General features: G+C 39.3%; 156 protein-coding genes, 1 other RNA gene, 2 pseudogenes and 1 riboswitch. Of the genes and pseudogenes, 111 read left to right on the forward strand and 48 right to left on the reverse strand.

All coding sequences use genetic code 11. From position 1 onward, the window contains the following. Positions 1-267: 267 nt before the first annotated feature. The 12 genes from pyrG (at position 268) to HSP_RS0109615 (ending at position 12,359) form a co-directional block, all read left to right on the forward strand. The gene (pyrG, locus tag HSP_RS0109560) at positions 268-1,905 is read left to right on the forward strand and encodes a glutamine hydrolyzing CTP synthase (protein WP_007527080.1); all 1,638 of its coding nucleotides are present in this window, start codon (positions 268-270) and stop codon (positions 1,903-1,905) included. 98 nt (positions 1,906-2,003) lie between these two features. After that, positions 2,004-2,510: a DUF2301 domain-containing membrane protein gene (locus HSP_RS0109565; RefSeq protein WP_007527070.1), complete on the forward strand. Its 507-nt coding sequence runs from the start codon at positions 2,004-2,006 to the stop codon at positions 2,508-2,510. 11 nt (positions 2,511-2,521) lie between these two features. Next, positions 2,522-3,271, forward strand: coding sequence for a ribonuclease T2 family protein (locus HSP_RS0109570; protein WP_007527071.1), 750 nt, complete (start codon positions 2,522-2,524; stop codon positions 3,269-3,271). Continuing rightward, the gene (locus tag HSP_RS0109575) at positions 3,271-3,756 is read left to right on the forward strand and encodes a SprT family zinc-dependent metalloprotease (RefSeq protein WP_010129975.1); all 486 of its coding nucleotides are present in this window, start codon (positions 3,271-3,273) and stop codon (positions 3,754-3,756) included. The genes HSP_RS0109570 and HSP_RS0109575 overlap by 1 nt, the downstream gene beginning before the upstream one ends. A 109-nt stretch (positions 3,757-3,865) precedes the next feature. Continuing rightward, positions 3,866-5,146, forward strand: coding sequence for an NAD(P)/FAD-dependent oxidoreductase (locus HSP_RS0109580; protein WP_010129976.1), 1,281 nt, complete (start codon positions 3,866-3,868; stop codon positions 5,144-5,146). A gap of 165 nt (positions 5,147-5,311) precedes the next feature. Then, positions 5,312-6,697, forward strand: a complete 1,386-nt coding sequence (locus tag HSP_RS0109585) for an SLC13 family permease (protein WP_010129977.1) — start codon at positions 5,312-5,314, stop codon at positions 6,695-6,697. Between the two features lie 160 nt (positions 6,698-6,857). Beyond that, complete coding sequence (pgk, locus tag HSP_RS0109590; protein WP_010129979.1) at positions 6,858-8,033, forward strand: phosphoglycerate kinase; 1,176 nt, start codon at positions 6,858-6,860, stop codon at positions 8,031-8,033. A 175-nt stretch (positions 8,034-8,208) separates the two neighbouring features. Beyond that, positions 8,209-9,285 carry a class II fructose-bisphosphate aldolase gene (gene fbaA / locus HSP_RS0109595; RefSeq protein ID WP_010129982.1) on the forward strand — a complete coding sequence of 359 codons (1,077 nt, stop codon included), beginning with the start codon at positions 8,209-8,211 and terminating at the stop codon, positions 9,283-9,285. 88 nt (positions 9,286-9,373) lie between these two features. Further along, a complete protein-coding gene (locus HSP_RS0109600; RefSeq protein WP_029495399.1) occupies positions 9,374-10,168 on the forward strand; it encodes an ATP-binding cassette domain-containing protein in 795 nt (264 codons plus the stop codon). Between the two features lie 35 nt (positions 10,169-10,203). Then, complete coding sequence (locus HSP_RS0109605) at positions 10,204-10,896, forward strand: AzlC family ABC transporter permease (protein ID WP_010129986.1); 693 nt, start codon at positions 10,204-10,206, stop codon at positions 10,894-10,896. Continuing rightward, positions 10,896-11,189, forward strand: coding sequence for an AzlD family protein (locus HSP_RS0109610; RefSeq protein ID WP_010129988.1), 294 nt, complete (start codon positions 10,896-10,898; stop codon positions 11,187-11,189). The genes HSP_RS0109605 and HSP_RS0109610 overlap by 1 nt, the downstream gene beginning before the upstream one ends. Before the next feature lie 186 nt (positions 11,190-11,375). After that, on the forward strand, positions 11,376-12,359 hold the full coding sequence (locus HSP_RS0109615; protein WP_010129991.1) for a Slam-dependent surface lipoprotein: 984 nt from the start codon (positions 11,376-11,378) through the stop codon (positions 12,357-12,359). A 43-nt stretch (positions 12,360-12,402) separates the two neighbouring features. On the opposite strand, the gene HSP_RS0109620 is transcribed toward HSP_RS0109615, so the two are convergent. Genes HSP_RS0109620 through HSP_RS0109635 form a run of 4 tightly spaced genes read right to left on the reverse strand, consistent with a single transcriptional unit; the run spans position 12,403 to position 15,878 of the window. After that, positions 12,403-13,236: a metal ABC transporter permease gene (locus tag HSP_RS0109620; protein WP_010129993.1), complete on the reverse strand. Its 834-nt coding sequence runs from the start codon at positions 13,234-13,236 to the stop codon at positions 12,403-12,405. Continuing rightward, a complete protein-coding gene (locus HSP_RS0109625) occupies positions 13,229-14,080 on the reverse strand; it encodes a metal ABC transporter permease (protein WP_010129995.1) in 852 nt (283 codons plus the stop codon). The genes HSP_RS0109620 and HSP_RS0109625 overlap by 8 nt, the downstream gene beginning before the upstream one ends. An 8-nt stretch (positions 14,081-14,088) precedes the next feature. Next, the gene (locus HSP_RS0109630; protein ID WP_007527049.1) at positions 14,089-15,000 is read right to left on the reverse strand and encodes an ATP-binding cassette domain-containing protein; all 912 of its coding nucleotides are present in this window, start codon (positions 14,998-15,000) and stop codon (positions 14,089-14,091) included. Beyond that, positions 15,000-15,878 carry a metal ABC transporter substrate-binding protein gene (locus HSP_RS0109635; RefSeq protein ID WP_010129997.1) on the reverse strand — a complete coding sequence of 293 codons (879 nt, stop codon included), beginning with the start codon at positions 15,876-15,878 and terminating at the stop codon, positions 15,000-15,002. Before HSP_RS0109635 ends, HSP_RS0109630 begins: the two co-directional genes overlap by 1 nt. 188 nt (positions 15,879-16,066) lie before the next feature. Here HSP_RS0109635 and HSP_RS0109640 point away from each other — a divergent pair, with 188 nt between their 5' ends. From HSP_RS0109640 to HSP_RS0109650, 3 genes are all read left to right on the forward strand, one after another. Further along, complete coding sequence (locus HSP_RS0109640; protein WP_029495401.1) at positions 16,067-16,603, forward strand: TIGR00645 family protein; 537 nt, start codon at positions 16,067-16,069, stop codon at positions 16,601-16,603. Positions 16,604-16,683: 80 nt separating this feature from the next. Then, a complete protein-coding gene (gorA, locus tag HSP_RS0109645; RefSeq protein WP_010129998.1) occupies positions 16,684-18,054 on the forward strand; it encodes a glutathione-disulfide reductase in 1,371 nt (456 codons plus the stop codon). 90 nt (positions 18,055-18,144) lie between these two features. After that, the gene (locus HSP_RS0109650) at positions 18,145-19,041 is read left to right on the forward strand and encodes a hypothetical protein (RefSeq protein ID WP_010129999.1); all 897 of its coding nucleotides are present in this window, start codon (positions 18,145-18,147) and stop codon (positions 19,039-19,041) included. Positions 19,042-19,066: 25 nt separating this feature from the next. Here the strand turns inward: HSP_RS0109650 and plsY are convergent, their stop codons facing one another. Then, positions 19,067-19,669: a glycerol-3-phosphate 1-O-acyltransferase PlsY gene (plsY, locus tag HSP_RS0109655; protein WP_007527045.1), complete on the reverse strand. Its 603-nt coding sequence runs from the start codon at positions 19,667-19,669 to the stop codon at positions 19,067-19,069. Between the two features lie 78 nt (positions 19,670-19,747). On the opposite strand from plsY, the gene folB reads away from it, so the two are divergent. Further along, positions 19,748-20,107 (forward strand): dihydroneopterin aldolase, encoded by a 360-nt coding sequence (gene folB, locus HSP_RS0109660; protein WP_010130001.1) that lies wholly within the window; start codon positions 19,748-19,750, stop codon positions 20,105-20,107. After that, on the forward strand, positions 20,104-21,966 hold the full coding sequence (locus HSP_RS0109665; protein ID WP_010130002.1) for an ATP-binding protein: 1,863 nt from the start codon (positions 20,104-20,106) through the stop codon (positions 21,964-21,966). The genes folB and HSP_RS0109665 overlap by 4 nt, the downstream gene beginning before the upstream one ends. A 40-nt stretch (positions 21,967-22,006) precedes the next feature. Here the strand turns inward: HSP_RS0109665 and HSP_RS0109670 are convergent, their stop codons facing one another. Beyond that, positions 22,007-22,906 carry a prolipoprotein diacylglyceryl transferase gene (locus HSP_RS0109670; RefSeq protein ID WP_010130003.1) on the reverse strand — a complete coding sequence of 300 codons (900 nt, stop codon included), beginning with the start codon at positions 22,904-22,906 and terminating at the stop codon, positions 22,007-22,009. A gap of 194 nt (positions 22,907-23,100) precedes the next feature. Here HSP_RS0109670 and HSP_RS0109675 point away from each other — a divergent pair, with 194 nt between their 5' ends. Continuing rightward, positions 23,101-23,316 (forward strand): HP1242/YdcH family protein, encoded by a 216-nt coding sequence (locus HSP_RS0109675; protein WP_010130004.1) that lies wholly within the window; start codon positions 23,101-23,103, stop codon positions 23,314-23,316. A 79-nt stretch (positions 23,317-23,395) separates the two neighbouring features. On the opposite strand, the gene thrB is transcribed toward HSP_RS0109675, so the two are convergent. Beyond that, entirely contained in the window at positions 23,396-24,343 is a 948-nt protein-coding gene (thrB, locus tag HSP_RS0109680; RefSeq protein ID WP_010130005.1) for a homoserine kinase, read from the reverse strand. Further along, on the reverse strand, positions 24,343-26,799 hold the full coding sequence (gene thrA, locus HSP_RS0109685) for a bifunctional aspartate kinase/homoserine dehydrogenase I (protein ID WP_010130007.1): 2,457 nt from the start codon (positions 26,797-26,799) through the stop codon (positions 24,343-24,345). The genes thrB and thrA overlap by 1 nt, the downstream gene beginning before the upstream one ends. 364 nt (positions 26,800-27,163) lie before the next feature. Between thrA and sodA the strand changes: the two genes are divergently transcribed. Beyond that, entirely contained in the window at positions 27,164-27,793 is a 630-nt protein-coding gene (gene sodA / locus HSP_RS0109690) for a superoxide dismutase [Mn] (protein ID WP_010130008.1), read from the forward strand. Positions 27,794-27,916: 123 nt separating this feature from the next. On the opposite strand, the gene HSP_RS0109695 is transcribed toward sodA, so the two are convergent. The 5 genes from HSP_RS0109695 to HSP_RS0109715 form a co-directional block, all read right to left on the reverse strand. Then, the gene (locus HSP_RS0109695; protein ID WP_010130009.1) at positions 27,917-28,906 is read right to left on the reverse strand and encodes a peptide ABC transporter ATP-binding protein; all 990 of its coding nucleotides are present in this window, start codon (positions 28,904-28,906) and stop codon (positions 27,917-27,919) included. 12 nt (positions 28,907-28,918) lie between these two features. Further along, positions 28,919-29,902, reverse strand: coding sequence for a dipeptide ABC transporter ATP-binding protein (gene dppD, locus HSP_RS0109700; protein ID WP_007527047.1), 984 nt, complete (start codon positions 29,900-29,902; stop codon positions 28,919-28,921). A 9-nt stretch (positions 29,903-29,911) separates the two neighbouring features. Next, a complete protein-coding gene (locus HSP_RS0109705; RefSeq protein WP_010130010.1) occupies positions 29,912-30,802 on the reverse strand; it encodes an ABC transporter permease subunit in 891 nt (296 codons plus the stop codon). A gap of 17 nt (positions 30,803-30,819) precedes the next feature. Next, positions 30,820-31,824 (reverse strand): ABC transporter permease subunit, encoded by a 1,005-nt coding sequence (locus tag HSP_RS0109710; RefSeq protein WP_010130012.1) that lies wholly within the window; start codon positions 31,822-31,824, stop codon positions 30,820-30,822. Positions 31,825-31,922: 98 nt separating this feature from the next. Next, on the reverse strand, positions 31,923-33,521 hold the full coding sequence (locus HSP_RS0109715) for an ABC transporter substrate-binding protein (RefSeq protein WP_010130014.1): 1,599 nt from the start codon (positions 33,519-33,521) through the stop codon (positions 31,923-31,925). A gap of 222 nt (positions 33,522-33,743) precedes the next feature. Between HSP_RS0109715 and cysB the strand changes: the two genes are divergently transcribed. Then, on the forward strand, positions 33,744-34,727 hold the full coding sequence (gene cysB / locus HSP_RS0109720) for an HTH-type transcriptional regulator CysB (RefSeq protein ID WP_007527038.1): 984 nt from the start codon (positions 33,744-33,746) through the stop codon (positions 34,725-34,727). Then, the gene (locus tag HSP_RS0109725) at positions 34,728-35,375 is read left to right on the forward strand and encodes a hypothetical protein (RefSeq protein WP_007527066.1); all 648 of its coding nucleotides are present in this window, start codon (positions 34,728-34,730) and stop codon (positions 35,373-35,375) included. It abuts the gene before it with no gap. A 56-nt stretch (positions 35,376-35,431) separates the two neighbouring features. Here HSP_RS0109725 and HSP_RS11035 read toward each other — a convergent pair. Beyond that, a pseudogene (locus tag HSP_RS11035) lies at positions 35,432-35,773 on the reverse strand (transposase); the annotation flags it as partial. Between the two features lie 180 nt (positions 35,774-35,953). Continuing rightward, a complete protein-coding gene (locus tag HSP_RS0109735; RefSeq protein WP_007524598.1) occupies positions 35,954-36,694 on the reverse strand; it encodes a YdcF family protein in 741 nt (246 codons plus the stop codon). Positions 36,695-36,833: 139 nt separating this feature from the next. Between HSP_RS0109735 and HSP_RS0109740 the strand changes: the two genes are divergently transcribed. The 11 genes from HSP_RS0109740 to argH all read left to right on the forward strand — a co-directional run bounded on the left by HSP_RS0109740 (position 36,834) and on the right by argH (position 48,352). Beyond that, the gene (locus tag HSP_RS0109740) at positions 36,834-37,802 is read left to right on the forward strand and encodes a polysaccharide pyruvyl transferase family protein (protein WP_007524402.1); all 969 of its coding nucleotides are present in this window, start codon (positions 36,834-36,836) and stop codon (positions 37,800-37,802) included. Next, positions 37,780-38,997: a lipopolysaccharide biosynthesis protein gene (locus tag HSP_RS0109745; protein WP_010130016.1), complete on the forward strand. Its 1,218-nt coding sequence runs from the start codon at positions 37,780-37,782 to the stop codon at positions 38,995-38,997. Before HSP_RS0109740 ends, HSP_RS0109745 begins: the two co-directional genes overlap by 23 nt. Continuing rightward, positions 38,994-39,764: a glycosyltransferase family 25 protein gene (locus HSP_RS0109750; protein ID WP_007524940.1), complete on the forward strand. Its 771-nt coding sequence runs from the start codon at positions 38,994-38,996 to the stop codon at positions 39,762-39,764. Before HSP_RS0109745 ends, HSP_RS0109750 begins: the two co-directional genes overlap by 4 nt. Further along, complete coding sequence (locus tag HSP_RS0109755) at positions 39,764-40,966, forward strand: hypothetical protein (protein WP_007525403.1); 1,203 nt, start codon at positions 39,764-39,766, stop codon at positions 40,964-40,966. Before HSP_RS0109750 ends, HSP_RS0109755 begins: the two co-directional genes overlap by 1 nt. Further along, entirely contained in the window at positions 40,959-41,840 is an 882-nt protein-coding gene (locus tag HSP_RS0109760) for a glycosyltransferase family 2 protein (RefSeq protein WP_007525200.1), read from the forward strand. Before HSP_RS0109755 ends, HSP_RS0109760 begins: the two co-directional genes overlap by 8 nt. Beyond that, positions 41,840-42,640, forward strand: coding sequence for a glycosyltransferase family 2 protein (locus HSP_RS0109765; RefSeq protein WP_007525558.1), 801 nt, complete (start codon positions 41,840-41,842; stop codon positions 42,638-42,640). Before HSP_RS0109760 ends, HSP_RS0109765 begins: the two co-directional genes overlap by 1 nt. Positions 42,641-42,944: 304 nt before the next feature. Next, positions 42,945-44,447, forward strand: coding sequence for an ammonia-forming nitrite reductase cytochrome c552 subunit (gene nrfA, locus HSP_RS0109770; protein WP_007525271.1), 1,503 nt, complete (start codon positions 42,945-42,947; stop codon positions 44,445-44,447). A gap of 19 nt (positions 44,448-44,466) precedes the next feature. Continuing rightward, positions 44,467-45,108, forward strand: coding sequence for a cytochrome c nitrite reductase pentaheme subunit (gene nrfB, locus HSP_RS0109775; RefSeq protein ID WP_010130017.1), 642 nt, complete (start codon positions 44,467-44,469; stop codon positions 45,106-45,108). Beyond that, positions 45,108-45,785, forward strand: coding sequence for a cytochrome c nitrite reductase Fe-S protein (gene nrfC / locus HSP_RS0109780; RefSeq protein ID WP_010130018.1), 678 nt, complete (start codon positions 45,108-45,110; stop codon positions 45,783-45,785). The genes nrfB and nrfC overlap by 1 nt, the downstream gene beginning before the upstream one ends. Beyond that, the gene (gene nrfD / locus HSP_RS0109785; protein WP_010130019.1) at positions 45,785-46,750 is read left to right on the forward strand and encodes a cytochrome c nitrite reductase subunit NrfD; all 966 of its coding nucleotides are present in this window, start codon (positions 45,785-45,787) and stop codon (positions 46,748-46,750) included. Before nrfC ends, nrfD begins: the two co-directional genes overlap by 1 nt. Positions 46,751-46,975: 225 nt before the next feature. Then, positions 46,976-48,352, forward strand: a complete 1,377-nt coding sequence (gene argH / locus HSP_RS0109790) for an argininosuccinate lyase (protein WP_010130020.1) — start codon at positions 46,976-46,978, stop codon at positions 48,350-48,352. Between the two features lie 66 nt (positions 48,353-48,418). On the opposite strand, the gene HSP_RS0109795 is transcribed toward argH, so the two are convergent. Continuing rightward, positions 48,419-49,300, reverse strand: a complete 882-nt coding sequence (locus HSP_RS0109795; protein WP_010130021.1) for a TIGR01777 family oxidoreductase — start codon at positions 49,298-49,300, stop codon at positions 48,419-48,421. After that, on the reverse strand, positions 49,300-49,752 hold the full coding sequence (gene argR, locus HSP_RS0109800; RefSeq protein ID WP_007525053.1) for a transcriptional regulator ArgR: 453 nt from the start codon (positions 49,750-49,752) through the stop codon (positions 49,300-49,302). The genes HSP_RS0109795 and argR overlap by 1 nt, the downstream gene beginning before the upstream one ends. Before the next feature lie 200 nt (positions 49,753-49,952). Here argR and HSP_RS0109805 point away from each other — a divergent pair, with 200 nt between their 5' ends. From HSP_RS0109805 to HSP_RS0109820, 4 genes are all read left to right on the forward strand, one after another. Continuing rightward, the gene (locus HSP_RS0109805) at positions 49,953-50,201 is read left to right on the forward strand and encodes a hypothetical protein (protein ID WP_007525282.1); all 249 of its coding nucleotides are present in this window, start codon (positions 49,953-49,955) and stop codon (positions 50,199-50,201) included. Between the two features lie 216 nt (positions 50,202-50,417). Next, positions 50,418-51,398: a ribonucleotide-diphosphate reductase subunit beta gene (locus HSP_RS0109810; RefSeq protein ID WP_007524103.1), complete on the forward strand. Its 981-nt coding sequence runs from the start codon at positions 50,418-50,420 to the stop codon at positions 51,396-51,398. Then, positions 51,385-53,049 carry a ribonucleoside-diphosphate reductase subunit alpha gene (locus HSP_RS0109815; protein ID WP_007524304.1) on the forward strand — a complete coding sequence of 555 codons (1,665 nt, stop codon included), beginning with the start codon at positions 51,385-51,387 and terminating at the stop codon, positions 53,047-53,049. The genes HSP_RS0109810 and HSP_RS0109815 overlap by 14 nt, the downstream gene beginning before the upstream one ends. Before the next feature lie 81 nt (positions 53,050-53,130). After that, positions 53,131-53,574 carry a DUF5358 family protein gene (locus tag HSP_RS0109820; protein WP_007524406.1) on the forward strand — a complete coding sequence of 148 codons (444 nt, stop codon included), beginning with the start codon at positions 53,131-53,133 and terminating at the stop codon, positions 53,572-53,574. Positions 53,575-53,656: 82 nt separating this feature from the next. Here HSP_RS0109820 and nfuA read toward each other — a convergent pair whose 3' ends face one another. Then, positions 53,657-54,256: a Fe-S biogenesis protein NfuA gene (gene nfuA / locus HSP_RS0109825; protein ID WP_007525149.1), complete on the reverse strand. Its 600-nt coding sequence runs from the start codon at positions 54,254-54,256 to the stop codon at positions 53,657-53,659. Between the two features lie 430 nt (positions 54,257-54,686). Between nfuA and HSP_RS0109830 the strand changes: the two genes are divergently transcribed. The 11 genes from HSP_RS0109830 to HSP_RS0109880 all read left to right on the forward strand — a co-directional run bounded on the left by HSP_RS0109830 (position 54,687) and on the right by HSP_RS0109880 (position 64,683). Continuing rightward, complete coding sequence (locus HSP_RS0109830; RefSeq protein ID WP_007524851.1) at positions 54,687-56,015, forward strand: Na(+)-translocating NADH-quinone reductase subunit A; 1,329 nt, start codon at positions 54,687-54,689, stop codon at positions 56,013-56,015. A gap of 2 nt (positions 56,016-56,017) precedes the next feature. Beyond that, positions 56,018-57,253, forward strand: coding sequence for an NADH:ubiquinone reductase (Na(+)-transporting) subunit B (locus HSP_RS0109835; protein ID WP_007525457.1), 1,236 nt, complete (start codon positions 56,018-56,020; stop codon positions 57,251-57,253). Then, the gene (locus HSP_RS0109840) at positions 57,246-58,034 is read left to right on the forward strand and encodes a Na(+)-translocating NADH-quinone reductase subunit C (RefSeq protein ID WP_007525286.1); all 789 of its coding nucleotides are present in this window, start codon (positions 57,246-57,248) and stop codon (positions 58,032-58,034) included. Before HSP_RS0109835 ends, HSP_RS0109840 begins: the two co-directional genes overlap by 8 nt. Continuing rightward, complete coding sequence (locus tag HSP_RS0109845; RefSeq protein ID WP_007524316.1) at positions 58,034-58,663, forward strand: NADH:ubiquinone reductase (Na(+)-transporting) subunit D; 630 nt, start codon at positions 58,034-58,036, stop codon at positions 58,661-58,663. Before HSP_RS0109840 ends, HSP_RS0109845 begins: the two co-directional genes overlap by 1 nt. 3 nt (positions 58,664-58,666) lie before the next feature. Further along, on the forward strand, positions 58,667-59,263 hold the full coding sequence (nqrE, locus tag HSP_RS0109850) for an NADH:ubiquinone reductase (Na(+)-transporting) subunit E (protein WP_007524089.1): 597 nt from the start codon (positions 58,667-58,669) through the stop codon (positions 59,261-59,263). A 9-nt stretch (positions 59,264-59,272) separates the two neighbouring features. After that, positions 59,273-60,508 (forward strand): NADH:ubiquinone reductase (Na(+)-transporting) subunit F, encoded by a 1,236-nt coding sequence (gene nqrF / locus HSP_RS0109855; RefSeq protein ID WP_007524820.1) that lies wholly within the window; start codon positions 59,273-59,275, stop codon positions 60,506-60,508. Between the two features lie 178 nt (positions 60,509-60,686). After that, a complete protein-coding gene (locus HSP_RS0109860; protein ID WP_007524542.1) occupies positions 60,687-61,724 on the forward strand; it encodes an FAD:protein FMN transferase in 1,038 nt (345 codons plus the stop codon). A 12-nt stretch (positions 61,725-61,736) separates the two neighbouring features. Continuing rightward, positions 61,737-61,985, forward strand: a complete 249-nt coding sequence (nqrM, locus tag HSP_RS0109865; RefSeq protein ID WP_007525116.1) for a (Na+)-NQR maturation NqrM — start codon at positions 61,737-61,739, stop codon at positions 61,983-61,985. A gap of 125 nt (positions 61,986-62,110) precedes the next feature. Then, positions 62,111-63,265 carry a tRNA 2-thiouridine(34) synthase MnmA gene (gene mnmA / locus HSP_RS0109870; protein ID WP_007524021.1) on the forward strand — a complete coding sequence of 385 codons (1,155 nt, stop codon included), beginning with the start codon at positions 62,111-62,113 and terminating at the stop codon, positions 63,263-63,265. Positions 63,266-63,287: 22 nt separating this feature from the next. Then, the gene (locus HSP_RS0109875) at positions 63,288-63,854 is read left to right on the forward strand and encodes a nitroreductase family protein (protein ID WP_007524736.1); all 567 of its coding nucleotides are present in this window, start codon (positions 63,288-63,290) and stop codon (positions 63,852-63,854) included. A 7-nt stretch (positions 63,855-63,861) separates the two neighbouring features. After that, positions 63,862-64,683, forward strand: coding sequence for an SDR family NAD(P)-dependent oxidoreductase (locus tag HSP_RS0109880; RefSeq protein WP_007524208.1), 822 nt, complete (start codon positions 63,862-63,864; stop codon positions 64,681-64,683). 60 nt (positions 64,684-64,743) lie between these two features. Here the strand turns inward: HSP_RS0109880 and HSP_RS0109885 are convergent, their stop codons facing one another. The 4 genes from HSP_RS0109885 to HSP_RS0109905 all read right to left on the reverse strand — a co-directional run bounded on the left by HSP_RS0109885 (position 64,744) and on the right by HSP_RS0109905 (position 67,519). Continuing rightward, positions 64,744-65,016, reverse strand: coding sequence for an HU family DNA-binding protein (locus HSP_RS0109885; protein WP_007524806.1), 273 nt, complete (start codon positions 65,014-65,016; stop codon positions 64,744-64,746). Between the two features lie 126 nt (positions 65,017-65,142). Next, positions 65,143-65,733: a YjaG family protein gene (locus HSP_RS0109890; protein WP_007525009.1), complete on the reverse strand. Its 591-nt coding sequence runs from the start codon at positions 65,731-65,733 to the stop codon at positions 65,143-65,145. Between the two features lie 66 nt (positions 65,734-65,799). Further along, complete coding sequence (gene hemE, locus HSP_RS0109895; RefSeq protein WP_010130022.1) at positions 65,800-66,864, reverse strand: uroporphyrinogen decarboxylase; 1,065 nt, start codon at positions 66,862-66,864, stop codon at positions 65,800-65,802. 103 nt (positions 66,865-66,967) lie between these two features. Beyond that, positions 66,968-67,519 carry a UPF0149 family protein gene (locus tag HSP_RS0109905; protein WP_010130023.1) on the reverse strand — a complete coding sequence of 184 codons (552 nt, stop codon included), beginning with the start codon at positions 67,517-67,519 and terminating at the stop codon, positions 66,968-66,970. 75 nt (positions 67,520-67,594) lie between these two features. Here HSP_RS0109905 and HSP_RS0109910 point away from each other — a divergent pair, with 75 nt between their 5' ends. The 19 genes from HSP_RS0109910 (at position 67,595) to HSP_RS0109995 (ending at position 87,493) form a co-directional block, all read left to right on the forward strand. Next, entirely contained in the window at positions 67,595-67,906 is a 312-nt protein-coding gene (locus HSP_RS0109910) for a cell division protein ZapA (RefSeq protein ID WP_007524031.1), read from the forward strand. A 77-nt stretch (positions 67,907-67,983) separates the two neighbouring features. After that, positions 67,984-68,165, forward strand: a non-coding RNA gene (gene ssrS / locus HSP_RS11270) — 6S RNA. Positions 68,166-68,171: 6 nt separating this feature from the next. Beyond that, positions 68,172-68,744 (forward strand): 5-formyltetrahydrofolate cyclo-ligase, encoded by a 573-nt coding sequence (locus HSP_RS0109915; RefSeq protein ID WP_010130024.1) that lies wholly within the window; start codon positions 68,172-68,174, stop codon positions 68,742-68,744. A gap of 71 nt (positions 68,745-68,815) precedes the next feature. Next, positions 68,816-70,333 carry a sodium/proline symporter PutP gene (gene putP / locus HSP_RS0109920; RefSeq protein ID WP_010130025.1) on the forward strand — a complete coding sequence of 506 codons (1,518 nt, stop codon included), beginning with the start codon at positions 68,816-68,818 and terminating at the stop codon, positions 70,331-70,333. A gap of 155 nt (positions 70,334-70,488) precedes the next feature. Then, positions 70,489-71,712 carry a uracil-xanthine permease family protein gene (locus tag HSP_RS0109925; RefSeq protein ID WP_007525407.1) on the forward strand — a complete coding sequence of 408 codons (1,224 nt, stop codon included), beginning with the start codon at positions 70,489-70,491 and terminating at the stop codon, positions 71,710-71,712. Between the two features lie 143 nt (positions 71,713-71,855). Next, a riboswitch (TPP riboswitch) is annotated at positions 71,856-71,943 on the forward strand. Positions 71,944-72,010: 67 nt separating this feature from the next. After that, positions 72,011-72,733, forward strand: coding sequence for an ABC transporter ATP-binding protein (locus HSP_RS0109930; RefSeq protein WP_007524757.1), 723 nt, complete (start codon positions 72,011-72,013; stop codon positions 72,731-72,733). Further along, the gene (locus HSP_RS0109935; protein WP_007524949.1) at positions 72,730-73,476 is read left to right on the forward strand and encodes an ABC transporter permease; all 747 of its coding nucleotides are present in this window, start codon (positions 72,730-72,732) and stop codon (positions 73,474-73,476) included. Before HSP_RS0109930 ends, HSP_RS0109935 begins: the two co-directional genes overlap by 4 nt. A gap of 8 nt (positions 73,477-73,484) precedes the next feature. Continuing rightward, a complete protein-coding gene (gene tenA / locus HSP_RS0109940; protein WP_007524295.1) occupies positions 73,485-74,135 on the forward strand; it encodes a thiaminase II in 651 nt (216 codons plus the stop codon). A 14-nt stretch (positions 74,136-74,149) separates the two neighbouring features. Beyond that, complete coding sequence (locus HSP_RS0109945) at positions 74,150-75,097, forward strand: ABC transporter substrate-binding protein (RefSeq protein ID WP_010130026.1); 948 nt, start codon at positions 74,150-74,152, stop codon at positions 75,095-75,097. A gap of 113 nt (positions 75,098-75,210) precedes the next feature. Next, the gene (gene nrfE, locus HSP_RS0109950; RefSeq protein ID WP_010130027.1) at positions 75,211-77,133 is read left to right on the forward strand and encodes a heme lyase NrfEFG subunit NrfE; all 1,923 of its coding nucleotides are present in this window, start codon (positions 75,211-75,213) and stop codon (positions 77,131-77,133) included. 10 nt (positions 77,134-77,143) lie between these two features. Beyond that, positions 77,144-77,677: a redoxin family protein gene (locus HSP_RS0109955; protein ID WP_007525339.1), complete on the forward strand. Its 534-nt coding sequence runs from the start codon at positions 77,144-77,146 to the stop codon at positions 77,675-77,677. Further along, positions 77,677-78,090, forward strand: coding sequence for a heme lyase NrfEFG subunit NrfF (nrfF, locus tag HSP_RS0109960; protein ID WP_010130028.1), 414 nt, complete (start codon positions 77,677-77,679; stop codon positions 78,088-78,090). The genes HSP_RS0109955 and nrfF overlap by 1 nt, the downstream gene beginning before the upstream one ends. Next, positions 78,087-78,842 carry a TPR domain-containing protein gene (locus HSP_RS0109965; RefSeq protein ID WP_010130029.1) on the forward strand — a complete coding sequence of 252 codons (756 nt, stop codon included), beginning with the start codon at positions 78,087-78,089 and terminating at the stop codon, positions 78,840-78,842. Before nrfF ends, HSP_RS0109965 begins: the two co-directional genes overlap by 4 nt. 266 nt (positions 78,843-79,108) lie before the next feature. Beyond that, a complete protein-coding gene (locus HSP_RS0109970; RefSeq protein WP_007525127.1) occupies positions 79,109-80,182 on the forward strand; it encodes a T6SS immunity protein Tli4 family protein in 1,074 nt (357 codons plus the stop codon). A gap of 340 nt (positions 80,183-80,522) precedes the next feature. Next, positions 80,523-81,596, forward strand: a complete 1,074-nt coding sequence (locus tag HSP_RS0109975) for a T6SS immunity protein Tli4 family protein (protein ID WP_007525000.1) — start codon at positions 80,523-80,525, stop codon at positions 81,594-81,596. A 338-nt stretch (positions 81,597-81,934) separates the two neighbouring features. After that, positions 81,935-83,575, forward strand: coding sequence for an ABC1 kinase family protein (locus tag HSP_RS0109980; RefSeq protein WP_007524893.1), 1,641 nt, complete (start codon positions 81,935-81,937; stop codon positions 83,573-83,575). 254 nt (positions 83,576-83,829) lie between these two features. Next, complete coding sequence (locus HSP_RS0109985) at positions 83,830-85,110, forward strand: ATP-binding protein (protein WP_007525375.1); 1,281 nt, start codon at positions 83,830-83,832, stop codon at positions 85,108-85,110. Between the two features lie 26 nt (positions 85,111-85,136). After that, on the forward strand, positions 85,137-86,945 hold the full coding sequence (locus HSP_RS0109990; protein WP_007525353.1) for an ATP-dependent nuclease: 1,809 nt from the start codon (positions 85,137-85,139) through the stop codon (positions 86,943-86,945). 188 nt (positions 86,946-87,133) lie between these two features. Further along, positions 87,134-87,493 (forward strand): MmcQ/YjbR family DNA-binding protein, encoded by a 360-nt coding sequence (locus HSP_RS0109995; protein WP_007524152.1) that lies wholly within the window; start codon positions 87,134-87,136, stop codon positions 87,491-87,493. Positions 87,494-87,586: 93 nt separating this feature from the next. Here HSP_RS0109995 and HSP_RS0110000 read toward each other — a convergent pair whose 3' ends face one another. After that, entirely contained in the window at positions 87,587-88,300 is a 714-nt protein-coding gene (locus HSP_RS0110000; RefSeq protein ID WP_007524341.1) for a UTRA domain-containing protein, read from the reverse strand. A 193-nt stretch (positions 88,301-88,493) separates the two neighbouring features. Between HSP_RS0110000 and malQ the strand changes: the two genes are divergently transcribed. Genes malQ through HSP_RS11040 form a run of 4 tightly spaced genes read left to right on the forward strand, consistent with a single transcriptional unit; the run spans position 88,494 to position 94,744 of the window. Next, positions 88,494-90,014, forward strand: coding sequence for a 4-alpha-glucanotransferase (gene malQ, locus HSP_RS0110005; protein ID WP_007524529.1), 1,521 nt, complete (start codon positions 88,494-88,496; stop codon positions 90,012-90,014). After that, positions 90,001-92,268, forward strand: coding sequence for a glycogen/starch/alpha-glucan family phosphorylase (gene glgP, locus HSP_RS0110010; RefSeq protein ID WP_010130034.1), 2,268 nt, complete (start codon positions 90,001-90,003; stop codon positions 92,266-92,268). The genes malQ and glgP overlap by 14 nt, the downstream gene beginning before the upstream one ends. Positions 92,269-92,277: 9 nt before the next feature. Then, entirely contained in the window at positions 92,278-93,069 is a 792-nt protein-coding gene (locus HSP_RS0110015) for an endonuclease/exonuclease/phosphatase family protein (RefSeq protein WP_007524906.1), read from the forward strand. Between the two features lie 10 nt (positions 93,070-93,079). After that, entirely contained in the window at positions 93,080-94,744 is a 1,665-nt protein-coding gene (locus HSP_RS11040) for a PTS transporter subunit IIBC (protein WP_007525162.1), read from the forward strand. A gap of 102 nt (positions 94,745-94,846) precedes the next feature. Here the strand turns inward: HSP_RS11040 and HSP_RS0110025 are convergent, their stop codons facing one another. The 3 genes from HSP_RS0110025 to serB form a co-directional block, all read right to left on the reverse strand. Next, complete coding sequence (locus tag HSP_RS0110025; RefSeq protein WP_007524948.1) at positions 94,847-95,029, reverse strand: DUF5363 domain-containing protein; 183 nt, start codon at positions 95,027-95,029, stop codon at positions 94,847-94,849. 83 nt (positions 95,030-95,112) lie between these two features. Continuing rightward, the gene (locus tag HSP_RS0110030) at positions 95,113-95,604 is read right to left on the reverse strand and encodes a YajQ family cyclic di-GMP-binding protein (protein WP_010130037.1); all 492 of its coding nucleotides are present in this window, start codon (positions 95,602-95,604) and stop codon (positions 95,113-95,115) included. Between the two features lie 11 nt (positions 95,605-95,615). Beyond that, positions 95,616-96,479: a phosphoserine phosphatase SerB gene (serB, locus tag HSP_RS0110035; protein WP_010130038.1), complete on the reverse strand. Its 864-nt coding sequence runs from the start codon at positions 96,477-96,479 to the stop codon at positions 95,616-95,618. A 66-nt stretch (positions 96,480-96,545) separates the two neighbouring features. Here serB and HSP_RS0110040 point away from each other — a divergent pair, with 66 nt between their 5' ends. The 3 genes from HSP_RS0110040 to HSP_RS0110050 all read left to right on the forward strand — a co-directional run bounded on the left by HSP_RS0110040 (position 96,546) and on the right by HSP_RS0110050 (position 98,392). Next, the gene (locus HSP_RS0110040) at positions 96,546-97,196 is read left to right on the forward strand and encodes a YtjB family periplasmic protein (RefSeq protein WP_007524666.1); all 651 of its coding nucleotides are present in this window, start codon (positions 96,546-96,548) and stop codon (positions 97,194-97,196) included. Positions 97,197-97,269: 73 nt separating this feature from the next. Beyond that, positions 97,270-97,488: a translation initiation factor IF-1 gene (gene infA, locus HSP_RS0110045; RefSeq protein WP_005598198.1), complete on the forward strand. Its 219-nt coding sequence runs from the start codon at positions 97,270-97,272 to the stop codon at positions 97,486-97,488. Positions 97,489-97,588: 100 nt separating this feature from the next. After that, positions 97,589-98,392 (forward strand): class I SAM-dependent methyltransferase, encoded by an 804-nt coding sequence (locus tag HSP_RS0110050; RefSeq protein ID WP_007523974.1) that lies wholly within the window; start codon positions 97,589-97,591, stop codon positions 98,390-98,392. 76 nt (positions 98,393-98,468) lie between these two features. Here the strand turns inward: HSP_RS0110050 and HSP_RS0110055 are convergent, their stop codons facing one another. From HSP_RS0110055 to parE, 3 genes are all read right to left on the reverse strand, one after another. After that, the gene (locus HSP_RS0110055) at positions 98,469-99,866 is read right to left on the reverse strand and encodes an SLC13 family permease (protein WP_007524248.1); all 1,398 of its coding nucleotides are present in this window, start codon (positions 99,864-99,866) and stop codon (positions 98,469-98,471) included. Between the two features lie 209 nt (positions 99,867-100,075). Further along, on the reverse strand, positions 100,076-101,467 hold the full coding sequence (locus HSP_RS0110060; protein WP_007524469.1) for a DASS family sodium-coupled anion symporter: 1,392 nt from the start codon (positions 101,465-101,467) through the stop codon (positions 100,076-100,078). A 167-nt stretch (positions 101,468-101,634) separates the two neighbouring features. Continuing rightward, positions 101,635-103,539: a DNA topoisomerase IV subunit B gene (gene parE / locus HSP_RS0110065; protein WP_010130040.1), complete on the reverse strand. Its 1,905-nt coding sequence runs from the start codon at positions 103,537-103,539 to the stop codon at positions 101,635-101,637. 293 nt (positions 103,540-103,832) lie between these two features. Here parE and pnuC point away from each other — a divergent pair, with 293 nt between their 5' ends. Beyond that, complete coding sequence (gene pnuC / locus HSP_RS0110075) at positions 103,833-104,528, forward strand: nicotinamide riboside transporter PnuC (RefSeq protein WP_010130041.1); 696 nt, start codon at positions 103,833-103,835, stop codon at positions 104,526-104,528. Between the two features lie 86 nt (positions 104,529-104,614). Here pnuC and purD read toward each other — a convergent pair whose 3' ends face one another. After that, a complete protein-coding gene (gene purD, locus HSP_RS0110080; protein WP_010130042.1) occupies positions 104,615-105,901 on the reverse strand; it encodes a phosphoribosylamine--glycine ligase in 1,287 nt (428 codons plus the stop codon). A 256-nt stretch (positions 105,902-106,157) separates the two neighbouring features. On the opposite strand from purD, the gene rpsF reads away from it, so the two are divergent. The 4 genes from rpsF to rplI are packed head-to-tail and all read left to right on the forward strand — an operon-like array spanning position 106,158 to position 107,545. Beyond that, on the forward strand, positions 106,158-106,523 hold the full coding sequence (gene rpsF, locus HSP_RS0110085; protein ID WP_007524025.1) for a 30S ribosomal protein S6: 366 nt from the start codon (positions 106,158-106,160) through the stop codon (positions 106,521-106,523). A gap of 1 nt (position 106,524) precedes the next feature. After that, the gene (gene priB / locus HSP_RS0110090) at positions 106,525-106,872 is read left to right on the forward strand and encodes a primosomal replication protein N (protein ID WP_007525400.1); all 348 of its coding nucleotides are present in this window, start codon (positions 106,525-106,527) and stop codon (positions 106,870-106,872) included. Then, positions 106,847-107,077 (forward strand): 30S ribosomal protein S18, encoded by a 231-nt coding sequence (gene rpsR, locus HSP_RS0110095; protein WP_007524510.1) that lies wholly within the window; start codon positions 106,847-106,849, stop codon positions 107,075-107,077. The genes priB and rpsR overlap by 26 nt, the downstream gene beginning before the upstream one ends. An 18-nt stretch (positions 107,078-107,095) precedes the next feature. Beyond that, the gene (gene rplI / locus HSP_RS0110100) at positions 107,096-107,545 is read left to right on the forward strand and encodes a 50S ribosomal protein L9 (protein WP_007525482.1); all 450 of its coding nucleotides are present in this window, start codon (positions 107,096-107,098) and stop codon (positions 107,543-107,545) included. A 55-nt stretch (positions 107,546-107,600) separates the two neighbouring features. Here rplI and rnt read toward each other — a convergent pair whose 3' ends face one another. Together rnt and gloA are read right to left on the reverse strand one after the other, a co-directional pair. Beyond that, positions 107,601-108,263 (reverse strand): ribonuclease T, encoded by a 663-nt coding sequence (gene rnt, locus HSP_RS0110105; protein WP_010130043.1) that lies wholly within the window; start codon positions 108,261-108,263, stop codon positions 107,601-107,603. Positions 108,264-108,327: 64 nt separating this feature from the next. Continuing rightward, the gene (gloA, locus tag HSP_RS0110110) at positions 108,328-108,735 is read right to left on the reverse strand and encodes a lactoylglutathione lyase (RefSeq protein ID WP_010130044.1); all 408 of its coding nucleotides are present in this window, start codon (positions 108,733-108,735) and stop codon (positions 108,328-108,330) included. An 80-nt stretch (positions 108,736-108,815) separates the two neighbouring features. Between gloA and HSP_RS0110115 the strand changes: the two genes are divergently transcribed. The 10 genes from HSP_RS0110115 to HSP_RS0110160 all read left to right on the forward strand — a co-directional run bounded on the left by HSP_RS0110115 (position 108,816) and on the right by HSP_RS0110160 (position 119,682). Further along, positions 108,816-109,640: a hypothetical protein gene (locus tag HSP_RS0110115; protein ID WP_010130045.1), complete on the forward strand. Its 825-nt coding sequence runs from the start codon at positions 108,816-108,818 to the stop codon at positions 109,638-109,640. Further along, positions 109,640-112,342 carry an intermembrane phospholipid transport protein YdbH family protein gene (locus HSP_RS0110120; protein WP_029495406.1) on the forward strand — a complete coding sequence of 901 codons (2,703 nt, stop codon included), beginning with the start codon at positions 109,640-109,642 and terminating at the stop codon, positions 112,340-112,342. Before HSP_RS0110115 ends, HSP_RS0110120 begins: the two co-directional genes overlap by 1 nt. Further along, positions 112,339-112,551, forward strand: coding sequence for a YnbE family lipoprotein (locus tag HSP_RS0110125; RefSeq protein ID WP_007524069.1), 213 nt, complete (start codon positions 112,339-112,341; stop codon positions 112,549-112,551). Before HSP_RS0110120 ends, HSP_RS0110125 begins: the two co-directional genes overlap by 4 nt. Positions 112,552-112,897: 346 nt before the next feature. After that, positions 112,898-113,788 (forward strand): transcriptional regulator GcvA, encoded by an 891-nt coding sequence (locus tag HSP_RS0110130; RefSeq protein ID WP_007524362.1) that lies wholly within the window; start codon positions 112,898-112,900, stop codon positions 113,786-113,788. Beyond that, positions 113,788-114,462 (forward strand): pyrimidine 5'-nucleotidase, encoded by a 675-nt coding sequence (gene yjjG, locus HSP_RS0110135; protein ID WP_007525019.1) that lies wholly within the window; start codon positions 113,788-113,790, stop codon positions 114,460-114,462. Before HSP_RS0110130 ends, yjjG begins: the two co-directional genes overlap by 1 nt. Before the next feature lie 146 nt (positions 114,463-114,608). After that, complete coding sequence (hisS, locus tag HSP_RS0110140) at positions 114,609-115,880, forward strand: histidine--tRNA ligase (RefSeq protein ID WP_010130048.1); 1,272 nt, start codon at positions 114,609-114,611, stop codon at positions 115,878-115,880. An 8-nt stretch (positions 115,881-115,888) separates the two neighbouring features. Beyond that, on the forward strand, positions 115,889-116,512 hold the full coding sequence (locus HSP_RS0110145; protein ID WP_007524970.1) for a YfgM family protein: 624 nt from the start codon (positions 115,889-115,891) through the stop codon (positions 116,510-116,512). Between the two features lie 255 nt (positions 116,513-116,767). Continuing rightward, positions 116,768-118,360 (forward strand): carbon starvation CstA family protein, encoded by a 1,593-nt coding sequence (locus HSP_RS0110150; RefSeq protein ID WP_007525170.1) that lies wholly within the window; start codon positions 116,768-116,770, stop codon positions 118,358-118,360. Between the two features lie 70 nt (positions 118,361-118,430). Beyond that, positions 118,431-119,225, forward strand: a complete 795-nt coding sequence (locus HSP_RS0110155) for a TatD family hydrolase (protein ID WP_007524447.1) — start codon at positions 118,431-118,433, stop codon at positions 119,223-119,225. 118 nt (positions 119,226-119,343) lie between these two features. Continuing rightward, the gene (locus HSP_RS0110160; protein ID WP_007524236.1) at positions 119,344-119,682 is read left to right on the forward strand and encodes a hypothetical protein; all 339 of its coding nucleotides are present in this window, start codon (positions 119,344-119,346) and stop codon (positions 119,680-119,682) included. Positions 119,683-119,748: 66 nt separating this feature from the next. Here HSP_RS0110160 and HSP_RS0110165 read toward each other — a convergent pair whose 3' ends face one another. Next, the gene (locus tag HSP_RS0110165; RefSeq protein ID WP_007524661.1) at positions 119,749-120,612 is read right to left on the reverse strand and encodes a DMT family transporter; all 864 of its coding nucleotides are present in this window, start codon (positions 120,610-120,612) and stop codon (positions 119,749-119,751) included. 96 nt (positions 120,613-120,708) lie between these two features. Then, positions 120,709-121,245 carry an endonuclease SmrB gene (gene smrB, locus HSP_RS0110170; RefSeq protein WP_007525137.1) on the reverse strand — a complete coding sequence of 179 codons (537 nt, stop codon included), beginning with the start codon at positions 121,243-121,245 and terminating at the stop codon, positions 120,709-120,711. 90 nt (positions 121,246-121,335) lie between these two features. Here smrB and prmB point away from each other — a divergent pair, with 90 nt between their 5' ends. The 7 genes from prmB to ruvC all read left to right on the forward strand — a co-directional run bounded on the left by prmB (position 121,336) and on the right by ruvC (position 127,052). Then, positions 121,336-122,277: a 50S ribosomal protein L3 N(5)-glutamine methyltransferase gene (gene prmB / locus HSP_RS0110175; protein WP_007524942.1), complete on the forward strand. Its 942-nt coding sequence runs from the start codon at positions 121,336-121,338 to the stop codon at positions 122,275-122,277. 160 nt (positions 122,278-122,437) lie between these two features. After that, positions 122,438-124,213, forward strand: a complete 1,776-nt coding sequence (gene aspS, locus HSP_RS0110180) for an aspartate--tRNA ligase (RefSeq protein WP_007524629.1) — start codon at positions 122,438-122,440, stop codon at positions 124,211-124,213. A 3-nt stretch (positions 124,214-124,216) separates the two neighbouring features. Beyond that, positions 124,217-124,585, forward strand: coding sequence for a hypothetical protein (locus HSP_RS0110185; RefSeq protein WP_010130051.1), 369 nt, complete (start codon positions 124,217-124,219; stop codon positions 124,583-124,585). Beyond that, the gene (gene nudB / locus HSP_RS0110190) at positions 124,585-125,034 is read left to right on the forward strand and encodes a dihydroneopterin triphosphate diphosphatase (RefSeq protein ID WP_029495408.1); all 450 of its coding nucleotides are present in this window, start codon (positions 124,585-124,587) and stop codon (positions 125,032-125,034) included. Before HSP_RS0110185 ends, nudB begins: the two co-directional genes overlap by 1 nt. Positions 125,035-125,139: 105 nt before the next feature. Then, positions 125,140-125,880 carry a YebC/PmpR family DNA-binding transcriptional regulator gene (locus tag HSP_RS0110195; protein WP_007524254.1) on the forward strand — a complete coding sequence of 247 codons (741 nt, stop codon included), beginning with the start codon at positions 125,140-125,142 and terminating at the stop codon, positions 125,878-125,880. Positions 125,881-125,969: 89 nt separating this feature from the next. Further along, positions 125,970-126,419, forward strand: a complete 450-nt coding sequence (locus tag HSP_RS0110200) for a hypothetical protein (RefSeq protein WP_007524049.1) — start codon at positions 125,970-125,972, stop codon at positions 126,417-126,419. Positions 126,420-126,473: 54 nt separating this feature from the next. Continuing rightward, complete coding sequence (ruvC, locus tag HSP_RS0110205) at positions 126,474-127,052, forward strand: crossover junction endodeoxyribonuclease RuvC (protein ID WP_007525364.1); 579 nt, start codon at positions 126,474-126,476, stop codon at positions 127,050-127,052. Between the two features lie 32 nt (positions 127,053-127,084). Here the strand turns inward: ruvC and HSP_RS0110210 are convergent, their stop codons facing one another. Continuing rightward, positions 127,085-128,074 carry an oxidoreductase gene (locus tag HSP_RS0110210; protein WP_010130052.1) on the reverse strand — a complete coding sequence of 330 codons (990 nt, stop codon included), beginning with the start codon at positions 128,072-128,074 and terminating at the stop codon, positions 127,085-127,087. 49 nt (positions 128,075-128,123) lie between these two features. Here HSP_RS0110210 and ybaK point away from each other — a divergent pair, with 49 nt between their 5' ends. The 7 genes from ybaK to HSP_RS0110245 all read left to right on the forward strand — a co-directional run bounded on the left by ybaK (position 128,124) and on the right by HSP_RS0110245 (position 135,356). Continuing rightward, the gene (gene ybaK, locus HSP_RS0110215; protein WP_007524154.1) at positions 128,124-128,597 is read left to right on the forward strand and encodes a Cys-tRNA(Pro)/Cys-tRNA(Cys) deacylase YbaK; all 474 of its coding nucleotides are present in this window, start codon (positions 128,124-128,126) and stop codon (positions 128,595-128,597) included. Positions 128,598-128,718: 121 nt separating this feature from the next. Further along, complete coding sequence (ybfE, locus tag HSP_RS0110220; RefSeq protein ID WP_007524170.1) at positions 128,719-129,000, forward strand: LexA regulated protein; 282 nt, start codon at positions 128,719-128,721, stop codon at positions 128,998-129,000. An 18-nt stretch (positions 129,001-129,018) separates the two neighbouring features. After that, positions 129,019-129,543 (forward strand): flavodoxin FldA, encoded by a 525-nt coding sequence (gene fldA / locus HSP_RS0110225; protein WP_007525313.1) that lies wholly within the window; start codon positions 129,019-129,021, stop codon positions 129,541-129,543. A gap of 30 nt (positions 129,544-129,573) precedes the next feature. After that, positions 129,574-130,023, forward strand: a complete 450-nt coding sequence (gene fur / locus HSP_RS0110230) for a ferric iron uptake transcriptional regulator (RefSeq protein WP_007525355.1) — start codon at positions 129,574-129,576, stop codon at positions 130,021-130,023. A 92-nt stretch (positions 130,024-130,115) separates the two neighbouring features. Further along, entirely contained in the window at positions 130,116-132,797 is a 2,682-nt protein-coding gene (locus tag HSP_RS0110235; RefSeq protein WP_007524824.1) for a PqiB family protein, read from the forward strand. Between the two features lie 50 nt (positions 132,798-132,847). Then, positions 132,848-133,357 (forward strand): S-ribosylhomocysteine lyase, encoded by a 510-nt coding sequence (gene luxS / locus HSP_RS0110240; protein WP_007524587.1) that lies wholly within the window; start codon positions 132,848-132,850, stop codon positions 133,355-133,357. Between the two features lie 145 nt (positions 133,358-133,502). Continuing rightward, positions 133,503-135,356 carry an ABC transporter ATP-binding protein gene (locus HSP_RS0110245; protein WP_007524137.1) on the forward strand — a complete coding sequence of 618 codons (1,854 nt, stop codon included), beginning with the start codon at positions 133,503-133,505 and terminating at the stop codon, positions 135,354-135,356. A 93-nt stretch (positions 135,357-135,449) separates the two neighbouring features. Here the strand turns inward: HSP_RS0110245 and HSP_RS0110250 are convergent, their stop codons facing one another. From HSP_RS0110250 to glgB, 5 genes are all read right to left on the reverse strand, one after another. Next, on the reverse strand, positions 135,450-137,915 hold the full coding sequence (locus tag HSP_RS0110250; RefSeq protein WP_010130054.1) for a glycogen/starch/alpha-glucan phosphorylase: 2,466 nt from the start codon (positions 137,913-137,915) through the stop codon (positions 135,450-135,452). A gap of 161 nt (positions 137,916-138,076) precedes the next feature. Further along, positions 138,077-139,507 carry a glycogen synthase GlgA gene (glgA, locus tag HSP_RS0110255; RefSeq protein WP_007525428.1) on the reverse strand — a complete coding sequence of 477 codons (1,431 nt, stop codon included), beginning with the start codon at positions 139,505-139,507 and terminating at the stop codon, positions 138,077-138,079. Between the two features lie 47 nt (positions 139,508-139,554). Continuing rightward, the gene (gene glgC / locus HSP_RS0110260) at positions 139,555-140,850 is read right to left on the reverse strand and encodes a glucose-1-phosphate adenylyltransferase (protein ID WP_007525301.1); all 1,296 of its coding nucleotides are present in this window, start codon (positions 140,848-140,850) and stop codon (positions 139,555-139,557) included. Positions 140,851-140,867: 17 nt separating this feature from the next. Beyond that, positions 140,868-142,868 (reverse strand): glycogen debranching protein GlgX, encoded by a 2,001-nt coding sequence (gene glgX, locus HSP_RS0110265; protein ID WP_007523970.1) that lies wholly within the window; start codon positions 142,866-142,868, stop codon positions 140,868-140,870. 42 nt (positions 142,869-142,910) lie between these two features. Then, positions 142,911-145,100, reverse strand: coding sequence for a 1,4-alpha-glucan branching protein GlgB (glgB, locus tag HSP_RS0110270; RefSeq protein ID WP_007524521.1), 2,190 nt, complete (start codon positions 145,098-145,100; stop codon positions 142,911-142,913). Between the two features lie 298 nt (positions 145,101-145,398). Here glgB and lpxB point away from each other — a divergent pair, with 298 nt between their 5' ends. From lpxB to HSP_RS0110295, 5 genes are all read left to right on the forward strand, one after another. Continuing rightward, positions 145,399-146,586, forward strand: coding sequence for a lipid-A-disaccharide synthase (gene lpxB, locus HSP_RS0110275; RefSeq protein ID WP_007524678.1), 1,188 nt, complete (start codon positions 145,399-145,401; stop codon positions 146,584-146,586). Positions 146,587-146,620: 34 nt separating this feature from the next. After that, the gene (gene sohB, locus HSP_RS0110280) at positions 146,621-147,673 is read left to right on the forward strand and encodes a protease SohB (protein WP_010130055.1); all 1,053 of its coding nucleotides are present in this window, start codon (positions 146,621-146,623) and stop codon (positions 147,671-147,673) included. Positions 147,674-147,834: 161 nt separating this feature from the next. Continuing rightward, entirely contained in the window at positions 147,835-149,859 is a 2,025-nt protein-coding gene (locus HSP_RS0110285; protein ID WP_007524812.1) for a TonB-dependent receptor domain-containing protein, read from the forward strand. Positions 149,860-150,057: 198 nt separating this feature from the next. Continuing rightward, positions 150,058-152,802: a M16 family metallopeptidase gene (locus HSP_RS0110290; protein ID WP_010130056.1), complete on the forward strand. Its 2,745-nt coding sequence runs from the start codon at positions 150,058-150,060 to the stop codon at positions 152,800-152,802. 50 nt (positions 152,803-152,852) lie between these two features. After that, positions 152,853-154,523 (forward strand): ABC transporter ATP-binding protein/permease, encoded by a 1,671-nt coding sequence (locus tag HSP_RS0110295; protein WP_010130057.1) that lies wholly within the window; start codon positions 152,853-152,855, stop codon positions 154,521-154,523. Positions 154,524-154,664: 141 nt separating this feature from the next. On the opposite strand, the gene sppA is transcribed toward HSP_RS0110295, so the two are convergent. Genes sppA through proC form a run of 3 tightly spaced genes read right to left on the reverse strand, consistent with a single transcriptional unit; the run spans position 154,665 to position 158,492 of the window. After that, positions 154,665-156,506 (reverse strand): signal peptide peptidase SppA, encoded by a 1,842-nt coding sequence (gene sppA, locus HSP_RS0110300; RefSeq protein WP_010130058.1) that lies wholly within the window; start codon positions 156,504-156,506, stop codon positions 154,665-154,667. Positions 156,507-156,531: 25 nt separating this feature from the next. Beyond that, positions 156,532-157,674, reverse strand: coding sequence for a 3-phenylpropionate MFS transporter (locus HSP_RS0110305; protein WP_010130059.1), 1,143 nt, complete (start codon positions 157,672-157,674; stop codon positions 156,532-156,534). Beyond that, complete coding sequence (proC, locus tag HSP_RS0110310; protein WP_010130060.1) at positions 157,671-158,492, reverse strand: pyrroline-5-carboxylate reductase; 822 nt, start codon at positions 158,490-158,492, stop codon at positions 157,671-157,673. The genes HSP_RS0110305 and proC overlap by 4 nt, the downstream gene beginning before the upstream one ends. A gap of 183 nt (positions 158,493-158,675) precedes the next feature. On the opposite strand from proC, the gene rdgC reads away from it, so the two are divergent. Next, a complete protein-coding gene (gene rdgC, locus HSP_RS0110315) occupies positions 158,676-159,581 on the forward strand; it encodes a recombination-associated protein RdgC (RefSeq protein ID WP_010130061.1) in 906 nt (301 codons plus the stop codon). 55 nt (positions 159,582-159,636) lie between these two features. On the opposite strand, the pseudogene HSP_RS11100 reads toward rdgC, so the two are convergent. The 5 genes and pseudogenes from HSP_RS11100 to nrdG all read right to left on the reverse strand — a co-directional run. After that, positions 159,637-159,885: pseudogene (locus tag HSP_RS11100) on the reverse strand (transposase); the annotation flags it as partial. A 150-nt stretch (positions 159,886-160,035) separates the two neighbouring features. Continuing rightward, entirely contained in the window at positions 160,036-162,288 is a 2,253-nt protein-coding gene (locus HSP_RS0110330; protein WP_010130063.1) for a TonB-dependent receptor domain-containing protein, read from the reverse strand. Positions 162,289-162,700: 412 nt separating this feature from the next. Continuing rightward, complete coding sequence (gene deoC, locus HSP_RS0110335) at positions 162,701-163,363, reverse strand: deoxyribose-phosphate aldolase (protein WP_010130065.1); 663 nt, start codon at positions 163,361-163,363, stop codon at positions 162,701-162,703. A 109-nt stretch (positions 163,364-163,472) separates the two neighbouring features. Then, positions 163,473-165,254, reverse strand: a complete 1,782-nt coding sequence (nrdD, locus tag HSP_RS0110340; RefSeq protein WP_010130066.1) for an anaerobic ribonucleoside-triphosphate reductase — start codon at positions 165,252-165,254, stop codon at positions 163,473-163,475. A 73-nt stretch (positions 165,255-165,327) separates the two neighbouring features. Further along, positions 165,328-165,795: an anaerobic ribonucleoside-triphosphate reductase activating protein gene (nrdG, locus tag HSP_RS0110345; RefSeq protein WP_010130067.1), complete on the reverse strand. Its 468-nt coding sequence runs from the start codon at positions 165,793-165,795 to the stop codon at positions 165,328-165,330. A 350-nt stretch (positions 165,796-166,145) separates the two neighbouring features. Between nrdG and rsxA the strand changes: the two genes are divergently transcribed. The 3 genes from rsxA to rsxC all read left to right on the forward strand — a co-directional run. Further along, entirely contained in the window at positions 166,146-166,727 is a 582-nt protein-coding gene (gene rsxA / locus HSP_RS0110350) for an electron transport complex subunit RsxA (protein ID WP_007525505.1), read from the forward strand. Continuing rightward, the gene (rsxB, locus tag HSP_RS0110355; RefSeq protein ID WP_007525283.1) at positions 166,727-167,338 is read left to right on the forward strand and encodes an electron transport complex subunit RsxB; all 612 of its coding nucleotides are present in this window, start codon (positions 166,727-166,729) and stop codon (positions 167,336-167,338) included. The genes rsxA and rsxB overlap by 1 nt, the downstream gene beginning before the upstream one ends. After that, positions 167,331-169,153 (forward strand): electron transport complex subunit RsxC (gene rsxC / locus HSP_RS0110360; RefSeq protein WP_010130068.1); only part of this gene is annotated, 1,823 nt, incomplete at its 3' end. The genes rsxB and rsxC, both read left to right, overlap by 8 nt.

Genomic DNA, 169,153 nt, shown 5'->3' on the forward strand with positions numbered 1-169,153 from the left:
GCGGGGTTTTTGCTTTTTTAGAAGATATGGTCTTAGGTAGAACGGAAGGCTCTCTAATCTCTAGCCTTTAAGTTAGTAATGAGCTCTGAATGGAAAGTAATCTTTTGCAAGATATTTAAAAAATCATACCGCTTGTGAAGTGAGATTTTTCTCAATTGTTAATTTTTATTAGCGAAATGCAGCGTTTTACTGTAAACTGTGTTCCCGTCCTGATGGTTATTACCATTCATTTTATCCATTTCTTTTATTATTTCTAAGGCAAATAAAATGGCAACGAATTATATTTTTGTAACAGGCGGCGTTGTTTCTTCTTTAGGTAAGGGAATTGCAGCTGCGTCTCTTGCATCTATTCTTGAGTCACGTGGTTTAAACGTGACTATCATGAAATTAGACCCTTATATCAATGTTGATCCAGGTACAATGAGTCCAACCCAACATGGCGAAGTATTTGTCACACAAGACGGGGCGGAAACCGATTTAGATTTAGGGCACTATGAGCGTTTTATTCGCTCAAAAATGAGTAAATCCAATAACTTTACTAGCGGTAAAATCTATTCTGAGGTATTACGTAAAGAACGTCGCGGAGATTATCTTGGCGCAACAGTTCAAGTGATTCCACATATTACCAATGAAATCAAAGAACGTGTGATTGAAGGTGGTCAAGGTCGTGATGTTGTGATTGTAGAAGTCGGTGGCACTGTTGGTGACATTGAATCTCTTCCATTTTTAGAAGCATTACGTCAATTAGCTGTAGATGTTGGTCGTGAAAAAACGTTATTTATGCACTTAACGTTGGTGCCTTATATTCCAACAGCAGGTGAAGTAAAAACTAAGCCAACTCAACATTCGGTTAAAGAATTATTGTCTATTGGTATTCAACCAGATGTTTTAATTTGCCGTTCAGATCGTGCAATTCCTGAAAATGAGAAGAAAAAAATCGCATTATTCTGTAATGTGCCAGAACGTGCGGTAATTTCATTAAAAGATGTTGATTCAATTTATCGTATTCCTGAATTATTAAAATCTCAAGGTTTAGATAGCTTTGTCTGCGAGCGCTTCCGTTTAGATTACCCAGAAGCAGACTTATCTGAGTGGGAACAAGTGCTCTATCGCCAAGCTAACCCAACCGGCGAAGTGACTATTGGTATGGTGGGTAAATATGTTGAGTTACCAGATGCGTATAAATCGGTAAATGAAGCATTAAAACACGCTGGCTTAACGAATCGTTTAACGGTAAACATTAAATATATTGATTCACAAGATATTGAGACCAAAGGCGTTGAATTATTAGCAGGATTAGATGCTATTTTAGTTCCGGGTGGTTTTGGTTATCGTGGGGTAGAAGGTAAGATTCGTACCGCACAATATGCGCGTGAGAACAAAATTCCATATTTAGGTATTTGTTTAGGAATGCAAATTGCGTTAATTGAATATGCACGTAATGTGGCAGGTTTAACGCAAGCTAACTCTTCAGAATTTGATAAAGATTGCCCACAACCGGTCGTTGGTTTAATTACTGAGTGGCAAAATGCTGAAGGTGAAATGGAAACTCGTTCAGATGCTTCTGATTTAGGTGGAACAATGCGTTTAGGTGCACAACAATGTCATCTCGTTGAAGGTTCAAAAGCGCGTGAATTATACGGTAAAGAAACGATTGAAGAACGTCACCGCCATCGTTATGAAGTTAATAACGTGTTATTGCCACAAATTGAAGCTGCAGGCTTAAAAGTGACAGGTTTATCGGCAGACCGTAAATTGGTGGAAATTATTGAAGTGCCAAATCATCCATGGTTTGTTGCAGCACAATTCCACCCAGAATTTACTTCAACACCGCGTGATGGTCATCCGTTATTTGCAGGTTTTGTGAAAGCAGCAAAAGCTTACCAAGACAGTCGTAAGGCATAATTGGATAGCATTATCTTTTGACAAGCGGTTGGATTTTGTAAAATTTTTGCAAAATTCGACCGCTTTCTTTTCAACTGTATTCAGGATTTGGAGGCGTTATGGCAGATCCGCATATTCAATCCCCCATGGATTTTTGGGATTATTTAACGGTCAGTATTTATCGTTCGGGCTTTGTATTGGCAACAGTCATGATGTTACTTTTGCCTTACGCAGCGGAAATCGCACAGCAAGGTTTGTTAATAGCTGGCGTGATGCTCGCCTCTTCTGTGCATCTTTATCTTAAACCGTATCGCTATGTTTTCCAATTTGCGGTGTGGATTGGGCTGTTATGTCAGATTTTTGGTTTGCCGTTACTTGCCTTTGGCGCGATGCTGTTTGTCATTGGTGGGTTAAGTTATAAAGAATATTTTTGCTTCCGTGTCTTTGGTTTGAATTTTCAACCTATTCTCATGGCTGGATTATGGATTACATCTGTTTTTGATGTCACGATTGTCGTTCAAATTATTTCTATCATTAGTGGGCTATTATTAGCGGTGCTAAGCATTCAAAAATGGCGTATGCCGTTACATTTTGACATTGGTGATAAAACAAAATATCAAATTTAATTAGGAAAAATATGAGTCAGAAAACAAAAAAAATTATTTGGCAGCTTATTACGTTAATTGGTTTGGTCGTCCTTTATTATTTTGTTGAGAAGAATGAAAAGCATTACCCAAGAGAAGCCGATAAAACGGATGAGCAAGCGATTGTTAGTGTGCAAACACAGGCAAATCTGCCACCAGAAACATTGTTAAAATCAGCCGTGTCAGTGGATTATGACACCAATATGGCAAATGATAAATTTGGTCAGCACAATGCACCAGTTGATTATTATATGTTGGCGCTTTCATGGTCTCCGGCATTTTGTGAATCCACGCGTGAAGCAAACCAAGGCAATGTGCCACAACGCTTACAGTATCAATGTGTTGGGGATAATTTTGGTTGGGTCATTCACGGTTTGTGGCCACAAAATAAAAATGCAAAACGCATTGAAGATCATCCGCGCTTTTGCCAAGGGGATTTACCACCAGTGCCAAGTCAGATTATTCAACAGTATTTGCCTGAAGCCCCAGGTGCAGCCTTATTACAAGGAGAATGGGAAAAGCATGGTGCTTGTGCTTTTAATGATGCAGAAAGCTATTTTAAAAAGCAGCGCGAGTTATTTTATAGTTTGAAACTGCCGAATAAAAATATGCCGAAAAATGAGCTATTTCGTTGGATGCGTAAAAATAATCCACAATTAGACCGCTTGTATTTAGGCGCAAGTAAGACAGAGCTTTATATTTGTTACGATAAAAAATGGCAGCCAATGGATTGTCCCAAATAATGAATTTTCCTGAGCTGAAAATGCAAGTGTTACGTCAGTTAAAACGTGATCTGGCTAAAGCAGAAAATTATTTTAATCGCTCGTTTGATTTGCCTGAAATTAGTTATGCGCTAAAAGGTAAAAAAGCGGGCGTAGCTTATTTACAGACCAATCAAATTCGTTTTAACCCTGTGTTATTGCAAGAAAATGGCGAGCAATTTATTCGCCAGGTTGTGCCGCATGAATTAGCGCATTTGCTGGTTTTTCAGCTTTTTGGGCGTGTTCAACCACATGGCAAAGAATGGAAGATAATGATGGAAACGGTGTTAGGTGTGGCAGCTGAAACCTATCACTGTTTTGATGTCGCAAGTGTGGAAAAGCAATTTGCTTACCAATGCGACTGTCAAATACATCAGCTATCTATTCGTCGGCATAATGCCATATTAAAAGGTCAGCGAACTTACCTTTGTAAGCAATGCCGCCAGCCATTAAGATTTGTTTCTTAAAGTTTGTCGGAAAGTTAAAAAAAGTTAAAACCTACTAGACATTCTTTGTGAAGCCCTTAAAATTTAAGGCAGTTTTGAGATTTTATTATTTATTTTTCGGAGATTTTTTATGGAAACAATCGTGATTGTAGGCGGTGGCGCTGGCGGTCTGGAGCTTGCGACTTATTTAGGAAACAAACTAGGTAAAAGAAAGCGTGCGAAAGTTCTATTGATTGATCGCAACCCAACGCATTTATGGAAACCTTTATTGCATGAGGTGGCAACCGGTTCATTAGATGATGGCACTGATGCAGTAAGTTATCGTGCGCATGCAGCAAATCATGGCTTCCAATTCCAGCAAGGCACCTTAACTGGCGTTAATCGCGAACAGCGTGAAGTGATTTTAGCCCCGATTGTGGATGAGCAAGGGGAAGAGTTGGTTAAAGAACGTCATATTAGTTATGATAAATTGGTCATTGCAATCGGCAGTAAATCGAATGACTTCGGCACTAAAGGGGTTGCAGAACATTGTATTTTCTTAGATGGTTCTGAACAAGCAAAACAATTCCAACAACGTATGTTGGAGTTATTCTTAAAATTCTCACATAGCCAAGATAAAGATGTAAAAATTGCTATCGTAGGTGGTGGTGCAACGGGTATTGAGCTTTCTGCAGAGTTATATAATGCGGTAGCGCATTTAAATGAATATGGCTTTGGTAAATTAGATCGCGCTAGTTTAAAAGTAACTTTAGTTGAAGCAGGCCCTCGTTTAATTCCGGCATTAACAGAAAAAGTGTCTAATTCAGCACTTTCTGAATTACGTAAAGCTGGGGTTGATGTCCGTTTAAATACGATGATCACTGAAGCTGTTGATGGCGCATTGATAACTAAAGATGGTGAGAAAATTGAAGCCGATTTAATGGTTTGGGCAGCAGGAATTAAAGCGCCAGATTTTACTAAAGAACTCGGTTTTGAAACCAATCGCTTAAATCAAATTGAAATAAAAGACACCTTACAAACCACAATCGATCCAAATGTTTTTGTGATTGGTGACTGTGCTGCATTGATTCAAGATGGCAAGGCAATTCCACTACGTGCGCAAGCTGCGCACCAAATGGCAACACAATGTGGTAAAAACATTGTCGCTTTATCAGAAGGGAAGGAAATGAAGCCATTCAGATTCCGTGATAAAGGTTCTCTGTTGTCATTCTCTCATTTTGGTACCGTAGGTAACCTAATGGGGAACTTGATGAAAGGGGATATGTTTATTGAAGGGAAAATTGCGCGACTAGCTTACCTTTCACTTTATCGTATGCATCAAGTAGCATTACATGGTTGGTTTAAAACGGGATTGATTTTATTAGTCGGTCAAATCAACCGTTTCTTACGTCCATCTATGAAGCTTCACTAAAATTTAATCCGCCATTATGGCGGATTTTTAACACCTTCTTTACAAAATAAGTGATTTTTTGACCGCTTCCCCTCTTTTTTTTCTGTATAAAATCGGATATTGTCGCTTTATCTCGTTAAGAGATGAATATGCAAACCAACCATAACAAATAAAAAAGAGGCAATTATGTCCAAAACTACTAAAAATCCACTCAGAGGGGTGATTATTCTTGCCCTCGATCTCATACTGTTTTTTACTTTACTCAATACCTTGCCATTTTCAACGCAAGAAAATAGAGGATTGGCATTGTTGATTTTCGTCGGGATACTCTGGCTTACTGAAGCTTTTAATATCACCGTAACCTCCCTGATGGTGCCAATTTTCGCCATTATGCTCAATGTTCTCTCCACCAAAGCCGCTTTTGCGCCATTCTCTGAACCCATTATATTTATGTTCTTTGGCGGATTTGTTATTGCTGCTGTGTTAAATATGCAAAAAATCGACCTGTGGATTGCTAACCACATAATCCGTTTGGCAAAAGGTCGGCTGAAATTAACCATTATTTATCTCTTCATTGTTACCGCTGGTCTTTCCCTTTTCATCAACAATACTGCTGTTGCAGCCCTCATGTTGCCGTTAACGCTTGGCATTCTTCATCAATTAGATTTTAACCAACATCGTCGAGTTTATGTTTTTGTTCTACTAGGTATTGCATTTAGTTCCAGTATTGGCGGAATGGGGACATTAGTTGGTTCAGCACCTAATGCCTTATTAGCTGCTCAAATTAAAGTGAGTTTTTCTGAATGGTTAGCTTATGGGATTCCCGTTGCGGCATTACTGATGGTGGCTATGGTCTTCTCTTTATTAGTCGTCTTACGCCCTAATTTTAATGTACCATTTGAAGCTAAAATTGAGCATATTCCGCTTAATGCTAAACGTATCGCAACATTACTCATCTTTATTTTGACTGCATTATGTTTAACTTTCAGTAGTTTAATTGAGCCAGTGTTGCGTCAAGCATTAGCTTTAAAAGAGCCAATTAAAAGTTTTGATGCGGTAATTGCCATGATTGCCGTGATAGGGCTATGTATCACCAACACGGCAACTTGGAAAGAGGTACAGGAGCGTACTGAATGGGGCGTGTTAATGCTGTTTGGTGGTGGTTTAACCTTAAGTATTGTGTTAAAAGACACTGGTGCAAGCAAAATTTTGGCAGATGGTATTGTGGCATTTGTTGGCAATAAACATTGGCTAATTATGACCAGTATCATGGCTACTTTTATTGTATTCTTAACTGAATTTACCTCGAATACCGCTAGTGCTGCGTTGATGTTGCCGATTTTTATTTCTGTCGCAAACTCTTTGGGTTTACCCCCAATTTCGCTAGCAGCAATTATTGCTTGCGGTGCATCAGCTGCCTTCATGTTGCCAATTGCAACACCACCAAATGCGATTGTATTTGCGACAGGTTATATTAAACAAAGTGAAATGGTGAGAGTAGGGCTATTGTTGAACTTACTCTGTATTATCATTTTAGGTTCACTATCTTACTTCTTCTGGATTCATTGGTAGGCTTCATTTGAAGTAAATGTGTGTAAAGCAAGCGGTCGATTATGGTGATTTTTTTACAAAAACTCACAAAATTTGATCTAGGTTAGTCTAATCTACACAAAAAATGGTATAATCAGAACGTATTAGATTTTTAAATTTGATTAAAAAAGAGGAACTCACTATGTCAGTTATCAAAATGGCAGACCTTGATTTAGCAGGTAAACGTGTATTTATTCGTGCAGACCTAAATGTCCCTGTTAAAGATGGCAAAGTTACTTCAGATGCACGTATCCGTGCAACCATTCCAACATTAAAATTAGCACTCCAAAAAGGTGCGAAAGTAATGGTAACGTCTCACCTAGGTCGTCCGACTGAAGGCGTATTTGAAGAAGTTGATTCATTACAACCAGTAGTGGATTACTTAAACGCCTCTGATTTAGGGGTTCCAGTACGTTTAGTACGTGACTATTTAGATGGCGTAGAAGTAAAAGAAGGCGAAATCGTTGTTCTTGAAAACGTGCGTGTAAACAAAGGTGAAAAGAAAAACGAAGAAGAATTATCTAGAAAATACGCAGCACTTTGTGACGTATTTGTAATGGATGCGTTCGGTACTGCGCACCGTGCACAAGCTTCAACTCACGGTGTGGCACAATTTGCACCAGTTGCATGTGCGGGCCCATTATTAGCAGCAGAATTAGACGCATTAGGCAAAGCATTAAAAGCACCACAACGTCCAATGTTAGCGATTGTTGGTGGTTCAAAAGTTTCTACCAAATTAACTGTTTTAGACAGCCTTTCAAAAGTAGCTGACCAACTTATTGTTGGTGGCGGTATTGCAAATACTTTCATTGCGGCTGAAGGTCACAATGTAGGTAAATCTTTATATGAAGCAGATTTAATCCCTGAAGCACAACGTTTATCAAAAGCAACTAACATTCCTGTGCCAGTAGATGTTCGCGTGGGTACAGAATTCTCTGAAACTGCACCAGCAGTTGAAAAAGCGGTAAACGAAGTTGCTGAAAATGAGTCAATCTTCGACATCGGTGATAAATCAGCAGAAGAATTAGCAGCAATTATCCGCAGTGCGAAAACTATTCTTTGGAATGGCCCTGTTGGCGTATTTGAATTCCCTAACTTCCGCAAAGGTACAGAAATCGTGGCACAAGCGATTGTTGATGCAACTGCAAACGGTGCATTCTCTATTGCAGGTGGCGGTGATACTTTAGCGGCAATCGATATGTTTGGTATTGCAGATAAAATCTCTTATATCTCAACTGGTGGCGGCGCATTCTTAGAATTCGTAGAAGGCAAAGTATTACCAGCAGTTGAAATTCTAGAGCAACGTGCGAAAGGTTAATTTTTAACTCTTACTACTCCCCTCTTTTGTAAAGAGGGGACGGGGAGATTTAGCACAGAAGTGAAAACGAAGCTCATATGAAAGTATAGGCATCGTTATCAAATCTCCCCTAACCCCTCTTTTCTAAATAGGGGGATTAAAAACCAAATTTTTAACATTTAAAGGAAACAACAAAATGGGTTTATTAGATATTGTTAAACCAGGTGTGGTAACAGGTGATGATGTTCAAAAAATCTTTGCATATGCAAAAGAACATAACTTCGCCATCCCAGCGGTAAACTGTGTGGGTTCTGACTCTGTCAATGCAGTATTAGAAACAGCTGCGCGTGTTAAAGCACCAGTTATCGTTCAATTCTCAAATGGCGGTGCAGCATTCTATGCAGGTAAAGGCATTAAACCAGCTTCAGGCGCTCGCCCAGATGTTCTAGGTGCTATCGCAGGTGCAAAACACGTTCACGCATTAGCAGCTGAATATGGTGTGCCAGTTATTCTTCACACTGACCACGCAGCGAAAAAATTACTTCCATGGATTGACGGTTTATTAGATGCTGGTGAAAAACACTTTGCAGAAACAGGTCGTCCATTATTCTCATCTCATATGATCGACTTATCTGAAGAGCCAATGGAAGAAAACATGGCAATCTGCCGTGAATACCTTGCTCGTATGGATAAAATGGGTATGACCCTTGAAATCGAAATCGGTATCACTGGCGGTGAAGAAGATGGCGTAGATAACTCAGATGTAGATGAATCTCGCTTATATACTCAACCACAAGACGTATTATACGTTTACGACCAATTAAACCCAGTAAGCCCACGTTTTACTGTTGCAGCAGCATTTGGTAACGTACACGGTGTTTACAAACCAGGTAATGTGAAATTAAAACCATCTATCTTAGGTGCATCACAAGAGTTCGTTTCTAAAGAGCGTAACTTACCTGCAAAATCAATTGATTTCGTATTCCACGGTGGCTCAGGTTCATCTCGTGAAGAAATCCGTGAAGCAATCAGCTACGGTGCAATCAAAATGAACATCGATACTGATACTCAATGGGCATCATGGAACGGTATTTTAGAGTTCTATAAAGCGAACGAAGCATATCTTCAAGGTCAATTAGGTAATCCTGAAGGCCCTGATTCACCAAACAAAAAATATTACGATCCACGCGTTTGGTTACGTAAAATGGAAGAGTCAATGTCTAAACGTTTAGAGCAATCTTTCGAAGATTTAAACTGCGTAAACGTATTATAATTTGCTAACTTTTTGCAAATTTTCTTAAAATAAAGACCGCTTGCAAAGGCGGTCTTTTTGATTCTTGAATTTTTTAACCTTTCTCATTATGGCACTATTAGAAGTTGAGCAGTTAAGTAAGCGGTTTATCGACCATGTTGGACTTTTCCGTAAACAGGATTTCTATGCGGTAAAGGACGCTTCTTTTACCCTAAACAAGCGCGAAACGCTAGCGGTTATTGGCGATAATGGCGCGGGTAAATCTACGTTAGCAAAAATGCTAATTGGTTTAACAGAACCGACTTCAGGTCGCATTGTATTTCGAGGGCAAGAGCTGCATTATGGCGATTATCACTTTCGAGCCACACGAATTCGTATGGTATTCCAAGATCTGAATGAAGCGTTTGACCCTAACCATAACATTGGACAGATTTTAGATGCTCCGCTTAAATTGGCTACCCATTTACTTGAAGAAGATCGTAACGTGAAAATTTTTCAAACATTACGATTGGTTGGCTTATATAAAGAACATGCGCTGATTCCAATTTCAGAAGCTTCTAGTAGTCAAAAACAACGAGTAGCTTTAGCGCGTGCGCTTATTTTAGATCCAGAGATCTTAATTTTTGATGATACGTCGAACTCGTTAGATTTCTCCGTAAAAACGCAATTAGTTAACTTAATGTTACAGCTGCAACAGCAACTTGGGTTAGCCTTTATTTATGTTGGACAAAATCTTGGTCTAATTAAACACACGGCGGATAAGCTGCTAGTGATGCATGAAGGCGAGGTAGTGGAGTATGGCGAAACAAAACAGATTTTGCTTTCTCCCCAACATGCAATTACAGAGCGTTTAATTGAAAGTTATTTCGGAAAAAAATTGACTGAAGAAGCTTGGGCTTCTTAATATAAAAGAAAAATAACAATAAAACAGGAAATAAAATGCAACACAACTTTAAACGCGGCATAAAGGAATCTTTACCGATTATGCTTGGATTTATCCCTTTTGCGATGGTTTTAGGCGCACAAGGGGCACAAAAAGGGATGCACTATTATGAATTAGGGGCATTAACAGGATTGAATTTTGCTGGCGGTTCAGAATTTACTGCCATCAGCTTGTGGACGAATCCAACCAACATCGCATTGATTGTGGCAATGTCGGTGTTAGTCAATTGTCGCCATATTATTATGGGCGCGACACTCTCTCTTTATATGAAAAATATTCCTCGCTTAAAAGCGCTTGGTATGCTGTTTTTTATGTGTGATGAAGTGTGGGCAATGTCTTTGGCGGATGCGCAAAAAGCGAAACAAAAACAGATCAATGTCGCCTACTATATGGGGGTTTCTATCAGCCTATATTTAATGTGGCTTATTTTTACCACATTAGGTGCTTATTTAGGCCCGATTTTAGGAGATATTGAACAATATGGCTTTGATATGGCATTTACTGCCATTTTTATGGTGATGTTAAAAGGCATGTGGAAAGGCTTTTCCCCGGCACGCCCTTGGTTTGTCAGCTTAATTGTCGCTGGAGCAACCTATCATTTAGTTGAAGGGGCATGGTATGTGCCTGCAGGAGCGCTATCTGGCATTCTCGCTGCTTACTGGTTTGGTAGAAAAGAGGGATGTAGTTAATGGATGCGCATATTTTCTTAACCATTTTTCTCATGGCTTTTTCAACTTATCTCACGCGCATCGTTGGTTTTTTAGTATTACGGAATCGTAAGCTTAGCCCAACGACCGAACGCATTATGGAAGCGATTCCGGGCTGTGTATTAATTTCTATTATTGCACCAGTTATTCTTTCTGGTAACGCAGCAAATACGATTGCGGTTATTATCACTTTTTTTGCGATGATGAGATTTTCTCTTCTCCCTACGGTGATTATTTCTATTGCCGCAACGGGTATTTTAAGAGCACTGTTGTAAGCGGTCGAAAAATAAATAAAAAATGCAAAAACGGCATAGTAAGAACATTCTTGCTATGCCGTTTTTCTTTAAGTGAGAATATTTGTAAGTATAAGCACAAATATTGTGGTTTTAAGTAGTTTTAAATTTTACCATCGTATATAATTTATCCGATTTTTTTAAATCTAACCTAGAAGGAATCTACAAATGAATAAACTTACTCATTCAACTTTAGCATTAGCTTTACTCTGTGCATTAACGGCTTGTTCTGGTGGTGGAAGTAAAGGACCAAATGTCCAAATTCCAACTGTAAATAATCCAGAAAAACCAGTACAAACAAATTCAGCGAATAATGTTGCTAACAATAATTCTACAGTTAAACAAGTAGTATCTAAGCCATCTATTCCCTCAACTACAGAAAATAAAGCAGGAGAACAATCTGCCCCTTCATCAAATGAAAAAGTGATACAACCTAGTGAAAAACATTTGGATAAAACAGGATTGGATATTTCTAAAGAAAGTTTTGAAGAAGGTGAATTAAATCGTTTTGTCATTGAAAATCAAGATGGAAAAGAAATTGCTCAACTGTCAGGTTATAACCGAGCTTATTCATTTAATGGTGCAGTAATAAAATCTAAAGATCCGACTTTAGGTTCTATGGTTGTAGATAATGTGGTTGTACGTTTAGCTCAGAAAGTAGGCGCAATTGGCGGATTAAAAGGGCTTGCGTTATCTAAATCTGTCACAACGATGTATAACTTAACACATAATCCAGAACGTGATATTTTCTATTTTGGTGCAGAGACTGCAGAAGCCAATATTCCGAAAACAGGTGTTGTAACTTATAAAGGTAATGCAAGCCGTTATGATAATCTTACTGCTTCTGTAAAAAATGTTGGTAAATCAGAATTAAAAGCAAACTTTGATGATAAGAAAATTAAAGGTGAATTAGCTTTAGATGGTCTTCGTCGCAATATTTCATTAAAAGAAACTGATATTATTGGAAATGGATTTAATGGAGTAGCAGTTGCTGGCGAAAATAGCATTTTTACTACTCGAGATGGCGAATATGAAGGTAAATTCTTCGGACCAAATGCTGAAGAAGTTGCTGGTAAAGCGCGTTTCTTTGATAGTGATAAAAAAGAAATTAATGATTTAGCAACGAGTTTTAGTGCTGAACAAGTGAAATAATTGTAAAGTAAAATCCGCATCTAAGATGCGGATTTTTTTATTTTTATTTCTGATATCTCACTTTTAATCGAGAATATGCAAGCGCCACTAAAAAAAAGACCGCTTGTATTAAGATGATTGAAGCGCCGGTTGAGGCATTAAAGTGATAGCTGAGAATCACACCAAGTAAACTTGCCGTGCAAGCACTTAGTGTTGCAATAAGCAGCATTTTATCAAAGGATTGGGTCAGTGTTAGCCCAATAATGCCAGGGGCGATAAGCATTGCGACCACCAAAATGACACCAACGACTTGCATACTGCTGACAATAGTGAGAGCCAGTAAGATAAGTAAACCATAATGCAACCATTTTGGTGAGAGCCCAGCAACACGGGCGTGGCTGGCATCAAAGCAATAAAGCAATAAATCTTTGCGTTTGAGCATGAGAATGCTAAACACAATGGCAGCAATGATAGCGGTTTGTTGTAGCTGTTCATTACTTACACCCAAAATACTCCCGAGTAGAATATGAGTGAGGTGCTGTTCAGTTTCTATTTTGGTAAACATCACTAAACCAACAGCAAACATGCCTGAAAAAACAATGCCCATTGCGGTGTCTTCTTTAATGCGGCTATTCTCTTTTAAATACCCTACACCTAAAGCGCAGAAAATGCCTGAGAAAAATGCGCCGATTGCTAATGGAATGCCAAGTAGAAATGCTAATACCACACCTGGTAAAACCGCATGTGAAATAGCATCGCCCATTAAAGACCAACCTTTTAGCACAATATAACAAGAGAGCATTGCACAGATTATTGCCACAATAAGCGAAGTTATCAGTGCATTTTGCATAAATGGATATTGCAACGGCTCGGTAATCAGATTCAATAAATCATTCATGTTTGCCTGCCTTTTTCATTCTGCGATTAACCAGTCCATATTTCGGGGCAAAAAGAAATGCCATTAAGAAGAGTAAGGTTTGCAAGCAAACAATAACGCCTCCTGTTGCACCATCTAAATAATAGCTTAAATAAACGCCTACGGCAGAAGTGCCAGCGCCAAGTAAGACGGCAATGATTAATAAGCGGTTAAATTTATCCGTTAATAGGTAAGCGGTTGCGCCAGGGGTAATGACCATTGCAATGACTAAAATCGCTCCAACGGTTTGTAATGCGGCTACAACACAAGCACTAAGTAAGGTAAAAAACAATACTTTGTAGAAAATGGGTGAAAGTCCAACTGTAATCGCTTGAGTTTCATCAAAGAAAATGAGGAGTAAATCTTTCCAAAATAGAAGCAGTAGCACTAAACAAACGCCAATAATAATCGCAATTTGAGTGATATCTTCATCTGCAATGCCGAGAATATTCCCCAAAATGATATTTTGTACATCGACGGAAGTCGGGTTGAGCGAAATAATCAATAAGCCTAATGCAAAAAAGGTACTAAAAATAAAGCCGATAACGGCATCTTCTTTGATTTTAGAGATAGATTTAATCCAAAGAATGGAAATAGCCGCTAAAATCCCAGAGAAGAAAGCGCCTACCGCATAAGGTAAGGAAAAGGCGTAAGCGATAGCGACACCAGGCACGACAGCATGCGATAACGCATCGCCGATAAGCGACCAACCTTTAAGCATTAAATAAGCGGAAAGAAAGGCACAAATCGCGCCGATAGCGGTGCTAAGAATTATTGCCTTATTCATATATTCATAGCCGAATGGCTCAAGTAAGATCTCCCACATAGTTGCTCCTACTTATCTTCTTTTGCCATATCGGCTTTAGGAAAATGGCATTTTTGCGTGGTTGGCGCAGGGGGATCTTCTTTAGTGTTGCCGTAGAACACAGCGGGGCGTTCGTCATCCGTTAACACGGTAACTGCGCGGCTATCTTCATCATCATGTAAATCTTGCCCGAGTAATTTAATATGGCGAAGTACACCACCAAATACTTTTTCAAGATTATGTTGATTAAAGGTTGTTTCGGTTTTACCAGCTGCAATGACCGTACGATTTATCATCACCACTTGATCACAGAAATCGGGCACAGAACCTAAATTATGCGTTGAAACTAAAATGAGATGACCTTCTGCACGTAAGGCTTGTAATAAATCTACAATAGCGTTTTCAGTTTGTACATCAACGCCAGTAAAGGGCTCATCTAATAAAATGATACGACTTTGTTGCGCAAGGGCACGGGCGAGGAAAACACGCTTTTTTTGCCCGCCAGAAAGCTCACCAATTTGGCGATCTGCTAGGTGAGTAATATTCACACGCGCCATTGCTTCTTGAACTTTCTGTTTATCAACGGCTTTAGGAATACGCAGAAAATTCATATAGCCATAGCGCCCCATCATCACCACATCGTAAACAGAAACGGGAAATTGCCAGTCTACTTCTTCTGATTGCGGAACATAAGCGACTAAGTTATTTTTAAGCGCCTGCTGGATTGGTAAATCACATAATCGAACTTCACCTTCTTGTGGTTTTACTAAACCCATCAGGCTTTTAAAAAGGGTTGATTTACCACTCCCGTTTACGCCAACTAAGCCGCAGATTGTGCCGCCCTCTAGTTGGAAAGACATATCATAGATTGCCGTATGGCCATTATTATAGCGCACGGTAATATTATCGACTCGAATCGAGGCAAGCGGGGTGGTAGTCATTATTCAAATCCTTTTACAATAGTAGAAACAGTCGTGTTCAGTAAGTCAATATAGGTTGGTACTGGACCATCTTTAGTTGATAATGAGTCAACATAAAGCACGCCACCATATTTAGCACCGCTCTCTTTAGCAACTTGTTGTGCTGGTTTTGGTGAGATGGTGCTTTCACTAAAGACTACCGGAATGTGATTTTTTTTAACTAAATCAATCACTTTACGAACTTGTTGAGGCGTACCTTGTTGTTCAGCGTTAATTGGCCATAAATAACCTTCTTTTAAACCATAGTCTTTAGCAAGATAGCTAAATGCGCCTTCACTAGTTACCAACCAACGTTGCGCTTCTGGAATAGAAGATAATTTTTCTCTAAATGGTTTATCTAGCTGTTTAATTTTTTCTGCATAGGCAGCTGCATTTTTCTCATAAACAGCCGCATTTTGTGGGTCGTATTTGATAAATGCGTTTTTAATGTTTTCAACATAAATTAACGCATTAGATGGCGACATCCACGCATGCGGGTTTGGTGCGCCTTTGTATGAGCCTTCATAAATCGAAAGCGGTTCAATGCCTGTTGTCACTACAACAGCAGGTTTGTTGCTAATGTTTTGGAAAAAACGTTCAAACCAACGCTCTAAATTTAGTCCGTTCCATAAAATCAAATCTGCAGATTGGGCTTTTACAATATCTTTCGGGGTTGGTTCATATTCATGAATCTCAGCCCCCGGTTTTGTAATTGACTCGACTTCTGCTGCATCACCGCCGACATTTTGAGCAATATCTTGAATAACAGTAAAAGTGGTCACAACCTTGAATTTTGCTTCTGCCCATTGCGTTAGACTTAAGCCTAATAATGCAGCAAGTAAGTAACGATATGATTTCATTTTGTCTCCTTTTATATATTTATTGAAACCATAATAATATTAATATTTCTATTTTATAAAGTCAACAGTTGAGAAGCATTCTCATTTAGATGGGTGTAAATGAGAATGCAAGCGGTAAAATTTCTTCAATTTTTTGCAAAAAATCAGTAAAATCCGCCCGCTTATTTTTAGACGTTTTTTGGGGAAACATGCAATCAGAAAAGAAACTACGAGAGAACATTCTCGGGAATATTATTTTTGCCAGTCGTTGGCTACAGTTGCCGATTTATCTTGGGCTTATTGTTGTACAAGGCATTTATGCTTATAAATTCACGAAATCACTTTATCACTTGTTGGTGAACTTAAATGAAATGGATTCAGACACCATTATGTTGGCGGTGCTGAATTTAATTGATGTTGTGATGATTGCTAATCTTTTGGTGATGGTGATTGTCGGGGGGTATGAAACCTTTGTCTCTAAACTGAATGTAGACGATCATCCTGATCAGCCTGAATGGCTTGATCACGTCAATGCGACAATTTTAAAAGTGAAACTTTCGATGGCAATTATCAGCATTTCTTCGATTCATTTATTGCAAACGTTTATCAATGCATATAAATTATCGGAAAAAACAATGATGTGGGAAGTGATTATTCATCTTTCCTTTATTATTTCAGCGATTGCGATGGCTCATATTGATCGTTTGCTTAATAGTGCGCATCATTCAAAAGAATCCAAGCATTAAGCTATTACAACAATTTAAAACTTTTTGAGAAAAACGGGGTAAAATACCTCGTTTTTGTTTTTTAAAGAAAGGATAAAATGATGACTAAACATTACGACTATATTGCAATTGGTGGCGGTTCTGGCGGGATTGCCTCAATTAACCGTGCGGCAAGCTATGGCAAAAAATGTGCGATTATCGAAGCAAAACATTTAGGTGGCACTTGCGTAAACGTAGGTTGTGTACCGAAAAAAGTGATGTTCTATGGCGCACAAATTGCAGAAGCCATTAATAGCTATGCGCCAGCTTATGGTTTTGATGTAGAAGTGAAAAAGTTTGATTACGCGAAATTAGTCGAGAGTCGTCAAGCTTACATTGGTCGAATTCATACTTCTTACAATAATGTGTTAGCGAAAAATAATGTTGATGTTTTAAATGGATTTGCCCGTTTTAAAGATGCGAAAACCATTGAAGTGAGCTATGCAGATGGTTCAACAGAATTAGTGACCGCAGATCATATCTTAATTGCGACGGGTGGGCGCCCAAGTATTCCTGCAGTAAAAGGTGCAGAATACGGGATTGATTCAAATGGTGTATTTGATTTAAATGAATTACCAAAACGTGTTGCAGTAGTGGGTGCTGGTTATATTGCGGTTGAATTAGCGGGTGTTTTAAATAGCTTAGGCAGCGAAACACATTTATTTGTACGCCAACATGCGCCATTGCGTAATCAAGATCCATTGATTGTAGAAACTTTAGTTGAAGTGTTAGCGCAAGATGGTATCCAATTACATACCAAAGCGTTGCCTGAAGGAGTGGTGAAAAATGCTGATGGTTCGCTCACCTTAAAATTACAAGATGGTCGTGAAACTACGGTGGATACCCTAATTTGGGCAATTGGTCGTGAACCGGCAACAGATGTGATCAATCTTGAAGTAACTGGTGTAAAAACCAATTCACGCGGACAAATTATTGTTGATAAATTCCAAAATACCAATGTACCTGGCATTTATGCAGTGGGTGATATTATTGAAGGCGGTATTGAATTAACACCAGTTGCCGTGGCGGCAGGTCGCCGTTTGTCTGAGCGTTTATTTAATAATAAACCGAATGAACATTTAGATTACAATCTTGTGCCAACCGTTGTGTTTAGCCATCCACCAATCGGTACAGTCGGTTTAACAGAGCCACAAGCGATTGAACAATATGGCGAAGAAAATGTGAAAGTGTACAAATCTTCTTTCACGGCAATGTACACCGCTGTCACTGAACATCGCCAACCTTGCCGAATGAAATTAGTGTGTGTCGGCAAAGAAGAGAAAATCGTGGGCTTACATGGTATTGGTTATGGTGTGGATGAAATGATTCAAGGCTTCGCTGTGGCAATCAAAATGGGCGCAACGAAAGCAGATTTTGATAATACCGTTGCAATTCACCCAACAGGTTCAGAAGAGTTTGTGACAATGCGTTAATTGTCAATACAACTTTATTGTAATATAATGTAAAGCGAGGTAAGTTTATTTTACCTCGCTTTTATTATAGGTTTACTTTAAGGGTAGGTTATGAAGAGTCTCTTCACCGTGATTGGATTTTGCGCATTATTAGCAGGATGTGATGATGCGATCTCTAATCAAGCCGATAACACTAATCAAAATATTACAAAAGACGTTAAACAAAACGCAGAAAAAACCGCAAATACAGAAATTAAATCAGTACCAGACGAATCAAAACCTGCAACAGTGTCAGAACAATCAGTTAAAGTGACACAAGAAAAAGAAACCGATAAACAAGCGGTCAAAAAAGCAGAAGATTTTGCAAAGGTGGCAGATAAAAAAGAGGATGTGAAGAAGGAGCCTGAAACATCAACAACAGAAAAAGCGGTCGTTGAAACATCTGTAGAAACGAATGTTACGGAACCAAAAGTTACGGCACCAAAAGCATTGGAAGCCAAAGCAGTGGAACCCAAAACTACCGAATTAAAAACGGTAGAAACAAAAGTAACAGATGAGAAGCTGGTAGAGAAGAAGGTGGTTGAAGCGAAATCTCAAGCACCTTTGGATAAATCGAAAGCGACAGCTGAGAAAATGGTTTCTGGAAAAACAGAGTCTGCTAAGCTCGCTTCAACCAAAGTAGAAACTGAGAAAGCTGAACCAGTAAAAGAGGAATCCCGCTTGGCAGATAAAGCAAAACCCGCTAAGAATGCCAAAGCGAGTGCGAAAAATGAGAGTAGCAAAACAGCCAAATCATCTTCTAAAGACGCCGCTAAAAGTGAAGCCGAATCAGATGAAAATGCGATGGTAAGTAGTTTCTCAATGGAAGAGTTGCGTTTAGGAGCACAGCGTTCGCCGACAAAAGATGAAATTCAGCATCTTAAGCGTCAATGCCGTTATGCTTATATGACCGAGCAAGATGTGATTGAAAATAATTGCTCTGCGAAGAAAGTGAGTATGGCAAGATAGGGTTAAATAGTGCAGCAAGTCTGCACTATTTTTTTGTCTTGAATTTATCCCAAATTTTTTCTTCTTGTCCTCGCCATAATCGCTGAATGTTTTCATGGTGACGATATAAAATAAAACAGCAAATCAGCGCAATCGGAAAGGTAAATTCAGGTTGAAACCACCAAACAAATGCTGGCAGAATGAGTGCTACTATTACGGCACTTAATGAAGAATAGCCAGAAATTAAAAATACGGCTAACCAAGTCGCCACCGTTAAGCCTGAGATGGCATATCCAAATGGCAATAAGGCGCCAAATGCAGTCGCAACGCCTTTTCCACCTTTAAATCTAAAGAAAATAGGGAAAATATGTCCAAGGCAGGCAGCTAATGCAACAAAACCTACGGTTGATGGCGGTAGGGCTAAATGTAGTGCAAGTGCTACAGGTAACATTCCTTTTAAAATATCGCACATCAGCACCCCTAATGCGGCAGTTTTTCCACCAATGCGTAAAACGTTGGTTGCACCTGGATTATTTGAGCCATGTTCTCTAGGATCAGGTAAGCCAGCTAATTTGCAAAAAGTAATAGCGCTGGAGAATGAACCGAGCAGGTAGGCAAATAAAATCATCGCATAACCTGTGAATGTCATATATTTTCCTTCTATGAGAGATGACAAAACTGCGTTATTCTACCCAAACTTTTTAAAAAAATCTCAAAAGGAGATCCGATGACAGATAAAGTTTTTATTCACGAACTTACCGCATTTGCCTCAATTGGGGTTTATGACTGGGAACATACCATTAAACAGCGATTGGTATTTAATTTAGAAATGGAATGGGATTTTACCGAAGCAGTTAAAAATGATGATGTAGCACATTGTCTAAATTACGCTGAGGTTTCACAAACAGTAATTGATTTTGTCGAAAGTCAGCCATTTAAATTGGTGGAAACGCTCGCTCATCGAGTCGCTGATCTTTTACAACAAAAATTCGGTATTAAGGCGTTGCGTTTAGAATTACATAAACCGAAAGCGGTTGCACAAGCGAGTTCTGTTGGGGTTATTGTAGAAAGACGTGCTGCCTTATGAGAAAAAGTATCTTTAAAAAATGTAGCGAAAATTATGTGAACTGGGTTATTCGGCTCGGGAAGGTTCGCTCGGCGATTTTAGGCATTTTTGTGTTAGGGATATTTGCCATCCTGATTCAATCGATTTTGAATTATGTCTTCTTTGGCACGGTGGTTGCTGGCGATATTTTCCGTTCGATTCTTTTCGGTTTGCTTTCTGCACCTTTTGTGCTTTATTTTTTCAATGTGATTGTGGAACAACTTGAACGTTCACGATTAAAGTTAGAACGTAGCGTGTACGAATTAAATGTCATGCGCGCACAAGATGCCTATCTTTCTGCCAAGTTAAAACAAAATAGCGTAGATAAAACCCAGCTGATGGCAACCATTAGCCACGAATTACGCACACCTTTAAATGGCATTATTGGATTAAGTCGAATGTTGTTAGAAGAGGATCTTAGCCAAAAGCAACGCGAATACTTGCAAACTATTAACGTTAGTGCTGTGTCATTAGGCTATATTTTTAGCGATATTATCGATTTAGAAAAAATTGATAGCCAACGTATTGAGCTATTTCGTCAACCTGTTGAATTCACGCAAATCATTCACGATATTAGCCATTTTGCGCAATTATTGGCGGCTAAGAAATCGATTCAGTTCTTGCTAGATTATCCAGATAATCTCCCTGAATTTATTGAGGTAGACAACGCACGGTTAAGCCAAGTGTTGTGGAATTTGATTAGCAATGCCGTTAAATTCACACCACCAAGCGGTCAGATTTCATTAAAAATTTACCAAACTGATGCACAACACTTTCAATTTGTTGTGAAAGATTCAGGAATTGGTATTCCTCTTGCAGAGCAAGATAAAATCTTCCAGATGTTCTATCAAGCTGAAAATTCCAAAGCGAAAAAAGCGCAAGGTAGCGGCATAGGATTAGCAATTTCTAAGCAGATTGCATTATTGATGAATGGTGATTTACAGGTTGAAAGTGAGCCAAATCAAGGTGCGACTTTTACGTTTAGTTTTGAGGCAAAACAGGGCAAAGCAAAACAAGCGTTACAAATTAAACATTACGGCTTGAAAGTGCTATTGGTTGAAGATGTGGAACTGAATGTGGTAGTGGCACGTTCAATGCTCGAAAAATTTGGGTGTGAAATTGAAGTTGCAATGACCGGCGAGCAAGCTCAGCAGAAATTTGAGCAGCACAGTTTTGATCTAATTTTATTGGATATTCAATTACCCGATACCACAGGCACCCAGCTGGCACAACAATGGCGTGGGCAATATGATGAAGGCGAGATTGATTATTTACCGCTTCTGGTTGCGCTTACTGCGAATATGATGCAAACCAAAAGTGAATATCAACAGCAAGGCATGGATGATGTGTTGCGTAAACCGCTCTCTTTAGAATGCTTAGCGCAATGTTTAGCCTTACATTTTGGCGAAGATTCTCCATTTTCAGATTTGCAAAATGAGGTGGAAATTAGACCGCTTGCAGAAAAAGATGTGATTGTCGATGGGCGGCTAAATGGGACTTTGATTCAAGAACTCTGTTCAGTGCTAGGTGAAGAAGGACTGCAAAAGAGCATTGTGTTATTTGAATCTCTTGCACCAAGTTATATCCTTTCGCTCAAACAAGCATATCAAGATTGGCAAGGCACACCAGATGCGATTCATCGAAAATTATTGACTGAACAGGCGCATAAATTAAAAGGGGCTTTTGCTTCTATTGGCTTACTGAGATTGCAACAATTAGCAGAATTGGCGCAAACAGATAATAGTAAGCCTTGGGAAGCAGAAATTGCAGATTGGCTGGCAGAAATTGATCAGCATTGGCAATCAGATTTAGCGTTATTAAAATCGAAATTCGATGGCTAGCAAAAAGGCTTTACTTCGTTGGAAGTAAAGCCTTTATTATTTAAGAGGTTCGAATATTATCAGGAATAGGATCCGCAATAGGTTGAATATCTTTTTCAGGTTCTTTGGGATCTACGGGTTCCTGTTTTGGAGTGCTTTCTGGTTCTGCAGATTGTACAGGCGTAGTATCTTGCGGTTTTGCCTCACTTTTAGCTTCTTCTGGCGCTTTTTCAGTGCTATTTAATTTCGGTTGATTTTGTTTTCCTACTTTTGGTTTTTCCTGTGTTACCTTGATTGGTGCAGGCGGCGTGATTTTGTCTGTTTTCTCCAAACTTTGCTCAAAATCGACCGCTTGTTCAGTACTTGCCCCTTCATCTTTTAGCTCTTCTTTGCTTGGGTCTAATGACGGTAATTGAATTAAACCAAAGTGGCTCTCTTTTTCTGGTCTGTTATATTCTGCAATATGGACATCTTGCACATTTGGGCGTTTTTTCGTTGTTAAAGCTTGGCTAATATCTACTTTAGGGTCGAGCCAAATTGCCACAATAGCATTATTAACCTCACCATAAAACTCTTCTGGAATCACTTGATCGTTTAAGACAAAATAACCTTTATCTGGTAGGGCAATATAGCTCAGAGAATCTTCTTCTTTCAGATCAGGTAATGTTTTACGCAAGCGCTCAATCGCATTGTCTTTATCTTTTAAAGAAATACCAAGATTTGACCACGCGCGGGCAATTGAGATAGCAAAATCACGGCCATCTACGGGTTTATCATATTTTAAAGTAAGCATCAGCGGGCGGCTTTCTGGCGTATATTCGCCGTTTTCAGTAAATAAGCTGATATTGTAAATTTTAAATGGCCCCCAGGTGTAATCAAGGTCATTGATTTTTTTCCATTGGGCGAAAAGTGGGTTGCTCAGCAATGCCAATGATAGGCCTAAGAGAACTTTATAACGCATTATTTTTGCCTCTGTGAGTATTTGGTGCGCATTATAACCGCTAAATTGATAAATAACGGATTCAACTATGCTTTTTTGTAAAAAATTTTGTGATCTAGTTCAAATTTTAGAAAGAAAATACAGGTAATTTACCTTAAAAAGCGTAGTATAAATAGTGAAAAAGAACCCATTCATTAAACTATAAGGAGTCCTTTATGTTTCCGGAATTTCGTGACTTAATCTCAAAATTAAAAACTGAAGATGCGCATTTTGCTCGTCTATTTGACAAACATAATGAATTAGATCAAAAAATTAAAAATTTTGAATCTGGCATTGAAATTGCAACAAGCTCAGAAATTGAAGTACTCAAAAAAGAGAAACTCGCGATTAAAGATGAGCTTTATGCAATTTTGAAGAAAAAATCAGCTTAATAAGAAAATAGCTTAATTATTTTTAAAAGTAAGCGGTCATATTTGTAAAAAATTTTGCAAATATGACCGCTTATTATTTCTAGCCTAGCGCTCTAGCGCCTTGGTTATCAACCTGACAAATATGAATAAAGCCTTCATTATTTTGTAGGTACTCTTTTTCCAAATAAGCCACTAATTTTTGCGCATGCTCTAAATCTGGGGCAATCGCAAACATGGTTGGGCCTGAGCCTGAAATTCCAACAGCGAGGGCGCCTAAATCTTTACAGCCTTGGCGAACTGTTGGGAAGTTTGGTAGTAAATTTTCCCGATAAGGTTCGGCAATTAAATCTTTCATCATCACAGAGGCTAAGACATCTTGATGCGTGTGGCAGGCATGCACAAAGGAGCCTAAATAACGTGCTTGTTGAATCATATCTTGGCGTGTGTAGTTTTTCGGTAAAATTGCACGTGCTTCAGCCGTTGAAACTTCAATGCCAGGGTAAGCTAGCACCCAGTACCATTCGTCAAAGAACGGTAGTGGTTGGCAAATATTGCCAAGTGATTGTGTCATTAACTGTAAGCCGCCTAAATAGCATGGTGCAACGTTATCGTAGTGAATAGAACCTGAAATTCTGCCTTCCAATTCGCCCATCATTTCTAATAATTCCATCTTAGAAAAAGGTTGATCATGGAATTGGTTAAGTGCTACTAGCGCAGCTACGATTGAACAAGCGCTTGAACCTAAACCAGAACCAATTGGCATATTTTTCTCAAGCGTGAGGCGCAGTTTTTTCACCTCACCTCCACGTAATTTTAGGCGCTCACTAAATAAAACATATGCTTGGTAAACAATGTTTTTTTGCGGTTCTTTTGGCAGTTTGCGTACGAAATAGCCAATACTTTCAAGTTCAAATGGGCTATCACACTCTTCAATTTGTACAACATCGCCCAATAATGAGCCATCAATAGGCGAAATTGCCGCACCTAAAGAGTCAAATCCAACGCTGATATTCGCGCTAGAAGCTGGCGCATAAATTCGTAAAGCCATTAGTTTGCTCCCCCTTGTAAGGTGCGAAGAATATCCGCAAAAATACCGGCTGCGGTTACGCTATTACCAGCACCGTAACCACGTAATAACAATGGAATTGGGTTGTAATAACGTGTTAAGAAGGTTAAGGCGTTTTCCCCATCTTTTACTTTGTAAAGTGGATGGTTTTCATCAACAGCCTCAATCGCTACACGGCATTTGTTACCATTGATAGAGCCAACATAACGTAATACTTTACCTTCAGCTTTTGCAGCTTGTACGCGTTGAGCAAATTCAGCATCAATTTCTGGTAATACGTTAAGGAACTCTTCTTTACTCATGCCTTCAGAAAAACCTTTTGGTAATACGCCTTCCACTTCAATATTTTCGAGTTCTAAGGCTAAACCTGTTTCACGCGCAAGGATGAGCAATTTGCGCGCAACATCTGCGCCTGATAAATCATCTCGCGGGTCTGGTTCAGTAAAGCCTTTCTCTTTTGCTAATAAGGTGGCTTGTGAAAGCGTTAAGCCTTCATCTAATTTACCAAAAATGAAAGAGAGTGAGCCAGATAAGATCCCTTCAAATTTTTCAACGCCATCGCCTGCAGCTAATAGGTTTTGGAGGTTTTCAATAACAGGTAATCCTGCGCCCACATTGGTTTCATATAAGAATTTATGCTGACCTTGACGAGCCGCTTCGCGTAATTCTTGATAATAAGCATAGCTGCCAGTATTTGCTTTCTTATTTGGTGTAACCACATGGAAACCTTCTTTTAAGGCTCGTGCATAGAGATTTGCCACAGATTGTGCTGAAGTACAATCGACAAATACTGGGTTGATTACGTGGTGTAATTTAATAAATGAAAGCAGCACATCAAAGTCAGAGGGTTGTGTTGCGTTGGCTAAATCTTGTTGCCAGTTTTCTAAATTTAAGCCGTTTTCATCAAGCAGCATCTTGTCTGAATTTGCTAATGCACAAACGCGGATCTCAATGTCCTTCTTTGCGAGGAACTCCTTTTGTTGTTTTACTTGCTCAATAAGTGCTCCACCTACGCCACCTACACCGACAAGAAACATATCAACGACTTTTTTATTGCTAAATAATGCGCGGTGAGTTGCTTTAACCGCTTCAATGGCCTTGTTTAAAGGCACTACAGCAGAAATTGAACGTTCAGAAGAACCTTGTGCAATCGCAACAATGCTGATGTTGGCTTGAGCAAGCGCAGAGAAGAAACGTGCCGCAATACCTTTTGCGGTACGCATTCCATCGCCCACTACTGAAACAACAGATAAATCTTTAATAATGTCGATTGGGTCAAGTTGGTGTTCTGCTAATTCTTGTGCAAATTCACTGTTTAATGCATTGAGTGCTTTGTCTGCAGATTTTGCAGGCACACAGAAACTGATACTGTATTCAGAAGAAGATTGGGTAATTAAGATAACGGAAATCCCTGCTTTTGACATAGTAGAGAATACGCGAGATGCCATGCCTACCATACCTTGCATGCCAGAACCTGAAACGTTAAACATGGCAACATTGTCAAGGTTGGTGATACCTTTTACTTTTAAACCATCTGTTGCAGCATTTCCGTCAATTAAGGTGCCTTTGCCTTCTGGATTTCCTGTATTTTTGATTAAGCAAGGAATATTTAATGGAACAAGTGGCCCAATGGTGCGAGGATGAATCACTTTTGCGCCGAAATAAGAAAGCTCCATTGCTTCTTGATAGCTCATTGATTCTAAGCAGATAGCATCTGGTACTAAACGTGGATCGCAAGTATAAACGCCATCTACGTCTGTCCAAATTTCACAGCAATCCGCTTTTAGACAAGCAGCTAAGCAAGCGGCAGAGTAGTCAGAACCGTTACGGCCTAATAATACTAATTCGCCATCCTCATTACCTGCAGTAAAGCCAGCCATTAACACCACATTTTTCTTTGGAATAGAGGCAGCATCAACGCGTTTGGTTGATTCATTGATATCTACAGAAGATTCTAAATAGTTTCCGTGTGCTAATAATTTTTCAACTGGATTGATGTTGGTTACATCATAGCCTTTAGCTTCAAACCATGCTTGCATCATTGCAATAGAGAGTTTTTCGCCACGGCAGTGAATAGTAGCAGCTACAGCATCTGGTAATGTTTTACTTTTTGCAGCTTCTGCTGCTACACCTTGAATTTGGGTTAATTCAGCTTCTACTAATGCGAGTAACTCATCGCGTTTTAGGTTGTTATTTACTTCGTATAAGCCGTTGATAATATTATGGAAAATCTCTGTCGCTTCTTTTAAGTTTGCTTCAAAGGATTCACCTGCAATAGCTTTATCGACAATCGCAATTAAGTGGTTGGTAATTTTGGCGGGTGCAGACAGCACACCTGCTGCCTGATCTTTTAAATGAGCCTTTTCGATAATGTCAGCTGCTTGCATAAAGCGAGCCGGATTGGCAAGTGAAGTGCCTCCAAATTTAAGTACGCGCATAGTTTCTCCCGTGGAATAAATTTAATATACAAAATTAAGATACAAAAAAACCCGCATATCGCGGGTCTTGTGAATTCATTTCTATTAGCAACACTCACCCGCATAACGCATTTGCGTAATGGTAATCATGGTGCGGGTAATGATGGTCATTAAGTGCTGCATAGGCTATTTACTGTTTTGAACAATGTTTCGAAGAATGGAGTAAAACGGTTGCTTTGTCAATGCTTTTTCAGCGATTTTTGAAAGGAAATGCAAATTAGTAAAATAATGGTAACTTTTCTTAATTTAGATCAAAAAACAATGCTTTTTTTAGTCAATTTTGTTATATTTAAACCAAATTTAATAACTACAAAGGAATTTTTATATGGCTTATACATTACCAGAATTAGGTTATGCTTATGATGCATTAGAACCATTCTTCGATAAAGAAACAATGGAAATCCACCATACTAAACACCACCAAGCATACATCAACAATGCAAACGCAGCATTAGAAGCGCATACTGAATTATTAGCGTTATGCCCAGCTAGATTGATTCAAGATTTAAACCAAGTGCCAGCTGAAAAACGTGTGGCTGTACGTAATAACGTAGGTGGGCATGTTAACCACACTTTATTCTGGAAAGGTTTAAAAGTGGGTACAACTTTACAAGGTGCATTAAAAGCGGCTATCGAACGTGATTTCGGTTCAGTTGAAGCCTTCCAAGCAGAATTTGAAAAAGCAGCAGCAACACGTTTTGGTTCAGGTTGGGCATGGTTAGTATTAGGCCAAGATGGTAAATTATCTGTGGTTTCAACCGCAAACCAAGATTCTCCATTAATGGGTAAAGAAATCGCAGGTGCTGAAGGTTTCCCAATTATTGGTTTAGATGTGTGGGAACACGCTTACTATCTTCACTACCAAAACCGTCGTCCAGACTACATTAAAGCATTCTGGAACGTGGTAAACTGGGACGAAGCAGCGCGTCGTTTTGAAGAAAAAAACGCACACTAATTAGCAAATAAATTAAAAAAATCCGCTTTGAGTGATAGCTCTTAAGCGGATTTTTTATTTTTATGAACAATAGCAAGTGGTCTGATTTTGCAAATTTTTTACCAAATCAGACCGCTTGTTGAATTATTCCACCATAAAGCAGGCAATTTTTCGTGTGTCTGCATAAGGTGTTAGCGCAGGTTGTTCAACCTTACAACGTTCTGTTGCTTTCCAACAACGTGCGTGGAAAGCGCAACCTTTTGGCGGCTTAAGTGGGCTTGGTAGCTCACCAGTAAGCTTAATGCGCTCGCCTTTTTCAGTTTGATCCAGTTTCGGTGTTGCTGAAAGCAAAGCTTGTGTGTAAGGGTGTTTTGGATTTTCAAAAATCTGATTAACATCGCCTTGTTCTACACAGCGGCCTAAATACATCACCATCACTTCATCAGCAATATGTTTGACTACCGAAAGGTCATGCGAAATAAACACATAAGAAAGCCCTAACTCTTCTTGTAAATCCATCATCAAGTTCAATACTTGCGCACGAACAGAGACGTCTAGCGCAGAAACGGGTTCATCAGCCACCACGATATCTGGATTAAGCATTAACCCACGCGCAATCGCAATTCGCTGGCGTTGACCGCCAGAAAACATGTGTGGATAGCGGTCGTAGAATTCTGGTTTCAGCCCCACTTTTGCCATCATCGCTAACACTTTTTCTTTGCGTTCTTTGCTAGAAATAGATGTGTTGATAATCAGTGGCTCTTCTAGAATTTCGCCCACTTTTTTACGTGGATTGAGTGAGCTATATGGATTTTGGAAAACAATCTGAATTTTTTGACGACGCAAAGTACTTGTTGCCTTGTCGTTGACCAAGAAATTCTGCCCATTGTAAAAGAGCTCGCCTTCGGTTGGATGTTCAATCATGGTTAGCATGCGTCCAAGCGTGGATTTACCACAACCCGATTCGCCAACCACGGCAAGCGTTTTACCACGCTCAAGGGTAAATGAAACGCCATCAACTGCCTTAACCATTTTGGGCGCTTTGAACATGCCTTGTTTTACTGGGTAATATTTTTTGAGATTAATCGCATCGAGAAGCGGTGCGTTTTGTTCATTTTTTTGCAAATTACTCATCACTGTCCTCGCTTAAGCATAACTAGGTTTGCCTTGTTCATTTAATGGGAAATGGCATTTCACTTGACGTCCTTCCCATTGCTGTAATGATGGCTCACTTTCTCGACATTTATCCGTTGCATACGGGCAACGCGGATTAAGCAAGCAGCCTTGTGGTCGATCATATTTGCCCGGCACCACACCTGGTAATGATTGCAGACGAGATTTTTCTTCTGCAAACTCCGGCAAGGCTTTCAATAAGGCTTGAGTGTATGGATGAAGCGGAGTACGGAAAATTTCTGCTGCGCGGCCTTCTTCCACCACTTGCCCTGCATACATCACAATAATGCGATGCGCAGCTTCAGCGACTAAGGCTAAATCGTGAGTAATGAGAATAAGCGCCATATTTTCTTTGCGCTGTAATTCAAGTAACAAGTCGATAATTTGTGCTTGAATGGTTACATCCAATGCGGTTGTCGGTTCATCCGCAATCAATAGTTTTGGATTACACGCAATTGCCATGGCAATCATGACACGTTGGCTCATCCCACCTGAAAGTTGATGCGGGTAAACCTCTAAACGAGATTCTGGATCGGGAATGCCTACCATGGTCAGTAATTCAATTGCACGAGCACGACGGCTAGCCTTGCTGCCACCTTGATGCACTTTCAGTGCTTCGGTAATTTGAAAGCCAACGGTATAACTTGGATTGAGGCTAGTCATCGCATCTTGGAAGATCATAGACACATCCGCCCCGATAATTTTTTGCTTCTCTTTTGGCTTTAATGCAAGCAGATCATGTTGATTGAATTCTAACGATTGCGCACTTACGCGGCCGGGGAAATCAATTAACCCCATAATCGCTAATGAGCTGACGGATTTACCTGAACCTGATTCACCAACAATGCCTAAGACTTCGCCTTCGTTGACAGTGTAGCTGATTCTATCCACCGCCTTAAATGGTGCTTTCTCATCACCAAAATGGACAGAAAGCTGATTTACAGTTAAAAGTGCCATCTTTCTCTCCTATTGTTTTAGTTTTGGATCAAGCGCATCGCGTAAGCCATCACCCATTAAGTTGAAGGCAAGTACGAGGGATAAAATCGCTAAGCCTGGAATAGTCACCAACCAGTTTGCTGACTGCATGAAACCACGAGATTCTGCCAACATGGTGCCAAGTTCTGGTGTAGGCGGTTGTGCCCCAATACCTAAGAAACCTAAAGCGGCAAGTTCTAAAATAGCGTTAGAAATCCCCATCGTCATTTGGACGATAAGTGGTGCTAAACAGTTAGGTAAGATAACAATAAACATTAAGCGTAATACGCCTGCGCCCGCAACACGGCTGGCGACAACATAATCGCGGTTTTTTTCACTCATTACGGAAGCGCGTGTTAAGCGGACATAGCTTGGAATAGAAACAATTGCAATGGCAATCGCAGCATTCATTAGTGATGGACCAAGAATGGTGACCACCCCAATGGTTAATAATAGGCTTGGAATAGCAAGCATAATATCGACAAAGCGCATAATTAAAATATCAATTATGCCACCATAATAGCCCGCTAATACCCCTAAGATTACCCCTAAAACACAAGAGAGTAGAACAATAATCAGTCCGATAAAGACAGATAAACGTGCGCCATAAATAATACGAGAGAGCATATCTCGCCCAATATCGTCAGTACCAAGTAAGTAAGAGGCATTGCCACCTTCTAACCAAGCTGGTGGTAAAAGGAGTGCGGTACGGTTTTGTTCAATAGGATCATAAGGCGCGACCCAGCCAGCAAAGATAGCGGCAAAAAGGACAATCGCAATAAAAGTCAGCCCAATTACCGCCCCGCGATTTTGGCAGAAATAGTGCCAAAATTCTTGCAAAGGCGTTTTCGGCACAGGGGCTGAAAGCGTAGTTGAAGACATAAGTTAATCACTCCGAATTAAGTATGACGAATTCTTGGATTCACCACACCATAAATTAAATCTACGGTTAAGTTCACTAGAATAATAATAGAAGCAATAATGAGCACAGAGCCTTGTAACACAGGATAATCACGTGCGTTAATCGCATCAATAATCCATTTACCAATACCAGGCCATGAGAAAATATTTTCAGTTAATACTGCGCCAGATAACAGTTGCCCTACAATTAAACCCACCACAGTCACGACTGGAATTAACGCATTGCGTAACGCATGTACAATAACAATGCGGGTAGTGCTTAACCCTTTTGCGCGAGCTGTGCGGATATAATCTTCGCCTAATACTTCAAGCATAGATGAGCGTGTCATTCGAGTGACTACAGCAAGCGGAATTGTTCCTAATACGATAGACGGTAAAATCAATGATTTAATTGCCGCTAAAAATGCACCTGGCTCATCAGATTGCCAAGTGTCGATCAACATAAATCCCGTGTTTGCTTCAATCCAATATTCAGAAGGTAATCGTCCAGATGCTGGTAGCCCTAATGGCGTTGAAAAATAAAGGATTAAAATTAAGCCCCACCAGAAAATAGGCATCGAATAGCCTGTAAGAGAAAGGCTGGTAACGATGTGTGAAATCCATGAATCTTTTTTTACCGCGGCGATAACACCTAAAATAATGCCGAAGACTAATGACCAAAGCAGCGCAAAGAATGCTAATTCAACCGTTGCAGGAAAGAGAGTAAAGAATTCTTTTAGGACAGGCTCATTATTACGAAATGAGTTACCTAAATCGCCAGATAATACTCCTTTAATATAATTGAAATATTGGGTTGGTAATGGTTGATCTAGCCCTAATTGCGCCATCATTTGCGCATGCATAGCAGGATCAAGCCCACGCTCACCCATTCGGATTTCAATTGGATCCCCAGGAATTAAATGCACTAAAGCAAAAGTAATTAAGGTTATCGCAATGAAAGTTGGGATAACCATTAAAATACGTTTAAAAATAAATGAAAACATAATTAAATTAGTAAAATTTTTGGTTTTTTTGACCGCTTGTGAAAGCTTCTTTGAGGAAACACTCTCTCCCATAGCGGGAGAGAGTGACAAGAAAATGTTTATTTTTCCTCTAAATCTACAGGGTAGAAGTCATGTAAGCTAAATGGACTTACGATATAGCCTTTCACTTCTTTACGTACAGGGAAGTAAGTTGTTGAGTGCGCAATGGTTACCCATGGAGCTTGTTCTTTAAAGAACACTTGCGCTTGCTTATACAACTCAGTACGTTTTGCATGATCATTGCTTTGTACTGCCTCATCAAGCAATTTATCAAAATCTGCATTACAGAAGCGTGCGTAGTTAGCGCCTGCTTTAACTGATGCGCAGCTTAATAAGGTATTTAAGAAGTTATCTGGGTCGCCATTATCGCCGTTCCAGCCCATCATGCCTGTGGTGTGCTCACCATTACGTAAGCGTTTGAGGTATTCGCCCCATTCATAGCTAACGATTTTTGCATTCACGCCTACTTTTTTCCAGTCTTCTTGAATAAGTTCAGCCATACGGCGCGCATTTGGATTATATGGACGGCTAACCGGCATCGCCCAAATTTCAGTTTCAAAACCGTTCTCAAAACCTGCTTCTTTTAATAACGCTTTTGCTTTTTCAGGATCGTAATCGTAATCCTTCACATCATCGTTATAGCTCCACATTGTTGGTGGAATTGGGTTTTTCGCTTTTTCGCCTGAGCCTTGATAAACCGATTCAATGATGGCGTCTTTGTTGATCGCATAGCTTAATGCTTGGCGAACTTTTTGATTATTAAACGGTGCTTTTTCGGTATTGAAATGTAAGTAACCTACGTTTAAGCCTGGTTTAGTCATTAAGTTGATGTTCGGATCTTTTTTCAGTGTTTCAATATCTGCTGGATTTGGATAAGGCGCTGCGTGGCATTCACCTTTTTGTAGTTTTGCTAAACGTACAGATGCATCTGGCGTGATGCTAAACACTAAACGATCGATTTTAGCTTTGCCTCTCCAGTATTCTGGGAATGCTTTATAGCGAATGCTAGAATCTTTTTGGTAATCCACAAATTGGAATGGACCAGTACCAATTGGGTCATTATCCACTTTTTCAGGCGTGCCTGCTTTCATCATTTGATCGGCATATTCTGCAGAAAAAATAGACGTGAAATCCATACCAAGGTTAGCTAAGAATGGTGCATTTGGCACTTTTAAGCTTATTTTAACGGTATAGTCATCTAGTTTTTCTATTTTATCAATGATGTTTGGCATATCCATACCGATAAAATATTCATAGTTAGCACCAGATACTTTGTGGTAAGGGTGGTTTGGATCTAATTGACGATTAAATGAAAACAAAACGTCATCAGCATTGAAATCACGGGTTGGTTTAAAATTCTTATTACTGTGGAATTTTACCCCTTTGCGTAAGTGGAAAATGTAAGTTTTACCATCTTCTGATACATCCCATTTTTCCGCTAATGCTGGAATAACGTTTGTTGTACCGCCTTCAAAACCAATTAGTCTATCGTAAATCGCTTGCCCTGTAGCATCTAGTGTTATGCCATCGGTCGCAAATTGCGGATTAAGGAAAGTTGGTGAAGTTTCTGCACAATAAACGAAAGTTTTTGGTGCAGCGAATGCATTTGCAGAGCAAAGTGCAAGGCTTAATAACGAAAGTTTTGTTATGTGTTTCATCAGGTTCACTCCTAATTTATGATGGTTTTTTATATGATGTTAAGGAATATACGGCGCTTTTACACAGACGGCAATCATTTTCTATAACAAGCGGTCGAATTTTGTAAAAAAATTGCGAAAAGCAACCGCTTGCTTAGCAAAAAATGGCGAAGAACTGGCAATTACGCACCAATTCTTATACCATACGGCGACATAATAAAAAAGGCAAACAGGACTTACCGTATGAAATTGCAACAGTTACGTTATATTGTTGAAATTGTTAATCAAAACTTAAATATTACTGAAGCGGCTGAGGCGCTTTATACCTCGCAACCCGGTATTAGTAAGCAAGTAAGATTGCTTGAAAGTGAGTTAGGCATCAATATTTTTGAACGAAACGGTAAGCACATTAAAGGGCTTACCCCAGCGGGTGAGAAAATTACGCAAATTGCGCGTGAATTATTGGTAAAAGTGCAAAGTATTCGTGCGGTTGCTGAAGAACAGACTCGACCGAATCGCGGAGTATTACGCATTGCCACACCGAATACACAAGCTCGCTATGTTTTGCCTGCGGTTATTGAAAAATTTAAAGCAAAATATCCAAATGTCAGTTTACATTTGCATCAAGGTTCGCCAACTCAGATTTATGAAGCGCTGATGAATGGCACGGTTGATTTGGCGATTACCACAGAAGCGCAATATTTATTTGAAGAGACAATCTTGTTGCCTTGTTATACTTGGAATCGCTCAGTGATTGTTAAGCCGGAACATCCTTTAGCACAATTTGCGAACCATTCAACAGATTTAACTGTCGAAGAGCTCAGTAAATACGACTTGATTACTTATACCTTTGGTTTTACCGGACAATCGGATTTAGACAAAGCATTTAATCAAGTAGGCATTTTGCCGAATATTGTCTTTACTGCGACTGATGCGGATGTAATTAAAACTTATGTTCGTTTAGGCTTAGGGGTAGGGATTATGGCATCGATGGCGCATACAGAAGCAGATAGTGATTTAATTGCGATTGATGCAAGCCATTTATTTTCGCCAAGTATGACGCAAATTGCTTTTAAACGTAGCACTTTCTTACGTAATTATATGTATGATTTTATTCAATATTTTTCACCTCATTTAACGAAAATGGAAGTGGAAAAAGCTGAACAGTTAAAAGATCCTCATGCGATTTTAAGACTGTTTGAAAACATGCCTTTAGAGGAAAAATAAATGAAACATTTTCAAAAATTAGTTGTTGCTGGTATTGCTACTTTGGGTGCAGTTTCAAGCGCGTTGGCTGATGATTATAATATTAAATATAGCTCAAACTATTTAATGCCGGCTTATGTGCATTTTACAAATAATGGGCAGCAATATTCGATTGTTTCGAAAATCAATGTGCCACTTTATAACATTGTATTTAAAGCAAATGGTTTAGAAAAAAATCAACAATTTCATATGTTGAGTTATCGTGATATTCGTAATGGTAAAACTTATGCATTGGCTGAAATTGATTCAAAACAGATTCAATATGGTAAAGCAAAAGAAACGCTGAAAAAAGAGCCGATCAGTATGCCAACTTTCGATTTGTTTACGACTGCATTTCAGCTAAGTTATTACGATAAATTACCGAGTAGTTTTCAAACAACTAATGGGAAAAAGTTATACCCAACCCCAAATGTAGATTTAAAGAAAACTGAGCGTTCTGTAAAAGATAGTGATGGGAAAACGTACCAAGAAATTACTTATAAATTTAAAACCAGTGATAATAAAGATATTACAGTGAAGAAATATCAGGGCGAGAAATTCCCGCGCTATATTTCGTATAGCAGAGATGGCGATAATTATGAGTTAACTTACGATAGTTTTGTGAAATAAAAAGAAAAAAGGGAGTCATTTATAAAAAAATTGATCTGCCCCAAAAAGTTAGACTGTTATTTAAAGGACTGCTTTCGATATTGTATCGGACTCAGTCCTTTTAATTTTAATTGGATTCGTTTTTCATTATAGTACCGTACATAATCATTGATAACCTTTTCCAGTTCATCAACGCTAGTAAACGATTTTCCGTGAAAACACGCCGTTTTCATTCGCCCAAAAAAGTTTTCCATTGCCGCATTATCCAAACAATTTCCTTTTCGCGACATACTTTGAGAAATCCTATTTTTCGCTAATAGGCGTTGATGGCTAGGCATTTGATAATGGATTCCTTGGTCTGAATGTAATATCAAATTCGCATTTCTCGGCAATTTTTTAACCGCTTGTAACAGAATTTTTTTCGTGATGTTCGAAATAGAAATTCACGACTTGTTGTTTGAAAAGTTGATTGTATTTAGTCATAAAAAATCTGCACCTTAATCAGTTAGAAGGTTAGTCTAACTTTTGGAGTGCAGATCAAATGACTACCTGTTTTAATCGTTTTCAGACCTTATTTTCTAAGGACTCTTCTAGTTAAATTATTTTTCTTTCCAATAACCAAGCCATTCTTTAAGGGCGACCATACTGCTATCCATTGCGCCAGATTGTGGAATAAAATAAGTCCAACCAATATATTCTGGTGGCGTAACGCCATGCCCGATACTGGCAGGTAAAACTTCAAAGCCTTGTTTTTCAAAGAGCATTTTTGCTCGCTGCATATGCCATTGGTTTGTTACTAAAATAATTTTGTGAATACCTGCTTGCTCTAAAATAGGGCGACTAAAGTTTGCATTTTCTTTGGTGGTTTTTGCTTGGTGTTCTTGCCATGTGGTCGGTACATTAAAAAAGTATTCAAATTCTTTTGCCATCAATGCGGCTTCTGAAGTTCCGTTTGGGCTGCTGCCGGTAATCAGCATGGGTAAACCAGTTTCTTTTTGTAAATAAGCAGCATAGCGCATACGCTCAAGTGCATAAGTACCAACGGTGGTTTTACCATATATTTCTTGGCTGTCTCGTACACCACCTCCAAGCACAACAATTGCTTGAGCGCTTTGGTAGTCTTTTAAGCTGAGGTTGTCATTTTTGACTAAAGAATCACTTAATTTCGTTGCCAAATAAGGCGTGCTGAGTAAATAAAGCAGTCCGATTCCTAAAAAGCTTAATATTCTTGCTGTTTTTTTATGGTTCAGGCGGTAACATAAAAGTGAGCCAAGCCAAATAACTGCAAGGTTAAAAGGAGGAAGTAAGATTGCAGTAATGATTTTAGTGAGGTAAAACATATTTATCCTTAAAATTTTCGCGCTTTTAGATAGATTTTGTTAAAATGTTGCGCTATTTTACTCGGAATTTTAGGTTGAACCTAGCACAAGATTGGCGGTCGAAAATCTGAAATTGACTTGATATTGGATCTGATTACTTATGAATGAAATCTTATTAGCACGTAAAGCAGAATTAAAACAAATTGCTGAATTGATTATCGATAAACAAGATGTTGTATATTTTGACTATCCGTTGCATTTAAATGTAGGTGACTTGCTTATCTACGCAGGCACAGAACAATTTTTTAAAGATTACGATATTTGTATTCGCTTACGCCGCAGTTTGCAAGCCTTTGATATTGATGAGGCAAAAAAATACATTACACCGAATACCACTATTTTATGTCATGGTGGGGGCAACTTTGGCGATCTTTACCCAAGCATTCAAAAAATGCGTGAGGATATTGTGCAATATTTCCCTCAAAATCGGATTATTTTGTTGCCGCAAACAGCACATTTCTCGAATGAAGCGGCTATGTTACGTTCTGCAAAAATTTTCTCAGCGCATCCAGATTTGCATTTGTTTGCCCGTGATATTAAAACCTTCGATTTAATGAAAGCACATTTTTCATCGAATGTTGCATTGTCGGCAGATATGGCTCATGAACTCTATGGAACATTAGCACAAAAAGATCGTACAAAATCGAATGGGAAAACGCTTTATTTCTTGCGTAAAGATATCGAAAAAAGCCATATTGAAGCGCAAGTGCAAGCTAAGCTCTCAAATTTAGAAGATGTTAAAGACTGGGATGATATTTTATTGCCAAGTGATATGAAATTTGAGCTTTGGTGTAGCCGTTTATCTAAATTAGCAAATCGATTCCATTTTGGTTGGTTAAAAGATAAAATTAATGAGATGTGGTATCAGCATGCGATGCAAGTCATTGAGCGTTGTCAGGCTGTTTTCTTAAGCTACGATAATGTGGTAACCAGCCGTTTACATGGGCATATTTTCTCTTGTTTACTAGGCTTGCCAAATGAGGTTTGCGATAACTCCTACGGAAAAAATACGGGTTATTACCATCAATGGACGAAAGACATCGACTATGCCAAAATCTACCAACTCTAATGGCAACTTTATTAAACTGATTTTCGTCACCTTATTGAGTATGGGGTTGACGATGATCAGTTCTTTTATTCTAGCCCATATGCTTTCGGTCGCAGACCGAGGCGGATTTCAACTTTTTGTCACGAGCATTTCTTATGTCGTGACTATCAGCACTGGCGGTGTAGGTTTTGCAATTGCATTAGCTATGCGTAAAAAACAGTATTTACACTGGCGGCGCTATTTTTCTCTCTTTTTAATTTTTGCCATTTTAGTCGCAAATTTAGCAGTTTGGTTCTTTGATTTCACGCAGGCGCACTTTTTATTTGTGCTTAATGTTGTCTTTACTGCGATTTTGACGATGACATTAGAAAAAAGCAAAATTGATCCAGCGATGCGAATTTACCGCTTGTTGACGTTGCAACAGCCAGTTCTAATGGTGCTGATTTATGGTACGGCCTATTACGGATTTGGTGAGCAGTCGTTAGAAACAGGTTTTTACTTATTAAGTACTTTTAGTTGCATACAAGCGGTCGCTTGTTTGCTCTATCTTGCAAAAATGGATCGTCATTTTCGCAAAGAAAATCAGGTCAGTGAAATTGATCGTACTTTCTTTTTTAAAACTTGGGCAAAACAGAATTTACTGCAAATCTTCGGTGCAACGACCTCAAGCCTTGATAAATTCTTAATTATGGCGTTAATGGGCAATTATGTACTGGGCCTTTATACCGTTTGTATTGCGTTTGACTCTTTAATGACCAAATTCATTAATATGCTGGCGGATTATTACTATTCGGGTTTATTAAATCGTCAGAATCGTCTAAAAGCTGTGTTGGCAGTGGTTGCATTGATGAGCGTGGGAGCCATCATTTGCGTGCCTTGGTTGGCAGAACCCGTTATTCGCTTTTTCTTTAGTGTGAAGTATATAGAAGTTGCACCGGTGTTAGTCTTGTTTATTCTTAATGCCATTATTGCAGGGCTTTCTTGGGTGCTTTCGCAAAATATGTTGTTATTAGGTAAACAAGTTCAGTTATTTACTCGCCAAATTATTGCGATTGCAGTATTTGTCGGATTATTTTATCTATTTAGAAATGAACAACTTTATGGCGTTGCCTATGCCTTTATTGGTAGCAGTTTAGTGCGTTTATTGATTTCTATTGTTTACTATTTTAAATATCCGGTGCATATAACACAGACCGAGAAAACGGAATCCGTATGAAAAAATATTTAATTTCCTTAGCAAAGGATAGCGAGCGTCGAACCTTGTTTTTTTCGCAACCGAATACGGCTGACTTTTACCTATTTGATGCGATTAACACTATGCAGCTAGAAGAAGCAGCGTTGAGTGCGCGATTTGATTTCGAGGCATTTCAAGCACATTATGGACGCGCTGTCACTAAGGGTGAAATTGGCTGCACATTAAGCCATTTGGGTGTGTATCAACTCATTGTAGGTGATGAAACTATTGGCGAAGAAGAATACGCTTTAGTATGTGAAGATGACTGTTTATTTGCACCTAATTTTCAAATTACACTAGATGCTTTGTTAGCTGAAAAACCAAGTACAGATATGGTGCTAGTTGGCCAATCAAAAATCTTGAAATTTGATGATCTTGAACTTGAAATCAATTATCCCACTACTTTTACTTTTTGGCGTAAACCTATTGGGAATACTGCTTATCGTTATGCTTACCCCTATAAAGATTATTTTGCGGGAACGGTTGCCTATTTAATTAAAAAATCAGCAGCACGAACCTTTTTAGCTAAAGCCAATAGTGCAAAACCGTTTTGGTTAGCTGATGATTACATTTTATTTGGGCAGCAATTTAATCTAAAAACTTTAGTCGTTCGCCCGCTGATGGCCATTGAAAATCCTAATTTAATCAGTAACTTAGCTGATTTAAGAGGCGCCTTACATCACAATACAGTGAAAAAATGGTTGAAGTATCCTTTAAAAAAATTACTTGCGATTAAGAGAAATCAATAATGAGTGCTTGGATTAGTCTGTTTTATTTATACGATCCTTGGTTTTTCCATGTGCTACGAATGAGCTTAATTATTGGTGGAATTGCCTTGTTATATTTAGGTTATCGTTGGTTCTCAAAACGTCAAATGAGCCTAAGTTTACCACTAGATAGTTTATTCGCTTGCGTTGCACTTTGCGCAGTTTCTTGTATTCCATTGTTTGTTAATGGGACAAAAGAGCTAGGTGTTTTAAGCATGTATATCAAAGCGCTTATTGCCTTTGGACTTGGCGTAGTGATTTACAATGCGTTTTATCAACAAAATCAAGGTAAAACTCAGTTAATTCGTGATCTCAAATTAGGCATTCTATTACAGGCTACAATTGGGATCTTGGCCTTGTTAGGTGTACCATTTGTGATTGATTTAGCTATCAATACAAATGCACCAATGGGAGGGCATTTACCTCGATTTATCGGATCTGAGCAAGAGTATCGCTTATATAACTTAACCTCATCGGCGTTTTTTCCATTAAGTGCATTTTATTTAATGTTATTACATTTTTTATTAGCCTATCATGCAAAAACAAAGCCGTTAGCAGGAATTTACTTATTTTTATTACTAGTGATTGGTTTAATTTCTGGTCGTACTTTCCTTATGTTTTCTGTACTAAGCATCGTCATCTATTTTCGTTGGCGTTATCTGCCTGCATTGATTGCTTTTGGCGTGCTTATTGTCGGTTTAGCGTATTTTTATCCACAGAATATTTATGTTGAACATGCTCTAGAACCCATCATTAACTTAATCAACGGGGGAGAACGTTTGAGCTCTTCCACAGATACTTTGTTAAATAAGCATCTGTTTATGCCAACAACAAAACAGTTATTGATGGGAGATGGCTTATATTATGCGCCAAATGGATGGAGCTATTATGGTGGTTCAGATTCAGGCTTTATTCGCCAAGCGCTTTATGGCGGAGTTGGTTACATTCTGGTGTGCTTTGTTTTTACTTTCTATTTTGTTAAGCGAATTGCAGATAACTGGTTTAATGGCAGTTGGAAGTTTGTGATTTCAACAATGCTGATTTTAACCATATTAAATGTGAAAGCAGACACTTATGCTTATCCGGGTGTTATGTTTGTCTTGCTCATGTTCCTCTCATTATTTGGAACAAGCGGTCGAATTAAAACAATTTTTTACCAAAAGGAAACGGCTAAAAATGTTTAGTATTATCGTGCCTTCATATAATCGTCATACCGAAATTCCTGCATTGCTTGCCAGTTTGACTGAGCAGACTCAACAAAATTTTGAGGTAGTGATTGTTGACGATTGTTCCCAAACACCAGTCATAGTGACAGAAAATTACGGTTTTCATGTACAAGTAATTCGTAATGCACAAAATCAAGGTGCCGCTGAGAGCCGTAATATTGGAGCACGCCATGCTCAGCATGAATGGCTACTGTTTTTAGATGATGATGATCGTTTCGCACCAGAAAAATGCGCTATGCTGATGGAGAGCATTAAGGCTAATCCTGATATCAATTTTATTTATCATCCAGCCAAGTGTGTGATGGTCAATGAAGGTTTTAGTTACGTGACCAACCCAATAGATCCTACACAGATCAATGTAGATAACATTCTATTAGCGAATAAGATCGGTGGTATGCCAATGGTTGCGATTCAAAAAGCATTCTTTTTTGAATTAGGTGGTCTTTCTACTGATTTAAAATCGTTAGAGGATTATGACTTTATGCTTAAAGTTGCCAGTTCAGCAAAATTACGAGCATTTAGACTTGATGCGCCGTTGAGCATTTGTGGGTTTCATACTAAGCGTGCAAGCGTTTCAACCAATACTTCTAATACAGAAAAAGCGATCGCAGTGATTCGTGAAAAATTTGTGAAAACGGAAACGCAAGCGAAAAATTTTGCGATTAACGCTTTATATATGCTGGCTTATCCATGTGCGATGAATCTCTCACGTCAGGCAGCTAGTTATTATTTTAAAATGTTTCAATTAAGTCATAGCCCGAAACATCTCGCTATTGCTTTATTAACTTTTATGTCGCCAAAATTGGCAATCAATATGAAAAGGTTTTTCTAATGAAATTTTCAGTATTAATGTCGTTATATATTAAAGAGGATCCTCAATTTCTCCGTGAATGTTTTGATAGCCTTGTGGCACAGACCTATCCTGCAGATGAGATCGTTGTATTATTTGATGGGACAGTAACACCAGAACTAGAGGCAGTTGTAGAAAACTATCAAGATAAATTACCAATCAATGCAGTTAAATTTGCGCAAAATCGAGGCTTAGGCAAAACACTCAATGATGGTTTAAATTATTGCCGAAATGAATGGGTGTTTAGAATGGATACTGACGATATTTGTGTGCCAGAGCGCTTTGAAAAACAAGTTGCGTTTATTGAAGCAAATCCAGATGTGATTATTTTTGGTGGTCAGATCGCAGAATTTGGGCAAAGTATTCAGGATATTGTCGCTTATCGTAATGTTCCAACTGATTTGCAAAATATTCGAAAATTTGCCCGCTTGCGTTGCCCGTTTAACCATATGACAGTTGCATATCAAAAATCGAAAGTGATTGAATGTGGCGGTTATCAAGGTTTACAAGAGGATTACACGCTATGGATCAAAATGATCGCAACAGGATTAAAAGTGGCAAACTTACCTGATATGTTGGTTTATGCGCGAGTAGGTAATGGCATGGTTGGGCGTCGCCGTGGTTGGAATCAATTCGCTTATGAATGGACGCTTTATCGTTTAAAAAATCGCTGCCATATCCATGATCCAATTTCTGGATTCCCGATCTTTTTAATGAGAGCGATTCCTCGGATTTTACCGTTAGCACTGCTAAAAAAAGTTTACCAACTGCTACGTAAATAAAGTTAATTTTAGGCAAAATGGGTAGGTAAAAAGCGGTTTTTACTACCCATTTTTGTTTTATCTTTTTGAGATTCTTTCGTTTTCCCTTCTATAGTATAGTATAACACTAAAGTATTAAGTTAACCATAAAGAGGTATTCTACCTATTTTTGTTGATTTATTTCAAAAAAAAGTCATTTTCTAGTAGAAAAAGCCCTTGCCGTTTCGTATGCTTGGAAGAGTAAAAATTTATTGTATCTTATTGATTTTAAAGTAAATAAGAAACATTCTCATCTATTGTTGTTTACATCTTGTGGGGGCATAACGTGAAACGTTTAACCAAAACTTTAGCAATGACAGCCATTGCGATGCTAGGTTGCTTTCAATCGGCGCAAGCTGAGGAAAAAGCGGCAGAATCTTTAACCGATAAAGCGCTAAAACATGAAAAATTAGGCGTAGAAATCGAATCAGCAAACCATAAATTTGCTGAGAAATATCCACTCCAATATAACTCTTGGAAATCAACCTCTGAATCAACAGACCGTAGTAGTGCATTATCTGCAGACCCACGTTATGTAGTTCTATGGGCAGGTTATTCATTTGCTAAAGATTATAACAAACCACGTGGTCACTACTATGCAGTAACTGACGTGCGTGAAATCTTACGTACTGGCGCACCTAAAGATGAAAATGATGGCCCGCAACCAATGGCTTGTTGGACATGTAAAGGCCCAGATGTTCCTCGCTTAATCGAAGAGAAAGGCGAAGATGGCTATTTCAATGCAAAATGGGCTAAATATGGTGCAGAAATCGCAAACTCAGTTGGTTGTGGTGACTGTCACGATACTAAATCAAAAGAATTTGAAGAAGGTAAACCAGCATTACGCGTTGCGCGACCTCACGTTTTACGTGCGTTAGAAACTGTTGGTTGGAAATTCGAAGACCTAGATAAACATGGTAAACGTGTAGCTGTATGTGCTAACTGTCACGTTGAATACTATTTCAAAGACAAAACACACGTAACTTTCCCATGGGATAAAGGCGTTGATGTAGATAGTATTGAAAAATACTACGATGAAATTGAATTTGCTGACTGGACTCACGCATTATCAAAAGCACCAATGTTAAAAACACAACACCCAGACTTTGAAATTTGGTCACAAGGTGTTCACGGTAAAAATGGTGTGACTTGTATCGACTGTCACATGCCGAAAGTGAAAGATAAAGACGGCAAAGTTTATACTGATCACAAAATTGGTAACCCATTCGATCAATTTGATGCAAGCTGCAAAACTTGTCACGAACAAAGCAAAGAAACACTACAAAAACGTGTAGCTGAGCACAAAAAACAAGTAAAAGATGCAATGATCAAATTAGAAGATCAATTAGTTAAGGCGCACTTTGAAGCGAAAGCTGCTTGGGATGCTGGTGCAACTCAAGAAGAAATGCAAGATATATTAAAAGCAATTCGTCACGCTCAATGGCGTTGGGACTACTCTGCAGCAGGTCACGGTAGCCATATGCATGCTCCAGACGTAATGTTACATGTTATTGCAACAGGTATCGATCGTGCGGCAGATGCGCGTGCTAAATTAGGCGTAGTATTAGCGAAACACGGTGTAACAACACCAGTTGCAATTCCTGATATTTCAACTCGTGAAAAAGCACAAAAAGCGATTGGTTTAGATATTCCTAAAGAACAAGCTGCAAAAGATGAATTCTTACGTACAGTTGTTCCACAATGGGAAAAACAAGCGCGTGAAAAAGGTTTATTACCTGCTGAAGAAGCGCCAAAAGAAGTTACTACACCAAAAGCAGAAGCGAAATAATTAAGCTTGAGGTGACCAAATGAAAAATTTAATCTCAAAAGCAGGGCGAGCAATCGCCCTCCAAGCGGTCATTTTTGCAAGTTGTTTTGCAATCTCCACCGCACATGCGGAAATGCCACCGCTTCCACAGCAAATGTGGGAAGCAAAATCAGACAGCCAAATTGCTGAAGATGCACGTCGTGATCCGAACAAATATTGTACGCAATGTCACGAAACAGGAAATGCAACAGGTAAACAATTTAGCCACGCGGGCAAACACTTCCAAAGTGATGCAAAAAGCCCAAATAATGGTCAGCAAGTTACTTGTGTAAGCTGTCATGGCAATATGTCTGAAAACCACCGTAAAGGGGTTAAAGATGTGATGCGTTTCAATGCAATTGGTAAAGCCAGCAATCCACAACTTGAACGTACTGTTCATGAACAAAATCAAGTTTGTGTAGGTTGTCATACAGCGGATAAATTACGCGAAAAATTCTGGGCTCATGATACACATGCAAATAAAATCGCTTGTGCAAACTGCCATGAATTACACCCGGAAAAAGAACCAATGAAAGGCATTCCTGAAAAACAACGTATCAAACTTTGTACAGATTGCCATACTAAAGTTCAAGCCAAAAAAGAAGCTGAATTAAAAGCTCAGGAAGCTAAGGAAAATAAATAATGACTTGCACCCGTAGAGACTTCGTCTCAGGGGCTGGTGCAATCGCTGTCGTAGCAAGCACTGGGCTTGCTACCTCAGTAACTCTAGCTACTGAGAAAGAAGAGAAAAAAATTCGTTATGCGATGGTTCATGATGAAACCGCCTGTATCGGTTGTACAGCTTGTATGGATGCGTGTCGCACTACTAACAATGTACCTGAAGGTGTTTCTCGCCTAGAGATTATTCGTAGCGAACCTTATGGTGAGTTCCCTAACGCAGAATATGAATTCTTCCGTCAATCTTGCCAGCACTGTACGAATGCGCCTTGTGTTTCAGTTTGTCCAACAGGTGCCTCTTTCGTAGATCCTAAAACCGGCATTGTGGATGTTCATTCTGATTTATGCGTAGGTTGTCAGTACTGTATCGCGGTTTGTCCATATCGTGTTCGTTTTATCCATCCAGAGAAAAAATCTGCAGATAAATGTAACTTCTGTCGTGATACTAATCTGGCAGCAGGTAAACAACCAGCTTGTGTAGAAGCTTGCCCAACCAAAGCATTAACTTTTGGTGATATGAATGATCCAAATAGTGATGTAGCGAAAAAAGTGCGTGATAACCCAGTTTATCGCACGAAAGTTTCACTTGGTACGCAACCAAATCTATACCATATTCCATTCGGTAAAGGGGAGCATCGATAATGAACGAGCATATTCCATTTCAGACCCCGAATTTAGTTTGGGATAGTACGATTGCGATCTACCTTTTCTTATTAGGGATTTCATCTGGTGCTGTGCAATTAGCTATTGCTTACCGTAATAGCTTCAAGATTGAAAAGCCTAGTGAAAACTGGATGATTCGCAGTGCGGCAATTTTAGGGACAATCCCGACCCTTATCGGTTTGACCTTGTTGGTTTTCCACTTAACCAAGCCTTGGACATTCTGGAAGTTAATGTTTAACTACAATGGCACTTCTGTAATGTCTATGGGGGTAATGTTGTTCCAAGCCTATATGGCAGTGCTTGTCGTATGGATTGCGATCATGTTTAAAGATTGGTTAGCTGTGTTAATCAATCGTTATCTACCGATGTTTAAATTCATCTTACCTTGGATTGATTTTGCTGAAAGTAAATTATTAAAACCAATTGAGTTTGTACTCTTTACCTTTGCAGCTGTGCTTGGTGCTTATACTGGTTTCTTACTTTCTGCATTAATTAGTTATCCGATGTTAAATAACCCAGTATTACCTGCGTTATTCTTGGCATCAGGTACTTCATCCGGTATTGCGGCAACTTTCTTAATGATTTTAATTGCAGGGAAATTGTCTGGTGATAGCAAAGAGGTACACTTTATCCATAAATTCGAAGTGCCAATTATGGTAACTGAATTAGGTTTATTAGTTGCTTTCTTTGTAGGTTTACACTTCGGTGGAGCAGATAAACAATTAGCCTTACATAATGCCTTAACTGGAACATGGGGCATGGTATTCTGGGTTGGTGTATTCCTTATCGGGATTTTAATTCCGTTAATTGCGAATCTCTTCGGCTCACATACCGTTAAATATAGTCCGAAATTCATTATCTTAGTATCGATTTTCGACTTAATTGGGGTATTCTGCTTACGTTTCTTCATCTTGTATGCAGGACAACTCACTATCTCTGCGTAATCCTAAATCTATTTTTCAAACCTCAAGGTTCTTACCTTGAGGTTTTCTTTTTGGAAAACAGATGCTATACCAAGCGGTCTGTTTTTTTCTTTTTTTGCAAAATATTTGAAAATTTAACCGCTTGAGTTAAATAATTATTGAATAATTTTGCATATTTATGCAAAATAAGCAGAAATCAACCGCAATGCGGTATCTCATTTAATAAGTTAATAAGGAAGCGCGTATATGGCACTTTGGGGCGGACGTTTTACACAAGAAGCAGACCAAAAATTCAAATTTTTTAACGATTCTCTACGTTTTGATTACCGTCTAGCATTACAAGATATTGATGGTTCAATTGGTTGGGCTAAAGCAATTCAATCAGTTGGAATTCTCACTGAAAACGAATATCAAGAATTAGTTGCGGCACTTAAAGCGTTGCGCGCAGAAATTGAACCTAAAATTGAGATTATTTTAAAAGATGATGCGGAAGATATTCATAGCTGGGTAGAGTCTAAACTCATTGAAAAAGTAGGCGATTTAGGTAAAAAATTACACACAGGCCGTAGTCGTAATGACCAAGTTGCGGTGGATATGAAAATGTGGTGTAAGGCTCAAGTGTTTGTTTTACAAGATCGTATTCGCAATTTACAAGAAAAGTTAGTTTTAACTGCAGAGGCAAACCAAAATGCGGTAATGCCTGGTTATACGCATTTACAACGTGCTCAGCCAATTACATTTGCGCATTGGTGTATGGCCTATTTTGAAATGTTAGAACGTGATTATAGCCGTTTAAGTGATGCTTATCAGCGTATGCACACTTGTCCATTAGGATCGGGGGCTTTAGCGGGGACAGCCTATGCCATTGATCGTGATGTGTTAGCGCAAGATCTAGGTTTCCGTATTGGTACACGTAATAGTTTGGATTCAGTATCAGATCGAGATCACGTTTTAGAATTACTTTCAAGCGCTTCAATCAGCATGGTGCATTTGTCTCGTTTTGCAGAAGATTTAATTTTCTTTAACAGTGGTGAATCTGCATTCTTAGAATTATCTGATCGCGTAACCTCAGGTTCATCTTTAATGCCACAGAAGAAAAATCCAGATGCTTGCGAGCTAATTCGTGGTAAATCTGGTCGAGTATTTGGTGCGTTAACGGGGTTATTAACCACTTTAAAAGGTTTGCCATTAGCATATAACAAAGATATGCAAGAAGACAAAGAAGGTATCTTTGATGCGATTGAAACTTGGCAGGCATGTTTAGAAATTGGTGCATTGGTGTTAGAAGATATTAGTGTGAATGTTGAGTGTACCAGAGAAGCTGCACAGCAAGGTTACTCAAATGCGACCGAGTTGGCGGATTACTTGGTAGCTAAAGGTATTCCATTCCGTGAAGCACACCATATTGTGGGTGAAACAGTCGTCTATGCGATTACACAACGTAAACCTTTAGAAGCACTTTCCGTTGCAGAATTCCAGCAATTCCATTCAGTAATTGGAGAAGATGTTTACCCAATTCTTTCATTAGAGTCTTGTTTGGAAAAACGTTGTGCGAAAGGTGGGGTAAATCCTGAACGCGTTAAAGAGGCAATTCTTGTCGCAAAAGCAATGCTTTCAGCGTAAATAATAATGAGATAGATAAGGGCAAGCATAACGCTTGCCTTTTGTTTTAGATAAATTGGAATGTGTTTAAAGAGAGAAATCATTAAGATGTGGATATTGGAACTTGAAACCCGCATCAATGAGTTTTTGTGGAATAATAGGTTGATTATCGAGTAAAAGTTGCGCACGTTCACCAAAAGCGAGTTTAACCAAACAAGTTGGTACCGTTGCAAATGCTGGTCGATGGCATTGTTTAGCAAGCCAATCATTGAATTGTGCATTGGTTACCGGTGTTGGCGCACTAAGATTAAATGCGCCTTGCAAATTTACATTTTCTAATAAAAAAATGACCGCTTGTAAGTAATCGCTTAGTGCAATCCATGCCCAGTGTTGTTCTCCAGAATCAATTTTCCCACCAAGTGCTAAACGGTAAATAGGGTACATTTTTTTTAATACGCCTCCTTCAACCGATAGTGGTAAGCCTGTGCGAAGTAAGCAAACTCGTGTTTCTGTATTTTGTGCTTGAAGTGCAGCAGCTTCCCATTGTTGACATAATTGGGCACTAAAATGCGTTCCAGCAGTTGTAGATTCGTCTGCCTTTTTCAGAGTTAAAGGCAAATCTCCGTAATAACCTGTTGCAGAGCCAGAGAGAAAGGTGTGAGGCGGTTGCTCACTTTGTTGAATGAGTCGTGTTAATTGAGTAGTAAGCGTAACCCGACTTTCAATGAGGCGTGCTTTCTGTGCATTGCTCCAAGGTTTGTCAAAAATAGGTTCGCCAGCTAGGTTAATTACAGCATCAAAACCATTTAAATTAGGTAATTTTGCAAGTGAATGACAAAAAGAGACCGCTTGCGAAGGCTTTCTCTGTATTTGGCGAGTTAAGATAGTGAGCTTATGCCCCGCATTAATGAGTTTTGTGGTCAGTCTTTGCCCGATAAAGCCTGTCCCACCTGTCATAAAAATATGCATTAGAGTGTCGTTTCAAAAAGTGTTGTAATACGGTTAACCAGTTCAATAATTGGAGTATGCGCAGTTGGTGTAATGAAAATAGTATCATCACCGGCAATCGTGCCTAAAATGCCTTCGCTTTTACCCACAGAATCGAGTAAGCGAGCGATCAGTTGTGCGGCACCTGGGCTAGTTTTGACAACGATTAGCAATTCATTATGATCAATATCGGTTACCAAATTTTTTAACGGGCTAGAGGTTGCTGGCACGCCTAATTCTGCAGGTAGTTGATAGACCATCTCCATTTTTGTATTGCGTGTTCTTACCGCGCCAAATTTCGATAGCATTCTAGAAACTTTGGACTGATTGATATTTTCAAACCCCATTTCTTGCAAAGCAGCCACAATTTCGCTCTGTGAGCCAAATTTTTCTTCCTTGAGTAGGGCTTTGAATGCTTCTGATAAACTATTCATAAATATTCCAATAAAAGTTCAAAAATATGCACTATTCTTGCTTAACTATGCATAAAAAGCAATAAAAAAGAAATAATATAAACTTCTACCTAAAACGGGTTGAGTCCTAGGCTCTTTTTAGCTATATTGAGCTCAAAGTACTTTAGCAAATTAGGTTTGCAAAGCAAATAATGGATTTTTTTTCTATAAGGAAGATGGATATGAAAAAACATTATATTTTTTCGCTATTAAGCGTAGCTATGTTAGCTGCATGTACCCCTCGTCACGGTGTTGAAGTTGCTAAAGCACCTGAAACTAAAACAGAGTTCCGTGCAAAATCATCAGATAAAATTCCACAAGGCGTAACAGCCATCTGCGTGGATGGTTCTTATTCTAAATCTCCTATTGAACAAGCTTGCCAAGGCAATGGTGGTGTTGTTAAAGCCTTTGTGCATTATCACGCTGATTAGGTTATTGCTTGTCGGCAACGACTATCACAATATCTTGTGTTTTTCCAATAATAAAACACAAGATATTGTTTTTTGGTACGAAAAAAATTTTTTTTAGGATAAACATAGATAAATCAAGAACCTAGTCAAAAACGCAAATTGTCAAGACTTGTTCTTATAAAAATTTTTCCCTAAAATCCCCCTCCGATTTCACACTTAACGGTAGAGCGATACATAATGAAAAAACGTAATATTTTCGAAAAGCGCTTGAACATCAAGCCATACGAGTATCCTGAACTCCTAGAGTTTAAAGATGCGATTCGCCATTCATATTGGTTACATACGGAATTTAACTTTACAGGTGATATTCAAGACTATCGAACTACGATTACGGATCATGAACGTCATGTATTAACCCGCGCAATGTTGGCGATTTCTCAAGTAGAAGTAAATGTAAAGCGTTTCTGGGGTGAGCTTTATCGTTACTTCCCAAAACCTGAAATGGATGATGTAGGCGGTACTTTTGCAGAATCAGAAGTGCGCCATAAAGATGCTTATTCTTTCTTGTTAGAGAAACTCGGCTTAAACGATATGTTTGCCGATATTCAAAATATTGAACCGTTAATGAATCGCATCCGCTATATGGAATCGTTCATGAAAGATAAGGATGCGGGTAAAGGCGAGTTTGTGCTCTCACTAGTGCTATTTTCACTTTTTGTTGAGCATATTTCTTTATTCGGTCAATTCTTAATTATGATGTCGTTTAACAAGTACAAAAACTTGTTTAAAGGTATCTCTAATGCGGTAGAAGCAACCTCAAAAGAAGAAGAAATTCACGGTAAATTCGGTATTGCGTTATATGAGATTTTACGTGATGAACATAGCGAGCTATTTACGCCTGAATTTTTCGAAGAGTTGCAAACGCTAGCTAATCAAGCTTTTGATGCTGAAAAAGGCATTTTAGATTGGATTTTTGAAGAAGGTGATTTAAGTTTTCTCACCAAAGAAACGGTGCTTAATTACATTAAAAGCCGTTATAACAATTCATTAAGTACATTGGGTTTAGAACCACCTCATGATATCAATCCTGAATTGTTAAAAGAAACAGAGTGGTTTGATATTGAAATTCTGTCAACGAAAGAAACAGATTTCTTTAACAAACGTAGTACAGATTATAGTAAAAAAATGAAACAGATTACCGCAGATGACTTATTCTAATTCTCGTCCTGACTTTGCTTGGCTTAATGAAGATAGCCGTTTATTTTTACAACGTGGGTATTTACTAGAAGGTACCACCGCGTTAGATCGTATTCGTTTTATTGCAGAACATGCTGAGCGTAAGCTTGGCATTGAAGGTTATGCTGATAAATTCTACCACTATATGGCGCGTGGTTATTTTTCGCTTTCTTCGCCTATTTGGTCTAACTTTGGTTTAGATCGTGGTTTACCGATTTCTTGCTTTGGAAGCTATATTGGCGACTCAATTTATGAAATCATGGAAACTACTGCAGAAGTAGGCATGATGAGTAAAATTGGTGGCGGTACATCAGCCTATTTTGGTGATATTCGTCCGCGTGGTTCTGCAATCAAAAATAACGGTAAATCAGACGGTTCATTTAACTTCAGCAAGTTATTTGATACAGTGATTGATGTTATTTCACAAGGAACTTCCCGTAAAGGACAGTTTGCTGGCTATATTGATATTGAACATGGCGATATTGATGAGTGGTTAGATATTCATACTGAAGGTAACCCAATTCAGCTCATGTATTACGGTGTTTGTGTAGGGCATGATTGGTTAGAATCCATGAAAGCAGGCGATCCATACAAACGCCAACTTTGGGCAAAATTATTACAACGTAAAACTGAAACCGGTATTCCGTATTTATTCTTTAAAGATAATGCAAATGCTGGTCGTCCAGATGTGTATAAAGATAAAAACATGACTGTACATGCTTCAAACTTATGTACAGAAATCATGTTGCCATCAAGTTCGGAAGAGAGTTTCGTTTGTTGTCTATCTTCAATGAACTTACTTTATTTTGATGAGTGGAAAGATACTGATGCACCAGAAGTATTAACCTATTTCTTAGATGTTGTTATGTCTGAGTTCATTGAAAAAAGTAAAGATATCCCATTCTTACATAAGGCGAACCGTTTTGCTGTGCGTCATCGTGCATTGGGTTTAGGTGTATTGGGATGGCATAGTTATTTACAGGCAAATAATATTGCGTTTGATAGTTTTGAAGCAATGCAGAAAAACAATGAGATTTTCCGCACATTACAAGAAAAAACTTTAAAAGCTTCACAAGAATTAGCGCATCGTTTTGGTCAGCCTGAATTATTAAAAGGTTATGGACGTCGCAATACAACTTTGATGTCTATTGCGCCGACAAAATCAAGTAGCTTTATTTTGGGTAGTGTTTCACCATCAGTTGAGCCGTTTAAATCAAACTACTATGTAAAAGATTTATCAAAAATCAAGACAGTTTATAAGAATCCATTCTTAGAGAAATTACTTCAAGAAAAAGGATTAGATAGAGAAGAGATTTGGGAATCTATTTTACATAATGATGGTTCTGTTCAACACTTAACACAGTTAAGTGATGAAGAAAAAGAGGTGTTTAAAACCTTCTCTGAAATTAGCCAATTAAGTATCATTCAGCAGGCTGCACAACGTCAAAAATATATTGACCAAGGACAGAGTATCAACATTATGGTCCATCCAAATACGCCAGCGCGTGATTTGAACCAGTTGTATTTAACTGCCGAAGAATTGGGGTTGAAATCCATTTATTACCAATACTCAATGAGTGCGGCACAGGTGTTTAACCGCAACTTGTTAAGCTGCTCAAGCTGCGAAGGGTAAATAATGAAAGGATCGTTATTATTTAATAATAGCTATCCTTTTTTATTAGTAATGGTTTATTTTTAATAAAGGGCAAAAACTATGCTTAAAAAATTATTTACAGTTTCAATCTTATTTTTCTTAACGGCTTGTGGCAATGAGGTAACGAATTATCCGAATGCTAAATATAAAATTACCGACAAAGAGGTAAAAAAGTATATTCTCGAACTTAATAATCGTGAACAATGTATTTATCCGCAGTTGGCAGGACTTTCTTATGAGCAAGCAGAAGCACAAGTGTATAGCAAGCAATCTGATGCTGAAAAGAAAACCTGGGATTATATGAGTAATCGTCTATTATCTGAGATTATTGGTGATAATTATGCGTTCTTAGAACAGGATGAAGATTCCGCCAATTATTTTATTGAAAAACATCACAGACTAAATAACCAAAAAGCGAAAGTCGATCCAAAGGCGTGTGCGGTCTTTAAAGAAGATTTTGAAAGTTTCTTAGAGGGTGCAAGAGGCTGTGGCTGTTCAAAATAATTTTTAGCAAAATCAACAAGCGGTCAAATTTGCAAAACGTTTTACAAATTTGGCCGCTTGTCTTTATGTTTAGTGTGGGCTTTTAGTAGTAAGAATGTTCACCGTGTTGGTGTTCAGTAACATCTCGAACGCCGACTAATTCATCTGGGAACATAGCAAGAAGTTGTTTCTCAATACCTTCTTTTAGCGTGACATCTACCATTGAACAACCATTGCAGCCACCGCCAAATTGTAAAATGGCGAGCTTCTCATCTGTGACTTCAATCAGTGTCACTTTACCACCATGACTTGCTAACTGTGGGTTGATTTGTGTTTGAATCACATAATCTAAACGCTCAATAAAAGGTGCATCATCGGCGACTTTACGCATTTTGGCATTTGGCGCTTTTAAAGTTAATTGCGATCCCATAGGATCTGTCACATAGTCAATTTCCGCTTCATCTAAAAAAGGCAAGCTGACATCATCGACGAAAGCTGAAAAACCGTTGTACGGAAATTCGGTATCGGTTTCTTCAATCGCATTTGGTGGGCAGTATGAAACACCACATTCTGCGCTTGGTGTACCAGGGTTAACGACAAAAATACGAATATTCGTCCCTTCTTCTTGTTGCTCTAATAAGCGTAAAAAATGCGCTTGTGCTTCATCTGAAATGCTAATGTGTGTAAGTTGTTCTTGTTCCATTCTTTAAGTCTCTTGTATTCAATATTTGAGTAAATTTGTGTGTCATTTTACGCTCTAGAAGCGGTTTAATCTAGAAAGAATTTTGCAAATGCGTGCAGAAATTAGACTGCTTGTTAAAAATTGCTAACAGGGTAACTCTTTGTAGTTAATAGTGTTTTTTATTATTTGATAAATATTAACAAAGTTCATTTTTTCAATGGCTATTTTTGCAAATAATGTGGCTTTAACTAGAATCTCCCCCCGTTATAGGCTAAAATAGGGCGTTTATTTTGTCTTTCTTAGAAGTTAGACGGAATCTGATTTGAGACCTTAATGTAACTTTAGGAATAAGTGGGGAATTCCTTTGATATTCATTTAAAGTTGCGACTCAATAAAGCGATTGCGAGATTCGCAGTCAGTGATTAACCCAAGCAAAAGTAGTGCAAATAATATGATTACAATCAAAAAAGGCTTGGATTTACCAATTTCAGGTAAACCAGCACAAGTAATCCATAACGGCAATACCGTGACGGAAGTTGCGATCCTTGGTGAAGAATATGTGGGCATGCGTCCTTCAATGAAAGTTCGTGAAGGCGATGTAGTGAAAAAAGGTCAGGTTCTTTTTGAAGATAAAAAGAATCCAGGCGTAGTTTTTACGGCTCCAGCAAGTGGTACTGTGGTTGCTATTAACCGTGGTGAGAAGCGTGTTCTTCAATCCGTTGTGATCAAAATTGAGGGTGATGAGCAAGTTACCTTTACTCGTTATGAGGCAGCACAATTAGCCTCTTTAACTAACGAGCAAGTAAAACAAAATTTAGTTGAATCTGGTTTATGGACAGCATTACGTACTCGTCCATTTAGCAAAGTTCCTGCGTTAGATGCAACCCCTTCATCTCTGTTTGTCAATGCGATGGATACAAGCCCATTAGCGGCAGATCCGGCTGTGATTATCAATGAATACAAAGCAGATTTTGAACATGGTCTAGCCGTATTAACTAAATTAGCAAAAGTGAATTTAGTAAAAGCAGCTGGCGCAAATATTCCTTCTGTATCAAATGTAGAAGTGCATGAATTTGCAGGTGTTCATCCAGCAGGTTTAGTGGGAACGCATATTCACTTTATCGATCCAGTTGGCGCAACTAAACAAGTGTGGCATTTAAATTATCAAGATGTTATTGCTATCGGTAAATTATTTACTACTGGTGAGTTATTCACTGACCGTGTAGTTGCACTAGCAGGCCCACAAGTGAAAAATCCACGTTTAGTACGCACACGTTTAGGTGCAAATCTTTCACAATTAACGGCAAATGAATTAAATGCGGGTAATAACCGTGTTATTTCTGGTTCTGTACTTCACGGTGCAAAAGCCGCTGGTGTTCACGATTATTTAGGTCGTTATGCATTACAAGTATCTGTTATTGCAGAAGATACAGAAAAAGAGTTCTTTGGTTGGATTACTCCTCAACCAAATAAATTTTCAATCACTCGTACTGTTTTAGGTCATTTTGGTAAGAAATTGTTTAATTTCACGACTGCAGAAAATGGTGGCCACCGTGCAATGGTTCCAATTGGTAACTATGAGCGTGTGATGCCGTTGGATATTCTTCCGACATTATTACTGCGTGATTTAGAAGTAGGTGATACCGATTCGGCACAATTATTAGGTGCATTAGAGTTAGATGAAGAAGATTTAGCACTTTGTACTTTCGTGTGTCCAGGTAAAGCTGACTACGGTTCATTCTTGCGTCAAGCATTAGACAAGATTGAGAAGGAAGGTTAAAAATGGGTTTAAAAAATCTTTTTGAAAAAATGGAACCCGCGTTTTTACCTGGTGGTAAATACAGCAAGCTTTATCCGATCTTTGAATCGATTTATACCTTGCTTTATACACCAGGTACGGCAACGCAAAAAACAACACACGTTCGTGATGCGTTAGATTCAAAACGTATGATGATTACGGTGTTCTTAGCGTTATTTCCTGCGATTTTCTATGGAATGTATAACGTAGGTCACCAAGCAATTCCAGCGATTGCTAAATTAGGTAACTTAAATGAATTGATCGCAAATGACTGGCATTATGCTATTGCGCATGCTTTAGGTTTAGATTTAAGTCTAGATGCAGGCTGGGGCAGCAAAATGGCGCTAGGTGCGATTTTCTTCCTACCAATTTACTTAGTGGTATTTACTGTTTGTACTATTTGGGAATTATTATTCTCAGTAGTGCGTGGCCACGAAGTGAATGAAGGGATGTTCGTTTCTACCATTCTTTTCGCGTTAATCGTGCCACCAACATTACCATTATGGCAAGCAGCGCTTGGTATTACTTTTGGTATCGTTGTTGCAAAAGAGATCTTTGGTGGTGTAGGCCGTAACTTTATGAACCCAGCGCTTGCAGGTCGTGCATTCTTATTCTTTGCATATCCGGCTCAAATTTCGGGTGATTTAGTATGGACTGCAGCAGATGGTTTCTCTGGTGCAACTGCGCTTTCACAATGGTCACAAGGTGGTCAAGCAGCATTACAACATACAGTAAGTGGTCAACCAATTACTTGGATGGATGCATTTATTGGTAACCTTCCTGGTTCAATGGGTGAGGTTTCAACACTTGCATTGTTAATTGGTGGTGCACTGATTTTATTCACTCGCATCGCTTCTTGGCGCATTATGGCTGGCGTAATGATTGGTATGGCGGCAACTGCAACCTTATTTAATATCATTGGTTCAGATACTAACCCAATGTTCTCAATGCCTTGGCATTGGCACTTTGTATTAGGTGGTTTCGCATTAGGTATGATTTTCATGGCAACCGACCCTGTTTCTGCTTCATTTACTAATACTGGTAAATGGTGGTACGGTGCGTTAATCGGTGTTATGGCTGTATTGATTCGTACAGTAAACCCTGCTTACCCAGAAGGTATGATGCTAGCGATTTTATTTGCAAACTTATTTGCACCAATTTTCGACTACATCGTGGTTCAAGCAAATATCAAACGTCGGAGAGCAAGAACAAATGGCTAAATTTAATAAAGATAGCGTAGGCGGTACAGTTACCGTCGTTGTGTTGCTAAGTTTAGTATGTTCTATCGTTGTTTCTGGTGCTGCAGTGGCATTAAAAGCAAAACAAGATGAACAAAAATCCCTTGACGTACAACGCAACATTTTAACTGTTGCTGGTTTAATGAAAGAAGATAATGCTTCTGTTATCAAAGAAACATACGGTAAATTCATTGAACCTCGTTTAGTTGATTTACAAACGGGTGATGTTGTTCAAGCATCGGCTGAAGAGATCAATAAATTTGAACCAAAAGATGCCATTAAAGATCCAGCTAAAAGCCAAGTAATTCCGCAAGAAGCAGATAAAGCAGGCATTAAAGTGCGTGCTAACCAAGCACGTATCTATCTTGTTAAAGATGAGCAAGGCAATGTGAACCAAGTAGTGTTACCTATGTATGGTCGTGGTTTATGGTCAACCATGTATGGTTTCGTTTCTGTTGCACCAGATGCGAATACTATCAAAGGCATCACTTACTATGACCAAGGTGAAACAGCCGGTCTAGGTGGTGAAATTGCAAACCCACGTTGGCAAGCACAGTTCGTTGATAAGAAATTATTTGACGAACAAGGTAATCAGAAATTTAAAATCTACAAAGGTATCTCTGCAGATAAAGAGCATGGTGTAGATGGTTTATCTGGTGCAACCTTGACTAGTAACGGTGTGCAAGGCTCATTTGATTATTGGTTCAGCCAAAATGGCTTTGGCCCATTCTTAGCGAAATTTAAAGCAGGAGAAATCAAATAATGGCTGAAGGAAAAGTAAATTTAAAAGGTCTTTTATTAGATCCAATTGCTAAAAATAACCCGATTGCATTACAAATCTTAGGTATCTGTTCTGCATTAGCGGTAACTACTCAGTTACAAACGGCTATCGTAATGGCAATTGCGGTAAGTTTAGTAACCGGTTTTTCTAGCATGTTTATTTCAATGATTCGTAACTATATTCCAAATAGTATCCGTATCATTGTGCAATTAGCGATTATTGCTTCTTTAGTAATCGTAGTTGACCAAACCTTAAAAGCGTTTGCTTACGGTTTATCAAAACAGTTGTCAGTATTCGTTGGCCTTATTATTACAAACTGTATCGTAATGGGGCGTGCGGAAGCATTTGCAATGAAATCTCGTCCATTAGAGAGCTTTGTTGATGGTATTGGTAACGGTTTAGGTTATGGGGTAATTTTATTAATTGTTGCCACATTACGTGAACTTATCGGTTCTGGTCGTCTATTAGGTTTCCCTGTATTCCAAACTATCCAAGATGGTGGTTGGTATCAACCAAACGGTTTATTCCTTCTTGCACCAAGTGCGTTCTTCATCATTGGCTTCGTTATTTGGGGCTTAAGAACGTGGAAACCCGAGCAACAGGAGAAATAATCAATGGAACATTATATTAGCTTATTAGTTAAGGCGATCTTCATTGAAAATATGGCACTTTCCTTCTTCTTGGGGATGTGTACATTTCTAGCCGTATCTAAAAAAGTATCAACTGCGTTCGGTTTAGGTATTGCAGTTGTGGTAGTGCTTGGTATTGCTGTACCAGCTAACCAATTTGTTTATGAACACGTTTTAAAAGATAGTGCATTAGTTGATGGTGTAAGTCTTGAATTCTTAAGTTTTATTACTTTCATCGGGATTATCGCAGGTCTTGTTCAATTACTTGAAATGGCTTTAGATAAATTTTTCCCAGCACTTTATAATGCATTAGGTATCTTCTTACCTCTTATTGCGGTTAACTGTGCGATCTTCGGTGGTGTATCTTTCGCCGTACAACGTGAATACACTTTTGCTGAATCAGCTGTGTATGGTGTTGGTGCAGGTTTAGGTTGGATGTTGGCAATTGTTGCTCTTGCAGGCTTAACCGAAAAAATGAAATATGCTGATGTACCAGCTGGCTTAAAAGGATTAGGGATTACCTTCATCACTGCAGGCTTAATGGCGCTTGGCTTCATGTCATTTTCTGGTATTCAGTTATAGGAGACAATAATGAGTGAATTAAATATTCTTTTACTTGGTGTTGTAGCCTTTACTGCAATCGTTTTAGTCTTAGTCGCAATTATCCTTTTCGCTAAATCAAAATTAGTGGATTCAGGCGATATTACTATCAGCATTAATGATGACCCAGAAAAAGCAATTACTTTACCAGCAGGTGGTAAACTTTTAGGCGCGTTAGCGAGTAAAGGTATCTTCGTTTCATCTGCTTGTGGTGGCGGTGGTTCTTGTGGTCAATGTATTGTTAAAGTGAAAAGTGGTGGTGGTGAAATTTTACCAACCGAACTTTCTCACATTAACAAACGTGAAGCGAAAGAAGGCTATCGTTTAGCATGTCAAGTTAACGTGAAAGGCAGTATGGACGTTGAATTACCTGAAGAAATCTTCGGTGTGAAAAAATGGGAATGTACTGTTATTTCTAACGATAACAAAGCAACTTTCATTAAAGAGTTAAAATTAGCGATCCCTGAAGGTGAGGAAGTACCTTTCCGTGCGGGTGGTTATATCCAAATCGAAGCTGATCCACATGTGGTGAACTATAAAGATTTCGATATTCCAGAAGAATACCACGAGGACTGGGATAAATACGACTTATGGCGTTATGTGTCTAAAGTTGACGAGCATATTATTCGTGCTTACTCAATGGCTTCATACCCAGAAGAGAAAGGTATCATTATGCTTAACGTGCGTATTGCAACACCTCCTCCACGCCAACCTGATGCACCTCCAGGTCAAATGTCTTCATACATTTGGTCATTAAAAGCAGGTGATAAAGTGACTATTTCTGGTCCATTTGGTGAATTCTTCGCGAAAGAAACCGATAATGAAATGGTCTTCATTGGTGGTGGTGCAGGTATGGCGCCAATGCGTTCACATATCTTTGACCAATTAAAACGTTTACACTCTAAACGTAAAATGTCATTCTGGTATGGTGCGCGTTCTAAACGTGAAATCTTCTACCAAGAAGACTTTGACCAATTACAAGCTGAAAATCCAAACTTCGTATGGCATGTGGCACTTTCTGATGCATTGCCAGAAGATAACTGGACAGGTTACACCGGCTTTATTCACAACGTACTTTATGAAAACTACTTAAAAAATCATGAAGCACCAGAAGATTGTGAATACTACATGTGTGGTCCTCCAGTGATGAACGCAGCAGTGATTAAAATGCTGAAAGATTTAGGCGTTGAAGATGAAAACATCTTATTAGATGACTTCGGTGGCTAATCTCTGACCATAACAAGCGGTTGGATTTGTAAAATGTTTTGCAAATTCCACCGCTTTTTGCCTATGACTTATGTCATAGGTTAAACATAATTCAGTCTTTTTATATTTTTTAATGAGCTGAATTATGCTTAACCTAGCATTAGAATGAAATACTAGGCATCTCAATCAAGAGGATATAATGAAATTAAAATCGCTTTTATTTCTTGCAATCGGTTCACTTTTTTTGACCGCTTGCGAAAAAGTGCCTGAGCAAATGGCTTTTTCAGGCAAAACAATGGGAACGACCTATACAGTTAAATATATTGATAATGGTAAAGTAAATTTACCTAAGATTGAGGATGTGCAACAGCAAGTTGATGCCGTTTTAAAAGAAGTGAACAATCAAATGTCCACTTATCAAAAAGATTCAGAAATCAGTCGTTTTAACCAAAGCCAAGAAGTCAATGTACCTTTTACTGTTTCTGCTGATTTTGCTAAAGTCACCCAAGAAGCGATTCGTTTAAATCGAGTTACCGAGGGTGCATTAGATGTTACCGTTGGAAAATTAGTTAACCTCTGGGGGTTTGGGCCCGATAAACGCTTAAATAAAGCCCCAAGTGCAGAACAGATTGCCCAATTTTCGCCTAGTGTGGGGATTGATAAATTAAGTGTCAATACGGAAAGTGGATTTAGTCTAACTAAAAAAGCCCCTGCACTTTATTTAGATTTATCTTCTATTGCCAAAGGCTTCGGTGTTGATAAAGTGGCAGAACAATTAGAGCAATTTGGTGTAGAAAATTACTTAGTTGAGATTGGTGGGGAATTACGCGGTAAGGGTAAAAATGCGCAAGGCAACGATTGGCGTATTGCCATCGAGCAGCCTGCATTAGTGCAAGGTGAAAAGGCTCAAATTGTGGTGCCACTACATAATTTAGGTATGGCAACTTCTGGTGATTATCGTAACTATTTTGAAGATGAGCAAGGAAATCGTCTTTCGCATATCATTGATCCGAAAGCATTACGTCCGGTCAAGCATAATTTAGCCTCAATTACAGTACTTGCGCCAACGTCAATGACTGCAGATGGCTTATCAACAGGCTTATTTGTATTAGGCGAAGATAAAGCTTTAGAAGTGGCTGAGCGTGAGCATTTAGCTGTCTTTTTGATTATTAAACGTGGTTCGTCATTTGAAACCAAAATGTCGAGCGAATTTGAGAAAATTATTAACCAAAAATAATTGGAGTGAATAATGGAAACTTTATTACTTACATTCGGCTTTTTTATTGCCGTTGTCTTTGCAATGTCAATTGGCTTTTTAATTAAAGGTAATGCCTTAAAAGGGAGTTGTGGCGGCATCTCTGCGTTAGGTATGAAAAAAATGTGTGACTGTGAAGAGCCATGCGATAACCTCAAATCAAAAATTGCAGATGGCACAGCAGATCCAGAAGAAGTTGCTCGCTTTGCAAAAGAAGAGCCTAAATTTTACGAAGTAAAATAAATTTATCTATGGCAAGCGGTAATATTTGTGTGATGTTTTGCAAATTTTGCCGCTTTATTTCTTTGTGATAGTTTTCTATCAAATCACCAAATGTGCTTCGCCTTAACCGAAGTTACGGGAGACTTATGTTAATTTCAAACACTTATAACCAACACTTTCCAACACTTTCCCCTGAACAACTTGCTGAGAATGCTAAGAAAAAAGTCATTATCGGCATGTCTGGTGGGGTTGATTCTTCAGTTTCTGCGTTTATTTTGCAACAACAAGGCTATCAGGTTGAAGGCTTGTTTATGAAAAACTGGGAAGAGGATGATGACACCGATTATTGTACTGCTGCAGCTGATTTAGCTGATGCACAAGCGGTGGCTGATAAACTTGGAATGAAACTGCATAAAATCAACTTTGCCGCAGAGTATTGGGATAATGTTTTTGAACATTTCTTAAATGAATATAAAGCAGGGCGCACGCCAAACCCAGATATTCTTTGTAACAAAGAAATTAAGTTTAAAGCGTTTTTAGAATACGCCGCAGAAGATTTAGGTGCGGATTATATTGCCACAGGGCACTATGTTCGTCGCGCAGGCAGTGATGATAATGCACAATTGTTGCGTGGGCTAGACGAGAATAAAGATCAAAGTTATTTTTTACATGCGATTACTAAAAAACAAGTTGGGCAGAGTCTATTTCCAGTAGGCGAAATTGAAAAACCGATTGTACGTGCCATTGCTGAAGATTTAGGGTTAGCGACAGCCAAGAAAAAAGATTCCACAGGCATTTGTTTTATTGGGGAGCGTAAGTTTAAAGATTTCTTAGCACGTTATTTACCTGCACAGCCAGGGGAGATTCGAACGGTTGATGGCAAGTTAGTTGGGCGTCATGATGGCTTAATGTATCACACGCTTGGGCAACGCAAGGGATTAGGAATTGGTGGCGTAAAAGGCTTAAGCGAAGATCCGTTCTATGTGGTAGAGAAAGACCTCATCAATAATGTGTTAGTAGTTGCTCAGGGGCATGATAATTCTGCGTTGCTTTCAAGCGGGCTTATTGCTTCACAATTAAATTGGATTAGTGGTGAACCTCTGCGTGAAGCACTTCGTTGTACAGTGAAAACCCGTTATCGTCAAACGGATATTGCTTGTGAAGTTTTCCCAATAGATGAAAATACGGTAAAAGTGATTTTTGATGAGCCACAAATTGCGGTCACACCAGGACAATCAGCGGTGTTCTATCAAGGTGAAGTATGCCTTGGTGGCGGTGTGATTGAAGAGCAATTAAAGTAAGCGGTCATTTTCAGGAGAAAAAATGCAAATTTTAGAATTATTACATCACCGTCGTTCAAGTAAACAATTTGGCGAGATTGCTCCAAACCAAGCGCAATTAGAAAATATGATTAAAGCGGCTTTACGAGCCCCTGATCATGGCAGACTTAAGCCCTATCATTTTGTTGTATTGCAAAAATCGGCTATGCCAACATTAAAGGCTTGCTTAGAAGCAGCAGCAGTTGAATTTGATATGGATGAAAAAAATGCAGCTAAAGCGGATAAACTAGCCAACCAAGCGCCAATGGTGATTGGTGTGATCGCCAAAATTGATCATGAATCACCGAAAATTCCTGCATGGGAGCAAATGCTTACTACTGGCTGTGCCGCTTATGCAATGCAATTAGCAGCAAATGCGCAAGGGTTTGAAACCGTTTGGATTAGCAAAAAATGGGTTGAAGGGACTCAATTACGTGCGCTATTTAATTGCGAAGAAGGCGATAAAGTTGTGGGCTTATTATTAGTAGGTTCACCTAAAGATCCAGAATCTGGTATTTCGCTTGCGCGTCAGCCAGAAGAAATTGATGGTTTCTTTGACGTGATTAAGTAGTGAAGTGATGCCAACTATCTTAATTACTGGCTGCTCATCTGGCATTGGCTATGCAACAGCACTTTATTTACGGCAGCAAGGTTGGCGAGTGATTGCTAGCTGCCGAAAAACTGAAGATGTTATGCGCTTGCAACAAGAAGGATTTGAATGCATAAAGTTAGATGTGACCGATAGTAGCGAGATTAACGCAGCCTTTGATTATATTCAAACAAGCGGTCAATTAGATGCAGTGTTTTGCAATGCGGGTTATGGGCAGCCTGGTTGCGTGGAAGATGTACCTCGCGCAGCACTACGAGAGATTTTTGAAACGAATGTGTTCGGAACTTGGGAAGTGATGAATGCTGCACTAAAAATTTTTCGAAGACAAAATCATGGGAGAATATTGGTAACCAGCAGTATTTTAGGGTTTGCAGCAATGCATTATCGAGGGGCATATAATGCGACGAAATTTGCGTTAGAAGGAATGGCCGATACGTTGAGGGCTGAACTTTATGGTTCAAATATTTATATTAGCTTGATTGAACCAGGCCCAATCCAAAGTCGATTCCGCCCAAATTCTGTGGAAAAACTAAAGCAATACATTGATTTGGATGATTCTTTCCATCAAGACTTTAATCAAAAACAGCTACAACGTCTGACAGCAGCGAGTAATGGTAATCCATTTACTTTGCCTGCTTCAGCTTGTGCAGAGGCGTGTTTTAAAGCCTTAACGGCGAAAAAACCGAAAGCTCGTTATCAGGTTACTTTCCCTACTCAATTATTTTGGTGGCTACGGCGGTTGTTACCGACAGCATTATTTGATGCGATTAACCGCAAAGCGGGTGGATAAGTCAAAAAAACAAAGGCGTTGAAGAGTTCTTCAACGCCTTTGTACATTCAGAGATTAAGATTATTTTACTAAATCTTTTAATGCTTTACCTGCAACGAATGCTGGTACTTTAGCTGCAGCAATTTTAATTTCTTCGCCAGTGCGAGGGTTGCGACCAGTACGTGCGCTACGCTCGTTAACTTTGAAAGTACCGAAACCGATTAGTTGAACTGCATCGCCTGCTTTTAAGCTTTCAGAAATCGCTTCTAAAGTTGCTTCTAAAGCTGCTTTTGCATCTTTTTTGCTTAATTCTGCTTTCGCTGCGATTGCATCGATTAATTCAGTTTTGTTCATAGTGTTAATCCTCTAAAAGAATGTTGTTGCTATAATAATGACAAGGAGCGTCAATCTAGTGTGTAGCTTAATTCAAACTACCGATTTCTCAAATAGCTAAAATGCATATTTGTGTTTATTTTTAGTTTATTGATTAAAATTTACACCAATATTACTAATTCCTTCAGTGCGAATCTCATTTTTGAGCTCGAGAATGAGCTGAGTATCGCGTTCTTCGCACTCATTGAGCAGGCGATAAATTTGCCATTGCACATCTAATTCGGCTTGAATTTCAGCAGAGTTTTTCAAAGCTTGTTCATTTAACTCTTCACCTGTTTGCATTTCCACATAGCTAGCCACCGTACCTAATGAAATTTGGCTAATGCGGATTGCTTGTTCTAAGGTTGCACCTGCAATTAAGCTGTGTAGTAATTCAGACAGTGCTTCACAGGCTTCTTGTGCTGGTAATACGCCAAAAAACTCATAATCATTCACATCTGGAATAATCGCTTCCAATTTCTCTAATTGATTATCGAAATTGATTTTGGCACCTTTAACGGTAAGAGATTCCCAAACTAGATTTAAGATATTCTGATAGACCTTGCTATTATCAGGTTGTTCCGTTACCTCGCAAAAAAGCTGAAAATTAGGCGCCATGCGCTCGCATAAACATGCCATAAAAGTGAGGTGTTGCCAGGGCTCAAAACGTTCCATTCGTTTATGAATTGGATTTCTCATATATTTCCCTCAAACAAGCGGTTCAATTTTCATTATGTTTTACCAAACCGCTTGAGATCATTTTAATTATTTATGGTAAGGCTTTGAGAATTCATGCACTGAATCAACCAGCACTTTCGGGCTCTCGGTTGGCACATCTAAATGGATACCGTGCCCAAGGTTGAAGACATGACCTGAACCTTGTCCAAAGTCAGCTAAAATTTGCTGTACTTCTTGCTCAATGCGCGCAGCAGAGGCATAAAGTACACTTGGATCCATGTTGCCTTGTAATGCAACTTTATGGCCAACACGTTGACGTGCATCGTGTAAGTTAACCGTCCAGTCTAAACCAATTGCATCACAACCTGTTTCGGCTACGGCTTCTAACCATAAGCCACCGCCTTTAGTAAAGAGTGTGACAGGCACTTTTCGGCCTTCGTTTTCACGAATCAAGCCATCTACAATTTTGTGCATATAGCGTAATGAGAAATCTTGATAATCACGATGTGCTAATACGCCGCCCCAAGTATCAAAAACCATCACTGCTTGTGCGCCAGCTTTGATTTGTGCATTCAAATATAAGATGACGCTATCGGCAAGTTTATCTAATAATGCATGAAGAAGATGAGGTTCGGTGTACATCATTTTTTTGATTTTAGTAAATGCTTTACTTGAACCACCTTCAACCATGTAGGTAGCTAATGTCCATGGGCTACCAGAGAAACCAATTAACGGTACTTCACCTTTTAACTCACGGCGAATGGTACGAACGGCATTCATCACATATTGTAATTCGCTTTCTGGATCTGGAATTGGAAGGTTATCTACATGTGCTTTTGTTTCAATTGGACGAGCAAATTTCGGGCCTTCACCAGCACCAAAACTTAAGCCTAATCCCATCGCATCAGGAATAGTTAAAATATCAGAAAAGAGAATTGCCGCATCTAAAGCATAACGGCGTAAGGGTTGAAGGGTAACTTCGCAAGCTAAATCTGCATTACGGCATAATGACATAAAATCGCCAGCTTCTGCTCGAGTGGCTTTATATTCTGGTAAATAGCGACCGGCTTGGCGCATCATCCAAACAGGGGTCATATCTACGGGTTCACGTAATAATGCTTTAAGATAACGATCATTTTTTAATTGTGTCATGAGGTTTCCTTCATAATTTAGCGAAAACAGGAATTTGCAAATTCTTTTTTAAATTTGACCGCTTGCGAAGATGAATTTTTAGCAATTTTTGCGGTCGGTAACATTAGTGGATATTGGTTGGCTTCTCCGTTGCATTTAATGCAAAATGGCTGTGGAGGAAAAGAGATAATACGCGTAAGTATTCTACGACTTCTTCGCCAGCTTCGAGTAATTCTTCGTTGCTGTCATCTTCATGATAGCCAAGTTTTGAGATTTCTTCTAAGTCATCAATGGCTTCACCAACTTCATCGGTTTCTTCATTTAATTTGGGTTGTGCTAAGCCTAAACCTAAAATAAATTGGCTTGTCCAATCGGCAATGCTTTCAGCTAAAGCTATACCATCGTTTTCATTTTCTGGCAACCAGAGTGAAAAGAGCGTATTCGCCTCACGATATGACTGACTTAATGTTTCATAAAATTGACTGAGCGCTTGAAGAGGAACTTGTGAGAAAGTATGACCATCGTTAGTAAATTGATAAGTCAGTGTTTTCCAAGATTCATCTTGAATGCCGCCAGCAATTAACCCGCTTAAAAAGCCGTGAAACTCAGCGGGATTAAGCTCAATAGCTAATTGTGCAATCAGTTGCTTAAATTCGGTTGGTTGAAGATTTGACATAGTATCGTCTTTGTTATTCTTAGAAAGAATGGCATAATAACAAAAATTTTATAGATAAGTGAGGATTTTACGCCTATGTCGGCAAATTATATTGAAGTCCAAATTTTTGGACAGGTGCTTCGCTTGCATTGTCCGCCGGAACAACAGCAACATTTATTAGCTTCTGCTGAGCGTTTAGAAGAGCGCGTAGCGGTTTTAAAAGAGCAATCAGGTATTATCCAGCTTGAAAAAGTCTTGGCAATTGTGGCGCTGAACTTAAATTACGAGCTTGAATTAGAAAAGCAAAAAAATGAAAACAACAAAAACGTGTTAGAAGCTTGTATTCACCAGCTTGATAGTTCGTTAGGGAAATTGAATAATTTAGGCGTAATTGATACGAATCAATAAACTGCTTAAAAGCTGATCGGTTAATTATTTTTATTTTTTTATTGCTAGGAAAAACAGCGAATTTCCGTTATATTAAATCTTGTCGGGGGTGTGCGTAGCTTATTACGTCCCTGAGCCGATAATTTAAAACCTTGAGTTGGACATCTAATCGCCGGTGAGCAAGCTTACCTTGAGTAAGAAGCCTAAAGGCGAATACGTTTGACTCCCTTGAACCTTCTGGTTCAAGGACTACAATAGGTTACGGCACCTCGGACACCATCTGGTTATGAACACTTCATTGGATTCACATCAAGCCTTACGCCAATCTCTTCGGCGTGAAATGAAAATCAAACGTCAACAACTTTCCCCTATAGCGCAGCAACAGGCTAGTCAGGCAATTATTACACCGGCATTAGATTTAATCGCTCGATATCAAGCTCAGCATATTGCCTTTTATTTGCCATTTAATGGTGAAATCTCACCGCTTGCATTGATGGAAATATTGCATAAACAAGGTAAATCGCTTTATTTGCCCGTTGTGCATCCATTTAGCTCTGGTAATTTGTTATTTATAGCTTATGAACCAAACGATGAGCGGATTACACATTCTCTTGGCATGCAAGAGCCTAAGTTAGATGTTCGAAAAGTATTGCCTTTAAATGAATTAGACATGATTTTTACGCCATTAGTGGCTTGTGATAAACAGAATGGGCGTTTAGGTTATGGAGGCGGGTTTTATGATCGTACATTAAGTCAATCTTCAGCCATTAGTGTGGGGCTAGCGCATCGTTGTCAACAGGTTGAAGAATTACCGTTAGCAGCTTGGGATGAGCCATTAGATCACCTAATTCTTGGTTAAAACATTGATTTTTTAAGCCAAAATGGGTAATCTTTTGCCTTTTCCTCCATTTTAAGGCTTAAGGGGCGCGCATGTTTGGGTTTGATCCAACCACTACAACATTCCTTATCTATATTGTGGCGATGATCCTGATAGGATTGATTGCTTACCGAGTCACGAATAACCTTTCTGATTACATTTTAGGTGGGCGCCGTTTAGGCAGTTTCGTTACTGCATTATCGGCTGGTGCATCAGATATGTCGGGTTGGCTATTGATGGGCTTACCCGGCGCCGTTTATGCAGGTGGTCTGATTGAAGCATGGTTAGCAGTTGGCTTAACGATCGGGGCTTATTTAAACTGGAAATTAGTTGCCGGTAGATTGCGTGCTCATACCGAATATAGTGGCGATGCGCTAACTTTACCTGAGTATTTTCATAACCGTTTTGGTGATAAAACTAAGCTCATTAAAATCCTTTCTGCGTTTATCTTCTTACTCTTTTTCGCTGTTTATTGTGCTTCTGGCGTCGTTGCGGGTGCGCGCGTCTTTGAAAATCTCTTTGGGGTACCTTATGCAGATGCCATTTGGTATGGTGCGGTTGCTACTATTCTTTATACCTTTATTGGCGGCTTTTTAGCCGTGAGTTGGACGGACACGATCCAAGCATCGCTAATGGTCTTTGCATTATTGCTGACGCCACTTTTTGTTGTATTAAGCATTGGTAGTATTGATGAGATCAAATCCACTTTAGCGTTGGCAGAAGCAGCGAGTGGCAAAAATTATAATGATATGTTTAGCGGCACCACAGTTTTAGGCGTGTTAAGTCTCATGGCGTGGGGATTAGGTTATTTTGGACAACCGCATATCGTTGTGCGATTTATGGCAGCAGAAAGTGTGAAATCACTTAAAAATGCGCGCCGAATCAGTATGGCGTGGATGGTTATCTGCTTAGTGGGCGCGATTGGTATTGGCTATTTCGGCATGTTGTATTTTTTCAAATTCCCAGAAAAATCCAGTGTAGTGAGTCAAAACAATGAGCAGATTTTTATTGAACTAGCAAAATTATTATTTGATCCATGGACAGCTGGCGTATTGCTTTCTGCTATTCTTGCTGCGGTAATGAGTACACTTTCTGCACAATTATTGATTTGCTCAAGCGCGATTACCGAAGATTTATACAAAGGCATTTTAAGACCAAAAGCAAGCGATCGTGAATTGATTTGGTTAGGTCGAGTGATGGTATTAGCGGTTGCTGGGTTAGCCATCTATATTGCACAAGATCCAAATAGCCAAGTGTTTGGCTTAGTGAAAGATGCATGGGCAGGTTTTGGCTCTGCATTTGGCCCAATTGTGTTGTTGTCATTGTTTTGGAAACGGATGAATGGTTTTGGTGCGATTGCGGGGATGCTAACAGGGGCTTTAGTGGTGTATTTCTGGAAAGATATTACGCTTTGGTTGGCATTGCCTGATGTTTATTCAATGATTCCTGGATTCTTCCTTGCTATTTTGGCAATTATTATTGTTTCTCTGATAACACCAATGCCGAATCAGCAAGTGTTAGAAACTTTTGATAAAGCCAACAAAGCCTTTTTAGCTGAAGAGAAAGCATAATTTCCAATCCCGTTAATAAATTATCAGCAGTTAACGGGATTTTTCTTTTATATTGTTAAAGAGGCATCGTCAGCAATTAGGTTTTGATCTATAATTAATTTCCAGTTGTCGAAAGATAACGTTTTCGTTTTTTCACTTAACTGGACTTACCTAACATGACTCAACAAACTATTAGCACGCCAAAACAAGCGTTTGTCGGTTTACAAATGTTATTTGTTGCCTTCGGCGCCCTAGTTTTAGTGCCACTTATTACGGGCTTAGACCCAAACACTGCCTTGCTCACTGCAGGTATTGGTACCCTTCTTTTTCAACTCTGCACCGGTCGTCAAGTACCGATTTTCTTAGCTTCTTCTTTTGCTTTTATCGCGCCTATCCAATACGGTGTACAACATTGGGGAATTCCTTCAACAATGGGCGGTTTAGCCTGTGCTGGTTTAGTCTATGTCGTGCTTAGCGCTTTAGTAAAATGGCGTGGCGCACAAATCATGGACAGAATTTTCCCACCTGTAGTGGTAGGTCCGGTTATTATCATCATCGGTTTAGGGCTTGCGCCTGTTGCGGTGGATATGGCGGTTGGCAAAAATATGCAGATTGAGCAAAATCTTGCGATTTTAGTTTCTATGGTAACCTTAGTTACCACTGTTATCGTTGCTGTATTCGCTAAAGGGTTAATGAAGCTTATTCCGATTATGTTCGGTATTTTAGTTGGTTACTTGCTTTCACTTTATCTTGGTTTAGTTGATTTTACTAAAGTTTCCGAGGCTAGCTGGTTCTCTATCCCAACTTTAACCACACCACAATTTAATTTAGAAGCCATTCTTTACTTACTCCCAATTGCGATTGCACCAGCAGTAGAGCACGTTGGCGGTATTATGGCGATTAGCTCGGTAACGGGTAAAAACTTCTTACAAAAACCGGGGCTTCACCGAACCTTATTAGGCGATGGTATTGCAACCTCGGCGGCATCTTTACTTGGTGGTCCACCAAATACGACTTATGCAGAAGTGACGGGTGCTGTAATGCTCACTAAAAACTTTAACCCGAAAATCATGACTTGGGCAGCTTGTTGGGCGATTGCGATCTCATTTTGTGGAAAAGTTGGCGCTTTCTTACAGACGATTCCAAGTGTTGTGATGGGTGGCATCATGATGCTCGTATTCGGTTCTATTGCGGCTGTGGGCATGAGTACACTGATTAAAGCCAAAGTGGATATGGGTGAGGCACGTAATCTTGTGATCGTTTCTGTGGTCATGACCTTCGGTATTGGTGGTATGTTCATCAATCTAGGTGAATTCTCGCTTAAAGGTATTAGCCTTTGTGCCATCGCAGCGATTATCATGAACTTAATCTTACCAAAAGAAAAAGGGCAGAATGCCTAACAATAATAAGTGATGAAGCGCATCTTGTAGATGCGCTTTTTTTGCAAAAAATTTTTAAAATCAGACCGCTTGTAATGTGAGGTAGATCACAAAATTTAAATGAAAAGTTTGTTTTTGTTCTCGGTTTTTACTAGAATTTTGCAACATATTAGTCGGGGTGCCATAGGCTGAGATAATACCCGTGAACCTGAAACAGTTAACACTGACGTAGGAAACTAAATGATGAAACCATTTCTTTTATTTTCTCCCCTTTTTGCTTTTCTTGCTATTTTCCCTTTGAACGCTTGATGAGGTTGCTATGTTTTGCCTCCAAGTCCAAGGTTTATCTTTGCAATTTGCCGGACAATCGCTGTTTGATAATTTGAACTTTAATGTGAAGCAAGGCGAATGGGTTGCACTTTTAGGCAGCTCAGGCGTTGGAAAATCAACGCTTTTACGCGCAATTGCGGGGCTTGAGCAATCCGCCGTAAGTGCAGGAAAGATTCATTTTGCCCCTCATCTCAAATTAGCTTGGTTGGCGCAACAGGATTGCCTTTTTCCTTGGCTTTCAGTATTAGATAACGTTCAGCTTGCACAACATTTAAAAGGCACAAAAAATGCTGAAAGTTTAGCAAAAGCTGAAGCATTATTAGCTGCAGTCAATATGCAAGCACATATCCACAAGGCTTGTTATCAACTGTCAGGCGGGCAACGCCAACGTGTCGCATTAGCTAGAACCTTGATGCAAGAGGCGGATTTAATTTTAATGGATGAGCCTTTCTCTGCATTAGATGCGGTAACGCGTATGCAGCTACAAGATCTCGCATGTGAGTTGTTGCATGAGAAAACCGTCATTTTAGTGACGCATGATCCACAAGAAGCCATTCGGTTAGCCGATAGCCTCTATATTTTGCAAGGTCACCCTGCGCAAATGCATTTAGTGAGTCAATTAAGTGGCGCGAAACCACATAACATGGCTCAAGCAACCGCTTGGCAATTACAAGAAGAACTGATTGCTAAGTTAATGCAGGAGGCATCATGAAAAAATTAGCTAATTGGCTTGGCTTGTTTCTTTTATTGATTGGCTTATGGCAAGCGGTAGTTTCAATATTTATCTTACCAACCTATCTTTTCCCTTCACCGATAGCGGTTTTTGAGCGTTTATTACAGCACACTGATTTATTGCTCAGCCATGCTAAGGTTACTCTAATTGAAATCGCATTGGGCTTAATTTGTGGGTTTATATTGGGGTTAATTTCTGCTTTATTGCTCACACTTTCACGCCGCGTTTCTGCCTTTTTAATGCCGTTGCTGGTTATCTCCCAAGCAGTGCCTGTTTTCGCGATTGCCCCACTTTTAGTGTTGTGGTTGGGATATGGCATGGCTTCTAAAATCGCTATGGCAGTATTGATTATCTATTTCCCCGTTACGGCTGCTTGTTATGACGGTTTACGTAATACGCCTCAATCTTGGGTACAACTGGCGCAAACTTTACAAATTTCTCCACAGGCAATGTTGTTTAAGGTGCGTTTGCCTGCTGCATTGCCCGCATTAGCTTCAGGCCTACGAATTGCAGTTTCTATTGCACCCATTGGGGCAGTGGTTGGCGAATGGGTGGGGTCTTCAGAAGGGTTAGGCTATTTAATGTTGCAAGCCAATGCCAGAATGCAAATTGATCTAATGTTTGCTGCACTATTTTTATTGTTACTAATTGCGCTTTGCTTATATTTTTTCACTGATTACTGGCTACGCCGATCACTACCTTGGGTTCGTTATATTCATTAAGAGGTTTTATGCTAAAACAACTTATTCAGCAATCGCAGCCTGACTGGCAGCATTATATTGAGCACGATTTTGTCAAACAGTTAGCTACAGGTTCATTACCTGCCGATTGTTTTCGCCATTATCTAAAACAAGATTATATCTATCTTTTTCATTACAGCAGAGCTTTCGCTTTAGCGATTTTTAAAGCAAAAGATTTTGCGCAAATGGAAACACCTCGTAAAGCATTAGACGCTATTTGCCAAGAGATCCAGCTGCATCTTAATTATTGCCAAGAATGGGGAATTAGCGAAGAAGAAATCTTTAATACACAAGAAAGTGCAGCCTGTATTGCTTATACACGTTATCTACTTGATTGTGGTGCAAATGGCGGTTTAGCAGAAATTTACGCTGCAATTACCCCTTGTGCGGTCGGTTATGCTGAAGTTGGCCGTTATATTTGTGATAACTATCCTAGACTGCCGAATAATCCCTATCAAACGTGGATTGATACTTATGCCAGCGAGGATTTCCAACAAGTAGCAAAAGAAACCGCTGATTTTCTTAATCAATGCTGTGCTCATCTTAATGCCGAACAATTACAGAATATCCAAAAAATTTTTACCACAGCCACTCGCCTAGAAATTGGGTTTTGGCAAATGGGGCTAGATTTATCTGAATAATAAAAGGAGACAAAATGAAAAAACGTTACTTACTCACATTGCTTGCGAGCGCCTTAGCGCTAAATAGCCAAGCGGCAGAAAAGCAAAAAATCTCGTTAATGCTTGACTGGTTCGTCAACCCAGATCATGCTGCATTGATTGTGGCACAACAAAAAGGCTTTTTTGCAGAGCAGAATTTGGAAGTGGAAATTATTGAGCCGGCTGACCCTTCATTACCCCCTAAATTAGTGGCGGCAGGTAAAGCAGATTTAGCGGTAGATTACCAACCTCAATTACAAATGCAGTTAGATGAAAAACTGCCTTTAGTTCGTATTGCAACGCTTGCGAATTCACCGTTAAACAGCTTAGTGGTGTTAGAAAATAGTGAAATTAAAACGTTAGCGGATTTGAAAGGCAAAAAAATTGGCTATTCGGTCAGTGGCTTTGAAACGGCTTTACTAGAAACCATGCTTAAGTCTGCAGGGGTAAGCCTCAAAGATGTGCAGCTAGTGAATGTGAATTGGTCGCTTTCTCCTTCACTTATCAGCAAACAAGTTGATGCCGTTATTGGTTCATTCCGTAATTTTGAATTGAATCAACTTGCAATTGAAGGGCATCAAGGCAAAGCGTTTTTCCCTGAAAAGCATGGCGTGCCAAATTATGATGAGCTCATTATTGTGGCAAATAAAGATAAGCTGGAAGCGCCGAAATATCGTGACTTTGTGCGGGCTTTAACACAGGCGAGTGCTTATTTAAAAGCGCATCCACAAGAAAGCTGGGAGTTGTTTGTCAGTTATAAACCCGCTGAGCTAGATAATGAATTGAATCGTCGCGCATGGAAAGATACGCTGCCTTATCTAACTGAGAAGCCAAGCGCATTTGATTTTGCCACTTATGAAAAAATGGCTGATTTCATGCAGCAACAAGGGTTAATCAAAAACAAGTTTTCGGTCACAGACTATGTTGTTGATTTAGCGCCATAACGGTTATTTTTTGGTGAATAAATCAACGTTTTTTGACAAAGATTGATCTAGTTCTCTCAGTCTTTGGCATAGATGTGGCATAATAGCCCAAATTTTTTTGCGATGATTTTATTATGCTTCCGGAATTGGGCTATTTTTCATTAATTTTGGCGGCGGTGGCTGCCGCCTTTCAAGTGGGTTGTTCTCTTTTTAGCGAACTGTTTAAACGACCGCATTATTTAGCGTTAAATCCGCTATTAACCGGCGTACAGTCGCTGTTTTCTCTGCTTTCCTTTGCTCTGTTAGCGCACGCTTTTTTAACGGATGATTTTACCGTTATCTATGTTGCCCAGCATTCTAATAGCCAATTACCTGATTTCTTTAAATTTGCGGCAACGTGGGGGGGGCATGAAGGTTCCATGTTGTTTTGGCTTGCCGCATTAACACTTTGGACAGGCGTATTTTGCATTTTTGCGGATAAATCTGACCGCTTGTTCTACCATCGTACTTTAGCCATGATTGGGCTCATTGCGTTAGGGTTCATGCTTTTTATCTTGCTTGTTTCAAGCCCATTTGAGCGAAGTTTCCCGCCACCACCAGAAGGGCGAGATTTAAACCCAATGTTGCAAGATGTGGGGCTGATTTTTCACCCACCATTGCTTTATTTAGGTTATGTTGGTTTTGCCATTAGTTTTGCAATGGTTGTGGCAAGTTTGGTATCAGGCTGTTTTGATGCCGCAGTCGCGCGCTGGATTCGCCCATGGACGATGATTTCTTGGGGCTTTTTAACCGCGGGGATTATTCTTGGTGCTTGGTGGGCATATTATGAGTTAGGCTGGGGCGGCTGGTGGTTCTGGGACCCTGTTGAAAATGCCTCTTTAATGCCGTGGTTATTAGGCACTGCGTTAGTGCATTCATTGATAGTCAGTGAAAAACGTGGTGTGTTTAATTACTGGACGATTCTATTAGCGATTTTTGCTTTTGCATTAAGTTTGCTTGGTACCTTTATTGTTCGCTCTGGAGTTTTAACTTCTGTTCATGCTTTTGCGGTGGATCCTGACCGTGGCATGGCATTGCTTATTCTCTTTTTTAGCTTAAGCTTTATTGCATTGGCATTATTTGCTTTCCGTGTGAATCTTTGGCAAGGCGAAGTACGTTTCTTACTTTGGTCAAAAGAAACCGCCTTTTTACTGATTAACGGTTTGTTTGCCGTAGCGGCTTCTGCGGTATTGGTTGGTACCTTCTATCCAATGGTTTTTACGGCAATGAACTGGGGATCAATTTCCGTTGGCGCGCCATATTTTAACCACGTATTCACGCCGCTTGCGCTGTTGTTAATGGTTGCGATGGGAATTGCAGTCGTATTGCGTTGGAAGAGTGTGCCAACTAAACAGATCTTATGGCGACTCTATTTATTGCCGGTAGCCGTACTGCTTGCTGTAGCACTTACTATGCAAACGTTGACACAAGTTGCTTATACATTACAAATTTTGCCGACAATTTTTATTAGCTTGGCAATTTGGATTATTCTGACTCATTTGCCTTATTTGCGATATATGTGGCAAATTCGACCGCTTGCAATGCGCCTAGCGCATATCGGTTTTGCAATTTGCGTGATTGGAGCGATGATGAACAGTTATTATGGCGATGAAAAAGGGGTAAGATTAAAACCGAATGAGTCTGCCACTTTAGCGGGGTTTAGTTTCACTTACGATGATTATCAAGATGTGATTGGCGCAAACTACACGGCTGAGCGTGCTATTTTTAAGATTGCTAAAGAGAACGAAACGCTTGCACAAGTAGCCCCAGAACGTCGCTATTATGATGTACGAACCATGACGATGGCAGAAGTAGGGCTTTATCATCATTTCTTAGATGATATTTATATTGTCATGGGCGATAAATTTGGCAATTTAGAATATGCGTTTAGATTGCATTATAAACCTTATGTTCGCGCACTTTGGCTTGGTGGCATTGTGATGGTATTTGCCTCTTTATTAGCATTATTTGGCTATCGCCAAGCGAATAGAAAAGCGCATAAACAAAGTAATAAATGAGAAAAATAGAATGAAAAAAGCCTTTTTATTTTTACCGCTGTTGTTATTGGTGGCGATTGTAGCAATGCTTACAGTGCCGTTAATGAATAAAGACAATCTTTCACCGACTGAAGATTGGCGCGATAAGCCCATTCCTGAGTTTGTGGGGAAAAATTTGCTTGATCCAAACGCACGTTTAAATAATAACAGTTTGCCGAAAGAGCCCTATATTCTTAATGTTTGGGCAAGTTGGTGCACTTGGTGTATTAAAGAATTCCCGATTTTGCACAAGCTTAAGGCAGAAGGCGTGCCAATTGTTGGGCTGACTTATAGCGATCAGCCTAATGATGCAAGAGAGGCATTAACGCAATGGGGAAACCCGTTTCATTTAGTGATTGATGATTATGAAAAAGGCTTCTTAATTCAAACCCTGAAAGTCTCTTCTGCGCCTTCAAGCTATTTGATCGACAAACACGGCGTAGTGCGTTATCAACAAAAAGGCTACAACCCTGATTTCGAGCAAGATTTTCTGCCTCGCTTAAAAGCCTTACGAGAGGAAAAATAATGCGAAAAATTTTGCAAAAAATGGCTTTAATTTTACCGCTTGTCATGAGTGTTGTTGCTCAAGCAGAAATGGTGGATACCTTTGAATTCCATTCCGATGCCGATCGTATTCGTGCGGTGGCGTTAGCAAAATCACTTCGTTGTCCGCAATGTCAAAACCAGAACTTAGTGGAATCGAATGCGACGACGGCTTATAAACTTCGTCTTGAGGTTTATCAAATGGTCAATGAAGGGAAATCTGATCAAGAAATCATTGAAATAATGACTCAACGTTTTGGGCAGTTTGTAAATTACAATCCCCCATTTAACCCGCACACTTGGGCACTTTGGGGAATTCCGGTTGGGCTAGTGGTGATTTTATTTTCTGCTATTTTCTGGCGAACCAAACGCCGTAAAGCGGAGGCAAAATTATGAAAACACGTGCTGAAATCAGCCAAGAAACTTATGAGCAAGCATTAAAGTTAGCGCAACACTTACCAAATGATTTAGCGGCTGAGTTAAAAGAAGAAGCGCAAGCCCGTTTTGAGTTTGAGCAGCAAGCGGTCGAAAAATCGCAAAAATTTACCAAAAAACGCCCGCTTGTTATCGTAGCCATATTGGTATTAGCGTTAGTAGCTGCAGTGGCCGTGGGTATTTATGCGCAAACCGGACGTTTTCAAATTGTGCAAAAAGGCGAGCAGCTTCACCAAGCTTTTGAAGTGCAATCTGCGCTAGAAAGTAAAGAACAGAAAAACAGTCATTATATTCTCAGCCTACAAGATAGATTACGTGCAAACCCTAACGATGGCGATTTGTGGTATGAATTGGGGCAAGCATATGCATTAAATAATGATTTTAATGCAGCCATTATCTGCTTTGACAACGCACAAAAAGTGCTAGGTAAAAAGGCGGCGATTTTAGGCGCAATGGCAACTGCTGATTACTATGAAAATGGTCAAAACTTATCAGAAAATGCCAAAGCGTGGCTTGCTGAATCTTTAAAATTAGATGCTAAAGAGAGTGCTAGTCTGCTGTTGCTTGCAACCGATGCTTATCGAAATAAAGATTATGCTGGCGCTGTGAGTTATTGGCGCCGTGTTTTAGATAGCGATAATGAAGCGCTGGATAGACGCGCTGTGATTCAAAGTATTGCAGAAGCGCAGGCAAAATTAAAAGTGCAACAGTAATTTTGCAAATCTTAAGAAAAATATGCCCGCTTGTTTAGCGGGCTTTTTTACAGAAACCTACCAGAAACGAGTAATATATTCTCTTTAAAATGGATTGTATATGTCACGCAATGTGCTTGATAATGTCATTATTTAATATAGTGTAAAGTTGCACTTATCATTAAAAACATATAAACTTATCGACCAAGCGCAATATGGAAAGAAAGGCGCCAGCAAAAATTCCATTTTATTTAGCATTCTCAAATTTACAGTAAGGAAGAGATCACATGCCGAAGATGAAAATTTCTAAACTGATGTTTTATAGCACTGTTTTGACTAGTGTTATGTTGTCTTCTTGCAGTCAACACCCCAAAACCCACTCAGCAGTAGAAAATACAGCAAGCAATGGTGCTCAAAAAGCGACAAGGTATTGGACTGAACAGCCATTTTGCAGTGGTCGCTACCAAATTAACTTACCGGTTAATCGTAAAGATGGCACCAGTTGGATTAAATACAATGGTTGGCAGGTAACCGTACGACCAGACTATTGGAATAAATCAGTAGAGTTGGCGTCAAAGATCCAGAAGCTAGGTCATAATGGAAGTGATATTTTTATAGAAAACCGTACAATCGTTCCTAATAAAGCGATAGCTACGGTGACACAGGCTCCTGCCGTATGGAGTAATCCGACGTTACCAGAGGTAAAAGGGATGCTCTATTATGTCGATTATAGGTTCAAATTAAGTAAGAACGATGCCTATACGGTTAGAGCTTTTGTACGTATTATGCCTGTTAACGGTAAAGAGCCACCAAACCTTAAACAGCTGGAAAAAAGTAAAGTTGATGAAGCTATTGGGTATTTACAGAATGATTTTTTCAACAAGATTAGAGATCGTAGTGAGAGCGATATTCCGCAGCAACAGGGTGTCTGCCTGACAGAGGGGTTTATTGCTGATAAGGGATCCGAGCCATTTTGGGGCAGAGTGGGTATCAAAATCAAAGATTATAAAGACGTTTATGCTGAGCTAACGACGGGGGGAGCTTTGGAGGAAGGTGATAAACCACTATTAGAGCGAGATCTTTTCGCTAAAGATAGTGCCTGGGATAAACTCCTCTCGTGGACGAAATACAGCACCATCCGCAAAGGAAAGCGCAATATCAATGATATGGTCGGCAGTGAAAAACTGGTTAAGTTACAAGGAAATCGATATCTATTTATCTGGGAAAAAGATGATGGAAGCGTAAAATTTAAGATGACTTTCGGTACCAGTGATGACAATTCTACTGGTTCCCCATTAAGTGAAAAGGAGGCTTTAACGGCTTGGGATGCAATATTGCCGACATTGAAAAAGCGAATTTGATCAGATTTTTAATGAAACTTACTACATTTATTAACTTTAAAGCTTAAGAAAGAGACAAAAATGAACCGTAAATATCGTAGAAAAAATATATTTAAGATTGGCTTATTATATGGTGCTATAGCAATAGTATTAACAGGATGTAGTTCTTGTTGGCCGATGTGTATCTAGAAACATTATCTTTACAATAACAGGCTATCTGAAACTTTAAGTTAGATTTCAGACAGCCTTTTACTATTGAATTTTGTAAGTGATGGTAGAACAACTAAGAGAAGTAGGAGTTAGCAGATTAAAAATTCCATTTTATTTAGCATTCTTAAATTTACAGTAAGGAAGAGATCGCATGCCGAAGATGAAAATTTCTAAACTGATGTTTTATAGCACTGTTTTAACTAGTGTTATGTTGTCTTCTTGCAGTCAACATCCCCAAACCCACTCAGCAGTAGAAAATGCAGCGAGCAATTATGCTCAAAATGTGGCTACGTATTGGACTGAGCAGCCATTTTGCAGCGGGCGCTACCAAATTAACTTACCTGCTAACCGTATAAGTGGGACTGGTTGGCTTCGATATAATGGTTGGCAGATAATTGTGCGACCAGATTATTGGAATCTGGAAGTAGAATCCGTATTAGAGGTTAAAGAAAAAGGATATAACGGAAATGAGAGTTTTATAGAAAATCGCATAATTATTCCTAACAAAGCGATAGCGATGGTCACGCAGGCTCCTGGTTCATGGGAACACTCGGTGTCAAAGCACTTAAAAGGCATGATCTATTATGTCACGTTCTATTTCAAGTTAAGCAAGAATGATGCCTATTCCATTACAACTCTTGCAAGCATTATGCCTGTCAACGGCAAAGCGCCACCAAACCTGAAACAGCTGGAAAAAAGTAAAGTTGATGAAGCTATTGGACAGATACGGAATGATTTTTTTGACAAGCTGAGAGATCGTAAAGATACTGAAATGCCACAGCAACAGGGGGTCTGTTTAACAGAAGGATTTATTGCCGATAAGGGAACTGAACCGTTTTTTGGCAGTGCGGGCATTAAAATCAAAGACTATAAAGACGTTTATACAGAGCTAACGACGGGTGGATCTTTGGAGGAAGGTGATAAACCGCTATTAGAACGCGATCTTTTCACTAAAGATAGTGGTTTGGATAAACTCTTCTCGTGGGCGAAATACAGCACCATCCGCAAAGGAAAACGCGATATTAATGGTATGACCGGCAGTGAAAAACTGGTTAAGTGGCAGGGAAATCGATATTTATTTATCTGGGAAAAAGATGATGGCAGTGTGAGATTTAAGATGACTTTTGGTACCAATAAGAAAAATGCCAAAGGTTCGCCACTCAGTGAGAAAGAGGCTTTAACCGCTTGGGATGTGATATTGCCGACATTAAAAAAACGGCTTTAAATAAGGGACTATTGCAGTTAAATTAAAGTAAAAATACAAGCGGTTGGATTTTGAAGGTAATTTGCAAAAATACTGTAAAATTTGACCGCTCTTTTAAATCAAAAGCCTTCAAAACTTAGCGCATTGAGATTTTGATTATTAGTATTAAATTAAAAAAATCTAATGTGGCTTGCCTTGTAAATAATTGTAGAGATCCAATTGAAAAATGGATAAACTGAAATCATCAGCAATTTTCGAAAATCTTCAGTTAGAGATGTAAAAGACCTGTCTCAATTTAGTCGCAAATCAACCTTATTTTAAACACTCGCTAAATAGCATGCACAAAGAGGAAAGTTACAATGGCCATTTTTAACAAATTTCAACGTACCAAGCAGGTTGCAGAAATCTTATTACGTTATGGTTTAGATGAGTTTTTTGAACGCAGTAATTTAGAGAAGTGGTTACCGGAATCCCTTTCAAATAAGTTAGCCAATGAATCAAGTGGAAGCGTGTCTGTATATGAACGTATCCGTCGAGCGATGGAAGAGCTGGGCACAACTTACGTTAAATTAGGGCAGATGTTAAGTGATCGCCGTGATTTGCTACCAGTTGAAATGATTACTGAACTACAAAAATTGCAAGATAAAGTAGAAGTTCAGCCCATTGATATTGCAGAGAAATTTCAGCGTGAATTAGGCATAGATATTCATGAACATTTCGAAATGCTTGCTTCAGAGCCTATGGCATCAGCTTCTATCGGTCAAGTATTCAAAGGGCGGTTGAAAAACGGACAAGATGTTGCGGTAAAAATCAAACGAGAAGGCATTGATGAGGTCATTAAGGCAGATTTACTTATCTTACAAGATCTCGTGAATTTTCTAGAACAACGCAACGACATTATTTCTAACCTTCAACCTAAAGCGTTATTAAATACCTTCAAAGAATCCATTACAACAGAACTCTCCCTTGAAAGTGAGCGTCGTAGCATTGAGCGTTTTGCTAATAATTTTAAGCAAGATTCACGTATTTTAGTCCCACAAACCTATTCGAATTTATCAAACAATAACATTCTTTGTATGGATTTTGTGTATGGCTCAAAAGTGACCAATAAAGCACAGATTGAACAACAAGGTTTACTGGCTAAAGATGTTGCTTTACTTGGATTAGATCTCTATATGAAACAAGTATTTGAGTTTGGCTTCTTTCATGCTGATCCCCACCCTGGCAACATTCTATTAACGCCTGACGGGCAGATTGCTTTTATTGACTTGGGGGCAATGGGCAAACTCAGTCCTAAAGAACGCGAATTACTTGGAAATTGTTTGTACTATGCCTCTCAAAAAAATGTGCGAAAAATCATCGAGACCATTAAGCAGCTTGCTGTCAGTTATAATGTGCCGAATGAAAAAACGCTAGAAAATGATCTTTCTGAGATTTTCATGCTCCTCACTGAAAGCAATTTGGCAGGGTTAGATATCAGTGAATTGATGAATCGTTTTACCAAAATTATGAGCGAAAATAGCATTATTATGCCTGAGGGCGTTTATTTGCTAGCAAAAGGTTTTGCCCAGATTGAGGGAATCGGGCGTTATCTCTATCCTGAATTAGATATTGCAGCCGTACTTAAACCTTATGTTACACAAATGCTCAAGAAACGATTTTCACCTAAACGCGTGATTAGTGAAAATTTCGAAAAAATTGCTGACAGCTACAACAACTGGCTTTCGCTTCCGGAAGAAGTCAAAATTTTCTTACAAAAAATCAGCAATAAGGAAATTCGTCTTGAACATGAAATCCACGGATTAGAGCATTTTCGTAAGACTGTCGAACGAGTGGGCATTATGTTGATTATTGCTGCACTCATTATTGCAGCGTCTATTTTATCGTTGAACGAAAATCTCCCTCAGCTCAATGGTATACCAATACCAAGCTTGATTTGCGGTGCGATTGCATTAGTACTGGCGGTCTTTTTATTGATTAAGCGAATAGATAAGAATTAATGTAATGAGAATAATACAAGCGGTCGAATTTTTAAGATGATTTGCAAAAACACCTCAACATTTGACCGCTTTTTGGCATGAAAAGGCCGTCTGAAATTTCAGACGGCTTTTTCATTATCTTAAATTCAATTTAAAAAATGCAAAAATCAATCATTTTTTCATTTGAAAAAATGTAAATATATAAACTCATATCATTAGAAAAAGTGTATTCATCACTGTATAATTAGCCTATATCCGTCGTTTTGGAGGGCATTATGCAGCGTAAAATCATACAATCCTTAGAAAATTGGAAACACAAAACAAACCGCAAACCGTTGATTATTCAAGGAGCAAGACAGGTAGGAAAAACCTGGGCGATGAAACACTTTGGCGAGCAATCCTTTGAAAAAGTGGCGTATATCAACTTTGATAATAACCCTCGCATGAAAACGCTATTTTCTGGCGACTATGATATTGATCGCTTGATACTCGGTTTGAAAATTGAAAGCGGTGTCGATATTCAAGCAGAAAACACCCTGATTATTTTTGATGAAATACAAGAAGTCCCGCAGGCATTATCTTCACTCAAATATTTTTACGAAAATGCACCTCAATTTTATATTGTCGCGGCTGGCTCATTGCTTGGGGTATCACTACATCATCAAGTCTCTTTTCCTGTCGGCAAAGTGGACTTTTTACCACTCTATCCCATGGATTTTCACGAATTTTTAACCGCACTTGGCAAACAAGATTTGGTGAAATTGCTTGAGCTGAAAGACTGGTCGCTAATTTCCGCCATGAAAACCACCTATATTGATTTACTCCGTTTATATTATTTTGTTGGCGGTATGCCTGAAGCGGTAAAAGTATTTATCGAAACACAAAATGTCGATGAAGTGCGTCAAGTACAACGTAATTTATTGATGGCGTATGAACAAGATTTTTCCAAACATATTCACGATGGTCAAACCGTGCAAAAAGTGCGGTCAATTTGGGCTTCCATTCCAGAGCAACTTGCCAAAGAAAATAAAAAATTTATCTATGCTCAGCTACAAAAAGGGGCGAGAAGCAAAGACTATGAAATTGCTTTGCAATGGCTAAAAGACAGCGGCTTAGTACATAGCGTGCCTCGAGTGAAGAAACCACATTTACCACTTTCCGCTTATCAAGATAACGCCTTTAAATTGTATGGGTTAGATGTCGGGCTACTTGCCGCACAAAGCAATTTGGATGCCAGCGTACTGCTAGAAGGTAGCCGTATTTTCACTGAATTTAAAGGAGCTTTAACCGAACAATATGTCTTGCAACAATTGATTGCCACGCAAGAAAACCCTGTTTTTTATTGGGCAACTGAAAAAGGTACGGCAGAGGTCGATTTTATTCTGCAACGTAAGCAATCCGTTATCCCGATTGAGGTCAAAGCAGAAGAAAATTTAAAAGCAAAAAGTTTGAAAGTGTATGTAGAACAATTTCAGCCAGCGCAAGCTATTCGTTTTTCCATGGCGGATTATCGGGAACAGGATTGGCTAGTGAATGTGCCGTTGTATGTTTTTTAATATGTTAATTAATAAGGAACTAAATTATGGAATTCCCATTATCTATTACAGCTAATATCAATAGCCATGAAGGTAATTTTTCTAGAGAAATTGAACTAAGATCGTCATTAACATTTATTGTCGGGCCAAATGGTTCAGGAAAAACTCATTTATTAAAGGGATTAAAAGGAAGTTTTAATAGTTACACTAATAAAAAAGTTCGTTTTATTTCTGCTGGGCGTTTAGGTCCTTTGGAAAAATATCGCTCCAATTATGATCAATATGATCGCTCTGGTGATGCAGATAGAGCTATTCATGGTAGTAAATATGATTCTGAATATCGCCATAAAATAGAAACTATTAATGGAGATTTACATACGCTGTCAGTTCGCACTGATATCTTAATCAAGGTAAGAGAACGTTTACAAAAATTGTTTAAACGAAATATTGAAATTGATTGGGATGCTGGAGAGTTAAAAGTGTCATTTGCTAGACTAGATGACTGTAATTCATATTACTCCTCTGGGCGTGAAGCATCTGGGTTACTACATCTTGTTGGGATTTTATCTGCACTATACGATGATGAAGTCGGGGTTTTACTTATTGATGAGCCTGAAGTTTCATTACACCCACAATTACAAGCCTTTCTACTTAAAGAAATTACACGTGTTGCGGGAATCCCTGGTAAAGATGGCTATAAAAAAATAATTGTGATGGCAACACACTCAACGGAAATGATCAAGATTTCGAAAACAGATGATTTGTTATCTTTTATTTTTTGTAATGATTTAAAAGAGGAGCCTATTCAAATTCCTCAAAATGCAGGGGAGTTAAAAAATGGAAAATTAAGAACTCTTATTACTCGATTAGGACAAGAACACAAATTAGCCTTATTCTCTAGAACACCACTTTTAGTCGAAGGCCCATCTGATGTTATTGTCTGCAATGCGCTTTCAGATAAATTAGATTTAAATCTCGAAGCAGCAGGTTCACAGATTCTGCCGATTAATGGCAAGGAAGCTATGCCTGAAACAGTTAAGTTATTTAGATTAATGGGTAAAACACCAACAGTTTTAGTTGATGCAGATGCTTTTGCAGATAGTTTGGATCTAGTTCGTGCTTATTTTCATAATGAACAAATACGGAATACTGCAGATAGATTAGTGAGTAAAAAAGGCCATTCAAGTATTTTAGATTTTGCCAAGGATATTTATGATGACTTCTGTTTATTAGTTCAAAATAACTGGGATGATATTGCTAATATAGCTCAGAATCATTCATATTTTACCTTATCAGAAAATGAATCCTTGAATAAAAAACGTTCAGCTTTATGTGCAGTATTCAATGAACAAAATTCAAAAGGGGCTTGGAGTATGTTGAAAAATAGACTCTGTGTATTATTTGATATTTTTGAAGAAACAGGATTGTTTATTTTGAGAAAAGGAGCTCTTGAATCCTATTATCATGATAATAATGCAATTACAGATAAAGTTGAGGATGCAGTTATTGAAAGTGAATATATTTTATCTTCATCAGACGAGCTTGAAAGCACATACCAAGATATTCTGAAGTGCTTGAAATATGCGTCAGATAGTGAATCTATTGATGAATCAAGAGCAATTCGAGACGAGCTTTTATCCTTTGTTTCCCCAATTCATGCCCATTATGCAGAAGGGGAAGAAAATTTGAATACATTAGGAAGACAGTCATCAATATTTCATCATCGAATTAATGAAGAAGGAAAACTAGAAGTATCTATAACTAGCAAAGTGCTAGATGTAACAGGCTTTCCTATTATCTTGAATAAATATGATGATGTACGAAAGGTTATTAATAATAAGTTAGGAATTGAATAAATTGAATGGATCTTTAGACGGGTTAAGACTTCAAGCGGTCAATTTTTGAAGAGCATTTGCAAAAATACTGGAGAATTTGACCGCTTTTAGAAATGGAAAAGGTAGTTTGAGATTTTAGTTTCAAGCTGCCTTTCTTTTTATTATTCTAAGAATAATAATAACCGAAATCCTCATTCAAGGAGTAAACCATGCGCCAAGCACAACAAGTCTTTGATTATGCGGCGAATCAATATGCGACGCAGCCGGAATATCTTTGGGCAAAACATCCAGAATATGCCGTTTTGCGTCATGGCAATGCTAAAAGGAAATGGTATGCGCTTATTGGTAAAATCAGTAAAACCAAGCTTGGTTTAAAAGAAGAAGGAGAGGCTAATTTTATCAATCTCAAATGTCCACCCGATATGGTAAGCATCTTACAGCAATCGCCTAATTTCTTACCCGCCTACCATATGAACAAAACCCATTGGCTGACAATAGTGTTAGATCATGGCGTAGAAACGGAAGAAATTTTTAAGTTATTAGATTGGAGTTATGATTTGACGAAGTAGCGTTTCACAAATTATTTCTGCTCGTTTGTTCTTTACAAACCAAATAAAAATCCTCACTTTCAGTGAAAGAGAGGATTACTTTTATCTTCTGACTTATATATGTCGTTTCGCAGTTGATGCAAAGGTAATTTTGTCTGGGCGGTAGCTAATGCTACCGTATTGGAATAGTTGCCCATCTGCTAAATAAGTGGTGCTCGTTACATTGACAACCATGTCATACTCACCAAGATCCATCGCATTTTTTTCTTCTTCATTTGCATAGCGAAACACAATTTTACGTTGTGAGTGGCTAATTTTTAGTTTTAATTCGCTTTCTAAATAGTGATAAATAGAGTGTTCTGCGATTTCTCGGCTAATAAAAGGCACGATGCGGCGATCAAAATAAGAAACCTCATATTCAACGGCTTCGCCATCAATTTCACGCAGACGAGCAATGCGGTAGAAATCAATTTGATCATTGACGTTAAAGATATCCATCAATTCTTCTTCGCCTTGCACAATATATAAGCTAGTTAATGTGGTTTTTACTTGATGGGTTGAGGCACTATTTAATTCGCTGACGGTTTTAATTTCAGAAAGCATTTGTGGTTTAGATAAGTCATGTTCTAAAACAATCGAATTTCTGCCTTGCTGCTTTTGAATATAGCCATCAATTTCAAGTAAAGAAAGTGCTTTACGGATAGTATCTTTAGAGAAACCATAGCTTTGCATGAGTTCATTTTCGCTTGGAAGCTCTTGTAAAGGTGCTAAATTACCATTGTTAATTTGGCTCTTTATCTCGTTATAGATCTGCTTATACTTGCTCATTTTTTATCCTTTTATTCTCCGCCGTTCCATTAAAATAGCCATAGCATACCATAAAACCCACAATGTTATACGTAAAAAATGTGATATAAGTCACACTTTTACGAAAATGTTTTAGCTTTTACGTATAAGTTGTTGCATAAAAATACATTTAGGTTAGAATGAGCCAAAATGATAACTTCCTAGAGGAAATATTATGCTTACTCGTTCAAGTGGTGTTCTCATGAACATTACCTCGCTACCAAATGCATTCGGTATTGGTAGTTTTGGGCAATCAGCTTATGATTTTGTCGATTTTTTAGTTGAAACTAAACAAACTTATTGGCAAATTCTTCCACTTACCACCACCAGTTATGGTGATTCTCCTTATCAATCTTTCTCTGCAATTGCAGGCAATACCCACCTTATTGATTTTGACTTATTAACCCAAATGGGTCTGTTGAAAGAAGCGGATTATGCATCAGTCAATTTTGGTGATGATCCAACTAACGTGGATTATGAACGCGTTTTCTATGCGCGCCGTCCGATTTTAGAAACAGCCGTGAAAAATTTTTTAGCGAATCAAGCATTCCAAGCGGATTTCCAAAATTTTGAAAAAAACAACCGCTTGTGGTTAGACGATTTTGCTGAATTTATGGCAATTAAAGAGCATTTTGGTAATCAAGCATTACAAAAATGGGATGATAAAAAAGTTGTGGCTCGTGATCCAAGTGCATTGGAAAAATATCGCAGCATGCTGGTGGAGCAAATTCACTACTTTAAAGTGACGCAATATTTCTTCTTCAAACAATGGACTGAATTAAAAAATTACGCAAATCAAAAAGGCATTCAGATCATCGGTGATATGCCGATTTATGTGGCGGCAGATAGCGTAGAGGTTTGGACAAAACCAGAACTCTTCCAATTAGATGAAGAACGCAATCCACTTGTTGTTGCAGGGGTTCCAGCGGATCAATTCAGTGCAACAGGACAACTTTGGGGCAATCCGCTTTACGCTTGGGAAGAACATAAAAAACAAGGCTACGCTTGGTGGATTCACCGCATTGAAGAAAGCTTCAAGATTTATGATGTACTGCGTATCGACCATTTCAAAGGTTTCTCTGATTATTGGCAGGTAGATGGAAAAGCAGAGGTGGCTAAAGATGGTAGCTGGCAGCCAGGCCCTGGTTATGACTTATTTAAAGCCGTTAAAGAGCAACTAGGCGATTTACCGATTATTGCCGAAGATTTAGGTAATATTGATGACAAAGCCAGAAAGTTGCTTGCAGACTGTAACTATCCTGGCATGAAGATTCTGCAATTTGGCTTTGAAGATGTTAGCGGAGAAAGCTTAGATAGCCCGCATTATTGCATCCCGCACTCTATTGTTTATACCGGCACACATGATAATGATGTGACTAATGGTTGGTATAACAGCCTGACTGAACAACAGCAGCAATATATCAATGATTATACACACCGCCGTGAGGATGAATCGATTTGCCAAGCGATGATTCGTCAGCTTTTTGCAACGGTTAGCAATACTGCGATTGCCACAATGCAAGATGTTTTAGATTTGCCAGCCAGTTCAAGAATGAACGTTCCTTCAACAATTGGTGGAAACTGGCAATGGAGAATGCAGCAATCTGATTTAACGCAAGATAAAAAAGACTTTTTAGCAAAAATGACCACGTTATATCAACGTGCGAATCAGGAAAAACATAATGATGAAATTTAGTACATTTGTAAAAAACGAAACCAATAAATCGCTTGAACAATTAAGCGATAAAGAAACTTATATTCAATTATTAAATTACGTAAAAACACTCTCAGTAGATAAACCTAAAAACACAGGTAAACGTAAGGTTTATTATATTTCTGCAGAATTCTTAATTGGTAAATTACTTTCTAATAACCTGATTAACCTTGGTGTGTATCAAGATATCAAAACAGAATTAGAAAGTGCGGGTAAATCATTAAGCCATATTGAAGATATTGAACCAGAACCGTCTTTAGGTAATGGTGGCTTAGGGCGCTTGGCTTCTTGCTTTATTGATTCAATGTCTACGCTTGGCTTAAATGCGGAAGGGGTAGGTTTAAATTATCATTATGGTTTGTTCAAACAAGTCTTTAAAAAGAATGAACAACATGCTGAACCTAATGACTGGATTGAAGATAGCTCTTGGCTAATTCCAACCGATATTAGCTATGAGGTGCCATTTAAGAAATTTACGTTAACCTCTAAACTAGATCGCATTGATATTTTAGGTTATAAGAAAGAAACAAAAAACTATCTCAATTTATTTGATATTCAATCAGTAAATTCTAAATTGATTAAAAATGGAATTGAGTTTGATAAAACCGCGATTGAAGAAAATCTGACTTTATTCCTTTACCCAGATGATTCAGATAAAAACGGGGAATTATTACGTATTTATCAACAATACTTCATGGTATCAAATGCAGCACAATTATTAATTGATGAAGCGATTGAGCGCGGAAGTAATTTACATGATTTAGCTGATTATGCGTATGTACAGATCAATGATACTCACCCTTCAATGGTGATTCCTGAATTAATTCGTTTATTAACGGAAAAACATCAGATTAAATTTGCAGAAGCGGTTGAAATTGTACGTAATATGGTGGGCTATACCAACCATACCATTTTGGCTGAAGCATTAGAAAAATGGCCGCTAGATTATTTAGATGAAGTGGTGCCGCATTTAGTAGTGATCATTAAAAAATTAGATGAATTAGTGCGTGCAGAATATCAAGATCCTGCAGTACAAATTATTGATAAACAAAAACGTGTGCATATGGCGCATATGGATATTCACTTTTCAAATTCTGTAAATGGTGTGGCGGCATTACATACGGAGATTTTGAAAAATTCAGAGCTTAAAGCGTTCTATGCGTTATATCCTGAAAAATTCAACAATAAGACAAACGGCATTACCTTCCGTCGTTGGTTAGAATTTTCTAACCAACCATTAGCCGCTTACATTAAAGAATTGATTGGTGATGAGTATTTGCATGATGCAACCAAATTAGAAAAATTGTTAGCCTTTAAAGATGATAAAAAGGTTCATCAACAATTAGCGAAAATTAAGTTTGAAAACAAATTGGCATTAAAAACCTACCTTAAAGAAAATAAAGGTATTGAGTTAGATGAAAATTCTATCATTGATACGCAAATTAAGCGTTTCCATGAATATAAACGCCAACAGATGAATGCGCTTTATGTTATTCACAAATACTTAGAAATTAAAGCAGGTAAATTACCAAAACGTAAGATTACCGTGATTTTTGGCGGAAAAGCCGCTCCCGCTTATGTGATTGCTCAGGATATTATTCACTTAATTCTTTGTTTATCTGAGTTAATCAATAATGATCCTGAAGTGAACAAGTATTTAAACGTCCATTTAGTGGAAAACTATAATGTGAGCGTGGCGGAAAAACTCATTCCAGCAACTGATATTTCAGAACAAATTTCACTTGCCTCTAAAGAAGCTTCTGGTACAGGTAATATGAAATTTATGCTGAATGGGGCATTAACGTTAGGCACAATGGACGGCGCCAATGTTGAGATTGCAGAATTAGCCGGTGCTGAAAATATCTATACATTCGGTAAAGATTCAGAAAGCATTATTAAACTTTATGAAACAGCAGGTTATGTTTCAAAAGAGTATTATGAAAACGACAAAGATATTAAAAGAGCGGTCGATTTTATTCTGAATCCTGCAGTAGTGAAATTAGGCAATAAAACACGTTTAGAACGTCTTTATAATGAATTATTGAATAAAGACTGGTTTATGACGTTAATTGACTTTAATGCTTATGTTGAAGCGAAAGAACAAATCTTAGCCGATTATGAAGATCAAGATAGTTGGAATGAGAAGGTCGTTCAAAATATCGCAAAAGCGGGCTTTTTCTCATCTGACCGCACGATCGCTCAATATAATGCAGACATTTGGCATTGTGAGGGCTAAGGGGAAGCAATGAAACTACTTACCCTGAATGTACACGCTTGGTTAGAAGCTAACCAAGCGGAAAAAATAGAGGTTCTTGCTGAGACTATTGTGGAAAAGGGTTATGATATCATTGCCTTACAAGAGGTTAATCAATTGATGTCGGCTTCTGCTATTTCGCCAACGTTAAAGCAAGATAACTATGGTGTCATTCTGTTAAATAAAATCAATCAACGCGTTGCACAGAAATACTCGCTTTTTTGGAGCAATTCGCATATTGGTTACGATAAATATGATGAAGGTATTGCGTTTCTAACACGTTTGCCCGTTTATGATGTTGATGCGTTTTATTGTAGCCAACATCAACGTCTTGACTCGATTCTCTCGCGTAAAATCATTGGTTTGACGGTGGAATATCAAGGTCAGTTAATTGAATGCTATTCTTGCCACATCAATTTGCCAAATTGTGATGGGGAAAACCAACTCGATAATGTTCGTTATATTGTAGAGCGGAGTCAAAGTGCGAATCTGAAAATCTTGATGGGCGATTTCAATACCGATGCAATAAGCGACCAACAAGCTTACCAACGAATTAAATCCTTAGGCTTATTTGATACGTTTGAAATGGCAGAGCAGAAGGATAGCGGTATCACTGTGGAGAAGGCGATTGATGGCTGGAAAGGCCATAGTCAAGAAAAGCGGTTAGATTATATTTTTTTAAACCAAGCAAAAAGGGTTTTATACAGTCAGGTTATTTTTAATGGCAAAAATAAACCGATTGTTTCCGACCATTTTGGCGTAGAAGTAGATCTCATCTTGTAGGAGAATTAATATGAAAAAAATGCTCAGTTTTGAGTTTTGGCAAAAATTCGGTAAGTGCCTAATGGTTGTAATTGCCGTGATGCCAGCTGCGGGTTTAATGGTGAGTATTGGTAACTCACTGCCTTTGATTAGCGATGCTGAATGGCTAGCACGTGTCGGAAACATTATCGCCCAAATTGGTTGGGGGATTATTGGTAACCTTCATTTATTATTTGCATTAGCGATTGGTGGTAGCTGGGCAAATGAGCGTGCAGGTGGCGCATTTGCAGCGGGTCTGGCTTTCATTTTAATTAACTTAATTACCGGTAACTTTTTCGGTGTGAAGCTTGAAATGCTAGCCGATCCAAATGCTCACGTAAGTACCGTATTTGCAGGAGAAATTCCCGTTGCACATTACTTTGTGAATGTACTTGGACAACCAGCGTTAAATATGGGCGTGTTCGTTGGTATTATCGCGGGTTTTGTGGGGGCTACAACTTTCAACCGCTACTACAATTTCCGTAAATTACCTGAAGTACTGACATTCTTTAATGGTAAACGTTTCGTTCCTTTCGTCGTGATTTATCGTTCCGTATTAGTGGCGATTATCTTATCGCTATTCTGGCCTTTAGTTCAAACCGGTATTAACCACTTTGGTCAATGGATTGCAAACTCACAAAGTTCAGCACCAGTTTTGGCACCATTTATTTACGGTACTTTAGAGCGTCTATTGCTTCCATTTGGTTTACACCATATGTTGACTATTCCAATGAACTACACTTCATTAGGTGGTACTTATGAATTCTTAACCGGTGCACAACAAGGCAAACAAGTCTTTGGTCAAGACCCACTATGGCTTGCATGGATTTCTGACTTAATTAACCTGAAAGATGCGGGTAATGTAACCCAATATAACGAGCTACTTTCAACAGTAACACCAGCTCGATTCAAAGTAGGGCAAATGATTGGTTCAAGCGGTATCTTAATGGGCTTGACTCTTGCGATGTATATCAACGTAGATGCAGACAAGAAAAAAATCTATAAAGGGATTTTCCTTTCATCAGCACTTGCGGTGTTCTTAACAGGCGTAACCGAGCCAATTGAATATATGTTTATGTTTGTCGCATTACCGCTTTATATTGTTTATGCTTTAGTACAAGGTTGTGCTTTTGCCATGGCAGATATTGTGGACTTACGTGTGCATTCATTCGGTAACATTGAGTTCTTAACACGTACACCAATGGCGATTAAAGCCGGCATCGGTATGGATGTGATCAACTTTATTTGGGTATCTATCCTATTTGCCGTTGCCATGTTCTTTATCGCAAACTTTATGATTAAGAAATTTAACCTTGCCACAGCAGGCCGTAATGGTAACTATGATGCAAAAGGTTCAGATGAAACTTCTAGCGATGAACCAAAAGTGGCGAATGCTAGCACGCAAGTTATCCAAATCATCAACTTACTTGGTGGGCGTAATAACATTGCAGATGTTGATGCTTGTATGACACGTTTGCGTATCACCGTGCATAATCCAGATTTAGTCGGTGATGAAGCAAGCTGGAAACAAGCGGGCGCAATGGGCTTTATCGTGAAAGGTTCTGGTATCCAAGCGATTTATGGGCCAAAAGCAGATGTCTTAAAATCAGATATTCAAGACGTGCTTTCATCTGGTGTTGAAATTCCTAAAATGTAATTTGAACTAGAAAAGCATCAAAAATAAAACGGAAGCCTCTGTAATTCGGCTTCCGTTTTTGTTTATAAAAAGCATTTTTTAAGCGAAAAAGAAAAGTGCTTGTTAGTCTTGTTTATTTTTCTGCTCTAAAGTTGATTCGTTATCTTGTTTTTCATCACGCTCAGGATCAAATTTAACAACAGGCACACAACCACGGCACGCGCCGCGATTCACGCCAAGTTCTTCACAGAATTGATCGTATTTTTCTAAGGCTTTTTTAAACCAACTTTTATTTTCATTGCTCATTATTGTCTCCTTTTTTGTTTATGCAAGCGGTCGGATTTCGTGAATTTTTTGCAAAATGTTGGCAAAATCAGACCACTTGTGAGCTAGTCGCGGAAGTTGTTAAATTGGAACGGTTGACCTAGCTCCGCGCCTTTAACTAATTGAATTGCTGCTTGTAAGTCATCGCGTGATTTACCTGTCACACGCACTTGCTCGCCTTGAATTTGGGTTTGTACTTTTAATTTGGCATCTTTAATCAGTTTCGTGATTTTCTTCGCCATTTCTGTTTCAATCCCTTGCTTGAGCTTAATCTCTTTAGAATAAAGTTTTCCGTGGTGTTCAGATTCACTTGGAATATCTAATGAGCTATGCTCAATGCCACGTTTAACGCATGAACCGATTAAAATTTCGATCAGTTGTTCAAGTTGGAAGTCTGATTCGGTAGTGATTTTAATGGTTTCGTTTTTTTCATTAAGTTCGATGACAGCTTCCACACCACGGAAATCGTAGCGAGTGGTTAATACACGGTTCGCATTTTCTACTGCGTTGCGAACTTCATGTAGAGTAATTTCAGAAACGATATCAAAAGATGGCATAGGTTCCTCCTTTAAGCATTGAATAAATCGTTTGCATTAAGCAATATGCATAATGCAGTTAAGTCTGCAAAGTTTATCACAAATTTGGCTTGTTCTTGTACTTTTGGTTTGGCGTGTAGTGCGACACCAAGTGCAGCATCGTGGATCATCAATAAGTCATTAGCCCCATCGCCAATGGCAACAGTTTGTTGTTCACTGATTGCATATTGCAATTTGAGTTTGGCTAAGGTATTAGCTTTATATTGCGCATCGACCACTTTACCCAATACATTTCCTGTTAGTTTGCCGTTAATAATTTCTAGTTGGTTGGCTGCGGCAAAATCAAGTTGATAGCGTTCTTTAAGATAATCCGCAAAATAATCGAATCCGCCTGATGCAATTGCCAACTTCCAGTGATGTTGTTTGAGCACGCGAATCATCTCTTCAAAGCCATCCATAAGCGGTAGATTTTCTCGCACGATTTGCAAAATACGCTCTGGTGCATCTTTGAGTGTGCCAACACGTTTTCGCAGGCTTTGCTCAAAATCTAGCTCACCACGCATAGCGCTAGCGGTAATTGCTGAAACTACTTCGCCTGTTCCTGCTAATTTGGCAATTTCATCAATACACTCAATTTTGATCGCAGTGGAATCCATATCCATCACTAATAGCCCAGGTTGGCTTAAACGCGCGACAATATCAAGATCGGCAATGTCAGCTTGATATTCTGCAGCCAGTGCGCGCAAAGTACGAGCGGGTTGTTCACTATTGAAAAAGGCAAGTTGATAGCCTAAATAGTCTGTTCGTTTAATGAGTTGAGCATGACTCTTTTGTGCAAATTGTGTGCATTGGTCGTCATTAAGTTGGCGAGCGTAAAGCAAGACGGTGTTTGACATAACGTTCTCTTTTTATAGATAATGATGCCAAATTATCTATTATCAGTTCGGTATTCGCAATTCTTTATGTACCTTTCCCGTGAAAAATTGATAAAAGTACTGTTAGTGCTGTTTATTTTGGGGCTTTGTGTCGCAGTGGTTGGGGTAATCCTCAATGGCGTGAAACAGTTTAGAATCGGCTCTCAGCTCTCTAGTATGAGCCAAGTATCAAGTTTATCGCATGTGTTGGTTCGTCAGCAGGCAAATTTGTTTGCATTGATGTTAGCCAAAAATACGAAAACAGAGGAGCTTAATGCGGCATTAGATAGCTTTGCGCAAGAAGATTTTATTTTGGATGCAAATCTCTATTCGCCTTCAGGTCAGTTAATAGCACAAAGTCAAAATGCCTTGGAGCTGAAACAGAGTTTACTGAATTCTGATACCCAACAAATTGTAGAACCGGTGTTAGTGAAATCTGAATTGGCAGGCTTTTTACGTGTAACTTTTGATTCGCAATATATTAAAAATACGAATGATAAAATCGGGGCAATGTTTCGCCAACTTTATGGTGAATTGATTATTCTGGTTTTAGTCGGCGGGTTATTTGTGAGTGTCGTCTATTATTTGTTCCCAAGACGGAAAATTGTCATTCATACACCTGTTCGCCAAACAGTAGAGTCAAACCAAGGCCAAGCGCAACGCTTTCATCGTCGCCGTCGGTTGTATAATCGGAAATGATTGTAATTTAGTCGCATCCGAGTATAATATCCCCCGTTTTTTAAAACTTATTGATAGACTTATAGAGGCATAAATGGCTAAAGAAGATTGCATTGAAATGCAAGGCACAATTTTAGAAACCTTACCTAACACCATGTTTCGTGTGGAATTAGAAAATGGTCATGTGGTAACTGCGCACATTTCAGGAAAAATGCGTAAAAACTATATTCGTATTTTAACTGGCGATAAAGTGACAGTAGAAATGACCCCATACGATTTAAGTAAAGCACGCATTATTTTCCGTGCTCGTTAATCCAGAAGGTTTGGTTATCGAAAATGACAAAACAAGGCGCATTATCTAATGCGCCTTGTTTTTTATCTGGCATAGTATAAAAAAGAAAAAGGAGAATGAGATGACAATTCAACAAATTGATTTTAACGAGCTTTATCAGGCACATTTAAGAGCCTGCAATCACTTTAATTTGCCCGCAACTAAATGGGATAAAAAAGCTGCGAAGATGGCTGAAAATTTAGTGGGAAAGCCAAGCCGTTATAATCAAACATTGTTAGAAAAAATAGCGATTGGTAAAGATGAAAGTGTATTGGATATTGGGTGTGGGCCGGGTACCTTTGCGCTGCCACTTGCGCAACAATGTCGTGCCGTATATGCATTAGATTACAGTGAAGGAATGCTGGCTCAGCTTAGCAAATTCCAGCAACAGATGAATTTATCGAATATTACACCGTTGCACTATTCATGGACAGATGATTGGGCTGAGGTGCCAGCAGTAGATGTTGTGTTAGCTTCACGTTCTACTTTAGTCGATGATCTTGATAATATGATTGAGAAACTTTGTACTAAAGCTAAAAAACGTGTTTATCTGACTTCTGTGACGCAACCTCATTTTTTAGATGAAGCCATTTTTGAGGCTATTGGGCGAGATGATTGCGGTTTTCCAACCTATATTTATTTGGTAAATAGACTGTATCAAAAAGGCATTTTAGCGAATGTGAATTTTATTGAATCAGATTCAGGGCGATTTTTAGGTGAGAGTTTTGAAGATTTACTCGCTTCAGTCGAGTTTTCTTTAGGGGCATTAACGGAAGAAGAGAAAGAGAAATTGGCTGCCTTTTATCAAGCCAAAATGGAAAAAGGTGAGCCGATTAAACATGGCCAAACAAAATGGGCATTAATTTGGTGGGAAGTAAGTGCTTAACAAGCGGTCACATTTTCAAAATTTTTTGCAAAAAGAGGGCAGCTTTAAAGCTGCCTTCTGTTCTTTATTTCCTAAACTATTTTAACCAAACAAAATAGCCAACTAATGAAAGTGCAATGATGCATACTAAGCTGATTTTATAAGAGCGAAGCATATCCCGTTGGGTCACAATACCAGTACTAAATGCAATGGCGTTTGGTGGTGTACCAACCGGCATCATAAAGGCACAAGATGCCCCGAAACCAATAATCAATGCAAAAGCGCGAGGATCAATTTGAAGTGATTGCGCAATAGAGATGAAGATTGGCACTAACAATGCTGCACTAGCGGTATTAGAAGTAAATTCGGTTAAGACACAGATAAAAGCAGCAATAATTAAGCAAATAATGTAGTAGTGTTTACCTTCGATCAGTTCTACGATGCCTTCTGCCATAATTTTGCTTGCACCAGTGTGGCTAAGCACATAGCTAAGTGTGAGACCACCACCGAATAAAAATAATACACCCCATTCAGTGCCTTCTTGTAATTGTTTCCAAGTGGTTACGCGAGTTGCACAAAGTGCTAAGGCTGCAATCATTGCAACAAGGCTATCAAAGCTACCTATTTTTTCTTTTAAACCGAGTAAAGGTGAGATGAAGTTATTAACTTGGTCGCCAAAAACCCAGCACAGGGCAATGACTAAAAAGATGCCTAATGTGGTAATACGTTTGCGATCAAGCTGGATATTTTCTGCTACATATTCAAAGCTTGAATTAAATTTCGGGCGGAAGTTGAAATAAAGTACAGCTAAAGTTGCTGGTAATAATAAGACAACCATTGGTAGGCCATAATAAAGCCATTCTGCAAAGCCAATACCTAATTGAGAGGCGGCAATCGCATTCGGAGGGCTGCCAACTAATGTGCCCATTCCACCTAAACCTGCGCTATATGCAATACCTAAGATGACAAAAGCAAAGGTGTTGTGGTCTTTTTCTTTATCTAGGTTACTTAATAAACCGAGTGAGAGCGGTAACATCATTGCAGCTGTTGCCGTATTACTCATCCACATTGAAAGCACGGCAGTAACAAGAAAGAGATAAAGCACGGCAACAAATAGATTACCTTTGGCAAGCACCATGATTTTATTAGCAATCAGTTTATCAATTTTTTGAATATGCAATGCAGTTGCAAGCGCAAAGCCCCCAAAGAAGAGGAAAATGGTGGGATCAGCAAAAGCAACCAATGCTCGTTTAGAATCAACTAAGCCTAATAAAATAGACAGTACGGGAATAAAAAGGGCGGTAATAGTAACGTGTAAAGCTTCTGTGAGCCAAAGTACGGCAACAAATGCAAGTAGCGCTAAGGCTTTATTCGGTGCAGGGTCGAAAGGTAAAAAAGCTAATAATGTGAAAAATAAAATCACATCAAAAATAAAAATTATCGTGTTGCGATAATTTTTAGCTTGTTGAGTGTTGTCGTGTATTTGCTCAGACATAATCATCCTTAGGTATATTAGAGGATTTTTACTATAACAAAAAATCACGCAGAGGAAATATCAGATAGTGTAAAGTATGAACAGAAATACATTTTTTGTACAATTTTTATCAAGATTCTTGCTTTAGATCAAACATCCCTTGCTCGATATGATAAGTATCATCAAGCAAGGGATGTTCAAGCGGTTAAATTTGCGAAGAATTTTGCAAATTAGTCTAGCCAGAAGAGATAGCCGATAGTTGCAATCACAAGAATACAGATAATGTTTAGCCAGAAACCTGCTTTAACCATTTCGGTTTGTTTAATTTCACCGGTACCAAATACGATTGCATTCGGTGGTGTTGCAACTGGTAACATAAAGGCACAAGATGCGCCTAAACCGATAATCAATGCTAAACCTAACGGTGGCATATTAAGCGCTTGGGCAATCGAAATAAAGATTGGCACTAATAATGCAGCACTTGCAGTGTTAGATGTAAACTCGGTTAAGAAGATGATGAAGGTTGCGACAATTAAGCCAATCACATAGAAGTGACCACCTTCAATTAAGCTTACAATACCATCAGCCATGATTTTGCTTGCACCAGTTTGTCCAAGTACTTCGCTTAAGGTTAAGCCACCACCGAATAGGAATAACACGCCCCATTCAGTACCTTCTTGTACTTGTTGCCAAGATGCCACGCGGGTAATACAAACGACTGCTGCAGCAGTTAATGCGACGATACTATCGAAGCTACCGATTTTGCCAGAAATACCTAATAATTCAGAAATCCATGGATTAAGTTGAGAGCTGAATACCCAGAATAATGCTGTGAATAAGAAAATAACTAAAGTTAATACACGTTGGCGGTTAAGCTCAATTTTTTCAAATTGTTGATCAAAGGTGATATTAAATTTCGGTTTAAAGACGACATAAAGTGTGCCTACCATCAATGGCATCAAAATAAGCATAATAGGTAAACCGTATTTCATCCAATCAGCAAATGTAAGGTGTAATTGTGATGCCACGATAGCATTTGGAGGACTCCCTACAAGGGTTCCCATTCCACCGATACTTGCGCTATAAGCAATCCCTAATAGTACAAAAACATAGGTGTTATGATGTGCGTCGCGATCTAATTTACTTAAAATCCCCATTGCTAAAGGTAACATCATTGCCGCAGTTGCAGTGTTACTCATCCACATTGAAAGAAATGCAGTTACACCGAATAAATAGAGCACGGCAACAGATAATTTGCCTTTAGAAAGTGCCATAATTTTGTTGGCAATGAGTCTATCTAATTTTTGAATATGCAATGCAGTAGCCAGCGCAAATCCCCCGAAGAAGAGGAAAATGGTTGGATCAGCAAAAGCAATAAGCGCTTGTTTGGATTTCACTAATCCCAATCCAATTGCCAATAATGGAATTAGAAGGGCAGTCACAGTTACATGTAGTGCTTCGGTGAGCCAGAGCACTGCAACAAAAACCAATAAAGCAAGCCCTTTATTGGCTTCAGGTGTAAAAGGTAAAACTTTTAATAAGATAAAAAAGATAACAACATCAGCAATAAAAATGAGGTTATTGCGAAAATTTGAGTTGTTAGTTGGTGCATTAGTTGTCATAAGAGCCTCCCACAAAAATAAGCTCAATGGCAATATACTGCGTAAATCAGGGAATCTAAATAAGAATGTTATAAATTTGTGACAAGATTCACAAAATTTTTAAAAATTCGTGAGATTTATTCAAAACAAAATAAGAAAAGGCAAGATTATTCATCTTGCCTCTATGATTAGCCATTTACATCGGCTTCATTGCCACGTTCTTGTAACCATTTTTTACGATCTTCAGAACGTTTTTTCACTAACATCATATCCATAATTTCAAAGGTTGAAGGTGTTTGCTCATCGCCTTCATCTAACGTCAGTTGAACTAAGCGGCGCGTACTTGGATCCATGGTCGTTTCACGTAGTTGGCTTGGATTCATTTCGCCCAACCCTTTAAAGCGTTGTACATTTAGTTTGGCTTTTTTGCTTGCCAAACGGTGTAAAATAGCTTCTTTTTCCGCTTCATCTAAAGCATAGTGGACTTGGTCTTTACCCACATCAATGCGATAAAGAGGCGGCATTGCAACATAAACGTGCCCATCTTTTACTAATTGTGGGAAGTGGCGTAAAAAGAGTGCACATAGTAAGGTGGCAATATGTAAACCGTCAGAGTCGGCATCAGCAAGAATACAAATTTTACCGTAGCGAAGCTCTTCTAAATTATCACTATCTGGATCAATACCAATTGCAATCGCAATATCATGCACTTCTTGTGAAGCTAAGACTTGATCAGAAGAAACCTCCCAAGTATTTAGGATTTTCCCGCGTAGTGGCAAAATCGCTTGGAATTCTTTATCTCTCGCTTGTTTAGCAGAACCACCTGCAGAGTCTCCTTCCACTAAGAAAAGCTCAGTTCGAGTTAAATCTTGTGAAAGACAATCTGCTAATTTACCTGGTAATGCTGGGCCACTTACCAGTTTTTTACGTACCACTTTTTTCGCAGCACGTAAGCGACTTTGCGCTGAGCTAATCGCCATATCAGCTAAAGTTTTACCAATCTGAACATTTTGATTAAGCCATAAGCTAAAGGCATCTTTAATCACGCTATCAACATAGCTTGAAGCTTGGCGGGAAGATAAGCGCTCTTTGGTTTGACCAGCAAATTGTGGCTCTTGAATTTTTAAAGAAAGCACATAAGCACAGCGATTCCACACATCTTCTGCGGTTAATTTCACCCCTTTCGGGAGTAAATTATGAATATCACAGAACTCTACCATGGCTTTAAATAAACCATTTCGCAAGCCGTTTACATGGGTGCCACCTTGTGAAGTTGGAATTAAGTTGACATAACTTTCTGATAATAATTCTCCGCCTTCAGGTAACCAAGTTAACGTCCAACTTACCGCTTCAGTTTCGCCGACAACATCGCCAATAAAGGGTGGGTTAGGGAGTGATTCAGACTCTTTTAACGCTTCAGAAAGGTAGTCAGATAATCCATCTTCGTAGTACCAAGTTTCTTCATTATTGTTGATATGATCGATAAAACGAATCGTCAATTTTGGACATAATACCGCTTTAGCGCGTAATAAATGACGCAGACGGCTTACCGAGAAACGTGGGCTATCAAAGTATTTTGGATTTGGGTAAAAACGGACGGTAGTTCCAGTTTGTTTTTTCGGGCAGCTGCCAATAACAGTGAGTTCTTCCACTTTTACACCATTTTCAAAGGCGATTGCATAGATTTCTCCATGGCGTTTAATTTTGATTTCAACGCGTTGTGAAAGTGCATTTACGACAGAAATCCCTACGCCATGTAAGCCGCCAGAGAAAGTATAGTTTTTATTTGAGAATTTACCGCCAGCGTGCAGTTTGGTTAAGATCAGCTCCACCCCTGAAATTTTTTCAGTAGAGTGAATATCAACCGGCATGCCTCGCCCGTTATCAATCACTTCTAATGAATTATCGGCATGTAAAATCACATCAATATGAGAGGCATAGCCAGAGAGGGCTTCGTCCACGCTATTATCAATAACTTCTTGTCCGAGGTGGTTAGGACGGGTGGTATCGGTATACATACCAGGGCGCAGTTGAACGGGCTCAAGATCTTTTAAAACGGTGATTTCATCCGCATCATATCGTTTGTCAGACATGCAAAATTCTCAATATTAGTCATGGAAATAAGGACAGGATTCTAAAAAATTTTAGTATAAATGGCAAGCAATCAGGCGCTTAGTGAGTACAAGCGGGTGGATTCTGCAAAAAATTTGCAAAATTCAACCGCTTGTTTTTTTAATGCTGAATTAGGATTAAATTCATATTGTAAAGCAAATGCGTTTTTTTAGGTTTTTCAGGCGGATTATCATTAAATATGTAGTTTATGCTTTACATTTTTGGCGGATAAAGCGTAGAATAGCCAAGAATTAACTACATTCTGGAGGAATGAATGAATAAACAAGCACTTTCAGATTTTATCCGTCAAGAGCTGTCTGGTTGGAAACCGTTCGAAGTTTTACTATTGGTTTTTTGTGTTGGTGCGCAACTTTGGTTGCTGATACAAACTTCAGCGCCCTTGTTAGATGCGATTTCTGGTATTACCGGCACTATTTGTGTGGTATTAGTCAGTAAAGGGAAGATTAGTAACTATTTCTTCGGTTTGATCTTTGCTTATACTTATTTCTATGTGGCTTGGCACCAAAATTATATTGGGGAAATGAATAGCGTACTTTATATTTATTTACCGGCACAATTTATTGGCTATTTCTTATGGAAAGCCAATATGCAAAAAGATAATGCGGGCAGTGAAGAAGTCGTTGCTAAAGCACTGGATTTTAAAGGTTGGGCAATATTGCTAGTGAGCCTTACAGTATTTACCTTATTATTTATTGAAGCATTAAAAGCAGCAGGCGGAAGCTCAACTTCATTAGATGGAGTCACAACGATTACCACTTGTGCTGCACAATTGTTGATGATTTTGCGTTATCGTGAGCAGTGGTTGTTATGGATTGTGCTGAATGTGTTATCAATACTGTTATGGTGGGAAGAGAATCCTGCGATGAGAGTGATGTACATTGCCTATTTAGTGAATTCTATTTACGGTTTCTATAACTGGACTAAGCTTCAAAAACAATTAAAAGCATAAAAATTAAAATAAACAAGCGGTCATTTTTCTCATTGGTTTTGCAAATAGCAAAAAATGAAGAAAAATGACCGCTTGCGTTTAGGAAACTAGGCTTTTTCGCGAGCAATCGCGCGATAACCAATATCACGGCGATAGAAACGCCCAGTCCATTGAATTTGTTCTGCAAGGGCAAGTGCAGATTGTTGTGCTTCAAAAACGGAATTACCTAATGCGGTTGCACATAACACGCGCCCTCCATTGGTTAATAATTTCCCTGCTTTTTCTTCTACACCTGCTAAGAACACTTTTTGATTTGCGCTTGGTGTTTGTGGAATACCTGAAATTTCATCATGCTTACGATAATCACCAGGATAGCCTTCTGCTGCGAGTACAATGCCTAATGCAGCTTGTTCTACCCAAGTTGATTTAACGCTATCAAGTTTTTCATCGCATGCAGCTAAGCAAAGTTCAACTAAGTCAGATGCTAATCGCATCATAATCGGTTGGGTTTCCGGATCGCCGAATCGGCAGTTGAATTCAATCACTTTGGGTTGTCCGTTTGGCATAATCATTAAGCCTGCATAAAGGAAACCGGTATAAGGATTACCTTCTGATGCCATGCCATTCACCGTTGGGTAGATAATTTCATCCATCACGCGTTGATGAATTTCAGCGGTGACTACAGGTGCAGGGGAGTAAGCGCCCATGCCACCAGTATTTAACCCTTTATCACCTTCGCCTACACGCTTGTGGTCTTGACTGGTTGCCATCGGTTCAACGTGTTTTCCATCGACCATCACGATAAAGCTGGCTTCTTCACCATCTAAAAATTCCTCAATGACAACACGGCTACCCGCATCGCCAAAGGCATTTCCTGACAGCATATCTTTAACCGCTTCTTCAGCTTCTGCTAGAGTCATCGCAACGATAACCCCTTTACCTGCCGCTAAACCATCCGCCTTAATCACAATTGGCGCACCTTTTTCTTTTAAGTAGGCTAAAGCTGGCTCAACTTCAGTAAAGTTTTGATATTCAGCGGTTGGAATTTGGTGGCGAGCAAGGAAATCTTTAGTAAACGCTTTTGAACCTTCTAATTGGGCGGCAGCTTGAGTTGGGCCAAAAATTTTTAATCCATTGGCACGGAAAGCATCAACCACACCTATAACTAATGGCGCTTCAGGCCCAACAATGGTTAAGTCGATTTGGTTGGCTTTTGCAAATTCAACTAATGCGGGTACGTCAGTGGCGGAAATAGCGACATTTTCAACCCCGTTTTCTTGTGCCGTTCCTGCATTTCCTGGCGCAACGAAAACTTTGTCTACAAGAGGAGATTGGCGGACTTTCCACGCTAAAGCATGCTCTCGACCACCATTGCCAATAATTAAAATATTCATTTGAATTTCCTTGAAATAAGCTTAAGCAAACGATTGCGTAAGTCTACTATATTTCTATAAAAACACCTAGCAAAGATTCATTTGTAAATCTTTTTCCAAATTTGACCGCTTGTCTGCAATTATGGTTAAAAAATAACTTGCGAAATGTCGGATAGTCTGTATAATTTGCGCGTTCAGTCACATTTGTTTTTAATCCTTGCTTCCACAAGCTGGTGACTGGCTAACGTTGGAGGCTGCTAACCCGTAAGGATAGTCAATGCGTCACTACGAAATCGTTTTTATGGTTCATCCGGACCAAAGCGAACAAGTACCAGCAATGATTGAGCGTTACACAGCATCTGTTAAAGAAGCTGGCGGTCAAGTTCATCGCTTAGAAGATTGGGGTCGTCGTCAATTAGCATACCCAATCAACAAACTTCACAAAGCACACTATGTGTTATTGAATGTAGAAGCACCACAAAGTGTAATCGATGAGTTAGAAACTAACTTCCGTTACAACGATGCCGTTCTTCGTAGCTTAGTTGTTCATACTAAAACTGCAGTAACTGAAGCTTCACCTATGGTGAAAGCTAAAGAAAGCAAAGCTGCTGAAGCAGTTGTAGTAGAAGAAGCAGGCGAGTAATTTGCCGATTGAAAATCGTTTAATTCTGAGCGGTACAGTTTGCTCAGTAGTTAAACAAAGCCAAAGCCCGCTAGGTATTCCAAGTTATAAATTTTGGATTGAACATCGTTCAACACAAATTGAAGTAAATTTAGAACGTCAGGCGTGGTGTAAAATCCAAGTGATTTTAAATGGCAATCAATTTAGTTTAATAACCCAACAAATAAAGCTCGGCAGTAAAGTGAGCGTTAGTGGATTTCTCCACACTCACAAAGATTATCATGGTTTGAACCAGTTAGTTTTACACGCCGAACATATTGAATTTATAGATCAGGAGAAGCCAAATGGCACGTTATTTCCGTCGTCGTAAGTTCTGCCGTTTCACCGCGGAAAATGTTGTTGAAATCGATTACAAAGATATCGCTACATTAAAGAACTACATTTCTGAAAACGGCAAGATTGTTCCTAGCCGTATTACTGGTACTCGTGCGAAGTACCAACGCCAATTAGCACGCGCAATCAAACGCGCTCGTTACTTAGCGTTATTACCTTATTCTGATACACACAATCACTAATAAGAAGAGGTAAGAACAATGCAAGTTATTTTATTAGACAAAGTTGCTCACCTTGGTGGTGTAGGCTCACAAGTTGAAGTAAAAGCAGGTTTTGCACGTAACTACTTAATCCCACAAGGTAAAGCGGTTATGGCAACTGCAGCGAATATCGCTCACTTCGAAGCTCGTCGTGCAGAATTAGAAGCAAAAGCGGCTGAAGCATTAGCAAAAGCACAAGCTCGCGCGGCACAATTAAGTGCATTAGCTGCTGTAGCAGTTTCTGCAACTGCAGGTGATGATGGTCGTTTATTCGGTTCAATCTCTGCTAAAGACATTGCTGATGCATTAACTGCAGCAGGTGTTGAAGTAGTGAAAGCTGAAGTACGTTTAGGCGAAGGCCCATTACGTAGCACTGGCGAACACGAAGTTAAAATTCACTTACACCCAGAAGTGAATGCAGTAGTAACAATCAACGTTGTTACTGAATAATCGAAAAGATTATAAAAGAAAACCCAGCGAAAGCTGGGTTTTTGTTTTTTACAAATTATTTTGATTTTTCAACCGCTTGTAGTGGAAAACCGCCGAGATCTTTTAGACGATTAACCATTTGGCAGAATAATTCAGTTGTTTTTTCCGTATCATAAAGTGCGGAGTGCGCTTGTTTGCCATCAAAAGCAATATTTGCCATTTGGCAGGCTTTGACTAATACGGTTTGTCCGTACATAAACCCGGCAAGGGTTGCGGTATCAAACATTGCAAAAGGGTGGAACGGATCACGTTTAGCATTAATACGTTTAATGGCAGCGTGTAAAAAACCCTGATCAAATGCAGCATTATGTGCCACAATTACCGCACGTTGGCAACCTTGTGCTTTCATCGCTTTACGAACCATTTTAAACATTTCTGGAATCGCAATGTTCTCCGGAACCGCGCCACGTAATGGATTATCAATGTCGATGCCATTAAATTTAAGAGAATCTGGATTGATATTCGCTCCTTCAAATGGTTGAATATGAAAATGACATTGCTGATCTGGCACTAAATAACCTGCATCATCCATTTTCACGGTAATTGCAGCAAGTTCTAACAATGCATCAGTTTGGGCATTTAAACCGGCAGTTTCTACATCAATAATCACGGGCAAATAGCCACGAAAACGATTTTTTAGTAAATTATAATCGGTTGGTTGTTCGGTTTCTGTTGTCATAATAAAAACGCAAGCGGTCGAATTTTGCAAAAAATTGACAAAATCAGACCGCTTGTAAAAAGAGTTAGTTACCTAAAGCCGCTTGAGCTTCTTTATTTGCAATGAATTCAATTTTATAACCGTCTGGATCTTCAGCAAAAGCGATAACCGTTTTACCCCCTAATACTGGGCCTGGTTCACGCGTGATTTTGCCACCCGCCGCACGAATCGCTTCGATGGTTGTATAAATATCATCTACACCTAATGCGATATGGCCGTAAGCTGTGCCTAAGTCGTATTTATCTACGCCCCAGTTATAGGTTAATTCGATAACCGCATTTTCACTTTCATCACCATAGCCAACAAAAGCCAAAGTATATTTATATTCAGCATTTTCGCTAGTACGGAGCAATTTCATTCCTAAAACTTCAGTATAAAACTTAATAGAACGTTCTAGGTCGCCAACACGTAGCATCGTGTGTAAAATTCTCATTTCTCACCTCTTAAGTCGTTAAAAAAACTGTCGTATTATGGCATAATCTTAAGTCAAAATCATTTTAAATAAGGTTTATTATGTCGCACGAACATGAATCGGAAAAAAAACTAGAAATTGCAGTGCATGCGCTACTGCCAATGCTCGGTATGCTTTTTGTTCAAATGTGTCTTAATTATTATTTTGCGCCGCAAAATATGATTTTTATTTCCCCTTATTTGTTGAGCTTTCTAGTTGTCAGTATCGTGATGAGTGTTGTGCTTTGGAAAGGGCAAATTTGCCCCGGGCAGCGCGGCCGATTAACCTTTGTGTTGAAATTTTTAGCTGTATTTGCCTTAGGCAATTTGGCATATAGTTATGGTTTTACGCCTAAGCATATTCCATTGTTATTAGTTGCGGTTATGGCGGTATTATTACCCATTCTTTACTGGCAAGATGCAGATGAAGATAACCTTTATCAAACGATGATTTATTGTAGTTTTGGCGTTGCCGTCGTGGCAATTTTGCAATATTTAGCGGTATATTGGTGGGAAATTCCTTCATTGTTAAATGGCTTGCGGGCGAATAATTTTGCGCAACTGCAATTAGGGTTATTGCTTTCTGGTTGGTATTTAATGCTAGCAAATAGCCGCTTAGAAGGTTTCTTTAAACTGTTAATTCAACTGGCTATTTTAGCTTTAGTCATGAATTATATTTGGACGGTTTTCGTGCTTTACCAACAAGTACAGATTATGCCAGAAACTTCATTTTTACCATTTATTCTCTATTTTGTGGTGCAATTTGCAATTTTAGCAATATTAGCTTGGTTATTACTGGGTAAAAAAGAGAAACAGATTAAAAATCCAGTGGGTTGGTCTGCGGCTACCTTTTTGGCGATGCTTTACCCGCTAGTATCTATTGGATAATGATAAAGAAAACGTTATTGGTTCTATTAGGCTTGTCGCTATTGCTGATCATTAGTGCAAGCCTTCTATTTTTCAGCACCTATTTTTCTGGTGTTGCAAACCGTTTTTTGCCTGAAAATTGGCAAATTTCTACGCCATCTGGCGGTTTTTCTGCAAATCAAACAGGCATACATTTACCGCAGTTGATTGTTCAGTATCAGCAATGTCCGTTGGTTGCACTTGATAATTTGTCATTTAATCCGCAAGGTTATCAATTAAGTGCCGCAAAAGTGACGTTAGATTATCACTGCTTTAGCCTTTTTCCTGAATCAGAAAAAGGTGAATCTGATTTTTCCTTAAATAAATGGCTTTTATTAGCGCCAGCAACAAAATTAACGGTAGATGAATTAGCTTGGCAAAATTTGCCAGCGGATCTTTCTCCTCGTTTAAGTCAATTATTGGCAACCCCTGCAAAAATTCAAGTAGTTCATCAAGGACGTAAATTATCGCTTTCTCTGAAACAACAAGCGGTCGAATTTGAGGGAGATTTTACCAATGGTCGGTTAAGTGGTAATGTGAATTATCACCCAAGTGAGACAGAAAAGCACAACCTGTTATTTACGACACAACTCAATGAAAATATCCTTTCACTTCCGCAATATTTTGAAAGTGACTATCACTGGATTTTGCCAGAAAATATTATCTCTGAAAAAGGGCTACAAGAGGGGAGTCTTGGGCTCACTTGGCAGTCAGATAATGAGAATAATTTATTGGGTAACTTGACCTTTATTTCAGAAACGCAGCCTGAAAATAAATTGGCACTGCCATTTAAATTTGATTTTACCCAGTTAGAAATTTACCAAGGAAAGTTCCATTGGGGGTGGTTGCCCGATTTTCCGATTAACGGCTCAACAACAGCCACGTTGAAGCCGAAAAACATTATGCAAGGCGAAATTTTTCCGCTAGAAACGGCATTTAGAATGAACCTGTTTTCAGAAGATAAGCATACGCTCAGCCTTGCGACAACAAGTGGAGTCATTGAATCGCCCGATTATTTTATTCTGCCGCTCACTTTATCAGGCTATGTGAAATATCATGGTTTTCGTCTGTTTAGTCAGGCGACCATTGATGCGAATCAGTCTGGTCTTACTTTCTCGCCAAAATCTATGTTCCAAATTATTAGCGGTCAAGAGCGTTTACTAACTATTAAGGAATTAACTATCCCATTAGGCACGGTAGAGATTAACCGCTATGGTGTAAGTGGCCCACTTCAAGCACATTTGAAAGCTGAATCGCCAGATTTTAGCGACATTGATTTTCAACTCAAAGGGCAAGCCCGCCATTTTAAAATGGGGCTTTCAGAGGTTTTCGATGATTTCGATGGCAAGGGAAACAAGAATTTTTGGGGCTGGACATTAGATGGCGGTGCGATGCTCAAAAGCCTAAATAGCAAGGTCAAATTAGCAGGAAAAGGGAATTGGCATAACAATGTTATTCAATTTTTGCAGCTAGATGGCGAGATGAATGGCACAAACATTGGGAATGCTGAGCTAGCGCCAAGTCAGCTAAAACTAACCGAGCCAGTGAAATTTTTCTATGAAGATTGGACGCTTACCGGTGGCGCAGAACTCAGCTCGCCCGCATTATCTTTTAACTATGGTGGTAAACTGTCACAGCCACGTGCCAAAGTGACTTTTAACGGTGAGTTAGAGACGCTTCAATTTAAAGGCGAATTCCAAGCAGGAAAAGTGGGCCCATTGATGCTCAATGCGAAGCGCCAATTGAAAGCAAATGCCAGTGAATTTGTGGGCAACATTCAATGGGCATCGCAGCCGGCAAGTGTGTTCCAAAGTTTGATTCCGCCTAAAATGAACTGGGTGATTAAATCTGGTACGGTAAAAGGAAACACCCAATTCCAGACTCAAGCACAAAAAGGTTTAGTGGCGAGCGGAGAGCTTTCCATTACTGATGCAGGGCTTTCTTTGCCGAAAGGGGAAATAAATGGCATTGAGTTTACTTTTCCGTTCCAACTTTCAGGCGATCATTTAACTTTTGGTCAACGTAAACCAATAGCGGTGAAGATTGCAGAAATCAATGCAGGCGTGCCGATCCAAAATGTGCATGTAAACATTGATGGGCATTATCCTTATAGCCAAAAGAAACCGCTTAATTTGCGCAAGCTAGAGCTTGATTTATTAGATGGTAAATTAAAAGTGGAACATTTTTCTTTGCCTCAAGTCAAAGTGGCGCTTTTGCAGTTGGAAAATATTCGATTCGAGCGAATGATGGAAGTGGCTAACTATCAGCAAATTGATCTTCGTGGTAAAGCAAATGCAACTTTGCCATTTTGGTTATCGGGGGAACCTTGCTATGTTTGTGATGGGCGATTGGAGCAAACAGAAACTTCATATTTGAAAATTTCGGATGCCTTGATGAAAGCCATTTCGCAAAGTAGTGGTTATTCAGAACGAATTTTGTTGTACCTACTCAACGATACCAAAGTGGCGGATATGGCTGCTAGCATCAATGTGCCAAAAAGTGGCGATATGAAACTGGCTGCGCAGCTTAAATTGCAGCTGAATCAGCAAGAAAAAGCGAAGGTCAATTTTAATTATACACACCAAGAAAATATTTTTGGCTTATGGAACCTGATGAATGCGGCTTCTAATATTGAACAACAAATAGAAAACCATATTTATCAAAAACTGGATAACAATAAATGAAACTCAACTTTTTATTTGCAATTTGTTTGCTAAATTTAACCGCTTGTACGCCAAAAATTCAGCTGGAAACGCCAGCAGAAGGGATTACGATTAACATGAATGTTGTGGTGGATCATAAAATTGATGTGAAAATGGATAAAGCATCACAGGCGATAATTTCGACTTCAGAAAATGAAGAAAAAGGTGAAGCTTCAAATCCAGCCCGTTAGTTTGTAGATAAGTTTTTTTCCTGTTAGAATGATAGATAAATTTTTTTAGGGCAAAAAAAGCCCCTCAAATGAGGGGCATAAACCAAAAGGGTTTGAAATATACAGGAAGTGAAACGAGTAACTTTCGTTACTCTAGTCTAGTTACCTAGACCAATATGCAAACACAACATCATACTTAAAATTTCAGGAAAATTTGACGAAAATCAAAAAATCACTATCCTTATTAAGTACGGGGCGCATTATAGAGATGTCGTACCACTACTACAAATGAATTATTTTTATTTTCAAGATAAAATAAAGTAATGAATTTCGCGCGATATTCGCGATTATTTAAAAGAAGAAGATTATGAATAAAAAACTGCCGCCGTTAAATGCGTTAAAAGCTTTTGAATCTGCTGCTCGCCATTTGAATTTTACCAAAGCTGCAGAAGAGCTTTTTGTGACTCAAGCTGCTGTCAGCCATCAAATTAAATTATTGGAAGATTTTTTGGGGGCGAAATTATTTTACCGCCGTAATCGTCAGCTAGAACTTACTGAAACAGGTTCGCAATATTTCCAAGAAATTCAACCGCTTTTATTACAAATTGCGTCTGCCACGGAAAAAGTACGCTTAAAAAATAGTCGGCAGGTGCTTTCTATTAGCACAACCCCATCTTTTGGGATGCATTGGCTGGTGCCACGCTTAAATGATTTCCACAAGCGTTATCCAGAAATTGAAGTACGTTTAACCACCATGCCACAAGATGAAGGGCTATTTGGAAAAGATACCGATGTGGCGATTTATTATGGCAATGGTAATTGGCAGAACCTTGAGGCAATTGAATTGGTCAGAGCGCGTATTCTCGTACTTGCTTCTCCAGAGTATTTAAAAGATAACCCGATCAATAAACCGGAAGATCTGGCGGGCAAAAACCTGATCCATGTTTGTTCCCATACGAAATGGAAGCAGATGATTGATCATTTACAGCTTGATGGTGTAGAAATTGAATCAGGCCCAATGTTTGGCACAACTTCAATGGGAATTCAAGCGGCGAAACACTGTCAAGGTGTGGTGGTAGCAAACCGAATGCTTGCTCAAGCGGAAATTGATGAAGGCACAATGGTAGAGCCATTTACAACCGATGTTTATGATGAAAAAGCCTTTTATGTTGTTTATCCGCCACAAATGGCAAAAAGCGAAAAAGTAGAACATTTTGTGGCGTGGATCACAGAGGAAATTAAAGGAAGTTATAAATAATGCGATATGATTGGATCTTATTTGACGCAGACGAAACGCTGTATTCATTCAACTCTTTTCATGGTTTGAAAGCCATGTTAGCCCCTTATGGGATCGATTTTAATCAAGAGGATTATGTGGCGTTTCAAGCTATCAATCAGCCACTTTGGGTCGCTTATCAAAATAACGAAATTACTGCTGAAGATATTCAAAAACGCCGTTTTGCAAAGCTATCTGAACAAATTGGTGTTGAGCCTTTAATGCTAAATCAAATGCTCATGTCAGAAATGGCGCTAGTTAGCAAACCATTAGAAGGCGTTGAAGCTATGCTAGAAGCGTTATACGGCAAAGTCAAAATGGGCATTATCACCAACGGCTTTACAGGGCTACAGCAACGCCGATTAGAAAATACAAAAACCGAAAAGTATTTTGATATTGTTGTAGTATCTGAGCAAATTGGGGTGGCTAAACCTGATCGTCAGGTGTTTGAGTACGCGTTTTCCCTAATGGATTGTGAAGATAAAACCCGCATTTTAATGGTGGGAGATACGTTGGCTTCGGATGTGCTCGGTGGCAATAATGCTGGCATTGATACCTGTTGGTTTAATCATGCGAATAAACCGAACGACACGACCATTCGTCCAACCTACGAAATTCATCAAATTGGCGAGTTACTGCCGATTATTTTTGGCTAACCTTTCTCAAGCGGGAGTTTTTTGCAAAAAATTTGTAAAATTTGACCGCTTGTTCTCCTATCTCCATTCCAACCGATAAAGCATTTTGAGAATTACATTAACTCATTTAGAATAGGCGGATTATTATTGATGAATAGGCAAAAACAATGGCAAAAGTAATTCAAGCAATTCGTGGTATGAACGATTGCGCACCAACTGAATCTCCCTTATGGCAATGGGTGGAAGGACAAGTTAAACAAGTATTAGCTAGCTACGGTTATTCTGAAGTTCGTATGCCAATCGTGGAAAGCACCCCGCTTTTTGCACGTGCAATTGGAGAAGTAACCGATGTTGTTTCTAAAGAGATGTACACTTTCTGGGATAACGATGAACAATTAACCTTACGTCCTGAAGGTACCGCAGGCTGCGTACGTGCAGCAATTGAGCATGGCTGGATCTATAATAACGAACAGCGCCTTTGGTATATGGGGCCCATGTTCCGTCATGAACGCCCTCAAAAAGGACGTTATCGCCAATTCCATCAAGCAGGCGTGGAAGTGTTTGGTATTGCTAATCCAGAAATTGATGCAGAATTGATTATTTTAACGGCACGCTTATGGAAAGCATTAGGCATTGACCAACATGTTTCTTTACAGCTTAACTCTATTGGTTCATTAGAAGCGCGTGCAAACTATCGTTCTGCGTTAGTGGCATTTTTAGAAAATCATCAAGATTTAATGGGCGATGAAGAAAAAGAACGTTTAGTGAAAAATCCACTACGTATCTTGGATACGAAAAATCAAGCCTTACAAGAAGTGCTTAATGATGCGCCGAAATTACTCGATTATCTTGATGAAGAAAGCCGTACGCATTTTGCAACGCTTTGTCAGTTATTAGATGATATGGGCATTGCCTATGAAGTGAATCCGAAATTAGTCCGTGGTTTAGATTATTACAATAAAACCGTGTTTGAATGGGTGACTTCAGCCTTAGGTGCACAAGGTACCGTTTGTGGTGGCGGTCGTTATGATGGCTTAGTTGAACAGTTAGGCGGTCATGCTGCACCAGGCGTAGGCTTTGCTATGGGCTTAGAGCGTTTAGTTTTATTAGTGCAAGAAGTCAATGCTGCCCTGCCAGTTGCCAATACAGTTGATGTTTATTTGGTTTATTCTGGAGAAGGAGCAACGCTTAATGCATTCCAATTAGCGGAAACTATCCGCAGTGCATTACCACAAGTTCGTGTAATGACACATTGTTCAGGCGGTAAATTCCAAAAACAATTTAAACGTGCAGACAAAGTAGATGCAAAACTGGCGTTAGTCATTGGCGAATCGGAAGTAGCAGAAAAAACAGTAGTAGTCAAAGATTTACGTTCAAGTGCAGAGCAAGTGACTATTAGCCAAGCGGATATTATTGAAACATTAACAAAACATTTCTAAGGTGAATCATGGATACCGAACAATATTTTAATAAAACCGAAGAACAGCAGTTTGAAGAAGCAAAAAGCTGGTTTAAACAAAATGGTAGTGCAATTTTACTTGCAATGCTTGTGGGGGCGAGCGCAGTATTTGGTTGGAATTTTTGGAAAAACCATAACCAACAAATTTCGCAAGAAAGTTCAGCAGCATATGACAATGTAATTGAAAGCTATTTGCAAGATCCAATAAAAAATGAACCGCTTGTAGAGAAATTTATTAAAGAAAGTGGGCATAATAGCTATGCAACCTTCGCCCAATTTACAGAAGCACAGCAACTGGTTAATAAAGGTGATTTTGCAAAAGCTAAAACTGTTTTAGAGCAAGCAGTTAATACTGAAGATGCAACATTACAAACCGTTGCGCGTTTTCGTTTAGCACAAGTAGATTATCAACTTCAAAATTACGATGCAGCATTGGCAACATTAGGCCAAATTAAAGAAAAAGCATGGACATTGCGTAAAGCGGTGTTAACGGGTGATATTCTCGTGGCAAAAGGTGATAATGCTGGCGCGAAAAGTGCTTATCAGCAAGCTTTAGCAGATGCACCAGAGCAAGAAAAAGCATTGATTGAATTGCGCTTAAATAATCTATAATCTCATTTATAAATTACTGAAGCCCTATACATTAGTTTATGTATGGGGCTTTTTTTATATTTAATTGATTGTATTTTATTCAGTTTATTTTGTTTTTTAGAGAAAAAGTTTGATTTTGTTCACATTTTTCAAATTACTGAATTTTTAATTCATTATCCTAATTTACTTTATCAGTATTGCTCACTACAATATACGCAGCTTTTGGCTACTTACTTTTGGTTAAACTTAGAATATAAATTATTAAGGATTTGTACTATGTTGTGGTTCTTTTTATGTATTGCCATCTTGGTACTTGGCTATTTCGTTTATGGGAAGGTTGTTGAAAAAATTTTCGTCATCAACCCAAAACGTCAAACGCCAGCGTATCAAATGAATGATGGTGTCGACTATATGCCAATGTCGAAAACGAAAATTTGGCTTATTCAATTATTAAATATCGCCGGCACAGGCCCAATTTTTGGTCCTATCCTTGGTGCGTTATACGGACCAGTTGCGATGCTTTGGATCGTAATCGGTTGTATTTTTGCAGGTGCCGTGCATGATTATTTCTGTGGTATGTTAAGTATCCGTCATAATGGTGCAACAATGCCGTATTTAGCGGGTAAATTCTTAGGTCGTCCGGTTAAATTCTTTATCAATGCATTAGCAATCGTATTATTAGTTTTAGTAGGTGTGGTATTTGTATCAAGCCCAGCAAAATTAATGGGTACGATTACAATGGATGTATTAGGGGTAGCTCAAGGTCCATTAGAATTAGGTGATGTAGAAGCGGCTACTCAAACAGTAAAAGATGCAGGTCTTACTGTGTTTGGTATGAGCCAAGCAACGATTGTAACGATCTGGACATTCATTATTTTTGCTTACTACATTTTAGCAACACTTCTCCCGATTGATAAAATTATCGGTCGTATCTATCCAGTCTTTGGCGCATTATTGTTATTCATGTCTGTAGGTATGGTTTATGGCTTACTTTCAGCACATTTCAATCCAAATGACCCAATCGAATTCTTCCGTACTATCGATACTGCAGATTCACAAGGATTAACATTAGAGAAATTCATGCAAAACTTCCAAGTAAAAGATGGAATGCCTACATGGCCACTTTTATTTGTGACAATTTCTTGTGGTGCGTTATCAGGCTTCCATGCGACTCAAACTCCACTAATGGCTCGCTGTGCTGAAAATGAAAGTGAAGGTCGTTTCATTTTCTACGGCGCGATGATTACTGAAGGGGTGATTGCACTAATCTGGTGTATGGTTGGTCTTGCTTTCTATGAAAACCCACAAGCACTTCAATCTGTGCTTGATGTAGGTACGCCATCGAAAGTGGTATATGATAGTTCATTACACTTCTTAGGCTTTGTTGGTGGTATTTTTGCAGTACTTGGTGTGGTTGTATTACCAATCACTTCAGGCGATACCGCATTCCGTGCTGCACGTTTACAATTAGCGGAAATCTTACGTATTGATCAACGTTCATTAGTAAAACGTTTATATATTGCAGTGCCATTATTTGTTATTGGTTACTTAATTTCATTAGTTAAATTTGATGTATTATGGCGTTACTTTAACTGGGCAAACCAAATGACCGCAATGGTTATGTTATGGACTGCTGCGGCATACTTATACCGTTACAAAAAATTCCACTGGGTGGCTTCAATTCCTGCGTGGTTTATCACAACGGTTTGTGCAACTTACTTGTTCTATAACCCAATCGGTTTTGGTTTAGATTACCAACTTTCTGTATATCTTGGTTTTGCGACAACAGTATTGTGTATTGTGTTATTCTTCACCTTGCTTAAACCATTAGGCGAACGTGATGAATCCGCTTATGAAGTGGCAAACTAATCACAAAATCAATGAAAAGCGAGGCAAGTCCTCGCTTTTATTTTTTGTTTTCTATTTTTATTAAGAGCTTATGCCGTTTTTTGATACCCACACTCACCTTGATTATGTTGCAGAAGATCTTGCTTTATCGATTCCACAGCTTGTAGCAAATGCCGAGCAAGCAGGTGTCTCTCGACTACTGATAGTGGCTATTTTTGCAAAAAATTTTGAAAAAGTGACCGCTTGCGCCCATCAAATGCCAAACCATTTAGTTTATGGGTTAGGGCTACATCCACTTTATATTCAGCAGCATACGCAAGCAGATTTAGTATTGCTTGAACAGCGTTTAAATGAATCTGATCCGCAATGTACCGCGATTGCTGAAATTGGATTAGATAAAGCTGTTGCAGAGATTAGCACGCCAGAACTTTGGCAAAAACAATGTGAGTTTCTAGAAGCACAGCTCGCATTTGCCAAGCGGTTTAATTTGCCAGTCAATTTGCATTCTCGTAAAACACATGATGCTTTATCGGTTTTTCTAAAAAAAGCACAATTACCGCAAACAGGCGTGGTACATGGTTTTGCAGGCAGTTACGATCAAGCAAAACGCTTCGTAGATTTAGGTTATAAAATTGGTGTTGGGGGAACCATTACTTATCTCCGTGCCAATAAAACACGAGAAGCTATCCGTAAACTGCCATTAGAGAGTCTTTTGCTTGAAACGGATTCGCCGGATATGCCAGTTTTTGGCTTTCAAGGGCAGCCTAATCGACCAGAACGTCTTTTAGTAAGTTTTCAAGCATTGTGTGAATTGAGAGAAGAATCACCAGAGCATATTGCAGAAACAATCTGGCAAAGTAGTGAAAAACTATTTTGGAAAAAATAGCATAAAGCATTTTATCCTAATTTGATTTTCATCAAGCCAATTACCTGATTTTTAGTATGGGTTAGCTTCAGTTTCATATATATACTTTTTGCACATTGAATATTTTATCTATTTCATTATGCAAAATAATCCTTTTAAAGTCAGTTGGTCTGCAAAAGGTAATACCTTATGTTTAGGCCATTGGGAGATTAGTTATTTAGATTTACCAGTCGTTTTGCCTAGAGCGCGCCGAGATCAAGATATGGGCACGGAGAATATCTATAATTATTTAGATCCAGATGATGAGCTCTATCGAGAAGGGCTAAATGAAGATGATTGGATTGTTGAAAATATCGAATGGCTTTCAGATATGTTTATTGAGCACAATATTCCTTTAGAAGAAGAGATAATTCGAGCGTTCTACCAAGCTGTCAATAAAGAAGATTGGCGTTGCGGTAGCTGTGGTGGTTGTATTTAGTGAGAAAAGTGAATATGAAAGATTAAAAAGGTGCGTAAGTTTTTCAATTCACGCACCTTTTGGTTATTAATTCCAATAGAATAGGCAGATAATCGCGACAATCGCAATAGCAACGCCTAAATAATTCACTTTATGGATTTTTTCTTTAAAAGCAGCTGCACCAATAAAGGTACCTAAACAGATAACCCCTAAGTTCATGCCGGTAAAGACTAACGTTGGGTCATCTTTCATCGCTTGGTGCGCTTGAATATAGAATAAAATGTTACAGAAATTCAGCACGCCTAATAAGATTCCCGCTAACATGCTTGGCAAGTGCCATTTCGTGCGTGTTAAAAAGAGGTAGGTAAACATAAAAATTCCCGCGCCAATAAAGGCAATCAATAACGTAACTGGAAAAGCTGAGCCAGATTTCGCAATTTGTTTGAAGAGAATATCGATCATGCCATAGCCAACCCAAACAAGCGCAAGGCTAACTATTGCGATTCTTCCTCCTTTTTTCATCCCTTCATGACCTTTCCAAAGTAAACAGCCTAATGCAATAAATGCAAGTACTAAAGCAAAGATTTTATGCGAGGTTGGCGTCTCTCCGAATAAGGTAAAAGCAGCCAAAATGGGTAGGAAAAGTGAAAGGCGTTGGGCGGCATCAGTACGAATAATGCCAGCGTATTCTAATGATTTTGCTTGCACTAAAAAAACAATCGGTAAACTTAAGCTTAGAATCACAAAGATATAAGCTGCAGGATGATGAATCACAATATCCGTGAGCGATTCGCCCTTAAAATCTGGCTTAAGTAAGAAATAAGTGAGGGTTGTTGTAATAATATAATTGACTGCAATACTTTGGGCGATGTGAATCCCTTTCATACGGGCGTATTTAATCAATACCCCCACAGTCACACTACATAAAATAGCTAAAACAAGCTGAAGCATAAGATCTCCTTAAAAAATAAATGCTGGCGCATTCTAATCGCAAGCGGTCGAATTTCACAAAAAATTTACAAAATTCGACCGCTTGTCAGATCAGTATTAGCGTTTAAATAGTTGTTCTAAAGTTTCTTGTTGTTCGATTAAAATCAAAATGGCGGCATCGCCTCCCCATTGGCGAGGGGCTTGATGAAGGGCAAGTATTTTCGGATGTTGCACTAACCAACGCGGAATTTGATCTTTTAAAGCCCGTGTGCCAAATCCCGTCATGATGCTGGCGCAATAGACTTTTTGGCGTTCGCAAGCCAAAATCAGCGCGGCAAGTTCTCGTTTCGCTTTTTCTTTAGTTAGCCCATGTAAATCTAAAAAGAGTTCGGGCTGAAAATCACCACGTCGAAGTTGTTTGAGAATATAAGGATCAACGCCTTCGCGTAAGTATTTTACTTTTTCATTTTCTTCTTTTAACAGCGGTTCATATTCATCAGAAAAGAAAAATTCCGTATCTTTTTGTTCTTGCTGTTCACGGAAATCACTCACTTTTTGGCGTGGCAGTGTTTTGGGTACAAAGGTATTTTGCTCAATTTTTTTGGTGCCTTGTGCGGCTTCCCTAAACAGGGCGAAGTCATCATCATTTAACATTACTTATCTCCTCAATTTTTTCTCATTCTATCATAAAGCGAAATATGGTATAACAAGCGGATTAAACCTTAATGAATCAAAGGACAAATAATGTATAAATACAACCTTGAGTTGCTTGAAGAAATTCAGGCTTGTGCGGTAGTAGAGGATTTAGCCACCATTCAAGATATGATGCGTTGGGCGTATAGTTATTTTAATGCTTCGGACCTTTACTATGGCCATGGTTATGACAATGCTTGGGATGAGGCGCAACAGTTAGTGTTGGTGGCTCTTTATCTGCCTGCGGATGTGCCAGAAGCTATGTATCAATCTCGCCTAACCTTAGTGGAAAAAGAGCGTGTGATTCACTTAATTGAAACTCGTCTTGGTACGCGTCAGCCTGTGGCTTATTTAACTAATTCAGCTTGGTTCTGTGGCAGTGAATTTTATGTCGATGAACGCACTATTGTGCCACGTTCGCCAATTGGTGAATTGATTATGCAAAAATTTGCAGGCCTGATTGATCATGAGCCAAAGCGCATTTTAGATATGTGTACCGGCAGTGGTTGTATTGCCATTGCTTGCGCGCAACAATTTTTAGAAGCTGAAGTAGATGCTGTTGATCTCTCACTAGACGCATTAGATGTAGCGCAAATTAACATTGAACGTCATGGATTAGCTGAGCGTGTCTTCCCAATTAGTTCTGATCTCTTTAACGATATTCCGAAAGATAAATATGATTTAATAGTCACCAATCCTCCATATGTCGATGAAGAAGATTTAGACGATATGCCGCAAGAGTTTCACTTTGAGCCAGAAATGTCATTAGGATCAGGGGCAGATGGCTTAGATATTACTAAACGTATTTTGGCTCAAGCTGCAGATTATTTAACCGATAATGGCGTGTTAGTGTGTGAAGTGGGTAACTCAATGGTGCATTTAATTGAACAGTTCCCAACCGTGCCATTTAACTGGATTGAATTTAAAAATGGCGGTTTAGGGGTGTTTAGTTTAACGAGAGTGCAATTGGTTGAGCACCTTCACTTATTCTAAATTTCAATTAAGCAAGCGGTCTATTTTTTCATGGATTTTGCAAAATTCTATTAAAAATAGACCGCTTGCTTGAGATTGGCTATCCAAATCCCACCAAAATTCCGCTATAATTCCGCTAATTTTCCCTATAGGGAACCATTTTTTAAAAGGACAATAAAATATGATGCGTACAAACTATTGTGGTGAATTAAATCGCAGCCACGTTGGACAAAATGTGACTTTAAGTGGCTGGGTGCACCGTGTGCGTAACCTTGGTCGTTTTATCTTTATACAAATTCGCGACCGTGAAGGCATTGTGCAAGTTTTCTTTGATGAAAAAGATGAAGCTTTATTTAAAGTTGCCTCAGGTTTGCGTGCAGAAGCGTGTGTGCAAATTCAAGGTGAAGTGATTGCGCGTGATGAGTCACAAATCAATAAAGAGATGGCAACGGGTGAAATTGAAGTGTTAGTAAAAAATGTGTTGGTATATAACAACGCTGATGTTCTCCCGCTTGACTTCAACCAAAACAATACCGAAGAACAACGCTTAAAATATCGCTACTTAGATTTACGTCGTCCTGAAATGGCGGAAAAACTTAAAACCCGTGCGAAAATCACTAGCTTTGTACGCCGTTATATGGATAAACACGGTTTCTTAGATATTGAAACTCCAATGTTGACTAAAGCAACGCCAGAAGGTGCGCGTGACTACTTAGTGCCAAGCCGTGTACATAAAGGTAAATTCTATGCGTTGCCACAATCTCCGCAGCTTTTCAAACAGCTTCTTATGATGTCTGGTTTTGACCGTTACTATCAAATCGTAAAGTGTTTCCGCGATGAAGATTTACGTGCAGACCGTCAGCCAGAATTTACCCAAATCGATGTGGAGACTTCATTCTTAACCGCAGAAGAAGTGCGCGCGTTAATGGAAGAGATGATCCACGGTTTATGGTTAGACCGCTTAAATGTGGATCTAGGCAAATTCCCACAAATGACATGGCATGAAGCGATGAATCGTTTTGGTTCTGATAAACCAGATTTACGTAACCCATTAGAATTGGTCGATGTGGCAGACATTTTAAAAGATGTTGAATTTAAAGTATTTCATGAACCTGCTAACTCAGAAGATGGTCGTGTAACTGTTTTACGCGTACCGAATGGTGCAGCTTTAACGCGTAAACAAATTGATGAATATACTCAATTTGTGGGCATCTATGGTGCAAAAGGCTTAGCATGGGCGAAAATCAATGATGTGAATGCGGGAATGGAAGGCATTCAAAGCCCAGTAGCAAAATTCTTAAACGAAGATGTATTCAAAGCTTTAATTGCGCGCACGCAAGCGCAGACAGGGGATATTTTATTCTTCGGTGCAGATAAATGGCAGGTTGTTACTGATTCAATGGGCGCATTACGCTTAAAAGTGGGTCGTGATTTAGGTTTAACTGATTTAAGTGCATGGAAACCACTTTGGGTTGTTGATTTCCCAATGTTTGAACGTGATGAAGAAGGCAACCTTTCAGCGATGCACCACCCATTTACTTCACCAAAAGGTTTAACTCCAGAAGAGTTAGCTGCAAATCCAGTTAATGCTGTAGCAAATGCGTACGATATGGTTATCAATGGTTACGAAGTAGGTGGTGGTTCCGTACGTATTTTCGACCCGAAAATGCAGCAAACTGTGTTCAACATTCTAGGCATTAACGAACAAGAGCAACAAGAAAAATTCGGTTTCTTACTTGATGCATTAAAATTCGGTACGCCACCGCATGCTGGTTTAGCATTTGGTTTAGACCGTTTAACCATGTTAATTACAGGTACAGAAAATATCCGTGATGTAATTGCGTTCCCGAAAACGACCGCCGCGGCATGTTTAATGACTGAAGCACCAAGCTATGCAAATCCACAAGCATTGGACGAGTTAGCGATTGCGGTTGTGAAAAAAGAAGACATAGAGTAATAAATGCTAAATATCTTTAATAGCATTAAAGAAAAGGACTCAACTAACTTAGCCCTTTCTTTTAAATGGTGGTCAACTGTCAGTTTAGTAGTGTTTATTTTCTCTAAATCGATAAATTTAGAGCAATATTCATGGTATCCGAGTAATTCTATATATCAGATATTAATTGAGCTAATTATTGGTTTCATTTTTCAGCTTCAACTTAGTAAGTTAAAAAAAGGGAATATTGACATTGATAAAAAACTCATTGATACAATAACTGAAAAATATCAATTAAATGAAAGAGTTGTACAATTCATTTTGTTTATTGGAGCTATTTCTATGTATGTTTTATTAAGGTTTGGATTAGGGCATTATTACGCTAATAAATAATGAAATACAAAAATCCTCATTCTGTTCTTGTCGTCATTTACTCCCAAAATTCAGGTAAAGTCTTAATGCTGCAACGCCAAGATGATCCTGAATTTTGGCAATCTGTCACAGGCTCTCTGGAACCAAACGAACAGCCGTTTGAAACAGCAATTCGGGAAGTGAGAGAAGAAACAGGGATTGATATTGCAACACAAAATTTATCGCTTGTTGATTGTAATGAGTCGGTACTTTTTGAAATTTTTCCACAATTTCGGTATAAATACGCGCCTGATGTGACACATAATCGGGAGCATTGGTTTTTATTGGGTTTACCGAATGAGCAAACCCCAATTTTAACTGAACATCTGGCTTTTCAATGGGTATCTGTTGATAAGGCTATCGAAATAACAAAATCGCCCAATAATGCGGCGGCGATAGCAAAATATTTAACAAATAACCCTCCTCTTTAGAAAAGAGGGGCTGGGGGAGATTTGACATCAATATCAAATTTTCTTACTGAGTGTAAGGTTATTTTACCAAATTCAAAACATAGTTAAAAAGAAGGAAACAAGAGAATGGCAGGTCATAGTAAGTGGGCTAACATTAAACACCGTAAAGCAGCACAAGATGCGCAACGCGGTAAAATTTTTACAAAATTAATTCGTGAATTAGTAACAGCTGCGAAAATTGGTGGTGGCGATGTTGCTTCAAACCCACGTTTACGTTCAGCAGTAGATAAAGCGTTATCAAACAATATGACGCGTGACACTATTAACCGTGCCATTGAACGTGGTGTAGGTGGTGGCGATGACACCAATATGGAAACCAAAATCTATGAAGGTTACGGCCCAGGCGGTACTGCAGTTATGGTGGAATGTTTAAGTGATAACGCTAACCGTACGATTTCACAGGTTCGTCCAAGCTTTACTAAATGTGGTGGTAACTTAGGAACAGAAGGTTCTGTGGGTTACTTATTTAGCAAAAAAGGCCTAATTTTAATTGCAGAAGCCGATGAAGATGCATTAACAGAAGCAGCAATTGAAGCGGGTGCAGATGATATTCAACCACAAGATGACGGTTCATTTGAAATTTACACCGCTTGGGAAGATTTGGGCGATGTGCGTGATGGTATTGAAAAGGCTGGTTTCAAAATTCAAGAAGCAGAAGTAACTATGATTCCATCAACTTCTGTTGATTTAGATGCGGAAACTGCACCAAAATTATTACGTTTAATCGAGATGCTAGAAGATTGTGATGATGTACAAAATGTCTATCATAACGGTGAGATCAGTGACGAAGTAGCGGCGCTACTTTAATCAATTGATTTTAAAATCGGAACTTTATTTATTTTAAAGTTTCTAAGTGAGTACCCCAAGTCGGGGGCTTATATTAAGAGGATTCAATAATGAAATTCACTAAAGTTTTACCGGCATTTGCTGCCGCTATCGCATTATCTGCTTGTGCAAATGAAGCACCTAAAATGGAAAAAGCACCTGAGCAAGCTGCTGCAATGACTCAAGCTCTACCTACCATTACAGATAAAACTGTCGTTTATTCTTGCAACAAGAAAACTGTAACTGCAGTGTACCAATTCGAAAACCAAGAGCCAACAGGCGCAATGGTTAGCGTAGGTAACAAAGTGATTGCGAAAGACTTTGCTCGTGATAAATCACAAACCGATTTTACTAGCTTCACCTCAGGCAACTATGTGTGGAACGTAGATAGCGGTTTAACTTTAGATAAATTTGATTCTGTGGTGCCAGTGAATTTAATTCAAAAAGGCAAAAATAGCGATAAAATCATCGTGAAAAACTGCGATGTGAACGCGAAAGCAACAGCAAAAGCGAATTTATAATTTGTTATTTAAAAGCGGCTAGCATTGCTAGCCGTTTATTTTTTATTGGAATTTATGAGTATTATTTTGGGTATTGACCCAGGTTCTCGTGTAACTGGTTATGGTGTGATTCGCCAACAAGGCCGGCATTTAGAATATCTTGGTAGTGGGGCTATTCGCACAGCTGTTGAAGATTTACCCACACGGCTTAAGCGCATTTATGCGGGTGTGACGGAAATTATTACCCAATTTCAACCAGATATGTTTGCGATTGAACAGGTTTTTATGGCAAAGAATGCTGATTCTGCATTGAAATTAGGTCAGGCTCGCGGAACAGCGATTGTGGCGGCAGTGAATCAGGATTTGCCTGTGTTTGAATATGCCGCAAGAGCAGTGAAGCAAACGGTGGTAGGAATTGGTTCAGCTGATAAAGTGCAAGTGCAAGAAATGGTTAGCCGAATTTTACAGCTTTCAGCTAAACCTCAAGCGGATGCGGCAGATGCTTTAGCCATTGCTATTACACATGCCCATTCTATTCAGCACTCTTTGGTGGTTTCTCGCCAGCATCATGGCGAAGCGAAAAGCGATAAAGAGCAAGTTTTAGCGCTAATGAAAACGAGATATAGTCGAGGGCGTTTCCGCCTGAAAGGTTAAAACGCACCCGAAGGTGCGTTTTTTTATTGATGTTAATAATCAAGAACTAAAGCGAGTAGTTCAACTGCTAAGAATGCTAGGCCGAAACGTTGTTCATCTGCGACGCTCCAGAATTGGAGTTCATTTTCTGCGCTAGCTAATAATTGGCTAAGTTGCAGTTGGGTATTTTCTTCTTCATCTTCACCATTTTTAACCGCAGTAATGACGGTTTCTTCATTAAAATTCAACCAATCACTTTGTTGCCATTGTTGACTTAATTCAGTTGCATCAAGCTGATAAGCAGAGTATACCGAGACCATTTGTGAAATACCGTAGAAGACAGGTGTTTGCACAGTATGGAAGCGCACGCAAGCGGTCAAATTTGGTAACACTTTTGCAAGTTGTAGATGGAACATTCGTGAGAATGGTAATTTTTTTTCATCGCCTTGAACATTTGCTGGTACGACATCGAAAGCGATGCGCTCTGCATTTTCATCAAATGGAATACCGTTTAATAAGCGTGCAGTTTGTCCAGCAAGTTCTTTAACTTTCTCATCCCCAAAATAAGCAGCTGGTAATAGCGAGGTTACGAAAACATCTGCCAAATCTTGTTCAAGAAGTGGTTTTAATGCTAAAGCTAATTGAGAAATTTGTGGGTTAGCTAGTGCAACAATATTACGTTCACGCAAGTTTTCTAGTGCTTCATTGTTCACGCTTGGCACGATAACCGGCACATCACTAATCAGTGCAGTAATACCGTATAAATCTAAAATAATACAGCCTGCTTGGGTTGCTTTTGCTAAAATTTCTGCTTGTGCCATTGGGGCTGCAAAAAGAACATGAGTAAATTGCGACCAATCTAGGTTATCTAATTCAAATTGTTCGACTGCTTTTGCACCAAAACGTAAGTTTTGCTCTTCACCGAATGGTTCAAGTTCGATTGCAGAAATTTTATCAATTGATAAATCCTTTTGTTCTAGGGCTTCAAGTAATTTTTCTGCCAGTGTAAAATCTGTGGCGATAGCTAAATGAATATTTGACATAATTTCTCCTTTATTGAATCGGGAAATTATACGCTAAAAAGGAGAGAAAATGACACCAGCGGTAAATTTACTTAAAAAACAGAAAGTCGCTTTTACCCTTCATCCTTATGAGCATGACCCAAATAATACGAATTTTGGGCAAGAAGCGGTCGAAAAGCTTGGTGTAGATGCAAATCAAACGTTTAAAACCTTATTAGTGGCTGAAAATGGCGATCAGAAAAAATTAGCTGTGATGGTGGTGCCTGTTTCTTCTTCGCTCAATTTAAAGCGTGCAGCACAAGCTTTAGGCGTTAAGAAAGTCGAAATGGCAGATAAAGAGATTGCGCAGAAAACAACGGGTTATCTCCTAGGTGGTATTAGCCCATTAGGTCAGAAAAAGCGTTTGCCAACGGTCATTGAAGCTTCTGCTCAAGATTTTGAGGTTATTTATGTTTCAGGCGGGAAAAGAGGGTTAGATATTTCGCTTAATCCGCAAGATCTAGCTAGATTGCTAGATGCACAGTTTGCAGAAATCAAAGAATAAATTTATAATTTTCTGTCTTAGATTTCCAACTTTTTATGAGTTGTGATATATTTACTAATTAAGAATTTAGCTTCTCATTCTCAATTAAGAGAATGTGCAAATTCTCACTGTGTGGAAGATTATGGCAAAACAAGATGCAGATTGTATCACGCTAGATTTGTTCGCCACCGTACCTAGAGTTGGGCGCCCCCGTACTAATCCGCTAAGTCGAGAACAGCAAATCCGAATCAACAAACGTAATCAGCTTAAACGGGATAAATCCAGTGGCTTGAAGCGTGTAGAGTTAAAATTACACACAGATTTGGTTGAGAGGTTAGAAATTGAGGCAGCAGAAGAGGGGCTGACACGTGGGCAGCTTATCGAACGTATTTTAAATCATTATATCAATGGTGACATTGAATAGGCACAATAGGAAAAAAATATGGCGGTTGTAGGGTTATTCTACGGAAGTGACACTGGTAATACAGAAAACATTTCAAAAATGATTCAAAAAGACTTAGGTGCAAACCTAGTTGATATTCGTGATATTGCTAAAAGTAGTAAAGAAGATATTGAAGCGTACGACTTCTTATTATTTGGTATTCCAACTTGGTACTATGGTGAGTCTCAAGCTGATTGGGATGATTTTATGCCAACCTTAAAAGAAATTGATTTCAACGGCAAAATCGTCGGTATTTTCGGGTGTGGCGACCAAGAAGACTATGCGGAATATTTCTGTGATGCAATGGGAACATTGCGTGAAATCGTAGAAGAGAATGGTGCGGTTGTTGTCGGTCATTGGCCAACAGCGAGTTATAACTTCGATGCTTCACAAGCATTAATCGATGATGAAACCTTCGTTGGTTTATGTATTGATGAAGATCGTCAACCAGAATTAACGAATGAACGTGTAAAAGCATGGTGTAAGCAACTTCGTGAAGAAATGTGTTTAGATCAACTTGCTTAATCTAATTTAAATAAGACAAAGGTGACAGAGATGTCTGAAGAAAATATCAAATTATTAAAAAATGTTGGGTTAAAGGTGACTGAACCTCGACTCACGATTCTTGCCCTAATGCAAGATGTGCGTAGCGAAATGCAGCACTTTGCCGCAGAAGATATTTATCGACTCCTGCTTGAAAAAGGATCTGATATTGGTTTAGCGACCGTTTATCGTGTATTAAATCAGTTTGAAGAGGTGGGCATTTTAGTTCGCCATAGCTTTGATTCTAATAAGGCAGTGTTTGAGTTAAACATCGATCATGACCATGATCACATTATCTGTATGGATTGTGGTAAAGTGTTTGAGTTTAAAGATCCAGATATTGAACGCCGTCAACGTGAAATTAGTGAACAACACGGGATTCAATTAGAAACCAGAAGCCTTTATCTTTATGGCAAATGTAGCGATATCGCACATTGTGACTCTTCAAAAGAGAAAAAATAAAGTTGGTTTATTTAGAGCTTAAATAGAAGCGGTAAGATTTCGTAAAAGTTTTGCAAAATCTTACCGCTTGTGTATTTATTAAAATTTAGAAAATGACAGAGAATACAGAGAATTTAGAAAACGTAGCTAAGGCGAAAATTAGGCCGCCTCGTCGTATTTCACCATTTTGGATTTTACCTATTGTTGCGTTTGTAATTGGCGCATTGCTTTTTTTCCAAATATTAAAAGAGCAAGGGACGACTATTCGCATTCGATTCAACGAAGGTGATGGGATTAATGCAGGTAAAACGGCAGTTCGTTACCAAGGCTTACAAATTGGTTTAGTTAAAAAAGTCTATTTTGTGGATAACCTAGATAAAGTTGAGGTTGAGGCAGAGATCAATCCCGAAGCAAAATCGGTCTTAAAAGAAGGAACATTGTTTTGGATAGTCAAGCCGACAGCTTCATTAGCCGGGGTCTCAGGACTAGATACGTTGGTGTCAGGAAATTACATCACGTTACAACCGAATACTGATCCGAATGCAGATTCAAAAACTTCTTTTATTGCAGAAGAAGAACCACCAATGGTTGTTGCAACTGATGGTGATTTAATTGTGCGTTTGGTTGCTGATGATCTTGGTTCAATGACCACAGGTGCTGCAGTTTACTATCGAAAAATTCCAGTTGGAAAAGTGGCAGATTATCGTTTTAATCAGGCGCATAACAAGGTTGAAATTGATCTGTTAATTGAAAAGAAATATACCAATCTTGTGAAAAAAGATTCACGCTTTTGGAATATTAGTGGGATGAATATTAAGGCTGGTTTATCTGGTGTGGATGTTTCGGTAGATAGCTTGGCATCGGTTGTAATTGGTGCTGTTTCTTTTGATTCACCGGATAATTCAGAAAATGCAGAACAAGGGCAGACTTATAATCTTTATCCGAACTTAAAAGCCGCGCAACGTGGCATAGAAGTGGCGGTAACATTGCCGATAATCACTAATCTTAAAGTAAACGAAACCGCTGTTTTTTATAAAAACGTACAAGTGGGGATTCTATCAGATTTATCTTTTACACCAGATAATGAAGAAAATCAGAATCTAGGCATGGAAAAAAACCATGGTAAGCTTACTGGAACATTGTTAATTGATCCAAATCATGCAGATTTGCTTAAAAGTGGTAGCAAAATTTTGGTTAAAGAGCCGAGCTTTAACTTAAATAAAGAGCAAATTAGTAAAATTGGTGAGCTTTTCCGTGGTGCTTACTTTGAAATTCAAGCTGGTAGCGGAGAGCCTGAATTTAGTTTCCATGTAGAAAAAGAAGCTGATTACTTGCTTTCTTTACCGAATATATTGCCGTTGCATTTAACTGCCCCGCAATCTTATGGGGTAGATGTTGGGCAGGGAATTTATTACAACGATATTCAAATTGGTGAAATTCTTAAACGCCAATTAACCTTAGAAAATATTCATTTTGAAGGGATTATTTACCCTGCTTATCGTAATCTAGTGGGCGCGAATAGTCAGTTTGTGGCGATTTCTAACCTAGATGTAAATGTAGGGTTAGATGGTGTTCGTGTTCAAGCAGGTTCACCAACAGATTGGTTAAAAGGCGGTGTGCGCTTGCTCTCAGCCCAAGCTAAAGGCGAAGTGCAAAGAAGCTATCCGTTATATAAAAACATCGAAAATGCGCAAGCAGGCATTATCTCAAATGATAAGCAGACTACGTTAACGCTTACTGCAAGCCAACTGAATGGTATTGATAAAGGCTCAGTAGTGTTGTATCGCGATTATCAAGTTGGGGAAGTGCTTAGCGTGGTGCCTAAAAAGAATCACTTTGAAGTGGCTTTGTTTATTGAACCAAGCCAACGTCATTTATTAGGCAGCCAAAGTCGTTTCTGGGTTGAACCTGCGGTTTCTGCCGAGGTTTCTCTAAAAGGCGTGAGTGTTCAAGCAGCACCATTGATGCGTACTTTAAAAGGTGCAATTGGATTTGATAATCAAGGCACTAAAGCCAACAACAAAACCTTATTTGCGAGCAAGGAAAAGGCGACTGCAAACGGCAGCTATATTACGCTTATTGCTAAAGATGCGGCAAAACTCTCTAAAGGTATGGAGATTAAATATATGGGCTTAACCGTTGGAAGAGTAGAGTCGCTAGAATTACAATCTGCAAAAAAACAGATAAAAGCGACCGCTTACCTAGAAGGGCAATATGCTAGTTTAGTAGCAAAATCAGGTTCTAGCTTTAAAGTGATTTCACCAGAAATCACGACCTCTGGCGTTAAGAATTTAGATGCTGCTTTAGGAAACTATATTCAGGTAGATGTGGGTAATGGCAAAGCGCAAACGCAATTTAATATTGCGGATACCGATACCATTAGTACCACTTATGCGAATGGTTTCCCTGTCATTGTGGAAACGAGCGATGCACACGGTATTGTAGAAGAAGCGCCAGTCTTGTTTAGAGGCATGCAAGTGGGGATCGTGAAACGCTTGAATTTAAGTGAGTTGGGCGATCGTGTCTTTATTCATTTAACGATTGAGAATAAATACAAGCACTTGATCCGTAACAATACTGAATTCTGGGCAGCTTCAGGTTATACCATGGATATTAGCTTGCAAGGTGTGAGCATGAATTCTGGCACGATGTCGCAATTGCTTAAAGGCGGAATTGAATTCTCTACGCCGTCAGGTCGTGTAGTGCAGCCACAAGCGAAAGCGAATCGCCACTTTATTTTACAACGCAAAATCCCACAAGATGCCGCTTCTTGGGATCAGGGAATTGCAGAATAATTTAGCTTTATTTAGAAGCTTTGTACCCATTTAATTTTTAGGAGCAAATTATGCCTTTATTAGATAGTTTTAAAGTTGACCATACGCGCATGAATGCACCTGCAGTGCGTGTGGCAAAAACCATGACAACCCCAAAAGGGGACACTATTACAGTGTTTGATTTACGTTTTTGCCGTCCGAATATTGATATTTTACCAGTGCGTGGTATTCATACCATGGAACACTTATTTGCAGGGTTCATGCGCGATCACTTAAATAGCGATAGCGTGGAGATTATTGATATTTCACCAATGGGATGCCGTACTGGTTTTTATATGTCGCTTATCGGTGCGCCAAGCGAACAAGCGGTTGTTGCCGCGTGGACAGCTTCAATGGAAGATGCGCTAAATAAGGTGCCAGATGTTTCTAAAATTCCAGAATTGAATGAATATCAATGTGGCTCTTATAAAGAGCACTCTTTGGAAGAAGCACATCAAATTGCGCGTGATGTATTAGCAAAAGGCATTGGCGTAAATCGCAACGAAGATCTTGCGTTAGATGAGAAATTGTTGAATCCTTAATCAAATCAACTGCCTGTCATGTGTGAACTTGCTACACACAAGCGGTCGATTTTCTGTGGTATTTTGCAAACGCATATTAGCGTTGAAATGAGATACCTTAATTTTCGGACGCATTTTATGCGTCCTTCATTTTTTAGGGAGTTTTATGTTTAACAAGATTTTTACTTGGTTTGAAAATCGGATTGAAACGTACCCCGAAGAGGCACCAAAAACACCAAAAGCCGGCGTTGTCCCTTTTATTTTTGAGGCAACAAAAGGCATGCGTTTTTATATTATTTTGCTGACGATATTAGTCGCGACGGTTGGCATTATTGAAGCGGTGCTGTTTCAATTCATGGGAGACTTGGTCGATTGGGTGAATAAATTTAGCCCAAGTGAACTTTGGGCAGAGAAAAGCGGTGCTATCTTATCAATGTTTTTGATTGCCTGCTTAGGCGTGTTATTTGTTTATGTCTCCAGCTCAATTCGTTTTCAGGCACTACAAGGCGTATTTCCAATGCGCTTGCGTTGGAATTTCCACCGTTTAATGCTTGGACAGAGTATGGGTTTTTACCAAGATGAATTTGCCGGAAGGGTATCAGCAAAAGTGATGCAAACCGCACTTGCTGTACGTGATGTCGTCATGACTTGTGCGGATATGATGATTTATGTCATGGTTTATTTAACCACTTCAAGTGTGATTTTATGGCAACTTGATATCTGGTTATTGTTACCTTTTTTGCTCTGGGTGTTGGGATTAGGTTTAACTATCCGCATTTTTGTACCTAAATTAGCGCAAGCAGCGCAAGAACAGTCGGATGCGAGAAGTTTGATGACAGGTCGAATCACGGACGCATACTCTAACATTATGACTGTGAAGCTTTTCTCTCATGGCAATCGTGAATCGAGTTATGCGAAAGAGTCCATGCAAGAGTTTATGGTTACGGTCAATAAACAAATGCGTTTGGTCACGGTGATTGAAACCTTAACCAACTTTATGAGTATTAGTTTAATTATTTCAACAGCGGCTATTGGTTTGTGGTTATGGGGAGCCTCTCTTGTTAGTGCTGGCGCAATTGCAACTTCAACGGCATTAGCTTTGCGCATTAAAGGGCTTTCACAATGGATTATGTGGGAGTTCGCTCGTTTGTTTGAAAATTTAGGCACCGTGCAAGATGGCATGATTACACTTTCTAAACCGCATAGTGTGGTGGATAAAGCAGATGCGAAGGCATTGGTGGTAAATCATGGTGAGATTAAATTTGAACATGTTGATTTTGCTTATGATCCGAAAAAGCCATTGCTGAAGGATTTCAGTTTAACCATTAAGCCGGGCGAAAAAGTCGGTTTGGTTGGGCGCAGTGGCGCTGGAAAATCGACGCTGACTAATTTATTGCTCCGTTTTTATGATATTCAGCAAGGTGAAATCAGTATTGATGGACAAAATGTGGCTGCAATTACTCAAGAGAGTTTACGAGCGCAGATTGGTTTAGTCACTCAAGATACCTCTTTATTGCATCGTTCTGTTCGTGAAAATTTAATGTACGGTAATCCGCAAGCGACGGAAGAAAAAATGTTGAAAGCAGTAGAAAAAGCGGCTGCGGCAGAATTTATTCCGAATTTGCAAGATGCAAAAGGCCGTACCGGGTTTGATGCGCATGTGGGCGAGCGTGGTGTAAAACTGTCAGGAGGTCAGCGCCAACGTATCGCAATTGCACGCGTGATGTTAAAAGATGCGCCGATTTTATTATTAGATGAAGCGACCAGTGCGCTAGATTCTGAGGTCGAAGCGGCGATTCAAGAAAATCTCACAGAGCTAATGAAGGGTAAAACGGTATTAGCGATTGCTCACCGTCTATCTACTATCATGGCAATGGATAGATTGATTGTGTTAGATAAAGGGCAGATTGTAGAGCAAGGCACGCATGAAGAATTATTAGCTGAGAATGGCGTTTATGCGAAACTTTGGGCGCACCAAAGCGGTGGTTTTTTAGCTGAAGATGATTCGCATCCTGCTTGATTTGCAAAAAGTTAAGGAAATTCGACCGCTTGTTGGTTTCATTTTAGAAAAAAGCCCCGTTAAATTTAACGGGGCTTTCGTTTAGGAAAAAGATTATTTATTACTACTTAGTGGTTTCACTTTCCAGATGTTATCCGCATATTCCATGATGGTACGGTCTGAAGAGAAGAAGCCCATATTGATAATATTTTGAATAGTACTATCAATCCATTTATCACGATTTTTATATTTTTCATCAACTTTCGCTTGCGCATCTACATAACTTCTAAAGTCTGCTAAAGACTGATAGTAGTCATGGTATTGTAGATTTTGCGTTAAGTTGGTGTAACGCATCGGATCTTCTGGAGAGAATTGACCTGCAACAAGTGCACCAATAACACGGTTAAGCTGCTCATCTTGCTGATAGTATTCAGCCGGATTATAGCCTTTTTGGCGTAGGGCATTTACTTGTTCAACGGTATTACCGAAAATAAAGATATGCTCTTCGCCAACGTTGTCTAGAATCTCAACATTTGCGCCATCTAACGTACCTAGTGTTAACGCACCATTTAAGGCAAATTTCATGTTACTGGTACCAGACGCTTCCGTTCCTGCAAGTGAAATTTGCTCTGAAATATCTGCTGCTGGAATAATTAATTGTGCTAGGCTCACGCTATAGTTTGGAATAAATACTAATTTGAGTCTGCCTTTTAAGCGCTCATCATTGTTGATGATATTTGCTACATCATTGATTAAATGAATCGTTTGTTTCGCTGCATAGTAAGCAGAAGCTGCTTTACCTGCAAGAATGAATACACGTGGTTGCCACTCTTTTTCTGGGTTTTCCAACATAGCTTGATAGCGTGCAATAATATGAAGTACGTTAAGAATTTGACGTTTGTATTCGTGAATACGTTTTACTTGCACATCAAATAACGCATGTGGATCAAGGTCAATATCCAGCGTTTTCTTCACATAATTTGCTAGCTTCACTTTGTTTTCAAATTTAATGTCTGCAATAGCACGTTTGAATGCTGATTCTGATGCAAATTTAGAAAGTTGCTTAATTTGGCCTAAATCAGTACGCCATTGATGACCAATATATTGATCAAATAAAGCCGCTAATTTCGGGTTTGCTACGGCTAACCAACGGCGTGGGGTGATACCGTTCGTTACATTGGTAAAGCGTTCTGGATAGATGCGAGCAAAATCTGCAAAGGTCGAACTTACCATTAAATCAGAGTGAATAGCTGCAACGCCATTGACTTTGTGTGAACCAACCACAGAAAGCCAGCCCATACGCACTTTACGTTGATAGCCTTCTTCAATGAGCGATACGCGGCTGATGAAATCATTATCGGTTGTAATATAAGTGCGAACATATTCTAAGAAATGGTCGTTAATATCGAAGATGATTTGTAAATGACGTGGCAAGATGTTTGCCATCATTTCTACTGGCCAAGTTTCTAAAGCTTCTGACATCAAAGTGTGGCAAGTATAAGAGAAAATGCGGCGGGTCATATCCCAAGCAGTTTCCCATTCAAGCCCTTCTTCATCTACTAAGATACGCATTAACTCTGGAATTGCTAATGTTGGGTGAGTATCGTTTAAGTGAATGGCTACTTTATCCGCAAGGTCTTCAATTGTTTTATGTGTGCGTTTATGGCGACGAATAATATCTTGTAAAGAAGCAGCTACTAAGAAATATTCTTGGCGTAAACGTAATTCACGTCCATTCCAAGTAGAGTCATCTGGATAAAGTACGCGAGAAAGGTTTTTCTTGCTAGAACGTTCTTCCACGGCACCTAAGTGATCACCACGGTTGAAATCTGCTAAATCAAATGATTCACCACCATGTGCTGCCCATAAACGAAGGGTTGCCGCAGAATTGTTTTCATAGCCAGGAATCATCTGGTCATAAGCTAATGCGGTTACACAGTCTTGCGGGCTCCAAATACATTTTTTGTCTTCGAAGTAGATATGGCCGCCAAAAGCTACTTTATATTTTTTAGATGGGCGCATAAATTCCCATGGAGCCCCTTTTTCTAACCAAGCGTCTGGGCATTCCACTTGTTGGCCGTTTTCAATTTTTTGACGGAACATGCCGTATTCATAACGAATACCGTAGCCCATACCAGGTAGATTTAAAGTTGCAATCGAGTCCATGAAGCAAGCCGCTAATCGGCCAAGACCACCGTTACCTAGACCTGGATCGATTTCTTTTTCAATAATGGTTTCTAAATCTACGTCTAATTCTGCAAGTGCGGTTTGTACAGTTTCATACAAGCCTTCTGCGATCATGGCATTTGAAAGTGAGCGACCGATGAGGAATTCCATAGAAAGGTAATAAACTCGGCGAGTATCTTCTGCACGAGCTTGGCGGGCAGTTGTAATCCAGCCTTCAGTCACGAAATCACGTACGGCAGATAAGGTGGCATTTAACCAGTCACGTTGGCTAGCCTCTTGAGGCGAGCGTCCGATAGAAAAAATAAGTTTGGAAACAATCGCTTTTTTTAATGATTCAGTATCAATTTTAGGGCGGTTGTATAAAAATGGAGAATCAAAATTATCCATTGACATAGGAAACCTCTGTAATGTTAAGGAAAATTCAAAAATGGCTGTCCTATTTTTTTAGGACAAAACGAATAAATTTTAGTCTTTTTTTAGTAAAAAACAACAAAAATCATACCGCTTGTTAAGTGAGATTTACCTCATAAGCGGTATGATTTTAGGTTAATAGTTTAAAGAGATTGGTAAAGCGCTAAATAATGTTGTGCTGCTGTTTTCCAACTAAAATCTTGGTGCATTGCGTTACTTCTTACGCTAGACCACAAGCGTGGTTTTTGCCAAAGTGTAAAGGCACGCATAATCGCTTTAGTTAATGCTTCAGAATTAGCTTCTGTAAAACTAAAGCCCGTTGCAGTGCGATCTTTTATCGTGTCAGCCGTCGTATTGACAACAGTATCTGCTAGGCCGCCAGTTGCACGTACTAATGGTAAAGTACCATATTGCAAGCCATAGAGCTGGGTTAAGCCACATGGCTCAAAGCGACTTGGTACTAAAATAACATCACCGCCTGCGACCATTAAATGCGAAAGCGCTTCATCATAGCCAATTTTTACCGCAATATGTTCTGGATAACTTTCAGCTAATTGACGAATGCCATGTTCAAGATGCTCTGCGCCTGATCCTAGAATCACTAATTGCCCGCCTTGTCGAACAATTTCGCCGGCACTTTCAATTAAGAGATCTACGCCTTTTTGTTCAGTTAAGCGGGTAACCATGACAAACAGTAGTGCGTCATTATCTTGTGGTAAGTTAAAGTAAGCTTGTAATTCTGCTTTATTCTTTTTCTTACCTGTCATAGATTTGATTTTGTAGTGATGGGTAATGTAGCTATCTACACTAGGATGCCAAATATTTTCATCCACGCCATTTAGAATGCCCACTAATTTACCTTCGGCTTCTAAGCCACTTAGTAATCCTTCTAATCCATAAGCAAATTCAGCAGTGGTAATTTCTTTGGCATAAGTTGGACTAACAGCCGTTACCGCATCAGAATAATAGAGGCCGGCTTTTAAATATGAGATTTGCCCAAATAGCTCTAAGCCGTCAACATGGAACATTTGTTCTGGTAAGCCGATTTCATAAAGATGGCGGTGATCAAATTTACCTTGATAAGCTAAGTTATGAATAGTCATAACTGATTTTGCAGGTCTGCCCTTATAGAATAAGTAAGCTGCGGCAAGTCCTGCATGCCAATCGTGTGCATGCACAATATCGGCTTTCCACCAGCTATCAAGCCCACTAGCAAGCTCAGCCCCAACCCAAGCGAGTAGCGCAAAACGTTTGTAGTTATCGCCATAATCATTGTAGTAGGCATCATGATAAGGGTTTCCTTCTCGGGCATAGAGATGTGGCGCATCGATTAAATAGATGCCGATGCCTTGATAGTGCCCATAACGCAAAGTAACATGTCCTGCGAAGTTATCAAATTCTGCAACAACTTCTGTGTCAGGAATCCCTTTTGTCAATGCAGGATATGCAGGTAATAAAATGCGAGTGTCCATCCCAATTGCTTGTTGAGCAAAAGGTAATGCCCCTAATACATCGGCAAGTCCGCCGGTTTTTAGGAGAGGGTAGAGTTCCGAGCAAACGTGTAATACTTTCATTGCAGTTCCTTATTAAAAGCGGTGGGGCTAAGCCCCACCGTTGTTTATTAGTCTAAATGTTCTTCTGGCGCAGCCACTTCACCTTGGAGTTTTTTCAACATAGCTGGTGTGACTAATACCACTTTGCCTGTTGAGCTTACTCTAAAACGGGTGCTATCTAGCGCTTTATCTACCCCGATTTGCATGTTATCTGGAATAGTGCAATGGCGGTCGATAATACAATCTTTCAAAATACAGTTTTTACCAATTTGTACTTCTGGTAAAACAACGCTGTGATCAATAAAAGAGCCTTCTTGGATTTTAATTCTATCAAAGAGGACTGAATTACTGATAGATGCATCCGTAATCACACAGCCACCGCCAATTAGTGAGTTATCTACAGGCTTAATATTGTTATTTTTGTAGAAGAATTTTGACGGATAAGTTTGTACTGGATTTCCGCGAATTGGCCAGCTTTGGTCATAAATATCCAATTGTGGATTTTCAGAAACCAAGTCGATATTGGATTGCCAGAAGCTATCGAGCGTACCGACATCACGCCAGTAAATTTCGCCTTCAGTATTACGACCCATGCAAGAGCGGCTAAATGGATGCGCATAAAGCGTACCTTCCTCTAAACATCTTGGCAGAACATCTTTACCGAAATCGTGAGAGGTATAAGGTTTTTGGACTTCTTTTTCTAGCATTTGATAAAGGTAGTCTGCATCAAAAACATAAATCCCCATCGAAGCTAATGAAACATCAGGTTTGCCAACCATGGCTGGTGGATCTTTTGGTTTTTCAACAAAGGCTTTGACTTTTAAATTTTCATTCACAGCCATCACACCAAATTCATGCGCTTCGCTACGTGGCACTTCAATACAACCTACTGTACATTTTGCACCGCTGATGACGTGATCCATGAGCATCACGCTGTAATCTTGTTTGTAGATATGGTCACCCGCTAAAATTAAAATATATTTCGGACGATAGTGATTGCGAATAATCGCCATATTTTGATAAACCGCATCCGCTGTACCACGATACCAAGTGGAATCGTCAATTTGTTGACGTGCTGGTAACATATCTACGAATTCCCCACGCTCTTGTGGTAAGAATGACCAGCCTGTTTGTAAATGGCGTAATAAAGAGTGCGCTGCATATTGGGTAACCACACCAATACGGTTTAATCCAGAGTTGATACAGTTTGATAATGCGAAGTCGATAATACGACGGTTACCACCAAAATAAAGTGCTGGTTTTGCACGTTTATCTGTAAGTTCGTGCAAGCGTGAGCCGCGGCCACCTGCTAAGATAAGGACTAAGGTATCCTTGACTAAATCATATTTATTTGGACTTTTCATAATAAGCTCCTCTAAGTTTAAAAATCTTTAACTTGCAACACGCAAAACGTTTTATCAGACGTTTCAAAGTGGTGCGATGAACAGGTGATATCGTGCGAGCTCAGCACTACTTCCCAATCAAATTGATTAGGCAATAAAAAGGTTTGAGGCACGGTTTTGCCGTTAATAAGCAATAAGTAGCGATTATCAAGCAAAATTTGGAAGGCTTTAGTATTAGAGTCTTGCCAATTAGCAATCTCCATAGGTTGCCCATGAATGTTCAGCCACTGCACGTTTCCATCATGCCACCATCGATCAGCCGTGAGACTCGCAATCTGCTTTCTTAAAGCGATGGTCTGTGCAGTAAAATTAAATAGTGGTTGATTGAAGTTTGCCCAATTCAACCAAGTGATTTCGTTATCTTGACAGTAGGCGTTATTGTTGCCTTGTTGGCTATGACCAAATTCATCACCTGCAAGCAGCATTGGCGTGCCATTTGCTAGCAATAGCGTTATTAACAAGCTAGCTTGGGTAATAAAACGGTTTTGTTCAATTGTTGATTTATTGGGTTCAGAAGACAGAATTTCATTGCCTTCGAATCCGTGGTTATAGCTGTAATTTTCATTACGCCCATCGCAGTTTTCTTCGCCATTTGCTTCATTGTGTTTAGTGTTATAACTGACTAAATCACGCAAAGTGAAACCGTCATGTGCGGTAATAAAATTAACAGAGGTGTGTGGCAAGCGGTCATTTTTTGCGAATAAATCGCTAGAACCTGAAAAACGTTCAGCAAATGCGCCTAACGCGCCACTTTGCCATAACCAGAAGCGATTCATATCATCACGGAAACGATCATTCCATTCCGCAAAATAAGCGGGGAATTGTCCAACCTGATAGCCACCATAGCCAATATCCCATGGTTCAGCGATCAATTTCACTTTTTGCAAAATTGGATCGCTCGCTAATTTTTCAAATAAGGTAGCTTGTGCGTGAAAATCTGGCGTTGCTCTGCCTAAGACTGTGGCAAGATCAAAGCGAAAACCATCTACATGACAATCTTCTACCCAATAACGTAGGCAGTCGATAAACCATTGGCACCCTGCATCGGTAGCAATATTCAGTGTATTGCCACAACCGGTTGCATTAAGATATTCACCTTGTGCGTTTTGCCAATAGTAGTGAGCATCATCAATACCGCGTTGGCTAAAGGTTGGGAAATCTTTTTCTGATTCAGCAGTATGGTTAAATACCACATCCAAAATCACCTCAATGCCAGCCTGGTGCAACGCTTTAACCATCTGTTTAAATTCTGTTAGCGGGTTATCTGTTGCGGCATATTTGGGCTCTACAGCAAACATTGCAAGCGGGTTATATCCCCAATAGTTTTGCAAATTTTTTGCTTGTAAATGTGGCTCATCAATAAAGAAGTTTATTGGGAGTAATTCCACCGCAGTAATGCCTAAAGCTTTAAAGTAAGCCAAGTTAGTTGGGTGAGCGAGCCCTGCATAGGTGCCACGCAAAACTTCAGGAATATTGGCATTTAGCTTACTAAAGCCTTTAACGTGTAATTCATAGATAATGCTGTTTGCCCATGGGATATTTGGCGCACAATCGCCTGTCCAGTCAAATTGGGTATCAATAACCACCGCTTTTGGTGCGAGAGCTGCGTTATCCCGAGGGTCATTTAATAAGAACCAACTTTTCGCCTCAGGCGTGCTTAAATCAGGTTTTCCATTAACGGCTTTAGCGTAAGGGTCGAGCATCAATTTTTGTGAATTAGCAGATTCACCATGGATTCTAAAACCATATTCTGTGCCAGTTTCCGCCCCTAACACGGCTAAATGCCAAATGTTATCAGTACGCACCATTGGCAAGCGAGTCTCTTTCTGCCCATCAAACAGGCAGAGTTCAACTGCCGTTGCGGCAGATGAAAAGAGTGCAAAATTGGTAAATGATTTACCATTTTTGACCGCTTGTGTTTTATGATATTGGGTAGCGCCTAGCGGGAAAGCCTTGCCTTGGTTGTAAACTGTAAACATACTCTTCTAACCTAAAGAATTGATGCCCGTGAGTGAGGAAAATTATCCTTGAAATTTTAAATATACGGTTGCTAATGGCGGAACCGAGACAGAAATCGAGTTTTCACGCCCGTGGCTATGAATGGCTTCGCTTTCTACGCAACCAAAGTTACCTATGTTTGAGCCTTGGTAATACATAGAATCTGTATTTAAAATCTCTTCATATTTACCTGCGACATTCACACCTATGCGGTAATCGTGGCGTGGAACGGGTGTAAAGTTGCTGATCACAATAATTCTTTCGCCATCTTCGCTTTTACGTTCAAAAGCAAAAACAGAGTGTTCAGCATCATCAACCACTAACCAATCGAAACCTTCAGGTTGATTATCTAATTCAAACAGTGCAGGGTGCGTTTTATAAATGCGGTTGAGATCTTTTACTAATTTCAGAACGCCTTTATGCCATTCGCCACCGATATTTTCATCAAGTAAGAACCAGTCGAGACTTTCTTCGTAATTCCATTCTCGACCTTGTGCAAATTCATTGCCCATAAATAATAATTTCTTACCTGGATGACCCCACATAAAGCCATAATAAGCACGTAGGTTGGCAAATTTTTGCCATGCATCGCCCGGCATTTTGCCTAAAAGTGAACATTTGCCGTGTACGACTTCATCGTGAGAAAGTGGTAGTACAAAGTTTTCACTGTATTGGTACATCATGCCAAAGGTCATTTTATTGTGATGGTATTGGCGATAAACTGGGTCTAATTTCATATAGGAAAGCGTGTCATTCATCCAACCCATATTCCATTTGAAATTAAAGCCTAACCCGCCGTTTTCGCTTGGATGGGTTACGCCCGCAAATGAGGTTGATTCTTCAGCAATAGAAAGACAACCTGGCATTTCTTCGTGAATTTTCCAGTTAGTATGTTTTAAGAATTCAATCGCTTCTAAATTTTCTCGTCCACCATATTGATTTGGAATCCATTCACCTTCAGCACGGCTGTAATCGCGGTAGATCATCGAAGCAACAGCATCGACTCGAATACCATCGATGCCAAAGCGTTCTAACCAATAAAGTGCATTACTTGAAAGATAATTACGCACTTCATAACGGCCATAGTTATAAATAAGCGTATGCCAATCTTGGTGGTAGCCTTCTCTTGGATCGGCGTGTTCATATAATGCAGTACCATCAAAAGAGACTAAGCCGTGAGTATCACTTGGGAAATGTCCTGGTACCCAGTCTAAAATAACGTTAATGCCGGCTTCATGTGCGCGGTCAACTAAACGGCGGAAAGCTTGTGGATCGCCAAAACGACTGGTTGGAGAGTACAGGCCAATCGGTTGATAACCCCAAGAGCCATCAAACGGATATTCAGAAAGTGGTAAAAATTCAATATGGGTAAAGCCCATATCTTTAACATAAGTAATCAGTTCGTCAGCAATTTGATCGTAGTCTAACCAATAGTTATTGGCTAAATTGCGACGCCATGAACCTAAGTGAACTTCATAAATTGAAATCGGTTGGTTCGCTTGATTTGCTTTTTTGCGTGCTTCGGTCATTGGCACAAAAGGTGGTAGTGCATTAATTTGTGAAGCGGTATCTGGGCGAAGTTGTGAGCTAAATGCATAAGGGTCAGCTTTTAGGCGTAAATTGCCGTTGCAATCAATCAATTCAAATTTATAAAGTTGACCAAGACTCGCTTTTGGTAAGAAGAGTTCCCATACACCACTATTTGGATGGAAACGCATTGGATGACGGCGACCGTCCCAATAGTTAAAGTCACCTACGACAGAGACTCGTTTCGCATTTGGTGCCCATAAACGGAAATTCACACCGCTCACGCCTTCGCACTCCATAAAATGCGCGCCTAATACTTCGTAAGGACGTAACAATGACCCTTCTCCAAATAACCATTGGGAGAAATCATCTAGCATTGGATGGAAACGATATGGGTCTTCAATAATTTGTGCTTCATGTCCCCAAAAGACTTGTAATTGGTAGGCAAAGAAATCTAACGTATTTGGTATGACGCCGGCAAAAAAACCACGTTCGTCTAGTAGGCTTAGCTCACATACCTCAGATTGTTTTTCTTTATCGATGACGATTACTTTGTGGGCATCAGGCAATAGAGCACGAATTTCAATACCATGCTCCGTTTCATGCATACCTAGGACGGAAAAGGGGTCAGCGTGCGTGCCATCAAAAAATGCATTGATGATAGAAGGGGCTACGAGTAGTGTCATAAAAACCTCACTTGATTTGGAAGTGGGCGTTGAATGAAAATGAGAATTCAACGGATTAGAAAATGTGAAATAAATTGCACATCGCTTTAAATGTCTATTTTTTGTAGTCAGATTAAAAAACTATCAATTTTCATCTGTTTTTCATTCTAACTGTAATCAAAAGAAATACAATCGCCATTATTTCAAATCGTGATCTTTGTCAAATAATTTTTCATAAATTTATGAATTGCTTACAATGATTGCTATTCGGTAGAATGACAATATAATGAGCCCTTTATATGTAAACTTGGGGAGCAAAATGAACGACCAATCTCCTTTAATTGCCTTGGTCGCCGGGGAAGTTTCTGGCGATATTTTAGGTGCAGGGCTTATCAATGCGTTGAAAGTTCACTATCCAGGTGCGCGCTTTATCGGCGTGGCGGGAGAGAGAATGCAACAAGCTGGTTGTGAAACGATGTTTGATATGGAAGAGCTTGCTGTAATGGGGTTAGCAGAAGTGGTAAAACACTTGCCACGTTTGCTTAAACGCCGTAAGGAAGTGATTGAAACCATGCTTGCTGCCAAACCTGATATTTTTATCGGTATTGATGCACCAGATTTTAACCTGACGGTAGAGCAAAAACTTAAAGCGAATGGCATTAAAACGATTCATTATGTTAGCCCTTCTGTATGGGCTTGGCGTCAAAGCCGAGTACATAAAATTAAAGCAGCAACTAATATGGTGTTAGCGTTTTTACCGTTTGAAAAAGCCTTTTATGATAAGTTTGAAACGCCTTGTCGTTTTATCGGTCATACCATGGCAGATAGCATTGCGCTGAAACCGAATCGCCTTGAAGCTTGCCAACAACTTGGTTTACCTAGCGATAAGCGATATGTCGCGATGTTAGTTGGTAGCCGCCAAAGTGAGATTCATTTTCTTGCAGAGCCTTTTTTAAAAGCCGCACAAATTTTACAAGAACAGTATCCCGATATTACGTTTTTAGTGCCAATGGTAAATGAAAAACGCCAAGCTCAGTTTGAAGCAATAAAAGCGGAAATCGCCCCGAATTTAGCGCTCCATATTATTCAAGGGCAAGCGCGTCAAGCGATGATTGCGTCGGAATGTACTTTATTAGCATCGGGCACCGCTGCATTAGAAGCGATGTTGTGCAAATCGCCGATGGTAGTGGGGTATAAAATGAAGCCGTTTACTTATTGGCTAGCAAAACGACTAGTCAAAACAGACTATATTTCGCTCCCTAATTTATTGGCGAATGCGCCTTTAGTACCGGAGTTAATTCAAGAAGCGTGTAATCCTGAAAATTTAGCTGCTCATTTGAGTCAGTATTTGGCAGAAGATGTTGAAAGCCAACAGCAAAAAAATGCGCTCAAACAGCGATTTACCGAATTACACAAACTCATTCAATGTGATGCAGATGCGAGTGCTGCGCAAGCTGTGGTAGATTTGTTATCACAACCTGATGAAAATAGCCCGCAAGCGGTCTAATTTTCTTTATTTTTTACCAAAAGGATAATTATTGATGTGGAAAGAAGTTTTACTTAATTATGGTATTTTCCTACTTGAGCTACTCACGGTCTTTGGTGTGCTCGCTTTTATTGTGATGCTGATTTTAGAAGCTAAAAAACAGCCTGAAGAAGGTTCTATTTCAGTAGTCAATCTCACTGAAAAATTCACAGAACAGCAAAAAGCACTTGAAGCCTGTTTTTTAAGTGAAGAAGAGCTAAAACAGCAAGAAAAAGCAGAAAAAAAAGCGGAAAAAGAGAAAGCAAAAGCTGAGAAGAAACGTTTAAAAGCTGGCGAAGAGAAGCCAGAGGAAGAGCAAAAATCCCGTTTGTTCTTGTTAAGTTTTGAAGGAGATGTACACGCACATGGTGTGGAATCATTACGTAAAGAAATTAGTGCGATTTTATCTATTGCTAAACCGCAAGATGAAGTGTTGTTAAAATTGGAAAGTCCAGGTGGTGTTGTACATGGTTACGGTTTAGCGGCTTCTCAACTGAAACGCTTACGTGAGCGTGAAATTCCTTTAACAATTGCAGTGGATAAAGTCGCTGCAAGCGGGGGATATATGATGGCATGCCTTGCGAATAAAATTGTGGCTGCACCATTTGCGGTTATTGGCTCTGTAGGCGTAGTAGCTGAAGTGCCAAATATTCATCGCTTACTGAAAAAACATGATATTGATGTTGATGTGATGACAGCTGGAGAATATAAACGTACGGTAACTTTAATGGGGGAAAATACCGAAAAAGGGAAGCAAAAATTCCAACAAGAATTAGACGCAACTCACCAGTTATTTAAAGATTTCGTGAAAACTAACCGTCCTCAATTAGACATTGAAAAAGTAGCAACTGGGGAACATTGGTATGGTCAGCAAGCGTTAGAGTTACATTTAATCGATGAGATCTCAACCAGTGATGACTTATTGTTAACTGCGGTTAAAGAGAAAGAAGTTATCGAAATCAAATTCAAAGAGAAGAAAAAACTGGCGCAACGCATTGGTGCACAAGTGGAGCTATCGCTCGAAAATCTTATCGGTAAGCTATGGAATAAGCGCAGCCATATTATATAGTTTCTTCATATTTTAGAGAATCACGCAATTGACCGATTGCGTGATTTTTTATTTTTAGTTTAGGAAAATATCTTGATAATGAGATTGACTCTTATTTTGTTTTTGCATATATTTACGCAACTTTTACAGTTTATTATCATTCTCAATACAGGGATTTCCTTATGCAGTTTACCAAAACCAAACTTGCCGTTGCCGTATTGGCTACATTCTCTTCTTTCGCTTATGCCTCAGACACAGCACAATTAGATGTAATTAAAGTTGTGACTGAAAATACAGGGGCTAAAAGTAAAACCAATGTGGTGACTTTAAAAGATCTGAAAAAGAACACGAATGAAGATTTACGTGGCGTGTTAAGTGCAGAACCGGCAATTAACTTTGGTGGCGGTACTGGCGGAACGTCACAATGGATAACTATTCGTGGCATGGGCCAAGACCAAATTGATTTTAAAGTGGATAACACTTCAAGTGACACACCGGTTTTCCACCATCAAAGTCGCTTTATGCTTGATCCAAGTTTGATTAAAAAAATTGACGTCCGCAAAGGGGCAGGTTCTGCTAGCGCAGGCATTGGTGCAACGAGTGGTTCTATTGAAGCAACAACCGTTGATGCCAAAGACTTATTACGTGAAGGGCAGGATATCGGTTTTAAATTGAATGCGGGTGTAAGTAGTAACAAAGGCCATTCTCAAGGTGCGAGTGTTTATGGAAAAGCGGGTGGTTTTGATGCGCTTTTAAGTGGTAACTGGGAAACCAATGAAAATTACAAAGGCGGTAAAGGTTATCGCAATTTTGAAGGTTCAGATGTCGTTAAAAACAGCGCACTAGGGCAACGAGGTTTATTGGCTAAATTAGGGTATGACTTTAACGAAAATCAACGTGTAGTGATTAGCCATCGTCAAGAACGCTACCACGGTGAACGTGCTTTACGCGAAGAGTTTGATTTCTCTCAATCAAGCAAAGTAGATGCGAATGGCGCGGTGGTTTCCAATGATTCTAATAATAGTCCACGCTATCGTGTGACCACACAAGATACAACTAACCTTGAATGGCAAGGTAAAAACATGGGCTTTATTACGGAAGCAAAAGCCAATGTTTACCGTATTGAAGTTGCCCGCAAAGAACCTGCTGAAAACAGTACAACTCGAGTTTCAACGCACGGGGCAAATCTTGATTTAGACTCAGCTATTGGCGAAAACCACTGGTTAAAATATGGTGTGAACTATCGTCACCAAGAAGCAAAACCTAATGCGCTCCAAGCTTTTGCGAAAAACCGCAGAACACAAAAAGTAGAAGCAACAGGGGTAACCAATCGCCAAGAAAAAACGGATACAGGTGTTTACTTAGAAGGCATTTGGGGATTAGGTTCAGTAACACTAACGACAGGTGCACGCTACGACCACTTTAAATTTAGAGCGAATACTGGCAAAGAAGTTAGCCATGGTAGTTTTAGCCCAAGTACGGGTTTAATTTGGCAAGCAACGGATGATTTAAGTTTCAACACGAACTTAAACTTTGCAAGTCGTAGCCCTCGTCTATTTGAAGCAATGCTATCTGGAAATACCAAGCGTGATGTTGCTGACCATCTACGTGCAGAAAAAGCGCGTAATACCGAGATTGGTTTTAACTACGACGTGAATGATAATGTTTCTTTAAACGGTAGCTATTTCTGGCAAAAAGTAAAAGATGCTCATGCTATTAAAGATAATACGATTATCAATGCCGCATTATTACGTAATAAAGGTTATGAGTTAGGGGCAGCTTATAAACAAGGTGGTTTTAAATTCCGCTTAGGTATTGCAGAAAGTAAACCAGAAACCTTTACATTCAATAATGCAAGCTTAGATAATGCCGTATTTGCAGTAGCAACCGGCCGTACATGGACAAGCGAAATTTCTTATCGCTTTGAAAACCCAAGCTTAGAAATTGGCTGGAAAGGTCGCTTTGTTGAAGGTGAAAATGGTACTCCAAGCCGAGGTTCTAGCAGCAATAGTGCGGTGGTTAAACAGGCAGGTTATGGCGTGAATGACTTCTTCGCAAGTTGGGATGCAAATCAAAATTTAACGCTTAACTTTGCGGTTAATAATGCCTTTAATAAAAACTACAAGAGCCATAGCCAACGCGCAGGTGGCAATAGCTTAGCGGGAGCAGGACGCGATTTCCGCTTAAGTATGAATTACACTTTCTAACAAGCGGTTAAATTTCCAAAATCTTTTGCAAAGAACAAAGCAACAGCCAGTCGGTTGTTGCTTTTTTTATGGCATTATGTAACTTCAGCGATTCTTCAACAGCTACATAATTTTGCAAAAATTTGTTAAAATTCGACCGCTTGAAACCAGATTTCCGCTCGTTTATGCGAGGGATTTTATTTTAAAAAGGATAGAAAAATGCGAATGAAATTAACGGCATTGCTATTATTAGCCGCTTCTACTCAAGTTTGGGCAGAAAAATCAGCGCCAATTCAAGGAACACTTGAAAATGGCTTGCAGTACACAATTTTGCCGTTGCATGATGAGAAAGGGCATATTGAAATTCGTTTACGCGTGAATGCAGGAAGTGTGGATGAACAAGATGATCAAGCTGGCGTTGCACATATGATCGAACATTTGGTTTTTCGTGGTACTAAAGCACATCCAAATGGTTTAATGCCTTATTTGCATGAGCAGAAATGGGTCAAAGACAAAAATTACCATGCATTAACGACAACAGATAGCACAACATATATGCTTACGCCGCCAACGACTGCGGGATTAGATCAAAGTTTTGATGCACTCTCACAAATGGTTTTTCATGCTAACTTAACTCAAGAAGATCTCGATAGCGAACGTAAAATTATGTTAGAAGAGTGGCGCAAGGGTTTAGGCGTTGGTACAACGATAAATGAACAACGTACAGCAGTGGTTCGTGCTGATTCACGTTATGCTCGTAATAGTGTGATGGGTACAGAAAATAGTATTAACACCATGCCAGCCACACAATTACAACAATTCTATCAAAGCTGGTATGCGCCAAATAATATGCGTTTATTGGTAGTAGGGGATGTTGAGCCAGAAAAAGCAAAAGCAGACATTCAGAGATATTTTGGTGCACAGCCGACTAAAACATTACCAGTAAGAGATTATTTAGAACCACGCTTATCTGAACGTTTATTGATTACTAAATTACAAGATCCTCGTAGTGGTGTGAGTCAAATTGCCTATATATTCCGTTTTGATGAAAGCAAAAGCCACGCACAAACTGAAGAAGGGCGTTATGAGCGTTTACTCGATCGCTTTGCGCTTACCGCACTAACACAGCGTTTACGCAATCAATCTAGCCAACTACCCAAAGGGGTATCAACGTTAGTCGTGCGTAAATCTGACATTGGGCAACAAACTGCAGCGTTAGGTATTTTTGCAAACGTAGATCCAACCGCGCATTTGAAAGGTCTATCGCAAATTAGTGAGGAGATTGCACGTATTAAGCAATATCCAATTACGGCAGAAGAGTTAGAGCGATACAAAAAAACATTGTTATCACAAATCGAACACGCTAAAAAACATACCGGCGATCGCGATTTTGCTAAATGGGTAAAAGCGATGGATGAAACGGTTTTAAAAGATAAACCGTTTTTAACGCAGCCAGAATTAGCAACACGTATGGAAGCATTATTGCCAAAAATTACGCCAGAAGCCGTTAATGCCCGTATTCAATCTTGGTTAAGTGCAACCGACCGTTTGGTTAATTACCAGCCGCCACTTGAAACAAAATTGACACTGACTGAAGCGGAAATCAATCAAGCTATTGCTGATGGTCAAACTCGCGAAATTGCAGCTCCACAACCTGCAAAAGATATTTTACCAATGTCGTTGGAAAATGTTGAAGGTAAAGGCAGCATTACTGAGGAGCAAGCTTTTGATGCAGAGCAAGTGAAGCATTGGCGACTGTCTAATGGTGATAAAGTTGTTTGGTTAAAAAGTCCTTTGGCTAAAGAGACCACCTTTTTTGCTGCAGAAAGTTCGGCAGGCTTTAAGGCTGAAGGACTTAATCCGTGGCAAAGTCAGTTAGCTTCGCAATTAGTTGAGAAAAATGCACCGCTTGATTGGGAGGCTGAACAGCTTGACCAATGGAAAAGTGAACATAAAGTGAATTTTTCGATTAAGCAAGATGCGAATAAATTACTTTTAAGTGGGAATGTTGAAAATAGCGAATTGCCGAATTTGTTACGCCTATTTTATGCTTACACCTTAGAGACTAAGGTAAAAGAAGGTTTAGACGATGGCAAAAAAGGGATTCTCTCTGCGCTTAAAACACGAGAAGAAAAGGCTGATGAAGCAGCTCAAGTAAAATCTTTAATTGAGCTACGTTATGGTTCGGGTAGTACTGATGATAGCTTGCCAACGAAAGCAGAGCTTGAACAGCTGACTGCAACGGCATTGGATGAGCAGTGGACGAAAATGATGCGTGCCCCAACAACATATTATTTGATGAATAATATGGAGGAAGCACAAGTTAAAGCATTGGTTACCCAATATCTTGCGGATTTCCCAAGAAGCAAGCGATTAAATTCAACGCAAGGTTTACCAACAGAAGGGAACGCTAAAACGGTATTAACTATTAACGGTGCATCAAAAGATGATATTCGTATTTGGAGTTTTACCTCACATCAATGGCAAGCTAAAGATGCAGTACTGGTTTCATTGTTGCGTAATATTGCAACCGAGAAACTAAAAACGGCATTAAAAGAGGAGCAATTAAGCGTATATAGTTTGCGTTTTGAAAGTACGTTGAATCCACAAACGGATCGTATTGAGAGCGAGTTGGCATTTACCGCAAATCCTGAGATGACAGAAAAACTGATTGCGCGAGCAAAAACGGTATTTGATGAGTTACCAAATCAAATTACAGAAGAAGATGTGCAACAGGCAAAAGCCGCGTTTATTAAGGCGGAGAAAGAGCGTCTCAATGCGCCAGAAACTTGGCTTTCACGCTTAATCTTAAGTGAAAATCAGCTGAGTACACCAGCGTATTTAAGTGAAATGAAGCAGCTTGCCGATCACATTACACGAGAAAACATGCAAGCGATGGCAAGCCAAATTTTTTCTAGTGAGAATGAGAAAATCTTTATTACCACACCGAAAAAATCTAATTAACCTTTCATGGGCGAAGTAAAACTTCGCCCATCTTTTCTAAAGCATAATTTATGAGAGACTTTTTTAAAAATTTTTATCAACTTTGTCGCCCATATTGGGGGAATAAAAAACATTGGCTAGCTTGGCTAATTGCGCTGGTAGTCATCGGTATTGGCTCAACTATTACTTACTTAAATGTACTTATCGCGGATTGGTCAAAAGGCTTTTATGATTCACTTTCTAATTTAGAAATTGAGAAATCTTATAGCTTATTAGGGGATTATTTCCTTTATATTTCCATTTTCATTGTTATCAATGTTTATCGGGTTTGGTTGCGTAAATTACTGATTATTCGTTGGCGGGAATTTATGACCCACCACTTTTTGAATAAATGGCTTTCTAAGCAAATTTATTACCGCCTGGCTTACCAAAAAAAGATGGAAAACCCTGATCAGCGTATTGCTGAAGATATTAGCATTTTCATTGAATACACCATTGAGCTTACTCTTTCGCTCATTTTTAACATTATCCAGCTTTGGGCATTTTTTATGGTGCTTTGGAGACTAGCAAGTTCACCAGAAATCAATCTTTTCGGGCATACTTTTGTCGTGGATGGTTATTTAGTTTGGGTGGCGGCAATTTATGCTGGATTAGGTACGATTATTACGCATTTGATTGGGCGAAAATTACATACGCTTAACTACCAACAACAAGTTTTTGAAGCAAACTTCCGTACGAGTTTAATACGCAAGCAAGATAATGCAGAACAAATTGCGCTTTATAAAGGGGAACAAGCTGAAAAAGTTCGTCTTGCAGATAGCTTTAAAGAGATTGTCCGCAACTGGCGTTTATTGATGGATAAAGAAAAGCATTTGAGCTTTTTTACCGTAGGTTATGAACGTTTTGCGTTATTGATGCCGGTGCTATTTTCTATGCCGTTACTGGCAGCCAAAGTGATTACTTTTGGTGGCATTATGCAAATTCGCACAGCATTTTCTGTGGTCTTTGACGGATTTAGCTGGTTAGTATTTGCGTATTCCAGTTTGCCGAAATGGTCTTCAGCGATTAAGCGTTTAAGCCAACTTAAACAAGAAATGGATGCACTTGATCAACTAATTGCTGCCGAAACAGTACCAACGGATAAATTATTAGAGACAGAAAATCTCGCGATTTACACGCCTGAAAATCAACGTCTATTGAGTAATCTTTCTTTAGCGGTAGATGGACAAAAATGGATTTGTCTTAAAGGGAAAAGTGGTTTAGGTAAATCGACCCTGTTACGTGTATTAAGTGGTATTTGGCAGCACTATGACGGACAATTTAAAACGCCAAATCGTTCCAGCTTATTGGTGCCACAGCGTAGCTATTTGAATGAAGGAACATTGGCGGAAGTGTTGAGTTATCCTAATGAAAGTTGTTATAGCCATGCAGAAATGAATTATGCTTTGCGTGCGGTTGGGTTAGAGAAATGGCAAGATCGCTTAAGTGAACAACATAGCTGGCAACATATTTTCTCAGGTGGTGAACAACAACGTATTGCTTTTGCGCGAGTGTTGCTGAATAAGCCAGAAGTCATTTATTTAGATGAAGCAACCAGCAGTTTAGATGGCGTTGCCGCACAATCCATGTTTAATTTAATTAAACAGCAATTGCCAACTGCTTCTGTTATTTTCATTACTCATCAACAAGAATTGATGCATTTTGCCGATGAAGTGATTGATTTAACCGCTTATCAAGGTTAATAAATTGGGATTGAAAGTCCCATAAAACACACCTAAAACCATAATAAGAAGGGCGTACTTGCTGGTACGCCCTTTGTCTAGAGATTTCAAACCGCTTAGGTTGCGTTACAAGCGGTTAAATTTCTTTTGAAACTTGCAAAATTATCGCACTTTGGCACAAGCTAGACAGTATAGATAACTGTTTTTCGGATCATTGAATTTTTTCATGACATCCGTTGCTTGTTTAGCTTGTTTAGCAACAGGTAAGTCGAATAAGCTAGCTAACTGATATTGCGCATTTTGCTTCATGTTGCGTGAAAGTTCGCCGAAAAATGAGTTATCTTCAGCGGTAAACCACTGTACTTTCTTGGGTGCATTTTCCTCATTTTGACTAATAATCATCTGATGTAACAGATTTACTGCGAAATCAAAATCACCCAATTCATCAACCAATCCTGATTGATAAGCATCTTTGCCAATCCACACTTGACCTTGAGCAATGTAATCCACGTCTTCTTCTGTCATTCCACGCCCTTGGCTGACTAATCTTAGGAATTGTTGATAGCCATTTTCAATGTTCAGTTGAATGAGACGGCGTTGTTCTTCACTGAGTGGTTTTAAGCCACTGATGTTTGCCAGTTTTGATGTAGCAATGCCATCTTCGCGAATCCCTAAATTTTTAGCCGTTTGTTCAAAGTTAAACATGACGCCAAAAATACCAATTGAACCAGTAAGGGTGTTAGCATCGGCGACGATTTTATCTGAGGTTGCTGCAATCCAATAACCCCCAGAGGCTGCCATGCCTCCCATTGATGCCACAACAGGTTTACCGCTTGCTTGTACTTCATTGACTGCTTGACGAATCAGTTCAGAAGCAACTGCACTGCCACCTGGGCTGTTAATGCGTAGAATTAACCCTTTAACATATTTGTCTTCTTTCACGCGTTGGAGTGTTTTTACAATGGTTTCGCTGCCAGCAGTATCTTCTGTGCTTTCCCCCATCGTAATTTCACCTTCTACGGTAACAACGGCAATTTTGTTTTCATGAGTTTCTTCAAATCGATCAGGCACTTCAGTTAAGTAATCTTCCAGTTCGATGAAGTTAGGTTCATGTTTCTCTGGTAGTTTAAAATCATCACGAAGCTGGCGTTTTAACGCTTCTTCACCACTAAAGAGCTGATTAACTAAGCCTTGTTTTAGAGCATATTGCGCATCATTGCCAGAAACTTCTTGATAGCGTTTTAGCAAAATTGGCAGATCAGGTAACACAGCTTCTTTAGCAATTTGGCGGTTTTCACTAATGGTTTCATTCACTTGTGACCACATAGCGCTTAGCCAAAGTGATGCATTTCCTTTCGCTTCTGGCGACATATTATCGCGAATTAACGGCTCAACAGCTGATTTGTAAGTCCCCACGCGGAAAATTTCAGGTTTAGCCTCAATCTTATCAAATAGAGATTTGAAGTAGAGTGGGGTATAACTCAAACCGTGAATATCCACTGCACCCGCTTGGTTGAGATAGATTTTATCGGCAAAAGAGGCTAAGTAATATTGCGCTTGGGAATAAAGTACACCAACCGCCACAATCGGCTTATTCTCTTTGCGGAAATTTTTAAGCTTATTGCCTAAATAGGTCAGTGCAGGATAATCCGCATCTTGTAGCTTGCCTAAATCTAAAACAATCCCTTCAATGCGTGAATCACTTGCTGCCTGTTCAATGGCTAGAGCGATATCAAAAGTAGAGTATTTTTGTGGCTCTTCTTGATGATTCAATTCTGAATTAAGCAAACGATAGAGGTCACCATATTCTTCCGGATTATCTGCTAAATAGCCGTTTAAGCGTAAGGTAAGAAAGCCCGATTTAATCGGTGGTGTGTGATTACTGCTTGTAAAAAGTGAAGTAAATACAAAGCAAATCATCACAAAGACTACAAAAAACAGACTGAGCACAAATTCTCGAATCATTCGAAAAATTTGATAGAGCGTTTTAAACATTTTTAACACAGTGAATCCTTAAAAATAACCGTTTTTACGCAGCGCGTTTTTTCGGTAAAAGAAAAAATGATGGCACAACCAAAATTGCCATTAAATAGAAACTATTTGTTGGGGAGTCATTATAGACAAATCCCGCTAACAACGTGAAGAGTGCCATGACAGCACAGCTAGCTAAACCAAAATAGAGACCTTGTAGCTTCGGTATATGATCACTCGGTTGTGTCGAAATATAGCGAATAATTGCATAATGGTTCAAGGCATAACTACAAGCATGCAATAATTGAGAAAACACAATGAGCGGAAGGCTTTCGCTATTAGCAATAATGATCCAACGAATAATGGTGCCAATTGCGCTTAATAGCATCAATCGTGCAAGTGGTTGTGTGCCAAATATGCGTTTAGCAATAAAAAATAATCCCATTTCTGCAATGACCGCAATGCCCCATAACCAGCTGGTAATTTGTGTAGAAATACCGATAGATTGCCAATAAATTGAACCATAGGCGTAATAAGTCGCATGGCTGGCTTGTACGAGTGATGCAATAATCAGCATTTTTGCGGTGGTGGGTTGTTTGAATACAGCCCAGTAGCTCGTTGATGCAGCTTGCTTTTGCTTTACCTCTTCAAATCCTACTCGCGGCGAGAGCATTTGTACCATACAAAAGGCTAATAAGGTGGCACTTAATATCATTAAAATAACCGATTCACCTGAAAATCCCACAATATAACCGGTAAGTAAAGCTCCCACCACGAATGCGAGCGAACCGCATAACCGTGCTTTGGCGTAGTCCATTCCTTGTTGCTGTTGCCAGCTTGAGGCAATCGTATCGCTCATCGGGATTCCTGCACCATTTAACAGATGAAACAAGCCAAATGCAGGGAATAACAGCCAGAAGCTATCCGCAGCGAATCCCATCAGCACGACCGCGAATAAACTTCCCCAAGCGAGTTTTCGGCTCATCGGAATCAGTTGGTTAAGTTGTTTGATTCGGCTAGAGAAAAATAATCCGCCACTAAAACGAAATAGATAACCTAAAGAGAGCAATAAGCCGATAATTTCAGTATTGTAACCGACTGATTTTAACCATACAGGCAAAAAGGGCAGAACTACGCCGTAAGCACAGTAGTAACCAAAGAAGTTTGCAGCAGACCATTGAAAGGCAGTCGGTTTTATCATAATAATTTTTCCATTTCTTCAGACCGTAAAATGGCGGCTCGCATTGCCTGTTTGACCGTGTCAGCCAAATGAGCTTGTTCAAAAACGGCTAACGCTTGTGCGGTGGTGCCGCCTTTAGAAGTCACATTTTCTCTTAAGGTAGAAAGTGGCGTTTGAGGATGTGCTACCACTAATTTAGCTGCCCCAAGTGCAGCTTGTTGGACTAATAGACGGGCATCTTCCGAGCTAAACCCCATTTCTTCTGCGCTTTGTTGCATGGCTTCCATAAAACGGAAGAAATAAGCTGGACTAGAACCCGTAATCGCAATAATTTGGTTAATTTGTGCTTCTTCTTTTACCCAATAACAGCGCCCAACAGCAGACATCAACTGTTCAGCCAGCTGGCAAGCGGTCGGATTTGTGCCAGCTTTTGCAAATAGCCCCGTTAGTCCCTCACCAATTAAGGCAGGTGTATTTGGCATAGTGCGGATAATCGTTTGAGCACTTGGAAGAAGTGCTTGGATTCGCGCAGTTGAAATCCCTGCTGCAACAGAAATTACCGTTTTAGCGCTAAAATCAACAGCATCAAATTCGCTACACACTTCTGCCATCACTTGCGGTTTTACCGCAAGAATCACCACATCAGCGGCTTCAACTGCTTCTTGATTGCTTTTCGGGAGTTGGACACCTAATGCCTGAAGTGAGGCGCGGCGTTCTAGGTTACTTTTATTACACGCTAAAATCTGATGAGCAGGATAGCCGCTATTAAGCAAGCCTTGAATAATGGCAAAAGCCATATTGCCGGTGCCAATAAAGGCAAGTTTAGGCGTTAAGGTCATAAAGTCTCCAATCAGAAAGCCAAATTGGCACTATTGTACAATAAATGCGAATGCTTGTTATAGATTCCGTTTTGCAAAAAATCGGCAAATTCTGACCGCTTGTGTTTTCTCTTGTATTTGCGTTAGGGCGAAGGGGCAAAATCTGCTAGAATTTCTCCATTTTAATCAAACCGAGAAAGAGCTATGTGGTTTAAAAATGTCATGATTTATCGCCTCACCAGCGAATTAACTTTAGAAAGTGAAAGTTTAGAAGCACAGTTGCAAGCCTGCCGATTTCATCCATGCTCGCAGCACGATATGAGTCAATTCGGTTGGAGCGAACCGTTAAGTGGTGCACCGTTATTGCATTTTGCGCAAGGTAACCAATTTTTATTGGTTGCACATAAAGAAGAAAAGTTACTTCCTGCGAATGTGGTGAAAAAAGAGGTCGAATTACGCATTCAAGAGTTAGAAACCAAAGAAGCACGTATGTTGAAGAAAACCGAAAAACAAGCGGTGAAAGATCAGGTTGTTTCGGTGTTATTGCCACGTGCTTTTAGTAAACATCAATTTACGGCGATTTGGATTGATTTAGATACCCAATTAGTTTATGTCGATGCTGCCTCAAGTAAGCGAGCGGAAGATGCGTTAGCGTTATTGCGTAAAACGCTAGGCTCATTACCGGTGGTGCCAATTTCATTTACGGTTCCACCAATCGAAGTGATGACCCGCTGGATTGCTCAAGATGATGCGCCAAATTGGTTAACTTTATTAGAAGAGGCAGAACTCAAAGCCTTTGACACCGACAGCATTATTCGTTGTAAACGCCAAGATTTAAGCGCAGAAGAGATTAGCCAACACTTACAAGCGGGCAAATTTGTGACAAAATTAGCGATTGAGTGGGAAAATCATTTTTCTTGTATCTTAAATGAAGATGCTACGCTTTCCCGCTTGAAATTTGCCGATGTGGTGCGCGAGAAAAATGATGATATCTTAAAAGAAGATGTCGCTCAGCGCTTTGATGCAGATTTCTTGTTAATGACGGCAGAACTACAGCAATTTAGTGAAAAATTGATTGAAGCATTTGGTGGCATGCAAGCTCGTATTTAGAGAGATAAAGAAAATGCCTGCAAAGCAAATGATCTGACCCCAAAAAGTTAGACTGTTATTTAAAGGACTGCTTTCGATATTGTATCGGACTCAGTCCTTTTAATTTTAATTGGATTCGTTCTTCATGATAGTACCGCACATAATCATTGATAACCTTTTCCAGCTCATCAATGCTAGTAAACGATTTTCCGTGAAAACACTCCGTTTTCATTCGCCCAAAAAAGCTTTCCATTGCCGCATTATCCAAACAATTTCCTTTTCGCGACATACTTTGAGAAATCCTATTTTTCACTAATAGGCGTTGCAAGATTTTCGTGATATTCGAAATAGAAATTCACGACTTGTTGTTTGAAAAGTTGATTATATTTAGTCATAAAAAATCTGCACCTTAATCAGTTAGAAGTTTAGTCTAACTTTTTGGGTGCAGATCAAGAACCTGTGGGGTTTGGTTTAATTAGAACTCATAACGTAAGCCAACGTTAAAGTTGCGACCTGATGCACTATAGCGATCCGCATTTTGTGAGGTGATCGCCATTGGAATACTTGCCGCTGGGCGACCTTGGTCTTGGGTCGCTTTACTTAACAAGGCAAGATAAGAAATATCGTTCCAGTTCCAATATTTTTTATCAAACAAGTTATTCACATTTGCCGTTAATGTGAGGTTCGCCGTTGGTTTCCAATACGCCCCTAAATCAAAGAGTGAGTAGCCACCTGTTGGGTTGTAAAGGTAAGATGAAGATTGTTCGATATCTTTATCTGATTTACCACGGTTATATGTCCATTGAATGTGAGCCCCAAATTGTTCACCTTCATAACCAAAACCAAGTTTGGTTTTCATTGGCTGAATGCTGTTAATTGGGGTTTTCACGCCGTTATTTTCCGCTTTACCGCGAGAGTATGAGAAGCCTGCAAGGGTGTAGAAATCGTCATAGAATTTCCATTTTGCATCAGCCGTTACGCCATACACTTTAGCTTTATCTAAGTTGTCGTATTGAATAAAGCTGGTGTAGCCATTAGTTGGTTTTGACATCCAATCAATGAAGTTGTGGTAACGGTTGTAATAACCTGTTACAAGATATTCCAAGCGATCCGATTTTCCTTTAAAACCAAGCTCGAAGTTGTCTGCCGTTTCTGCTTTTAGGTTTGGATTACCCACCACCGCAACGGTTGCACTTTGCACACCCGCTGGGGTTCTAAATGAAACGCTCTCTAAGAAATAAGAGGTTAATTGTTGAGCAGATGGTGTTCTCACCCCACGAGAATATTGTGCATATGGAATAAACCCATCAGATTGGCGGTATTCAATGCTTAATTTCGGAGCAAATTCCGTATCAGATTGTTTTTTTGGGTGCAGAGCTTCTGTCATATTGCTTTGGTAAGCGGTCGGTTTTACGCGGTAATATGCAAAGCCCACTTGAGGCGTTACCACCAATTTGCCAAAGGCGATCTCATCTTCGAAGTAACCTGTTACTTTATCTTGCTTAATACCTGCACTTGGATTGCCGTTAAAATACGCACTACCAAGCATTGAATATGGCATATTCGCATAAGCTGGGCGTTCATAATGCAAGTGGTTGCTAGATTTTGTGTGTGCGTAAGTGAAGCCATAACGCAAGATGTGTGGAATTTCACCATCAATATAGCTCATCAAATTGGTGTTGATGCCGTAAGTTTCGTCACGGAAAAGCGTATCTTCTTGGCGATAATTGCGTGAGCCTAAACGGTAGCGATAGTTTTCAGATTTCGCATCTTGGTAGTAAATTTGCGTTTTCGCATTTTGCACGAAACCTTGATCGCTGTTGTAATCGTGGCTAATCGAGAAACGATCACGTTTTACGCGGTCAATTGCATAGCCTTTAGATTGCATGCCAGTGCCGCTATCAATGTTGGTGTCGGTGAGACTTAATAAATCGGTATGCGTTTTTTTGCGTTGGTGTTCATACACAAAGCCGATGCGATTTTGATCGTTAAGCTGGTAGTAATGTTTGGTTAACACATAGTTTTGTTGCGTATCGGCTGGGTTTGGCTCGGTGCGAGTAACCCCCGTGCCTGCGTTAGAGCCTTTATTTTCAGTTTGAGCACCGTCTCGAATGGTGGTCATCACCATACCTTGATAAGCTCCTGTTTTCACCGCTCCGCCTAATGTGCCGTAGATGAAGTTATCAACGCTGTTGTAACCTGTGCCAAAAAAGCCGCCCACGGCGTTGCCTTTGTGAAGATCAGAAGGTTCAAGGGTGGCAAAATTCACGCTACCCGATAGGCTATTTTGCGAACCTGCATATTGCACATCAGCACTGCGTAAGCCCGATGTTTCCACGTAATCGGTGCGACCAAATTCTGAACCGTAAGAGATAAAATGTTTCGCTTCTTGAGCTTCTGGCAGCGGAATACCATCAACGGTGGTGGTTACGCGGTTGGCTTGTAAACCACGAATATTCACGCCTTCACCGCCTGAACGTGAGCCGTTAAGTTGGCTGACGTTAACGTCCATTTTGCCCTCAAATAAGGCTTTCACATCTTTGGCTTGTTTAAGGAAAATCGCTTGGCGATCAACTTGCGTGTTCACTAATGCATCACTGGTTGCAATCGTAGAAACGACAACTTCGTCTAATTTCACCGATTTTTCGGAGGCTTGTTCTTGAGCAAAAGCAGGATAAGCACAGCAAAGTGCAACAAGAGAAGCAAGTTTGGTTGGTTTAGTTTGCATAGAGGTGTCCTTAATATTTAGTCAAATAAAATTATCACACTAGCAATTGCGAATAGTTCGCATTATATCTACTAATTGTTGAGATGTCCTACTAAAAAACGCTATTTTGTTTTTTTGGGTTAAATTTTGACTATAACAAGCGGTAAATTTTACTCCATGTTTTGTAACCTATTAGTGCCTGAATATTTGTATTGTGCGATCCAGCAGCTAACGGTTGTTTTAGGTAAATTGAAATGTTTTAATGTGAAAGCAAGATTTTCGTGATGTTCGAAATAGAAATTCACGACTTGTTGTTTGAAAAGTTGATTGTATTTAGTCATAAAAAAATCTGCACCTTAATCAGTTAGAAGTTTAGTCTAATTTTGGGGTGCAGATCAAAAATGCAGGCGTTTTTTCTTTGTTGATGAATGTTTTATTTCTCTGCAGTTAAGCCTTCAAGAATCGCAATACCTGCACTCGCACCGATACGGCTTGCACCTGCTTCAATCATATTCAGCGCAGTTTGTGTATCTCGAATACCACCAGAGGCTTTTACGCCGATTTCGCCAACAGTTCGTTTCATTAAGGCAACATGCTCAACTGTTGCGCCTGCTTTATTAAATCCGGTTGAGGTTTTTACAAAGGCAACGCCAATTGTTTTACAGATTTCGCAAAGTTTAATAATTTCTGCTTCAGAAAGTAGGCAAGTTTCTAAAATGACTTTCAATGGTACTGCTTGGCAAATATCAAATACAGCTTGAATATCTTCTTGCACTTTTTCCCATTGTTGTGATTTTACCCAACCAATATTGACTACCATATCAATTTCTTCTGCGCCAGCTTCAATCGCTTGTGCTGTTTCAAAGGCTTTTACTACAGTCGCATTTGCACCTAAAGGAAAGCCAACTACAGTACAAATTTTAACGGAAGAATCGGCTAAGGCTTGTTTAGCCAATGGAATATGGCAAGGGTTAATGCAAACAGAATAGAAATGATGCTGGCGAGCCTCTTCGCATAAAGCCAAAATATCGGCTTCGGTTTTTTCGGCGCTTAATGCAGTATGATCGATATATTGAGCGAGTTGTTGCGCGTTCATAAAATTTCCTTTTAAAGATGAATTGAGTTTGTCCAATATACGACAAGCGGTCCTTTTTGCAATAAACTTTGCAAAAAAGACCGCTTGTTTATTCAGATTTCAAGCATTTTTATGCTGCTTTTCTGTGGTAGAAACGCAAACTATGTTCTTTTTGGCGCGCGCTACTGAAAGCAGAAACGCGTTTTAAATAGCCAATAACGCGTGTGCCGTAATCAATATTGTTTGAACCACATTTTGCACATTGATGGCGGGTGCGTTTATCAATGTGTTGGCATTCATTACAAATAGTAATTTTGACATTCACACAGAAGTAGTTACAGCCAGTTTTGGCGGCAATATCTAATAATGAACGGTAGCCTGACTGTGGTAATGCTTCGTCTAAATTCAAGTGTAAAGCGGAGCCGCCATCAAGCCACTCAATCAGTTCTTTTCCATGCAGTAGGAATTTATCGAGTGCGTTAATTTCTTCATCTTCTACGACATAGAAGTAAGAGTTATAGCATTCTCTTGGCACAAAATAGCCATCCGTTTTATCCCATTTTGCATTTTTTACGCCTAAGTTTTCTGCAGGCACAAATTCGGTATTAAATTTCACCCCATATTTTTTAGACGCAGCTTGGTTTGCTTGGAAAATAATTTTTAAACGTTCTTGAACAAAGGCCATATATTCAGGGTTGTAACCCACAGTAAGACCTTGCGATTCAGCAGCTTCTACCATGCCGTTAATGCCGATGGTTAAGAATTGTTTATCTAGCGAAATGAAACCTGCATCATAGACCGGTAGCATGCCAGCGGCGAGATATTCTTCCATCAATGTACGATAAGCATATTGATATTGATGAATTTTGCTCACTTCTGTGGCTAAATCTCGCCCATCTTGCACTAAACGGTTCATGTTGATGGTAATGACATTGATTGAACCAGTTGCCACACCGCCTGCGCCTAATGAATAAGAGAAGGTGTGATCAGCAATTTCATTGCGTAGGCGACAGCAAGAAGCTAATGAATCCGGATTATCTGATTGGTAAATAAAGAATGCATTACCTTCAGCAAGTTCTTGTGCGACTTCATCTGCAAAGGAGCTATCTTTGCATTTGCTTTGCTCGGTGAGCATGGCGGCTGTTACTACAGGGAAAGTGAGAATCGCTTTGGTGCGTTCTCGATTAAACCAACGCATGAAAAAGCGTTGTAGTTTAGCCGTACTTTCCCAGTTAGGGCGTTCAAAATCAGGGAAAACAAAATTCCCAAACATGGCATCAAAGTAGTATTGATCGTAGATAGAAATATTCCAGAAAACGCTTTGATAGCCACGCGCAGCCGCTGGTTGGTTAATGCTGTAAACCACTTGTTGCAGGTGGTTTTCTATCTCTTTGCGATGTGTTTCTAAATAATTGTCACCAAAATCTTTACGGGCGAAATAGTCAAAATAGGTAAGAAATTCAACCGTTGCAACGGCACCTGCAAATTGTGAGCTAACGGCAAACACAAAGTTAATGAAAGATCCGCAAAACGAAGCTAAATGCTTTGGTGCTTGTGATTCGCCCCCAAGTTTGCTTAATCCTTCGCGTAAGAACGGGTACATCGTCACCGAAACGCAATAAGGTTTAAGACTGGTTTCATCATGCACATAAATCTCATGCGCTTCAATTTGGCGAAGGTATTCGTCAGCTAAATCTTGCCCGAAAAGTTCACGAATCTTACCACTGACTTTGGCGCGGTTGATTTGCACAAAGAAATCTTTCATCAACTCTTGTTCCATGGTGGCAATATTTTTTTGCGTGACATTGGCATTCGCATCTAGCTTTGAGCCATCAGCTGCGTTTTTCGCTTGAATGTATTCATCAATAAAAGAGAGCTTTTGGTTAAGTTGCTCTGGGTGAAGTCTAATCATTATGTCTCCTGATTTGATAATCAATCCGCTAAGCGGTGGTTTTTTTAGTAAACTTTGTAAAATGCTGCGACATTTAATCAGCACGTATAAATAAATGATTAAGGTTTTCTTGCGTGCGCAAATCTATAAAGCGCTGATTGGTGTTTGGGCTGTTAAGCCCGCCGAGTTCAGCTATCCAACGTCCTGTTTTAAGGTAAGTTAGTTCAGAAATAATGCGCAGATCTAATTCATGCATTTCTAATCCGGTATAAAGGCAAGTTTTTAAGCCGGCTTCTCGCACCTGTTTTAACCGAGCAAGTAACTGCTCAAGATGCCATTCTCCACCCATAAACAGTACGCAACTGATGAGATGGCGATATTTTTTGAGCTGTTCGGCAAGGTAAATTTCTGACAAAATCTGACCGCTTCCCAGCTTCCAACTTTCTGCACTATGGCAACCTTTGCAACCGAGTGGACAACCGCTGATTAAAAATGCGAGTGAGGTCTCATTTGGCACTTCTTGCCATACAACTTGTTGAGTATAAAAACGTAACTGCTTCATAATAAAACACAATATGTTGTGTTTTTGTTAATACATAAATACAAGATATAGTGATTCTAGGCGAAGAGATAAAAAAAGAAAATCGATAAATTTTTGGCTTAAGGGTTGCAATTTTTTTATATTTTTAAAATCAAGTAGATACGGAATTGTAAAGATTTTTGGTTAAAAAATAGGCTAAAATGAAGAGCGGAAATAACCGTTTGAATTTATTGTCGTTTTCGGATTTCTGTCGGTTAGGTGTTGTTCAGATGGCTAAAAAAAGCGATAATAGGCGCCATTTTTCTTACTCTTTTTACAAGCCAAGATAGGGGTTTAACCTAAATAAACCAGCTTGTGTTGATGTGAATTCTATGGTCGATTATCTTCTACTCATTATTAGCACCGCCTTAATCAATAACTTTGTGTTAGTGAAGTTTTTAGGGCTTTGTCCGTTTATGGGCGTTTCCAAAAAAGTTGAAACTGCGATTGGAATGGGGTTGGCAACGACTTTTGTTTTAACTGTCGCTTCTCTTTCTGCATACTTGGTTGAGACCTTTGTGTTAATCCCATTAGATGCGCAATTTTTGCGTACGCTGGTCTTTATTTTGGTGATTGCGGTCATTGTGCAATTAACTGAAATGATCGTGCATAAAACCAGCCCAACGCTATATCGTTTATTAGGGATTTATTTGCCATTGATTACCACAAACTGTGCGGTATTAGGTGTGGCGCTATTGAACGTGAATCTTGCCAATAATTTAATTGAGTCGGTACTGTATGGATTTGGTGCAGCATTAGGTTTTTCATTAGTACTCGTACTATTTGCAACGTTGCGTGAGCGTTTGGCTGCCGCAGATGTACCTAAACCTTTTCAAGGGGCTTCCATTGCCTTAGTTACTGCAGGCTTAATGTCACTTGCCTTTATGGGCTTTACTGGATTGGTGAAAATCTAATGCTCGATCTTTCCATTATTATGTATATTTTGCTGGCAATAGCGCTGATCGCACTGGTTTTCGGGGCGATTTTAGGCTTTTCTTCAGTAAAGTTAAAAGTTGAAGCTGATCCAATTGTTGAGCAAATTGATGCACTCTTGCCACAAAGTCAATGTGGCCAATGTGGTTATCCCGGCTGCAAACCTTATGCTGAAGCGATTGCAAATGGAGATGTCATCACCAAATGTATTCCTGGTGGCCAACCGACAGTTGTCAAAATTGCAGATCTATTAGGGGTGGAAGTCCCTCAAATGGACGGCGCGGCAGTGCCAGAAGTAAAAGTGGCTTACATTGATGAGGCAATGTGTATTGGTTGTACTAAATGTATTCAAGCTTGCCCAGTGGATGCCATTGTAGGCACAAATAAAATGATGCATACCATTGTGGCCGATCTCTGTACGGGGTGTGAGTTATGTGTGGCACCTTGCCCAACGAATTGTATTGAAATGCGACCAATTAAATTAACTACGCAAACATGGAATTGGCAGTTCGATAAAAATTTGATTATTCCGGTGGTCAACACGACTGAATTACAGAAAAAATTGGTTGTAGGCGAGGTAAAAGATGAGTAATCCAAATTTAGTCGTTGAACGCCTGCGCCAAAATAAGTTATGGACTTATCCGGGCGGTATTCATCCATTAGAAAATAAAAAACAATCGAATCAAAAACCGATTCGCCGTTTACATTTACCAAAATATTTCTATGTGCCTGTCGTGCAACACTCTGGTTGGGCGGGCGATTTATGCGTGAAAACCGGCGATTATGTTTTTAAAGGGCAACCATTAACAAAAGGCGATAACTATCGTCAGTTGCCTGTACATGCGCCAACGTCCGGCACGATTTTAGCTATCGAACCTTATACCAGTTCACACCCTTCTGGCTTACCAGAGATAACGGTAATTATTGAAACGGACGGACGAGATGAGTGGATTGATCGTCAACCTATCGAAGATTTCTTAAGTCTTAGTCCAGAACAAATTGTTGAAAAAGTTTATCAACATGGTGTTGCAGGTTTAGGTGGCGCGGTGTTCCCAACGGGTGCTAAGCTCAGTTTTGCTGATAAACGTTGTAAAGCCTTAATTATCAATGGCGCTGAGTGTGAGCCTTATATTACTTGTGATGATCGTTTAATGCAGGATTATACCGATGAATTACTGGAAGGAATCCGTATTCTGCGTTATGTCTTACGCCCTGAAGAAGTAGTCATTGCTATTGAAGATAATAAACCCAATGCTATTCGTGCGATTGAAAAAGGTTTAAAAGGGGCTAACGATATTCACCTACGCGTGATTCCGACTAAATATCCTTCAGGAGCCTCTGATCAATTAGTCCAAGTGCTCACTGGATTAGAAATTCCGCAAGGGCAGCGAACGATTGAAATGGGCATTGTCATGCACAATGTTGGTACAGCATTTGCGGTCAAACGTGCGGTCATTGATGATGAACCGCTGATCGAACGGGTAGTCACACTCACTGGAGATAAAATTCGCAACAAAGGCAATGTTTGGGCGCGATTAGGCACCCCGATTTTGCATTTGTTAGAACAAGTGGATTATCGTGCAGATAGTCGTTTCCCTGTGTTCTTAGGCGGCCCAATGACAGGCTTTATTCTGCATTCGTTACAGTCACCAGTGACGAAACTAACAAACTGCATTATTGCGCCAGATCATTTTGAGTATGCACCACCAGAGCCTGAGCGCAACTGTATTCGTTGTTCTAGCTGTTCAGATGCTTGCCCAGTTGGTTTATTACCACAGCAACTTTATTGGTTTGCACGAGCAGAAGATCATGATAAATCTAAGGAATACCATTTAAGCGCGTGTATTGAATGTGGTGTTTGTGCTTATGTCTGCCCAAGTTATATTCCATTGATTCAATATTTCCGCCAAGAAAAAGCAAAAATTGCGGAAATTGAAGAGAAAGAGCGTAAAGCTGAAGAAGCTAAAATTCGCTTTGAAGCAAGGGAAGCTCGATTACAAAAAGAAAAAGAAGCCCGTACTGCACGAATTAACCAAGCTGCGGAAAAACGTCGTGAAGAAGTGGCTCAAGCTGCAGGAGAAGATCCTGTTGCAGCCGCACTTGCTCGCATTAAAGCGAAGAAAGCTGAACCTGCTGCGGAAGTACAAGCAAAAGCAAATGGTGAACCAGATAATAGCGAATTGATGGCGCAACGCCGAGCAAGACGACTCGCGAAACAAGCTGAGCAAGCTGCTTCAGTTGATAATAAACCATCCACCGTAGAGGAATCTTCCGCTAAACCAGAAGCGCGTAAATCTGCAGTTGAAGCCGCACTTGCCCGTGCGCGAGCAAAAAAAGCAGCGCAATCAGGCAGTGAACAAGCGGTTGAAAAATCGGAAGAAATTGCAAAACCAGCCGAAAGCGTTGA

It is taken from the genome of Haemophilus sputorum CCUG 13788 (assembly GCF_000238795.1).
Taxonomy (GTDB): Bacteria; Pseudomonadota; Gammaproteobacteria; order Enterobacterales; family Pasteurellaceae; genus Haemophilus_A; species Haemophilus_A sputorum.

Excerpts from the sequence above, each read along its gene's own strand:
- pyrG (WP_007527080.1), top strand. The coding sequence starts at position 268 with ATGGCAACGAATTATATTTTTGTAACAGGCGGCGTTGTTTCTTCTTTA.
- HSP_RS0109565 (WP_007527070.1), top strand. The coding sequence starts at position 2,004 with ATGGCAGATCCGCATATTCAATCCCCCATGGATTTTTGGGATTATTTA.
- HSP_RS0109570 (WP_007527071.1), top strand. The coding sequence starts at position 2,522 with ATGAGTCAGAAAACAAAAAAAATTATTTGGCAGCTTATTACGTTAATT.
- HSP_RS0109575 (WP_010129975.1), top strand. The coding sequence starts at position 3,271 with ATGAATTTTCCTGAGCTGAAAATGCAAGTGTTACGTCAGTTAAAACGT.
- HSP_RS0109580 (WP_010129976.1), top strand. The coding sequence starts at position 3,866 with ATGGAAACAATCGTGATTGTAGGCGGTGGCGCTGGCGGTCTGGAGCTT.
- HSP_RS0109585 (WP_010129977.1), top strand. The coding sequence starts at position 5,312 with ATGTCCAAAACTACTAAAAATCCACTCAGAGGGGTGATTATTCTTGCC.
- pgk (WP_010129979.1), top strand. The coding sequence starts at position 6,858 with ATGTCAGTTATCAAAATGGCAGACCTTGATTTAGCAGGTAAACGTGTA.
- fbaA (WP_010129982.1), top strand. The coding sequence starts at position 8,209 with ATGGGTTTATTAGATATTGTTAAACCAGGTGTGGTAACAGGTGATGAT.
- HSP_RS0109600 (WP_029495399.1), top strand. The coding sequence starts at position 9,374 with ATGGCACTATTAGAAGTTGAGCAGTTAAGTAAGCGGTTTATCGACCAT.
- HSP_RS0109605 (WP_010129986.1), top strand. The coding sequence starts at position 10,204 with ATGCAACACAACTTTAAACGCGGCATAAAGGAATCTTTACCGATTATG.
- HSP_RS0109610 (WP_010129988.1), top strand. The coding sequence starts at position 10,896 with ATGGATGCGCATATTTTCTTAACCATTTTTCTCATGGCTTTTTCAACT.
- HSP_RS0109615 (WP_010129991.1), top strand. The coding sequence starts at position 11,376 with ATGAATAAACTTACTCATTCAACTTTAGCATTAGCTTTACTCTGTGCA.
- HSP_RS0109620 (WP_010129993.1), bottom strand. The coding sequence starts at position 13,236 with ATGAATGATTTATTGAATCTGATTACCGAGCCGTTGCAATATCCATTT.
- HSP_RS0109625 (WP_010129995.1), bottom strand. The coding sequence starts at position 14,080 with ATGTGGGAGATCTTACTTGAGCCATTCGGCTATGAATATATGAATAAG.
- HSP_RS0109630 (WP_007527049.1), bottom strand. The coding sequence starts at position 15,000 with ATGACTACCACCCCGCTTGCCTCGATTCGAGTCGATAATATTACCGTG.
- HSP_RS0109635 (WP_010129997.1), bottom strand. The coding sequence starts at position 15,878 with ATGAAATCATATCGTTACTTACTTGCTGCATTATTAGGCTTAAGTCTA.
- HSP_RS0109640 (WP_029495401.1), top strand. The coding sequence starts at position 16,067 with ATGCAATCAGAAAAGAAACTACGAGAGAACATTCTCGGGAATATTATT.
- gorA (WP_010129998.1), top strand. The coding sequence starts at position 16,684 with ATGACTAAACATTACGACTATATTGCAATTGGTGGCGGTTCTGGCGGG.
- HSP_RS0109650 (WP_010129999.1), top strand. The coding sequence starts at position 18,145 with ATGAAGAGTCTCTTCACCGTGATTGGATTTTGCGCATTATTAGCAGGA.
- plsY (WP_007527045.1), bottom strand. The coding sequence starts at position 19,669 with ATGACATTCACAGGTTATGCGATGATTTTATTTGCCTACCTGCTCGGT.
- folB (WP_010130001.1), top strand. The coding sequence starts at position 19,748 with ATGACAGATAAAGTTTTTATTCACGAACTTACCGCATTTGCCTCAATT.
- HSP_RS0109665 (WP_010130002.1), top strand. The coding sequence starts at position 20,104 with ATGAGAAAAAGTATCTTTAAAAAATGTAGCGAAAATTATGTGAACTGG.
- HSP_RS0109670 (WP_010130003.1), bottom strand. The coding sequence starts at position 22,906 with ATGCGTTATAAAGTTCTCTTAGGCCTATCATTGGCATTGCTGAGCAAC.
- HSP_RS0109675 (WP_010130004.1), top strand. The coding sequence starts at position 23,101 with ATGTTTCCGGAATTTCGTGACTTAATCTCAAAATTAAAAACTGAAGAT.
- thrB (WP_010130005.1), bottom strand. The coding sequence starts at position 24,343 with ATGGCTTTACGAATTTATGCGCCAGCTTCTAGCGCGAATATCAGCGTT.
- thrA (WP_010130007.1), bottom strand. The coding sequence starts at position 26,799 with ATGCGCGTACTTAAATTTGGAGGCACTTCACTTGCCAATCCGGCTCGC.
- sodA (WP_010130008.1), top strand. The coding sequence starts at position 27,164 with ATGGCTTATACATTACCAGAATTAGGTTATGCTTATGATGCATTAGAA.
- HSP_RS0109695 (WP_010130009.1), bottom strand. The coding sequence starts at position 28,906 with ATGAGTAATTTGCAAAAAAATGAACAAAACGCACCGCTTCTCGATGCG.
- dppD (WP_007527047.1), bottom strand. The coding sequence starts at position 29,902 with ATGGCACTTTTAACTGTAAATCAGCTTTCTGTCCATTTTGGTGATGAG.
- HSP_RS0109705 (WP_010130010.1), bottom strand. The coding sequence starts at position 30,802 with ATGTCTTCAACTACGCTTTCAGCCCCTGTGCCGAAAACGCCTTTGCAA.
- HSP_RS0109710 (WP_010130012.1), bottom strand. The coding sequence starts at position 31,824 with ATGTTTTCATTTATTTTTAAACGTATTTTAATGGTTATCCCAACTTTC.
- HSP_RS0109715 (WP_010130014.1), bottom strand. The coding sequence starts at position 33,521 with ATGAAACACATAACAAAACTTTCGTTATTAAGCCTTGCACTTTGCTCT.
- cysB (WP_007527038.1), top strand. The coding sequence starts at position 33,744 with ATGAAATTGCAACAGTTACGTTATATTGTTGAAATTGTTAATCAAAAC.
- HSP_RS0109725 (WP_007527066.1), top strand. The coding sequence starts at position 34,728 with ATGAAACATTTTCAAAAATTAGTTGTTGCTGGTATTGCTACTTTGGGT.
- HSP_RS0109735 (WP_007524598.1), bottom strand. The coding sequence starts at position 36,694 with ATGTTTTACCTCACTAAAATCATTACTGCAATCTTACTTCCTCCTTTT.
- HSP_RS0109740 (WP_007524402.1), top strand. The coding sequence starts at position 36,834 with ATGAATGAAATCTTATTAGCACGTAAAGCAGAATTAAAACAAATTGCT.
- HSP_RS0109745 (WP_010130016.1), top strand. The coding sequence starts at position 37,780 with ATGCCAAAATCTACCAACTCTAATGGCAACTTTATTAAACTGATTTTC.
- HSP_RS0109750 (WP_007524940.1), top strand. The coding sequence starts at position 38,994 with ATGAAAAAATATTTAATTTCCTTAGCAAAGGATAGCGAGCGTCGAACC.
- HSP_RS0109755 (WP_007525403.1), top strand. The coding sequence starts at position 39,764 with ATGAGTGCTTGGATTAGTCTGTTTTATTTATACGATCCTTGGTTTTTC.
- HSP_RS0109760 (WP_007525200.1), top strand. The coding sequence starts at position 40,959 with ATGTTTAGTATTATCGTGCCTTCATATAATCGTCATACCGAAATTCCT.
- HSP_RS0109765 (WP_007525558.1), top strand. The coding sequence starts at position 41,840 with ATGAAATTTTCAGTATTAATGTCGTTATATATTAAAGAGGATCCTCAA.
- nrfB (WP_010130017.1), top strand. The coding sequence starts at position 44,467 with ATGAAAAATTTAATCTCAAAAGCAGGGCGAGCAATCGCCCTCCAAGCG.
- nrfC (WP_010130018.1), top strand. The coding sequence starts at position 45,108 with ATGACTTGCACCCGTAGAGACTTCGTCTCAGGGGCTGGTGCAATCGCT.
- nrfD (WP_010130019.1), top strand. The coding sequence starts at position 45,785 with ATGAACGAGCATATTCCATTTCAGACCCCGAATTTAGTTTGGGATAGT.
- argH (WP_010130020.1), top strand. The coding sequence starts at position 46,976 with ATGGCACTTTGGGGCGGACGTTTTACACAAGAAGCAGACCAAAAATTC.
- HSP_RS0109795 (WP_010130021.1), bottom strand. The coding sequence starts at position 49,300 with ATGCATATTTTTATGACAGGTGGGACAGGCTTTATCGGGCAAAGACTG.
- argR (WP_007525053.1), bottom strand. The coding sequence starts at position 49,752 with ATGAATAGTTTATCAGAAGCATTCAAAGCCCTACTCAAGGAAGAAAAA.
- HSP_RS0109805 (WP_007525282.1), top strand. The coding sequence starts at position 49,953 with ATGAAAAAACATTATATTTTTTCGCTATTAAGCGTAGCTATGTTAGCT.
- HSP_RS0109810 (WP_007524103.1), top strand. The coding sequence starts at position 50,418 with ATGAAAAAACGTAATATTTTCGAAAAGCGCTTGAACATCAAGCCATAC.
- HSP_RS0109815 (WP_007524304.1), top strand. The coding sequence starts at position 51,385 with ATGACTTATTCTAATTCTCGTCCTGACTTTGCTTGGCTTAATGAAGAT.
- HSP_RS0109820 (WP_007524406.1), top strand. The coding sequence starts at position 53,131 with ATGCTTAAAAAATTATTTACAGTTTCAATCTTATTTTTCTTAACGGCT.
- nfuA (WP_007525149.1), bottom strand. The coding sequence starts at position 54,256 with ATGGAACAAGAACAACTTACACACATTAGCATTTCAGATGAAGCACAA.
- HSP_RS0109830 (WP_007524851.1), top strand. The coding sequence starts at position 54,687 with ATGATTACAATCAAAAAAGGCTTGGATTTACCAATTTCAGGTAAACCA.
- HSP_RS0109835 (WP_007525457.1), top strand. The coding sequence starts at position 56,018 with ATGGGTTTAAAAAATCTTTTTGAAAAAATGGAACCCGCGTTTTTACCT.
- HSP_RS0109840 (WP_007525286.1), top strand. The coding sequence starts at position 57,246 with ATGGCTAAATTTAATAAAGATAGCGTAGGCGGTACAGTTACCGTCGTT.
- HSP_RS0109845 (WP_007524316.1), top strand. The coding sequence starts at position 58,034 with ATGGCTGAAGGAAAAGTAAATTTAAAAGGTCTTTTATTAGATCCAATT.
- nqrE (WP_007524089.1), top strand. The coding sequence starts at position 58,667 with ATGGAACATTATATTAGCTTATTAGTTAAGGCGATCTTCATTGAAAAT.
- nqrF (WP_007524820.1), top strand. The coding sequence starts at position 59,273 with ATGAGTGAATTAAATATTCTTTTACTTGGTGTTGTAGCCTTTACTGCA.
- HSP_RS0109860 (WP_007524542.1), top strand. The coding sequence starts at position 60,687 with ATGAAATTAAAATCGCTTTTATTTCTTGCAATCGGTTCACTTTTTTTG.
- nqrM (WP_007525116.1), top strand. The coding sequence starts at position 61,737 with ATGGAAACTTTATTACTTACATTCGGCTTTTTTATTGCCGTTGTCTTT.
- mnmA (WP_007524021.1), top strand. The coding sequence starts at position 62,111 with ATGTTAATTTCAAACACTTATAACCAACACTTTCCAACACTTTCCCCT.
- HSP_RS0109875 (WP_007524736.1), top strand. The coding sequence starts at position 63,288 with ATGCAAATTTTAGAATTATTACATCACCGTCGTTCAAGTAAACAATTT.
- HSP_RS0109880 (WP_007524208.1), top strand. The coding sequence starts at position 63,862 with ATGCCAACTATCTTAATTACTGGCTGCTCATCTGGCATTGGCTATGCA.
- HSP_RS0109885 (WP_007524806.1), bottom strand. The coding sequence starts at position 65,016 with ATGAACAAAACTGAATTAATCGATGCAATCGCAGCGAAAGCAGAATTA.
- HSP_RS0109890 (WP_007525009.1), bottom strand. The coding sequence starts at position 65,733 with ATGAGAAATCCAATTCATAAACGAATGGAACGTTTTGAGCCCTGGCAA.
- hemE (WP_010130022.1), bottom strand. The coding sequence starts at position 66,864 with ATGACACAATTAAAAAATGATCGTTATCTTAAAGCATTATTACGTGAA.
- HSP_RS0109905 (WP_010130023.1), bottom strand. The coding sequence starts at position 67,519 with ATGTCAAATCTTCAACCAACCGAATTTAAGCAACTGATTGCACAATTA.
- HSP_RS0109910 (WP_007524031.1), top strand. The coding sequence starts at position 67,595 with ATGTCGGCAAATTATATTGAAGTCCAAATTTTTGGACAGGTGCTTCGC.
- HSP_RS0109915 (WP_010130024.1), top strand. The coding sequence starts at position 68,172 with ATGAACACTTCATTGGATTCACATCAAGCCTTACGCCAATCTCTTCGG.
- putP (WP_010130025.1), top strand. The coding sequence starts at position 68,816 with ATGTTTGGGTTTGATCCAACCACTACAACATTCCTTATCTATATTGTG.
- HSP_RS0109925 (WP_007525407.1), top strand. The coding sequence starts at position 70,489 with ATGACTCAACAAACTATTAGCACGCCAAAACAAGCGTTTGTCGGTTTA.
- HSP_RS0109930 (WP_007524757.1), top strand. The coding sequence starts at position 72,011 with ATGTTTTGCCTCCAAGTCCAAGGTTTATCTTTGCAATTTGCCGGACAA.
- HSP_RS0109935 (WP_007524949.1), top strand. The coding sequence starts at position 72,730 with ATGAAAAAATTAGCTAATTGGCTTGGCTTGTTTCTTTTATTGATTGGC.
- tenA (WP_007524295.1), top strand. The coding sequence starts at position 73,485 with ATGCTAAAACAACTTATTCAGCAATCGCAGCCTGACTGGCAGCATTAT.
- HSP_RS0109945 (WP_010130026.1), top strand. The coding sequence starts at position 74,150 with ATGAAAAAACGTTACTTACTCACATTGCTTGCGAGCGCCTTAGCGCTA.
- nrfE (WP_010130027.1), top strand. The coding sequence starts at position 75,211 with ATGCTTCCGGAATTGGGCTATTTTTCATTAATTTTGGCGGCGGTGGCT.
- HSP_RS0109955 (WP_007525339.1), top strand. The coding sequence starts at position 77,144 with ATGAAAAAAGCCTTTTTATTTTTACCGCTGTTGTTATTGGTGGCGATT.
- nrfF (WP_010130028.1), top strand. The coding sequence starts at position 77,677 with ATGCGAAAAATTTTGCAAAAAATGGCTTTAATTTTACCGCTTGTCATG.
- HSP_RS0109965 (WP_010130029.1), top strand. The coding sequence starts at position 78,087 with ATGAAAACACGTGCTGAAATCAGCCAAGAAACTTATGAGCAAGCATTA.
- HSP_RS0109970 (WP_007525127.1), top strand. The coding sequence starts at position 79,109 with ATGCCGAAGATGAAAATTTCTAAACTGATGTTTTATAGCACTGTTTTG.
- HSP_RS0109975 (WP_007525000.1), top strand. The coding sequence starts at position 80,523 with ATGCCGAAGATGAAAATTTCTAAACTGATGTTTTATAGCACTGTTTTA.
- HSP_RS0109980 (WP_007524893.1), top strand. The coding sequence starts at position 81,935 with ATGGCCATTTTTAACAAATTTCAACGTACCAAGCAGGTTGCAGAAATC.
- HSP_RS0109985 (WP_007525375.1), top strand. The coding sequence starts at position 83,830 with ATGCAGCGTAAAATCATACAATCCTTAGAAAATTGGAAACACAAAACA.
- HSP_RS0109990 (WP_007525353.1), top strand. The coding sequence starts at position 85,137 with ATGGAATTCCCATTATCTATTACAGCTAATATCAATAGCCATGAAGGT.
- HSP_RS0109995 (WP_007524152.1), top strand. The coding sequence starts at position 87,134 with ATGCGCCAAGCACAACAAGTCTTTGATTATGCGGCGAATCAATATGCG.
- HSP_RS0110000 (WP_007524341.1), bottom strand. The coding sequence starts at position 88,300 with ATGAGCAAGTATAAGCAGATCTATAACGAGATAAAGAGCCAAATTAAC.
- malQ (WP_007524529.1), top strand. The coding sequence starts at position 88,494 with ATGCTTACTCGTTCAAGTGGTGTTCTCATGAACATTACCTCGCTACCA.
- glgP (WP_010130034.1), top strand. The coding sequence starts at position 90,001 with ATGATGAAATTTAGTACATTTGTAAAAAACGAAACCAATAAATCGCTT.
- HSP_RS0110015 (WP_007524906.1), top strand. The coding sequence starts at position 92,278 with ATGAAACTACTTACCCTGAATGTACACGCTTGGTTAGAAGCTAACCAA.
- HSP_RS11040 (WP_007525162.1), top strand. The coding sequence starts at position 93,080 with ATGAAAAAAATGCTCAGTTTTGAGTTTTGGCAAAAATTCGGTAAGTGC.
- HSP_RS0110025 (WP_007524948.1), bottom strand. The coding sequence starts at position 95,029 with ATGAGCAATGAAAATAAAAGTTGGTTTAAAAAAGCCTTAGAAAAATAC.
- HSP_RS0110030 (WP_010130037.1), bottom strand. The coding sequence starts at position 95,604 with ATGCCATCTTTTGATATCGTTTCTGAAATTACTCTACATGAAGTTCGC.
- serB (WP_010130038.1), bottom strand. The coding sequence starts at position 96,479 with ATGTCAAACACCGTCTTGCTTTACGCTCGCCAACTTAATGACGACCAA.
- HSP_RS0110040 (WP_007524666.1), top strand. The coding sequence starts at position 96,546 with ATGTACCTTTCCCGTGAAAAATTGATAAAAGTACTGTTAGTGCTGTTT.
- infA (WP_005598198.1), top strand. The coding sequence starts at position 97,270 with ATGGCTAAAGAAGATTGCATTGAAATGCAAGGCACAATTTTAGAAACC.
- HSP_RS0110050 (WP_007523974.1), top strand. The coding sequence starts at position 97,589 with ATGACAATTCAACAAATTGATTTTAACGAGCTTTATCAGGCACATTTA.
- HSP_RS0110055 (WP_007524248.1), bottom strand. The coding sequence starts at position 99,866 with ATGTCTGAGCAAATACACGACAACACTCAACAAGCTAAAAATTATCGC.
- HSP_RS0110060 (WP_007524469.1), bottom strand. The coding sequence starts at position 101,467 with ATGACAACTAATGCACCAACTAACAACTCAAATTTTCGCAATAACCTC.
- parE (WP_010130040.1), bottom strand. The coding sequence starts at position 103,539 with ATGTCTGACAAACGATATGATGCGGATGAAATCACCGTTTTAAAAGAT.
- pnuC (WP_010130041.1), top strand. The coding sequence starts at position 103,833 with ATGAATAAACAAGCACTTTCAGATTTTATCCGTCAAGAGCTGTCTGGT.
- purD (WP_010130042.1), bottom strand. The coding sequence starts at position 105,901 with ATGAATATTTTAATTATTGGCAATGGTGGTCGAGAGCATGCTTTAGCG.
- rpsF (WP_007524025.1), top strand. The coding sequence starts at position 106,158 with ATGCGTCACTACGAAATCGTTTTTATGGTTCATCCGGACCAAAGCGAA.
- rpsR (WP_007524510.1), top strand. The coding sequence starts at position 106,847 with ATGGCACGTTATTTCCGTCGTCGTAAGTTCTGCCGTTTCACCGCGGAA.
- rplI (WP_007525482.1), top strand. The coding sequence starts at position 107,096 with ATGCAAGTTATTTTATTAGACAAAGTTGCTCACCTTGGTGGTGTAGGC.
- rnt (WP_010130043.1), bottom strand. The coding sequence starts at position 108,263 with ATGACAACAGAAACCGAACAACCAACCGATTATAATTTACTAAAAAAT.
- gloA (WP_010130044.1), bottom strand. The coding sequence starts at position 108,735 with ATGAGAATTTTACACACGATGCTACGTGTTGGCGACCTAGAACGTTCT.
- HSP_RS0110115 (WP_010130045.1), top strand. The coding sequence starts at position 108,816 with ATGTCGCACGAACATGAATCGGAAAAAAAACTAGAAATTGCAGTGCAT.
- HSP_RS0110120 (WP_029495406.1), top strand. The coding sequence starts at position 109,640 with ATGATAAAGAAAACGTTATTGGTTCTATTAGGCTTGTCGCTATTGCTG.
- HSP_RS0110125 (WP_007524069.1), top strand. The coding sequence starts at position 112,339 with ATGAAACTCAACTTTTTATTTGCAATTTGTTTGCTAAATTTAACCGCT.
- HSP_RS0110130 (WP_007524362.1), top strand. The coding sequence starts at position 112,898 with ATGAATAAAAAACTGCCGCCGTTAAATGCGTTAAAAGCTTTTGAATCT.
- yjjG (WP_007525019.1), top strand. The coding sequence starts at position 113,788 with ATGCGATATGATTGGATCTTATTTGACGCAGACGAAACGCTGTATTCA.
- hisS (WP_010130048.1), top strand. The coding sequence starts at position 114,609 with ATGGCAAAAGTAATTCAAGCAATTCGTGGTATGAACGATTGCGCACCA.
- HSP_RS0110145 (WP_007524970.1), top strand. The coding sequence starts at position 115,889 with ATGGATACCGAACAATATTTTAATAAAACCGAAGAACAGCAGTTTGAA.
- HSP_RS0110150 (WP_007525170.1), top strand. The coding sequence starts at position 116,768 with ATGTTGTGGTTCTTTTTATGTATTGCCATCTTGGTACTTGGCTATTTC.
- HSP_RS0110155 (WP_007524447.1), top strand. The coding sequence starts at position 118,431 with ATGCCGTTTTTTGATACCCACACTCACCTTGATTATGTTGCAGAAGAT.
- HSP_RS0110160 (WP_007524236.1), top strand. The coding sequence starts at position 119,344 with ATGCAAAATAATCCTTTTAAAGTCAGTTGGTCTGCAAAAGGTAATACC.
- HSP_RS0110165 (WP_007524661.1), bottom strand. The coding sequence starts at position 120,612 with ATGCTTCAGCTTGTTTTAGCTATTTTATGTAGTGTGACTGTGGGGGTA.
- smrB (WP_007525137.1), bottom strand. The coding sequence starts at position 121,245 with ATGTTAAATGATGATGACTTCGCCCTGTTTAGGGAAGCCGCACAAGGC.
- prmB (WP_007524942.1), top strand. The coding sequence starts at position 121,336 with ATGTATAAATACAACCTTGAGTTGCTTGAAGAAATTCAGGCTTGTGCG.
- aspS (WP_007524629.1), top strand. The coding sequence starts at position 122,438 with ATGATGCGTACAAACTATTGTGGTGAATTAAATCGCAGCCACGTTGGA.
- HSP_RS0110185 (WP_010130051.1), top strand. The coding sequence starts at position 124,217 with ATGCTAAATATCTTTAATAGCATTAAAGAAAAGGACTCAACTAACTTA.
- nudB (WP_029495408.1), top strand. The coding sequence starts at position 124,585 with ATGAAATACAAAAATCCTCATTCTGTTCTTGTCGTCATTTACTCCCAA.
- HSP_RS0110195 (WP_007524254.1), top strand. The coding sequence starts at position 125,140 with ATGGCAGGTCATAGTAAGTGGGCTAACATTAAACACCGTAAAGCAGCA.
- HSP_RS0110200 (WP_007524049.1), top strand. The coding sequence starts at position 125,970 with ATGAAATTCACTAAAGTTTTACCGGCATTTGCTGCCGCTATCGCATTA.
- ruvC (WP_007525364.1), top strand. The coding sequence starts at position 126,474 with ATGAGTATTATTTTGGGTATTGACCCAGGTTCTCGTGTAACTGGTTAT.
- HSP_RS0110210 (WP_010130052.1), bottom strand. The coding sequence starts at position 128,074 with ATGTCAAATATTCATTTAGCTATCGCCACAGATTTTACACTGGCAGAA.
- ybaK (WP_007524154.1), top strand. The coding sequence starts at position 128,124 with ATGACACCAGCGGTAAATTTACTTAAAAAACAGAAAGTCGCTTTTACC.
- ybfE (WP_007524170.1), top strand. The coding sequence starts at position 128,719 with ATGGCAAAACAAGATGCAGATTGTATCACGCTAGATTTGTTCGCCACC.
- fldA (WP_007525313.1), top strand. The coding sequence starts at position 129,019 with ATGGCGGTTGTAGGGTTATTCTACGGAAGTGACACTGGTAATACAGAA.
- fur (WP_007525355.1), top strand. The coding sequence starts at position 129,574 with ATGTCTGAAGAAAATATCAAATTATTAAAAAATGTTGGGTTAAAGGTG.
- HSP_RS0110235 (WP_007524824.1), top strand. The coding sequence starts at position 130,116 with ATGACAGAGAATACAGAGAATTTAGAAAACGTAGCTAAGGCGAAAATT.
- luxS (WP_007524587.1), top strand. The coding sequence starts at position 132,848 with ATGCCTTTATTAGATAGTTTTAAAGTTGACCATACGCGCATGAATGCA.
- HSP_RS0110245 (WP_007524137.1), top strand. The coding sequence starts at position 133,503 with ATGTTTAACAAGATTTTTACTTGGTTTGAAAATCGGATTGAAACGTAC.
- HSP_RS0110250 (WP_010130054.1), bottom strand. The coding sequence starts at position 137,915 with ATGTCAATGGATAATTTTGATTCTCCATTTTTATACAACCGCCCTAAA.
- glgA (WP_007525428.1), bottom strand. The coding sequence starts at position 139,507 with ATGAAAGTATTACACGTTTGCTCGGAACTCTACCCTCTCCTAAAAACC.
- glgC (WP_007525301.1), bottom strand. The coding sequence starts at position 140,850 with ATGAAAAGTCCAAATAAATATGATTTAGTCAAGGATACCTTAGTCCTT.
- glgX (WP_007523970.1), bottom strand. The coding sequence starts at position 142,868 with ATGTTTACAGTTTACAACCAAGGCAAGGCTTTCCCGCTAGGCGCTACC.
- glgB (WP_007524521.1), bottom strand. The coding sequence starts at position 145,100 with ATGACACTACTCGTAGCCCCTTCTATCATCAATGCATTTTTTGATGGC.
- lpxB (WP_007524678.1), top strand. The coding sequence starts at position 145,399 with ATGAACGACCAATCTCCTTTAATTGCCTTGGTCGCCGGGGAAGTTTCT.
- sohB (WP_010130055.1), top strand. The coding sequence starts at position 146,621 with ATGTGGAAAGAAGTTTTACTTAATTATGGTATTTTCCTACTTGAGCTA.
- HSP_RS0110285 (WP_007524812.1), top strand. The coding sequence starts at position 147,835 with ATGCAGTTTACCAAAACCAAACTTGCCGTTGCCGTATTGGCTACATTC.
- HSP_RS0110290 (WP_010130056.1), top strand. The coding sequence starts at position 150,058 with ATGCGAATGAAATTAACGGCATTGCTATTATTAGCCGCTTCTACTCAA.
- HSP_RS0110295 (WP_010130057.1), top strand. The coding sequence starts at position 152,853 with ATGAGAGACTTTTTTAAAAATTTTTATCAACTTTGTCGCCCATATTGG.
- HSP_RS0110305 (WP_010130059.1), bottom strand. The coding sequence starts at position 157,674 with ATGATAAAACCGACTGCCTTTCAATGGTCTGCTGCAAACTTCTTTGGT.
- proC (WP_010130060.1), bottom strand. The coding sequence starts at position 158,492 with ATGACCTTAACGCCTAAACTTGCCTTTATTGGCACCGGCAATATGGCT.
- rdgC (WP_010130061.1), top strand. The coding sequence starts at position 158,676 with ATGTGGTTTAAAAATGTCATGATTTATCGCCTCACCAGCGAATTAACT.
- HSP_RS0110330 (WP_010130063.1), bottom strand. The coding sequence starts at position 162,288 with ATGCAAACTAAACCAACCAAACTTGCTTCTCTTGTTGCACTTTGCTGT.
- deoC (WP_010130065.1), bottom strand. The coding sequence starts at position 163,363 with ATGAACGCGCAACAACTCGCTCAATATATCGATCATACTGCATTAAGC.
- nrdD (WP_010130066.1), bottom strand. The coding sequence starts at position 165,254 with ATGATTAGACTTCACCCAGAGCAACTTAACCAAAAGCTCTCTTTTATT.
- nrdG (WP_010130067.1), bottom strand. The coding sequence starts at position 165,795 with ATGAAGCAGTTACGTTTTTATACTCAACAAGTTGTATGGCAAGAAGTG.
- rsxA (WP_007525505.1), top strand. The coding sequence starts at position 166,146 with ATGGTCGATTATCTTCTACTCATTATTAGCACCGCCTTAATCAATAAC.
- rsxB (WP_007525283.1), top strand. The coding sequence starts at position 166,727 with ATGCTCGATCTTTCCATTATTATGTATATTTTGCTGGCAATAGCGCTG.